111 protein-coding genes, 2 rRNA genes and 1 CRISPR repeat array (2 of these 114 only partly in view) are annotated in these 165663 nt (G+C 43.5%); of the genes, 42 read left to right on the forward strand and 71 right to left on the reverse strand.

The window, feature by feature from the left end:
• From FDP09_RS18705 to FDP09_RS18750, 10 genes are all read right to left on the reverse strand, one after another.
• A protein-coding gene (locus FDP09_RS18705; RefSeq protein ID WP_137404113.1) for an AAA domain-containing protein crosses the window boundary here: on the reverse strand, nucleotides 1-3047 show its start. 3799 nt of this gene lie to the left of the window's left edge; 3047 of the gene's 6846 nt are visible here — the first part of the coding sequence; the start codon lies at nucleotides 3045-3047; its stop codon lies beyond the left edge, outside the window.
• Nucleotides 3048-3049: 2 nt separating this feature from the next.
• Entirely contained in the window at nucleotides 3050-6706 is a 3657-nt protein-coding gene (locus FDP09_RS18710) for an AAA family ATPase (protein WP_137404114.1), read from the reverse strand.
• A 351-nt stretch (nucleotides 6707-7057) separates the two neighbouring features.
• Complete coding sequence (locus FDP09_RS18715) at nucleotides 7058-7276, reverse strand: hypothetical protein (protein ID WP_137404115.1); 219 nt, start codon at nucleotides 7274-7276, stop codon at nucleotides 7058-7060.
• 201 nt (nucleotides 7277-7477) lie between these two features.
• Nucleotides 7478-8560, reverse strand: a complete 1083-nt coding sequence (locus FDP09_RS18720; protein ID WP_137404116.1) for a GmrSD restriction endonuclease domain-containing protein — start codon at nucleotides 8558-8560, stop codon at nucleotides 7478-7480.
• A gap of 2 nt (nucleotides 8561-8562) precedes the next feature.
• Nucleotides 8563-9546: an adenine-specific methyltransferase EcoRI family protein gene (locus tag FDP09_RS18725; protein ID WP_137404117.1), complete on the reverse strand. Its 984-nt coding sequence runs from the start codon at nucleotides 9544-9546 to the stop codon at nucleotides 8563-8565.
• 213 nt (nucleotides 9547-9759) lie between these two features.
• Nucleotides 9760-11886, reverse strand: coding sequence for a DEAD/DEAH box helicase (locus FDP09_RS18730; RefSeq protein WP_137404118.1), 2127 nt, complete (start codon nucleotides 11884-11886; stop codon nucleotides 9760-9762).
• 3 nt (nucleotides 11887-11889) lie between these two features.
• Complete coding sequence (locus tag FDP09_RS18735) at nucleotides 11890-12807, reverse strand: HamA C-terminal domain-containing protein (protein ID WP_137404119.1); 918 nt, start codon at nucleotides 12805-12807, stop codon at nucleotides 11890-11892.
• A gap of 153 nt (nucleotides 12808-12960) precedes the next feature.
• Nucleotides 12961-13179, reverse strand: a complete 219-nt coding sequence (locus tag FDP09_RS18740) for a hypothetical protein (protein WP_137404120.1) — start codon at nucleotides 13177-13179, stop codon at nucleotides 12961-12963.
• 129 nt (nucleotides 13180-13308) lie between these two features.
• Nucleotides 13309-14391 carry a tyrosine-type recombinase/integrase gene (locus FDP09_RS18745; RefSeq protein ID WP_137404121.1) on the reverse strand — a complete coding sequence of 361 codons (1083 nt, stop codon included), beginning with the start codon at nucleotides 14389-14391 and terminating at the stop codon, nucleotides 13309-13311.
• A 172-nt stretch (nucleotides 14392-14563) separates the two neighbouring features.
• Nucleotides 14564-14935, reverse strand: coding sequence for a hypothetical protein (locus FDP09_RS18750; protein WP_137404122.1), 372 nt, complete (start codon nucleotides 14933-14935; stop codon nucleotides 14564-14566).
• Between the two features lie 201 nt (nucleotides 14936-15136).
• On the opposite strand from FDP09_RS18750, the gene FDP09_RS18755 reads away from it, so the two are divergent.
• On the forward strand, nucleotides 15137-15490 hold the full coding sequence (locus tag FDP09_RS18755; protein WP_137404123.1) for a single-stranded DNA-binding protein: 354 nt from the start codon (nucleotides 15137-15139) through the stop codon (nucleotides 15488-15490).
• Nucleotides 15491-16192: 702 nt separating this feature from the next.
• Here FDP09_RS18755 and FDP09_RS18760 read toward each other — a convergent pair.
• The 5 genes from FDP09_RS18760 to FDP09_RS18780 all read right to left on the reverse strand — a co-directional run bounded on the left by FDP09_RS18760 (nucleotide 16193) and on the right by FDP09_RS18780 (nucleotide 21326).
• Nucleotides 16193-16825 (reverse strand): carbonic anhydrase family protein, encoded by a 633-nt coding sequence (locus FDP09_RS18760; RefSeq protein WP_137404124.1) that lies wholly within the window; start codon nucleotides 16823-16825, stop codon nucleotides 16193-16195.
• Nucleotides 16826-16964: 139 nt separating this feature from the next.
• Nucleotides 16965-18614 (reverse strand): SulP family inorganic anion transporter, encoded by a 1650-nt coding sequence (locus FDP09_RS18765; protein WP_137404125.1) that lies wholly within the window; start codon nucleotides 18612-18614, stop codon nucleotides 16965-16967.
• 132 nt (nucleotides 18615-18746) lie between these two features.
• Nucleotides 18747-19076 carry a hypothetical protein gene (locus FDP09_RS18770; protein WP_229683467.1) on the reverse strand — a complete coding sequence of 110 codons (330 nt, stop codon included), beginning with the start codon at nucleotides 19074-19076 and terminating at the stop codon, nucleotides 18747-18749.
• A gap of 351 nt (nucleotides 19077-19427) precedes the next feature.
• Nucleotides 19428-20324, reverse strand: a complete 897-nt coding sequence (locus FDP09_RS18775; protein ID WP_137404126.1) for an aldo/keto reductase — start codon at nucleotides 20322-20324, stop codon at nucleotides 19428-19430.
• A 15-nt stretch (nucleotides 20325-20339) separates the two neighbouring features.
• A complete protein-coding gene (locus tag FDP09_RS18780; RefSeq protein WP_137404127.1) occupies nucleotides 20340-21326 on the reverse strand; it encodes an aldo/keto reductase in 987 nt (328 codons plus the stop codon).
• A gap of 176 nt (nucleotides 21327-21502) precedes the next feature.
• Between FDP09_RS18780 and FDP09_RS18785 the strand changes: the two genes are divergently transcribed.
• Nucleotides 21503-21895, forward strand: coding sequence for a Dabb family protein (locus tag FDP09_RS18785; protein ID WP_137404128.1), 393 nt, complete (start codon nucleotides 21503-21505; stop codon nucleotides 21893-21895).
• Nucleotides 21896-21948: 53 nt separating this feature from the next.
• Nucleotides 21949-24672: a tetratricopeptide repeat-containing hybrid sensor histidine kinase/response regulator gene (locus FDP09_RS18790; RefSeq protein WP_137404129.1), complete on the forward strand. Its 2724-nt coding sequence runs from the start codon at nucleotides 21949-21951 to the stop codon at nucleotides 24670-24672.
• Between the two features lie 373 nt (nucleotides 24673-25045).
• Here FDP09_RS18790 and hslV read toward each other — a convergent pair whose 3' ends face one another.
• Together hslV and FDP09_RS18800 are read right to left on the reverse strand one after the other, a co-directional pair.
• The gene (gene hslV, locus FDP09_RS18795) at nucleotides 25046-25588 is read right to left on the reverse strand and encodes an ATP-dependent protease subunit HslV (protein WP_137404130.1); all 543 of its coding nucleotides are present in this window, start codon (nucleotides 25586-25588) and stop codon (nucleotides 25046-25048) included.
• A gap of 297 nt (nucleotides 25589-25885) precedes the next feature.
• The gene (locus tag FDP09_RS18800; RefSeq protein ID WP_137404131.1) at nucleotides 25886-27565 is read right to left on the reverse strand and encodes a pyruvate dehydrogenase complex dihydrolipoamide acetyltransferase; all 1680 of its coding nucleotides are present in this window, start codon (nucleotides 27563-27565) and stop codon (nucleotides 25886-25888) included.
• A 123-nt stretch (nucleotides 27566-27688) separates the two neighbouring features.
• On the opposite strand from FDP09_RS18800, the gene FDP09_RS18805 reads away from it, so the two are divergent.
• The 10 genes from FDP09_RS18805 (at nucleotide 27689) to FDP09_RS18850 (ending at nucleotide 43363) form a co-directional block, all read left to right on the forward strand.
• Nucleotides 27689-28648 carry a YheT family hydrolase gene (locus tag FDP09_RS18805; protein WP_137405093.1) on the forward strand — a complete coding sequence of 320 codons (960 nt, stop codon included), beginning with the start codon at nucleotides 27689-27691 and terminating at the stop codon, nucleotides 28646-28648.
• A gap of 26 nt (nucleotides 28649-28674) precedes the next feature.
• Nucleotides 28675-29373: an SOS response-associated peptidase gene (locus tag FDP09_RS18810; RefSeq protein WP_137404132.1), complete on the forward strand. Its 699-nt coding sequence runs from the start codon at nucleotides 28675-28677 to the stop codon at nucleotides 29371-29373.
• Between the two features lie 201 nt (nucleotides 29374-29574).
• On the forward strand, nucleotides 29575-30573 hold the full coding sequence (locus tag FDP09_RS18815; RefSeq protein ID WP_137404133.1) for a 3-oxoacyl-ACP synthase III family protein: 999 nt from the start codon (nucleotides 29575-29577) through the stop codon (nucleotides 30571-30573).
• 10 nt (nucleotides 30574-30583) lie between these two features.
• Nucleotides 30584-31153, forward strand: coding sequence for a hypothetical protein (locus FDP09_RS18820; RefSeq protein ID WP_137404134.1), 570 nt, complete (start codon nucleotides 30584-30586; stop codon nucleotides 31151-31153).
• A 100-nt stretch (nucleotides 31154-31253) separates the two neighbouring features.
• The gene (locus FDP09_RS18825) at nucleotides 31254-32840 is read left to right on the forward strand and encodes a toxin-antitoxin system YwqK family antitoxin (RefSeq protein ID WP_187328711.1); all 1587 of its coding nucleotides are present in this window, start codon (nucleotides 31254-31256) and stop codon (nucleotides 32838-32840) included.
• A 502-nt stretch (nucleotides 32841-33342) separates the two neighbouring features.
• The gene (locus FDP09_RS18830; protein WP_137404135.1) at nucleotides 33343-34581 is read left to right on the forward strand and encodes an ROK family transcriptional regulator; all 1239 of its coding nucleotides are present in this window, start codon (nucleotides 33343-33345) and stop codon (nucleotides 34579-34581) included.
• 72 nt (nucleotides 34582-34653) lie between these two features.
• Nucleotides 34654-36981 (forward strand): PIG-L family deacetylase, encoded by a 2328-nt coding sequence (locus tag FDP09_RS18835; protein WP_137404136.1) that lies wholly within the window; start codon nucleotides 34654-34656, stop codon nucleotides 36979-36981.
• Between the two features lie 90 nt (nucleotides 36982-37071).
• A complete protein-coding gene (locus tag FDP09_RS18840; protein ID WP_137404137.1) occupies nucleotides 37072-37947 on the forward strand; it encodes an ROK family protein in 876 nt (291 codons plus the stop codon).
• Between the two features lie 760 nt (nucleotides 37948-38707).
• Nucleotides 38708-42013 (forward strand): VCBS repeat-containing protein, encoded by a 3306-nt coding sequence (locus tag FDP09_RS18845; RefSeq protein WP_137404138.1) that lies wholly within the window; start codon nucleotides 38708-38710, stop codon nucleotides 42011-42013.
• A gap of 6 nt (nucleotides 42014-42019) precedes the next feature.
• Nucleotides 42020-43363 (forward strand): vanadium-dependent haloperoxidase, encoded by a 1344-nt coding sequence (locus tag FDP09_RS18850; protein WP_137404139.1) that lies wholly within the window; start codon nucleotides 42020-42022, stop codon nucleotides 43361-43363.
• Nucleotides 43364-43591: 228 nt separating this feature from the next.
• On the opposite strand, the gene FDP09_RS18855 is transcribed toward FDP09_RS18850, so the two are convergent.
• From FDP09_RS18855 to FDP09_RS18910, 12 genes are all read right to left on the reverse strand, one after another.
• Nucleotides 43592-44455, reverse strand: coding sequence for a TlpA family protein disulfide reductase (locus tag FDP09_RS18855; RefSeq protein ID WP_187328712.1), 864 nt, complete (start codon nucleotides 44453-44455; stop codon nucleotides 43592-43594).
• A gap of 252 nt (nucleotides 44456-44707) precedes the next feature.
• Complete coding sequence (locus FDP09_RS18860; RefSeq protein ID WP_137404141.1) at nucleotides 44708-45340, reverse strand: DUF2185 domain-containing protein; 633 nt, start codon at nucleotides 45338-45340, stop codon at nucleotides 44708-44710.
• Between the two features lie 433 nt (nucleotides 45341-45773).
• Complete coding sequence (locus FDP09_RS18865; RefSeq protein ID WP_137404142.1) at nucleotides 45774-46286, reverse strand: cupin domain-containing protein; 513 nt, start codon at nucleotides 46284-46286, stop codon at nucleotides 45774-45776.
• A gap of 51 nt (nucleotides 46287-46337) precedes the next feature.
• Nucleotides 46338-48644, reverse strand: a complete 2307-nt coding sequence (locus tag FDP09_RS18870; protein ID WP_137404143.1) for a GH92 family glycosyl hydrolase — start codon at nucleotides 48642-48644, stop codon at nucleotides 46338-46340.
• Between the two features lie 228 nt (nucleotides 48645-48872).
• A complete protein-coding gene (locus FDP09_RS18875; protein WP_137404144.1) occupies nucleotides 48873-50282 on the reverse strand; it encodes a sugar MFS transporter in 1410 nt (469 codons plus the stop codon).
• 168 nt (nucleotides 50283-50450) lie between these two features.
• Entirely contained in the window at nucleotides 50451-51332 is an 882-nt protein-coding gene (locus FDP09_RS18880; RefSeq protein ID WP_137404145.1) for an ROK family protein, read from the reverse strand.
• A gap of 31 nt (nucleotides 51333-51363) precedes the next feature.
• A complete protein-coding gene (locus FDP09_RS18885; RefSeq protein ID WP_137404146.1) occupies nucleotides 51364-53658 on the reverse strand; it encodes a GH92 family glycosyl hydrolase in 2295 nt (764 codons plus the stop codon).
• Between the two features lie 667 nt (nucleotides 53659-54325).
• Nucleotides 54326-55954, reverse strand: coding sequence for a RagB/SusD family nutrient uptake outer membrane protein (locus FDP09_RS18890; RefSeq protein WP_137404147.1), 1629 nt, complete (start codon nucleotides 55952-55954; stop codon nucleotides 54326-54328).
• Between the two features lie 12 nt (nucleotides 55955-55966).
• Nucleotides 55967-59038 (reverse strand): SusC/RagA family TonB-linked outer membrane protein, encoded by a 3072-nt coding sequence (locus FDP09_RS18895; RefSeq protein ID WP_137404148.1) that lies wholly within the window; start codon nucleotides 59036-59038, stop codon nucleotides 55967-55969.
• Nucleotides 59039-59711: 673 nt separating this feature from the next.
• Nucleotides 59712-60746 (reverse strand): LacI family DNA-binding transcriptional regulator, encoded by a 1035-nt coding sequence (locus FDP09_RS18900; protein WP_137404149.1) that lies wholly within the window; start codon nucleotides 60744-60746, stop codon nucleotides 59712-59714.
• 275 nt (nucleotides 60747-61021) lie between these two features.
• Nucleotides 61022-62626 (reverse strand): SusD/RagB family nutrient-binding outer membrane lipoprotein, encoded by a 1605-nt coding sequence (locus tag FDP09_RS18905; RefSeq protein ID WP_137404150.1) that lies wholly within the window; start codon nucleotides 62624-62626, stop codon nucleotides 61022-61024.
• Between the two features lie 2 nt (nucleotides 62627-62628).
• Nucleotides 62629-65727, reverse strand: a complete 3099-nt coding sequence (locus tag FDP09_RS18910) for a SusC/RagA family TonB-linked outer membrane protein (RefSeq protein WP_137404151.1) — start codon at nucleotides 65725-65727, stop codon at nucleotides 62629-62631.
• Between the two features lie 556 nt (nucleotides 65728-66283).
• Between FDP09_RS18910 and FDP09_RS18915 the strand changes: the two genes are divergently transcribed.
• Nucleotides 66284-67624 (forward strand): DUF6600 domain-containing protein, encoded by a 1341-nt coding sequence (locus FDP09_RS18915; protein WP_137404152.1) that lies wholly within the window; start codon nucleotides 66284-66286, stop codon nucleotides 67622-67624.
• A gap of 436 nt (nucleotides 67625-68060) precedes the next feature.
• A complete protein-coding gene (locus FDP09_RS18920) occupies nucleotides 68061-68240 on the forward strand; it encodes a histone H1 (protein ID WP_137404153.1) in 180 nt (59 codons plus the stop codon).
• Nucleotides 68241-68318: 78 nt separating this feature from the next.
• Here the strand turns inward: FDP09_RS18920 and FDP09_RS18925 are convergent, their stop codons facing one another.
• The 5 genes from FDP09_RS18925 to FDP09_RS18940 form a co-directional block, all read right to left on the reverse strand.
• A complete protein-coding gene (locus FDP09_RS18925) occupies nucleotides 68319-68984 on the reverse strand; it encodes a 3-keto-disaccharide hydrolase (protein WP_137404154.1) in 666 nt (221 codons plus the stop codon).
• A 79-nt stretch (nucleotides 68985-69063) separates the two neighbouring features.
• Complete coding sequence (locus FDP09_RS18930) at nucleotides 69064-70824, reverse strand: RagB/SusD family nutrient uptake outer membrane protein (RefSeq protein ID WP_137404155.1); 1761 nt, start codon at nucleotides 70822-70824, stop codon at nucleotides 69064-69066.
• Nucleotides 70825-70835: 11 nt separating this feature from the next.
• Nucleotides 70836-73328 carry a SusC/RagA family TonB-linked outer membrane protein gene (locus FDP09_RS18935; RefSeq protein ID WP_229683466.1) on the reverse strand — a complete coding sequence of 831 codons (2493 nt, stop codon included), beginning with the start codon at nucleotides 73326-73328 and terminating at the stop codon, nucleotides 70836-70838.
• The gene (locus tag FDP09_RS24050; RefSeq protein ID WP_229683465.1) at nucleotides 73244-74353 is read right to left on the reverse strand and encodes a carboxypeptidase-like regulatory domain-containing protein; all 1110 of its coding nucleotides are present in this window, start codon (nucleotides 74351-74353) and stop codon (nucleotides 73244-73246) included. The genes FDP09_RS18935 and FDP09_RS24050 overlap by 85 nt, the downstream gene beginning before the upstream one ends.
• Nucleotides 74354-74494: 141 nt before the next feature.
• Complete coding sequence (locus FDP09_RS18940; protein WP_137404156.1) at nucleotides 74495-75520, reverse strand: FecR family protein; 1026 nt, start codon at nucleotides 75518-75520, stop codon at nucleotides 74495-74497.
• A gap of 195 nt (nucleotides 75521-75715) precedes the next feature.
• Here FDP09_RS18940 and FDP09_RS18945 point away from each other — a divergent pair, with 195 nt between their 5' ends.
• The 3 genes from FDP09_RS18945 (at nucleotide 75716) to msrB (ending at nucleotide 77764) form a co-directional block, all read left to right on the forward strand.
• Nucleotides 75716-76297: an RNA polymerase sigma-70 factor gene (locus FDP09_RS18945; RefSeq protein WP_137404157.1), complete on the forward strand. Its 582-nt coding sequence runs from the start codon at nucleotides 75716-75718 to the stop codon at nucleotides 76295-76297.
• Nucleotides 76298-76641: 344 nt separating this feature from the next.
• Entirely contained in the window at nucleotides 76642-77226 is a 585-nt protein-coding gene (msrA, locus tag FDP09_RS18950; RefSeq protein WP_137405095.1) for a peptide-methionine (S)-S-oxide reductase MsrA, read from the forward strand.
• A gap of 1 nt (nucleotide 77227) precedes the next feature.
• Nucleotides 77228-77764 (forward strand): peptide-methionine (R)-S-oxide reductase MsrB, encoded by a 537-nt coding sequence (gene msrB, locus FDP09_RS18955; protein ID WP_137404158.1) that lies wholly within the window; start codon nucleotides 77228-77230, stop codon nucleotides 77762-77764.
• Between the two features lie 83 nt (nucleotides 77765-77847).
• On the opposite strand, the gene FDP09_RS18960 is transcribed toward msrB, so the two are convergent.
• The 9 genes from FDP09_RS18960 to FDP09_RS19000 all read right to left on the reverse strand — a co-directional run bounded on the left by FDP09_RS18960 (nucleotide 77848) and on the right by FDP09_RS19000 (nucleotide 94033).
• Nucleotides 77848-79299 (reverse strand): sulfatase, encoded by a 1452-nt coding sequence (locus tag FDP09_RS18960; RefSeq protein ID WP_137404159.1) that lies wholly within the window; start codon nucleotides 79297-79299, stop codon nucleotides 77848-77850.
• 49 nt (nucleotides 79300-79348) lie between these two features.
• Entirely contained in the window at nucleotides 79349-80836 is a 1488-nt protein-coding gene (locus FDP09_RS18965) for a RagB/SusD family nutrient uptake outer membrane protein (protein ID WP_137404160.1), read from the reverse strand.
• A 13-nt stretch (nucleotides 80837-80849) separates the two neighbouring features.
• The gene (locus tag FDP09_RS18970) at nucleotides 80850-84266 is read right to left on the reverse strand and encodes a SusC/RagA family TonB-linked outer membrane protein (RefSeq protein ID WP_229683464.1); all 3417 of its coding nucleotides are present in this window, start codon (nucleotides 84264-84266) and stop codon (nucleotides 80850-80852) included.
• A 115-nt stretch (nucleotides 84267-84381) separates the two neighbouring features.
• Nucleotides 84382-85377: a FecR family protein gene (locus FDP09_RS18975; RefSeq protein ID WP_137404161.1), complete on the reverse strand. Its 996-nt coding sequence runs from the start codon at nucleotides 85375-85377 to the stop codon at nucleotides 84382-84384.
• A gap of 217 nt (nucleotides 85378-85594) precedes the next feature.
• Nucleotides 85595-86143, reverse strand: a complete 549-nt coding sequence (locus tag FDP09_RS18980) for an RNA polymerase sigma-70 factor (RefSeq protein WP_137404162.1) — start codon at nucleotides 86141-86143, stop codon at nucleotides 85595-85597.
• 287 nt (nucleotides 86144-86430) lie between these two features.
• Nucleotides 86431-88563, reverse strand: a complete 2133-nt coding sequence (locus FDP09_RS18985; RefSeq protein ID WP_137404163.1) for a chitobiase/beta-hexosaminidase C-terminal domain-containing protein — start codon at nucleotides 88561-88563, stop codon at nucleotides 86431-86433.
• 232 nt (nucleotides 88564-88795) lie between these two features.
• A complete protein-coding gene (locus FDP09_RS18990) occupies nucleotides 88796-90250 on the reverse strand; it encodes a DUF1501 domain-containing protein (RefSeq protein ID WP_137404164.1) in 1455 nt (484 codons plus the stop codon).
• Nucleotide 90251: 1 nt separating this feature from the next.
• Complete coding sequence (locus tag FDP09_RS18995; protein WP_394343998.1) at nucleotides 90252-92564, reverse strand: PSD1 and planctomycete cytochrome C domain-containing protein; 2313 nt, start codon at nucleotides 92562-92564, stop codon at nucleotides 90252-90254.
• A gap of 824 nt (nucleotides 92565-93388) precedes the next feature.
• Nucleotides 93389-94033, reverse strand: coding sequence for an SDR family oxidoreductase (locus FDP09_RS19000; protein ID WP_137404165.1), 645 nt, complete (start codon nucleotides 94031-94033; stop codon nucleotides 93389-93391).
• Between the two features lie 470 nt (nucleotides 94034-94503).
• Here FDP09_RS19000 and FDP09_RS19005 point away from each other — a divergent pair, with 470 nt between their 5' ends.
• Both FDP09_RS19005 and FDP09_RS19010 read left to right on the forward strand, forming a co-directional pair.
• Nucleotides 94504-95262 carry an SDR family NAD(P)-dependent oxidoreductase gene (locus tag FDP09_RS19005; protein ID WP_137404166.1) on the forward strand — a complete coding sequence of 253 codons (759 nt, stop codon included), beginning with the start codon at nucleotides 94504-94506 and terminating at the stop codon, nucleotides 95260-95262.
• 96 nt (nucleotides 95263-95358) lie between these two features.
• Nucleotides 95359-95940 carry a TetR/AcrR family transcriptional regulator gene (locus FDP09_RS19010; RefSeq protein WP_137404167.1) on the forward strand — a complete coding sequence of 194 codons (582 nt, stop codon included), beginning with the start codon at nucleotides 95359-95361 and terminating at the stop codon, nucleotides 95938-95940.
• 283 nt (nucleotides 95941-96223) lie between these two features.
• Here FDP09_RS19010 and FDP09_RS19015 read toward each other — a convergent pair whose 3' ends face one another.
• From FDP09_RS19015 to FDP09_RS19065, 11 genes are all read right to left on the reverse strand, one after another.
• Complete coding sequence (locus FDP09_RS19015; RefSeq protein ID WP_137404168.1) at nucleotides 96224-96511, reverse strand: type II toxin-antitoxin system RelE/ParE family toxin; 288 nt, start codon at nucleotides 96509-96511, stop codon at nucleotides 96224-96226.
• Nucleotides 96504-96743 (reverse strand): ribbon-helix-helix domain-containing protein, encoded by a 240-nt coding sequence (locus FDP09_RS19020; RefSeq protein ID WP_137404169.1) that lies wholly within the window; start codon nucleotides 96741-96743, stop codon nucleotides 96504-96506. Before FDP09_RS19020 ends, FDP09_RS19015 begins: the two co-directional genes overlap by 8 nt.
• 153 nt (nucleotides 96744-96896) lie before the next feature.
• Nucleotides 96897-97088 (reverse strand): hypothetical protein, encoded by a 192-nt coding sequence (locus FDP09_RS19025; RefSeq protein ID WP_137404170.1) that lies wholly within the window; start codon nucleotides 97086-97088, stop codon nucleotides 96897-96899.
• Entirely contained in the window at nucleotides 97078-97653 is a 576-nt protein-coding gene (locus FDP09_RS19030) for a zeta toxin family protein (RefSeq protein ID WP_137404171.1), read from the reverse strand. The genes FDP09_RS19025 and FDP09_RS19030 overlap by 11 nt, the downstream gene beginning before the upstream one ends.
• Nucleotides 97654-97846: 193 nt before the next feature.
• Entirely contained in the window at nucleotides 97847-98371 is a 525-nt protein-coding gene (locus FDP09_RS19035) for a hypothetical protein (RefSeq protein ID WP_137404172.1), read from the reverse strand.
• 564 nt (nucleotides 98372-98935) lie between these two features.
• Nucleotides 98936-100618 carry an ATP-dependent nuclease gene (locus FDP09_RS19040; protein WP_137404173.1) on the reverse strand — a complete coding sequence of 561 codons (1683 nt, stop codon included), beginning with the start codon at nucleotides 100616-100618 and terminating at the stop codon, nucleotides 98936-98938.
• 169 nt (nucleotides 100619-100787) lie between these two features.
• On the reverse strand, nucleotides 100788-102236 hold the full coding sequence (locus FDP09_RS19045; protein WP_137404174.1) for a hypothetical protein: 1449 nt from the start codon (nucleotides 102234-102236) through the stop codon (nucleotides 100788-100790).
• 82 nt (nucleotides 102237-102318) lie between these two features.
• Complete coding sequence (locus FDP09_RS19050) at nucleotides 102319-103164, reverse strand: S1 family peptidase (RefSeq protein WP_137404175.1); 846 nt, start codon at nucleotides 103162-103164, stop codon at nucleotides 102319-102321.
• An 832-nt stretch (nucleotides 103165-103996) separates the two neighbouring features.
• Nucleotides 103997-105460 (reverse strand): alpha-L-fucosidase, encoded by a 1464-nt coding sequence (locus tag FDP09_RS19055; RefSeq protein WP_229683463.1) that lies wholly within the window; start codon nucleotides 105458-105460, stop codon nucleotides 103997-103999.
• Nucleotides 105461-105901: 441 nt separating this feature from the next.
• Nucleotides 105902-107020 carry a family 20 glycosylhydrolase gene (locus tag FDP09_RS19060; RefSeq protein WP_137404177.1) on the reverse strand — a complete coding sequence of 373 codons (1119 nt, stop codon included), beginning with the start codon at nucleotides 107018-107020 and terminating at the stop codon, nucleotides 105902-105904.
• A gap of 756 nt (nucleotides 107021-107776) precedes the next feature.
• Nucleotides 107777-108058, reverse strand: coding sequence for a hypothetical protein (locus tag FDP09_RS19065; protein WP_137404178.1), 282 nt, complete (start codon nucleotides 108056-108058; stop codon nucleotides 107777-107779).
• 1332 nt (nucleotides 108059-109390) lie between these two features.
• Between FDP09_RS19065 and FDP09_RS19070 the strand changes: the two genes are divergently transcribed.
• The gene (locus FDP09_RS19070) at nucleotides 109391-110704 is read left to right on the forward strand and encodes a hypothetical protein (protein ID WP_137404179.1); all 1314 of its coding nucleotides are present in this window, start codon (nucleotides 109391-109393) and stop codon (nucleotides 110702-110704) included.
• 292 nt (nucleotides 110705-110996) lie between these two features.
• Here FDP09_RS19070 and FDP09_RS19075 read toward each other — a convergent pair whose 3' ends face one another.
• From FDP09_RS19075 to FDP09_RS19090, 4 genes are all read right to left on the reverse strand, one after another.
• Nucleotides 110997-112586, reverse strand: coding sequence for a sulfatase (locus FDP09_RS19075; protein WP_137404180.1), 1590 nt, complete (start codon nucleotides 112584-112586; stop codon nucleotides 110997-110999).
• Nucleotides 112587-112780: 194 nt separating this feature from the next.
• On the reverse strand, nucleotides 112781-113026 hold the full coding sequence (locus FDP09_RS19080; RefSeq protein WP_137404181.1) for a YtxH domain-containing protein: 246 nt from the start codon (nucleotides 113024-113026) through the stop codon (nucleotides 112781-112783).
• Between the two features lie 129 nt (nucleotides 113027-113155).
• Nucleotides 113156-113620: a hypothetical protein gene (locus FDP09_RS19085; RefSeq protein WP_137404182.1), complete on the reverse strand. Its 465-nt coding sequence runs from the start codon at nucleotides 113618-113620 to the stop codon at nucleotides 113156-113158.
• A gap of 265 nt (nucleotides 113621-113885) precedes the next feature.
• Nucleotides 113886-114878, reverse strand: a complete 993-nt coding sequence (locus FDP09_RS19090; RefSeq protein WP_137404183.1) for a 2-hydroxyacid dehydrogenase — start codon at nucleotides 114876-114878, stop codon at nucleotides 113886-113888.
• A 745-nt stretch (nucleotides 114879-115623) separates the two neighbouring features.
• Between FDP09_RS19090 and FDP09_RS19095 the strand changes: the two genes are divergently transcribed.
• Nucleotides 115624-116013 carry a hypothetical protein gene (locus FDP09_RS19095; RefSeq protein ID WP_137404184.1) on the forward strand — a complete coding sequence of 130 codons (390 nt, stop codon included), beginning with the start codon at nucleotides 115624-115626 and terminating at the stop codon, nucleotides 116011-116013.
• 129 nt (nucleotides 116014-116142) lie between these two features.
• On the opposite strand, the gene FDP09_RS19100 is transcribed toward FDP09_RS19095, so the two are convergent.
• Entirely contained in the window at nucleotides 116143-118626 is a 2484-nt protein-coding gene (locus tag FDP09_RS19100; protein WP_229683461.1) for a T9SS C-terminal target domain-containing protein, read from the reverse strand.
• Nucleotides 118627-118859: 233 nt separating this feature from the next.
• Entirely contained in the window at nucleotides 118860-119141 is a 282-nt protein-coding gene (locus FDP09_RS19105) for a hypothetical protein (protein ID WP_137404185.1), read from the reverse strand.
• A gap of 1036 nt (nucleotides 119142-120177) precedes the next feature.
• On the opposite strand from FDP09_RS19105, the gene FDP09_RS19110 reads away from it, so the two are divergent.
• The 8 genes from FDP09_RS19110 to FDP09_RS19145 all read left to right on the forward strand — a co-directional run bounded on the left by FDP09_RS19110 (nucleotide 120178) and on the right by FDP09_RS19145 (nucleotide 132474).
• Nucleotides 120178-121440, forward strand: coding sequence for a hypothetical protein (locus tag FDP09_RS19110; protein WP_137404186.1), 1263 nt, complete (start codon nucleotides 120178-120180; stop codon nucleotides 121438-121440).
• A gap of 117 nt (nucleotides 121441-121557) precedes the next feature.
• The gene (locus FDP09_RS19115) at nucleotides 121558-122553 is read left to right on the forward strand and encodes a sensor histidine kinase (protein ID WP_229683460.1); all 996 of its coding nucleotides are present in this window, start codon (nucleotides 121558-121560) and stop codon (nucleotides 122551-122553) included.
• A gap of 216 nt (nucleotides 122554-122769) precedes the next feature.
• The gene (locus FDP09_RS19120) at nucleotides 122770-123537 is read left to right on the forward strand and encodes a LytR/AlgR family response regulator transcription factor (RefSeq protein WP_137404188.1); all 768 of its coding nucleotides are present in this window, start codon (nucleotides 122770-122772) and stop codon (nucleotides 123535-123537) included.
• Between the two features lie 499 nt (nucleotides 123538-124036).
• The gene (locus FDP09_RS19125; RefSeq protein WP_137404189.1) at nucleotides 124037-125752 is read left to right on the forward strand and encodes a pectate lyase family protein; all 1716 of its coding nucleotides are present in this window, start codon (nucleotides 124037-124039) and stop codon (nucleotides 125750-125752) included.
• Between the two features lie 388 nt (nucleotides 125753-126140).
• Nucleotides 126141-126875 (forward strand): hypothetical protein, encoded by a 735-nt coding sequence (locus tag FDP09_RS19130; RefSeq protein WP_137404190.1) that lies wholly within the window; start codon nucleotides 126141-126143, stop codon nucleotides 126873-126875.
• A gap of 3 nt (nucleotides 126876-126878) precedes the next feature.
• Nucleotides 126879-129644, forward strand: a complete 2766-nt coding sequence (locus tag FDP09_RS19135; RefSeq protein WP_137404191.1) for a TonB-dependent receptor — start codon at nucleotides 126879-126881, stop codon at nucleotides 129642-129644.
• Between the two features lie 6 nt (nucleotides 129645-129650).
• Nucleotides 129651-130823: a DUF4249 domain-containing protein gene (locus FDP09_RS19140; RefSeq protein ID WP_137404192.1), complete on the forward strand. Its 1173-nt coding sequence runs from the start codon at nucleotides 129651-129653 to the stop codon at nucleotides 130821-130823.
• A gap of 4 nt (nucleotides 130824-130827) precedes the next feature.
• Complete coding sequence (locus tag FDP09_RS19145) at nucleotides 130828-132474, forward strand: hypothetical protein (protein WP_137404193.1); 1647 nt, start codon at nucleotides 130828-130830, stop codon at nucleotides 132472-132474.
• A 118-nt stretch (nucleotides 132475-132592) separates the two neighbouring features.
• Here the strand turns inward: FDP09_RS19145 and ggt are convergent, their stop codons facing one another.
• Nucleotides 132593-134341 (reverse strand): gamma-glutamyltransferase, encoded by a 1749-nt coding sequence (gene ggt / locus FDP09_RS19150; protein ID WP_137404194.1) that lies wholly within the window; start codon nucleotides 134339-134341, stop codon nucleotides 132593-132595.
• Between the two features lie 555 nt (nucleotides 134342-134896).
• On the opposite strand from ggt, the gene cas9 reads away from it, so the two are divergent.
• The 3 genes from cas9 to cas2 are packed head-to-tail and all read left to right on the forward strand — an operon-like array spanning nucleotide 134897 to nucleotide 140611.
• Nucleotides 134897-139381 (forward strand): type II CRISPR RNA-guided endonuclease Cas9, encoded by a 4485-nt coding sequence (cas9, locus tag FDP09_RS19155; protein ID WP_137404195.1) that lies wholly within the window; start codon nucleotides 134897-134899, stop codon nucleotides 139379-139381.
• A complete protein-coding gene (cas1, locus tag FDP09_RS19160) occupies nucleotides 139378-140271 on the forward strand; it encodes a type II CRISPR-associated endonuclease Cas1 (protein ID WP_137404196.1) in 894 nt (297 codons plus the stop codon). Before cas9 ends, cas1 begins: the two co-directional genes overlap by 4 nt.
• Nucleotides 140264-140611, forward strand: coding sequence for a CRISPR-associated endonuclease Cas2 (gene cas2, locus FDP09_RS19165; protein ID WP_137404197.1), 348 nt, complete (start codon nucleotides 140264-140266; stop codon nucleotides 140609-140611). The genes cas1 and cas2 overlap by 8 nt, the downstream gene beginning before the upstream one ends.
• A gap of 167 nt (nucleotides 140612-140778) precedes the next feature.
• Nucleotides 140779-143863: direct repeats of the CRISPR family, unit length 46 nt; unit sequence GCTGTGATTACCATTGCAAGGTATAATTCTGAAAGCAATTCACAAC.
• A 747-nt stretch (nucleotides 143864-144610) separates the two neighbouring features.
• Here the strand turns inward: cas2 and FDP09_RS19170 are convergent.
• Nucleotides 144611-144877 (reverse strand): hypothetical protein, encoded by a 267-nt coding sequence (locus FDP09_RS19170; protein ID WP_137404198.1) that lies wholly within the window; start codon nucleotides 144875-144877, stop codon nucleotides 144611-144613.
• 535 nt (nucleotides 144878-145412) lie between these two features.
• Here FDP09_RS19170 and FDP09_RS19180 point away from each other — a divergent pair.
• A complete protein-coding gene (locus tag FDP09_RS19180) occupies nucleotides 145413-145859 on the forward strand; it encodes a hypothetical protein (protein ID WP_137404200.1) in 447 nt (148 codons plus the stop codon).
• Between the two features lie 35 nt (nucleotides 145860-145894).
• Here the strand turns inward: FDP09_RS19180 and FDP09_RS19185 are convergent, their stop codons facing one another.
• The 4 genes from FDP09_RS19185 to FDP09_RS19200 all read right to left on the reverse strand — a co-directional run bounded on the left by FDP09_RS19185 (nucleotide 145895) and on the right by FDP09_RS19200 (nucleotide 150987).
• Nucleotides 145895-147151 carry an NAD(P)/FAD-dependent oxidoreductase gene (locus FDP09_RS19185; protein ID WP_137404201.1) on the reverse strand — a complete coding sequence of 419 codons (1257 nt, stop codon included), beginning with the start codon at nucleotides 147149-147151 and terminating at the stop codon, nucleotides 145895-145897.
• Between the two features lie 154 nt (nucleotides 147152-147305).
• Nucleotides 147306-148304: a 4-hydroxyproline epimerase gene (locus FDP09_RS19190; protein ID WP_137404202.1), complete on the reverse strand. Its 999-nt coding sequence runs from the start codon at nucleotides 148302-148304 to the stop codon at nucleotides 147306-147308.
• A gap of 329 nt (nucleotides 148305-148633) precedes the next feature.
• Entirely contained in the window at nucleotides 148634-150076 is a 1443-nt protein-coding gene (locus FDP09_RS19195; RefSeq protein ID WP_137404203.1) for an aldehyde dehydrogenase (NADP(+)), read from the reverse strand.
• Nucleotides 150076-150987, reverse strand: a complete 912-nt coding sequence (locus FDP09_RS19200; RefSeq protein WP_137404204.1) for a dihydrodipicolinate synthase family protein — start codon at nucleotides 150985-150987, stop codon at nucleotides 150076-150078. Before FDP09_RS19200 ends, FDP09_RS19195 begins: the two co-directional genes overlap by 1 nt.
• A 506-nt stretch (nucleotides 150988-151493) precedes the next feature.
• Here FDP09_RS19200 and xseA point away from each other — a divergent pair.
• Nucleotides 151494-152807, forward strand: coding sequence for an exodeoxyribonuclease VII large subunit (xseA, locus tag FDP09_RS19205; RefSeq protein WP_137404205.1), 1314 nt, complete (start codon nucleotides 151494-151496; stop codon nucleotides 152805-152807).
• The gene (gene xseB, locus FDP09_RS19210; RefSeq protein WP_137404206.1) at nucleotides 152800-153003 is read left to right on the forward strand and encodes an exodeoxyribonuclease VII small subunit; all 204 of its coding nucleotides are present in this window, start codon (nucleotides 152800-152802) and stop codon (nucleotides 153001-153003) included. The genes xseA and xseB overlap by 8 nt, the downstream gene beginning before the upstream one ends.
• Nucleotides 153004-153058: 55 nt before the next feature.
• On the opposite strand, the gene FDP09_RS19215 is transcribed toward xseB, so the two are convergent.
• A complete protein-coding gene (locus tag FDP09_RS19215; RefSeq protein ID WP_137404207.1) occupies nucleotides 153059-153703 on the reverse strand; it encodes a TetR/AcrR family transcriptional regulator in 645 nt (214 codons plus the stop codon).
• Between the two features lie 313 nt (nucleotides 153704-154016).
• Here FDP09_RS19215 and ligA point away from each other — a divergent pair, with 313 nt between their 5' ends.
• Genes ligA through dapA form a run of 3 tightly spaced genes read left to right on the forward strand, consistent with a single transcriptional unit; the run spans nucleotide 154017 to nucleotide 157855 of the window.
• Nucleotides 154017-156479: an NAD-dependent DNA ligase LigA gene (gene ligA / locus FDP09_RS19220; protein WP_137404208.1), complete on the forward strand. Its 2463-nt coding sequence runs from the start codon at nucleotides 154017-154019 to the stop codon at nucleotides 156477-156479.
• Nucleotides 156480-156500: 21 nt separating this feature from the next.
• Entirely contained in the window at nucleotides 156501-156992 is a 492-nt protein-coding gene (locus tag FDP09_RS19225) for a DUF6913 domain-containing protein (protein ID WP_137404209.1), read from the forward strand.
• Between the two features lie 2 nt (nucleotides 156993-156994).
• Nucleotides 156995-157855, forward strand: coding sequence for a 4-hydroxy-tetrahydrodipicolinate synthase (gene dapA / locus FDP09_RS19230; RefSeq protein ID WP_137404210.1), 861 nt, complete (start codon nucleotides 156995-156997; stop codon nucleotides 157853-157855).
• Between the two features lie 643 nt (nucleotides 157856-158498).
• On the opposite strand, the gene FDP09_RS19235 is transcribed toward dapA, so the two are convergent.
• Nucleotides 158499-158675, reverse strand: coding sequence for a histone H1 (locus tag FDP09_RS19235; protein WP_137404211.1), 177 nt, complete (start codon nucleotides 158673-158675; stop codon nucleotides 158499-158501).
• A gap of 97 nt (nucleotides 158676-158772) precedes the next feature.
• Nucleotides 158773-160023 (reverse strand): aminotransferase class I/II-fold pyridoxal phosphate-dependent enzyme, encoded by a 1251-nt coding sequence (locus tag FDP09_RS19240; RefSeq protein ID WP_137404212.1) that lies wholly within the window; start codon nucleotides 160021-160023, stop codon nucleotides 158773-158775.
• A 175-nt stretch (nucleotides 160024-160198) separates the two neighbouring features.
• Between FDP09_RS19240 and accC the strand changes: the two genes are divergently transcribed.
• From accC to FDP09_RS19255, 3 genes are read left to right on the forward strand one after another with little or no spacing between them, the layout of a single operon-like run.
• Entirely contained in the window at nucleotides 160199-161698 is a 1500-nt protein-coding gene (accC, locus tag FDP09_RS19245) for an acetyl-CoA carboxylase biotin carboxylase subunit (RefSeq protein ID WP_137404213.1), read from the forward strand.
• A complete protein-coding gene (locus FDP09_RS19250; RefSeq protein ID WP_137404214.1) occupies nucleotides 161691-162977 on the forward strand; it encodes a DUF1015 domain-containing protein in 1287 nt (428 codons plus the stop codon). The genes accC and FDP09_RS19250 overlap by 8 nt, the downstream gene beginning before the upstream one ends.
• Nucleotides 162978-162990: 13 nt before the next feature.
• The gene (locus FDP09_RS19255; RefSeq protein WP_137404215.1) at nucleotides 162991-163569 is read left to right on the forward strand and encodes a Maf family nucleotide pyrophosphatase; all 579 of its coding nucleotides are present in this window, start codon (nucleotides 162991-162993) and stop codon (nucleotides 163567-163569) included.
• A gap of 651 nt (nucleotides 163570-164220) precedes the next feature.
• On the opposite strand, the gene rrf is transcribed toward FDP09_RS19255, so the two are convergent.
• Nucleotides 164221-164332 (reverse strand): 5S ribosomal RNA (rrf, locus tag FDP09_RS19260).
• A gap of 94 nt (nucleotides 164333-164426) precedes the next feature.
• Nucleotides 164427-165663 (reverse strand): 23S ribosomal RNA (locus tag FDP09_RS19265) (it continues 1646 nt past the right edge of the window).

The following is a 165663-nucleotide window of genomic DNA, read 5'->3' on the forward strand; positions in this document are numbered from 1 at the left end:
CTTACAACTTCGATAAGCTCTTCCGAGTTGTCTGGAGTTGAAAGTTGAACTAATTCGCTGTAAAGCTTTTCATTTCGATTTGGAACTAAGTTGCCAAATTCAGTTAATGAATTTGGAAGCTTAACAAAAAGTGTTTTGTGGTGCCTTTCTATATAGGTATTAAGATAAGTGTTTCCCTTGGTGAAATAGTTTTTTTCGGCACCTTTGATTAAATTAAGTGTGCCTTCCTCTTCTATTATGTAGTAATTAGTAAAAACATCGATACCAACGTTTCCTGCAAATTGAAGAAAGTAGCTTATTTCTTTGCTATTTAATGTATAGTTGTCGCTAGTTAAAATATCAGCATTATCATCAATTTTTAGACAATTAAGCTCATACCCAAATAAAAATTCTTTATCAGGTACTTGAACATCAAAGGTTTCATCCAAAAGTGTTTGAATTTCATCATAACTTTCAAAATCTAAACTGGACAATTGGGGATGGTAAAATGGAGCCAATACCTCTTTAATTTCGCCATTGAAAAAGATAGATTGGGTTGCCGAACTCAGATTATCACCATCTTCATCATTTCCTTGTTGGAAGAAAAATTCAACATCAGAAAGGACAGACTGTCTTTCAGAACTAGACAATGAAATAATCTTATTAGCTATATCATACCAAAATGGTTGAACTACACTATTAAATATTTTTGAATCATCTGACTCTAGATAAGTCTCTATTTCTTTTGATCGTTCAGTAGAATTAATGATATACGGAGCTAACCATGTCTTGTTTGTTGATTTTAGGAGATGCTTTAATCTTACACAGTCACCTTTGGCATTCTGAAATAATCTTAATTCTTGTAAACGTTCTTTACGCCTGCCTTCCTCTATCATGTCTTTTAACGCAACAAAAACGGATTGCTTTTCAGATGGACTGAGCAACTCTACTTTTCCATTACTGATTATCTCAAATATTTTAGGCTGACTCCTTAACTGACCATTTGTGTTCAAATAAGGACTGTAGTTCCTGAAAAAATCATAATCATCTAGGTTGGTTAAATTTATTTTTAAACCTATTCTTTTGAGAGTTTCAGTTATTGATGCCAGGTTATTATGAATAATCAGGTAACAATCATCTTGAACTTGGGCTATCTCATTATCTGATAAAAGCTGCCCATCATCAAAATGGAATAGTTTTAAAGCTTTTAAATTGTTTTTGAAACTATCTGATTGGACTCGCTCTTTATTGAAATATTGTAACTCTTCAAAAACTACATTTATTCTTGTAGGGCCTTGTTCTAACCATTTATTCACATGTGTAGCAACTTCTTGTTTTTGAAGCAGTGTGAAAATATCAAAGGGTAGTGGGTTTAGTTTCTGGAAAGCTTTTTCCCTTATGAGATCAGGTGATTCAGGTCCCCAATAAAACCAATTAAAGCTTGAAACGCCATAAATTTCCGGAGATACTTCAATGTTTGTCTTTTTGATCTTTGGTTGAAGATGCGTCAACGTAAAGCTATTGTCGGACATGAATTGACGAACAGGAATAAGCTTCTTTAATACCTTGGTGATTTCATCAATGAATGGTTCTTTAACCCATTGTCTTTCGTAAACATGACTTTCACTGGAAGTTAGGAGGGCGGCATATAGGTCTAAAAACTTTTTGTTTTGGCCGTTTTCATAAATTGAAAGCAACTCTGTTTCCAGTCGTCTGGCAATTACTCTCAGCAGACGTTCATTGATACCGTCTTCTCCTTGAGTACCTTTATGAAGGAAGGTTCTTGAGCTGGCTTTGTAAAAAGCGTTGGAGTGTAATACAAAGTTGAAATTGTGAACTTCTTCACTCAATGGGAAATACAAGTAGAAGTTTGGAGCTCCTTTAAAGTAATCGCCTATTTCGTTATACCCCCGAAAGCCAAATAGAACTTCAATATCATCTTCTTTTTCAAATTTTGTCTTTTGGTCGTTGGTTAGCTCTTCTTTATTTGTGACACCAAACCTTATAAACAAGTAATCTTCAGTGTGGTCTGCTTTGGTTATTTTGAAATAATGATAGTGAAGATCCGGTTTGTGTATAGGTTCGTCTTTATTTAACTGAACCGTATTAAGAAGTTGGTGCGCTTTCTTATCGGCTTCAGCTGTTTCTTGCAGAATTGCCAAAGAAAACCTTACCCCTTCTCCAAGATTTTTATCTGCCAGATCATTTTCTTTACCTGATCCAAGTTTTATGAAAAAGAGAGAGCCTTCTTTGTACGTTTCTTCATTGAGAATATCCTTATAGTTTGATACCCACCTTTGGAGTGCTCCGATTTCATTTGATGTAAATACAGGTAAATTAGCGGGTTCTCCATTTGTGAGAATCACATTTTCATCAACAATTTCATTCTCAGGTAAACCAGGAAAGCAGGTAATAAGAATTTTGAAAAGCCAGGGATGTTTATCAGCAATTTCAATTTTATCTTCGTGGGTTTTAAAATCAATGTCAACAGGTTCGATTTTTGTTTCTGCTGATGCAAGGTTTGTAATCTCGTTATTTTGCCAACTAAATAAAATTGGTCCTGAAGGTTCGGAACTAAGTAGTTCATCCAAACCATTTTCTTTACCTACCAAACGGTGCGCAAGCTTAAAGCCTATACCAAACTTTCCGATACTTTGGCTATCCGCTGTTTTGGTAGAAGAACCTACATTTAAAATAGAACGAATACTATCAAAATTGAACATTTTGCCATTATTGGCAATCAAAACGTAATGGTTCCCATCAATCTCGTCCCTTCCCCATGCCATAGTAAAATGGCTCGCTCCAGCATCAACTGCATTCTGGAGAAACTCATAAACGGCTTGACCGTCTTTTGCCATGTCTAGGAAGCTCTGCAAGAAATTTCCAATACCTTGTTCTGCCTTGCCATAGCCTTCTTTGTCTCCGTGATAGACTTCAAACCAACCAAACTCTCTTTTCCCATTCTCACTGATTCGAAATGTGCCCATGTTATGCTCATTTCTATTAGGAAGATCACGTACGATTTCCTTGTAGAAAGTTCTGTATTGACGGATGTTCTTGATCTTCATCCTTAAATCATCTTTTCAATTTTTGTAATCACTTCTTCAATGGCCAAAGAATTAATCCCGCCTTTTTCACTCTCTGTGGTGGTAAATAGATTCTCATCCATTTTATATCCGTTGTCTTTGTAGAATTGAAGTTTCTTTTCCCAGTCTGCTTTGTAGCTGGGTAATGACATCATCCCTAAATGTTCCAGGATTACGATATCTCCGGCAGCATCTATGAAGGTAAAGTCCGGAATACGCTTCTGTCCGTTTTTGCCCAAGAATTCCCGTTCATATTCAAACTCGATACCCTTCTCTACCAGCATATTGGCGATAATCACTTCTGACTTGCTTCGCACCAGCAAACCTTCTTTTTTGGTCTTATGAATTAGCCCTTCCGCAAAGGGAATACTGTGCTTTTCTTCTCTTACCGAGTAAGCAAACAGATGGGTATTTCGCTTAGCCGTTTCAGAATATTGTGGTTTGGATAGGTTGATAATCCATTGTGGCGTATCACCTTCAATGAGAAGAATCAACTGCTTTTTAGCTCTGGTTAAAGCCGTGTAAATCAGCTCCCGAGAGATAATCCGACCCGTTTTAGGTATCACCAAAAACACATAGTCAAAATCACTTCCCTGACTTTTATGCACAGTAATGGCATATGCCAGTTCTAGGTTACTTGAATCATTTTCGGCTTGACCTTGACCTCTGTATCCAAATGTGATTTTGTCGTCAACTCCTGCAAATACCACATTGGCAAAGCCTTTATTGGTTGCTTTTACCAACCCCAGCTGCCCATTGGATAATTGATGCTTTTCACCGCCCGGAAATCCTTCTTTCCATTCGTTTACCGTTTGGATCACCTTATCGTAAAAGCCAATCTGATATTCGCCTATAGAAACTGTTCCCTTTAATCCTGTTCTAAACTGTTGCTGAAAAATCCGGTTCAAATTGAAGGAACCCCAATACGGTGCCTTAACCGGACTGAGCAATTGAAAGGCTTCAATTTTGCCTGTATCAATTTTGCTTCCGTTCACACCTAAAAAGGCATTGAGTTTGGCATAGTCCCTTTCGTCTTTTAGCCCAAGTTTATCAATCAGTAAGGCGTTTAATGCTTTTACCAATGACTGCTCATCTTCCCAGGTTGCTACATGCAAATCGTTAAGTAATGAATTGTCTCCTAACTTTTGGAAAATGGCATCCGCATCTTTACTTGGCTTTAATCCTGAATACCAGGATGCAAGGGTTAAGGTATCTGAATTGGCTCCATCAACGTTTCTTACCACTTCTTTCAACCTTGCCAGTGCATTGGTAGCGTCATAGTCTTCATGCTCGGTCTCCAAGTTATCAAGGCAAGTGCAGAAATCTGCAAAGGGCCTTCCTGCTCCGATTGGCGGTAATTGGTAAGGGTCTCCAACGAGAATAAGTCGTTTGATGTGTCCCAAATCCAATGCTTGCATTAAGGCATACAAATCATCTTCAGTAAGCATGGAGCACTCATCCACAATTACGTTTTGTTTGCCTTTGTATTTTTCGGGTCCCGAAAACCGTGGTTTCATTCGGTTCCAATCAAATCGCTTTTGCTTATTTAAAAATTGAGCAATGGTGAACGCTTCACCACCCGCCATTTTGCCCAGTTTCACTCTGGCTTTGCCTGTTGGTGCTAAAAGGAGGATGCCTTCGCTGGTAAGTGATTGGCAGCCGAATAAAGCACCCAATACGGTAGTTTTTCCGGTACCTGCTGGGCCAAGCAGAACGGAAATTTTCCTTCCTGTTATGCGCTTTAGGGCTGAAACCTGATCCGATAGTGCTGCCGCATGTTTGGGATTACTTGGTTCGAAGATTATCCCATTGTTGTAAATTGATTGCTTGATTAATTGTTCCCAGTTTTCATCAACAGGGTCTAATTCTTTTTTAGCGCGGGCAATTAATACCTTTCTGAACCAGGATTCAATGTCATTGTACTTAGCCAGTTGAAGCGAATGTATTTCTTCTGCATCTATAAAACTGATTTGCTCTTTGATGAACTCAATATTGGTGACCACGTAGTTGGCAGGAAGCACCGTATTCCGTTGCAGATTGAGTGTGTTGATGGTCTCGGTAATCTCGTTTACCGAAACAAGTGTGTCTCCGTTTTCCGCTGCACCTTTCAATACTTGAGTGATTATGGCCCTGATGCGTCTTTGGTCTAGTGGAGAATCCACCAATTGCGGCTTCTCAGGCACATGCTCTCCCTGAATCGCTTTATCTTCAAATAGGCCATTGTCTAAGGTTTCAACGGCTATAGGATAGTCTTCAAGGTCTCCTTCATCCAGTTCTGCTATACGATAAGGATTGAGTATTAGCTCAGCATCTGTTGACTTATAACCGAGTTTGGTTCGGGTACCGGCATCAAACCAGTTTTTGATTTGTTTTTCTGTGAGTTCAAATCTGGAAAGCAGCATCAACAAGTTCTTGCGTTCTGTGCTTTCATTGAGCCAGATATCCCTGAAATGCGGCAAATCAGCAGCATAGGGTTTTCGACCCAGATTGATGTGCTCATAAATAGCATCTTCCCAGGCATCCCATGGATTGTCTTTGGTGTCTAAGTGATTTTCTGCTCGTAAGTCTTCTTCCAGTAAATGGCCGTATTGAAAACCCAACGCCAACAAGGCATTGCCAAAGGATGGGAATGGCCCCATACTTTCCTTTACCTTGCCAATTTGCTTGTCTATCCAAATAATGTGTTGATCCCAAACGTCTTTGACAATCCCATGTTCTTTGATGCGCTCAATGATGCTGCGCAATTTGCCCAGAACCACCAAAACAGAACTGTCATTTACATGCTCACTGCCATAAGCAAATTCATCTATGATTTCCTGCCTACTGGCCGTTTCCTGCAGGGTGAGCTTGATTTCATTTAGCAGATCCTGCTTGTTCTTTTTCCCTTCTTTGGTTTTTAGCTGAAAGTCATCCGGTAGTTCGAGGTACTCGTGATAGGGAAGTAGAATGCCTTCGCTTGCCGCATCATTTGGGCGAATGCCATGTGAGATCAGTCTGTCCCACAAGGGGTAAGTGTAATCGGCTGTGGTTTCGTATTTGAGAATCTTAGATTTGGTTTTTATAGAACCAATGCCCACAATTAACCTGCGGCTGTCTTCGTCTATCGGGTTTGCACCTTTGGCATAAAAAATCACTAAGGAATGCTCTTCTTTGATGGGCTCGAAGAAGCGTTTTAATAGGGCTTCCTGCGTTTTGCTGGTATACACCCAAGACGAAGGGAAAGGTGGATTTTCATCATGTGGAATGTCCGGATACCATTCCCTTATGGTGGCTTGATTGCCCCTTAGCATCCACCAAAAAGGAACCGCAAAGCAGCTATACGGGGGCACTTCAATAGTGGTGGGCTTAAGCTTGGTGTGTGGAATATCTTTCCAGCCCGGTTTATTGTAAGGGTGATTGAACTGACGCTTGTATTTTCGGAAACTCATAAAACTACCACCTTCTGCTTTGCAGGGCGGCAACTGACTGTCTTGCAATTCAGCCCAGTGTTTACCTGCTAAGGCTTCTTCCGATTGATCATTTTTTTCTTGATAAATTCGGGGCAGGTTGAGGCAAAAAGCATTTTGCGAAGGGTGTTTACAAACCGCTCCGTTCCATTTGCTATCGTGCCAGGCTACTCTGATGGATAAATGCTGGTTCATATGTTTGCTGTTTCTTTAACGAGGTGGTTTACCCTAACCATACCGCTCAATAAGTATTGGATTAATCCTGTTTTGAGGGATTGGAGTTTGGAGTATTTTGTTTTGTCTTGTTTCATCAAATTCTTTATCCCTTTTAGAGCGTTGACAAAAAACAGCTCTTTTGGTTTTTCAAGCGTTGGCTTTTGTGTCGGCAAAAACCAAATGTGCTGTTTGTGCGTTGGCTCTTTTCGCATGGCATACAACGCCCTGTGTAGAAGCAGTAGCAGCCTTTATTTCATCAATATCCCGAAAGCAACTACCGTTGACCAGCGACTTACGGTTCCTGCTTGAACCAAAAAAAAGCTATTGCTTCTACACCTTGTTATAGTGCGTTTGTTTTGTTTCCGTTATCAGTCTTCCCTTTTGAACCCTTGATCCAGCCAAGGTTTTTGCACAGACCTCAACTGTCAGGGTGACCTTCTTTTTTCCAATCTCCCCCTCCTTTCGGCTTCCTTCAATCGCTCCCCTCAAATCGACAAACCGGGAGGCGAAGCCCCTCTTCTTCCTTTCCCCTTCATCCTCCTTTTTCAAAACCCTTCAATGAGCCGCCAAAAACATCGCTAAATGAAGCTAAAAAGCTCACCCAATGCGCTATAACGGTCCGGCTATGCGTAGTGCGGGATTTCAAGGCACTTTACTGTCCGCCTACCGTAAAGTTTGATTAATGTAAATGCTTTCATGTCAGCACTTTCACCCGCATTACGTATAGCCATTGTTGGCGTGTCGTGCTTTTTATTTTCCACTTTTTCGTCTGTTGTCTTCTTTACAAAGCATTTGACAGTTTTCAGCACTTGTCTTTCCGCCTTCATGCCAAGGTGTTATGTGGTCAGCTTCCATTTCTTCAATTTCAAAACTTTCTTTACAGACGACACAAACTCCCTTTTGTCTTTCATATGCTTCTCTTTTTTGACTTGGGCTAAAAGCTCGAATATTTAAGTACTTTTCTTTGCCTGTTAGTACATAGTGATAAATGCCTTTTTTCTTTGTAACATCTTCATCAAGCATCAAAGAGGAAATCTGTTTTTCTAATTCTTTAGAATCAATTTTTACGTCTTTGAATTCGTTGTACAAAAAGCCCCAATCAATCCCTTTCATTTCCCTACGATATTTTGGAAAAACAGCTCTGACCCAATTTATTACACTTTGAAAATAGAGCCACAATTCATTGGCATTAGGTTCGTGTTGATTTTTTGCCATGTATGATTCGATTGCATCATCACTTATCCATTTAATTGTCGTTTCGAGATAATCTTGTCGAATTGCTGAACCATTCATTAAATCACCACCTAAACTGTATGCTGCACAACCATTTTTACTGAAATATCTCTTTGCATCAGAAACCCAAGAACCTGAATAAACTGCATTTCTTAATTCCTGGTCAGTCAGTTTTTCACCTGCAATGTTGATAGTTCTGAACCATTCGAGCTTTTCACTATCTGAACCGCTACACAGGTATACCATCAATTTGTAATTTAGAATTTGCTCCTTTTCATCGGACTGTAGATTATGGAAGTACCTATCGTTAAATGCAAAATCACCTTCAACAAATTGAGCAATTGATATTGTCCGTTGTTGGCCGTCAATAACTTCATAATTCCCATCTTCTCTTACTGCCCAATACATCACATTAAGTGGAAACTCCTTTGTTATTGTATTAATAACAGCATCTCTCTGTTTATCCTTATAGATAAATTCTCTTTGATAGGGTGGACGTATATCCAATTTGCCTCCATAGCCAACAACTCCACCTTCTTCATTGTCTTCGTAATTATTGGTCAAATCTCTAACCGTGATTTCTTTTAATTCTATGTTCATTTTTAGGCGATTACTTTTTTGTTTTTAATGAGAATGCGAGCATAAATCTTCTTTCCATTAATGTAAGGATAGCCATGATTAAACTCATCAATTTTTGTTGTTACCATTTGACCAATTAATTCAAATTGGTCAGGATTATACTTGCTCATAAATGTTATTGGTACTCCCATAATGCCTTCAAAATCCATTGGGATTTCTCTGGCTTTATCCACATTTATTGCATCGTAGTTGTCATATTTAGGATACTCTTCTTCATTTCCGTAATATTTTTTAAAGAGTATCATGTCTTCGTGCCTTTTTTTAATCTCCAAATTGGTGTACCAAACTACACCCGATACTCGAATCATTCCTTCTTTGTGGTCCGTATCTGAAGCGTAATCTTCATAATGAGGATTAATGAAATGAGCCATGTTTCGATTAAATCCGTAGCCTAACCAAATCTTATTATCCTTTAAATATTTGAATATCTCCTTATATGTTATGGCGTTTTGGTGTCCAATGATTATGAATTTTTTATCGTGTTCAATTAATTGGGTAACATACTCTCGAAAAAGTGAGAAAGGTGGGTTTGTTACAACAATATCTGCTTGTTCTAATAGCTCAATGCTTTCTTTACTTCTAAAATCTCCATCGCCTTTTAAATGTACTATTCCTATTTCTTCAGGGTCAGGCACGTTATTTCCATTTTTATCTCCTGTATATTCTAAATAAATGGCTTGTTCTGAATCATTCAGGCTGAATAAGTCACGTTCTTGATTTTTGTAGCAAGTTGTAATTAGTCTTTTTAGACCAAGTCTTTCAAAATTGTATGAGAAGTAATGAAAGAAATTACTAATTCTTGGGTCATCACAATTACAATAAACAGTCTTGTCTTTGAAATGCTTCTTATAGTGTCTCAATTCTTTCTCAATGTCGGAAAGCTGGGTGTAGAATTCATCCTTTTTAGACTTACTTGCTTTATGTAAATGTTTGTTTTCGTTCGGCATAGTTTAATTTATGTCGTCAAATTTATGTTCGTATTATCGTTTACTTTGTCGTTTTCCGCATGCACGCCAACGGTTAGTATATGAAAAGTAGGCGGTTTCGAAGCTCAAAACTTTCAGTTAAGTATTGAGTTTGATACGAGCCAAAACCCTTGGTTTTACTACTATTTCGCCTATTTTTTATATACATTGTTATGCCTTCGCCTTTTATTTTATTTATTCTGAATTTGTCGTGATTCCGTCATAAAAATAGTCAACTATGTATTTGTCGAACGTATCTATATAATCGTATGACTTAATCATCTCTTTCCCGATTTTATGAAATATTTCGATTGCATTGTGAATGTTCAAATTTTCATCCAAGAAGTTGATTATACCATTTTGATGCAATTTCCGTGAAATCATTCTTGGCATACCATATTCCTCTAGTTGATAAACAACCGATGGAAGGAATGCGTGAGAAACCCTAGAAACAAAAGGAGCTACATCTGTTCCGTTGTTAATTATTTCTTTTTGAAGAATGTTTATATCACTTATTAAGGAAGATAGATTAAAAGCAGCTGTCCTTTCCAACTTGAAAAATTGCTCAATATCAATATCAAATTCGTCTAATTCATCTAAAAGTTCAGGAATTGTACTTCCCCAATTCTCAACTAGAACTTTAACAAACTCTACAAATTTCCTATGTTGGATACCATACGGACCATCACCCCATTCGCCTGGTTGTAAACTAATTATTTTCCATAATAGTCTATCCCAAGATTCCGGTTCGTTAGAATTTAGATATGAAAGCCCATTCCATTCCTCTGGATTAGATTTCATTTGTCTTGCCGTTTCTTTGATAAATTCCGAATTATTAGATTGGAAAATATTTTCTTTTAATAGCCTATCATAAGATTCTTTTCCAAGAATATCGTACATCTCATTTTTAAATGTTACAATTTTGGCGATTTGCTCATTGTCTAAACTTGAACTGTAAATATTTTCGTCCAAGTCACCTAAAATAGTGTCTGGAAATGGAATGTCTAGCTGAGTTGTTCCTTCTTGAGGTGGTGGTTCAAGTAAGTATATTTTACCAATAAAATACTTAAACATTCTACCTCCTCTGCCAATAATATTTTTATAGGTAAAACTGTCTAAAATACTGTTGCCACCACTTTTTCGATTTCGCCAAATAATAACGTTTTCTGCGGATGTATTTACACCTTCTATTATTGATGAAGTAGAGATAATATTATTTAATCCTTCTTGTTCTTCAAATAACTTGACTTGAATCTGACTTATAGAACGATGCAATTGACCATTATGAATGCCAACACCTCTTTTCACCAGATTAGTTAGTTTCCAATTAGCTCCATAATTTATTGTTAGCCAATTAGCAAATTCTACCATTAAAGGTTTGTCGGAAATTGGAAGGTTTTCATTTAATAGATTTGAAACTTTGTCTATTTGCGGATATGATGCAGCATAAATAAGTGACTTTGTTTTGGTTTCTTCAAGAATTTTCAGAAGCACTTCGCCTTTTTGAAGTTCTTTTTCAATTCTGTCTCCTTCAATTTCTTTGTATGGTTCAAAGCGTTCAAGATAAACTGTGCTGAATCCTAATTTATCCTCAAAAGCCATATCTTGAGTAAATACATTATCACCAATAGAAGTTATGTTGGGAGCTAAGAAATATTTTTGTTTCGATTTAAGACCTAGTTTAATAATTGCCTTTAGCAGAGATGGAGACCTAGATTTATCATATACAGAACTTGCTTTATAGAACTCATCAATTATTAAAATATCAATACTGTCGATTTTATTTACATAATTCATTGCCCTTTCTTGTGGGAAAATAAAAATGTTTCTTTCAGCAAGCTCAACTTCAGTAGTTGTTATAATTTTATAACTATTCGCGAACTTCTTGTATAAACGTCTCCTTGTCTCGTCAGTTAGAGCAATTGTCGGGACGATTATCACTACATTATCAGGCTTTTTAATTGAAATAAAAGCATCTATCACAAAGCTTTTCCCAAAGCTTGTTGGAGCACTTACTGCAATGTTTTCTCCATTAACTAATCGTTTTAATAATGACGATTGTTCTCTATGCAAGGTGGCTTGTTTACCTCCTATATCGACCTTGAATATTTCAAATACAAATCTGTCTTCCCAATTAGCAGTATCAGCTTTGAGGTATGGATATAGACCTGTTTCACGAATTAAATGATTTACTAATGGTGAATATTCAATTTCGTTTCTTTCGTGATAATCCAATAGTTTAATTAGCTCATTTCTAGCTTGAACCTCTTTACGTTCAATTAAGAATTGATTGACTATATGACAAGTTTCAAATATTTCCATTGGTTAAGAATTTTTATAGAAGTCAGCCATTGAAACAAACTTGTCCACAATAGTTTTCTTGAGTGGAACAGGAAATAAAATCAAATGAAATTTGATTTGAGAATACTGTGGTATTCCACCGATTTTATTTAATTGTTTATTGAAAAATGATTCCGCTCTTTTTTTATGATATGCAATCATTTCGGTTTTATATTCATCAGAAATTATGTTGTGATTTTGGGTTATTTCACATTCGTGCAATAGTAAAATTGGTATATGTAGTTTAGGTTTTATTAAGTCAATAGATTCTCTTGGCGATAGAGCTGCTTTTATAGAATCTCTTAACGTTTCATCTCCAATTAGAGAATCTATATCAGAAACATTTGTAATTATGCTATTTTCTTTTTTTAATTTCTCAGTTAATAAAGAGTTTTCTATTGAGTTAATGATACTTGGAATTCTTGCATCTTCGATGCTATCATAAAATTTAGCTTCACCAAACCATATGGAAAAGTCAGTGTCATTTTCTATTATTATATGAACACTATCGGCACCTTTAGCATTGTCTTGTGGATTTTGTTTATAAAAAATTTTTGGTACTATCGGTAGTGCATTGAAGTGATGCTTCATAATAGCATATAAAACTATTTCAGCAATTTCACTTCCTTTGCTAATATCCCCCGATTTGTCAGAAAGTCTGAGGTTCTTTGCTGCATAAGTTAAAAGTGAGTGATGATTATTCACAAGACTTTCTCTTTCTTTATGAGATAGTGCGGTTTCTGCGATATTATCCCAAATGAAATTTTGAAAATGATTGTACCGCCATTCTGTTGCTTCAAAATTATTTATCATACTTATCACACTCTTATTGTCAACTGGATTTAAAGTAGCGTCAGTATTAATATCGGTGAAAGTGTTATTTATAAGTATTTCAAAATCCATTCTCTTTATTTATTTGGCTACTCGGTTTTTTAGGTGAGGCATAACGCCCTGTGTAGAAGCAGTAGCAGCCTTTCTTCCATCAATATCCCGAAAGCAACTACCGTTGACCAGCGACTTACGGTTCCTGCTTGAACCAAAAAAAAGCTATTGCTTCTACACCTTGTTATAGTGCGTTTGTTTTGTTTCCGTTATCAGTCTTCCCTTTTGAAATCTTGATCCAGCCAAGGTTTTTGCACAGACCTCAACTGTCAGGGTGACCTTCTTTTTTCCAATCTCCACCTCCTTTCGGCTTCCTTCAATCGCTCCCCTCAAATCGACAAAACGGGAGGCGAAGCCCCTTTTCCTCCCTCCTCCTTCAATCTCCTTTTTCAAAACCCTTCAATGTGCCGCCAAAAACATCGCTAAATGAAGCTAAAAAGCTCACCCAATGCACTATAACACTTATATAAAAGCAACTCCATTGCCTCTATATCCATTATGTCTGCACTAAGATAATCGTTTTTATAAATTATCAAGCGGACTTTTGATCGTTTTGGACGAAATCCCTATTACGTGAGTGTATATTTGGGTGGTCTTGGCACTTTCGTGTCCCAGCATTACCTGAACCTGCCGCATATTGATCCCTTGCTCCAAACAGTGGGTGGCAAAACTATGGCGAAGCGTATGTAAAGTGGCCCACGGATCCACCTGTGCTCCTTCTGCTGCCCGTCGAAAGACCATCTGAAGACTCTTCACAGCGTACTGCCCCCCTTCTTGACCTTCAAATAGCCAATAGGATGGTTTGTACTCCTTATAGTAAGATCGGAGTAGTATAAGTAACTTTTGTGACAGAATGGTCCGCCGATCTTTCTTTCCTTTGGCACCTTTGATAAAGATATACCCCTCATCTGACCGAATGTCCCTCACTCTAAGCTTAATCAACTCCCCTGCCCTTAATCCCCCACCGTACACGGTGTGAAGCATGGCTTTGTGTTTTAGGTTTTTTGGAAAACTGATGAGTCTTTTCACTTCTTCTTGACTCAATACATTTGGGAGCCGCTTTGCTTTTTTTGGCCGCTGAAGATCGTAATATTCCCTTGGAAGCCCCAATACATGCTCATAATAGCATTTTATGGCATTGATGGTTTGGTTCTGCTTGGTGCCGGATATGCCGTAGTGCTGGATCAGACCTGCCATATAGGACGCTATCGATGCTTTATCAAGGGTTTTCAGGTCCTTTCCCTCATGAAACATCAGAAACTGCCTGAATTCACTTACATACGTGCGTATAGTATGGCCACTATATGCCTTTAGCAGTAGTTTCTCTTCATATATGGCCAAGGTATCAAGCAAAGATGAGGACAGCTCACGATGGGGTAAAGCCGGTTTGGTGTTCTTTTCGCATACCTTCACGTCATTGCCCAAAAGCCCCTTGAGCCAATGGAGGTTCTCGGCAGTGTTCCGGATACTCCATAATTTCTGCACGGGATGATAAAAACTATCCTGCTTGTCCTTGACAGCCTCCCTTACGGCCTTCATGGGAAAGGGAATAAAAAACTTAATCCTTCCTGCTTTTGGGTGTGGATGATAGATAATAGGATCCATGTAAAAATAAAGTCAAAAAAAATCATCCAAACGGACCTTAACCGTTTACTTCCGAATGTAAACGGATAACAACGGATAAACCACCCCGTCAGTCACAACCACAATCCCGGTCACTTTTGGACTTTTGGAAACATTCCCCAAGGCCTTGCCCTGGTAAATGTGGTCAAAACCTTCAGACATGCTCCCGGACCTTCACCACCAAAAACCAGTCACTGTCCAGCTGCAGATACCCATAGTCATAGCAATAGATATAGACATCCCCCCTTTTGTTGATGTATCGATGGGTGTGGTATTTAAACTGAAAGCCTTTCATAATCAGCTGTTCCCGTGAAATCCGCATGGTTTCCTTTACATCAGTAAGTGCCATTTCGAGGATTTTGCGGTTCTTCTTCAGGGCATTGTTGATCTTTCGGACGGTTTGGTACCTTCCGGACTTGAGGTGGTTGTTATAATGGCTGCGGCAAAAATCATCACAGAACTTTTTGTCCGACCTCCCTTGGATGGGCTTTTGGCAATTCAGGCATTTCTTCTCTTCTAAAAACATCGTGTACTCAAATTATAAAATCAAAAATTATAGGAATATACACAATTTCAAGCGCTTTATCAACCGTACATACCCGGCTGTATCCGTTTACAAACGACTACAAACGGTTAATACCCGACTATTTTCCTCTTTCCCTTCCACCTTTGCTTTAGATTAATATCGTTGTCGATCATCAACGATTTCACTAAAACAACATATATCATGAATACACTTAGAAACAAAGTACAGTTGATCGGAAGGTTAGGTGCCAAGGCGGACTATAAAGTCCTGGAAAACAACAATGCCATGGCACGCCTAAGCTTGGCCACCAATGAGATCTATAAAAATGCCAAAGGGGAACGAGTGGAAGACACCACTTGGCACCAGGTCGTTGCTTGGGGCAAAATGGCTGAAATCATTCACAAATACACAGACAAAGGCACCGAAATCGCCATTGAAGGCAAACTAATCAACAGGACTTATACCGATTCCAAAGGAGAGAAAAAGTACATCACTGAAGTACAGGTCAAGGACGTAGTCCTCTTGGGTGAAAAAAATGCTGCTTCAAATTCCTGACCAAGCACTGTCAAGGCTGTTTTCACACCAGCTATTGAAGTTTTTCTTCTCAACGTTTTTACCTGAGCTCGACTTAATTTTAGTATTTAAAGCGTCATACGAACCCTTTTAAGGAGGGTGTGGGTTGGAAATGGGTGTGGCAACTCGCCGCGGCGAGCTGCCACGGCTTCCACCCCTCAAATCTCCCCCTGTTTCCGTTATACGACAGCTGTGCTGCGGAACCACTAGCATTGAGTTTTCTAACTCAATACCACCTGTTGGAGTTTTTCTTTGTAATGTGACTTGACCTTAGGTACATAGGGCACAATTGGCCAAGGGAGATTTCAAATCCCGAACAGCACAGTTCATTTATTTGTAGCAGCAGGTGTGCATAAACTGGGGTGAAACACAAACGGCCGGTTACTTGTGTCGTTGAGGCCTTGTGGCAAAACACATCATCAATAAAGCCTCGTCACAAGGAGGCTAGCAATCGCATTTCTGCATGCCTCCATAAAAAGAGAGGCCGTTTCCTAAGAAACGGCCTCTCTTAAATTATAAGTGTACGTCATCGTGTCAGTAATAGAAACAACTTATATCAAACGCTAAGTTTCCACGACTGTGGACTGATCATCGTCATCTAAGAACGATCATTTGCCTAAAGTGATCAGTCAAGTGGCCGTTTTGGCATAAAAGCGTATAATCAAAATATAAATCAACCTGTTCCTACTTGAACATTTCCTTGGTAATGCTGACTTCTCCTGTCTCCACATCATAGTATGCTCCGACCAAACCGATCTTACCCTCTTCAAACAACTCCTTCAAGACATCGCTATTTTTCAAAACCCCATCCATGGTATCAACCACATTTTGCTTCGAAACTTCCTCCACAAAAGCAGGATCTGTATGCTTCTTGTCGAGCCTTTCACTTACCTTTTTGATGGAAGGATTGACCTTTTCCAAAAGTCCAGTCAGATTGCCCATTTTCACTTCTGAGCATGCTCCGGTCACTGCACCGCATTTGCTATGGCCTAGGACAACGACCAACTTGGATCCGGCCACTTTACAGGCATACTCCATGCTGCCCAGAATGTCTTCGTTGGCCACATTTCCAGCGATTCTCACACTGAAAATATCACCCAGGCCCTGATCAAAAATCAATTCCGCAGAGGTCCTGCTGTCTATACAGCTCAGCACGATAGCAAATGGCCACTGTCCATCGCGGGTATCATTGACTTGGTTAAGTAGGTGCCTGTTCAGCTTGAGGTTGTTTACAAATCGCTGGTTGCCTTCCTTCAAAAATTCCAAGGCTTTCTTGGGGGTTACTGACGCTTGGGTTTCCGCAGTATGTGCTTTCATATTTTGGTTAGTTTAGTAAATTATGATATTCCCGAAATATACGTTTATTGAATCTTTATAGAAAACTCCATTAAAAAGGAAGCCCATAGCTTCCTCTTTAATTTTTTACCTACAAGTAAGTAATTTCAACAGCACTAATTTAATTATTATTTCCGTTGATTAAATCAGAAATCACCTCACGATGCGAGGTTTTTCCCCTTCTTCTGTAGTTGATGATATTTTTATGCTCTGTGGACACATGATTGGATTCGTCCAGATCATTCTCAAGATTATAAGCATCCTTAAACCCGACCAACTTCACGGAGATTCCACGCTCTGGTGCCTGGATTTTCTTAAATTCCCGAATGAGTTCCAAGACATCATGCGCTACATAAACGGTATCAGAGGCATCGATTACCACCTTTGCCCCATCCGGGATGTGGTTCAGTGTCTGCTTGATCGCTGCCTTGTTTAAAAATGATACCTCTTGCGCCAAGTCCACGTGAATCACATCGCCATCTTGGTATCCTTCTTTATTGAAGTAATATACACGTCTGGCGTTTCCTCTTAGGATAAAGAACACACTGATTACAAGGCCCAAAGCCACTCCTTTCAGTAAGTCCAGGAACACCACACCGGTGAGCGTGGCAATAAACGGAATAAATTGATATTTCCCTTGGTTCCAGAAATATTTAAAAGTTGCCGGATTGGCCAATTTATATCCAATCATCAACAAGATTGCCGCCAACGTGGCCAATGGAATACGGTTTAACAAAAAAGGAATGGTCAATACACTGATCAATAGCAGAAAGCCATGGATTACAGCCGACATTTTGGATTTCGCTCCTGAATTGATATTAGCTGTGGACCTTACCACCACTGAGGTCATGGGCAATCCCCCTATCAGACCACTGATAATGTTCCCTACCCCTTGGGCCTTCAATTCCACGTTTGTATTCGTCACCCGCTTCAGGGGATCCATGCGATCAGTGGCTTCAATACAAAGGAGTGTCTCGATGGATGCCACCACCGCTATGGTCGCTGCCACAATCCAAACTTCAGGATTGCCGATTTCAGAAAATTGGGGCATGGTGATCAGCCCTTTAAATTCTTCTGGAGTCGTCGGTACCGGAAGGTTTACCATGTATTTGTCTCCGATGGCCAAGGCACTTCCACTCATGATGAAGAGTTCATTTACCAACACACCTGCCAATACCGCCACAAGGGCTGGAGGTACCAGTTTAAGTTTCTTCAGGGCAGGGACATTTCCCCAAGCAATCAAAATAAATAGCGAAATGGCTGTCACCATGACTACGCCCATTTTTACATCCATAAAAGAAGCCGCTAAACCCGTGAAAATCTCCAGTCCAGAACCGACTTCTGCATCGGATCCCAGTGCCACTGGAACTTGCTTAAGAAAAATGATCACACCAATACCGGCCAGCATGCCTGTAATGACATTACTTGGGATGTAATTGGATATACTGCCAGCCTTGAGAAAACCGAGGGTGAGCTGTATCAAGCCCGATAAAACCACCGCAACCAAGAAAATCTGGAAACCTCCCAAATCCTGAATCGCCACGATCACTATCGCCGTCAATCCTGCAGCAGGTCCTGACACACTCACATGGGACTGGCTGAGCAGTCCTACCACAATCCCGCCTACAATTCCTGTTATAATCCCCGAAAACAGCGGAGCGCCTGAAGCCAAGGCTATCCCCAAACATAGCGGAAGGGCCACTAGGAATACCACCAAGCCTGATGGAATATCTGATCTAAGGTTCGCAAAGAGATTTTTCACCTTTGTCATAAAGTTTATTCGTTTTGATTTTTTTAGTAATCGATTGATGTGCGCCTATATAGAGCTCAGCACACTGCTGCCACGCATGATTGCAAACAGCTTGAGGCACGGAAATTCAGTACCTAAAGGAACGAGTAAAACTTAAGACAATTCGGGAGGTGGGCAAAATTGGTCGCCCATGACAAAGGCATAATCACTTTCCAAATGAAACCTTGGACTGATTTCTTCATCAGCCAAGATCATTGATAATGCCATCATTTCATTTCGCTTAAAAAATGTTGATTTTTCAGATTTGTGGTTTTCAGCATTTTCTTCCTCTTCCACCACAGAATAAAACATGGACACATCAGCCTTGGCATCTATAATCGTGACGACTATAGGTGTAAAGATAAACCCAGTGAACAATACCAAAAGCAGTATTGACAGGCTTTTCCTGATATGTTTTTTGTAGATATTCAAATTAGTTTGCAAAAACTACCATTAGTGTTTACGTCAAAAGTAGTTAAAAGTTTGGGGAATTAATAGTCTCAGGGAAGTTAAGCTTTGGTATTTTATAGCTATAATGGAATTTTTGGTAATAGCGGTCGCAATTCCCGCTTCGTTGGTTTTGATTTTCAATCGTTTACCAAAATAATCACTGATTAATCGCCATCTAATCAAAAAGCATATTAGTTTTCATCACAAACAACCTGAAACATGCTTTCCCAGGTTGTCTGTGATGACTCATGCTTTCCAAAACAATTCATCTGCCTAGATGCCGTTTATTTAAAAGCATCAAAAGGGCACAGCCAAATTCATGCTGCTCATTCCGCTAAAAATGACTCAGCGGTGCATTTCGTAGAAATTTGGCACCAAATCACTTTTAAGCTGTTCTATAATAGCATCCACATCCTCGCCAGCTTCCAGGGCTTCCAAGGTACTGAACAGTTGTTCGGACGTTCGCACCCCTGACACGATGGAGGCTACTGCTTTATGGGCCAGTGGATATTTGAGGGCCACTTGCTGCTGGGTTTTCATGTCTGGACAAAGGGCACTTATCTTGTTCTTTATTACATCGACTTCTTTTGCTGACCAATTAAGGTATTCTTTTGCTGGCTTGTCCAGCAGAAGCCCTTTTGCGTATCCACCCCTTACCAGCACACTGATCTGATGATTTTCCAACAAATCCAAAACTGATTCCTCTGGCCTTCTATCCAATAAACTGTACTGCATCATCACTCCCGCAATATTGGACTTTTCTACATACTGGCGAATGACGTTTGGCCGGATGGAAGAGATCCCATACTCCCTTATTTTCCCTTGCTCCTTGAGCAATTCGAATGCCTCGATGGTTTCATCTATCGGATCCTCTATTGTTCCTCCATGGAGCTGATAAAAGTCAATAAAATCAGTTTGCAGTCGCTTTAAGCTCTCTTCGACTGCCTTCAAGATATAGGATTTTCTTGGGTTCCAATCCCATCCACTGCCATCAGCCCGGAGCTCATTTCCCACTTTAGTGGCCAATACTATATCATGGCGCATGCCTTTCAACGCTTCCCCCACTACTTTCTCATTTTCGCCTGCATCGTACAAGTCGGCCGTATCAAAATAATTGATACCGTGTTCGATCGCTTGATGGATCAATTGTGTATTTTCTTTTTTGCTGCCCTTGAGCGACATACAGCCAAAAGAAACTTCACTGACCTTGATAGTTGATTTCCCTAGTTGGTTATAGTGCATAAATTTTTGTTTTAATTACCACAAATGATGTACATCTGCTTTGATGTACTTTTCATAGACCGACTTTACAGCTTCTAATTGTTCATTGGTCACGGCTGGGAGTGCCGAAGAGAGTAGGTTTGCCTTGATCTGGGAAGGTCGGGAGGCTCCTGGAATTACGGTACTCACTTCCTCAAACATCAGAATCCACCGAAGGGCCCATGCCGCCAATGATGCTTTCTCCCCAAAAATCCCCTTGAGTTCTTCCACTGCATCCAATCCTTTTTCAAAATCGACGCCCGAGAAGGTTTCGCCTTTGTCAAAGGCCTGGCCGTCCCTATTGAAATGACGATGGTCATTTGGGTCAAATTCCCTATCTCGACTCATTTTTCCACTCAGCAGACCACTTGCCAAGGGAACCCTTACAATGATGCCGACATCTTTTGCGCTGGCTTTCCCAAAAAAAGTTTCGGCTGGTTTTTGGCGAAACATATTGAAAATGATCTGCACTGTTTGCACATTTGGGTAGTTTAGCGCCAGCTGCGCTTCCTCCACTTTTTCTACACTAACTCCCAAATGCTTGATCTTTCCTTCTTCTTTCAGTCGATCAAAAAGCTCAAAAATATCATCACGCTCGTACACCGCTGTCGGCGGGCAATGCAACTGTATCAAATCCAACGACTCGATGCCGATATTTTTCAGACTGGCTTCCACATATTTTCTAAGCACCTCAGGAGTATATCCTTCACTTACATGAGGATTGATCTGCCGCCCACATTTACTGGCCACATAGATCTGCTCTGATCGTTCTTTGAGCAGCCTGCCTACAGCGGCTTCACTCATCCCGTCATCATAGACATCCGCTGTATCTATAAAATTAACCCCGCCATCTATGGCTTCGTGCAGGATGTCAGCAGCGGCCTTTTCATCAAAGTTTCCTCCCCATCCTCCACCTACTTGCCAGGTACCTAGAGAGATCTCCGAAATCCTAATATCGGTACTTCCGAGTTTTCTGTAATTCATTTTACTGATATTTTATCCTTTTTTTATACATTAGCAAAGTAAAAGCGAATAAAATTCATTTATATAACTTGTAATCGCAATTAAATTTATTTATTGGACAATGCCCCAAAGATGTTTAAGTAATTCCTAAATAACCACCCATTTTTTCAATAATAATTTAAATAAGATAGAAAACTATGAAAACCAGAAGATCATTTCTAAATCGATTGGGATTAGTAGGAACCAGCTTGTTTCTACCACTGAGCACTCATGCCGCTCCTGCCAAAGACCTCTTGATCCACCAAGTTTACTTTTGGCTCAAAAACCCGGAAAAAGACATGAAGAGCTTCATCAAAGGCTGTGAAGACCTCATCAAAATAGATAGTATAAAAAAAGCCTATATCGGAAAACCTGCCGTTACTTCCAGAAGGGATGTCGTGGATCACTCTTTCCATGTTTCGCTCACGGTGCACTTCAAGACCATGGAAGATCATAATATCTACCAAATCCATGAAACCCACAAAAAATTTATCGCCAAGCACGAGGAGAAATGGGAAAAGGTCCAAGTCTATGACATGAAAGTCGAATAGCATTTCTCCCCCCTTCCACTTAATCTACTCGACAAACCCCGACAATAAAACTGATGAAACTATTTCGTTTCATATTGCTATTCCACCTCATCTTAATGATGCCTATCCTTAAGGCGATGCCTTATCAGGTAAGTTCGCCGCATTTGGCACTGTCCATGGAAGGTAAAATTGACAGCCTGAACAACTGGGCTGAAAAGAACATTGAAAAAGATACCAAAAGAGCCTTGGACAACTCCATAATCGCATTGGATCAGGCGAAAAAGATCAACTATAGCCTTGGGGAAGCTGAAAGTATGATCAATCTAGGATGGATTTATTTTAGGATGAACCAGTATGCAAAAGCTATAGAATATGCTTTTAAGGGTCACCAAAGCATTGTCCCACTGAACAATCAAAGGCTATTGGTAAAGTCACTGCTGAACATAGGGGCCATCTATAGCGGCGGTACTGAGCAACTGGATGAAGCATTGCGTTATTTTGAACAAGCTTATGAAAAGAGTAAGCCGCTCAACGACATTATGCTTACCGGTCGTGCCCTCAATAATATCGCTTGGATATTGACCCAAATGGGTGATTATAGTGAAGCTAGGGACCTGATCACGCCATACATTAAGAAAAACGAAAATCAATTCCTCACGTCATTTGCCCAAAGGACCTTGGGAGACATTAATGTAGCCGAAGGAGACACCACTGCGGCCATTGGCAACTATACAGCTTGCTACAATACCCTGAAGAACGAAAACGCTTACTACTTCACCACTGTCAGCGTCATTATCAGGTTATCGCGTCTCTATCTGGCAGGTGACCAGTATTACATGGCAAAACGCTACCTCGACAAAGGCAAAACGATCAGCATCAAAAATCAATACCGCGAGCACATGGTGGAGATCAACCAAATGTATGCGCAGTATTATGAAGCTATTGGCAACTGGCGCCAAGCCGTTAACTTCCACAAGCAAAACATCGTCCTGAAGGACAGCCTACATGATGAAATCAATGCCAAAAGCATGGGGAAGCTCGAAGCTCAGTTTGACTTTGACCAGCGTCTGGATGCCATCAATACCGAAATGGCGCTAAACGAAAAACTCATTAATGAAAAGCTGCAGCAACAGATCTTTAAGCGGAATATCTTTCTTATTGGGTTTATTCTCATGATTATCCTGGCCACATTTATCCTTTTCAGTACTTACAGGATCAGAAAGGCCAAACAACAGGCAGAATCCGCCAACCGGGCAAAATCGGACTTTATCAGCAGCATGAGCCATGAAATCCGAACTCCCCTAAACGGCGTTATCGGCTTCTCCGAACTGCTCAGCTCCACCACTTTGGACGCTAGCCAAAGGCAATATATCAACCTCATCAATCAATCGGCTAAGTCCTTGATGGAAATCGTCAATGATATACTGGATTTCTCCAAAATAGAAGCCGGCAAACTCGAAATTGAGAAGTCACCCACAGAGGTGTACGCTTTGGGTATGGAAGCCATTAACCTTATTGCTTTCCATGCCCATAAGAAACAACTCGAACTGATCCTGGATATCGATGAGGACATTCCCTTCTCGGTGATGGCCGACCAGCTCAGGCTAAAACAAATCCTCATAAACCTCCTGAGCAATGCCGTGAAGTTTACTTCCAAAGGAGAAATCACCCTTAAAATAGCCCATGTCCGATCGCTCCCTAACGGGGAGGCCACGATTCGTTTTAAGGTAATAGACACCGGAACGGGCATCAACAAAAAAAACCAAGCTAAGATCTTCCAGGCTTTTACCCAAGAAGATTCTTCTACTAGCCGAAAGTTTGGTGGAACAGGACTCGGACTGGCCATTTCAAAAAAACTGCTGGAGATGATGGATAGCGATATCAACTTGGAAAGCGAAATGGAAAAGGGCAGTTCTTTTTGGTTTGACCTGGACCTTGTCGTCCTAAAGAAAAAATCTGACGCAAAAGCTCCGCAAATCCTAAAGGGCCGAAAAACACTTATCATCGACGATAATAACAGCCACCGTCAGGTTATCAGCACAATCATACAAAAACTAAACGGTTCCGTTGAACTGGCCAAAAATGAGCAAGAAGCCTATGAGTTATTGGAAAAGCAAGGCCCGTTTGACCTTATTCTCATCAATCAAAACCTCTTTAGCATTGACGGCATTTCCTTGATCAAAAAGTTAAAAGAACAAACCGATATCCCTGCCACTTCCAAGGTAATATTGATGCACAACGCATTTGTACGGGACATCACCCTTCCAGAAAGCATTGATGCATTTCTTATTAAGCCATTCAAAAAGCCGGATTTTCTCCAAATTGTCCAGAAATTGTTTAACACGGAAGAAGCCCATACAACTGGCCTTCCATTCCTGAACCAGCCACATGAAATGGAAGAACTGAAAACAATTTCTCCAACGTTTCTGATTGCCGAGGACAACATGGTAAACATGATCCTGACCAAAAAACTACTCCGATCCTTAGTGCCAAATTCTGCTATTTTAGAAGCCAAAAACGGAAAGCAAGCTGTAGAAGTATTCCAAAAAAACCATGTGGATATGATATTTATGGACATTCAAATGCCCATACTAAATGGGTATGAGGCCACTCAAATTATCCGTAGATTGGAAGGATCTGATAGACACACCCCTATCATTGCCCTGACGGCAGGAATTCTAAACAACGAAAAGCAAAAAAGCCAAACGGCAGGCTTGGATGATTTTACCGCCAAACCAATGGACAAGGAGGCCATCACCAAAATACTCCTCCACCACCTCACCCAAAAGGTAAGTTGATCCTAAATCTCTTTATTAATTGGGGCAATCATACCGCTCCTATGGCACATTGTGCCCGAGAGCTAGCCTTGGAGGGGAGGCACATCCATGCTAGAACTCAGGTAAATGTTATGAAAGGGGGACGAAGGAACCTCTTACCTGCCTCCCCTTTAATCGCATTTCCGATGATGGATTCAATTTAACCCGGATTATGCGTTGGGAATCGGAGTGAGAGCTGAAAGTGCAAGAAAATCAGTTAGTTTGGAGGCATTAGCGTAGCGGTGCTACGCTAATGCCGAAAACAAAAGTGAAACGACTGATTTTGTCCGCCGCGGCGGATCAGGTCGCAACACCTGTGCGCCGTGGCGTAGATAGGCTAATGCATATTCCGGGTTTAACCAGTTACTTTTTCGATCACCAGGTTGTGGTTGGTATAGATGCAGATATCCGCAGCGATGTTAAGACTTTCCCTTACCATCTCTTCTGCAGAAAGCTGCGTCCCGAATTTCTTCAGCGCCCTGGCCGCTGATTGTGCATACATGCTTCCTGATCCTATCGTAGCGATCCCCATATCCGGCTCGATTACATCACCTGTACCGGAAATGATGAGGACATCTTCCGCATCCGCCACGATCATCATCGCTTCCAATTTGCTCAGCATCCTGTCTGTTCTCCATTCCTTGGCCAGTTCCACCGCGGCCCTTTTCATATTGTTTCCATAAGCTCCTAACTTCTCTTCGAATTTCTCCAATAGCGTAAAAGCATCCGCCGTAGAGCCTGCAAAACCGGTAACAATCTTACCTCCTTGCAGTTTTCGCACTTTATTGACACTGCTCTTGGCCACGGTATTTCCCAGAGTCGCTTGACCGTCTGCGCCGATGACTACTTCTCCGTTATGCTTAATGGCCACTACTGTGGTAGATCTTAGTTTTTCCATGATTTTTAATGTTGTATAGTTGAAAGGCTGTAATGTTTCGGGAGCCAAATGACAGCGTGGCAAAAGCCAAGTGAAATTCCAACATCACTCCCACTAATAACCTACCTACTGGTTTGTTTTACATTTCACCTTCAAGTAAATAATGTTTTTTTATCGTTCGTCTGGACAGGTTAACCTTGACACTCATGTTCATCCCAATTTGGCAAAAACCATACTAAAAGAAAAAGCCCTGTCAGGAATACACCGAACAGGACTTTTTGACATATTTTACCAGCATCAATGTGCTGTTAGGTTAGCTTAAATCAGGATTCTTACAGGATCTTCCAACAATCCTTTAAGCGTCTTGAGGAAACCAGATCCTACAGCTCCATCCACTACTCTATGGTCACATGACAAGGTTACTTTCATCACATTACCTACTTGCATCTGTCCGTCTTTCACGACTACTGTCTCCTTGATACCTCCCACGGCAAGGATACAAGCATCTGGCGGATTCACAATGGCTGTAAATTCTTCAATGCCAAACATTCCAAGGTTTGAAATGGTAAAGGTGTTTCCTTCCCAGTCTTTAGGCTGAAGCTCTTTGTTTTTGGCTTTTCCACCCAAGCTTTTGGCTTCTTGGGAGATCTGGCTTAGGGTCTTACTGTCAGCAAAACGAATCACTGGCACCAAAAGCCCTTCCTCTACAGCCACGGCCATACCGATGTGCACGTGGTCATTGTATCGGATCTTATCTCCTAGCCAGCTGGAATTTACTTTTGGATGTTGTTTCAGCGAAGCGGCTACCGCTTTGATCACCATATCGTTGAATGAGATCTTCACTGGGGCAATTTCATTCATGCTCTTCCGTGCTTCGATCGCCTTATCCATGTTGATCTCCATGGTCAGGTAGAAGTGCGGCGCACTGAACTTGCTCTCTGCCAATCGCTTGGCAATGGTTTTCCTCATTTGGGAAACCTTCTCCTCTGTGTAGGATTCCTGACCTACTGCTGCTGGAGCGGCCGCACCGGATTGGGCAGCAGCTTGTGCAGTGGCAGGGTCAAAACTCTCAACATCACGTTTGATGATTCGTCCGCCTTCGCCGGATCCTTTGACCAATGCAATATCCACTCCTTTGTCCTCTGCCAATTTCTTGGCCAAAGGAGAAGCTTTGATCCTTCCGGTATCAGTGGTACTGCTGGAAGAAGTGGTCTTTTGTGAAGCTTCTTCTTTCTTAGGTGCTGGCTTAGACGCTGCCTTAGGTTCTTCCTTCTTTTCTTCCTTGGCTGCAGGTTTCTCTTCGCCGCTGCCGCTACCACTGGACTTCTGCTCGTGTGCCTTCAGAAGTTTTTCATAATCGGCACCTTTTTCACCAATCACTGCAATGACGCCATCGATCGGCACACTATCTCCTTCCTCGACACCGATGTGCAGCAGCACACCGTCATCATATGACTCCAGCTCCATGGTCGCCTTATCGGTTTCCACTTCTGCCAGGATGTCACCTGACTTCACTTCGTCACCTACTTTTTTCAGCCAAGATGCAATCGTTCCCTCCTGCATGGTATCACTCATTTTGGGCATGGTGATCAAGTTGGCATTGACATCAGATGTATCGATTTCTTCGGCAGCACTACTCTCGCTGCTGCTTTCAGAAGTTGTCTCTTCTTTTTTCTCTTCCTTGGATTCTTCTTTATCAGCGCCTGAATCTCCAGAACCTCCACCTTCTACTTCTTTGAGCAGCTCATCGATGTCTTCACCTTTTTCACCGATAATGGCGATTACACCATTCACAGGGACAGCGTCTTTTTCCTCCACTCCAATGTGCAGCAACACTCCTTCATCATAAGACTCCAGCTCCATGGTGGCTTTGTCGGTTTCTACTTCTGCCAGGATATCCCCAGCTTTTACATCGTCTCCTACTTTCTTTAACCAAGCTGCGATCACCCCTTCTTCCATGGTGTCGCTCATTTTGGGCATTCTTATTACTTCGGCCATAAGTTTTCTATATCCTGTTCAATTTTACGCAAGTCAAAAATAGTTCTTAAAATATCTTTATTCAAATTTAATAATGGTAATTTCATGACTGCAAATCATGAAAACGTTTCGATTCTTTCTAAAATGCCTTTGATTACCAACACCACGTATTCCGGACCGTCTGTCCTGTTCAATGGTCATTTGCAAACCATCTTTCCCGCACTATTCCGAAAGCACCTTTCATTACCCTTTGATAGAGAAAGAATTACCACTCCTGATGGGGACTTTCTCGATCTGGATTGGTTATGCCAAGATAGTAAAAAACTTGTCATTATCTGTCATGGTCTGGAGGGGGACAGCAGAAGACCTTACATGCGGGGAATGGCCAAACATTTTTTTCAAAATAAATATGATGTCCTCACCTGGAACTTCCGAGGATGCAGTGGCGAACTCAATATCAGGCCTTTTTTCTATCATTCTGGCGCCACATATGACCTGCAGACGGTCATTGACCATGCTGAGGGAAAATATGCCCAAATCTATCTGATCGGCTTTAGCCTAGGAGGAAACCTCACTTTAAAATACCTCGGTGAGCCCCTTCCCAAAAGCTCGAAAATAAAAAAAGCCGTCGCCATATCCGCTCCACTTCACCTCAAAAGCAGTTGTACCAAAATCAGCAATAAGGAAAACCTGATCTATTCCAACCGCTTCTTAAAAACCCTCAAAGTAAAAGTTCGGCAGAAAGCACTTATGTTTCCTGATGAGCTATCCATAGAAGGGCTGTATAAAATAAAGACCCTCAAGGAATTTGACGATAAATTTACCGGCCCCATGCATGGCTTCAGGGATGCCGATCATTATTATGACCAATGCTCTTCACTTTACTTTTTGGATGGAATCACCATCCCTACGCTCATTCTAAATGCCAAAAATGATCCCTTCTTAAGCGAAAAATGCTTTCCCGTGGAGAAAGCCCATTCCTTGGAAAAAGTCTTTATGGAATTTCCTGAGATCGGCGGACATGTCGGCTTCACACCCCGAAAAAGAAAAGAAATCTACTGGTCTGAAAACCGGGCATTTGAATTTATCGATTCCGATGACTAATTTACCAAAAACTCCCACTGACCACCATGTGTGAACGATACTCTTTAGCCACGACCAAACAAGATTTGGAAAACAGATTTGAAGCAGAGATGTTGGATAATTTCCAACCCCGGTATAACATTGCCCCTACGCAGCTTCTGCCCTTGATCACTTCGGATAGTCCACGGGGATTTTCACATTTTTATTGGGGAGTGACTCCGGAATTTTCCAAAAACAAACCTGTTTCCCTCAAATACATTAACACAAAAGCAGAAACGGTCCACCTGAAAGCTTCCAGCAAATCAGCCTTCCAAAGAAGGAGGTGTATCATACCCGCCGACGGCTATTACATGTGGAAAAAAGTGGGCAAGAAAACCAAAATCCCCTACCGCATCACTTTCCATGACCGCCGGCTGTTTAGCTTTGCAGGAATATGGGAGGAATTTGAAAACGAATCCGGCAAGGTAAACCACACTTTTTCCTTACTTACCACAGAAGCGGATGCCATGCATCAGGATTTTGGTGACCGGATGCCGGTAATATTAGGACGGGAGCAAGAAAAAATCTGGCTGGACAAATTCAAAGGGATGGACCAGCTGCTGGCTACATTGCACGGTCCGGAAGCCGATAGTATGACCGCTTACACCGTCTCCCAAATGGTCAATCAAATCAGTGTGGACGCTGAATTCCTCCTCAAAAAAACAGGGCCAATGGACCAGTTTGGCAATTATACGCTGTTTGGTTAACCGGCCAAATCATTTGGATCCGGTTAGCTTTTCCTTGTGTTTGTTTCTATCCTGCTTAGGTGCTCTCCCTAAACCTGGCGGCACCCGATAATTTAAATTCTTCATGAAATTTTGCTAAAGATGGTGCATATTTGTACTCACTGCTGCGATAAAAGATGGTATATAAAAAAGACTTATGGTAGCTATTAACCAGAATTGATCATGAAAAAATCCAAAATAATCGGTGTAGGTCATTATGTTCCCGAAAATATCGTCACCAATGACGATCTCACCAAGATGATGGACACCAACGACCAATGGATCACCGAAAGGACAGGAATCAAGGAAAGGCGATGGTTTACACCTGGGGTGGACACAGTGGCCAACATGTCCACCAAAGCCACCATAATGGCTGCCAAACGTGCAGGCATCGACCTTAAAGACATTGACTTCATCATTTTTGCGACCAGCACACCCGATTATTTTGCTCCCGGCAATGGTGTATTGCTGCAGCGGGAACTGGGCCTTCAGGGCATCGGTGCCTTGGATATCAGAAATGCTTGTTCTGGCTTTATATACGGGCTTTCGGTCGCGGATCAGTTTATCAAAACGGGCATGTACAAGACCATCTTACTGGTCGGTGCCGAAATCCAATCCTCCGCACTGGACAAAAGTACCGCTGGAAGATCCAATGCAGTCATCTTTGCCGATGGTGCTGGCGCGGCGATCATACAAGCCGCCGAGGGCGATCATCAAGGAATCCTCTCCAGCCACCTGCATGCCGACGGTGACTATGCAGAGGAACTGTACCTAAAAGATCCCGGCAGTAGCCGTGAGGTGAGACTTTCACCAGAAATGGTAGATCATGACAGTTTTAGAATGCAGATGAATGGCAATGTGGTCTTCAAACATGCCGTGGTACGCTTTCATGAAGTCATTCAGGAAGCCCTTGCCGCCAATCATAAAACGGTCGATGAGCTGGATCTCCTCATCCCTCATCAGGCAAACTTGAGAATTAGCCAATTTATACAACAAAAATTTGGCTTGCCGGACGAAAAAGTATTCAATAACATCCAACATTATGGCAATACAACTGCCGCCACCATTCCACTTGCCATGAGCGATGCTTGGGAGCAAGGTAAGATCAAAGAAGGTGATCTATTATGTCTGGCGGCATTTGGAAGTGGTTTTGCCTGGGGATCGGTATTGCTCTACTGGTAAACGAACGATCATGGAAGAGAAAGCGATCAACACTAATATACTTCAAGACGAAAAACTGTTTTTTGCCATCCACCGGCTCAAAGCGCAATTCGTCTCGCTGTTTTCTGCAATTGCCAACTACATCCCCGACCAAGAACTGGCGATCTTCCATCCCCACCCCAAAGGCAAAAAAATCACCAAAGGCAACGAATTGCAACATTGTCCTTACCAAGTGCTGGACCTGGTGAGGAATTTTGACAAAAAAGAAGGGCTTAACATACGCTTTCTCAACTGGTGGGGACATGGACTCTTTATCCTGGTGTTCTTTGGTAGCGACCAGCTGCCAAAATCACATGTTTTTAAAAACTATACCGACCATGGATTTGAGGCCTGCCTTACGGGTTCTCCCTGGGATTATACCGGTATCGTGAAGCATCACCGACACACCTCGTCCCTCCTTTACGACGATCTTCCCCATCATGTCAAACGATTCCGCCACCTGCAATTGGTAAAGCATATCCCTTTTCATACCGACATCGAAAAGCTTCATGAACACATTATCGCTGAATGGCATGCCATGAAGAAGTTTCACCATGTCTAATCGTTATTTTTGAAGAATTAATTCTAATTTAGAAACAAGAAAAGAACAGAAAACGTAAACCCCTCATACAAAAACCGATCAGAAACGCCTTATAACGCTAATGAAATATCTTTTTATAATATGTTGTCTTTTGGCGAGTACCACCCTGACCTATTCGCAAAAAAAAGCTGTACAAATATACAATGCCGACTCATCAGTGGTAGCATCTGGTGTAGTCGTGGATGGCAAGATGGAAGGGTTATGGCAACTAAGCTCTCCCAAAACGGATAAACTGCTGGAGGAAGGCTATCTAAAAGCAGGAAAAAAAGATGGCACTTGGACCACTTACCATCCCAACGGCACCAAGCATATCGTGGCGGAGTACCGCAGCGGAAAACTCACAGGTCCCTTCAAGGAATTTGATAAAGAAGGCTACCTACTGGTAGATGCCACCTATAAGGACAGTGTATCTGTAGGAGAGTATAAGGAATATTATGGTGCAAGTGTAGCCCTTTATGGTTTTAACCCCTCCAAAAGGAGAAAACGAGAAGGCCAGTTCAAAAACGGAATGATCGATGGTGAATGGCTTTCTTATTACGAAAGTGGTCAGCTGGCCATTAAAAGCACCTACAAAGAAGGAGATCTCCACGGCCCTTACCTTGAGTATAGCCGTGAAGGCCAACTCGTCATTGAGGTCAATTATGTGGAAGGAGAACCCGACGGGACATTTACCCGCTACTCGATCGACAATGTGGTGGAGCAAACCGGTGAGTACAAAAACGGGAAGAAGACAGGCCGGTGGACGACCTATTTTCCCGGAACCAAAACAGTCTCTTCGGAGGAAGAATACGATAAAAACGGCCATAAAACTGGCACCTGGAAATATTATTATGAAAACCGAAGGCTAGCCAGGGTGGAACGCTACGAAAATGATATTCCAGTAGGCACTTGGGAAGAGTATTTCCCCAATAAAAACCTCGCCAAACGCAAAACCTATGAACTTGGAATGCCTGTTGGGGAATACCAAGAGAATCATGAAGATGGTGAAGCTTCCGTACGGGGGCAGTATTCCGGAGGAGTAAAAACAGGACTTTGGAAAAGCTATTACACCGACGGACAGCTTTATTCTATTGGTGAATACAAAAATGGAGTAAAAACAGGGCTTTGGAAATATTTCAATAAAATAGGCATCCTTATCGCAGAAGGTGAATATGAACTGGGCTCCGAACATGGCCAATGGTTCTATTATTATGACGGTGGCCAGCTCAAATCCGTCGGCAGCTACTTTTATGGATTTGAAGAAGGTACATGGGGGCTTTTCTATGACAATAAAAAACTCACCCAAGAAGAGTATTGGAGCAATGGCAGGCTGATGAACGTAAGCGAGTACCATTCCTATGATGGCAAAAACACCTTGGACAAAGGAACCCTTAAAGACGGTGAAGGCACCCGCTACACCTATTATGTCAATGGCACCAAGGAATCCGAAGGCACCTATGCGTTTGGCAAACAGACGGGAAAATGGACCTATTACCATGACAATGGAAAAATAGCTTCTTCCGGCAGCATGGAAGATGGCAATAAAGAAGGTCGATGGAACTACTACACCAGATCCGGCAAATTAGCGGAGATCATCACCTACAAGGATGATGAAATCGTTCCGGATAAACTCCCCGATCCAGACCTTCCCTTTCAAAATTTTGAATAGCAACGCACCACCGCGATTTATCATAGCTAAAAGACAACAACCCTGTTATTCAACTTTTCGGAGCAGGGTTTTGTACTTTTGGGTCGGGAATACGGATGACATAATCGGCACCCCGCAGCTGTATCCGATGGATGCAAACGGGGACTGTACGTCCATATACCACATACCTGAACCTGATACTTTACAAGTGTTCCGGGATGGATCATTGAGCAAAAGCCCCACTTTTCACTTGCCCCCATAAAACTAAAGTGGGCCTTCCCTTTTCCATTTGTTTTAATTTTCAAAATTTTCATTTTTCATTCCACACTTCGTTTACCAAGGACTTTTCTTCTTCGTTTTCCACTATTATTTGAGTACATTTCTTAACAATCTCTCCGATAAGAACGCGCACCAATCAATATTTTAACATAAACACATAAATCTTTTTTAATTTTTTTATAAAAGTATTTTTTATATTGAGGCATATTTTGTTTATTTGAATACCCTAATAAATAAAACACACATGAATTTAATCGATCCAAAAAAGAGCCTAGACGAAAAAGAAGGGGTAGTGGAAATCAAAAACTACCTCAACAAAATCAAGATCATTAAAAATCTCTATACCAATGGCAGCAACACTGCAAGCGAGATTTGTAATGAAGTGGGCATCAGTCTGCCTACGGTAAACTCATTACTGACTGATCTGATCAAGGCTGGAAAACTTGTCAAACAAGGCCGCGCAGAGTCGCAAGGTGGCCGAAAGCCAGACCTCTACAGGTTAGCGCAAGATTCCTTTTATGTCTTAGCACTTGATATTAGCAAGTTTGCGGTCCGTGCAGCCATCTATGACAGTGGCAACAAAGCGGTCACAGAAATCGGCACGTTCAAAATCACCTTAAACAATGAAAAGTCCACGTTTGACAAAATAGGTGATTTCATGGAAACCTATATGCAAGAGTCTGGGATTCCAAATGAAAAGATTATTGCGATTGGCATGTCCATGCCAGGCCTGGTGGACTCAGTAAATGGTGTAAACCACACCTACTTGAAATTTGGCAAGAAAAGCCTGGTCGAAAACTTCGAAGCACGTTTTGACAGAAAAGTATTCATAGAGAATGATGCCCGAGCCATGACATTGGCCGAATTCAAGTTTAGCCAGGATCAAAAATACAATAACGTACTCGGCATCTTCGTGGGCTGGGGAATTGGTCTTGGGATCATCATTGACGGAAAGCTCTACAGGGGTGGAGCAGGATTTGCAGGTGAATTCAGCCACTCCCCTATCTTCGAGTCCCGTGAGATCTCCTGTACCTGCGGCAAAAAAGGTTGCCTGGAAGCCGTGGCTTCCGGGACGGCCATGGTAAGGATGGCAGAGGAAGCCATCGAAAAAGATAGTGATTCCATCCTAAGCCGAATGGCCAGGGAGCGAGGAGAGGGCATTGATCCGTCCCTCATCGTCGATGCGGCGCTTGCAGGTGACCAAAGGGCCATCACCATCCTGTCTGACGTGGGGCTGGACTTGGGACGAGGGATTTCGATCCTCATCCAATTGCTCAATCCGGATTTGATCATCGTGGGTGGCAGCGTGGCAGAGGCACAGCAATACCTGATCACGCCGATCCAGCAGGCGCTGAACATCTTCAGCATGGCCAAGTCCCGTGAAAAGTCAGAGCTGACCCTGTACAAGCTGGGCAAGGAAGTAGGCCTATTGGGAGGCGTGGCCGTAGTAATAGAAAATATATTTGAAGATATCATAAACTGATCCCGGCAGCAGGAAACCTGTATGCCCAAGGATCATTTTGACCATAGCATTAACATAAAAAACAATTTTAATATGCTAAGCAACTATCCTTTATCGGAAGTAGAAGAATGTTTCTTAAAAGAGTCAGGCGTGAAGGAGATCACCACCAAGATCCCTTACCTGACTGTGGACAATTTCCCAAAGCTTGGGTTATTGACGGCATGTAGGTTCCTGGAGTGGGCTGCCCACAACCCTGACGGGGTGATCAGCTTACCAACTGGCAAAACTCCTGAGTTTTTCATCAAATGGACCCAATTTCTGCTTGAGAATTGGGATAGCAAAAAAGGCAAGCAAATCCGTGAACAGTATGGGATGAGCGATCTCAAAAAGCCGGTTCTTAAAGACTTGCATTTTGTACAGATCGATGAGTTTTATCCAATTTCCTCTTCCCAGCACAATAGCTTCTACCATTATGTAAACAAGTTTTACATTGATGGGTTTGGCCTGGATCCAGAAAAAGCATTGCTGATCAATTCCGATGATATTCCATTGGCCGAAGGCAAACACTTTTCTGAAATATTCCCAGACCTTAAGGTGGACCTTTCCCTTCGATTTAGAGAAGCCTCGAACAAACAAGAAAAACTGCAGCAGGAGTCTATCTTCCTGATCGACAAATGGTGCGGCGAATATGAGCAAAAAATCAGGGAAAAGGGCGGAATAGGCTTCTTCTTGGGCGGCATTGGCCCCGATGGACATATTGCTTTTAACACCAGGGGTTCTGACATTTTCTCCACTACAAGGCTGACAGAGACCAATTTCGAAACACAAGCCGTAGCGGCGGGTGACCTGGGAGGCATAGAGGTATCTGCCAACCGACTCGTCATCACCATCGGGCTAGACTCCATCGTGTACAATCCCGAAGCGGTGGGCATCATCATTGCCGCTGGCGAAGCCAAGGCACAGATCGTAAAAGATTCGTTGGAAACAGACCTGACCAATATCCACCCGGCCACGGTACTCCAAAAATTGAAAAATGGCCGTTTTTACCTGACCAAAGGTGGCGCTTCCAAACTGACTGACAGCATCAACAGCTATTACAAAACAGGCGAATGGACACAGGCCAAGACCGAAAAATCCATCCTTGAGCTATGTAAGAAGTTGGGCAAGTATGCCAGTAGGCTTAAATTGGAAGACCTCAAAAACGATCCATATACTTCACTTATTCCCAATCTTTCTGAAAAAACGGTAGCTTCTGTCATCCAAAGCACCATCGATAAGCTAAACAGGGGAATTGAGAAAGAAGAAAATGAAGTGCTTCTTCATACCGGACCTCACCACGATGATATTTCCTTGGGGATTTTGCCCCATATCACGAACCAACTGAGTGAGAAGACCAACGAAGCCCATTTCTCCGTATTGACTTCTGGCTTTACAGCAGTGACCAACACCTTTGTGATCGACACCTTGCTCTACACCAAGAAGCTGTTGGATGCAGACCAAATCCAAATGGTCAATTATGAGGACTTCTTTCAGACAGGCTATAAGCTAAAAATGGACAAGGATGTGTACCACTACCTTACCAATGTAGCATCAGAAGATCCTGAACAACAAAAAAGAGGACTTTGCCACCGTGTGGTAAGGGCTGTGGTAGAAGTATTTGAAGTCAAAAACAACCAAAAGCTTCGTGAGACCATTAATGATGTGATCAGCATCCTTAAGAATTCTTACGACGGCGAGAAAAACCCACCAAAAATCCAGAAACTGAAGGGCATGATCCGGGAGTTTGAGGAAGAATTGGTTTGGGCGCACTTTGGCGTGAAAGTAAGAAATGTACATCACCTGAGACTGGGCTTCTACACCGGAGATATATTCACCGAGCAGCCGGACAAGAAACGTGATGTGGAGCCGATCGTGGAGATGTTCCGCGAAATCAATCCAACCAAAATCAGCTTGACGCTGGACCCGGAAGGAAGCGGTCCCGACACCCACTACAAAGTACTTCAGGCAACTGCCGAAGCGGTAAGACAGTGGAGCAAAGAAAAAGACCTGAGTGATCTCCGCATCATCGGTTACAGAAACGTATGGTTTAAGTTTGAAGCGGCAGAATCCAATGTCATCGTACCGGTTTCATTGGGAGACCTCTCCGTTATGGAAGATTCATTTGCCAATTGCTACCTCAGCCAGGTGAATGCATCATTCCCAAGCTATGCCCACAATGGTAAATTCAGTACCATCGCCAAGCGTACATGGGTAAATCAACTGAACGACGTGCAGTTGCTGCTTGGAAAAGATTATTTCTATCAGCACGACATGGCTAAGGTAAGGGCAAGCCACGGCCTGATTTTCTTCAAGGACATGAATGTGGAAGAATTTATCGCCCATGCCAGAGAATTGGAAAAATCCATTGAAGGGATGATCTAAACTCAGGTATTAAACCTTGCGCCTGATAATTATTAAGGTATCCGTGGGCGTACCTGCCTGCGGATATCTTTGGTTTTTAAACGTAGATACATGAAAAAAAATCGGCTGATTCTGGGACTTGATATTGGAGGGACTTCTATCAATGCCGGTATTATGAAGGATGGGGAACTGATCGAAAAGCGAGAGATCTCCACACCTTCGCAAGAGCCCCAAGAAGTAATACTATCGACCATCGCTGACTTTATCGCTTCCTATTTTTCCCATGAGATAGATGGAATAGGCATAGGCATTCCCGGTTTGGTGGATGCTGATAAAGGCATCGTTTATAACCTAGAGAATATTCCTGCTTTCACCAAGGTAGCCCTTAAAGGTTACTTGGAAAAAGCACTTGACAAACCCGTCTATATCAATAACGATGCAAACTGTTTTGCCCTCGGTGAATATAAGTTTGGGGGAGCCAATAAGCACAGGCACATCGTGGGGATTACGTTAGGGACAGGGATCGGCACCGGTGTCATCACCAATGGTGAACTCTATCCGGGATTTCTGTGCGGAGCCGGTGAATGGGGAGGTGTGCCTTACCTGGACAGTAATTTTGAGAACTACTGCAGTAGTAAGTTCTTCAGGAAACTCCACCATACCACTGCAAAAAAGCTGGCCGCCAAAGCTGCCAGCGGAGATCAGGAAGCATTAGACCTGTTTTATGAATACGGTACACATATCGGAAATCTGATCAAGTATATACTGTTTACCTTTGCTCCTGAAGCAATTGTAATTGGTGGATCCATTAGAAAGGCATTTCCTTATTTCTCCAAGGGGATAGAGGAAACGGTAAAGACTTTTCCTTATGCTTCCATCAGTGAAAACCTGACCATTTACACCTCTTCGTTTGATGACTCGGCCATCATGGGAGCTGCTGCGCTGATGACAGAAGCAGAAGCCCACGTAGCCAATATCGTCAAATAAAAAAGCTGTCTCATCATTCCCCGAAATAACCTGAAAAAAACAGGCTGTTTCATAAGTGGATATATGAATGGGACAGCTTTTTCTCATTTTTATGACTGCTTTCCTATCTTTAAAAGATCCGCAAGGTTTTTTGGCCACGAAGACGCTAAGGCTCTAAGGTTTTTGGGAGCTGGTCCGTCGCTTACTTCCACCCACCTAATCCGAATTTGTATTGCGGATGACAGAGTATGGTATTTGTAATGACCTACATCACAATGTTTTTATCGCCACGAAGACACTAAGGCACTAAGATTTTTGGGACTGGTCCGTCGCTAACTCCCACCCACCTAATCCGAATTTGTATTGCGGATGACAGAGTATGGTATTTGTAATGACCTACATCACAATGTTTTTATCGCCACAAAGACGCTAAGGCACTAAGATTTTTTTTGGGGGGTGCCCTTGGATAGACAATACTTTTTTACCTGGATTTTAGCTGTTCGGGATTTGTGATCCCGAATCGGAATAATGGAAATTTAAAATGCCTCTAAGCCATTTGTGAGGAGCTCAACCATCAATAAGGATATAGATTTTCAACAACTTACATGTGCTAGCCTAACGGCTATGGCCGGTACGGAAGCCTTGATATGCCTCAGGTCCACCACGTTTAGTGTTTTGCAAGGACCGAACTGTTCTTTGCCCAAACCATTGAAATAACAAATTATCCTTTTATATTATACATGCTTAATTCACATAAATATTCAACCACTTACAATATAAAATGTTTGGAAAACGATATACGGCTATATTCCTTTTTATAACCCTTTTTTTAATTGGAAAAAACGTCCATGCACAGGACGTTCCCTATCCTGTTTTCTTTCAAGAAAAGAAGCCCAAAAAGAGTGGGATTGCATTCAAAAATGAAATCACAGAGGATGCACACCACAACATCCTGACCTACGAATACTTCTACAATGGTGGCGGTGTGGCAGTGGGTGATCTCGATAATGACGGGCTGGACGATATTTTCTTTACGGGAAACATGGTGGACAATGTCCTTTACCATAACGAAGGAAACTTCAATTTCAAGGATATCAGCAAGAAAGCCGGTATAAGGGGAAAGGACAGTTGGACCACTGGCGTCACCATGGCCGATATCAATGCTGATGGATTTTTGGACATCTACGTTTGCTATTCTGGAGATGGAGATGCCAAAAGCCGACAAAATGAGCTTTACATTAACAATGGTGATCTCAGTTTTTCAGAAAAGGCATCCCAATACGGCTTGGACGATGCCTCAAACAGTACCCAGGCACTTTTCTTTGATTTTGACAAGGATGGTGACCTGGACATGTTTTTACTCAATCATAACATTGAAGTCATTCATGAACTGGAGTTTGCAGCAGCCAAAACCGACCGTCATCCCACTGCAGGGGATCGTCTCTACAGAAATGACAGCGGCACTTTTACAGACATCAGTGAAGCTGCTGGCATCATCGGGAATTCACTGGGCTTCGGCCTGGGCATTATTGCTTCGGACATCAATGACGACGGCTGGCCTGACCTTTACATTTCAAATGATTATGTGGAGCATGATTACCTCTATATCAATAACCAAGACGGCACTTTTTCTGAAAAACTCGCCGAGAAACTACAACACATCAGTCATTTCAGCATGGGCCTGGACATTGCTGACATCAACAATGACGGCATGAAGGACATCTTCACCTTGGACATGTTACCAGAAGACAACAAACGCCAAAAGCTCCTCTATGGCCCGGAGAATTACGAACATTACGGATTGATGGTCTCAGAAGGCTTCCACCACCAAAATATGCGAAACATGCTGCAGGTAAATAACGGCAATAGCACCTTCAGTGAAATTGGCCAATTGGCGGGTATTTCCAATACAGATTGGAGTTGGTCTTCCCTTTTCTTTGATGCCAACAACGATGGATACAAAGACCTCTACATCACCAATGGCTACTACAGGGATTATACCAACCGTGATTTCCTCAAATACAAAGGGGATTATTATTTCCAAAAGGCCATCAATCGTGAAAAAGCAGACACGCTAGAACTGGTCACTTCCATGACTTCCACTCCCCTCCCCAATTACGCCTTCCAAAACAAGGGTGACTTGACCTTCAGGGACGTCTCTGAAGAATGGGGCCTGGCCAAGCACGGCTTCTCCAACGGGGCTGCTTATGCAGATCTCAACAACGATGGACGGCTAGATTTGGTGGTAAATAATCTAAACGACTTTGCCTCCATTTACCAAAACACCTCCAATCCTGGCACCAAAGGAAATTTCCTGAAGGTAACACTTAAAGGCGAAGGCAAGAACACCTACGGCATTGGCAGCCAAGTAACCGTTTTCACCGAACACCGTGCGCTGATACTCGAACAAATGCCTACAAGAGGCTTTCAGTCATCGATCAGCTATACCTTGCACTTTGGATTGGGGGGCAGTGAAAAAGTGGATTCTCTGCGGGTCTTGTGGCCTTCCGGCAAAACCCAAACCTTACAAGCGATCTCTGCTAACCAGACCATCCTGCTCTCTGAATCCCAGGCTACCCCAATGGAAAGCAGAAAAATGCCTCGCACAGTCGCGGCTTACTACGAATCAGCCCCATCTCCGGTACAATACCATCACAAGGAAAAAGGATACAATGACTTCAAGCGACAACCGCTTTTAACGGAAATGCCCAGTTACCTAGGCCCTAAGCTGGCCGCCACGAATGCGGTGGACGGTAGCACGCTATTATATATCGGAGGCACTAAAGGTAATCCTGGAAAACTTTTTAAAGCCGATACCACTGGCCACCTCACCCCCACATCCGCCATCGTAACAGGCGAAGAATATACAGACGCCGATGCCCTCTTTCTGGATGCCAATCAGGACGGCCATCCTGATCTGTACTTGGCCAGCGGCGGGTACCATAACTATACCCCCAAGGACGAGGCACTACAGGACCGACTTTACCTTAATGATGGCACAGGAAAGCTGCTCCAAAATCCGGAAGCATTGCCAAAAATGCTGACAAGCACAGCCGTGGTCAAGAGTGCCGATATCAACCAAGATGGATTTCCAGACCTGTTCGTAGGCGGGCGGATCGTCCCAGGAAAATACCCGGAGATTCCCAATAGCTACCTGCTTATAAATGACGGAACCGGAACATTTACCGACGCCACTTCTATCCTCGCCCCGGACATCAGCAATCTGGGAATGGTAACCGACGCGGCTTGGACAGACCTCAATGGCGATCGGTTCAGCGATCTTATCATTGTAGGTGAATGTATGTCCGTTCAGGTTTTTATCAACCAACATGGCAAACAACTGATCAACCAAACATCCCAATGGCTCGCGAGTTCACCTCATGGCCTCTGGAACAGCCTGGCCAAAGGCGATTTTGATGGGGACGGAGATGACGACCTGATCCTGGGAAATTACGGATTAAACTCACAACTGAAAGCCTCCAAAGAACATCCCATCACTTTGTACTATGGCGATTTTGACGAAAACGGTTCCATTGACCCGCTGATGGTGAGGTACGTGCAAGGCGAGGCCTATCCATTTGCTAGCCGCGATGAGCTGCTGGACCAGCTGTACGGCATGCGCAGCAAGTTTACCGATTATGAATCCTATTCCAAGGCGAAGATTGAGGACATTTTGACCAAGTCACAATTGGAATCGGCCGATAGACTTACCGTCAATGAACTCAAGACACTGTATCTTGAAAACACGGGCAACACCTTCACGATCCATTCCCTGCCGATTGAAGCGCAATTTGCGCCTGTTTACAGCATTGAGGTGATGGATTTTGATGAAAATGGAACATTGGATTTTATCCTTGGCGGAAACCAAACGTTTACCCGGCTTCGAATCGGTGCAATGGACGCGAATTATGGACAGGTGTTTTTGGGTGATGGCAACGGTCATTTCAGTTACTTGCCCCAAAACCAGTCTGGGCTCACCATCAAAGGGGATATCAAGTCCATCCTTCCCATTCGCTTGCCTGAAGGAGATTTTCTGCTTTTTGGCCTGAACAACCAAGGCATCGTGGCCTACAAAAAAGTAAAGTAAACTACCATGAGAAACCACACTACTCTTTCTTGCTATACCCTACTCGTGGCGCTGCTGCTATTTCAGCTTCCATTTATGGCTAAAGGCCAAAGCCGACAACAAAAAGTCAATTTATACGTGGAAAATTTATTCGAAACCACTAAAATCATGGTTTCTGACGTCACTTCTCCCACCGGAGCCGCACGGTTTTATGCCTATATTACATTAGGTGCCTATACTGCCCTGAACCAGTCGGTCAGGATAGAAACACCCCTGCAGCAGGTTTTTATCGTTCCCCTCACCATTCGCTATCCGGCCGCTGCGGATATCGACAGTACTTTTGCGGCCATTTACAGTATGCTCAGTGTGGGCAAAGGGATAATGCCCTCCGGAATCAGCTTAGTTTCCGCACAACAAAACCTCATCAGCCGATACAAAACCAACAAGTGGATCACGGCCAAAAAGCTTCAAAATAGTATTGCCTACGCAGACAGCATTGCCCATCAAGTATTGGCCTACGGCAAAAGTGACGGCTATGGTAAACTCAGTGCCCTACCACGCTATTCCCCCTCCAATGAGCCCGGCACTTGGTACCCCACTCCCCCCGCATACCTTGGTGCCATCGATCCGGAATGGAAGACCATCCGCCCCTTTTACCTTTCCGAGCTAGCGCAATTTAAACCAGCTCCACCTGTCCCCTACTCCATGGACAGCACCAGTGTTTTTTACAAGCTGACCAAGGAGGTGTACGATACCACACAGGTGCTGAACAACGAAAAGCGGCTGATTGCCAATTTTTGGGACTGCAATCCCTTTATGGTTTCCTACAGCGGGCATATGGCCATTGGACTCAAAAAAATAAGCCCGGGAGGCCACTGGGTAAACATCACCGGCATCGCCTGCAAAAAAGCTGACATCACCTTTGCTGAAGCAGTGGAAGTACATGCGCTCCTTTCCACAGGCCTCCACGATGCCTTTATCAGCTGCTGGGAAGAAAAGTATGACAGCGACCGGATCCGGCCAGAGACGGTCATCAACCGTCATATCGACCCAAAATGGCGACCGATACTCCAAACGCCGCCTTTTCCCGAATACACCAGTGGACACAGCGTGATTTCCCGTACGAGTGCCACGCTCCTCACCTACTATTTTGGGGATAACTTCACCTATACGGATACATCTGAAGAATATTTTGGCCTTCCCGCAAGGAAGTTCAACTCCTTCCTACAAGCATCTGATGAAGCGGCCATTTCCCGGCTCTACGGCGGCATCCACTACCGCGACGCCATCGAGGTAGGCGTCAAACAAGGCCACAAAATCGGGAAATATATTATTGGACTGCTCGAAAAGGAGAAGGTGGCGAGGAGGTAATTGGGAAGGATTAGACTACCTATTTGATTTTGAGTTGGTCAAAATAAAGAAGCTTACTGGCCTGCCTTTGGATCCAGACAAGCTCCCAGTGACGGTATCCTTGGCAAATTTATCTTTCGCCACGAAGACACTAAGGTACAAAGGGTTTTGGTGACCCCTGTCTAATTTTGTGGTGCTTAATAATGGGAAGCTTACAGGCCCTAAATGCTTGGATATTAGGCAGCTTTCTTATTCAATAATATTCATTTCCGTTAAGTGTTGGTCTATTTCTTGCCAAACAATTTCATTTCCTCCTTCTTTGTAAAAAGTTATCTTTTTATTACTGTCAATTATAATGTTTTTTGGGTAGGAATTACCAAATAAAACCCTGTCCTTTTCTGAAATGAAAGTTATATCATACTCAAATTTATTTTTTTCTAAAAAACCAGATACTTTATCTTTTGAGTCATCGGTTATTGATACAAACTTTACATCTTTATCCGAATATTTGCTGACTAGTTTATTCAATCCTGGAATTTCTTTTCTACAAGGTGCACACCAAACAGCCCACCAATTAACAACAATAGTTTGCCCGTTGAGGTTATCTAAATTGAATTCCTCTCCGTTAATATCTGTTAGTTCAATAGAAGGAAATATGTTCCCCTTAAGTAAAGGTTTGTCGATTGTCAGAACAGTCAACGAGTCGGTTAAATCGGCTTGATCAAGCCAAGAATAAATAATTTTATTCGCTGTTGTATCTAATTCTTTTATTCTTAAAGACACTCTACGTGTGGAATTATCAAACGCTATGTCAATATCATTCTCTTGTGAATTTTCTGAACCTTGTTTAAAATTAACGGTGGTAAATTGTTTTAATTGGTTGTTTGAAGCTAGTGCAATCCAATTTCCTGATTGTTTTCCCTGCTTAAGATATCCAACATAAATGTCGATTGAATCATTAGTAGATTCTAAAATGGAATGGCTTAAAATTTTAAGGGGTAAATCCTTTTCAATAGGTTTTAAAATTTCAGGAAAACCTTCTTGAAACTCCGCAGTTTTATATGAACTTTTTTGTTCTTTCTGACAACTACATAAAAATGTTAATATTAACATCGAAAAGAAAAGGTTATTCAGCATTATGAGGGGGTTAAATGGTTGTTAGCGTCCCGGCTAAAAAGCGTTGCTGTCCCGCAGGGCAGCTATGATTTTTTAGCCATTGTTAGGCTTTCGTTTTTATTTAGTTTTTATTTTCTTCCAAGTTTCAACAGCCCAATTTTTATCCTTTTCATCATCAAAATAAAAGACCATTTGAAGAATTTGTTCGTCTACAATGGAAAAGGCATAAATCACATTATAATTTTTATTTCAATCCTGTTCCTTAATTTCATACCCAATTCTTTTGATTTTATGATCAGAAAAATCGTAGGTATCCAATGTTTTTGAAGCAGACTGGTCTCGATTTTCAATTTGTAATTGGTGTTCATCACAAATCTGTTCACGCTTTTTCCCTTCTTCATTCCATATCGCTATTCTTAAAGATTTATCTCCAGTTGTGTAAAGTAAATCCCCACTTTCCTCCTTAACTCGTTCAAACAGATTATTTATTTCAAGAGTCCAATTTTCAGTCAATCTGTGCTTGGTCAAATAATCATCTTCCAATTTATAATCATCCACTTCATACCAATTTGATTTTTCGGATTCTCTTTCGAAAACGGAACCGACACCTTTTAATAAGAGCTCTTTTATACTAGAGTCAATTTTCAAAATTGTTGATGGGTTATTAATTCCAGTATTGTTTGGATTAGCAGTATATTCTTGAGATTCATATCCTGAAAAAATTCTCCAACCACTATCTTCTGGTCTAGTTCTTTTTTCTCTATACATAAATAGTGGCTTCTTTTTCTCTTCGGATACCATTTTAGAAACCATTAAACCTCCAATGGCAGGAAAGTCATCAAAATTTTCTTCCTTTTTCTTTTTTCTGCTAAATATTCCCATTGTCTTGTTTTAATGAAGCCTAACGCCTTTATATCCACTATAAACCGTTTACAAACGGCTATAAACGTTTACATTCGACTAAAAATCGGATATTCTCGAAAATTACCGAATATTTATTTGCTGTAAAATACCCTAAATGGGGTATTTATTCGTTGATTGGGAATTTTACAGAAAATGAGAAGTAAGCCTGTTTACTGCCGCTATTGACCACCTACACACCTACAGCCAAAACACTGTCGAGACTGCCCCAGCGCTTGTCCATAAATCACATCCGACGCCCTGTTTGGCTTTAGACAAGCCTGTAGTGACGGTGTCTAAACTGGTCTCTCTAAGAAACGAAGGGAAAAGAAAAACCCCTTCAGCTTAACCTGAAGGGGTTATTGAGAATATTCGATCTACTGTCTTTTATCTCACATCTATTTTCTCACAGCGTTTATTTCCGCTGGAAGTCATCCTGTACGCGGACGATGTCTTCTTCATTGGATGGGTTGGACGGGTCGGTGTGCATCCAGATTTCGGCCACTACGCCCCAATTGTCCATGCCTACCAAGCGGTGACGCTCGCCTTTGGCCAGTTCTACTACTTCTCCAAGTACCAATGGTTGCAGCTCGCCTTCATCGTCTGTTGGGCTGGTCACGATGCCACCTTCTCCGCCTACCAATTTCCATATCTCGGCTCTTCTGTGGTGATATTGCCAAGAGAGGCGCTTTTCTGGTCCTACGATCAAGATTTTAGGACTTAGTTTTTGCTTCAACTGCTCCTCTGAAAACTCAACGCTGGCAAAAAACTGTGACCTGAATTTGGCAATCTGGCTTTCCTCAATCACGAAGAAACCGCCCCAAGGCCTTTCTCTATCCTCTGCGGCTACTTCATATCCGTTAAAATCCAACCAGTCTTTGATCTGCTTAAAAATGGCTTCCTTCGAAGCGTTCTTTTCTATCTTCATATTGTTCTACGGTTTAATAGATTTGCACTTAAAATTAGGAATTGCTATAGATTAATCCTTGGAAAAAATCTTTTTATTCGGCCTTCTTTTCATAATAAATGTCAATTTACCCCCTTTTATAATATCGGCATGCTGAATAAACGGCTCGCTCAGCACTTCCCCATTGAGGAGCACTTTGCTCACATACACATTTTCCTCCGATTGATTTTGGGCTTCCACGGTAAAAGTATTCCCATTTTCCAGGTTAATTGTCGCCTCTTTCACGAGAGGACTTCCCAAGGCATAGTCCACCGACCCGGGCGCAACGGGATAAAATCCCAATGCACTGAACAAGTACCAAGCACTCATCTGGCCGAAGTCATCGTTTCCTCCAAGCCCATCGGCACCGGTTTGGTACATGGCCCTCAGGATCATCCGAATTTTGTCCTGGGACTTCCAAGCCTGATCCGTCCAATTGTAAAGGTACACTACATGGTGTGACGGCTCGTTACCGTGCACGTAATTTCCGATAATGCCCTCCCGGGAAATGTCCTCGGTATTGGCAAAATACCTGTCAGGCAAATCCATACTGAAAAGGGAATCCAAATGCTCCACAAACCGCGTATCCCCTCCCATCATACCGATCATTTCCTTTGGTGCATGCGGTACATACAAGCTGTAGTTCCAGGCATTTCCTTCGATAAAACCCTGACCGTGAGTATCCAGTGGATCGAAACCTTGCTTCCAGGCTCCGTTCTTCAGCTTGGGACGCATAAAGCCTGATTGGTGATCAAATACATTTTTATAGTTCCCTGCACGATCCGCAAATTCTTGGGCAATTTCTTCCCTTCCTATTTTCGTAGCCATCTGGGCGATCGCCCAATCGTCATAGGCATATTCCAGTGTTTTGGACACAGATGCTCCACTCACGTCCTCGGGTACATAGCCCTTCTCCATATAAGCTCCGATCCCATCAAAATAAGCGGTCTTAGCCGTGGTGACGGAAGCATTAAGGGCATGGTCCAAGTCGGACGTTACCGTTCCTTTGACCACCGCATCGGCAATGACTGAGGCACTGTGATAGCCGATCATGCACCAGTTTTCATTGGCATAATGTGACCATATGGGCAACATCGGATGGACACTCTGGTCAAAATGCGCCAGCATCGATTTTACCATATCACGGTTCCTAGCTGGCTGCAGCACGTTAAACAGCGGATGCAATGCCCGGTAGGTATCCCATAGAGAAAAACTGGTGTAATTGGTAAAACCTTCGGCCTCGTGTATATTCATGTCCAAGCCGCGGTATTTTCCGTCCACATCACCATAGACTGTTGGCCCCAAAAAGGCATGGTACATGGCCGTGTAGAAATTTACCTTATCCGTGTCTCGGATGGTGCTTACCTGCACCTTGTTCAATTCTTTGTTCCAACTATCTACCCCTGCTTGATGAATGGCATCGAAGTCCCACCCTGGAGTCTCTTCCTGCATGTTTTTGATAGCTCCCTCCGTGCTTACAGGTGATATAGCCAACTTGGCGATTAGCTCATCACCGTCCTCTAGGTCAAAATCAAAATATGCCCTGATCTTCCTTCCTGCGATTTCGGGAAAATTCTCTGATTCGTTAAATCGCCCCCAAAAACCTCGATAGGCCTGCTTATCATCATATTTTTGATTGCCATATTTGGCGATCGGCTTGTCAAAGGAGAGCGCAAAAAACACTTTCCTGGTCCTCGCCCAACCTGTAGTCTCACGAAATCCAGTAACCAGCGTATCATTTTCGACACGCATAAACGTCCAGACATTCTTGTCATCATAATTGTAAATTCCGGACATAAGGTCCAAGATCACATGAGCATCTTCGCCTTCAGAAAAGGTATAACGGTGCACCCCTACCCTTGTAGTGGCGGTAAGTTCTGCGTTGATTCCATAATCGTCCAGCTCCACTTGGTAATAGGCCGGGGAAGCATTCTCACGATCATGGGAAAATCTCGAACGATAACCCGAGTCAGGATCAGTTTCTGTACCAGGATTAAGCTGTAGAGGGCCACTGGTGGGCATCATTAAAAAATCGCCCAAGTCGGAGTGCCCCGTGCCACTAAAATGTGTATGGCTAAAGCCAACAATCGTCACATCATCATACTGGTAGCCGGCACAATAACGGTACACTTCCGGATTATACCGGCCATTTACCTCGTAGGGAATCGTATCCGTATCAGGACTGAGCTGGACACTACCAAACGGAACCGTCGCCCCTGGGTAGGTGTGTCCCATTTTGGCCGTTCCGATCATCGGATCCACGTATTGGCTAAGGTCTTCTTGCGCTTGGACGCCCCAAGCCATGAAGCCCATAAGACTTGTTAATAGTATTTTTTTCATTGGGTTGCTATTCTTTAGGTAATAAAAAACGCTGCAGTACTTAACATTAAGTAAGAAAAAGGCTATATATACTCTTTCTTCATAACCGTAGGTACCTCTCGCCCCCTAAAAGGGGGAATTTTCAAATGCTGGTCGACGACAAGTGTCTTTCTTAATCCGGGGGCTGAGCGGAGCCGAAGCCCTATCGAAAGTCTCAAGACTCAAATCTCAAGACTCCCTACTCAAAACTCAACTCTCCTCTACCCGATACCCTTTCACACCATAAAATACGATATAAAGATAACAGGCCAAAGGCACTATAAAGGATAGCTGGACACTTCCTGTCAAGTCAGCCATCAATCCTTGCAATAGCGGAACAATTGCGCCACCTACAATGGCCATCACGAGCAATGAGGAGGCCTGTGCCGTATATTTCCCAAGGCCTTTGATCGCCAATGAGAAGATCGTGGGGAACATGATGGAATTGAACAATCCCAAGGCTACGATAGACCAGAGTGCCAATTGTCCGTCGGTCAGTAGGCCAATGATCAGCAACGCGATTCCCGTGATACCGAAGAGCCACAGGGTCCGGTTGGGAATAAATTGGCCAATGATGATCACCAAAATATTGAGTCCGATAAAGGCCAAGGCGTAAAGCGCCATTTCACTTCCATAAACATAATGAATGGTCACGTATGATATTGCCGAAATCCCGCCAATGATCAGGAAACGATTGAGGTTCTTTTTGAAATCGGCCAATGCTACCGCCCCAAAAAACCTTCCTACCATGGCTCCTCCCCAAAAGAGTGCCAGGTAATGGCTGGCTTCAGCTTCATCCAATCCGGCTATTTCCGGTAACCGGGCGAAATTGATCAAATTACTTCCCACCGTTACTTCACCACCTACATAGGCAAAAATGGCCCCTATGCCCAGAAAAAGATGGCGATGCTTTAATGCTCCACTATCTGAGATGATGACTCCCTGGGAACCAATTTCTGGCAATTTAAACATTTTGAAAATCATGGCGATCAACAATAAGGTCACAGCCAGGCCCACATAAGGCATTTTTACAGCGTCAGCACTGATATCTACCTCTCCAATGGTACCAAAAATAAGGTAACCACCGATCAAAGGCGCAATCGTGGTCCCCAGTGAGTTAAAGGCTTGGGTCATGTTCAGGCGACTGGAAGCCCCAGAAGGCTTGCCCAAAATGGTCACGTAGGGATTGGCCGCAATCTGCAAAATGGTAATTCCCGAAGCCAACACAAACAAGGCAAATAGAAAAAAACCAAAACTCACCAAGCTGGCAGCTGGATAGAAAAACAGACAGCCCACTGCGGAAATCACCAAGCCCAGGATAATCCCGTTTTTATAGCCTATTCTGCCAATCGGATCCCCTTTGGTAATGGAGATCAAATAATACCCTAGGGAAATAAAGAAGTAAGCCCCAAAAAAAGCCGTCTGGATCAGCATGGCCTGCCAGTTTTGCAAGGTGAATACTTGCTGTAAATGGGGAATCAAAATATCGTTCATGCAGGTGATAAATCCCCACATAAAAAACAGCATGGTGACCAAAAACAATGGCCCCAAATATTGCTGACCGGAATCAAATTCTACATTATTATCTTCGGTTTCTTTTGAAATGCTAACTGACGCCATGGGCTTTTGAGTTATTGGGTTGAATGGTAAATTAAGTTTTTGGGACACAGTTTGATGTTTAGTCAATAGTCCACAGACTCGCTGGTAAGGATTTGCAATCCTAACTATCCATTAGCAGGGTCATATAATCCACTAGATGTTCGAGATTTGCAATCCCATTTTTAGTATTTACTTATAATCTTCCTTTTGGACTTTCCAGCTACATGCTGCGCCGATCAGGGCCGCCTGCTCTCCCAATTCAGTAATTCTGATGGGCGTATCGAGGCCTGCACGGTCAAGTTCCTCCTTCACAATGGGCAGGAAAAGTTCTTCGGCTTTAGAAATATTCCCCCCAAGTACTATGACCTGGGGGGATTCTTTTTTAATAAAACCGATGAGAAAACGCGCCAGATTTTCACCAAATTCCTTGAAAATATCTGCTGCATAGGCCCTGTTTTCTGGCTCTACAGTGAGCTCTCGGACTTCAGTTATAGCCCTACCGGTGTTTTTCTGGTAAGCTTCCACAAACCATCTCGTAGAGACATAGTCCTCCACTATACTTCCTTTAAATGGACTGCACCAGAGCGCGGCATCTTCGGCAAATTCCCCATGATACCGGGAACTCCCCAGCCCCGTCCCAAGCGTCAGACCGATGGCATGATCATATGATCTAGCGGCACCACTGGCCACTTCACCCTGCAAAAAGCACGCAGCGTCATTTTCGAAGTGGATGCTTTCGGTATCACAGCCTAAAGCTTCTGCAAGCATTTTTTTCACTTCCAAGCCATACAAAGAGGTGTATTTGCCTTGCTGCTCGATCAGTGAGACACCATTTGGGTAATCAAACGGCCCCGGCATCGCAATGCCGATCTTAAGGTGCTGCAGGGAATATCCCGGAATGGCCTCTATGGCCCTTTTCCATTCATCGATAATAGAGCCTGCACTACCGGAAGAATCCACCTCCCTTCTTACCAAAGAGGCCTCATCCAACACGTTCGTATCCAGGTCCACCAGTCCTGCGGTAATGTGAGACCCACCGATATCTATTCCTACTACATTTCTTTTGTTCATCTGTGGTCGTTGCTCTTGTGTTGAACTGCCTTTATTCGTTGGAGAGTGAAAAAGGGAAGTCTGCTTTTTTAGTACCTCGCTTTTTGTTGGGAGTGGCTGACATATCAAAGTCCAGCAGGGCACCCTTCATCAGCTCCTTGTGGCTTAGCCAGTTCTTCGAGTAGCTTTTGCCATTTACCTTCAGCCCCTCAATGTATCGGTTTTCAGCACTGTTTTCAGGAGCACTGATCACTATTTCTTCTCCATTTTGAAGCGAAAGGGTTACTTTCTTAAACAGTGGCGCACCGATCACATACTCGTCCGTTCCTGGACATACGGGATAGAAGCCCAAGGCAGAAAACACATACCAAGCAGAAGTCTGTCCATTGTCCTCATCACCGCAGTAGCCGTCTGGCGTAGGCATGTACATGCGGTTCATGGTCTCTCTCACCCAGTGCTGTGCTTTCCAAGGTTCTCCTGCATAATTGTACAAATAAATCATGTGCTGGATCGGCTGGTTTCCGTGGGCATACTGGCCCATATTGGCGATCTGCATCTCTCTAATTTCGTGGATCACGCCACCGTAATAGCTGTCATCAAACACTGGAGGCAAGGAAAAAACCTTGTCCAGCTGAGCCACAAACTCCTTCTGACCGCCCATAAGGTCGATCAAGCCCTGTACGTCGTGGAAGACAGACCAGGTGTAATGCCAGCTGTTCCCTTCGGTAAAAGCATCTCCCCACTTGAATGGGTTAAAAGGAGCCATAAATTCACCATCCTTGTTCTTGCCCCGCATCAGCTTGGTTTCGGGATCATACAGCTTTTTGTAGTTAAAACTTCTTTGCTTGTACAGCTCAATTTCCTCTTTAGGCTTGTCCAAAGCTTTTGCCAATTGGTAGATGGTAAAATCATCGTAGGCATACTCCAGCGTTCTCGCAGCATTTTCATTGATGCCTACATCATAAGGCACATAGCCCAATTCTTTGTAGTATTCTGCACCTGCACGTCCCACTGCGGTCAACGGACCGGCATTATTGGCGCCGTGGATCACGGCTTCATAAAGTGTCTCAATATCATAATCGTAGTCTCCTTCATATTTCAAGAAAGCATCAGCCACTACTGAAGCAGAATTATTGCCCACCATCACATTCCGCAGACCGGGGCTGGCCCATTCTGGCAACCAACCACTCTCCTTGTAGGCATTGGCAAGACCTTCCTGCATCTGGGCATTCAGTTCGGGATACATCAAGTTCAGGAAAGGAAACAATGAACGGAATGTGTCCCAAAAACCCGTATCGGTAAACATATAACCCGGCAGTACTTCACCATTATAGGGACTGTAGTGCACCACATTGCCATCGGCATCGTATTCGAAGAATTTTCTTGGAAACAACAGTGACCGGTATAGGCAAGAATAAAAAGTCTCCATTTGATCTTGAGTACCACCAGAAACGTCGATACGGCCGAGCTGCTCATCCCAGGTTTTTCTTCCTAGCGCTTTTAAGGCATCGAAGTCATGGTTTCCAATTTCCTGAAGGTTGATGGCAGCTTGTTCATAACTGATAAATGAGGAGGCCACTTTGGCATTCACCACTTCACCTTTGGCAGTCTTAAAGCCAATAACAGCTCCTGCGTGATTGGCATCTGCTTCAAGCGCATCCTGAAGGTTGCCGTCTTGGAAGGTCTTGTTAAAGGTAAATTCCTTATCAAATTCCACTACAAAATAATTGCGGAAATTATCCGGAACACCACCGCTATTTCGTGTGGTATAGCCGATAATTTTATTTTCTTCCGGAAGAACCTTCACATATGACCCCTTGTCAAAAGCATCCAATACCACAAAAGCATCATCCGTTTCGGGAAAGGTAAATCGGAATCGGGCCGCTCTTTCTGTCGGTGTTATCTCAGTGGTCACATCATGGTCAGCGAGATAAACGCTGTAATAATACGGCGTCACCGTCTCCGCTTTGTGGGAAAACCAACTTTGACGTTCTTCTTCTTTAAACTTCGGTTCACCGGTCACCGGCATGATCGAGAATTGCCCATAATCATTCATCCACGGGGATGGTTGGTGGGTTTGCTTGAAGCCTTTGATTTTGGTGGCATCGTACATGTACGCCCATCCGTCGCCCATCTTTCCGGTTTGGGGAGTCCAAAAATTCATCCCCCAAGGCATCGCAATAGCGGGATATACATTGCCATTGGATAAACTGTAATCGGAATCCGTACCCATCAGGGGTTTGGCGTAGTCCACTGGATGATCCACTTTCTCGACAAGGTCAGACTGGCCATAAGCCGTCACGGCCAAGGTCATCATTGCCAAGGTTTTGGTCAAAAATGTCTTCATTATTTTGGTTATTTAGTTATTTGGTTATTTGCTATTCATGTATAGGGTGATCAGTATTTATCCATCCCTCCTGTCACATAATTGGCATTGTTACAAATATATTATCTAAACGTTAAAAAGCTAAACCCTTTTAGTTTTTATTTTTGATTAATTTTCAGGGCATCATATGGTCATCATCCGAACGCGATCAAAATCTCGTCACTGAAAAGTATAGGGTGGAACGCGGAGAGGATTGGAAGGATTACTGCAAAGGTCTCCGCTACGGCTATCAAATCCGGGATAACGACGGATCAAGGGTAAAAGTTGGGGATTGGGAGTTTAGTAATTGGCAAAACCACGGAAAAACAAAAAAATGCCACCAAGTTCCTAAGGCACTAAGTGCATGTTTATCCTGCATGGAAAGGAATACATAATTGCTTTGTGCCTGGGAGCCTTGGTGGCATATGATTGTTCCGGTAACTAAATTGACCTACTCACAGAAGTATTGCTTGATCCAAAATGACGCCAAACCGTGCATTCAAGGGCAATTTCGGTAGGTTCTTTAGTGACAAAAAAGCCACAGACACACAGATCGTAGATGAGCAGCGGTGCTTTTGGGGCTACTTCCATCATTTATCTGTGAATCCGTGGCTTTACTATAATTTGTTGTGTTCCTTATCCTGACCGTTTATTGGTTATAGCCAGGGTTTTGCTCTAGGTTAGGATTAAGGGCCGTTTGAACGTGAGGAATCGGAAACAACTCCTTATTGGGGTCGTTAGTAGCCTCATGATCCCACCAGCTTCCTTGGGTAAAATCACCAAAGCGGATCAGGTCTGTCCTTCGCTTGCCCTCGAAGATAAACTCTCTGCCACGCTCTGCGAGCAGTTCCTCTAGCGTCAGCGTAGAAGTAGTGTACATCGCATCCGCCCAGTCAGCATCGGTAAATGCGCGCTGCCTGCTGGCATTGATCAGGTCCACCGCTTCCTGTGTGGCCATACCTCCATTTTGGCGCAAAATTGCCTCCGCTTTGTTGAAGTACAGCTCAGTCAATCGGTAAATGATGTAGTCATTTTCCCAGTAATTTTCATCATCCTTGGTGCCAGACCGGTATTTATTGAAGCGTGCTCCACTGTTTTCCTCTCCTTCGGTCATGCTGCCTTCTCCAGTAGCCCCTTCACTGTTTCTCCGGATGGTATTCACATACTCCAAAGGCTGGCCATCATATTCTTCTGTACCAAGTATAGGCTCTTCGGTTCCGTACTTATATTGTGTCCCAAAGAGGAACCATTCCTGCTTTCTGAGGTCATTTTCCTGATAAGCATCAAAAGCTGAAGGAATCACCACAAAAGCATTCCAGCCACTGAAAGTAACATCCCATACTTCAGAAATATTGCTATAGCCCACATAGAATCCTCCCCAATTAAACTCAAAGCCACCTTTTCGGCTAAAAGCAAACTGGAAGATATTTTCAGGAGACATATGGTTGGTATTGTTAAATGGCCCCAAAATATCAGGGTCCAGCTCCATGGTGCCCGTAAGACTTCCTCCCTCACCATCTATGACCTTATCACTGTATTCGATACACTTATCATACATCGCTGTCCCAGCCCATTTTTCGGCATTCAGGTAAAGCTCCGAAAGCATGGCATAACCTGCTGCCTTGGACACTCGACCTACCATCTCTTGCGACAGCGGCTGCAGCAGCTCCACATTGTCCAACAACTCCTGCTCTACAAAAGCAAAGACTTCTTGTCTGGTGGCCGTTGGTGGATTGATGGGCTCTCCCACTGTGGTCACGATAGGTACATTGCCCCACATGTCCATAATTTTCAGATAGTGGTATGCATGCATAACCCTTAGCTCTGCTAAAATGGAGGCCTTATCGTCCGAGGTCATTCCTATGCTTTCAAAATTAAGCTCTTCCATATCTGCAATTACTGCATTTACATAGCCTAATCCTTCCCACATCAATGCCCATGAACCTCTCAACCTTGGCTCTTGGGAAGTCCAAGTATGGTAATGCAACCTGATATGGTCTCCTCCATCATATCCATGACGACCTTTCTGAGGCCAAGCTACTTGATCTGCGGCCATTTCACCGTGATAATAGTAGCCGCTCTGCCCGGTAGGCGCTAACCAGGCCTGCATATGGGTAAACGGCCGAAGCACTCCTTCCATCACCTCTGTTTCATTGCTATAGAAGCTGTCTTTTGTTAGTTCATTATAGACAGTTTCATCCAAATCCATACAGGATACCGTTCCCAATATCGCTGCAGGAGCAAGTATTCCTACTATTTTATTGATATATTTTTTCATGATTTCCTCGCTTTAAAATCCAACTTTTAGGCCCAACGCAAATGATTTTGTTCGAGGGTAAAATCCCCTACCATCTATACCGGTGTTCAGCCCAACATCTTGTAACTCAGGATCTATACCAGAATAGCCTGAAATAGTCAACAAGTTTCGCCCTGTGGCGTACACCCTCAGATTCCTGAAATACTGACTGTTCAGTTCAAAATTATAACCCAATGTTATATTATCCAGCTTCACAAAACTTCCGTTTTCTAAATAGTAATCCGAGTACTGCGGATCGTCATCGAGTTCGGCGTGGGTAGTGATCGCACTTTCTAACAGGTTATTTGGTAGCCATTTCATGTTACCGAAATACATCTCCTTGGTATTTAGAATATCAAAGCCAAATTTCCCTCTGAAGAATATGGAAAGGTCAAAATTCTTATAAGTAAACGTATTGTTCAATGAAGCCATATACTTCGGAACACCGTTACCGATGACCGTAAGGTCTTCTGTGGTCATGTCCTCGGCTTCCCCAATCGAACCATCTGCTTTGTAAAATTGCCACTTGCCATCTTCGGAAAATCCTGCAAACCGTTTTCCATAAAAGTTCCCGATAGGACCGCCATCTTCTATCCTAATGGCATTTCCAAGATTTCCGGGACTTGGCAAACCTCCCTCTTCAATCCATGAAATCGTAAAGACATCATTGGAAAGTGACGTTACTTTATTTCGTTGGGTATTGGCAGTAAGATCAGCTCTCCAGCTAAAGTCCGTATTCTTTATTATGGTAGAAGTCAGGTAAAGCTCAATCCCTCTATTGTTGATACTACCAACGTTCGTCAATAGATTATTCTTGGCATATGCTGGCTGTTGGGAGGTATATTCATAAAGTAAATCTACCGTTTCCCTATTGTACAAATCAAGGGAACCACCTAGCATGTTATTGAACAATAAAAAGTCAAACCCTAAATTCCATTCTTTCTTCTTTTCCCATCTCAAATCGGGGTTCGGGTTTCTTGACAGACCATAAGTTTGATAATAAACCCCTTCCTGAGGATATACCCCGCCTTCAGAAAGCGTGATCAACGACTGGTAATTATCTATTCCTTGGTTTCCGGTAACCCCATAGCCCAACCTCACTTTTAAGTTGTTTACCGCTGAACTATTAGCGAGGAAACGCTCTTTGGTCAATTCCCAACCTACGGATACCGCTGGGAAATTTCCCCACTTATGGTTGGCACCAAACCGAGAAGAACCTTCTCTTCTTAGGGTCGCTTGCACAAAATACTTTTCTTGGAATGCATAACTCGCTCTTGCAAAAAAGGCTATCAAGGTATTGTCTTCTTTAAAACTATCCATCCCTGGACGAGGAAGTTGTGTATTATTAATAGCACTACCTGCGCTCAGGTTCCAATCGAGAAAGCCATCCGTCGTAAAGCCATTATTGTTGACATTGAACTCTTCTGTTGTAAAGTACTGGTAACTGTAACCGACGATGGCATCAAACGAATGATCGGTATTGAATATCTTCTTATAGTTTAGGGTACCTTCGAAGGTGTTGGACCAATCCAGGTGATTGAACTTAGAAGCATAGCCCATCCCTTGGTATTCAGATGTGGGACGGTTGGCGAAGTCATTCATCGACTGGTAATACCGGTCATTGTAATTGTTCCTGATATAGGCACCAAAAGCGGAAGCTTTCAGCCCATCGATGATTTCATAGGTCAACCGCACATCCCCCGAAAAGGTGGACTTGTTCCGTTCATCGATCCGATTGGCATAGCGGGAAAGGGGATTGTAATTGTTATAGGCTTGCGTCTCTACATATGAACCATCGGGGTTAAAAATAGGAGCTGTGGGGTTTCGCTGAATGGCCTGCTCAAAGTCCCCACCTTGTCCACCTAGCCTGTTGGCATCACTGAAGTTGACCGCAAGGTTGGATGCCAAGGTAAGTTTGTCCTGAAATCCCGTCTGACTAAAGCTAACCCGGCCACCAAATTGTTTATTACTGTTTTCCTGCGCAATTCCCTCGGCACCATTATAATAAAACGAAGCCCTGTAAGTGGAATTTTCGCCACCACCGGAAGCAGCAAAATTATGGTACTGGCTAAGGTTCTGCTTGTTCAGCAATCGATCATACAAGTCTGTGGAGCTACCCAGGTCATTACCTTCCTCGATCAAGCCTTGGTCGATCAGGCCACGATATTGGTCTGCTGTAAGAAAATCAGGTTTCCTGTCCACATATTCCCGTTGGAAATAGGTCGAATAATCAAATCGGGATTCTCCCGCTTTTCCTTTTTTGGTAGTGATGAGAATTACCCCGGCATTGCCTCGGGTACCATAGATGGCCGCAGCAGAACCGTCTTTCAGTACATCAAAGGAAGCAATATCATCCTGCTGAAGCAGGTCCAAACTCCCTCCGGGAATACCATCGATAACAATCAATGGACTGGTCGTGCCCACTAAAGAGGTCAAGCCCCTCAACTGGATATCCGTAGATCCATTGGGATTGTTTCCTTGAGGTCGATTGATGTTAAGGCCGGCCACTTTACCTTGGATCAGCTCCATCGGTGAACGCATACCGCCCTGTACAAAGTCATCTTCCTCGACATTGGCCACCGCAGAAGTAATCTCCCGCTTCTTTTGAGATCCATAGCCGATCACCACAAATTCCTCCAGAGATTCCGTATCGGAAGTCATCTCCACATCCAAGGTCGATTGGCCGCCCACAGGAACTTCCTGGCTCGCCATTCCGATAAAGCTAAAGACCAACACCGCCTCATCGGAGGCTACGTTGATCTTATACTTGCCGTCCAGGTCTGTCACGGTACCATTGGTTGTACCTTTTTCTAAAATGGAAACGCCCGGAAGAGGCTCTCCCGATTCATCGGTCACGACACCGGTCACTTCCTTAGCTGTGGTTTGAAAAAACGAAACACCATCTGCGGCGCCCGCTTCACCTGCTACAAAAACTGCTTCTTCCGCCTGTGTGGCGGAGCTGATTGCTCCTGAGAATAGCATCATTAAAACGCCTCCTCTCAATGTGCGAAAGCCAATACTGCTGCTGCCGCCAAAGCGACTGACAGCTGGTAACTTTTCTTTCATTTAACTTTGGGTTTTAGGTTATCAATTAACTCTCAGGCCCTTGTACAAAATCGACCATTTTTTTAAACGACCGATTTTTCCAAAAATCCTGTTATAAAGCTAAACCCTTTTAGTATAAAAGCAAAGTCGATTTAGTCCTACGTAGTCTTACTAAATTTTTGGTTCATAAAAATAACGTCCAAATACGGACAGAAAAAAACCTTTGAAATACCTTAAAATTCAATTCGTATAGTTAGTCCAGATGTACAATTTCATCTATTTAAAATAATAAAACATAAACCATCAACTTTATACATCAGATTATCGCATTGGTTAAAAAAATATTTAAAAATCACTTGTTTCATTAAAAATGAGTAAAATCAGACCATCTAATAGGATTTTTTTGCTTAAAAAAAGTTAAAAAACTCAACCATACTAAGTAATTAAAAGACTAAAGAAATATTAGTTTCACTAAAAAATAATATTCTATAGATTTTAAATTTAAAAAAATCAAAAAAAGTCGACCATATTTACATCACCCAGTTTATTAACCATTACATCATAAACACAAAATATACATAGGGGAAAGGTTGGGAAAATAATCATGGAGAGGTATCATAATAGGCTTAGGGAAACAACGACTAAAACAATCCCAAAGCCCCCTTCAATGAAATCAAAATAGCCACTATAGTGGTTACTTCTTGGATCTATTGGTGGACTCCCTTTCTTTTAGTGACGCTTGCAAGACGATTTTATTGGCTTCCCTTTCTCCTTGAGGGGTATTGATGGATTGGAGCATGGATTGGATAAGACTTCTGGCGATCTCCTCCTTTGGCTGAACGATACTGGATACCGAAGGCGTATTGAATTTGAAGAACTCATTGTCATCAAAAGCAATCACAGCGAGATCGTCGGGAATCTTCTTCCCCATTTGCTTAATGACTTGCATTCCCTTCATGGCCAAATAATTGGTGGCAAAGAACACTGCTTCCAAATCCCCATTTGATTCAAAATATGCCGTCATGGCATCCTCTGTCTCTTTTGACGAGTAAGTATCATAAGGAATTTCCAAAATTTGCTCATCAATTCCCTCTTTGTTACACATCTGGATATAGGCTTCCCTCCTGTCATGCATCTGTGACTGATCGGAATCAATGGTCACAAAACCTATTTTTCTCAAACCATTTTCCAAGAACAAATCCAGCCCTTGCTTGGCTCCTTGGAAATTATCGATCACCACATAACTGCAATCCACCTCCGGCAGGTACCGGTCAAAAAGGATCAGTGGATTCCGGTCCCTGGAAAGCTCTGACAAAAAACCTGCGTCCATCCCCACTGGCGGGGTAAGGATATACCCGTCCACTTGCAAATCCCTAAACATACTGATCAGCCCCATGGTCTTAGCGGGATCATTGTTGGTACTGGAATAAATAATCTTGTACCCATCCTTGAAGGCCCGATCTTCGATCATTTTTGCTATTGTTGCAAAAAAGGGATTGGAAATATCCTCCACCATAAAAACGATGATATTGGACTTCCCAGTCCTGAGACTCTTGGCCAATTGACTGGGTTGATAGCCGATTTTCTTCACATAGGCCTGCACCTTATCGATCAGCTTCTGACTGATCCTGTTTTCTTCGGCTTTGCCATTCAACACAAATGAAACGGTGGTAACTGAAATATTCAGCTCCTTCGCAATGGCTTTAATGGAATGTTTCTTTTTCTGCATTCTTAATGGTTATACGAAAACTACCTCCCTGCTTCTAGGGAAAATAAAATCCAAGAAACGCCAAATATAATTGATTCTGGCGTTTTTATTGCGATCACTTATCTGAGAGTTGATCGAAAATGGTTAATTGGGAGATTTTGGATAAAAGAGAATGGAATATAAGGTTTTCATTAGTTTGATGAAAATTTTCAGGAAGATTTCACCCAACTAAAAAAAGGTTGCCCTATTTCTAGGACAACCTTTTGAATATATTAAATATATGAAAACTGATACATTTAGTTCCCTGGATCCCACCAGGTAGTGGTCGTCCAAGTATTTCCCCCCATATTTGAAATCGCATCGTTCAGGTTTTGAGGATTGGTGGTCCCTTCTGATGAAGGGTAAATCTGTCTTCGTGGAATTTCACCATTGGAGAAGTTTCCGGTATAATTTACCGGGGTAAGCACCGGGTACCCGGAACGCTTCCAGTTGTTCCATGACTCCACAAAATTGGCCAGCAGTCCAGTAGTGGCCCATATTTGCTCGTTGATCATCATCATGGCACTTTCTGTGGAGCTCATATCCAATGGATTGGCCGCTACATAGGCACTTGCATCACTACTGGAAACAGCCCCACCACCGAACTTGCCAATGGTGGTCATGGCTCCCAGCACTCCGTTTTCATAATGCTCGGCCGCCGTTCCCGGCACACTGTATCCTCTCAGGGCCGCTTCGGCAAGCAAAAGCTGCACCTCTGCATACGTCAAGAAGAAAATAGGGGCATCCCTGTCACGGTAGATTCCAGTTGGTCTGGAATATTGCCCGATAGGGGCCACATCACCACCTGTACCTGTGCTACCGGGATAGTTTGGCTCGGTGGTAATGTCGGTGGACCCGCCTCTAAGGTCGTATCCATTGGGCATTCCGATCTGATCAGCGGGATCATTGTTTCCTACTACATTTCCGTTCCTGTTGGCTGTCAATCCTGCTGGTGGCACTTCTGCGATTACAGGCAATCGAGGATCGTCCGAAGCTTGGAGAAAATCGATCATGGTCTTTGACCAGCGTACTTCGTAGATATCATCCTGCACGTTCAAGGCATTTGCACTGGAATTTGAATAACCATTGTCCTGATCAGAAAACATCAAGGATTCATCCGCAGGAGAATCAAACACCCCTCCGGCCACTGCCTTTTCCACATAACTTTGTGCAGATGCAGGATCCACCTCTACCATTCGCATGGCCATTTTTAACATCAGCGAATAACCGAACTTTTTCCACATCGCTATATCTCCACCATAAATCACATCATTGGTGATCTCATCACTGCCCGTGCCCAAAGAATTGATCGCATTTTCGAGATCCGCCAACATGCTCATGTACACATCAGACTGTCCATCGTAACTAGGCTGGGTAAGGCCTTCTCCTCCCTGCAAGGCCTCGCTATAAGGAATGTCTCCATAAATATCCGTAACAAAGGACAAGGTCATCACCTTCATGATATCTCCCGCCGCAACAAGATTGGTCAAGCCTTTTTCCATCGCCAACTGTTGCATCTGATTGATCCTGGAAGAAGCTTCATAACCTAAGTTCCAGACCCCTTGGATATAATTATTGGTACTACCGGAAATGACGTATTTATCGGCATTGGAGTAATAATTGGCGCCGCCGGTGGAGGTAGAAGCAAGCACTTGTACCCACATACTTTGAAACAAGATTGACCCCGTATAGCCGGTCACCATATTCCCGTAGTTGTAAGATACTGTAGGCAAAATCAAGTTGGGATCAAATAGACCACCATCAGCCCTGTTGGGGTCAGTATTGATTTCTTCAAAATCTCCATCACAGCCGGTAAAAGCCACAAACAAGCCTACCAGCATTAAACTTATATATCTTTTCATGATCAGTTCAATTTAAAGTTAAGGTTAAACCCATAAGACCTGGTGCTCGGCAAGCTCGTTCCCTCGATACCGGTAAAGTTGATATTGGAACCAAAGGAAGCCTCCGGATCTATGTTCTCAGCATGCCGCATCAAAATCGCCAAGTTTCTTGCAACTAACGACACATTCAAGCCTTTAATTACCGGTGTATTGGCAAACCATTTTTCAGGCATCGAATAGCCAAGGGTCAATTGCCGTAATTTGATAAAATCACCATCCACCACACTGGTGCTGGTCACATTTTGGGCCAAGGCTTTATAGTAATCCTCTGCAGTAGCGGTGCTTCCATCAGTGGTCACACCACCTTCTCTTCCCTCCAGGGTCCTTTGGTGAAGCCCTCTCCAAGTGGAATAATATTCCGTGGCGGAAAGCACTTTATTTCCAAAACTATAATCAATCAGGAAGGAGAATGAAATGCCGTTATAGGTCAACGTATTGTTCCACCCTCCATAGAATGTAGGCAATACAGATCCCCAATTTTTCAATTCTCCTTGTACAGGTAAGCCCGAATCATCCACCATTACGCTGCCATCTTCGTTATAGGCATAGTCAAATGCCCTGATCTGTGGGCCGGATTCTCCTACCACAAAAGCAGTTACAGCATTTCCCAAGGTCGCCCTGTTTTGGCCCAAAGTGATAGGATTATTGTCCGGGCCGGTACTGAGCACTTCATTTTTTACACTGGTCATGTTTACTGAAGTATTCCAAGAAAACTTCGATGTCTGTACCGGTATCCCTGAGACCAGTACTTCAAGTCCTTTGTTTGACACCGAACCGGTGGCCACCACACCACTATTAAAACCAGAAGTAATGCTATAGGTAGCATTCATAATCTCATCATGGGTGGTCTTGGTAAAGTAGGCGACATCAAAGCTCAATCGGTTTTTAAAGAAACTCAGGTCAACGCCAAGTTCCACTTCATCCGTTGTAAACGGCTTCAAATCCTGGTTTGGTATGGATAGCGGCGCAGACCCTGCCGGAATGCCGTTAAAGGGGTTTTCAGAACTATAATAGAATTGTGTTTGGTAAGCCTGCGTAGGCTCACCACTGGTCACGGCGTAGGATGCCCGAAACTTACCAAAATCCATCGCATCGATGTTCAACAAGCGATCAAAAACAAACGCCAAGGTCACCGATGGTGAAAAGATGCTGTTGTTTTCAGGATTCAGCGTACTGTACACATCATACCGGCCCGTCGTGGTCAAGGTCAAGAAGTCCTTATACCCAAAGCCCAATGAATAATAGGCAGAGTGCACTTCACGTTCTTCATACTGGAGGGTGTTATTGTTCCTGTTGAATATCTCAGTATTGAACGGTGAGTACAAATAAGGCAAAACAAACCTGCTACCGCTCAATCCAATGGATTCGAATTTGTTTTTTCTCATATTCACCCCAGCCAAGGCATCCAATTCAATGTCTTCGGTCAGGTCCACTACAGCACCCAGAATACCGTCAATATTGAGTTCAGAACGTGTGGACTGGCCGCGGTTATTAAGTGCTCCTTGTAGGTCTGCCGTATAGGCCAAACCGTAGGGCTCCACGGTATTCACTTTATCATTGGATACATCATTGCCTAATCGGACCATCGCATAGATCTCAGGGGTAAAGCTATACTTGGCCGACAAGGCGGAAATAGTCCGGTTTCTTTCCAGATCATTAATGCCTTTTTCGGTAATAAAATATGGATTGGTCACGTAAATATCGTCACTGAAAACCGTTTCTGCCCCAGTATCAGGATTAAAACCAGGAGCAAAGATGTTGTGGTCGATATTGGGTGCCAAGAACAGGAAGTTGTTCGGGTTTCTTGGTCCATCACTTAGGAAAGGAATATTGGTCGATAACTGGTTAACATAGTTTACCATAGCGGTCACGTTCAGCTTATCGGTAATATTCTGATCCACATTTAGGTTGATCGTCTTTCGGTCCATTCCACTATTCGGCACGATCGAATTGGCGTCAAGATTGGAAAATGAAAGCCTGAATGAGCCGTCATCGCCCAGTCCCTTGGACACGGATACAGTATTGGTGAAGTTGGTACCGGTTCTATAAAAATCGATGTAGTTTTCACTGGCGGGTGAATACGGGTAATTATTGCCATCAAAGCCAATCACTTGGCTCCCGTCCATCATGGCTCCCCAAGCAAGACGTCCGGTAGTCTGTGCATCTGACGCCGTGGTTGGCTTTTGGCCACCGGTTCCCTGTCCGTAAACATCTTGGAAATCGGTAAAGTCCACTGCTTGTTCGGCCATAAAGTTCATCGTATAGTTCAGCGTCCAATCCCCTCCTTTTTTACCCGCTTTAGTGGTAATTAGGATCACACCGTTAGAGGCCCTGGAGCCGTACAGCGCCGAGGCGGCCTGTCCTTTCAATACCGTCATCGACTCAATGTCATCGGGGCTTAGGTTACCGATGCCGTCACCATTATCGCTACCGCCCCATTGACCGGCAGATCCCCGCTGTGTATTGTCCATCGGGATACCATTGATCACATAAAGTGGCGATCCGGTACCACTGATACTGGGTAGTCCCCTGAGGGTGATTTTGGAGGTTCCTCCCGGACCACTGCTGGTGCCCTTCACGACCAGACCGGCCACCCGGCCGGCCAAGGAGTTGGCCACGTTTGTTTCCCGTGCTTGGTCCAAGGCTTCACTGCCCACTTCCGTAACCGAGTAGCCCAGCTTTTCTTTTTCTTTACTGATCCCGAGAGCGGTCACTACCACCTCTCCAAGTTCTTCGGCATCTTGAGAAAGCGCTATATCAATAGTGCTTTTGCCTTTGACAGCCATTTCCTGGCTGGTATAACCTATAAATGAATACACCAAAGAAGCATTCTCCGGTATATTGGTTAAGGTATATTTTCCGTCCAAATCTGTCGAGGTACCCGTGGTGGTACCTTTGATAAAGACATTTACGCCCGGAATGGGCTCACCACTATCTGCATCGGTCACCGTACCAGAAACGGTCTTGGCCTGGGATGCATTTGTAATTGATTGGTTTTGGGCCATTATCGACTGCCCTCCAACCAACACCATGAAAAACATGGCAAGTAGAATTTTTCTCATACGAAAACAGGGTTTTAGGTAAGGATTAAGCACTTTAATTAACTTAGAAATCTCATATTATGGCAAAACAAAAAAACGCATTACCACAAAACTCGATCACCTCGACATCAATACTTCAACACCACCAATAAAGTTATTACAAACGGATAAATACCAGTTTATACCCGATTATAACCTTTATAAACGGTCATTGAATTGCCTTTACTAAAGATAGGAAATTGAAAACAAATTCAAAATAGACATTTGTTTTTTTTGATTTCAATAACATAAAAAACCATTTTTTAATATATTTAAAACATATTTCTTGCATTTTTTACATTAATAATAAAATATAAAACTATTTTTTTGTTCAACTAGCTTCAAAAAATAGATTACAATCCGTGCTGATCACACCCTATTATTAAAAATTCCCCTAAAAAAAACTATAAAACCATTTAGCAATATTCTTTTTTGCCATCAAATCAAATTGGAACGGTTTTAGCTTCTGCTTCTCTAGCATACGATTAACCCCGTATCACACAACCAACCTATTATTAATTTATTAACTACAGAAGACATGGATAATAGAAGAAACTTAAAATGGATAGGTGTATCGCTGTTGTTATGGTTGGTGTTAGCGGTAAATACGAAGACAGCACAAGCAGAAACTTCTTACGGTGTATCTTTCCAGGTGTTTTATGATGAACTCGCTCCTTACGGTGATTGGGTAAATGATCCCAGACACGGATATATCTGGTTGCCCTATGTTGACCGTGATTTTCACCCATATGGATCAAATGGCCACTGGGCCATGACAGAATATGGCAATACTTGGGTATCATATTACGATTGGGGCTGGGCTCCTTTTCACTACGGAAGATGGCTATATGATGAGTATTATGGCTGGGCATGGGTTCCTGGCTATGAATGGGGACCAGCATGGGTCAACTGGAGAACTGGTGGCGGCTATTATGGCTGGGCTCCTTTGGGACCTGGTGTATCCATCAATGTTTCGGTGGGCATACCAAGTTATCATTGGGTATTTGTACCTAGGACCCGTTTTATGAACAGGCACGTCTATCGATATTATGCGCCCAGGCGAAACATTGTAAACATATATCACAGAACCACGATCATAAATAACACGGTTGTTTACAACAATAACCGATATGTATGTGGCCCTCACAGACGAGATATTGAACGATATAGCAGACGCTCTGTAGATGTATATAGAATTAACAACACCAGAAACGCAGGACGTGCTGCTTTATCCAGATCCAGAAACACGCTAAGCGTGTACCGACCTGATTTAAGAACGGCCAGAAACGACAGGGGCGTCAGCGCTAAACCCAGAAAGGTTACTTCCCGAGAACAAGCCAGGTCAAGCCGATCAAACGTGAACCGCGGCCATTCAAGTTCTCGTTCAAACAGTGCTTCTCCTTCAAGGAGACAAGGCGAAAGATCCAATGAGAGGGCTGTAGTACCATCTAGCAGGTCGTCAAGTTCATCTTATAATATCAACAAAGGTAACGCTAGAGAGCGCACCACTACGAGAACGCCCTCTAGAACAAGGAACTCACAGCGCGAAACGATAAATACTAACAGGAGTAGAAGTAATGCATATGAGCGGAAATCTGTAGGTACCAAAAGCCATGAGCAGCGCTCCCCCGAAAGATCAAAGGCACAGAGCAGGACCTCAAAACCTAGCCCAAGCAGGGAATCTGTAAGTAGGTCTTCAAACGCTCGAAGTCAATCCTCAAGGCCTACTGCTGCCCCATCGAGAAGTCAGCGTAATGCTGCTGCCAGCAGAGGAAGCTCCTCAAATGTGAGCAGGTCTTCAGGATCCACTTCCAAAAGCAGAAGCAGTTCAAGCAGCTCTTCAAGAGGTAGAAGTAGTCGTTCGAGAGGAAATAATTAACAAACAGCAATAGATTTTAATGTTAGGTGATAGATTACAGAAAAGCACAACTGGATGTCTGGTTGTGCTTTTTCATCCCTACCAAAAACAATTGCTTTGTACCTTGGAGCCCTTGGGGCGCAATATTGCTTTCATCATAAACAAAGAAATTCCTCCCTCTCAGAAAATTTGGATTGATCATTTAAGAGCAGCCCATAAAGAAATAACTACCAGTATATTAACGAATTAACAACCAAAACACCAGGATTGCAAAAGAGCAATTTTAAACTGTCTTTACCATAAATGTTAAATTTTGGTAAAAAACACCCTAAAAAGGGCAAATAAGCCGAATAAATCGATTAAATTAAATGCTGAATCTCGTGAAAGGGCTATTGAAAAATAAATAAACTCCCTATATTCACGTTTTTAATGACATAAACTTAAATAATTTAACACTATGAGCAGATTCACAGAAGTAAAGGAATTAGTTGATTCTCTAGAGGACGATTTCGAAAAGTTCTACGAAAAAGGCAACAAAGCCGCAGGTACCCGAGTAAGAAACGGCATGCAAGCCATCAAAACCCTTGCTCAGGACATCAGAAAAGAAGTCACTGAAATCAAGAACTCCGGTAAATAATCATTTGCCAAATAGCATTAAAAAGCAAAAAGCCGCTGAATTGATCGTTCAGCGGCTTTTTTTATGGGCATAGGTCTATCAAAGGTCTTTGATACTAATATTACGGAACTTCACCACGGAGCCATGTCCTAAAAAGCCAATATGTCCTTTTTTACGAGACAATCCCGGGTGGTCCTTACCGTCTAAGGTACCGTTTTTACTGGCCTTGGCAATATTCCCTTTAAGGATGGTATGACCATTTAGGATCACCTTTACCTTGTCTCCTTTGACGATCACTTCTTCACTGTTCCATTCTCCCACCGGATTTTGAAATCCCTTTTTGGCGGGAATAACACCATATACGGATCCATGGTATTGATATGCATGCAAATCAGCGTATTTCTCAGCGGAGTTATCCAAAATCTGAAGTTCCATGCCGACATAAGCTGCATCGCCTTCGAGTGGTGCCCTTATTCCCAAGCCATTATTGGCACCTGGTGTAAGCAGAAAATCAAACTTTAAATGAAAATCCTGGTATTCCTCTTCGGTATAAAGGTTCCCATGTCCTCCCCTTTCAGGCCTAATGACCAATACACCGTCTTCCACGACATAATCCTGCTTATTCCCCACCCAACCACTCAAATCTTTGCCGTTAAACAGGCTTACAAACTCACTTTTCGGAACAAATCCAGCCATCAAGACCAGTGCACTGCAAACCAGTCCTATGATCAGGTACTTATTGCTGTATTTCGATTTTCTGTTCATTATTTATTATTTAAAGATAAAACATCTCTTTGGGGTTAATTTGCACCATGTATCATCATCATCAAGGCAGTGAGATCCATTATTCCAGCGTAGGGTCAAATGTACCTCCCCAGCCCTCATTTTGCTCCAAGCTAGGATTTCGATCCAATACCGCTTTCTGTACAGGAAAGAAATAGTAATTGTCCGGCAACACACTTACCTTAACTCCTGATCGTGGCACCTGTAAGATGGAGTAGTTGAAATCATCCTCTTCAAGACTAAAGTCATTTGCCAAATCCCGGGCTTCCGAAAGAGGCATTTCCGTACCATCTTCCTCAATGGCTATGGATTCAACGCCGTGCTTTGTCGCCCCATCCAACCGATCCAACATCCTCAGTCTTCTCAAATCCCAAAATCGATGACCTTCAAAACAAAGCTCAATATTGCGTTCTGCCAAAATCGCTTCACGCATCTCATCCCTATTGGTAGCCTGAATTCCGAAATTACCATCTTCTCCGGCGTCAATGCCGGCTCTTTCTCGGATCTGACGGAGTATTTCCATTGCTGTAGTCATATCCCCCGTCTCATTGGCGGTCTCTGCATAATTCAGCATTACTTCAGCAAAACGCATCAGCACATAATCAAGATCGTACTGCTGCACTTCGGCTTGGGTAAGGTTCAGCAGGCTGTTTTTAAGGATAAAGAAGCCCGTATATCGATCCAGGTTGGTAGAGTTTGTCTGGGCGGCAGGATTGACCCCAAAATCATCCAACTCATGGGCAATCCCCAAGGCCGTATATTGACGCTTACCTGCTTTACCTGACACTTCGTATGGCTTTCCTGCCCATACGATGGATTTTTCAAATCTCGGGTCACGGTTTTTCCAGTAATTCTGCAAAAATGCTTCATCTGACATGTAGTACGCACCACTGGGATCATGGTATAATTTGCCGTCTTTCATTGGAAACTCCTTGACAAATTCCCACGTAGGGCACGCCGATGCCGGCCCCCTACTTTCAGACCCCGGACGGACGCCATGGTCCCAGGCCGCGGTTTTGTTGGGGTAGCTATTGATCACCGAAAATACCACCTCACTGTTCCTTTCCTCCAGTGCCACATTACTATAATCATCCACCAGCATATACCCTTGCTCCAACAGCGTTTCGTAGGCCAATTTATTGGCTTCATGAGCTTCCTGCCAATAGTTATTGTCAAAGGGATTGGAAGGGTTAAATTGCGGCGACGCTTTGTAAAGCAGCACTTTTGCCTTAAATGCCAAGGCAAAGTTCCTGTCAATTTTACCATAATCCGAACTGGAAGATTCTATGTGTGCGGGCAGCAGGTCAATCGCTTGGTCCAAGTCCTCTACCAAAAAATCAAAGCACTCTGCCGAACTGTTTCGGGCCACATACAGGTCATCTTCATAGCGATCCTGTGGCACTTTGATATAGGGAACACCACCATGGTACATGACCATTTCAAAATAGGCATAAGCCCGCATAAAAAGCGCCTGTCCGGTCACCTCATCTTTGACTTCCTGTGGCAAAGTCCCCGTTTGTACATCTTGGATAGCTTGGTTGATCAATCGAATCTGTTCGTAATTCCAGCTCTTGAAGTTTCCATTGGAAATGGTGATCTGATCTTCATACCAAACGATACCGGCTATTTGCTGACTGGTACGGTCAGCACCGGTATTCCAGTTTCCAAACATGCCGTACAAATTGGCCAAATACGCATTGGCCAATCGCTCGTCATTCCACACTTGCTCGGGATCATAATTATCGATATTCTCGATGTCAAGTACATCTGAACATCCCGTCATCCATACCAGTATTGTCAGTATATATATGATTTTCTTCATGGTATTGCTGATTAAAATTTAACATTAAGGCCAACTGTCAGTGATTTCATGAGCGGAAATGAATCGTAATTTTTCTGCTCTGGGTCATGAAATTCCTTCATATCGGAAATGGAAAACAGGTTGGTCCCATTAAAAAACACTTGGGCGCTGGCCACATTTACGCTGGATACCCAAGACTGTGGAAGATTATAGGCCACATTAAGGTTCTTGAGCCTCAGGTAAGCGCCATTCCTGATCCAAAAAGAGGTGGACCCTGTTCCTGACTCATACCAATTATAGCCAATTGGCCGGGGATATTGTGCATCGGGATTATCGGGAGTCCACACATCATCTGCCCAGATGGGATAATAAGGGCGTATGGTACCACCATGTTGCCGCATTCCGGCGCCTTCCTGATTGCTGATGATCCTATCATAGACTCCTACTCCCTGAAAATGCGCATTGACGGAGAAATTGCTCCAGTTGACATTAAACCCAAAACCATAGTTCAACCTTGGCGCAGCATTATTGGAAAGCAACTGAAAATCATTGCCGTCAATTTTGCCGTCAGGCCCTTCAGAAAATCCGTCTCCTCTGACATCCTCAAAGTACAGTCCTCCCAGATAAGGGTCACGTCCATATTGCTTAAAGCCCGCTTCCATAAGCTCATCCAGCTGCTCTTGGGTACGGATAATCCCCAGTGCCCTCAGCCCAAAGATCCGGTTTGCGGGCTGTCCAATCTGGGATTCCGATGCCCGGTTACCACCTTCTTGGAAAATAGGGTTTTGGTCCAGAACATCCCACTGATCCCTGGCATAGCCTAAGTTACCGTAAACAGAATAATCCAGCTTCCCCTCTGCGGCCACATCCCGCCACATGAGGGAAAGTTCGCCTCCTTTCCACGACCGGGCAGCATAATTTTCAGGGGCCAGGGATTGGCCATAATTGTCTGGCAGTGTCACCAGTCGGGAACCAAGGATATTTTCTTCCTTCTTGTAAAACACATCCAATGAACCCGAAAGCCTGGTATCGATCAATTCAAAATCAACGCCGACATTGTAAGTAGTCGAAGTAGCCCAAGTCAGGTTTGGGTTCGGTGTATCTCCCGGTGCAATGCCCCGGTAAAGGTCATTTCCAAAAATATAGCTGCCGCTATTTCCGTACGTTTGGAGATAAGAAAACGGGGTGATTTTATTGCCATTGACATCCAGATCATTTCCTGTAGTCCCCACAGAAGCACGCAATTTCAAATCAGTCAACCAGTCGCTAGTATTCATAAACGGTTCGTCGATGATCCGCCAAGCGGCTGATACAGATGGGAAGAAGCCCCAACGCTTGTCTTTTGGGAATAATGTATTGCCATCATATCGAAAAGAAAACTCTGCAATGTACTTTTCGGCAAAGTTATAATTCACCCTACCGATCAAGGACCTCCTTGCACCGATTTCCTCATAGCCATTGCCAAACCGCATCTGGGCATCCGTAGAATACACAAAATCCTGGTCATAATCCGTCACAGGATCCTCGGCTTTGGAATAAGCCCCGTACAGTCCATTTTCTGCTTGCTCATATACGGCCATCGCATCGATGCCATGCTTTCCAAAAACCTTGGAATAATTCAAAAACCAATCGAATTGATAACTCCATGCAGTATTGATGTCATAGCTTAAAAACTCTTGATTTTGGCTAAAAGTAAATACATTGGTCTTATTGGGATCAGGAGGTGCCGGTAGGAACCTGTTCCCATCAGGATCTGCTTGATTAAACACATAATTGGTCTGGAAGGTGAGGAACTTCTTACGCATGAAATCCTCAGCCAAATAATTTCCCACCACCTTAGTGGTAAGTCCAGGCACCAAATCGCCCAAATCAATGTCCAAGGTTAGAATATTGTTTAGCTGTCGTTTTCGTGTCTTGATATACCTATTGCCTACGATTTGGTCGATTACACTCCATGCGAGCCAACTACCCATAGGGGTCTGCACGGGATAGTCGGTCACATAATTGGCAGGTGTACCATCCTCTTCCAAATAATATGGATATACCTTCGGCCAGTTAAAGGTCACCCGGTACAAATCCGACACATCATAATCATCATCTCCGGAAAATGGCCAATAAAAACGATCGTGGTTTTGCTGATTAGCTGAAATATTGACGCCCAATTTTATCCGATCCGAGATCTGTGCCGTGACATTCGTTCTTAAATTAAATTTACCATGCTCAAGGCTTTTGTAAGACCCTTCCTCGCCCCGATAGCTCAAAAGAGAATAATAGGTCAGCTTATCACTTCCCCCAGCCACACTCAAGGAATAGTTTTGACTCCAGGGATTTTGCCAGATAAAGTCGTTTACGTTATAGCTCCGATCACTGAAGTAAGCAAATTCTTCCTCTCCATTGGGCGGGGCAGTTCCCCGATACTCAGCTACCCTGTTTTGATAAATCAGCTCATCTGTGGCCGTGGTCTTATCCGAAAGCAGCTCCATGGTAGGGGAAAAAAATGCATATGACGTCTGGAAATTAAACATGGGTTTTGTTTTGTTCCAGTTTTGGTCGTGACCATTACCACACCATTGCCTGCACGGGAACCGTAAATGGAAGCCGTAGCGGCATCCTTCAAAAAGCTGATTTGATCCACCTCTTGTGCCTCCAGGGCATCAAAAGCCGTTTTGTCGCGTACAATCCCGTCGATCACATATAAGGGATCACCAAAACTCCCTCTGATCCTGATCGAAGAAGTAGATCCCGAAAGACCTGAAGTACCGGTCACATTCACCCCCGGCGCCCTACCGGCCAAGGTATTGGACAGGTTGTTGGTAGGTATCTGGGTGAGGTTATCGGTTTCCACGGCGGTGATGGCACCGGTAATATTCACCTTCTTCTGACGGCCATAGCCCACGACCACAAATTCTTCCAGCGCCTTAGTGTCCTCCAGCAGTGTGATATCAATTACACTTTTACCTCCAATGGCCACAGTCTGGGTAGCGTAGCCTATAAATGAAAAGATCAGCGAACCCTCCTCTGGTGCCATGATGGTATAGTTTCCGTCTATGTCCGTCACAGTACCTCTGGTAGTACCCTGAACCGTGACGGTCACACCGGGAATGGGCATCCCGTCTTCGTCCAAAATGGTACCGGTGACTTTTACATCCGCCCTGTTCACCTCTTCCAGCATCGCCGTACTGTCCACCGTCTTCTTTCCCACATGGATGACATTATTGATTCTCTTGAATTTTAGGTCAACATCCATCGAAATTTGCCTTAGCACATTTCCAAGGGATATTTCTTCCTCCTGGACCGAGTGGCTAAGGGCTCGTTTCCGGACGTCTCCTCTCCTATAGCTAAAACGAAAAGCTGTTTTTTCCTCTATAAGTTTAAAAATCTCTTCTACAGAGACTTCGCCCCCATCAAAGGATACATACACCTCTTCCAAACTCGTCTGTCCATTGGTCTCGCCAGCCAACAAACTACTCAGGAAAAGGCACTGAATGAGCATACCGAAAAAGGCGTACTTTCCCACGGTTACAATTTTTTTTAGTAACTTTGATTTCATACTTAAGTTGTTTTATGGATAAATAATTGTCTTTGAAACAATCGGATCATTGGGCTAGCTGGACGACCAAATACAGCTATGCCTGATGGTCTTTTTGTTTGTGGTTAAAGTGTTTTTTATGTCATAGGCAGTTCTTATTGTTTAATAGATGGTCACTTTATTGTTTTCTATTTGAAACCTGAACCCAAAAGTAAAACTCAATCCATCTAGGATCTGCTCTAGCGATTGCGGCTCAAACTTTCCCGTAAAATCCTTCTTGCTTGTAAAGCCCTTGCGGATCTCAAACTCCACCCCAAACCACTTGGTCAGCACATCCACCACTTCCTTAAAGCTCGCCCTCTTAAAACTGATGACATTATCCTTCCATGCAAACATATCATCATAGTGTACCCTACGCTTTTTCATGCTTCCATCTACAGAAGAATAACTGACAGCCTCCATAGGCAACAAAAAGTAACTTAACTCCTCTCCACTATTTTGGGCTGATACTTTTACTTTTCCTGTCAACACACCTACCTTGGTTTCATCCGAATTGGTAAGCTCCTTGACGACAAAGGATGTTCCTAGCACTTTGGTCAAGGTATGGGGAGTTTTGACGATAAAGGGCTTTTTCTCATCCCGGTGTACATCAAAAAAGGCTTCACCTTCCAGGTAAACCTCCCGCATGGCACCTTCAAAGCGCTTCGGAAAAACCAATTTACTCCCTGCGTTCAAGTGCACATGACTGCCATCAGCAAGGGTGAGCTTTAGCTTTTGACCGTATTCGGTGGTCTTGGTGACCATTGCGACAGGAACCTCCGTTTTCGTCTCTTCCTTCATGCTGCTTTGTTTCAGGATCAAAAAAGAAACTATCGCTAGCATACCGATCATCGCTGCTGCCATGTACCAACGCTTTATCCTTTTATCCTCTCCCCTACGGACTGTGCTTACCCGGTCAATTTTAATATTTCTAAGAGCTTGCTCCTCTTTGCTAATCTGTTCTTCAATTTTTTCAAATAGTTTTTTGCTGTCCACCATCCCCTTAGCTCCTGCCTTCGGCTCAAAATCATCTAGCTCCGCCTCCAATTGCTGTTTACCGGTTTTGGAATTTATCCAAACCAAGATCATATGCACCTCTTCTGGTGAACACTTTCCTGCAAAAAACTTTCTTAACAATGATGAATCCATTGACTATTCTTTCTTAGTAATACGCCATTCGTCTGCCTTCCCCCTAATGGATATCAAAATTTTCTCAGAATAGGTTTATAAATAAAATACTTTATTTTTACTTAGTTTATACAAAAAAATAACTTTCATTATCTATATTACAGTATAATTTAAAACTATAACCGCTTTCATTTACTATAAAATCAGGTAGACTTAATGAACACCCTTACTGACGATATAGCATTTAAAATAAAGAACAATGACAAAAATGCTTTTTATGAGCTTTATCAGTTATTTCATGAAAGAATCTACCTTTTTTGTGTCCATTATGGACTAAAGACAGTGGATGCAGAAGAAATCACACAGGATGTTTTCGTGAAGCTATGGACCGCCAGGCAGAAAATTGATCCTTCAAAATGCCTAAAAGCCTATTTATTTACCATTGCAAAAAACACCATGCTGGACATGTTCAAAAAGCAAATTAGGCAAAAGGCTACCAAAACATACCAAATGCAACTCATCCTCCCGGTAAACAATACGCAAAACACCGTGGAGTACAATGAACTGATGGGGCTGGTAGAAAAAACGCTGACCCGTCTGCCCGAAAGGCGGAGGATGGTCTTCGAAATGTCCCGGCTCCAAGGGCTTTCCCATAAGGAGATCGCCGCCCAATTGGACATATCCACTAAAACGGTCGAAAACCATCTGACCCTTGCACTACAAAATTTCCGAGAAGTTTTTCAGGATGCCCAAATCTTATCACTTGCTCTATTGGCACTTTACTTTTCTTATCAATAAAATCGGTTCCGTACAGTGGTCGGAACGTGCACTGCGAGGCTTAGAGGGAGATTTGAGGGGGTAGAAGCCGTTGCAGCTCGCCGCGGCGAGTTGCCACACCCTTTTCCAACCCACACCCTTCTTAAAAGGGTTCGCTTTTAATACTAAAATTAAGTCGAGCTCAGGTCAATAAGGACATCGGTCTACAACCTTTTGGCCAATCAAAACTGAATATTGACGGGTAGTTCTAAACCATTTGTAGTCTATTTCTCGTATTAAACTTTAGGCAGGAAGAATATCCCTGCTGATCAAATCTTTCACCCAAAAGTACAATGAAACACATCTTATTCTTCATAATTGCATTGATGACAACATTTGGTTCTTTACGGGCGGCGCCTGACATGACTGCTTCATCCGATACAGCTACCTTTGCTGCCGGATGTTTCTGGTGTGTAGAAGCGCAGTTTTTACAGCTTGAAGGCGTATCCAAGGTAGTGTCGGGATACACGGGTGGCCATGTGGCCAACCCCACTTATAAAGCGGTATGTACGGGTAAAACAGGACACGCCGAAGCCATTTCGATTGTTTATGACCCAGCGGTGATCACCTATGATGAGCTGTTGGAAGCGTTCTTCGTAGCGCATGATCCTACGCAGCTTAACCGACAGGGAAATGATGTGGGAACACAGTATAGAAGTGCGATATTCTACCATTCTGCCGCGCAAAAAGAAAAAGCCAAATACTACATCAATAAACTCGACGAAGAAAACATCTATCCCAAAAAGATTGTTACGGAAGTGGCACCGATGGAAAAGTTCTATGTAGCGGAGGATTACCACCAGAATTATTACAACCTCAATAAAGAGCAAGGCTATTGCCGCTATGTCATTACTCCTAAGTTGGAAAAATTCCAAAAGGTGTTTAAAGATAAACTGAAGGAAGGTAAATAATATGAAACGAATACTGATGATCGGTGTCCTACTGACAACCATTATTGGCTGTAGCAAAGGGCAAAGCAATCAAACCCAAGGCACCCATAAAGAGAAAGCTGACAACCCCTACTACTCCCGGACAGACACCACTTCTCTGGATGTTTCGGACGAGGAATGGAAAAAAATCCTGCCGCCATTCCTTTACGCAGTGGCAAGGGAAGCGGCTACAGAAAGGGCTTTTACGGGCCAATATTGGGACAGTGATACCAAAGGCACGTACTACTGCGCTGTCTGCGGCAACAAACTGTTTCTCTCTGAAGCCAAATTTGAAAGTGACTGCGGTTGGCCAAGCTTCTTCGAAGCTGTACGAAAAAACAGCGTGATCTATAAAGAAGACAACTCCCATGGCATGAACCGGATAGAAGTGCTTTGCGGCCGATGTGATTCCCATTTGGGACACATCTTTAACGATGGTCCTCCTCCTACCCACAAGCGGTTTTGCATGAATTCCGTTTCCCTGGACTTTGAGCCACTGGGGACGGTGGGGCTGAACTAACGGCTATTTTAAAAACAGGCCATCTCCTCTAGCGCTTTATAGAAGAGGGGATGGCCTATACAAATATATATGACGACTTTTTATTATTTTTTAACAGGCATTTTAGCCTGAGTATTTTCCAGCCAGTTTTGGAGCATATTGGTCATTTTTTCCACCCGCTTCTTTTGCTGGGCAATAAGATTATGCTTTTCAGATAGATCTTCAGAAAGATTATATAATTCATCCGATTTACCATCATAATAATGAATAAGTTTAAAATCTCCTGATCGGACAATTGAATAAGGTACCACGTCCTTTCCGCGATAATGGGGAAAGTGCCAATAAAGGTCTCTGCTGTACGTTTTCTCTGGATTGTTTATCATTTCAACCAAATTTACACCATCCCAGTTATCTTCAGCCACTTCACCATCCACATAATTTAGAATCGTAGGAATAATATCCATGGTAATCATAGGGGATGCCGTTTCTTTTCCTTGGGGTATTTTACCTGGCCACCTCATGATGGTGGGCACCCTTATCCCTCCTTCGTAGGGGTATCCTTTTTGGGACCTCAGCGGTGTATTATTGGTGATAAGGTGGGATGGATTACCCATAAGCCCTCCATTGTCAGAAGTGAAAATCACTAGTGTGTTTCCACTGATCCCTAAACTATCCAAGGTCGCCACTACTTTTCCCACATTTTCGTCGAGGCTTTTGACCATGGCTGCATAAACAGGGTTTTGCTGATCTCCTGGCTCTTTGGATTCATAATCACTGACCAAATCTGCTTTTCCCATCAATGGCGTGTGCACAGTATAACTGGCCCACTGCACAAAAAATGGCTTGTCTTTATTCTCTTGGATAAAACCTACTACCTCGTCTCCTTCCCTGTCTGTAAGGTACTCCCCTTCTTTTCTCGGAGCCAAATTTGGAATGTTATATTCCTCATTTCCATTAAATGGCTTATAGGGATCAAAGTAACTCGGCGGTTGTCCTAAATCACAGCCTCCTATGTTCACATCGAACCCTTGATGTTCAGGAAAGTATTCATCAGGTCCCAAATGCCACTTACCAATATGGGCTGTCCTATATCCTCTCTCTTTTAAAAGCTCCGCAACGGTCACTTCTGACAATGGCATGTAAAGGTAGTTTTTGGGTGTTTTCAAGGGTTTATCGCCATTTTCATCATAGCCTTGGGGATTTTGGCCATTCGGTGGTATGATTCCTCCTTGAAACCTAGCCCTGATCCAGTCCGTAATACCTGTCCTCGAAGGGTATTTACCAGTCATCATCGCCGCCCTAGTAGGCGAACAAATGGCTGCAGCAGCATACGAATTGGTAAATCTCAGACCCTCACGTGCCAGTGCATCGATATGTGGGGTATCGTAAAAATCACTCCCAAACGCTCCCACATCCGTCCAGCCTAGGTCATCGACATGAATCAAAACGATATTGGGAAGGGAATCGCTAGCTCCTGTTTCCTCAGTTGTAGCTGATTGTTTGGAACATGACGATCCGACCATCAGCAATACGATAACAATAATTAAGTTCTTCATAGTATTTTATAGTCAAAGGTGGGGCATATGCCCACCTTTGACTGATTATTTAGTAGCCAGGGTTTTGTTCTAAGTTTGGATTGGTATCTATTTGCTGTAGTGGAATGGGATAGAGAACTTGGTGTGGTTTGGCATCATAACCTCTACCTTGGGCACTTAAAATAAACTTGTCATGACGGATCAAATCCTCTCTTCTCAGCCCTTCGCTGTAAAATTCCCTACCTCTTTCTTCAAGAATAAAATCCCTCAAAGCCTCTTTGGAAGGAAAATCTGACAGTGAAATTTCCCCGGCATTTACACGGTTACGAATTTCATTGATCAGGTTGATGCTTTCTTGGTTTGGCCCATTAACCTCATTTAACGCTTCTGCCCTTGACAAAAGCACATCTGCATACCGGATATACACAATATCGTTTCCATGGGATTCTCCTATGGCATCCGGATCCGGCCAATACTTAAAACTCCTTACATTGTCCAAAGCTGTCCCGTCCTCTCGCTCAACAAGCTCTACGGGATCACCGGAAATGTTGGTATATTCCGTCACGAAAAGATCCCTCCTTAGGTCTTCTTCACCAAAGGTTTTGTAGAAAGCGGTGTAGGTCCTGAACTGCGCACCATAATTGGCCCAAGAGTCCAAAACAGGATATCCAGGAGGAAATGCATGCGCCATGTAATTGTTTTGGTAACCCGACTGTGGTAGGCATGGAGCCCTGAAAATATATTCTTTGTTTTGTTCTCCATCTACAGAGAATAATTCTTCATAATCATCATACAACGCATAATAACCCAAGTCAATCACTTCCTGAGCGATAGCGGCTGCCATCTCCCAGTTTTTATCGTTTAGGTACAACTTCATCAGGTATCCTAGTGCGGCTCCTTTGGTGGCCCTACCTATCAAGGTTTCTTCGGTAGGCAAGTTAGCTGCTGCAAATTCCAAATCAGCCACTACATACTCAAAAAACTCTTCTTTAGTAGCCCTCGGAGTGCTTTGGCCGATTTCCTCAATCTCTTCTGGGCTGGCACCTTCGGGAATTTCGATAATCGGTGTAGGACCAAATAGGTTGTAGAGATAATAATATGCCGATGCACGAATAAACCTGGCTTCTCCGATAATGGCATTCAATTCCTCCTCAGGTAAGTCCGTCAGGTCATTGGCCACGATCAGTACCGTATTGGCACTGGCTATGGCTGCGTACATTTTGTTCCATTGGCCATTTAGGATGCCATTGTTTACCGGCCAAGAAAACTGTATAAACGGAGCCGCCACTGCTTCTAGTCCTCCGCCAGTTTCGAATGAGACATCCGTACAAAACTCATTGAGCAAATAGGTATAATTTCGATGATCATAGGAGATAATCCTCGACCTAGCATAAGCACCGGTAAGCAGTGCATCCACCCCTGATGGATCCTGAAGGAAGCTATCAGGATCATATTGGGTATAGACTTCTTCTTCCAAAAATCCCATGCACCCTGTAAAGCCCGCAAGCAATATAAGTGCTATGATTCGATTGATATATATTCTATTTAGCGTTTTCATTAGTTGCGTTTTTTTAAAAGGTTACATTCACTCCAAACCGTACTGTTCTGCTGAGCGGGTAGCTATTATAACTCACCTTGGAAACATTACTTGCTCCCGAGGCACTGGCATCTGGGTCAAACCCTTCAAAATCGGTAATGGTCAATAAATTGTCCCCAGCCACATAAGCATTAACATTGCTAAACACCTTGTTTCCTTTGAGCGGAAAATTATACCCCAATGTTACCGTCTTCAGTCGGAAAAACGATGCATCTTTTACCGTCATCGAATTGATCACAAAGTCCCCTCCGTACGCTGTAGGATTTACCCCGCTTGGGTATTCATTAGTGGGGTTTTCTGGTGTCCATCTGTTTAGCAGGTATTCGGAGATCCGGTTTCGATATTCGTTTGTTGGATATAGCGATTCGGTCACATTGGCATCCAAGGTTTGTATCCCGTTTACCCATTGCATAAAAACATCCAATGACCAGTTTTTATAGTTCAAGGTATTGCTAAACCCTAAAGTAAAGTCAGGAAAAGGATCCCCCAATATTACCCTATCCTCTAAATCTATCGCCCCATCATTGTTTTGGTCCTTGAACTTTATGTGTCCAGGAGCTGCATTTGGCTGAGCAGAATTTTCTATATCATCATCTAACTGAAAAATTCCTTCCGTCTCAAAACCGTAAAATGAGCGCATTGCCACTCCTTCACGAACCAGTAAAAAGTTATTGATGAAGGTTCCTATATTACCCGAAATAATTTCAGGAATAAAATCAGGCAACTCCGTCACCTCATTCTTCAACAGTGAAAAATTAAGTGTTGAACTCCATTTGAAATCATTGTTTTGGATATTGACTGAATTCAGCATAAAATCTATCCCTGAATTTTTGGCAGAACCGAAGTTGACCAAAATATTGGAAAAGCCTACTACTGACGGAATGGGCTTACTGAAAATCTGATCTTTGGTCGTTCGGATATAGTAATCAATGGATCCGTATATCCGGTCATTGGCAAAGCCAAAGTCAAGTCCAAAATTGATCTCTTCGGTCGTTTCCCATTTCAGGTTTGGATTGGGCAATCGAGCTGGCACTACTCCTTGATAAATAGCGTCTCCAAACACGGCACTTCCACCAGCTACCAACGTTTGGATGGTACTGAAATTGGGTACTCCCTGGTTTCCCAGTTGTCCATAGCCAAGTCGCAACTTTGCCGTACTCATGGTATTGGCTATTGGCTTAAAGAAGGGTTCGTCAGTAATCCTCCAAGCAAAAGCTCCTGAAGGGAATATTCCGTACTTATTAGTGTCAGAAAACCTGGATGTACCATCTGCCCTGATGGAAGCTGTAAACAAATATTTACCTTTCAAATCATAATTTACACGTCCCAAAAAGCCATTGAGACGGTTTCTGTTTCTGGACGAACTTACATCATCACCATTATCCCCATCTCCACTTTGGAGTAAATCAGCATAGGTCACATCGGATAAGAAATCCCTGGAACTGGCATTGACTCCAACCGTTAGAAACTCCTCAAAAGTAGCTCCTACCATTACGTTCAAATGATGGTCTTCATTGAATTGCTTATCATATTTCACCAGAAACTCGGCCAGCCATTGCACATAATCGGATGAATTTCTAGATCCAATCCCTCCATTGCTCCGGCCATTTAATGTGGACCGATCCCGGTAATTGGAAGTCATTCCAGTGGCATTTGTCCCTCCTAATCGTACCGATCCTACCAAGCCTTTTATGGGCTCAAATTCTGTAGTAAATGTTCCATAAAACCGGCTATCAAGGTTTTCCTGTGTTACACCATTGATCAGTGCCTGTGGATTGTCCAATGCGATAAAATCATTCAGGTAATACCGGCCACTTCCATCCAGTCCTGCTGGTAAAGTAGGATCAAACTGGATGGAAGAATTGATTGGCCCTGCTGCTTCATTTGCAGCATTTGAAAATAGAATGGCATTTTGAGTCGATCTAGTATAGTTGATATTGAACTTGAACCTCAAAAACTCCTTTGGCCTAAAGTCCAAGTTGGTTCGTAAGTTCAACTTTTTAAAGTTGGAGTTTTTCACTAACCCCTCTTGGTTAAAGTAGTTTAATCCAGCATAATAGGTGCTTTTCTCAGAACCTCCTGACATGCTGATTTGGTGGTTTTGCACTGGTGCGCGATCATTGAAAATCACATCCTGCCAGTTGGTTCCCGCTCCCATTTGAGCGATTTCATCTTGTGTATAGATCGGGTCTCCCCCACCTTCTTCACGAATGGCATTTAATGTCTCCATGTATTGTCGACCGTTCAGGACATCTATTCTTTTGGCTACCGACTGCGTACCATAATAGGCGTTATATTTTAAAACAGGCTCGCCTTTTTTGCCACTCTTGGTAGTGATGAGCACCACTCCATTTGCAGCCCTAGTACCATAGATGGCAGCAGAGGATGCATCCTTGAGCACTTCAATAGAAGCGATATCATCTGGTGACAGGTCTGACGGATTGATTCCTGGGAGACCATCCATTACGATCAGCGCATCGTTATCTCCGTTGATTGATCCAGCACCTCTTATCTGGATTTTTGTTTGGGCGCCGGGAGCCGAATTTGGTTGGCTGATATTGACACCTGCTGCTCTACCATTGAGCAATTGCAGGGCATTGGAATTGGCTCCTTGGGTAAAATTATCCTCGCTCAAAGACACTACCGCCCCAGTGAGGTCACTCTTTTTTTGCACACCATATCCCACCACTACTACCTCGTTCAGTCCACTTAGGATTTCTTGCATGACGACATTGATCTCTGTTCTGTTTCCCACGGTTTCACGCGCTGTTTCATAGCCTATAAACGAAAACTCCAGCACAGCATCTTCATCTTCTACTTCTATCTGATAGCCTCCGTCAATGTCCGTGACGGTACCTTTTTGGGTGCCGATTATGCGTACATTGACCCCTGGAACTCCTGCAGGTTCTGCTGGTGAAGTTACTTTCCCCCTCACCATTATCGCTGCATCATCCGGTGACGTGGGCCTCTGTTCCTTTGATGTAGTCGTTTTTATTTTGGGGGTAATCACAATACTGTTATCTATCTTCTGATACTGCAAATCGGTGTTTTCCAATAGAAGATCCAAGGTCTTCTTGAGTGTTCTCCTTTCTGTAGAAATACTGACCTTATTGTATTCTTTTACATATTCCAATTTGTAAGAAAATCGATAAGGGGTATTGTCTTCTATTTTTTTAAAAGCCGCTATCAGTGGTTCATCCTCCAGTTCTATGGTTATAAACACATCATTCAGTCCTGGAATTTGATTACTCGCTTTTACAGTATCGGTGATGAATACCGAAAGCGTCAGCAACATCCAAAATGTCCAAATCTGCCTGCTTGAAACTGGCCAAACACTGTCGCGTTGGTCCATTTCGGGTACATAATTCGTCCCATGTAAAGTTAATTTCATAATTTTAGGTAGGTTTTGTTAATAATAAAATTGACAAATTCAACTCCATTTGGAGTCAGCTGTCCCGGCGGCATCCGGGGCAGCTTTTTTATTTAATTTTCGGTTATTTTTAAACTTAAAGACACTTTTTCCCATCAAAATACACGGTACCGTCCTCTACTCTATAAGTAACTCCATTCAGCTTTGAGAGGACTTCAAGTATATGATCCAGGGATTCTTGTCCAGAGAACTTGGATGTAAACCGACAGGTTTTCAGTCGTTCATTTTCAAATTTGAATAGCTTACCAAAGTGCTTTTCTAAAATGACTACAGCATCCTGAAAGGTGGAATTTTCGAATATCAAATCTCCATTTCGCCAAGAACATAATGATGAGGCATCCACTTCACTAAATGCAAATGCATCATTTTCCAAACTATATGAAATCTGCTGATTTGGTGTGATTGTCGCCATTCCTTCCTGTCTTTTCCCCACGCCTACTTTTCCAGTCTTCACTGTTACCTGTATATTATGGTCCTCTTGATAGGCTCTAACGTTGAATGAGGTACCCAAAACACGTGTCGTAACGCTTCCAGTCTTGACAGTAAATGGACGGCCCTTATCTTCTTCTACCTCAAAATAGGCCTCACCTATTACCTCCACATTTCTTATGGAAAAAGTTTCCAAATACCTTATCTCGGAAGCAGCATTAAGCCATACCTTACTTCCATCTGGCAAAACCACCGGCACTACCTCTCCTATTTCAGCACGCCTGTATTGCCATTTCTCCTGTTCTTCTTGGTTGATGTCATTCCAGAACCAACCGCCTCCCAATAATGACAACACCAAAATAGCGGCAATACTGCTCCACAACTTCCATTGCTTATTCCTTTTTCTCTTCGTTACCCTCAGATGACTTGTTTTGGTTTGATTGATTTTCTCTAAAAGTACTGCGGTATCATAAGGCGGCTTGGATACCCCCTCCTGGTTCCAAGTCTCTGACATATCCTTCCCTATCAATTCCGAAATTTCAGGATCTTCCAATGATTCAAACAATTCGTCTAACTCATCTGGAGAGCACTCACCAATTACATATCTATTCCATAAGGATAAAAACCGTTCTTTCTTATTCAACTTTTTACTGGTTACTTTTTAGGTAGGACGACTCTCAACCGACAAGAGGACTAGTGACCTGTCCATTTATTTTAAAAAAAATTAAGTCCGCTCTTTCCTGCCAAAATAATAATGGCAAAATCCAAAAATCCAAAAGCCACTTTTCAGGCTAAGCAAAAAACAGGTGAATGGATTGGTTATGCAAAAACCATGGATCCACAATGTTACACTGACCAAATCAGAACAAATACAAATTCCTTTTCAAGGCTTTTTTCAACACTTTAAGTGCTTCCACCATGTGATTTCGAACAGTGTTTTTGGATATATTTAACTTGAAAGCTATATCCTCGTAAGTGAGTCCCTGATTTCTACTCAGATCAAATACCAACCGCTGCTGGGCAGATAGGTTTTCCTTTATTTTGGACAGATATCCTGTATTATCATCTTCCATATGGGGATTGAAAGTAGGTGTCAAATTCATTTTAATAGTCTCAGCCAATTTTTTATCCCTTGCTACCTTTCGAAGTACGTCAATGGATTTTCTCTTGACCATTGTAAAAAGATAACTATCAAAATTATCTACCTCTTTTAGTTTCCCCTTTTCTTGCCAGATTTTAATGAAAATTTCTTGTACCAGATCTTCCGAAAGTGCCTTGTCTTTTAAATAAGTCTTCGCAAAGTGATAGACTCTATTATGGTACAATTCAAATAAGACGCGGAAGGCTTCTTCATCACCATCGGCAACTGCTAAAAAGAAATCCCTCCTTTCATTCGAAAGACAAAGCATACTATTTCATTTACAAACAAATTAAATACGAAACAAAATAATACATTTTTATTTCAAATCCATATTTTTTTATAAGTAATAATTTAACCTCATCATTAACCTAGTGTCAAGTCAAACCTGCCTTTGCCGGCAGGCAGGCCTAAACCTACGTGTAATCCGGTGTGTCTTTTGGCCGATCCCTACGTTGCAAAAAGACTTCCTTAGCTGCGGCTAGGGGCGTTTTTTGCGCCTTGATCTCGTCCAAAATCCGCTACCGTCTTACCCGTCATTTAAGCGTTGACTTGACACTAGTCCAGCACCACCTCATCCACAAATACCCAAGCCTTGTCTCCTGCTCCACGGTGCCATGGAGGTAGTTTGTTCAAGGGGATAAGCTGCAGCCTGATTTTTTGGTAGTTTCCTGCAGGCATAGGAAATATTTTTTGGTCCATTCTGCTTTTATCAAGTTTCGAAGGAATGGATGGAGTTTCTGTATATACGGTCTCCCAACTATTTTTTCCTTCACGAACAGCCGATACTATCACTTTAGCAGGCGGGAAAATATAAGCTCCCTCTTGATACAATAAACTGACTGCCAACTGATTTACCTTATCCCCATCAAACTCCATGGTCAGATCGAATGGTTCGTCCTTGAAACCCAACCAGCCTCCGGAGGTGTAGGTTTCTCCACCTTTTTTCAGGTCAAATAGTGTTTCCTTACCATTTCCAGCATACTGTTTTGCAGGAAGGTTTTTCAAGTGCGCCTCATTGGGAAGTACCCCTACACTATAAAAAGTCCCTAAAGCGGGCTCACTGCTCTTCCAACCTTCTGCCAGGGCAATAGCCTTGAGCTGTCCCGTTTGGCTCATGGTGATGGGGCCTTCATAAAGGGGACTCGAAGCACTGTCCGGCTCCGAACCATCCAAGGTATACCGTAACTCCACCGAACCAATAGGATGCTTCAGAATGATTTGTTGTGGTCCTTTGGCAATCGGCTTGTCGAGAACTACTTCCGGTGGGTTCAACTGATATACGACCCCATCTCCTACAAATCCCCATTCGAAGGTCACTCCTGCCAACTTCTCCTGATAAGCCGCTGCATCCTTGTCACCCAATCCTGTATTCCAAAGATTCACCAACTCCAAAGAAGCAATACCTTTAAACACTTCAAAAACAGTCGGTTCCAGGGAATTCCCGGCAATGGATAACCGTTTTAAACTGGGCAAAACCTTTAGTACTTCCAGCTGCTCAGCATTGACACCTGAGAAATTAAGTTTGAGATCTTCCAACTGCTCAAAATCTGCTAGCCACGACAGCGGAACATCTTCCAGTGGCATTTGATTTAAATTGATGCTCACGACTTGCTGGCTGATGGCCGCTAGCTCACTCAGCGATTCAGGATCAAAGGCTTTTGCACCAAAATAAGATACCTCTAAGGCTGCAGCGCCTGGAAATAAGGGTGCTACCAATCTATAATGGTTGTTCAATTCGGCTATTTCTTTGGGATCCGCCTCGGGAAAATCATAGGGATTTTCCTTTTTCAGCTGCAAGCTGGCCAGTTCATAAAGTGGATTTTCCTCTCCCCCTTCCATTACTTTTTGACTAAAACTCGCTCCACCTTTTACCCATAACCGTAATATTTCCAATTCCTCCGGAGTGAGCTGTGCCTTGCCTTTCGGAGGCATGTGTTTCTTTTCTTCCTTGGGCAACATGAGGCGGTGGACCAGTAAGGACTTTTCCCAATTGGTGCTATCAAATAAGGTCCCTGATTCCCCACCTTTACGGATGAATGCCACTTCATCCAGCCTCAGCTCCCCTTTACTTTTGCTGGCCTGGTGACAATTGACACATTTCTGCTCTAAAATGGGTTTTACCAAATGCTGGAACACTTCGGCATCTTCCAAGCTCACCTGGGCGGCTTCTTCCGTCCGAAGAGGAGCCATCAGGAAGTCGCTTCCATGGGTCAGGTCAGCTCCCAAATGTCCTGCTCCAATCAACAGAAAGAGCATTATCAAGCCAATTGGCTTGACAGTTTTTGGCCACTGGTCCATCGTAAAGTACATCAGTATCCCCAAAAAATAAACCGCTACCCCCAGCCATTTGTGCAAGGTCAAATTGTCCCCTTCATAGCCTTCTTCCTGGCTAAGCACCCAGCCACTGAGCACCGCTATTCCTGCAAAAAACACCGCAAACAACAGCGCCCATTTCGTAATCTTTCTCTGATAGGCTTCCGGCATGATCCCCGGCACAAGCATAAACGCCAAAGCCACTAGCATCAGCACGATTGGAAAATGCAGTACCAAAGGGTGGCTCCTCCCTAGCACCTGCAGCAAGGCCGGTACCATCAACCGATCACCAGCCAAAAAGAAAATGAGAATAAAGCCAGTGAAAACGATCAACGCATTTTCGATCCAGCCCCGGAGCTTACTTTTTATGTTCATGAATGTTTATTTCGTCTTATTTGCAGCATCTGATTACCCCCCGAACAGCCTTTTGCACTTCCCTGATTAGTGTTGACAGGATTAATATTAGTTTTCATTATCAATTATTGTAATCGCTCGTCATTTACTAAAATCCTATTGTGTTTCTCTCTGCTCCAAAATAACCCCACCTGACCTCCCCGCCGTGGCGGGGAGGATTTGTCTTATATCTCAAGTCTCATATCTCAATGGCTCATACCAAAATATCCTTCACCACCTTGCCATGCACATCGGTCAGACGGTACCTTCTGCCAAGGTGCTTATAGGTGAGGCGCTCGTGATCTATCCCCATCAAATGCATGACGGTCGCCTGGAAATCGTGAACATGTACAGGGTCTTTGGTGATGTTGTAGCCAAAATCATCCGTTTCACCATACACCATCCCCGACTTCACACCACCACCGGCCATCCAAATGGAAAATGCACGTGGATGATGATCCCTGCCATAGTTATCGGCAGACATCTTTCCTTGACAGTAATTGGTCCGACCGAACTCTCCTCCCCAAATCACCAAGGTTTCGTCCAACAATCCCCGCTGTTTCAAATCGGTGATCAAAGCAGCTGAGGCCTGATCGACGTCTTTGGCCTGACCGGCCATTTCATTGGGCAAATTGCCATGTTGGTCCCAGCCCTGATGGTAAAGCTGTACGAAGCGCACACCATTTTCGGAAAGTTTTCTGGCCAGCAGGCAGTTGGCAGCATACGTACCGGGAACCAAGCATTCTGGGCCATATAGCTTGATGATGCTGTCGGGTTCTTTGGACACATCAGTTACTTCCGGCACGGCCGTTTGCATCCTGAAGGCCATTTCATATTGCTGGATCTTCGCTTGGATCTCAGGATCACCAAACTGCTCAAAATTCATATGATTCAGAGCAGCGATCTGGTCAAGCATGCGCCTTCTGTCGGTTCTTTTCATGCCATCAGGATCGCCAAGGTACAGTACCGGATCTTCCGAATTGGAAAACTGCACACCTTGGTGGACGGCATCAAGGAAGCCATTGGACCAAAGCTTGGAATAGACACCTTGGCCGTTGCCTTTTCCTCTGCTGAGCAGCACGCAAAATGCCGGGAGGTTGTTGTTTTCACTTCCCAGTCCATAACTCATCCAGGATCCCATACTGGGTCGATTGCCCACTTGCGCTCCTGTCTGGAAAAATGTCAGGGCAGGATCATGGTTGATGGCTTCTGTATGCATGGATTTTACAATGCAGATGTCATCCACCACTTTTGCAGTGTGGGGAAAAAGATCGCTCACCCAGGCCCGCGCTTCTCCATACTGCTGAAAACCATAATACGAACCCACTAATGGAAAACTACTTTGGCCAGCGGTCATCCCTGTGAGGCGTTGGCCTTGGCGGATGCTTTCCGGCAGGTCCTCCCCCATTCGCTCTTTTAGCATGGGTTTGTAATCAAATGACTCCAACTGGCTAGGAGCACCGTTTTGAAAGAGGTAAATGACCCGCTTTGCTTTTGGAGCAAAATGGGGCAAGGCCGCCATGATTTCATCTTCAGCAGAAGATTTGCCCGAAAACAGGTCGGGAATCAACAGTGACCCCAATGCCATGCTTCCCACGCCCAAACTCAGTTGGGACAGGAATTTCCTCCGATTTTGATTTAGTCCGTGCTCTAGCAGTTCCTTTTCCATATCATATTTTTGTAATCGTTTCTTCCAAATTATATAAGGTCACGATGACTTGCATCATGGCGGCTGCGTTGGCGGTCATGGCCGTTTCTTTCAGCGGTTTTTCTCCCACTTCCAGCGTAAGATCTATCTGCTCAGGCTGCGCCTCAAACCGGGCTTTTTCCTCCTCAAAATAGGCCATTAACAAAGCTGATTCATTCGGTTTGGCATCTCGGCAAACCACCTTCCTGAAGGCCCAGTTGATTGCTTCTTGGACTTCCATCCCTTGGTGTTCTATCTCTGTGGCCAAAACGCGGGACGCTTCCAGCACAAAGGGATCATTCAACATCACCAACGCCTGCAAAGGTGTATTAGTCCGTCCACGGGTGACTTCGCAGCGGTCCCGGTTGCTGGCATCAAAAATGATGGACTTCGGCGGCGGCACGGTCAACTTGATAAAATGGTACAAACCCCTGCGATAAAGGTCATTTCCTTTATCCTGTTCATATTTGGCCAGTGATCCCCTCCCGGAGGTCGCCGCTTCCCACAGCCCATCTGGTTGATAAGGTTTGATGCTTGGGCCTCCAATCTCCTTATTGAGCAATCCGCTGCTCGCAAGCACCAAATCCTGGATACTCTCGGCAGTCAATCGCAGTCGGGGTGCCCGTGCCAAATAGAGGTTTTCTGGATCTTTGGAATACGCTTTTTCTTTTATTTCAGCACTTTGCCTATAAGTCGCCGACATATAAATTTGCTTTAGCAATCGCTTGATGTCCCAACCGTTTCCCATAAAATCCACCGCCAGCCAATCCAACAATTCCGGATGGGTAGGAAGGTCTCCCTGCATGCCAAAATCCCCAGCGGACTTCACAATTCCCTGCCCAAATATCTCCTGCCATAGCAAATTGACAAACACCCGGGCGGTCAAGGGATTTTCAGGATTTGTTGTCCATTCTGCTAAGCCTAGCCTGTCTTTCGAATAATCTTCTCCAAAGGCCATGACCGACGGAGGCGTATTTGGCTGTACCTGTTTGGTGGGGGCATCATACACCCCCCGATCCAATATGTAGGTCTTTCGTAAAGTATCCAGCTCATCCATCACTGAAACCATCACTTTGCTGGTGTCTTGGTGATTGAGATAGCTCAGCACCCCACCTGCACTTATATCGTCTTGGTCAATCCACAGAATGGGTGTTTTGGCAGGGACACTCCGTGCCACATCTCCTTCAAAACCCTTTTCGGGTGTATTGTTAAAAAAGGCATATAACTGAAAGTAATTTTCTTGCGAAAAGGGATCGTACTTATGGTCGTGACACTGGGCACATTCCATGGTGATGCCCAAGATACCTTTGGAAAACGTATTGGTCTTGTCGAGGACATACTCCACCCGGTATTCTTCATTGATCACTCCGCCTTCTTCGGTGTATTTATGATTTCGGTTAAAAGCCGTGGCCAAAATCTGCTCTTTGGTGGCATTGGGCAGCATATCACCTGCAAGCTGCCAAGTGATGAACTGGTCATAGGGCATATTAGCGTTCAATGCATGGATCACCCAGTCCCGATAAGGCCATTGAGAGCGGTATTCATCGTCTTGATAGCCGTAGCTATCGGAATAGCGAGACACATCCATCCAAAGCACGGCCAACTTCTCTCCATAAGACTCTTTTGCCAATAGCTCGTCGATCAGGCGCTCATAGCCCTGCTCGTCCATATCTGCATACCGCTCCATCAAGTCGATAGCTGGAGGCAAACCGGTAATGTCCAAGCTCAGCCGCTTGATCAGTGTCTGGGCATCGGCTGCTGCATTGGGCGAAAGGCCCTTCTCCGCCATTTTGGCCAAGGTAAACTGATCGATAGCATTGCTCGTCCAATCAGTCGCAGGGGGTAGATCGGCTTTTTGGGGTGGCACAAAGGCCCAATGCGGTTCGTATTTTGCTCCTTGCTCAATCCACTGCTTGATAATCGCGACCTCAGAAGGCTCCAATTTGAGATTGGAAGATGGAGGCGGCATTTGCTCGGCAGGGTCTTCTGAGGTGATTTTCAAAAAAGCCAAGGATTCATATGGCTTGCCAGGTACAATCACATGCTGTGAAGGCTGGTCTTTCAGTGCGGCATAAGCTCCTTCTTCGGTATCCAGCCTAAGTCCCGATTCCCGCTTATTGGCATCCGGACCATGACAGGCAAAGCACTTGTCCGAAAGTATGGGACGCACATGAAAGTTATAGCTGATCTGGTCAGATGCCTTGAGTTGCTTTCCTCCATTATCAGGTGATTGACAGGACATCATTGCCCCTATCAATGCTGAAAATAGCATGATAGACTGGAGGTGTAAGCGCATCAATAAATATTTTGGTCTCATGACCTAATTTAATAAGAAAAATAGCACAACACCAATTAATTTATTAATAAAAACAAAAAAGTAAAAATAATGACTTACATAACCTTATCTTTTTAGATTATCATTAGGTATTTTCGATTCACGCAATACCTCGACAAACTGGAAATATGCGGAGGGTAGGTTTTACTTTTCCCCGTTCATTTCGGCTACGCCCAGGGAACGGGAAAAAAGATCGGTTACAATTAATCCGTCATCGCGAACGCAGTGACAGCGGAGTGAAGGATCTCGTATTCCAAACATGGGATCAATTCGTTATCCTTCTTTACCTTGCGGCAGACAGACCTGCTTGGGTTCAAGCAAGCTTACTTGGCTTCAGACAAGCTGCCGTATGATGGGGCTTTGCTAATTCTTAGTCATAGTGAGCCGCAGGCTCAACTTTAACCGTCCCTCAGTATAACTGAAGGGACAACCGGCGATATACCATAACGTCATCGCGAACGCAGCAACAGCGGAGTGACGCGATCTCGTATTCCAAACATGGGATCAATTCGTTATCCTTCTTTACCTTGCGGCAGACAGACCTGCTTGGGTTCAAGCAAGCTTACTTGGCTTCAGACAAGCTGCCGTATGATGGGGCTTTGCTAATTCTTAGTCATAGTGAGCCGCAGGCTCAACTTTAACCGTCCCTCAGTATAACTGAAGGGACAACCGGCGATATACCATAACGTCATTCCGAACGCAGCGACAGCGGAGTGAAGCGATCCCATATTACCAACTACGGGATCGCTTCGTACTCTCTTTTACCAAACAAAAATTTGCTTTCCTTACACCTTTCTAAGCGCATCCGCAATGGAATCATCACCGCTGACAAGGTCAAAGGACTTTTGGATGGTTCGGTTGGTTTTCAAGACTTCCAGTACCGTTTGGGCTACATCTGCGCGGGGTATGGTGCTGCGATCAAGCTGTCCACCTGCATTGACTTTGCCTGTTCCGGGTTCATTCAATAGGCCTCCGGGACGGATGATGGTATAATCCAGCGAACTCATCTCCAACATCCGATCGGCATAGTGCTTGGCCACGTAATAGGGTCGTAGGGAATCATTCCAGTTCTCGCGATTATTTGCCTGAAGGGCACTGATCATCACAAAACGCTTGACGCCGGTCTTTTCGGCCGCTTCGATGCACTTCACGGCTCCGTCCAAGTCGATCAACAACGTCTTATCATCCCCAGTCTTACCACCCGACCCAGCCGTAAATACCACCGCATCAATTCCTTCCATGGCTTTAGCCAAATCCTCTACAGGGCCTTCCAGGTCTGACAGTACGGTATCGACACTTCTCTCTTTTAAAGCCGCCACCTGCTCTTCCTTTCGGACCATGGCTACCGGTATAAAATCATCGGCCTTTTGAAGGCTTTCTACAATCAAGTGCCCTATTTGTCCATTTGCTCCTATCACAAGTACTTTCATTGCATGTGTATTTTTGGTTGAACATTAAGTTAATTTTGATTATCCGCTTTTTTGCCAATAGCAACGTTTCTCACGGATTTCTCAGACTATTATAGATATTGCACTCAAAATCCATGCTTAGCTGGGCAAGCTGTGGGACATTCTTTTTTTAAGTAATACTATAATGACATCATACCAGATGTACATTATGGCAAGGAGATCATGAAGGCTCCAAAATAAATAGCGACATGAATACTTAAAGGCTGAAAGGATTGTGGATACAATGGTTTGGAGTGGCAGGTTGATGATACATGGATATTCTTGTCCCAATATTCCCAAAGCCCACTGAGCGTAGCGGAAGAGGAAGCGAGGGTGACGCGGTAACTTTTTTTACATGGGCAGAACTATTTTGGAACTATCGTTCCAGTATCATGGTTTCAAAATGGAACGATCGTTCTAAATAAATTTTTAACACAATAAACACAAGATTTATGAGTCATTTAAACGGAAAAGTGGCTGTGGTCACCGGAGGCAACAGCGGCATTGGTTATGCTACGGCCAAAAAATTAAAAGAAGAAGGTGCAAATGTCATCATCACGGGCCGATCTGAAGAGAAAGTCAGGACTGCAGCAGCCGAATTGGGCGTAACAGGGATCACGGCCGATGTCCTGAACCTAACGGCGATCGATGCAGCGGTCACACAGGTAAAGTCGGCATTTAGCCTGATCGATATCCTTTTTGTGAATGCAGGTGTATTTTTCCCAGCACCGATCGGCCACACGTCTGAAGACCTCTTTGACCAACAAATGGATATCAACCTCAAAGGAGCGGTATTTACCATCGAAAAGTTCTTGCCCATCTTAAATGATGGCGGGAGTATCATCAACCTCTCCTCCATTAATGCCTACACAGGAATGCCCAATACAGGAATCTATGGTGCATCCAAAGCGGCACTGAATTCCTATACCCGAACAGCGGCCACCGAACTGGCACCGAGGAAGATCAGGGTAAATGCTGTAAATCCCGGCCCCATCTATACGCCGATTTTCAGTAAAACGGGCATGCCTGAGGACCAACTCAACGGCATGGCAGCCGCCATGCAAAATCGTATCCCGCTCAAACGCTATGGCCTACCCGAGGATATCGCCGAATTGGTGGCCTTCCTGGCCTCTGATAGGGCGTCCTTTATTACAGGAGCTGAATATAATATCGATGGCGGTACCAATGTCAATCCCCTATTGGTAAGCTGATATTTTGCGGCTTTCATTTGGAATGAAAATTCCAATATCGGAACTTTACGGGCATCCCTGTCGGGATATACCTGTAAAGTTCCAATCTAATTTACCATGCCAAGAGATAAATCATTTGATGAGCATAAGGTGCTGGAGAAAGCCATGAACTTGTTTTGGAAAAAGGGCTATTATGCCACTTCCATCCAAGACCTGGTAGCATTTCTGGGCATCAATAGGGCCAGCCTGTACGCAACGTATGGCGGTAAAAAAGAACTGTTCGAAAAAGCGTTCTGCCACTACACGAACACCAATTCCTCCCACCAAAGGGAATTTCTGGATGCCCACCCAGACGTAAGGACGGGATTGAAGAGGTTATTTGAACGAGCCATTCAGGAATCCATCTCGGATACGGACAAAAAAGGCTGTTTTGCCGTCAACTGCACGGTAGAGTTCATTTCACATGAAGCGGAATTCGCCACGCTGATCAACCAAAACAAACAGCGCTGTGAGACCATGCTCTATCACTATCTGGCAGCTGGTGTGGAGCGCAACCAAATCTCCAAGGACAAAGACCTCCGGGCCATCGCCACCCTCTTTTTCACCTTTTACAACGGCCTAAAGGTCATCACGAAAGTGGATTTTGACCCTTCCGAATTTTCCCGGTCTGTGGACGCCTTGCTGAAGGTATTGGATTAGAAGGGGAATTCTTCCCGGAGATCGTGGATTTTGAACCGTCCGGTTTTCAGGGAGAGCGTTTGGATGAGCATTGGATTTATTATTCTGTGACCAACTAAAAATATCCATAAAAGCTCAAAAGCACCGTGCTTTGTAAGCCCAAAACTCCAAAAACACAAAAGGGGAAGAAGCTTTCCCCATTATTATCCCTTTCCCATCACCACTCGTTCAACACTGCATTCAGACTAGGCTGTTCCAGCCGTCAGAATGCTTAGTTATTGCCAACAGTTTTTGATTCATTCAGTTATAATTTTTGGCTCAAGTCTTGTCTTCCGACGATTGCCATTATTTCTACAATATTTTCATTGATTCTGTAGTAAATACTATCCACTCCGCATACACAACGTCTATACCCTTTTTTGATGTAATCCACAGATTCAAAGGAAAAGGGTCGTTCGGCAATAATGTCAAAATATTCAAAAAACGATTCGAAATATTTGTCAGCTTGGGTCATTCCAAATTTTTCGACTCCGTAATGGTGAATCCGAATCAAATCAACTTTGGCTTCGTTAGTCAATTTGTATTTAGCCACCTAACAAAGACTTTGATTGAGCTAAAATACTTTCTTTACTATCTATCGTAAATCCACTACTTTCAGCTTTTTCCAATTTAGCTCGAATCCAATCAATTTGAACTTGTTGTTTTCGGGCTTGTCTGATCAAGTCGTTGACCAATTCACTTTTGCTTGAATATTCCTTACTGTCCACTTGGGCCTTTAGCCACTCGTCATTCGGTTTTGTAAATGATATACTTTGTCTTGACATAATTTTATTTTTTGATGTAAAAATACACCAAAAACGAATCGTTTCCAAATTGTTGTCAACGGTAAAGTATAAGCGGAGTGCGGGATTTCAGAGCAATTCGCTTTCCGCCTTCCGTAAAGTTAATTAATAGAAAAAATGCTCAATTTTTGTTACTTACCCCGCATTACGCTTATACAATGTTGTGGGTAGTAATTCATTTGGATCTACCGCTTCAATTTTGCCATTTCTGGTTACAATCATTGGGCTTTTCTTTTGTTTCTTGAATTCCACAAGCCTTTTGTAGGTCTCTTCAAGCCCTTTAACTATTCTGTCTCTTTCCTCTTTTAATTGCTCTTTATTGTCCATAATATTTTCCTTTTAGTTCATTCCATCTTTCTGAATTATTGATGGTTTCTTCCCCTAAAGCACCTTCTGCAATAATTTCATAATTATCACCCGAATTATTTACAAACAGCCAGTTGTCTACCTTAGGGAGAAAAAGGTTGAAAAAATTGTTCAACCCACTAGTATATCTTCTTCTGATAACTTCCTCAGGAATAAAATGGCCACCTTCTTTCACCCTTGTCTCAACTCTGGAAATTGCCAATTCCTCAGAATTAAGCCAAAAAAACAAGCAAGTGACTTGATATCCCACCCCCTTAGCTTTTTCAATAAATTTAACGTAGCTCCTGGTTGAAAGTGTAGTTTCAAATGCAAAACTTTCGCCTGCCTCTAACAAATTCTTTATCCTTTTTAACATTAATCTGCCAGCTTCAATTCCTGCTTTTTCCGGTTGGAATGGGGACAGCCCTCTTGCAATTTCATCCGCATTCACAAACTCTTTGCAATCCAGTATTTCCGGTAAAATGGTATATGATGCTGTTGTTTTTCCAGCCCCATTACATCCTGCTATAACGTATAATTTTTTCATCCAAAACAAATATACAATTAACTATGGATTTGGTAGCGTGTCCTGCCTATTACCCACAACGGTTTGCAGGTTTAAGAATTTGCGGAATTACTTGCAGAAACTTTGTGAGCCTGCACTAAACTTAATAATAACAAGTGATGGAAGTGAAAGCACTTCGCCCGAAATTTTTTAGACCTGTTGTTATAGGCAGTTTTTATTTATCTGGGCTAGCTTTTTTATTGTAAATCTTATTTAACTGAGCATATAAACTTGTCAATTTGGGTTGAAGGCATGTATTAAGATAAATGTCAATATTTTTATCACTTCCGTGTTTTATAAGCAACTGTTTTAATCCAATATTTAATTTCTGTAAATCTTTGTCTTTTCTAATTTTTTTAATTTTCAAGTTGTCTTGTATATGTTCATAACGGTTTTGAAAGATATGACACGTATTATGTCGTCTATACTCTATATACGAATATTCATCTTCTCCCAATTCTGATTTAATATTTGTCAATCCATTAATGAGTTCATCATACCATTCTAACTTGTTTTCATTCTTTCCGCCTCTTAAATGTTCAAAGACTTTAAGAGCATAAGATAAACCTTCCGCGGTAGCTTCATAGAATTTTATATAAAACATTTCTTGATAGATAAAATCCCATTTTTCAGTCAGCTCGTGATTTAAATAAAACAGAGAAATCTCAACGCTACTACAAGTCAATCTGTCTCTACACACACTATCGGTTTTCTACCTCTAAGTTGTCCTTATTGTGTATTTCCCTTGGCATTTGTGTGTAGTTTCCCAAGTTCCGTAAATAAGCCTGAATAAAGTTCTTGCCATCTGAATGACGCCAGCCTTACAGAAAATAAATAGGCTCGCTCTGTAATTAATGCTATTGCTAACATTACTTTTCACTCCGTATCATACTTCGTAGCTTTTGACTGGAGGTTCCTACTTCTCGACACCTCTTCAATGGTTCACTTTCGTTCAACTCCTTTATTTGTACCTGCTAGCCTCTTTGGACTAGATTCTCCTAAACGCTCAGCACCAAGACTATTAATCAAAGCACCTTTAGGTGGTTTAGAGCCATCGCCTATACAACGCCCCTGATGGACCTACCATCATCTTATTTACAGCATTCAACCTTTTATTGCCGTGGTTGATTCTTGGCACACTATGAAAAGTAGGCGATTTCGAAGCACAAAATTTTCGGTTAAGCACCAAGTTTGATACGAGCCACCAGCCTCGAACTTACTGCTGTTTCGCCTATTTTTTATATACATTGTTACCTGCTGGCTTTTATTTTGGTATTCCCTTTTTATTTGAGTTTTCAATCCAATTCTTAACCTCTCCAATAAAATCCCAAACATCTCCACCTGCCGGCTTTATGTAGTTTGGCTCTTCTGGATTATCACCCATTTTTGAAAATATATCAATAAGCCAGTTTGAACCGTGGCCATTAGCGTTTAGATGTTTTAACCAACTTTCTAATTCTCCTTTTTGTATTACAAAAACACCATATTCGACCAACTGATTTAGAAAATTTGAACAAGCTTCTTTATCTTCACCATTTAATAAATCTATACCTCCTTTGATTTTCCAATTTACACCCGTGTTATTAAATGTATCGTATAAACTCTTTCTTTGACTATGAAAAGGTTGATGATTCAATTGAGGAATAAATGAGCCATCTAATAATTTTGTAAATACCTGACCGCCTTCTTTTAAAACGTCAATGTCAACAACTCCAACTGCTGGAATTCCAAGTTCTCTTAATGGTTTTACAATTTCCCAAACCGTTTGTTTATTTTGAGCATTTATAAACAGACAATTACTTATGGCTCTCTCATCACCCGCTGATAATAATCTTTCATTAATTTCTTGATAAAATGCTCTGTCAGAGTCAGCTTCAGTTACAATAACAGATTCGTAAAACAGACCATTTAAGACTCCCGTTGAGCGTAAAAGGGGATGTCTCATTAAATGTAAAATTTTCTCTTTTGGTAGAATTCGGGATGTTGGAATGCCATTTTTATAAGTCAACCTTACAATGTTTAGGGGAGAACCCGATTGAATGCATCCCATTAAAAAAGAAGCACTATGAGTTGCAACAAGAAGTCTTTTATTAGAATTTCTTAATGATTTCCCTATCTCTTTTCCTAGTTTGTTAGATAATGCAGGATGAAGAAATGCTTCTGGTTCATCAATTAATGTAATCTTAGGGTCGCCAGCAAGTAATGTTGTTAGTATTCCCGAAAAGGCTTTTACTCCGTCACTTGCTTCGTTTATAAGTGTTGCTTTTTTATGAAATTCAATAGCTTCATTTTCCCATCCTTTTTCTTGTCTTTCACTATTGGGTGCAGTATCTGAAAGACGAACTCTCAATTGACCTATATTAGTTGGGTCAATAACATAATATTTGCCAAATGCCTCATAAATAATTCGTCTTAATTCTTTTCTTAAATCATTATCTAAAAAAAGGTGAGATAGATGATTTGTTGGCGTTGATTGAAGGTCACCAGCAGTTTGCTCATTTAATAAATTTAACCTATTAGTTCCATCTAACCGTAAAGTGTACAAGTCGATAAATTTGGAGTACCAATGATTATTAGATGGGGTTTGTGCTACTCTTATAACTTCATCTTTTAATACTTTAACTCTTTCTGCTTGATTCTTTTGAGAACTTAATTTCCCAATAATTATTTGACCTTCACTAATAGATTCATTTTGTGTAGGAGTTTGCGTGATTTTGTTTAACTCTGATTCAATTTCATTTTTTGAAAGAGGTGTAAATGTCAAACTGTCCAAAATTAAATCATTTGGTTGTCCTGATGTTTTCCTTGAGAACTTTTCAATTTCAATAAGAATTCTACTTTTTCCAGAGTTGTTTGGTCCAACAAAGACAGTTATTGGTGTTAAGTCAACTTCAAGATTTGGTTGTCCTTGAGATGACCCGGACTTTAGTTTTATTTTATTTATCATACTTTACGTAGATGTGTTTTAGCTTGCAGGTAACGTTTTGCAGCTAAGAAACGTGGGGCTTTTCGAAGCGCTTTCCTGTCCGCCTGTGACAAAGGTAGCCACGAAGATCGAACCTTTCGGAAACCAATGTCCGCCCCATGTTTTCTTAGGTGCTGTTAGTGGCTGGCTTTTATATAAATTTCATTTCATTCTTATATCTAGAGTCATTAGCAAGTCTCTGAAGAGATCCTTTTGGAAAATTAATTATCAGATCTAATACCTTTGTAATATGAACATCCTTTGTTTTTGATTTAAAGAAAGTTGCAAGTTTTCTCAGTCTAATGTCAGGTTTGGTATAATTGAAATCTGTTACAAACTCAGGGTCTTTAAATAATCTTAGAAACTCCTTAATTTCTGTTACTGTAAATGACTCAATGAATTTGTTATAGAATTCTGCTGCATTTTCATCAATTCCTTGACGGTAGCCCTTGCCGTTTCCTACATAACAAATTGAAATTACCTTGACGAATAATTTTCTAACAGCGTCTGGTATTCCATTTGCTGGTATTGAAGCATCAATTGACTTTGCATGAGAATATTCATTATAAAAGTTGTTCCATTCAAAGTGTACAGTTTTTAAGTTTTGAAGTTTTTCAAGCAATTCTGCTGCTAAACTGTCCTCATCTTTGTAATGTTCCCCATTTACCGTTTCAAGAAATTTTTGAACTGCATCTTTTCTATCAACGTCTCCATTTTTTCTATAGACGCCAAACTTTGCACCTATTCTAAATTTGGTGTCTTCTGTTGTGGATTGCCATATATGGGGAGTAAGCCGGTCAATGTTCTTGCGAACAGGTGCTTGAGTTCGTGGGTCAGAATAGATTCCGAAGATAGAAAGAAGGAAATCATCTACTCGTTCTTGTGGTTGTTTTAATAAATCTTGTCCAATTATAGGAAAGTCATCCTTTGGTATTTCTTTTGTCCTTATGTTTTCGAAAAGTTGCTTTATCTGAATTAAAGAATGGTCTGGCTTTGCGGTAATCGCGTACTTCAAGCAGCTCTCTAGTAGGTTCAGCATTTCTAACCCCGTGATTGAATTTTCATTAGGGTGTGCTGCACTTGCGTGATTTCTTAAATAATTTACATGTTCTAATCGTCTATAATTAATATCATTTACAAAGCCGATCCTTCTGCAAATTTCCAATAGATCATGGTCTCCGATAGCCTCTAAATCATCTGCTGAATTTAGATTCTTATATTTAGAATTTATGGTTCTTGAAACTTGAAGAAAATATTCTAGGTCAAAATTTGAAACTAATCGTCTTAATGCTTTAATCGTTTCATCCCACAAAAAATTCAGAGCACCGTCAAAAAGTCCAACGGATACGGCAACTGTAAACTTGGATAAATAGGTCGCTTTAAGCCTATCTTCCATTGGCAAAATCTCAATTGAACTTTCAAGTGCATAAATCACTTTTCGTCTTTCTTCTATAGGAGATAGTATATTTTCAGTTGGTAATCCTACATGAGTTAAAAGGTTCGCCAATGGCTGATTAAAGGCAGCAATTGAAGTTTCTATTTTTTCAGGTGTGTTTCCTGTTGGTATTAGAATGATCTGATTTTTGTTTTCTTTTTCCATGGTCTATTTTTAGCTTGCCACTAACGGTTTGTGTATGGTGCGTATCCCGCAGGGTATGCACTATACACCTTGTTGGCGGTAGTTATTTTAATTGTTTCAAAATATTATCGGTATAATCCTCAATATCGAATTTGTTTAGAACATCAAATATCAACGAAGCTTTCCATACATGTCCTAATTGAAGAGATTCTTGGTCTTTTATTCCAACTGGTGTTTGATTTACGAGTTGTTCAAGAAACTTATTTTTTGTAAGCATTTGCATACTTGCGTACACACCAATAAATTTATTTATAACACCACCTTGCATTCCACCATCAATGGTTTCATACATTCCTTGAGCTCTAGCAAAAACTGGAGCTCCAGACATTCCAGGAAAAGCAGAGATGTCAAGTACAATAAGTTTTTTTCCATCAAAATCTACGTCAGGTTCACTTGCAATGCTTCCAGTTTTCCAAATGGGCAAAGAGTTCTTTTTATCGTAATACCCATAAGGGTATCCAACCACAGATGTTCTTGTCGTTGTTCTTACTTTTAATTTGTTTTTCGCCCACTTTTCATTTATGCAGTTCACTATTTCCGCTTCTTGGTAAACTTGAGTAGGCATTGGGATTATGGCAAGGTCTGCTTCTTTGTTATCTTCATTTACCAACCATACTGGCTTATTTTCAGATGTATATAATGGAAAACGGAATTCTTTAACTTTTTCAGGATTGTCTTTGGATATATGAATGTTGAATGAAATATTGTCTCCAATTGGAGCCTTTTTTTCAAGAGGTGCTGAACCAGTTAATACATGATAGTTTGTAACTAAAAAAATGATTTGTTTTGAGTCGCACTCATGATAAACATAAAATCCTGTTCCTTGTGAAACTAATTCATTCCCTTTTAATAGTTTAATAGGAGTTGTTATTAATGATGCATCTTCCATTTGTTAAGTTTTTTTTAATTACCGCCAACACTTATATAAAAGCAACTCCATTGCCTCTATATCCATTATATTTTCCGTTTGTAAACGGCTATAAACGTTTATTTCCGGTTACAAACGAGTAGTGGCGAATTTAGCCCTTCCCAAAGAGACATAAAATACCTTAAATAGGGTATTTTTAATTGATGCCTCGGATAGAAGATGGAATTTGGTGCGAAAAGGACGGTTTTTTCCGTCAGGTAAGTGCTGATGTTGCGCCGGGTTTACCGGGCGGTGCCTGTGTGCTTGCATATAGAGAGTAGTATATTTTGTTAAAAAATGGCTAATACCAAATCAAATATAGAATTTTTTGACTGTTATAGAAATATCAAATGGCTTTTAGTCATTTCTACTATATCAATCGGTGGTCAGTTTTAGATAATAACCTAAGCTCGACTTAATTTTAGTATAAAAAGCGTCATAGCGACCCCTTTAAGGAGGATGTGGGTTGGAAAAGGGTGTGGCAACTCGCCGCGGCGAGCTGCCACGGCTTCCACCCCTCAAATCTCCCTCTTAGCCTCGCAGTGACGATTTTATAATCGAACTGAGGTTAATAAGTGGTCGGTGAATCGGTAATCCTTTGTGCCCTTCTGCAGTAGGCAGTAAAACTGAAGGGACAACCGATTTTAGCTGTTCGGGGTTTGTAATTCCGAACCGAGAAAATGGGGATTTAAAATCCCCCCTAGACCATTTGTGAGGAGCACCGACATCAATAGAGCTCTAGACTTTAAGCAACAACATGGGTTAGCCTGACGGCTATGAGCGGCAGACAAGCTTGCATGGCGGATTTACCACCTTACTCCACATTGGTAATCCGGAAACTCCAGGCGTACGCGCAGGGCAATTGGTTGGAGGCGAGGCGGGGTACTTTTACCAAGAGGTCATTTCCCCTTTGCTCAAAATCAAGCGGGGCATCTTGTCCAAGCAAGGTTACTTCGGTCTCTTCGGAAGCTTGGATATCTTTGATCAGCAGGTCCTCGGCGGGGTAAATGGGACTGATGGCATATACATCTCCCTCCTTTTGGGTAAAAAACAGCTCTTTGACGGCCTTACCCGGTGCGGGATCGACGGTCTGTTTGAGGATATAGTCTCCACCAAGGTAGCCTTTTTCGTGGTCGATCTTGCGGTCGCCATCTGACCACTGGGCAGCTTGTGTCCACTTTCTGGTGCCGTAGATGGCTTCTCCGTTTACCTGCAGCCACTGCCCGATCGCCAGCAACCTTTCCTGCATGATGGGCGGGATGCTTCCCCGTGCGTCAGGACCGATGTCCAGCAGCAGGTTACCGCCGTTGCTGACGATGTCCACCAGCATCAGGATCAGTGCTTGGGCACTGTTATAGTCCTGTGCATCCTCATTTTGGTTATAGCCAAAGGAAAAGCCCATGCCGCGGCATTCTTCCCAAGGCTTGTCAAAGGTCTTTCCTGCCTCATATTCGGTGGTATAATAGCCACCATGCTGTTGGCGTAGGCCTTTGCCCCATCGGTCGTTGACGAGGATATCGTCCTTGGCAGCGGATTCGTTGTAGAGCCAGGCCAGAAATTCCTCGCTTTTCCATTGCTCACCCTCCATTTCCCACTCGCCATCTGTCCAGAGGATGTCGGGCTGATAGCGTTGGACCAAGTCTTTGATCTGGGGCAAATAATGTTCCTCCACAAAACGTGTTTTATCGTTTTGCCACCAAGGGTGATACCACTCGTATAGGGAATAGTACACGCCCATTTTTACGGGGGTTTTGCGCACGGCCTCGGTCAGCTCCCCGACCAGGTCACGCTTGGCTCCTACTTCCATGCTGTTCCAGGCAAATCCCCGGTCATTGGCCTGTTCATTTGGCCAGAGGGTAAATCCATCGTGGTGTTTTGAGGTCAAGACGATATACTTGGCACCTGCCTTTTCGAAAAGCTCCGCCCATTCTTCTGGATCAAAAAGGTCCGCGGTAAACATTTCCCCAAAATTGTAATATGGGAAATCGGCTCCATAGGTCTTCACATGGTATCGGTACACCTCATCCCCTTCAAAATCCCCATTGCCAAATAGCTTTTTACTCTGCAGCCAATACTGGTACCATTCGGTATAAGTACCTTTTGGTGACCAAGCGGGAACTGAATATGGTCCCCAATGGATAAAGATTCCGAATTTGGCATCTTCAAACCAAGCGGGCACTGGTCGCTGGTCCAGCGATTCCCAATTGGCTTCATATTCCTGCGCCCGAAGGCTATATACCGCCACCATCAGGCAAATGAGGGTCCATATTCTTTTCATTTTCATACGTTTAGGGTATTGCTATTTCGGTTCTATATGATTTACCTTGGGTTATTATTAGTAGTAGTCGTATCATCTCAGCATTGTCTCCTACTCTTCCTTTGTTACTTTTCGCCCATCTGCCGTAGGACAACTAGCTACATCTCGTGCGTCCTCGCGAACGCAGTGGCAGCGAAGTGAAGCGATCTCGTGTTCCAAACATGGGGTCAATTCGTTATTCTTCCTACTAATGGCCCGTTTTCATTAGTTCTTTTTCATAGTGAGCCACAGGCTCAACTTTAATCGTCCCTCAGTAAAACTGAAGGGACAACCAGCTACATCTCGTGTCCCAAAACAGGTGAACGTTTTATGAGCTCGCCCGCTCCTATTGGCTACGCTCAGGGAACGGGTGAAGGGACAACCGGGTAGTGGACTGTCATCTTTCGCCCTCCCTTTAAGGGATTAGTATTGCCTTTCCATTTCATTCACCTTGTCAAACATCACTCGGAAAGTATGCCAAGCGGTTTCGTTGTCGCCTTCACGATCTGGTTTATCACCATAGTATCCTTCCATAAATCCTCCGGCACTGGACCAAACCGTCTGCATCATGCCGTAAAAATTTGGCTTCATTTCCTTGGTAGCTGAGGCCCGAAAGCGGTACATGTCTTCCACTTGCTGCGCAGAAACCTCCGGCTTCCGCCAGTTGCAGGTAAGTACTCGGAGCCCCTTCATGGCAAAGTAAACGGCCGTCTGGTCTGCTCTTTCATAGTGCCAGTCCCCAATTACCACATCCTTGGGAATCATGTCGATGGCGCGGTGGGTATTGTTCATGCTGGCTTCCCACATCCCCATCCCGGTGGTCTTGCCGTCCAGCAGGCGGTCTCCCCAGATCCATAGTTCACGATCGCTCTTAGCCAAATGATTGCGGATTTTCCAAACCTCATCGGCAAAGAGCTTCGCCTTGTCCCTTCCTCCACAGCGTGGACACTGATCATCTCCAATGTAAAATACTTCGTCCATCCCTGCATGAAAGGCATCCGCCTCAAAGACGTCGCAGATTTCATCCACCAGGTCAAAGACCACATCATGCACCTTGGGATGTAAAGGACAATAACTTTTGCAATAAAGACCATCTTCATTGGGCCATTCATATTTCTCGGGTAGCTTCACGTGAGGGGTTTCGTCAAATTCCGGATATACCTCAAGCAATTTTCCCAGTTCACTATGCCAAGATTGGTGCCCCAGTAAATTGACCTGTGGAATGATGCGGATGTCATTTTCTTTGCACACAGCGACCAACTGCTTTACTTGGGCTTGTGTAAGTGGATTAGCTGAGCGTAGCTCCGGATGGCTGAGGTATTCATAATTATATTCCACTCTAAGGATTAGCACATTGATCCGCCTAGGCCCCAACTCCTCATCGATAAATTCAACGAACTGTTCCACTTTTTCGGGAGCAGGAGCAGCTATCGCAAAAGCCCTTACAGGCAAAACATCGGGAGCAGTTTCCTGTGCCTGCAAGGGCAATATGCTGGTCAATACAAATACGAAAATGCTACACCATTCTATCAAATGCTTCATTGTTATAGTTTTTTGAATATGTTTTCCACCATATCGGGAATAGGCTAGCGATGAACGGTGGTACTTTATGAATTTAACACATTATTTTATCAAAAACTAAGCAATAAATAGTAAAATTTATAGAATAACCAATACATACTTATTTGTTTTTTTAAGAAAACAAAAACAAGTTGGTCATTGAAGGAAAACCTACTTCGGTGAATCTAATGTGCTAAAATTATGTCCTTCCCTCTTTTCAATAATCACCAGGGCAAACGTATTTAGTGTTTTGAAGGGAAACAATTTTCGTGTAGGCATAGCTATCATCCGTGCCGCTGACACTCCTTCGGGAGGTTGAGGAGACCTTAAGCTCCTGGGGATGAATCCGCAGGTTACTAAATTTATCGTGCCGCTGGCACTTTGCCCCGATTTGTACATTGGAAACCGCTGTAGCCTAGGGTCAAGTCAACGCTTAAATGACGGGTAAGGCGGTAGTGGATTTTGGACGAGATCAAGGCGCAAAAAATGCCCTAGCCGTAGCTAAGGAAGTCTTTTTGCAACGTAGAGATAGGCCAAAAGACACACCGGATTACACGTAGGTTTAGGTTTGGCTTGACACTTGATTGCCGAATGGAGGGATAGGCTGAAAGAATGATGAGTTGATTTGGATCGAACAAGCCATCGCACCTATCTGCTCATGTATAGTAGTTGGCTTGGTTGAGGTTAAACCCTGAATCAATGCCGTTTAGTTAAGGGTACTCCTTCCTTTTCATGTACCTAAGAGGTCTTTTTTTGATTGACTTTGACTGGGGAAACCTGATCATCCTGGTGGATTTTATCCTTTTCCTTTTTTCCATTGATGAAAAAAGAAAGAAAAAAATCTAGGCCGGTGGTCTGCCTTTTAAAATGGGACATGGATTTACCCTGCGACGTGCATCCGTCACCCATTTTAATTTCCACCCGATGGCTTCGACCTAAAATTGAGTGGGTCTCGCTGTTCCACGACGCGAGCCAACTCACTTTCTTAACGGCCTCCACCATCGGCTGGAAAACAGGCATACCAAGTGCCGTAATAACCTGAGCTCGACTTAATTTTAGTATAAAAAGCGTCATTGCGAACCCTTTTAAGGAGGATGTGGGTCGGAAAAGGGTGTGGCAATCCCGAAATACCGAGACTGCCACGGCTTCCACCCCTCAAATCTTCCTCTAAGCCTCGCAGTGACGATTTTATAATCGAACTGAGGTTAATAAGGAAACGATACCTTTTTTGGCTCAGGGGGGCTTATCGTTCCGGCTCAACTTGGTTACTTAAGAAAATATACCACTACATGGAATAATGATGATAATTTATCCATAAGAAACTTATTAATCGGATCCGCCTTGCAGGTATTGGGCGTTAAGAAATTAAAAAGCGGGCGGGCAAAAAGGCAGGCTTGTTTGACGAAATGCTGCCCAAAAAGAATGTTGGCAGCTCAAGAAGGTTTACCTGGCTTTAGATAGGCCTGCTTGGCTTTAGACAGGAGGAGTTTGCCTGCATGAGGGGAGGTTTTAATTTTAGGCCAATAGATGCACACCTGTGCGCCGTGGCGTAGCGGCGGTTTTTTTTGGTTACTTTTTTGACCTGAAGCAAAAAAGTAACAAAGGTAAAGGGATGAAAACCACCTAGGGATTTAGCTAGAAAAATAACTGCCCAAGGGAAAAATTATAGAACACATATTTCCAGATACACACTAAACTAAACGGCATTAAACCCAGAATATGCGTTAGCAACTGAGCATCCTGCCTCATCCGCCTTTGGCGGAGGGTCATATAGAAGGTGCAGGTGACAACAAAAAATGATTACACACAAAAGGGTAAGTTCCGTAGGAACGGCAGATATAAATGCAAATAGAAATATTTTTTTTAACTGCGTTTACCATGCAAAAATCACTTGAAATTTCCAATAACCACCATTAATACTTAAATTATCACTTGTCTTTTGGGGAAAGCCAAAAATAATTTTTGGCCCTATATGGATTGTAGTGGGTGAAGATAAAATGCCGGTTATTTTACCGTTGATGCATCATCTTTTCCAATGGGGAATTTCCTGTTCTGCCTTGAGGTATTTGACGTTAAGAAATCAAAGAAGTGGGCTGGAAAAGGCGCAGGCTTGTCTGACGTGAATCAGCACAAAAAGTTGGTTTGCTGCTCAAATGGATGAGTTTGACTGCGCGAGTGCTGGCTTTGATTTTAGCCGAAATCGCTCACCGCAGCGGTTTTTTTTGAATAGTAAGTAGGTCCTCGCAGAAACCACTGAAATCTCAGAAAAGCCTTATTTCATTCTGGGTATTCTGTTCGGTCTGTGAGCAATAAAATCTACGGGCACGAAAGCGTATAATCAAATTATAGTAAATGGAACTAGAACATAAGAAATCAGCTTTCAAAAAATGGCTTGACAACCTCCAACAGGAAAGTTGGCAGTTAGAATTGATCATTTCAGGATTTTTGATCTATGCCCTGTTCAGTGCTTTCGGCACTTTATTGGAAAATTCCACCTTGGCTGCGGCGCAGGAAAACCTCTATAGCAGCATCATTGCCATTTTTTTGGTGTTTTCTGTCTTTATCTTAATGCTTAACCTATGTATCCACTTGATATTAAGGGGGATTTGGATTGCAGCCATTGGACTGAGGTCGGTTTCTGGGGACATCAATTATGAAAAACTAAAATTGAAGGGGAAATTCAAGCCCTTTCTCACAGAAAAGGTAGGACCTTTTGACAAGTACATCGGATTTTTGGAAAAATACAGCAGTGTTGTCTTTGCCAATACTTTCCTGATGATCTTTTTTCTGTTCTCAGTTTTTGTGGTTTTGGGACTTATCCTCCTGATTGACACGGGATTTATGCTTTTGCCACAAAATACTTTTACCATCACGATAAAATATGCTTTTAACTTTATATTTATATTAGGTGCACTGTTGACATTTTTGGATTTCATAACCCTCAGCGGGCTAAAACGTACGGTCTTTTTTAGCAGGTTCTATTATCCAATTTACCGATTTTTCAGTGTGATTACCTTGGCCATGTTTTACCGTCCCATGATCTATAACCTGATCGACAACACGTTTGGCCGTAGGATGATTCGGTTCCTTCTCCCTACTTACCTGTTGATTCTGTTTGTGGCAAGCCTAGACTATCATTACTCCGCCTACCTTCCCTTCGAAGCGGTGTTGTCTCCCAAAAAAAATGAAATAGGTGCCTCTTTGGCCAGTCCAGACCATTACCTCGATGAGCTTAATGCGGATATCTATGTCATCAATGCAGCTGTGCAGTCCAAAACCATCTCAGCAAACCACCTGAAGATTTTCATCTCTTTTCATCGTGAAATCGAGGACATCATCCTGGCCAACTGCCCTCCATTGCAGAAGAGTAAAATCCATAGGGGACTTTACTCGAGAATTCTTCCGCACAAAACCCAAGATGACAACACCATTAAACAAAACCTAAACGCCTACCTTGGCTGTTTCCAACAGCAATTCAATGTTTCCATTGATGGAAAGGCCATTGCAGCAGACTTTGTGATCAGCAGTATTCAAAACGGACAAGTGGGTTTTGAAAGCAATGTGTCCATCAGTCAATTGCCCCCTGGAAAACATGTACTTCTCATTGACCATCCCAGCGACGCTTCAAGAATGTTTGCCTGTATCACGTTTTGGTATTTTCCCTAAAATTTGGTTGTGGGTATTTCCCAAAGGAGAGTTGACCTTACTATTTCTTCGTATTTATTTCTACAAACCTGAGCTCGACTTTATTTTAGTAAAAAAAGCGTCATAGCGAACCCTTTTAAGAAGGATGTGGATTGGAAAAGGGTGTGGCAATCCCGAAATACCGAGACTGCCACGGCTTCCACCCCTCAAATCTCCCTCTAAGCCTCGCAGTGACGATTTTATAATCGAACTGAGATTACTAGTCACAGCATCATACTTCACCCAGGGGACATCAAAACGCATAGGGTACTCATCAATCCTCCGTCACTTTGCTTCCCCACCAATCGGCATTGGGCTGCCAGCCCGGGGAAAGCATGGCTTTTCTATCTTCCTCCAGCCGTTTCCATCTCACTGTCCTTGCACGCATCAGTACTTCCGCTTCCTTACTGGCATCATATGCCGGATCTGGATAGGGATAACTGGCCTGATGGCGCTCCAGATACCCGAAGAGCTTCTGGGTAAGTTTTTTCACCATTTTACCGTGCGATCGGGCCACATCCTCCTGCTCATAGGGATCGGTGACTAAATTATACAGCTCAGCTTGCTTATTTTCCCAATAATAGATCAATTTCCAATCGCCACTTCGGATAATCGCACTGGGATCGCCTCCTTGGTTTCCATAATGGGGATAGTGCCAAAAGAAATCCCGCGATTTCATCTTCTTCCCTTCCATTGCAGGCACCAAGCTCACTCCTTCCACCCCTTTTAGATCTGCAGGATCACCGCCTGTCAACTCCACCAATGTCGGCAAAAAGTCAATATTGCTGGCCGGGCTTTCGATCGTTCCTCCTATTGCTTTGGGCACTTTGATAAAGAAAGGCACGCGAAGCCCTCCTTCCCACTGGTAGCCCTTTCCACCCCTAAGGGGCAAATTGGAAGTGGAAAAATTATCCCCAGAGGAGACACCTCCATGATCAGACGTAAAGATCACGATGGTATTTTCGTCAAGTCCTTTTTTCTCCAATGCTTTCATCACGATGCCCACCGCTTCGTCCATCGCTTCCACCAAGCCACCATAGACCGGATTATCCTGCACCTGCCTGATCGGCAGCCTACGCTCCATGGAATAGCCGTGATCTGCGATTCCGGCCGATTCAGCTTTGTTGCGGTACTTTGACCACTTTTCGGAGGTAGTCTGTATCGGGCCATGGACAGCATAGAAAGAGAGCATCGCAAAAAACGGCCGATCATGTGCTTGTTCAATAAACGTAGCTGTTTCTTCTGCTAGGCGAATGCTGAGGTTTTCTCCATCAGGCCCTTGGCTGAGCTTGGGATTATCGTAGGGTGCAAAATAGCCACCTTTAGGGCTTCCGGCTTCATAGCCACCAATATTGGTATCAAACCCATGGTCTTCCGGGTATGAGCCTTGGCCACCCAAATGCCATTTCCCGGCAAAAAAGGTCTCGTACCCATTGGCCTTCATGGCCTCTGGAAGGGTCACCAGCTCCGATGGCAGTGTGTGGGCATATTCAGGAGGCAGCAGCTGCGTATGCCTGCCATATTTCCTCCAGCCTTCCCCTTCCGGAGCCCCTATCCAATCGGTAATCCCATGGACCGCCGGTGTGACACCTGTCATCAGTCCAGCCCGGGAGGGGCTACAGACACGAGAAGAAGCATATCCTTGCTCAAAACGGAAGGATTGCTCCCCAAGCTTATCAATATGCGGTGTCTCATAAAATTCGCTACCGGTAATTCCCAGATCATGGTATCCCAGATCATCCACTAGTATCAACAGTACATTAGGCTTACCGCTTTCCTGTCCATACGCGGGAGCATTTGCCACACTCCAGGATAAAAATACGATACACAACCACATTTTCCATTTATAAACCAAATTGCCCATGATGCCTGAATTATTTACTCGTTTTTACAAACCAACAACTTACAAACTATATACTTTCGAAACACACAAAAACATAAGATTTTAAAGATAATGCAAAAAATTACACAAGATTAGGCAAAAAAAATCCCCGATTCGTAAATCGGGGATCTCGACCTGAATGTTAACCTTCAGGATTTTAATATGTCGCTAATTAATTAAGACTCTTTGGGAAGAACGGCATCCTTTTGCGCCTTTACCTTCTTGCTTAAATCAGAAATAGAACCTTTAAGTTCATCAAATTTCTTGTCTAATTTTCCATTAAGGTTATTAGCCAAATCCTCGCCTTGCTTTTGAACCTTTTTTCTGGTTTTACCTCCTTCATCAGGAGCAAACATAATTCCCAAAGCGACTCCGGCTGCTAGTCCGGCTACTAAACCTAATAATACTTTTCCTTCACCCATAATTTTACAATTTTTAGTGATTTAAACTAGTTTTAATTTATTTTTACAAAATTACGCCCCATGGTTAAAAACTTATGTACCAAATGGATACGTACACTCATCATCAATCAACAACCATGCTAAAGTTGATCACATTCCCTGATAATCTTGATCATTTTCTTTTTGAAGCCGGCTCAGCCCATCTTCTGTTAGGGTGAAAATCTGCTTTTTCAATGTTCTAAAATCTTTCGCAAAAAAGGCAACCAATTCTTCCAGTTCCTCTTGCCTTCTGAAGATTTTGCTAGTCATGGGATGCCCTTCATAACACCGCTGACTAATGTCGTGAAGTTGGCGGCTGACCTTATCATCCAGCGCTTCCCTTCTTCGATCCAGGATCGACAAACGATTTTCCATTCTTCTGGAAACGTTAAAATCGAGTTCTTCCAAAAAATGATGAAAATAACCCGCCATTAATTTTTTCAGAAAACGAATTTCATCTTGGTAAAAAGCCAAATCAGAACGCCAATGTTCACCAAGTGCATAAAACTCAGTGCTCATATCACCATTTTGGTGCATTATCATCCCTTGATCCTTGGCTCCCAAATCAGCTTCCATAACATTAGCGATAGAAGTAAACTAAAATCTTACTGTAAAATCCTCATTCCCTCAGGCAGCCTTCCTTTAAAATTGCCTTCGATGAATGGTAAAAGGCGTCTCCACAGACGTCACCTTTATGCCCACGATGGGCATAAGGGCACCTCATCGTTTCTGACATCTGACATGTATAATTTAACCAAATGAATGCCTATTGGCAACAAAAACTGCAAAAATAAATACGATTTCCGTCAAAAACGATACGATCAAATACATCCAAGGAACCTTATCCGCCCTTTAGTTCATGGGGACTGGACTCTTTATTGGCCCAGCAGTTTAGGTTAAAAGCAGTGACATTGGCTATTTTTGCCAATGCTTCCTTGGTCAAAAAAGCTTGGTGGCTCGTGATCAGGACATTCTGAAAGGTGAGCAAGCGGGCGATCACATCATCCTGAAGGATATCTTCCGAATGGTCCTCGAAGAAAAGGTCTTCCTCCTCTTCATACACATCCATTCCGAAGCTGCCTATTTGGCCAGTTTTCAAGGCATCAATGACTTCTTTGGTATTCACCAAGGCACCCCTACTGGTATTGATGAGCATCACTCCCTTCTTCATGTGATCGATGCTGGAACTATTGACCATGTACTTAGAGTCGGACGTAAGGGGAAGGTGTAGGGTAATAATATCGGATTGGCTACAGAGGGTTTTAAAATCCACATACTTAATGGCCACTTCTTCCCTTAACCCCTCATTGATAAAGGGATCATATGCCAGTAGCGTACATCCAAAACCACTCAGTGTCTTGGCTACTTTGCTGCCTATTTTACCCGTACCGGCGATGCCAATCGTCTTTCCCTCCATGTCAAAGCCCACTAAGCCATCCAGGGAAAAATTAAGATCCCTCACCCTGTTATGGGCCTTGACCAGTTTGCGGTTTAGGGACAGCATCAGCGCCACGGTATGTTCTGCAATGGCCGCAGGTGAATATTCCGGCACACGGGCCACCTTAATGCCCAGTGCTTCCGCTGCTGAAAGATCCACATGGTTAAATCCTGCAGAGCGCAAGGCCAAATACCTTACCCCCATCTGCTGTAACTTTTCCAATACTGGCCGAGCACAATTATCGGTCACAAAAACGGCCACCGCCTCACTACCTGCGGCCAAATCCACGGTATCCATGGTCAGCCGCATCTCCAACAATTTAATTTCATGTCCTAAAAGGGCTTCTTGTAAATAAGCATGCTCAAATTTATGGGCACTGAATGCGGTAATTTTCATTGTCATCGAATTAAAAGGTGGGTATTTTTTAGTACTAAATTGTCAAATCAGGTTGCCCTATAAAACCCTCCGACCTTATGACAACTGGTGTTTTGCCGTCTCGCTGCGGTGAAGGACTTCCCTATATTTGACCTGAACCTGACAAAATAGGTTGGGTAATTTCAGGATGATTGCAACACACTATGCGCCTCCCGAATGCTTTAAAAATCACTTACTAAAAATAGCCGATTTTAAACTTACTTCAAAAATATCAAGGTCCAAAATTTAGGTAAATGCAGCCAAATCGTTATTGCCCCGAATGCCTGACAAACAATATATGAGGCAACTAGATGCCGTGATTGCCCTGCACTATACGTCCAGTTTACCTAGACCATTTCCCCCTTGACTTCTACTATTCCTTTTCTTCAGCAACCAGACATCCCGTCGCATCATGCAACATAATCGACCTGATATTGGGTTTGAACAATGCATTAAATCAAACGAAATACCTAACACTTTCTTAAGAATATGATTTAAATCATGGCCATTTACTTTAAAAAAATCATTTTTATTTGTTCATTTACAAGTGAAAACTAGGTAAAAATACCTAAAAGTACATAATCCCTAATTATTATCTACACGGAAGAGGGGAACGGACATCAACATGTGCCTAAAACGGAAACACCAACTCCCAATAGGCTTCTTACCGAAAAATAAAGCGGCATTGAAATTGTTAATGTAGCTGAGAACCTCTCCAACTTATTTTATGGTTGAAATTGTAATTATTGAAAAGGACCTTGATCTGGCCGACAATATTTGTGAAATCCTTAAATATGGTAATTTCACTCCTGTCGCCCTTAAAACAATCCCTGAAAGCCTGGACATTGACAAGCTTAATCCCTCGCTGTTTATCGTTGGAGAAGAGGATAAAAATGACCAACAACTTATGGGAAGAATAAGCAAATTGTGTAACCATTTCCACTGTCCAGTAGTAGTGCTTTCTTCCGGCCTGTATTCAGCTTATGAAAATCCACACGCTGCCTGCACCCTAAAAACTGCAACTGTAAACAAACCCTTTACTTTCCGGTCATTGCACTCCGCTGTCAATAGGCTACTTAAGGAGCAAGGTGCTAAAACGACCATGTGCATTAGCTGAGGAATAAGGCCTTGATTTTTTTTCAAAACCGAAAGAAGGCTGAAGCGTAGCCACTCCAGCCTTCTTTTCAGGCAATCCTTGTCCACAGGAAAAGGGCTGCCATCAATTAACAAAAACCCAAATAACGAATTAATTATCTTTAACGAAGACGTTTACCCATCTGGTCATGGTGTGGCCTTCCTTATCTTCTACATTGACTTTTACGGCAGCCAGTCCTGCTTCTACAGGTGTAAAGATCAAGTGATCATCCTGGATGGTAAAAGGCTGGTCTTTTTGCTCTTCCAGTGAATAGTGAAGTCCATCTTCAAATCCCTTGAACAGTGGTTTGAGGGCCAGGTTCAGGGCATCACCTTTCTCCATAAAGTAATGCGGCCTGGACATCCAATCCAAATATTCGTCTAGCTGGGTAAAACCATCGCGGTCTTTATCCTGGTTGGCATCCGAAAAGTCACCATGATCACTGTTAGGATTCAGTCCTTTGGCTTCCTCCCACCAATCAGGCAAGCCGTCTTGATCGCTATCCCAGTTTTCGGGACGCTTCACCTCAGGATAATCTTCCCATCCCCCTACATCCTTCTCCGTATCCGGCATTCCGGGAATGCCGCTTAAGCTGCCTTTGTAAGTATAGGTACTGTCCAAGGTTTCTTGGATGATCCTTTGGTCATGATCATCTAACACTGGCTGGTTGGCACCGACATCTGACAATACGATTTTATATGCTTCCCTAGCGGGCTGCGTGGTAATGTGTGATGGAAAAAAGGGTTCGTCCACAAAGCCTTCATATTTCTTGTAATCTCCATTATGATAGCGCTCTCTTCTTCCTTCTTCCTGATTATCTTCGTCAAAATAACCCGGCATCACGTTACCGGAAAAATACCCCCGCTGTGTCCCCAGCCCTACACCTTCATGATCGATGGTCAAGGCGATAAAATGCTTGGTACCCGGGCCTGGTTTATAGTAATTGTTGACAAAATTCACCTCATGGGACCCGCCATCTGTCGTCCTGCTTCCCCAGTTGTAAACCACATTGTTCCGAATATCCAATTTACCTTTGTAGTAAGCATTGCCATCCAGTCCACTGCCCATACTCCAGTTTCTGCCATAGTTATGAGCCAACAAATTATGGTGGAAACTCCCAATATCACCACCGATCGTGGCCGCATATCCGTGCATTTTCCCCTGTTCGTATTTACTATGGTCGGCTACATTGAGGGCTTCGGCGATCAAAGTTTTCTGTAGGGTAATATGATGCGCTCCCCGCGAACTAAAGGATTCATCGATCGTCCACCGGATGGAACAATGATCAATAATGCTATAGTTGGCACCTGTAAGTCCCATACCGTCAAAGGTACGTCCCGAACCGATGCCTACTCGAAGAAAACGGGCCACCCCATCATCACCGGTGATGCCCAATGGCGCCCTTTTGATCATAATTCCTTTTCCAGGAGCCGTTTGTCCTGCAATCGTCACATAGGGCTGGTTGGAAACCAATCTGGACTTAAGCTCAATCGTCCCTCCCACCGCAAAAACAATGGTTCTTGGGCCTATATCATTGGTCACCGCTTCCCGCAAGCTTCCCGGACCGCTGTCGTTAAGGTTGGTCACGATGACCACTTTGCCACCTCTACCACCACGCGCGTAGCGACCATATCCTTCCGCTCCTCGAAATGCCAACTGGGCTGGCCTGAAATACCACACATTTCCTTTGGTGATCTCCCCGGACGGACCTACTTCGTCCACCCTCCAATAATAGGTATCCATGCTGTAGAGATCATTCACCTGATATTCGTTTGCTGTAAGTTCTCCTTGGTAAGCATCATCTTGGGGAGTAGCCTTCGATACGGATGTTTTTGACGTACCGAAATACAGCTGGTGCTTCACGCCTCTTTCGGCAGGTTCCCATTTCAGCGTTACACCACTGTCCGCTTCCACGTGTTCGTCACCATCTTCAGGCACCGGATTTTTTGCTTGCTTTTTTATATCGGGCCTGTTCAGCTCAAACCCATTCCAAACCAAGGCCGCAGCATTGGTTTGGTCTTTGGGATCGTTCACCATCCTGATGGTCACTGCTTCACCTGCTGCTACTTCAAATGTCAAGTACGCTGTAGCCGTGACAGCCCTGCTATCTGCCCTATTACTGGGCATCAGGTCATCCATCTGCAATTCATCATTGACATAAATATCAATAGGAGAAAACGTATGGTTTTCCGGATTGTCAAACGTATTGTAAAAATTCATCAGGGTATGCTTCCCGGCCGGAAGTCCATCGATGGTCAAGATTATCTCTTCATTGGCCACCACTCCGTCATTGCTTAGGCGAGCGTAAAAGGGGGCTTGGACACCTGCCTTATACCAACTGGAATGTAGTCCGTCACCGCTTACGGTAAAGGTTATATCGGAAAAATCAGCTTCTGCTTTATTTCCTTCTTCCACTACCCAGGAAGTGTATCCAGGCTCGTTCACCTCTCCTAACTTCCTTCCTCCAAAATCAAAATCAACTTTTAACGCTGGCGACTGTGCATAGCCGTGGGTAGCCATAAGTCCTAAAATGGCCAAGCATACCCATTGATAAAAATACGCTCGTAAAGGTGCAATCGTTCGCTTCATCATCATGCTATTGGTTATTTTTGGTGTTGGACGCTTCCTGATTAAGGCAATAATCGGCATCCACTAGCTTTAAGAACTGCTTGAAAGTACTATCTATTTTTCCCTTAAATGAGTGTATTTCTGCCAAAATGGATATTTGTCCACTGAATCGGGAAATAAAGTGGCCGAATGATCAATGAAGAATTCTACCCGCATTATCAATGCCGTTTAGTTAAGGGGATTTCCTTCTTTTCATATACCTAAAAGTCCTTTTTTTGATTGACTTTGACTGGGGAAACCTGATCATCCTGGTGGATTTTATCCTTTCCCTTTTTTCCATTGATGAAAAAAGAAAGAAAAAAATCTAGGCCGGTGGTCTGCCCTTTAAAATGGGACATGGATTTACCCTGCGACGTGGATCCGTCACCCATTTTAATTTCCACCCGATGGCTACGGCCTAAAAGCGAGTGGGTCTCGCTGTTCCACGACGCGAGCCAACTCACTTTCTTAACGGCCTCCACCATCGGCTGGAAAACAGGCATACCAAGGGCCGTCAAAAGGAAGCGATACCTTTTTGGGACTTATTAACCTCAGTTCGATTTTAAAATCGTCACTGCGAGGCTTAGAGGGAGATATGAGGGGTGGAAGCCGTGGCAGTCTCCGTATTTCAGGATTGCCACCCCCTTTTCCAACCCACATCTTCCTTAAAAGGGTTCGCAACGATTTTAATACAAAAATTAAGTCGAGCTCAGGTTATTAACTGAATCCGCCTTGCAGCTATTGGGCGTTAAGAAATTAAAAAGCGGGTGGGCAAAAAGGCAGGCTTGTTTGACGAAATACTAGCCAAAAATAATGTTGGCTGCTAGAAAAGGAGGAGTTTGCCTGCATGAGGGAAGGTTTTAATTTTAGCCCAATAGCTGCACACCTGTGCGCCGTGGCGTAGCGGCGGGGTTTTTGGGTTACTTTTTTGACCTGAAGCAAAAAAGTGACAAAGGTATAGAGGTGAAGACCATCTTTGAATTTAGCAGAAAAATAATAGAACCAATATTTCCAAATTCACACTAACTAAAGGACATTGCCCGCATTATGCACTAGCCTATCTATTGCGACCTGACACTACTTCAAAATCAGTCGCTTCGCTGCTGTTTTCGATTCTACCAAGCGGCAGACAGATTCACCATCAGCCGCGACGGATGATTCAATCTCCAAACAGCCTGATTTGTAAGCGTCCTGCATAAAGCGGGTTGAAGAGAAACAATTTTCGTGTAGGCCTAGCTATCATCCGTGCCGATGGCACTCCTTCGGGAGGATGAGGAGCGCTTAAGCTCCTGCGGATGAATCCGCAGGTTACTAAATTAATCGTGCCGCTGGCACTTTGCCCCGATTTGTACATTGGAAACCGCAAGAAAAGCTGAAAGCACAAACAAACTGTTTCAGATCACAAAGGAGGGGCTAATGCCTGCTTCTGGTATTTCAGCTTCCTGACATCCCGATTCAGCAAGGCCCTGTCCCTGTTAGAAGATTTTCCTTTGCCGATAGCTATTCTTTTACTTTACTTCATACATTCGTAAATCCAAAATGTATATCCGATTGATCCATATCCGGTCTTTTTTATTATGCGTGGCATCCTTTTTCCTCCCTGCCCAACTACAGGCACAACAGGAAGCTTTTATCTATGGGGAAGTAGAGCTTCGGAATGAAACCAAGCTAAAAGGGAAAATTACTTGGAGTGCTGGTCAAAGCCTCTGGGTGGACCTATTGGTAGCCGAAAAAAAGGACAACACCATCCTCGAACACCTTAGCCAGGATGATATCCCTCACCTCAGTGCAGGAGAAAAAAAAGCAGAATGGGGATTTATGGCCCTTTGGAAAAACCAATACCCTTCTCGCAAACTGACCTTCCGAAGCCAATTTGGGAACATCCTGGAAATTATGGTCACCGGAGATGATGATGCGACGATCGTACTGAAAAACCATGAAAACATCCGGATATTTTTAAATGATGACCAGGAATATGCCCACCAACTGGGCGAAACCATCACCGTTCAGGTCGAAAGCGGAGAAAAGAAGCCGCTCTCATGGAAAACAATCGAACGCATCAGGTTTCGAAAAACACCTGCAAACCTACCGAATTTTGAAAGCAAGCCGCTTTACGGCCTTGTAACCACCAGAACAGGTTATGCCTACCAAGGCTTGGTCAAGTGGGACATGAACGAACACCTCGATGACCAGTACCTGGACGGCACCACCATCGATGACCGCAGTGCACGCTACCACTTTTATGAGGTGAAATCCATTCGTCCAAAAAACAAAGGCTCCCTTATCCAATTACAATCCAACAAAGAAATTTACCTCCACGAACTGACCAATGTAACCAATAAAAATGCAGGCATCCAAATACGCAATCCCCATTGGGGTCAGATAGCGCTGAAATGGGGTGATTTTAAAACCGCCCATTTCACTCCCTATCCGACCGAAACAGGATTTGGTTATGATGATTTTGAGACCCCCAGTGCACTCTACGGCACTGTCAAATTAAAAAGTGGACAGGAAATCACCGGATCCATATACTATGACCTCGATGAACACTGGAACATCGAAACCCTGGATGGTTGGGCGCAAGGTGGTGGTCTAAGGCAAGTCCCTTTCTCATTGATCAAGGAAATTTACCCGGTAAGTGATACCCATACAGCAGCGATCTTGGTCGATGATGAGAAAATTATTCTTGGAGAACGAAGCGATGTGGACCAAAACAATTGGGGCATCATGATCAGGTCAACGGACGGCCAGTTCAGCTATGTGCCGTGGCAAAATTTGCGCAAGCTAACATTTGATCACTAAAGGGCTTTTAGTACTTTTTCGATGCAAAGATTTAAATTGCACCACAATTCAGTTAAATTTTCTTCGATCTGGATGGAAATGAAAAAGGTGTTTAAAAACAAAAAATGGGTTATCGCTATGGCTGCAACCGCAATACTGCCCGTAATGGGCATGTTTGCACTTGGCGAAAACAGCTATGCAGCTGCCTTGCTGTGGATCATTGCTGTCCTGGCCCTACTGATCTGGGGAAACATCAAAATCCATCAGCTTCTGGACAAGATACACCCGTGGGGAAAACTGCCTCTCCGTCGGTTTTTGACCCAGTTTTTGGTCAGTGGGATCTATTCTCTGATTTGCATCAACGTTTGCTATTATTTTCTCAAAACACTCTTTATCGGATTGCCTCCTGATGGTGAGCAAATGCTTCTTTTGAACATTTATGGTCTGCTCTTTTACATCCCGGTAATGTCCATAAATTTTGGAGTTTTCTTTATGCAAAGGTGGAAAAAAGCCACGCTCAGGACCGAGCAACTCCAAGCTGAAAATCTCAAAAGCCGCTTGGAATCCCTGAAAATGCACATAGATCCCCACTTTTTGTTCAACAACCTGAATGTACTTTCCTCATTGATCGATATAGATACGGAGAATGCTCACAGGTTTCTGGACAAATTCGCGGAAGTTTACCGTTATGTCCTCCAACATCGTGATGAGGAGCTAGTAGAACTGGATACGGAAATCGCCTTCATCCACTCCTATATTTACCTCTTCCAGCAGCGTCTAAATCGACAATTGAACATCTCCATTGACTATCGTCCCTCCAAGGTTACCCATTACATTCCTACCTTGGCGGTGCAAATGCTACTGGAAAATGCCATCAAACACAATGTCGCTACCGCATCCCAGCCATTGGCCATTGAGATTTATAGGGATGGCGACCGATATATCATCGTAGAAAACACCTACCAGCCCAAACAACAGGAAGGAGGCTCCTTGCCAAAATCGGGCCTGGACAACATTATTAAAAGATTGGCCTATTTCTCCGATGAAGAAATGGTCATCTCCCAAAGTGATACTAAATTTACCGTTAAACTGCCCCTTCTGCAAGTGTCAAGTCAACGCTTAAATGACGGGTAAGGCAGAAGTGTATTTTGGACAAGATCAGGGCCCGAAAAACACCTATCCGTTGTAAGGGAAGTCTTTTTGTAACACAGAGATAGGCTAAAAGACGCACCCGATTACACGGAGGTTTAGGCCTGCTTGCCGACAAAGGCAGGATTGACTTGACACTTGGGGATAGCCGTATAGGGCAACATTACTAATTAACCAAAACCAATATCAAACCCATCCATTATGAAGGTACTGATCGTAGAAGATGAGGATTTAGCAGCAGCCAAATTGACGAAAATGCTGGAAAAATATGACAGCTCGATACGGATTTTGGGAAACCTTACCTCTGTAAAGGACACCGTCCAATGGCTCCGACAAAATGCGGCACCTGACCTGATCATGATGGACATTCGTATCGATGATGGTGTGTGCTTTGAGATATTCCAAGAAGTGGAGGTTACCAGCCCCGTGATCTTTACCACCGCTTACGATCAATATGCCATCAAGGCCTTTCAAGTCCACAGCATTGATTACCTGCTGAAGCCGTTTTCTTATGAAAAATTGGAAAAGAGCTTGGAAAAACTAAAAAAAATCAACCAAAATCCGCCCACAGCCTCCCCTACGGTCAAGGTAGAGGAACTGCTTCAGGCATTACAACGTAATGAACCTTCTTATAAATCCCGTTTTTTGGTCAAAGCAGGTACAAAAATCCGTTCCGTAAAAACAGAAGACATCGCTTACATCTATACCGACAGGAAGCTGAATATCCTGGTCACCAACACTGGTGACCGCTATCCTCTCGACCAATCATTAGATGAACTCTCCCAAGTGCTGGATCCTGACATCTTTTTTAGGGCAAATCGGCAACTGGTCCTTCATATTGATGCGGTATCCACCATCCACCCCTATTTCAAAGGGCGCGTAAAGCTAGACCTTGATCCACCGCTTGACGCTGAAATCATCATCAGCAGCGAAAAGACACCTGACTTCAAAGCTTGGCTGGACAAGTAGTCATTTTGTGAGAAGTGTGTGAGTCTTGCGTATTGAGATATCAGTCCTGAGACTTGAGACAAATGGCGATTGTATTTGGTATTGGGCAATTTGGATGTGCTGGGTCTCTGTCCCTCCACTTAAAAAAAGGAGCTGCCATGGGTGACCACCGGCTAAGCTCATGCACCCTTAACTTTTCCTGATCAGGTTTCGGTTACCTTCCGGAATCCTTGTCGATAAAAATCAAGAAGATAATACACCTAAATTCCTAGGGTCAAAAAGTCTGGATAGAAAATAACAGGTGAACAATGAAAAAGTGTCAAGGGATCCCAGGACCTGACAGCCCAACATCATCAATAATTCCAACGCAGAAATATCCCAATTCGAGGCAAGATTTTCCCTTTTGAAGGACGATTGGTTATTGGCTTCTTTTTTTTAAAGTAAGTTAGGATTACTAAAACAGGCAAAAAGATCAACTTTCGATTGTCGAACTCTAAAGAAAACAATAAACCAAATTACAATGCTAAAAACTCGAATCAGTTTTTTATGCTTGGCCATCACCATCATCTCCTTCTCGAAGGTGCTGGCCCAGTACCCGGACGTATCTTCCAAAGAGCGGGCAAAAGCAGACTCCATCAAATCAGTGGCCTTAAAGCATTCCGATGAGGCTTGGGAAAAAGCCCGAATAGCCGTTTATCGTGAAGAAATGCAAGGCAAACCTTATATTCCTTGGGCAGCACGACCGACCGATCTTCCCCAAGCAGAAATCCCCGCATTCCCTGGTGCCGAAGGTGGCGGAATGTACAGCTTTGGTGGCCGGGGAGGAAAAGTCATCACCGTCACCAGCTTGGAAGATCATGGCCCCGGCACCCTCCGAGAAGCCTGTGAAACCGGTGGCGCCCGCATCATTGTCTTTAACGTAGCCGGTATCATCCAACTGGAAACACCCCTGATCATCAGGGCACCCTATGTGACCATAGCTGGCCAAACTGCTCCCGGAGATGGGGTCTGTGTGGCTGGAGAAACCGTGTGGGTGGACACTCATGATGTGGTGATCAGACACATGAGGTTCCGTAGAGGAGAAACCTTCGTGGGACGCAGAGATGATGCCATCGGTGGCAACCCCGTTGGGAATATCATGATCGACCACGTTTCTGCCAGTTGGGGACTGGACGAAAATATGTCCATCTACCGCCATATGTACGACCCAGGCGGAGGATATAAAAGAGAAAAACTGCCGACGGTAAACATCACCATCCAAAACAGCATCTTCTCAGAAGACCTGGACACTTATAATCACTCCTTGGGCAGCACCTTGGGAGGCGAGAATTGCTCTTTTATGCGAAACCTATGGGCCAGCAATGCCGGCAGGAATCCCTCCATTGGCTGGAATGGTATCTTTAACTTCGTCAACAACATCGTATTCAACTGGTCCCATCGAACCACAGACGGAGGGGACTACAAGGCCAAATACAATATCATCAACAACTATTATAAACCAGGACCTGTAACCGATCTCAGCAGATCGGTAAGCTATAGAATCCTCAAGCCAGAAGCTGGCAGAAGTGACTTAGACTCTATGGTTTTTGGACGGGCTTTCGTGAAAGGCAACATAGTAGAGGGCAATAATGAAGTCACCGAAGACAACTGGAACGGGGGTGTGCAAATGGAAGGAAAAGACGGTCAGCTAATGACCTTTTCGGAAGCCAAGCATTATTTTCCCCGAATGAAATCCGAAAAGCCTTTCCCCATGCCACACCTGACCATCATGCCTACTGAGGAAGCTGTCCCATTTGTGATGGAAAATGTAGGGGCCACATTTCCTAAAAGAGACCCTGTGGACCAGCGAATCATCAGAACCGTCAAAACCGGAAAGCCCGAATACGTGGAAGGATTGGATCCAGCATCCTTTTACCAATTCGAGCACAGAAGGCTTCCAAGGGACTCTTATAAAAATGGCATTATCACCGATATCAGCCAAGTGGGCGGATATCCAGCATACAAAGGTACTCCGTACCAGGATACCGATAAGGATGGAATGCCTGATGAATGGGAACTTAAATACGGCCTCGATCCTCAGGACGCTACTGATGCCAACGGCGATATCAATGGGGATGGCTATACCAATATCGAAAAATACATCAACGGAATTGACCCTAAACTAAACGTTGATTGGACCAACCTGTCTAATAATGAAGACACGTTGGCCAAAAATGGACTTTCAGTGGATAAATAAAGGTTAATGATTTCATCAAGTCCAAAGGAGCCCGGCAAAACCGGGCTCTTCTTATTTCCCCCCTTACCTTCAACCCGGATTATGCGTTAGGAATCGTAGTGAGAGCTGAAATTGCAAGAAAATCAGTTAGTTTGGAGGCATTAGCGTAGCACCGCTACGGTTATGCCGAAAACTAAAGTGAAACGGCTTATTTTGTCCGCCGCGGCGGATCAGGTCGCAACAGATAGGCTAATGCATATTCCGGGTTCAAAATGGTAGAAACAACCATTTATAAATCCTCGACCACCATTCATTGATCTAAACATCCCCACTACAACCATTTATCACCGAATAAAAACAATTACCAAATTATGTTTTATTTTCATAAGCGAATTATCTAATTTGCCTTATGATCAAATATTTTTGCTCGGGAACTACGACATTGTTTTTTCTCCTATTTTGCTTTTCGGGCCATGCACAAAATTTGGCCAGTGGCCATGCATTGCTTCTTGAAGCTTATAAAGAAAAAATCCCCCATCCGCAGGAAACTGCCACCGGTGGGCAATATGAGGTGGGGAGTTTGTTTTATGTGGATGGGACACCCTTTCTTGAATCCTCCGAATTTACCAAAGGACAGGTTACCATTAACGGGGAGGAATTTGACCAAGTCCTGCTAAACTTTGATGTGGTCAGGGATCAGCTGATCACCTATCACCCCAGAAATTACCAACAAATCATTTTGGATTATCGAAAGGTGCAGGCCTTTCAGCTCCAAAATGGAAGGAAATTTATCCAAGTCGAAGAAAACCCTGGATACTCATGGCACTTTAACGGGTATTATGAAGTCCTCTGGGATGATAAAATCACCATTTTATCCAAACACTATAAGGAAGAAGAAATCAAAAAAGACCACGGTTCCTCGGACAAATCCTTCGAATTCGAAATCCATGAAGATTTCTTCGTCATGACCTCACAGGGATTTCACCGGATCAACCGTAAGAAGGATATTGAAACGTACATGGGCATACCCAAAAAACAGGTCAAACAACTCTTGAAAAAAGAAGGATTAAGGTTTAAAAAACAACTGAGGGAAGTACTGGTGGTCCTTGGTGCATTTTATTCCTCCGAAAAAACCAACTACTAGCCTATGAAAAACCATCTACTACGGTTACTTTTTTGCGGTGTTCTTGTCATCTTGGCACAACACACCTTGGCTCAAGACCAACAAAAAGAAACCATTTCGGGATTGTTTCCCGGGGTTCGCTTCTCACAGTTTGTCAATGTGGTAGAAAACAAGACAAGTTACCGCTTCTTTTACAGGGATATTGATGTGGACACCCTTTCGGTAAACATCAGTGCCAAGGAAAACGAGCTGGAAGATGTCTTGGACCTGATCTTCGAAAAGACAGCACTGCATTACTCCATTGATGCCCAGCAACGGGTTTTCATTCATAAAACGGAGCATTTCCACACTGCATTATCCAAAAACTTCTTCGACCCGGAGGAGTCTCCCGACAGCCTTGTCAACACACAGGACGAACGCTACTTGGACAGGGCCTACACGGGCAATAAACTATGGACCATCGGAGAGGAAGATGATCAGGGACATCGCGACTTGGCCACACTCACGGGAAGGATCTTTAGCTTAAAGAACGGTGAACCGATCATCGGAGCCGTGGTGTTTGAAAAAGAAAATTACACCAGGGCGGTAACGGATGAAAATGGTCGTTTCAGTATCACCTTGCCCAAAGGAAGGCATACCCTCCATGTGCAGCACTTGGGCCAGTATCAAGAACAGCGTCAAGTGGAACTATTGGGCGATGGAAGCTTGATAATGCAAATCGACGAAAGTATCGTTTCGCTGGATGAAGTCATCGTTAGCTCTGATCGATTATCCAATATCAACCGTACAGAAATGGGGGTGGAAACGATGTCCATTGCCTCCATGAAGAGGCTTCCTTCTGTCATGGGTGAAGTGGATGTCATCAAGAGTATCCTTACCCTACCGGGTGTAAAAACCGTCGGTGAATCCAGCGTAGGCTTCAATGTCCGAGGCGGTGCTGCTGACCAAAACTTGATCCTCCTGAACAACTCCACGGTCTATAACCCCTCCCACCTGTTTGGGTTTTTCTCCTCTTTTAATGGTGACATGGTAGAAGAAGTAGAGCTTCATAAAGCCGGCATGCCTGCCCAATATGGTGGCAGGTTGTCTTCTGTGCTGGATGTAAAAGGCAATTACGGTAACCGGGAAAAATTCCACGGAAAAGGAGGCATCGGTTTGCTTACCAGCAGGCTGACTTTTGATGGCCCCATAGGTGAGAAAACCACCTTCTTGGTCAGCGGAAGAGCTACCTACAGTGACTGGCTACTCAATCTCGTCAATGAAAAGTCTGACCTGAATGCAGCAGGAGCATCGTTTTATGACCTTAACCTAAATCTCAAGCATTATTTTAACGACAAAAACGAACTGAGCTTCTCTTCCTATTGGAGCCATGATGACTTTAACTTCGTCGCGGACACTGTCTTCAATTACAGCAATCGAAACGCCAACCTTAACTGGAAGCATTATTATAATGACCGTCTCGAAAGTGAAATCATCCTCGGGATTGACCAATACCAATTTGGCATCGAAGGATTTGAAAATCCCTTGAACGCCTATGATTTTGATTTTGACATTACCCAATATAATCTCAAAGCACATTTCACGTACGAGCATGATGACCGCCACACCTTTCATTTCGGAATGGACAATATCTATTACGACATGAACCCTGGCAATATGGTTCCTTCAAATGAAGCGTCTATCATCATCCCAGAAACCGTAAACAGGGAAAAAGCCTTGGAAACTGCTTTTTATCTTGGGGATCGCTATGAGATAAATGATAAGCTTACGGCTGATTATGGTGTTCGGTATGTCATTTACAATTTCCTGGGACCTAACCAACTGTACACTTATGCCGATGGGCTGCCCAAAAGTGAAGCGACGGTCACAGGAGAAGAATTCTATGCAAACAATGAAGTGATCAGCACCTATTCGGCTCCCGAAATTAGGGTGTCCGGACGGTACATCATTGACAATTTCACTTCTATCAAAGCTGGGTTCCATACGACCCGGCAATACATCCACTTGCTTTCAAACACCTCATCCGTAACGCCTACTGATACTTGGAAGCTAAGCGATCCCTATATCAGTCCCCAACAGGGCAATCAAATTTCCCTAGGCTTCTATAAGGACCTTTTACTGAAAGAAGACAAACTGGAAGCATCCGTAGAAGTGTATTATCGGGGGCTCAAAAACCTCATTGATTACCGAAGTGGTGCACAATTGCTCCTGAATAATGATATAGAACAAGACGTGCTCAACACTGACGGACGAGCCTATGGGCTGGAGTTTCAAGTGAAAAAATCCACCGGCAAGCTAAGCGGATGGCTGAGCTATACCTACTCCAGATCAGAGCTGCAAACTTCAGATAAGGAGCCGGCTGAAAAAGTCAATGGCGGCAGTTGGTATCCTAGCAATTTTGACCAGCCCCATTCCGTGATTTTAGCAATGAATTATGAACTCTCCAAACGTGCCAATGTTTCGCTAAACACCAACTACAGCACAGGCCGCCCGATCACGCTTCCTGTTTCAAAATTCTATTATAATGGGGCTGAACAAGTTTACTTCTCCGACAGAAATGCCTACAGGATTCCTGATTATTTCAGAATTGACCTGTCCATGAACTTGGAAGGCAACCACAAAGTGGACAAGCCGGCCCATGCTTCTTGGTCGCTGGGCGTGTATAACCTACTTGGAAGAAGTAACCCCTACTCGGTTTATTACACACCTGTAAATGGTAACCTCAGAGGCTATCAGCTGTCGATATATGCGCAGCCCATTCCCTATATTACCTACAATTTCAAATTCTAATTGGACATGAAGATAAACCAACTCCTATACCCGTTCATCATTTCCATGCTGCTACTGGTCAGTTGTCGGGAGCCCTATGACCCAGAGATCAACCAAGAAGATTTGGGAATTTTGGTAGTGGAAGGCCATATCGAGACAGGTGGAAAGGCCACCATGATCCAACTCAGCACCACCGGGTCGCTGAACGATCAACGCTCGCCATTCATGGCCATATCCAATGCGGTGGTAACTATCGAAAGCCAGTCGGGAGCGACGTACCCCCTTCCGGCTATAGCAGACGGCCAGTATTCCGCAACATACACTCTTCCGAACGACGATCTATACAGGCTGAACATCGAAATTTCTGACCAAGGACTTTACCAAAGTGAATGGCTGACACCGCTGATCACGCCAACCATCGAAGATATCGGGGTAAAGCGTAAGGACGAGAACGAACGTGCTGACGTGGAATTATATGTTTCCACCCATGGTGAGGAGGACACTAGATTCTTTACTTGGCAATACGAAGAAACGTGGATTTTCAATCCTGCGTTGCTGACTTTTTTGAAATTCGACCCTGAGCTGGATTCCGTGGTATATCGGGACCTAAGGACCGAACGGATTGACAGATGCTGGCGAACAGAGGTTTCCAACACCATCAATATCGCTTCATCTGCCCAGTATCAGGACGATTACATTTATGAAAAAGTCATCCAAACAATGCCCTTCGGATCAGAGAAATTCACTCAGCGATATTCTATCCTCGTTCACCAAACAGCCATTCCCAAAGAGGCATTCACCTTTTATGAGACCCTTGAAAAAAACACCAATGACATGGGCGATATCTTCAGCCCATTACCTTCCAACCTCAACACCAACATCCACTTTCAAGGCAATGGTGACTACAAGGCCATTGGTATGGTCACCGCTGGTGCATCCGCTTCCAAAAGGGTGTTCTTTGACCGATTGGATATAGGACACTGGATCGTATCCAATCCTTTCTATGCTGGCTGTGCATTGAACTACGATACCGTAAGCGTGGCGGAGGCCCCTCAAATTTTCTCCAGTGGCCGGGAAATCCCTGTCGTAATCATCGAAGGGGCAGTAGGCGGTGTGGCTGGTTACCGTGGCGGAAGCAGAAGATGCACCGACTGCACGCTGAGAGGCTCCAATACTCAACCTGACTTCTGGGAAAACTAAATCGATGATGAGATTAACTTTACTGCTTTTATTCGCAATATTAAGCACCAATTTATGGGCTCGACAAACCCAGCAAAATCACGTCCCACGGGAAGTTGTCCATGTCCATAGTGCCCAATCCATCGCCGTGGCTGGCGAACGGATTCCCTTATCCATCAGGATTACCATGGATCAAGCGCCTTCCTCCTCTAATTTTGCGTATGCGGACTTGATCAGTCGAAACGGAAAACGCTTTGGAGGAGCAGTAATCCCCTTGGATAAAGGAAAAGCAAATGCCTACCTTACGATCCCGGAAAACACACCTTCTGATCACTATCTTCTGAGGGTTTATTCGCGCTATGCCGCTTCCATAAATGATGCTTCCCAGTATCATCAAGAACTGATCTCGGTCATCAATCCAGCAATCCCTCCCGCACCTAAAAATACAGAAAAATCGTTTGGGGGGAAATGGGACGGTAGTACCGCAACCAACAGCATTGCCATCCAACCTGAAAGTACACGACTTACACTGGGCGAACGGTCAAGTCTCACCGTATCAGCCAGTCCAAACAGTCATGTTTCCATTTCCATTAGCAGAAAAAACCCTTTTCTCGATGACCAGCGGTTTGCCCCGGCGTTAGCTGGGACGGATACAGGAGCCAATACCGCCGACCTTTTACCGGAATTGCGAGGCCATATCATCAAAGGCACTCTGACAGAAAAAAAAGCAGACACCACCCAGCTGTATTTCCTTTCTGCCCATGGTGACCAATCGGCACTATACCTGGGCACGGCCAATAAGAAAGGGGAAATTTACTTTGACCTGGGGGCGCTGAAACATTACGAATTTCTTCTCCTCCAGTCGGACCAGGACTCGGTTCCTTTCGGCCTGAACTTGCAATTACCTTTTGCTGAAGCACCTTCTTCAGAAACCTTGAATTTCCCCCCCTTGGAGATCAATGAGAAAGACAAGGCAATTTTGGATAATTTAGTATTAAGTGCCAGCACGACCACATACTTCCTCAAACCAACTCAAAAAAAACAAGTGCCAATAGTCACTGGATACGCCCCTGACCGCGGCTACAACCTGGACGATTATAACCGATTTGAGGATTTGGCCACCACTCTCAAAGAATATATCCCCACGGTCTTGGTTCGCAAAAACAAAAAGAAATTCTTCTTTAAACTGACTAATATCCCCGAGCGGTCCGTGTTTGATGGTAATCCGCTGATCCTTGTGGACGGCATGCCCGTCTTCAACAGTCACAAGCTTGCACAGTTTAGCCCTGAAAATATCAAAAGGGCAGAAATCATCAATCGCCAGTTCTATATTCTCAGCTATGGCTTTGATGGTATTCTCAGTTTCACCTCCTACGAAAATGATTTTGGGGGCTATCCCATTCCAGAACACGCCCTATACCTGGAATACCCCCAGATCCAACAACCCGTGGATTGGCAGTTTACACCTGAGAAAAAGGACGAACATTTTCCCGACTTTAGATCCATACTGCTCTGGAAAGACAATGTCCAACTGGACAAGGAAGGAAAAATCGCCCTCCCATTTTCAGCTTCCCAAATTCCCGGAACCTATGAAATCAAGGTCAGCCTAATCACTCCCGATGGACGACAGGTATGGACAACGAGGGAGTTGGAAGTGGAAGATGGTATTTAGTATTTGGTATCAAATTAAACGAATGAAGTGGGGCTTTACGACGCCCTCAGTGACTGCTTCCAGCGATCTACATCTTCTACCTTCAAACCTTCAACTCCCCCCTTTCCCTTTCCAACGGTCAAAAACCTGCTGCCCAATCATCACCACGGGGATCTCCGGCTCCTTCCAATTGGCCATCTGCCCCGACCAAAATCGCATCCACGCGGCCTATACTGCCCCGATCTTTGATTTGGTGCCCCATTTTCTCAAGGGCTTTCTTGGTCGTAGGATCCAAGGCATCTCTTTCAGGGAAAATAAAATTGGGTTTCCACTGGTGGTGTACCCTACCGGCAGACACCGCATCGGTCATGTTCATCTCATGATCCAGCACATTTAAGACCACTTGATATACGGAGGTAATGATCGTGCTTCCACCGGGAGTTCCTACGACCATTTTGAGTTTTCCATCTTTTTCCACTATGGTGGGGGTCATGGCGCTAAGCATGCGTTTTTCAGGTTGGATAGCATTGGCTTTGCCACCGAGAAGCCCATAGACATTTGGCACACCCGGCTTACTGCTGAAATCATCCATTTCGTTATTCATTAAAAAACCGGCACCGGAAACGAAGACCTTCGAGCCATAACCCGAATTGATGGTGGTCGTCACGGAAACGGCATGGCCATTGGCATCCACAATCGAATAGTGGGTGGTTTCTTCACTTTCTTGGTAGTCCAGCTTCATGGCGAGTACCTCTTCACTATCCGTGGCTTTGGTAGGATTGATCTGCTTTACACGACTGGTAATATAGCGATCATCCAGCAGTTCCTCTTTTGGCACATCCCAAAAATCGGCATCTCCAAGGTGCTTGGCCCGATCGGCATAAACCCTCCGCTCCATCTCTGTCATCAGGTGAATGGTCTCAGGGCTGTGAAAGCCCAGATCGCCCATGGAGAAATGCTCCGACATTTTCAACAGCTGCATCAACGCTATCCCTCCACTGCTGGGAGGTCCCATGCTGTAAATGGTCGCGCCGCGATACTTACCGGTGACCGGTTCGCGCCATTTCGCTTGGTATTTGGCCATATCCTCCAGTTCGATGATGCCATTTCCAGCCTTCATCTCAGCCACCAACAATTCGGCCGTTTTTCCCTTATAAAACCCATCGCGTCCTGACTTCTGGATGCGTTTGATGGTGGCCGCCAGGTCTTTTTGGACCAGCAGCTCCCCTTCTTCCCATTCTCCGTCAAGCTTTACCAAGGGAATGACTGTGCTGTCACGGTTGTGCTCAATGAAGGTTTTTCGGTAGCGATTATAGTTATTGGCTTGCTTGGCGGTGATGGGGAAGCCACCGCGCGCCAACTTGTAAGCAGGCTGTAGCAATGTTTTCAGCGGTAAAGAACCGTATTTTGCATGGGCAGTGAGCATACCGTCCACTGATCCGGGCACACCCGAGGCCATGGGGCCTGCCAAGCTTAGCCCGTCGATGATATCACCGTTTTCGTCTTGGTACATTTCCTCGTAAGCGGCCATGGGCGCTTTCTCGCGAAAATCAAGTGACACGACTTCCCCGCTTGGCTGACGGTACATCATAAATCCGCCACCTCCAAGGTTCCCAGCAGCAGGATAGACCACGGCAAGGGCAAAATGTACCGCCACCATCGCGTCAACGGCATTTCCGCCTTTCTCCAACACTTCTATGCCCACTCTGGTGGCCTCCGGATGGGCAGATACCACCATGGCCTTGTTGCCATAAACGGTCTTGCCTTCTTGGTATTCCTTTTTGCCTATTCTGGCACAACCGGAAATGTAGGCCATGGCCACAAATAGGGCGATAAATCGAATGTATCTAAGCTTTCCAGATACGGGGTGTATCAATGTGAATTTCATAATGGGATATGCAATAATATTTTTAAGTGGATCCAATTTACTAATAAAGTCAATCAACGACTGTCCTACCTCCGCAAAAAGCACAAGATATCTGAATATTTAGATTTATTTATGACCACTGGTCAAAGATTCGCTAAAAACAGGGCTCACCACCAACTTTTGGTCAAAAAATACTCCATTTTGGGTATTTTTTCGGAAAATGAAAAGCTTTAATTTGAGGGTGAATAAAAAGAAAAGAATAATCAATAAAAAAGGCGAGTTGCCCCGCCTTAAATGTTTTCACAACGGAATAATCCTTATTGTGAATTGCTTTCAGAACAAGCAATTTACGAATTGAACCAGAATAACCAAACTACTCCTTATGAAAATTAAAAAAAAAGAATTTTTAAAGATGATTGGGATCAGCAGCTCCCAGCTAATGCTTCCGCCTTTTGGCCAAACAAGGTCCACACCTCTCCCCCGCCCACCGGCACCACCGATAATCCTAAAGGACGACTACATTCGCGGATGACATTTAGAGAGAAAAATTAATTTATATTATTAAAGTAAGATAGAATGAAAAGAATATTAGGACTCGACTTAGGAACAAATAGTATTGGATGGGCGCTGATCCAGCACGATTTCGAAAATAAAGATGGTGTCATCCAAGACATAGGCAGTCGGATTATCCCCATGGGACAGGATCTTCTTGGGAAATTTGATGCTGGCCAGTCTATTTCACAAACAGCAGAAAGGACAGGTTATAGAGGCATCAGAAGACTGTATCAGCGAGATCATTTACGTAGAGATCGACTACACCGCGTGCTGAATATTTTGGGTTTCCTTCCACAGCATTACGCAGATGCCATTGACTTCGAAAGGAAACTAGGACAATTCAAACCGGGGAATGAAGAAAAACTAAACTATAGAAAAAACACTAATGGAGTATATGAATTTATTTTTAAAGATTCATTTGGGGAAATGCTTCAAGAGTTCAAAACCAAACAACCTCAACTATTTCAGCCAAACAAAAAAGGGAAATCACCCCAAATCCCTTACGACTGGACAATTTACTATTTAAGACAAAAGGCACTCGCAAAGGCCATTTCAAAAGAGGAACTGGCTTGGGTTATCCTAAACTTTAACCAAAAAAGAGGCTACTATCAATTACGAGGTGAGGAATTGGATGGAGGCAAGGACAAACAATTCGTCCAATTAAGGGTAAAAGAGGTAGTTGACTCAGGAGAAATGGTGAAGGGCAAGCCCCTCTATGATGTTTACTTCGAAAATGGCTGGAAGTATGATCGCCAAATCACCAAAACCGAAGACTGGATAGGGAGAACCAAAGAGTTCATAGTGACCATTTCGACTTTGAATAGTGGTGAAACCAAATATTCCTATAAGGCCGTGGACTCCGAGAAAGATTGGGCTGCTATAAAGGCAAAAACGGAAAAGGACATTGAAAATTCACAAAAAACAGTCGGTGAGTTCATTTATGAAACCTTATTGGATCATCCTAGCCAAAAAATTAGAGGTGAGCTGATAAAGACCATCGAACGTAAATTCTACAAAGAGGAGTTCAAGAAAATCATTTCAACACAAGTCTCCTTACAACCCGACTTGTTTTCTCCTGAACTTTACCAAGCCTGCATTGAGGAACTATATCCCAGAAACGAAGCCCATCAATCGCAATTAAAAGGTCAGGGCTTTGAACACTTATTTACAGAAGATATTATCTTCTACCAACGACCGCTAAAAAGCAAAAAATCGGATATCTCTGAATGTCCTTATGAGTTCAGGGTGTTTAAGAGAGTGAACAGTGAAACAGGGAAAACCGAAATCACACGTCAAGGGATCAAAGCCATCCCCAAATCTCATCCCCTATTCCAAGAGTTCAGACTATGGCAATGGCTCCATAACTTACGAGTCTATCAAAAAAAGAGAACTTCTGGAGACAAAATCGAAATCGATGTGGATATCACTTCCGAACTCTTAAAGACTGAGGAAGATTGGACAGACCTATTTGATTATATGACCACCAAAAAGGAGGTAGAACAAAAGCATATTGTTAAATATTTTATTGACAAAGGCTTACTAGACAGTAAATCAAAAGATAACTATCGCTGGAATTATGTAGAAGATAAAAAATATCCAGCCTGCGACACCCAAACCCAATTTGTTTCACGCTTAAAAAAAATAAAGGGCCTTGAACCATATAGTTTACTCGCAGAAAAAACGCATTTAGGAAAAAGTGAGAGTGGTCACACCCTCAGCAGGGAAGTACAACTCTGGCATATTATCTACTCGGTGACGGACAAAAAGGAATATAAAAGTGCGTTGGAAAAATTTGCTCAAAAACACCGTATTGATGTAGATGTTTTCGTAGAATCCTTCATTAAGTTTCCTCCTTTTGAGAGTGATTACGGTAGTTACTCCAAAAAAGCTATAAAAAAACTCCTTCCACTTATGCGACGGGGAAAATACTGGGATGAGAGCGCCATTCTTGATTCTGCAAAAGAACGTATTGATGAGATCATGGAACGAGTCAACTCAATGAAGCTGGCAGATGGGTACTCAAAAAAGGAACTGACGGAGGAACTGGAAAAAGTAAGTGCTGACGATATCCCCAAACAAGTGGTAAAAAGCTTCATTCCTTACCTCAACCTGCCTTACACTGGCCTAAACACCTATCAAGCATGTTATGCAGTGTATGGCCGACATTCCGAAGTCGGGGACATTCAGCAATGGAAAACGCCCGAGGACATTGATCAATACCTTAAAAGATTTAAGCAACATTCTTTAAGGAATCCTGTAGTAGAGCAGGTAGTCTGTGAAACCCTGAGAGTGGTACGTGATATCTGGAAAAAATACAGGATAAATGATCCGCATTATCAATTTGACGAAATCCATGTGGAATTGGGCAGGGAAATGAAAAATTCAGCCGATAAGCGAAAACAACTTTCAAGCACAATCAATGAAAATGAGAACACTAACTTTCGGATCAAAGAAGTCTTAAAGGAACTAATGGAGGACCCATTGGTAGAAGGAAACGTGCGGTCTTACTCTCCAGGACAGCAAGAAATCCTAAAGCTTTATGAAGAAGGGGTTTATAAAAACCCTGACGCAAGATATGATACAGTCAGCGAAAATGAAATTCAAAAAATCAGAAGAAATAGCAATCCTTCTAAATCAGACATTCTACGATATAAGTTATGGCTTGAACAAGGCTATATTTCACCTTACACCGGAAAACCAATCCAACTTTCCAAACTCTTTACAACAGCATATCAAATAGAGCATATCATCCCCCAGTCCCGGTATTTTGACAATTCATTCGGAAATAAAATCATCTGTGAAAGTACCATCAACGAAGACAAGGACAATAAAACCGCTTACGAATATTTGAAAGCCAAAGGAGGCAGTATTATTAACGGCCATTTATTACTGAAACTGGATGAATATGAAGCTCATGTAAGCCGGTATTTTAAAAACAACAAAACCAAACTTAAAAACCTACTGAGTGAGGACATCCCTGAAGGGTTTATCAACCGACAGCTGAATGATAGTCGATATATCAGTAAATTGGTTAAAGGGTTGCTGAGCAATATCGTCAGGGAAAACAACGAAAAGGAAGCTACATCCAAAAACCTCATCCCCGTAAATGGTGCGATCACATCCAAACTTAAAAAAGATTGGGGATTAAACGACAAGTGGAATGAGCTGATCGCGCCACGATTTCAGCGCCTGAATGAATTGACAAAATCTGAAAACTATGGATTTTGGGACAATACCATCAATGCTTACCGAATACAAGTCCCAGATGACATCAGTAAAGGATTCGATAAAAAGCGAATAGACCATAGACATCACGCCCTGGATGCACTGGTAACAGCTTGCACAACTAGAAATCACACACACTATTTAAGTGCACTAAATGCAGAAAAAGAGAACCATAGCCTAAGAAGTAAGCTATTGATTAAAAACGAACATGGCCATTACACCAAAACATTTCAAATGCCATGGCAATCTTTTCCGATAGAGGCCAAAAATAAACTGGAAACAATCATCATTAGTTTCAAGCAAAACTTACGGGTAATCAATAAAGCCAACAATAAATTCTGGTCTTATAAAGATGAGATCGGAAATCTTAATATTGGCAAAAATGGTAAACCGCAGAAAAAACTCAGAAAACAAACCAAAGGTGACCATTGGGCAATAAGGAAATCGCTACATAAAGAAACAGTATCTGGCGTCGTGAATGGAATCGAAACTCCTAAAGATAAAATGGCAACATCTGTCCGTACTTCCCTAACAGAAATCAAAACCCAAAAACACATTGATAAAATTGTCGATCCACAGATAAGAAATGTCATTATTCCAAATCACTTAAAAAACTACACCGATGATAAAGGAAAAATAAACTTTGCTGATGCATTTAATCATGAAGGGATAGAGGATTTAAATAAAAACATCAATACGCTAAACGGGGGGACATTTCACCATCCTATTACTAAAGTGAAGCTTTATGAAATAGGAAGTAAATTCCAAATAGGAGAAACAGGTAACAATTCAAAAAAATATGTGGAAGCAGCAAAAGGAACTAACCTCTTTTTTGCGATATACTGGGATGAGAAGAAACAAAAAAGGACGTTTGAAACGGTTCCGCTAAATGAAGTCATCGAACACCAAAAACAGGTAGCTCATTTACCAAAACCTGAACGCTCCCCCATACAGCCAAACCCTAAAAAAGGAAAACTGCTATTTACCCTGTCCCCAAATGATCTGGTCTATGTGCCTACTGAAGAAGAGATTGAAAACCCAAGTTTGATTGATTTTTCGAATTTAAATAAAGATCAAGCTAGGAGTATCTATAAAATGGTAAGTAGTTCCGGAAACCAGTGCTTTTTCATACAAGGAACAGTTTCTAGCAGCATAAAAAACAAATTTGAATTTTCTGCTTTGAATAAAATGGAAAGAGATTTAAATGGAGCAATGATTAAGGAGAATTGTATCAAGTTAAAAGTGGACAGGTTAGGCAATATTCAGAAATCTATCTTATGATCAAACGTACGCTATTCTTCGGCAATCCCGCCTACCTCAGCACCAAAAATGAACAGTTGGTCGTCAGCTTTCCCGATGACCAGCCTGAGAAAACGGTACCTGTAGAGGACATTGGCATGATGGTGCTGGAACATCCCCAGCTCACCCTCACCAATGGCCTGATGGGAAAATTGGTCAATAATAAAGTGGCGATCGTCTCCTGCAACGGCCAGCACCTTCCCGATGGTATCCTTCTCCCCATGCACGGACACACTGAGCAAACCGAACGGATCCGTCATCAGCTCAACGCCAGCCAGCCGCTCAAAAAGAACCTTTGGCAGCAGACCGTCACGGCCAAGATCAAAAACCAAGCAGCACTGCTGGCCGATCGGGAGACACCAGTCCAGCGGTTAAATCACCTGGCCAAGTCTGTCCAGTCCGGTGATACAGGAAACAATGAAGCCCAAGCGGCTGCCTATTATTGGCAGCACATCTTTGACCTCCCGGGTTTTAACCGGGAGCAAAAGGGCATGCCGCCAAACAATCTCCTGAACTATGGCTATGCCATCCTTCGGGCGATCATTGCAAGGGCCTTGGTCAGCAGTGGGCTGTTGCCCCAAGTGGGCATCTGGCACCGCAACAAATATAACGCCTATTGCTTGGCCGATGATATCATGGAGCCGTACCGGCCCTTTGTGGACATGGTAGTGAGACATATTGTGGAAACAGAGGATACGTATGAGGAACTGAACATCCACTTGAAGAAGGAATTGCTTTCCATTCCTGCACTGGACGTTCGGATAGATGGGCAGAAGAGCCCATTAATGGTAGCCGCCAGCAGGACAACCAATTCGCTCTTTGAGTGTTTTGCCGGCATCAGTAGAAAGATCATTTATCCCGAATATGGATGAACGCTTTTATTCCAGACTTAACCAATACCGGAGTTTGTGGGTGCTAGTATTCTTTGACCTGCCGACCGACACCAAAAAGGATCGGAAAATCGCCAGTGGCTTCCGAAAGAAGCTATTGGACGACGGATTCTCCATGTTCCAGTTTTCGATCTACATGCGCTTCTGTGCCAGTCGCGAAAATGCAGACGTCCATATCAAAAGGGTAAAGGTAAACCTTCCACCCAAAGGGAAGGTGGGCATCATGTGCATTACCGACAAGCAATTTGGCATGATGGAGCTTTTCTATGGCACAAAGTTGGCCGAAAAAGAAACCCCTCATCAGCAATTGGAGCTTTTTTAGGCAAAGCTTGCTCCATTAGATTTACTATTGACACATAAAACAAGACCAAGGTAGTTACAATAGGACTTTTTGGAGAAACCACAAAAACCGAAGCAAAAAACAGGCTCATTTTTCAATCCTAAAAATGAACATAAACAACAGCATACCAACCACTTGACGTGGGGTATGCTGTGATTACCATTGCAAGGTATAATTCTGAAAGCAATTCACAACAGCTAAAAGTTAATCCAAAACTGTGTTAAAGCTGTGATTACCATTGCAAGGTATAATTCTGAAAGCAATTCACAACCAGTAACTTTTACATCCACAGCAGCATGATGCTGTGATTACCATTGCAAGGTATAATTCTGAAAGCAATTCACAACTGGTTGTATTGGTGTTGAGGAATTTACTTTGCTGTGATTACCATTGCAAGGTATAATTCTGAAAGCAATTCACAACGAGGTAAAAGAGCAACGGTTTACGGTCACAGCTGTGATTACCATTGCAAGGTATAATTCTGAAAGCAATTCACAACCAGTATATTCCTCTATATCAGTAAACTCATGCTGTGATTACCATTGCAAGGTATAATTCTGAAAGCAATTCACAACCTATGGAGGAGAAAAGGTTAGTGAGGTCGGCTGTGATTACCATTGCAAGGTATAATTCTGAAAGCAATTCACAACAACACAGACTATAAAATAAACTTTGGTCATGCTGTGATTACCATTGCAAGGTATAATTCTGAAAGCAATTCACAACGTGATAACGCCCCATACAAGCAATTTAAATGCTGTGATTACCATTGCAAGGTATAATTCTGAAAGCAATTCACAACAACCTGCTCAATGTGACTACCCCAATAATCGCTGTGATTACCATTGCAAGGTATAATTCTGAAAGCAATTCACAACTAAGCTTAGAAGAGCTTTCTGATATTGCAGGCTGTGATTACCATTGCAAGGTATAATTCTGAAAGCAATTCACAACTATTGTTTAAACGATGAAACAAAAGCACTAGCTGTGATTACCATTGCAAGGTATAATTCTGAAAGCAATTCACAACTAATTAGTGTTTTTACTATCATCAATCACTGCTGTGATTACCATTGCAAGGTATAATTCTGAAAGCAATTCACAACCTGTAATTTGCTTGAACCCAGCTTTCGGTGGCTGTGATTACCATTGCAAGGTATAATTCTGAAAGCAATTCACAACTCTTTAACTCTTTGAATCTCTAAACTTAAAGCTGTGATTACCATTGCAAGGTATAATTCTGAAAGCAATTCACAACAGCACCGAAACAGGGTATTCCAGTTCTAATGCTGTGATTACCATTGCAAGGTATAATTCTGAAAGCAATTCACAACTCAATCCAATGAGGTCCACCCCATTCAAAAGCTGTGATTACCATTGCAAGGTATAATTCTGAAAGCAATTCACAACGGAAGATGTTTGGAAAAACAGGACGTGAAAGCTGTGATTACCATTGCAAGGTATAATTCTGAAAGCAATTCACAACAGGATGCAATACAGATAGTAAAAGACTACTGCTGTGATTACCATTGCAAGGTATAATTCTGAAAGCAATTCACAACTAAAACTACCATATGGATGATTAGCTATCCGCTGTGATTACCATTGCAAGGTATAATTCTGAAAGCAATTCACAACAGTAACCGTTTGGTTTTTCACCCACAATATGCTGTGATTACCATTGCAAGGTATAATTCTGAAAGCAATTCACAACCGGGTGATACGCCAGAGCAAAGGGCTGCAAAGCTGTGATTACCATTGCAAGGTATAATTCTGAAAGCAATTCACAACTGACATTGACATATTGTAACTTCCTGGTGCGCTGTGATTACCATTGCAAGGTATAATTCTGAAAGCAATTCACAACCTGGATCGTATCTTCTTACTGGTAACGCTTGCTGTGATTACCATTGCAAGGTATAATTCTGAAAGCAATTCACAACCGCTTTCCTGGTCTATGACCTTTAGGTTAGCTGTGATTACCATTGCAAGGTATAATTCTGAAAGCAATTCACAACATGATGCTGATTTATTGCTTTAAAAAAAGGGCTGTGATTACCATTGCAAGGTATAATTCTGAAAGCAATTCACAACAAAGAAAAACACGACCGATGATAGTACACTGCTGTGATTACCATTGCAAGGTATAATTCTGAAAGCAATTCACAACTCATGGAACTTACCTTTCCGTTGGATGATGGCTGTGATTACCATTGCAAGGTATAATTCTGAAAGCAATTCACAACGACCTGAAAGAGCATTCACACCTTGTAGATGCTGTGATTACCATTGCAAGGTATAATTCTGAAAGCAATTCACAACACCTATAAGGTCCTGGGCTCCATTTATATGCTGTGATTACCATTGCAAGGTATAATTCTGAAAGCAATTCACAACACGACCCAGCAGGGAAACAATAAATTATTTGCTGTGATTACCATTGCAAGGTATAATTCTGAAAGCAATTCACAACATACTTGTGTAGGTCGTGTCGTTGTTTGTGCTGTGATTACCATTGCAAGGTATAATTCTGAAAGCAATTCACAACAGTCGATGCAATGTCTACTGGTAATTATGAGCTGTGATTACCATTGCAAGGTATAATTCTGAAAGCAATTCACAACCCAATGTTTTTTTCTGAATCATAAAAGCCGCTGTGATTACCATTGCAAGGTATAATTCTGAAAGCAATTCACAACAGGTCTGTCAAATGGAAAAGGGTTTTATCAGCTGTGATTACCATTGCAAGGTATAATTCTGAAAGCAATTCACAACCGAAAAATGGCTTATACAAAAGTATCTATAGCTGTGATTACCATTGCAAGGTATAATTCTGAAAGCAATTCACAACTGACCGTTAGCAACCAATATTGAGCCATCTGCTGTGATTACCATTGCAAGGTATAATTCTGAAAGCAATTCACAACATCCCAAATAAATAAGTGTCGCACCGTTTAGCTGTGATTACCATTGCAAGGTATAATTCTGAAAGCAATTCACAACTGAAGATGGTATAAAAGTTCCTTTGCCACGGCTGTGATTACCATTGCAAGGTATAATTCTGAAAGCAATTCACAACAAGGAAGGTAAGGTCGGGATAGAAGACTTGGCTGTGATTACCATTGCAAGGTATAATTCTGAAAGCAATTCACAACACTAAGATTAACAGCACAAGAAGAAGAAGAAGAGCTGTGATTACCATTGCAAGGTATAATTCTGAAAGCAATTCACAACAACATGGTGAGTATATTTTTTGAATACAAAGCTGTGATTACCATTGCAAGGTATAATTATTCGTGAACTTTGGTTTTTAATGGTTCTCATGAATGCTAACGCATTTATGAAAGCAATTCACAAAAAACCGTCCCCTGAGCGGAGCCTAAGGGAACGGTAGTTAGCAGAATAGGCTCCATGGCAGGTGCCATACTTTAAAAAGCGGTAGGATAAGGGAAAGTGATGTACCTACGGCACATAAGGTAAGGTTTTCCTTACTTTCAACTACTGTTACCAAGCTTGCCCACCTATGGAGGGCCTCAGGACAAACGCGTTTAGTGTTTTGAAGGGAAACAGTTTTCGTGTAGGACAGCTATCATCCGTGCCGCTGGCACTCCTTCTGGCGGTGGTGGAGGCCTTAACATCCAGCGGATGAATCCGCAGGTTACTAAACCCATCGTGCCGCTGGCACTTTCTCCAAGTTTGTACAATAGAATAGCAGCAGCCTATCGCAGAAAATACTGAAAGAGCAAGGACATCAGTTGGTCTAAAGTACTAATAAAGCATCGCACCTGTCTGCCCAAGTGGGGAGAATGATTTAGATGAGTTTAACCCGAAAAATCAATGTCGTTTAGTTAAGAAGTTTTTCCAATACGGATCGTCCATTGAGAGGATTATGGTTTTAATCCATGGCTTTTTTACACCCGTTTTATCAATGTCGTTTAGTTAAGGCCATTTCCCTGTTTTCACCTGCTAGGAGTTTCTTTTCTATTTGACTTTAACTGTATGGCTTTGGCCATTTTGGTGGATTTTATCCTTTTCCTTTTTTCCATTGATGAAAAAAGAAAGAAAAAAATCTAGGCCGGTGGTCTGCCCTTTAAAATGGAACATGGATTTACCCTGCGACCGAGATCCGTCACCCATTTTAATTTCCAGCCGATGGCTACGACCTAAAAGCGAGTGGGTCTCGCTGTTCCACGACGCGAGCCAACTCACTTTCTTAACGGCCTCCACCATCGGCTGGAAAACAGGCATACCAAGGGCCGTAAGAAGGAAGCGATACCTTTACGGGACTTATCAACTGAATTCGCCTTGCAGGTATTTGGCGTTAAGAAATTAAAAAGCGGGCGGGCAAAAAGGCAGGCTTGTTTGACGAAATGCTGACCAAAAAGAATGCTGGCTGCTAGAAAAGGAGGAGTTTGCATGAGGGAGGGTTTTAATTTTAGCCCAATAGATGCGCAGCGGCGGGGTTTTTGGGTTACTTTTTTGACCTGAAGCAAAAAAGTAACAAAGGTAAAGAGGTAAAGACCATCTTGGAATTTAGCATGAAAAATAATTAAACCCATATTTCCAGAATTTGAATTTACTGATCAGTGTTGTATATTTTTAAACTCGGTTTATATATTTGGTTTTGTCAACGCCTGTCCTGGCAGCTATTAGTTAGTTTGGAGGTGGGAACGTCCCCAGTGGCCTAAATAGGCCAATGTACCGAATTGAATAATCGATAAAGTGTTCCTATTTTTAACGAGATATAACATTCATTTGAAGCCCTCTGATCAAATCTTTAATTATGCATCCTTACTTTTCTCATTTGCTCCAGGATATTCAAGATGCCCATAAGGAGGAATCTTTTCCTAATCCCATCGACAAATCCGATATCGAGGAACATTTCCAAGAAATAGATCAGTGGCTTTCCGGTGATGCGGCACATACGCTTGGTTATTACTGTGGATTAAGCCCTGAGGATTTTCCGCCTTCCAACGATTTCTCTGACGAGGAAATCAAACACATCTGTGAAGCTTTCGAAAAAATGCTTGCATCCTGGGGTGGCATCCATGATACCCCCAATAACTTCCCAATTAGGGAGAAATACAGCCTTATCATAGGATTGCTTGAAGAAGATTTCACTCCGATAAACGGTGGCGTCTATGTCTTTGATTGGTGCACAGGATATGCTCCTGATTGCCGACTGGGGGTATATTGTAGGTGTTTGGAGTTTTGGAAAGAAGACCAGTAACTGTCTGGAGTTCACCTATGATAAAACGTTAACCTTTATAATTTCCCCGCATACCTCCCCACCGCAAAAGCGTCTGTTTTCAGCGTTCCGATTTTTCCGGTTTTGAGATCGGCGAGGAGCTTGCCGGTGGCAGGTGCCAAGCTCACGCCCATCATGCTGTGCCCTGCCCCGAAGGCCACGTTTTCCCAGCCCGGTGCCTTGCCGATATAGGGCAACCCATCTGGTGAGCAAGGACGCATGCCTTTCCATATTTTATCCTGGGAAGGAAAATCAGCCTGAAATTCAGGATAATAAGCTTTGATCGATTCAAAAATCCCCTGTACACGCCTCATATTTATCATGTCAATACGATTGGAGATTTCCATGGTGCCGCCAAAACGGACCTTGTCGCCGTAGGGACTTTGGGAAACCCTGGCTTCTGTCAGAATACTTGCTTGTTTCAGTTCCGGCGTATTGGTCAGTTCAAAGCTGTATCCTTTTCCGCCCATCATGGGAAGCCTGAACCCTAGCATCTTGGCGATTTCTCCTGACCATGAACCTGCACAGACCATCACATGGCTGCAATCAATTTTGCCTTGGGAAGTAATGACCGCCGTTATTTTGCTCCCTGCTTTCTCGACTCCCGTGATGCCCACATTGCTCTTTAACTGCACCCCATGCTCCTTCAAGTGATTTTTAAGGATGCGATAGAGGTCTTTTGGAGAGAGATGGGCATCATCCGGAAAATACACCCCGCCACGCACGTCCACCTCTTGGTTTGGCTCCAATTTTCGGATATCATCTTTGCTGAGGATCTCTGCATTCAGCCCACTTTCCCGCGCCAAATGCGCCAGTTCTGCCTCTTCTTTTTCGCCTTCCCTGGTCTTGTACAGCATCAACAGCCCACGGTCTTGTAATTTGATGGCTTCATTTCCATGGGTGGCTACAAAATCCATGTAAAGCTGCTTGCTGTACAGGCTGATTCCCTTTAGATAAGGAATGGATTGCGCCACATGCTTGGCATTAGAATGTCGGTAAAACTGAAGGCACCAATCGATCAATCGCTTATCCAGACGGGGCTGGATATAAAAGGGGCTTTTGGAAGAAAACATCCAGGAAATCCCCTTAGCAATCATACCTGGTGATGCCAAGGGCACGATGTGGCTGGGCACGATCATCCCCGCATTGCCCGTGGAGCAGTTTTCCTTCATGTCTCCTTTGTCCACGACAATCACCTCTTCACCCTGTTGCTGGAGAAAATAGGCTGTAAAAAGCCCAACAATCCCCCCTCCTATTACCACCGTTGGTTTCATATTGTTTTGTTGTAGAATTGTTTTAGTGTTGCGCTTTTATACTGTGGATAGCTATAAGGCTATTCCTTTGCTTTACACTTGGTTCTGAATCCTAGATACGTTTTACTTGATATTTTGTATTTGTCCCAATCCTTGGACAGCCTTTTTCCATTCGCTATATCACCTGAAATCCATGCACATAGGGATCATCATCATCTAAAAAGATTGTGTTATAACCGGTGATTTTGGCCCAGCCTTCTATACTAGGTATTATGGCATCAAAATCCCCCACTTTGGTTTCTCCGATAATTTCACCGGTAAACCTCGAACCAATATAGCTTTCATTGACAAATGGTTCGTTGACGTGCAATTTCCCTTGCGAATAGAGCTGTGCCATCCTGGCGGAAGTTCCGGTACCACATGGAGAGCGGTCGATGGCCTTGTCCCCATAAAACACTGCATTGCGGCCGTGGGAGCTATTGTCCAAGGTCCTGCCAATCCACTGGATATGGCTCAGGCCATTGATGCGTGGATTTTCAGGATGGACAAATTCATAGGCTTCATTAATGGCTTTACGAAGCTTTCGGCTCATCGTGATCAACTGCTCTGCGGTAAAATCCTGTAAGCCACCGAAATTTTCCTGCGGCTCCACAATCGCATAGAAATTCCCGCCATAAGATACGTCAAACGTCAGTTCTCCGAGCACATCACAATTTACTTTCAGCCCTTTGGAAATCACGAAACTGGGTACATTGGTCAATTTTACCGAAGTCACCTGTTCTCCCTCCTGCGTATAACTTACCAGCACCAATCCTGCCGGGGTTTCCAACCTTAATTTGCCAGGGGTTTTAGGTGTGATCAAGCCTTCTTCGATGGCTACCGTCACCGTGCCGATCGTACCATGCCCGCACATGGGCAGGCATCCGCTGGTTTCTATGTACAGGACCGCTACATCATTTTGCGGATCATGGGGCGGATAGAGCATCGCCCCGGACATCATATCATGTCCACGAGGTTCAAACATCAAGCCTCTCCTGATCCAATCGTAATGTTTGACAAAAAACTGCCGTTTCTCAAACATGTTTTCCCCCTCCAAAAAAGGAAGACCGCCCGTGACCACCCTCACGGGATTGCCACATGTATGGGCATCAATACAACTAAAGGTTTTTTTCATTTATTATTTCACCACTACTATTTAGGGTAATTTATACGATTGACTAATTTAAAGCTCTAAGGATTTTAAATCCTGACCAACGTATGCGTTCCAATGCTTTGTTTTCCAAATTGAAAATCTTTCTTCCTGTATTGGAGTCCGAGACTCCTCGGCTATCAGTGCAGGGGCAGAGCCCCTGCACTGATAGCCTTCGTCAACGTATTCTAAAGGACTGATCAGAAAGTGTCCTTTAGGGGATTTAGGGGCATTTTTTTTAGCGAATTCCCTTCAAAACCAACATTTCTGCTCAACCGCCAATAATGCTACCCCCACCTACTTCGTACCTTAAACTACCCCCCTGTACTCAACACTCCATCAACGGTCCTGATTATCCCCAAAGGGTTGGCTTCTTTCAGCACCTCAGGCAGCAAGCGATCCGGACAGTTCTGGAAGGCAAATGGCCGGGCAAAACGTTTGATCGCATATACCCCTACAGAGGTGCTTCGGCTGTCTGTGGTGGCGGGAAACGGGCCACCGTGCTGCATCGCGTAACCTACTTCCACACCAGTAGGCACGCCCCCGAAGAGCAAGCGTCCACATTTTTCTTGGAGGATACTGATGAGCGCTGCTTGGTCGGCCACCTCATCCTCATGGGCCCATAGCGTGATCGTTAGCTGGCCTTGCAAGGAGCTTGCTGCTTGGAGCAATGCGTCTTTGCTATCATAGGCCACCACAATCCCAAACGGTCCAAAAACCTCTTCTTGCAACACTTCCTCCTTGATCCAAGTATCCAGATCAGTAAGGGCAAGGGCGGGATGACCTGTTTCTTTTCCTGCGGCCTTTTGGATCCACTTCAGCCCGCCAGCATTCGCCAGCTTATCCAGACTTTCATTATAGGCCGTTTGGATCCCATCGTGCAACATGGCTTGGCCAGCTGTATCTGCCAAGGCTTTGCCGACTTGCTGGGCAAAGGCCTCCGCGACATCTACCGGTACAAAAATCACTCCCGGGTTGGTACAGAATTGTCCTGCTCCCAGTGTCAGAGACTGCGCATATTGACCCGCTGCTTGCTGGGGATCGGCCAATGTCTTTTCAAAGGCAATAATCGGATTGATACTGCCCATTTCGGCAAAAACAGGAATTGGTTCGGATCGACTGTTTGCCAAGTCAAAAAGCGCTTTTCCTCCTTTGAATGACCCCGTAAAGCCTACCGCTTTGATCGCAGGATGCTGTACCAGTGCTTGGCCCTCGGAAACCCCACCTTCGATGTGCTGAAAAACCCCCTCAGGAAGTCCCGCAGCCGCAATGGCCTTTTGGATCGCTTCAAATACCATCAAAGATGTCTTTGGATGGCCTGGGTGCCCTTTGTACACCACAGTACAGCCAGCCGCAAGAGCAGACACACTGTCTCCACCGGCCGTAGAAAATGCCAATGGAAAGTTACTCGCTCCAAATACTGCCACGGGGCCCAACGGCACAAGCATCCTTCTCAGGTCAGGTTTTGGCACGGGGGTTCTTTCCGGATCCCCGTGGTCTATGGTCGCTTCCAGCCAAGATCCATCTTCTACGTAAGTGGCAAAAAGACGAATCTGCCCAGTGGTCCGTCCCAATTCTCCTTCGATCCTGCCTTCCGGTAAATGGGACTCCTCACAAGCAGTAGGAACCAACGCCCCCTTAATGGCTTCTAATTGCTCGGCAATCATCCGAAGGAACCTTGCCCTATCTGCCAGAGAAGTGTTTTTGTAGTGTTTAAAAGCTGCTTCAGATTGGTAAATCACCTTATCTAGTTGCATTATATACTGGTTTTGATTTCAGTTAATTCCGGTCTGTTTTCCAAGCCGGTTTGAATGAGTTTTTCGACACGTGCCCTTTCTTCCCCGACCAAGGTCAGTCTTGGCGCACGAACGTGCTCCGTACCAATGCCGGCCATCTGCTCGGCCAGTTTGATATACTGCACTAATTTAGGATGAATATCCAGTTCTAGCAATGGTAAAAACCACCGATATATCGGCAATGCTTCCTCAATCCTTCGCTCCTTGCACAGGTCAAAAAGGACCACCGTTTCTTTTGGGAATGCACAGACCAAACCAGCGACCAATCCATCGGCTCCCATCAGCACACTTTCCATGGTAAGGGTATCGACACCACAGAGAATTTTATAGCGACCTCCAAACCTCGTTTTCATGCGGGTAACATTGGACACATCACGGGTAGATTCCTTGACAGCTTGGATATTTTCACATTCCATCAGTTCATCAAACATCTCCAAGGTGACATAGGTTTTATAATCCACCGGATTGTTATAGATCATAATAGGAAGATCCGTGGAATTTGCCACTGTCTTGAAATAGGTGACCGTTTCCCTGTGATCGGATGGATACCGCATGGGAGGAAGCAGCATCAAGGCATCCAGCCCCATTTCTTCCGCCTTTTTGGCCCAGTAGATCGCTTTGACCGTGGATCCCTCGGCAATGTTGAGCACAATGGGAACCCTTCCTGCTATCCTCTCCTTGGTCTTCTTGGTAAGTTCGACTTTCTCTTCATCTTCCAATACACTGGACTCCCCCAATGTACCTCCCAAAATCACACCGCTGACACCCGCCTCTATTTGGGCTTCCAAATTAAGGAAGAAAGTATCATAATCAATGTTGCCGTCACCATCGAATTTGGTGGTAACCGCAGGAAAAACTCCGTTCCAATTCATACGTTCAAAATTTTATCGTTCGAAACAAAGGTAGTACTTGACTACCAGTGATTATTGCACCAAATTATTGATTGTTGATACAATATTGTCTGACCGGAATTTCGAAACGGGGCAAATACATTTCGTGTTTTGAGGAAAATCATTTGCGCATAAGCTAGGCATCATTGGTGCTGCCCAGGGAAATTACAAATCCCCATTATTCCGGTTCGGGATTATAAATGCCGAACAGCTAAGTTGATGTATTTATAGCAGCTGGTGTGCCTATAGCAACTTCAACTAACGGCTAGGCTGCTAGACAGATTTGACGAAATGCTACCCAAAAATAACGCTTGCAGCTAAAGAAGGTTTACCTGGCTTTGGTCAGTAGGGGTTTGCCTGCATAAGGGCAAATCAAAAAAACGATAAAATGACATAAAAACTGATGACCTCGGCTTTACGCTTCCATATATCGCGACAGTTCATGTCACTTTCTTCGCTCTACCCTTATTTTTTATTTACTTTGTCCTATGCAACATCCACTTTCCCTTTTAGAGCTGAACCAACTTATCCAACAAGCCTTGGACACGCAGCTGAACCCTAGCTACTGGGTCATTGCGGAAATTGGGGAGCTGCGTGATTCTCCCCGTGGGCATGCCTATCTGGAGCTGGTAGAAAAAACCGATCGACAAGTGCTTGCCAAAATCCGCGCAAACATCTGGTCATACACCTACAGGGGCATTTCCTCTAGGTTTTCTTCGATTACAGGCCAATCGCTCAAAGCAGGAATGAAAGTCCTGGCGCAGGTGAGCGTGCAATTTCACGAAGTCTATGGCCTGAGTCTGAACATCAAGGACATCGATCCAAACTTCACCTTGGGAGAGAAAGCTAGAAAACGGCAGGAAACCATCGACAGGCTCACCAAGGAAGGGCTTATCCATCTCAATAAACAGTTCATCTTACCACAAGTTCCCCAGCGGATAGCTGTCATCAGCTCGGCCAATGCCGCCGGATTTGGGGATTTCATCAATCAGGTGGACCATAACCGTGAAGGTTTTAGCATCCATTGGAAGCTGTACCAAGCCACCCTGCAGGGAGACCAAGCGGCCACCAGCATGATCCTGGCCATAGAGCAAGTAGAAATGGCCCATCAGGTCGAGCCATTTGACCTCTTGGTCATCATCCGTGGCGGTGGTGCGCAGCTAGACCTGGATTGTTTTGATGATTATGGACTGGCCAAGGCCATCGCCAATACTACCTTGCCAGTGGTCACGGGCATCGGCCACGAAAGGGATGAATCCATCGCTGACATGGTGGCCCATACCAAAATGAAAACCCCAACTGCTGTAGCAGAATTTATCTTAGGCGGCTTTAGGGAATTTGAGGACCTACTGGAAAAGCATTTTTCGCAACTGGAAAGAAATGCTGCCTATCACCTGCAAAAGGAAGATCGAAAAATGACGCAGTATGACCATTTGCTAAAAAGCCTCTTTCTAAACCAGAAAAACCGGGAGCAGGAAAAAACCAACCTCCTCCAATACCGTATCCATTCCCTAACTGGCCAGACGATAAAGCTACGTAGCCATCAGCTGGAGAATTTGGAGGGAATGTTCAAAAAAGGAGTCCAAGGACTTCTACAACAGCAAAAAAGCAAAATGGAAAATCTGGAAAAAGACCTTCTCAGGCTTGATCCAGCCACTTTCTTCAACAAAGGATATACCCGATCAGAAATCAATGGAGTCCCCATCAGTAATGCCTATCCGAAAAAAGGCGACACCATGATGACCTATGGGACAAAAAAAACTATCCAAAGTACCATCAATTCAATAAACAACCATGAGTGAAAAGAAAAATTTCAGTTACGATAAAGCAGTGGCCAGAATAGAGGAAATTGTCCGTCTTTTGGAACAGGACGATAAAAGCATCGATGAACTTTCCGCATTGGTAAAGGAAGCCAGTAAGCTGGTAAAAGACTGCAAGTCCAAACTCCGAATGACCGAAGAGGATATTCTCAAAGCCTTCGGTGAGGAAGAAAATTAATATACTATTGGGCACCTTAAATTATATCCCTTAAAACATTCCATCCTTACCACCTTTACCCTTTCTTCTCCAAGTATTCTTCCCTGGCTTCAGGGGTAAGAATTCCTTCAAAAATAATGGAAATTGCCTGATCGTAGATTTTGGCTGGATTGGTCTTGAGTCCATCCACCATCTCCTTTGGAAATTGGCCCAGAAATTTCGGATCTATCAAATTCTGAATGGCGGACGCATAAAGGAGTACTACCATGCTTTTGTCCACATGGGAAGCCACCAGCCCTTGGTCGATACCCGTTTGGACCAGGCGCTGAAAACGCAAATAAGCCGACGTCCGAATGTAATCCTCCAGTGAAGCCCATACTTCTGGAACTTGTTCTCTCATATCTGCCAGCAATTCCGGATTAATGGGAGCCAAATCCTTTGCAATGGCCGAAAGCATTGACTTCAACTTTAACAAAAAGCTAAGTTCATCATTCTCCAAAATGGTCTCCACCTTAAGGCTCAACCTCGTTTTCAACATGTTAAATGACGCCTCCAACAGTTCCTGCTTTCCCGGAAAATACTGATAAACCGTCTTTTTGCTCATCCCTAATTTTTTGGAGATATCATCCATGGTGGTATGCTTGAAACCATTTCTAAAAAACAGCTGATTGGCTGCTTCCAGAATTTTCAGTTCCACTTCCTCGTTTCTTTGCGCTTTCATTATTCTAGTTACTCCGTCCCCAAAGATAGCTATTGTATGCAAAATTGCCAGCCCAAATAAATTATGGAGGGGCTTTTCCCCTTAAATTCACCGAAAAAATGTAGATTTGAACATTAAACTCGGAATATGCATTAGCATATCTTTTACGAACTGAAATTACTTCAAAATCAGTCGCTTTGCTTTAGTTTTTGGCGCAACCGTAGCGATGCTACGCATACACCTACAAACTAACTGATTTTCTTGCACTTTCAGCACTCACCACGATCCCTGATGTATAAAGCGAGTTAAAGCAATTAGAATTTTAAGCAGCTAGATGAGCACCATTTCAAAACCTGAAGCCCAAAAAAGAATTGCTGAATTAACAGCTACTATCAACCACCACAACCAGCTGTACTACCAAGAGGACCGCAGTGATATCAGTGACTTCGAATTTGACAAGTTACTGGAAGAACTAACGGTACTGGAAGAGCAATTCCCAGACCTTCAAGACAAGAACAGTCCTACCCAACATGTCGGCGGTACGATCACCAAGGAGTTTGAAACCGTGGAACATGAGACACGCATGCTCTCACTGGGAAACACCTACAGCAAAGAAGAACTCCTCGCATTTGACGAAAGGGTGGCCAAAGGCTTGGGGCACCGCGATTACAGCTATTTCTGCGAATTGAAGTTTGACGGGGTAGCCATCAGCTTGGTTTATGAAAACGGTGAATTGGTCAGGGCCGTCACACGCGGAGATGGCTTCAGGGGCGATAACGTAACCGCCAATGTGAAAACCATCAAAAACATCCCGCTTTTCCTTCAGGGCGATGATATCCCCGGTAAATTTGAGGTTCGTGGAGAAATTTTTCTTCCGGTCAAAGCATTTGAAAAAATCAATGCCGAACGAGAGGCCAATGGCGAGGCCTTGCTGGCCAACCCACGAAACACTGCCTCTGGCACCTTAAAAATGCAAGACAGTAGTATCGTCGCCAAGCGGCGCCTAAATTGTTATTTCTACCAATTGCTGGGAGATGATATCGGTGTTGACCAGCATGATGAAGCCATGCACCTCCTTGAAAAATGGGGCTTCAATATCTCCCCAACCTACAAAAACTGCAAGAATGTCAATGCGGTATTTGAATACATTGAAACTTGGCGCGAAAAACGACACACATTGCCTTTGGACACTGACGGTGTGGTGCTTAAAGTAAATGATTATGCACAGCGGGAAGAACTAGGGTTTACGGCTAAAATCCCACGCTGGGCCATCGCATATAAGTATAAGGCAGAAAGTGCAGAAAGTGAGCTCATGTCGGTCACCTATCAGGTAGGCCGGACCGGAGCCATTACACCAGTGGCCAACCTCTCTCCTGTTTTGCTGGCCGGCACTACCGTAAAACGCGCTTCCTTGCACAATGCCAATGAGATCAAGCGACTGGACCTGCACAATGGTGATGTGGTCTATGTGGAAAAAGGAGGTGAAATCATCCCAAAAATAACCGCAGTGGCAGTGGATAAAAGAAAACCCCACGCCAAACCGGTCACCTATATTACCCACTGTCCGGAATGTGGCACAGCACTGGAGAGAAAAGAAGGAGAAGCTAAGCATTTCTGTCCTAATACCGTGTCGTGTCCGCCACAGGTATTGGGAAGAATAGAACATTTTGTCCATAAACGTGCCATGAACATCGACAGTATGGGCACGGAGCGCATCAGGGCACTGATCGACCAGGGATATGTGGAGCATCCGGCGGATCTTTATGAACTGGAGTATAAAAAAGACCAATTGTTGGGGTTGGAAATCAATGCCGAACAATACGAAAAAAGCAGTGATGGGTACTTGTTTGTTGCCTTGAGGAAAGCGCTCTTTGCAGTCACAGACGGCATTTCACTTTCGGCCATTGATCAATATCTGGTCTCTACCGAAACATTGGAACAGCACCAGAAGCTAAAACAATTCACGGATTTTGTCCAAAAGCAAAACAAAAAGGTAGCCCTTAACTTGGCAGCCATCGATAAATTGACAGCGCTCCTTGGAAGCATTTCCCATGACCAAATTGAAGATTTCTTGCCTGTATCAGCAGTATTGGCCATGTTTGTAGGTAATCAAATTGCCCTGAGTGACCTACACCAGTTGAGCCAACAAAACAACACCGTTCACGACATGGTTCTGGCCTTTGACTTTGAGCTGCACCAAGAGCAAGAGGGCAAAATAAAAAAACTAAAAGGCAACACCTTCCAAGAAGGAGTAATTTCAAATATGCTTTCAGGAATCGCTGCCTCAAAGGAGCAGCCGTTCGAAAAGGTGCTTTTTGCCCTGGGTATTAGGAATATTGGGGAAAATACTGCCCAGCTCTTGGCCAGGCATTTTAAGACCATCGATAACCTCAGTCAGGCAAATACAGAACAGCTACTGGACATCAATGGCGTGGGAGAAACGCTGGTGAACAGCATCCACGAGTTTTTTGCCAAGGAAGAAAACCAAGCCAATATCGTCCGGCTAAAAGATCATGGTCTTCACTTTGAGATAAGTGCAGAAGACCTTCCCGAAGTGAAGGGCAATGCGCTAGAAGGACTCAAAGTGCTGGCATCCGGAAAATTTGAACACTTTAAGCGTGACGAGATCATTGAAGCCATTTCGGCCCAGGGTGGCACCTATTTGAAATCCGTTTCCAAAAACCTCGACCTGATTATCGAAGGAGCTGATATGGGACCAAGTAAAAAAGAAAAAGCTGTAAAACTCGGTATTAAAATGATATCTGAAAACGAATTCTTAAGCATGATAGCAGACTAGTCTGTCCCCAAGCCATCAGGTATGAAATGGATCAAAAAGTTCTTTATCGGACTCAAAATCAAAAAAAACAACGACCAAAAATACGAGAAAAGCAAAAAATCGATTGAGGATATAAAATCAATTCATATTTTAGCAAACTCTTATGAAAATTTGGTAATAGCCGAAGCTTGTGTGGCCAAAAACTGGCCTCCTGGGGTAGATGTGGTAGGCGTTCACTATAGTGATAAAACAGGGAATACAGATGGCTTCTCCGTTCAAAATTTCAGTTTATTGGGGAAACCAGACGAGTCCCTTCAGGAGTTCCTCCTGCAAAACACTGATATCTTAATAGTTACCGCCTCAGCTTTAGATCCCTTTATGCAACTGATCGTCCAGGAAAAATCCGCTGATTATAAAATAGGGTTCCTTAGCGAACAAGGTGGAAAAATACTGGATATTATGCTAGCGAAAGATGGTAACGATCTATCGCCAAATATTGAAAATTTACTAAAATACCTAAAGAAGATAATTTAAAAATGGAACAATTTATTGGGACAGGGGTAGCGTTAGTTACGCCGTTTGATGAAGAAGGGAATATTGATTTTAATGGGTTGGACAAGGTGATTGAGCATGTTATCCAGGGAGGCGCAGACTACTTAGTGGTAATGGGCACTACTGGAGAAGCATCTACGATGTCCCGTAAGGAAAAGCATGAGATCCTTGCTGCGTCTGTCAAGACCAATAACGGAAGATTACCTATCGTCTATGGTATTGGAGCAAACAACACACAAGCCGCAATAGATGAGATCAACGAAACTGACCTTTCCGGTGTATCTGCCCTGCTTTCTGTCAGTCCATATTATAACAAACCTACCCAAGAGGGCATTTATCAACACTATATCAAAGTGGCTGATGTAAGCCCAGTTCCAATCATCCTTTACAATGTACCGGGAAGGACCATGTCCAATATAACTGCAGCAACCACCCTGCGGCTTTCAAAACATCCAAAAATCATAGGTGTAAAAGAGGCCAGCGGTGACATGGTACAATGCATGGAAATCGTTCGCAAAAAACCGTCCGACTTTTTATTGATATCGGGTGATGACATGCTGACCACAGCCTTAAAAGCGATCGGTGGACAAGGAGCCATTTCTGTTTTGGCAAATGCCTACCCTGATATCTTCAAGACCATCTGCCATGGCAGTGCGGAAGAATCGCTGGCGGCCACTTTCAGGCTTCTGGATATCAATTCCTGGATGTATGCAGAAAGTAACCCGGTAGGCGTCAAAAATCTTCTTAAGCACATGGGAGTATGTGGTGACCAAGTGAGATTGCCATTGCTTATGGCTACGGAAGAATTGGACAAAAAGATCAAGGAACTTGCCGCAAAGGTTTAATCCTAAATTTACTTTGCAAAAAAAGGCTGATCGGGGATCAAGCAATATTTCTGGGTGAACGAATGTTGACATGGTCTAATAAAAGAAAAATTCATACCGTAAAAACGATGGGCTTCCTCCATCCGCACGAATGGAGCTTAGCGGGAATTCATGGGGAAAAGGGAGAGAAATGCGGCTAAAACCGAAAACGTTGGGTGGGCAAATTTACCATGGGCTTTCACCCATGGCTAAAATTATATCGCCCCCTCTGGGGCTAGCTTTCGAGCGTAATCTATCAATGTAGGCCTAACATGCACTTGGTACCCTTTGGGACCTTTATGGCATTATTTTTATCGGTGGTTTTTCCATTTAGAAAACTGGCAGCCGCCAACTTTAACCCGGAATATGCATTAGCCTATCTGTTGCGACCTTAAACTGTTTCAAAATCAGCCGTTTCACTTTAGTTTTCGGCATAACCGTAGCGATGCTACGCTAATGCCTCCAAACTAACTGATTTTCTTGCAATTTCAGCTCTCACTACGATTCCTAATGCATAAACCGGGTTTAACGTTTGATCCCTGATCGGTATCGAACGAGACCTCAAAAGAACAAAAAAAAGGAGACCAACTTAGCTGGTCTCCTTTTTTTAATACAAGAAAATATATTATTCTTTATTCTTGATATCCTGAACCTCTTTACGAATATCTTGTGCGATATTCTTAAGATCTTGCATTCCCTTTCTTACCCTGGTACCGGCAGCTTGGTTGCCTTTGTCATAGAACTTCTCAAAGTCTGACTCCAAAGAGGTAACGAGATCTTTAATTTCACTAAATCTGCTCATAGTAAAAATAAGTTTTTTGGTTGATGATAAGTTTATTTTACCTTCTCAATATAGTCAAAATGTTTATAAAACAACAGAAGAGGCATGTTTTTTGGATTTATTCTCCAAACGAGGTAGCCAATTCGGAAGTTTTATAGTAGCCACTGGTCAATTTGTCCTTAATGGCTTCAAATGCGGTAATGGTTTCACTTACATCAGCCAGTGTGTGGGCGGCTGTAGGGATCAATCGCAGGATAATCATGCCTTTTGGCACTACGGGATAAATTACAACAGAGCAGAAAATATTATAATTTTCCCTAAGGTCCTTGCTAAGTGTAGCAGCCTCTCCTACCGTTCCGTTCAGTACCACAGGAGTGACCGGAGTAGTGGTGGTACCGATGCTAAAGCCTTTTTCCTTAAGGCCGTTTTGAAGAGCATTTACCACTTCCCATAATTTATCCTTATGACCTGGATTTTCACGTATCATCTCCAATCTTTTCAGCGCACCTTCTACGAAGATCATCGGTAGTGCTTTGGCAAAAATCTGAGAACGCATGTTGTACTTCAGGTAATGCACCACTTTGGCATCACCCGCTACAAATGCACCAATTCCGGCCATGGATTTTGCGAAAGTGGAGAAATAAAGATCCACTTGATCTTGAACTCCTTGCGCTTCTCCTGCACCAGCGCCTGTTGGGCCCATCGTTCCAAAACCATGTGCATCATCTACTACCAATCTAAATTGGTACTTCTCTTTGTATTTTACGATCCCTTTAAGGTCTCCCATATTACCGGTCATCCCGAAAACACCTTCGGTGACCACGAGGATACCTCCTCCAGTTTCATTGGTAAGCTTCTCTGCTCTGACAAGCTGCTTTTCAAAGCTCTCCATGTCGTTATGAGGATACACAAAGCGTTTCCCCATGTGCATGCGCAGGCCATCGATGATGGAAGCATGACATTCGCTATCGTAAACAATTACATCCTTGCGATCCACTAATGAGTCGATCACAGACATAATGCCTTGATAGCCATAATTGAGCAAATAAGCCTTTTCTTTTCCTACAAATGCCGCTAATTCATTCTCCAACTGCTCGTGTACATCGGTATTTCCCGACATCATTCTAGCCCCCATGGGATAGGCAGCTCCCCATTTCTGGGCGGCTTCGGCATCAGCTTTTCTGATTTCCGGGTGGTTGGCAAGGCCAAGGTAGTTATTCAGACTCCATGTCAGCACTTCCTCTCCTTTAAATTTCATTCTAGGGGCTATTTCTCCTTCCAATTTAGGAAACATGAAATATCCCTCTGACAAATCAGAATGTTTGCCCAAAGGCCCTAGATTCGTGTTTAATTTTTCAAATATATCCAAAACTTATAACGTTTAGAGTACTTAATCTTTACTTCTTATAGCGGTCCGTTAAAACCCCCAAAAATAGCACTTTTTCCAGTATTGTGCAAAAAAAGCCCCGTTTTTCAGTTATTTACCCATTAATTGTTATCTTACATTTACACAATTTTTGGTTTTGCACGAAGCCCGATCGAATATGCAGAAAATAAAAAAAATCCTCGTGGCCAACCGTGGGGAAATCGCATTACGGATCATGAGGACCATCAAGGAAATGGGACTTTATTGCGTAGCGGTATATAGTGAAGCAGATAAAAACGCCCCTCACATACTTTATGCAGACGAAGCCTATTGCCTCGGACCTGCCCCTTCCCATAAATCCTATCTCCTCGGAGAACGCATCATTGAAGCTTCTCAAGCCCTCGGTGCTGATGCCATCCATCCGGGCTATGGTTTCCTATCGGAAAATGCATCCTTTGCCAAAAAAGTAGCTGATGCTGGGCTTATTTTTATCGGACCACCCCCGATATCCATCGAAGTCATGGGCGATAAACTTGCTGCCAAAAAAGCTGTTTCCCAATATGATATCCCCATGGTTCCAGGTACTGACCACGCCATAATGGATATCCAAGAAGCAAAAGTTACCGCCACAAAAATTGGCTATCCCATCCTTATTAAAGCCAGTGCAGGAGGAGGAGGAAAAGGTATGAGAGTCGTAAAAGACGAGGAGGAATTTGAAGAACAAATGAAAAGAGCCGTCAGCGAAGCGCAATCGGCTTTTGGAAACGGGGCCGTTTTTATCGAAAAATACATCACTTCTCCCAGGCACATAGAAATCCAAGTGCTTGCAGACCAGTATGGAAATTATGTTCACCTCTTTGAGCGGGAATGCTCTGTTCAGCGCAGGCACCAAAAGGTAATTGAAGAAGCACCCTCTGCTGTCGTCAGCGAGGACATGAGAAAAGCAATGGGCACTGCGGCCATTGATGTTGCCAGGGCCTGCAACTACTATGGTGCCGGTACAGTGGAATTTATCGTTGACGAATCACTTAATTTCTACTTTTTGGAAATGAACACCCGACTTCAGGTCGAGCATCCAGTTACCGAAATGATCACCGGCAAGGATTTGGTAAGGGAGCAAATCCTCATCGCTGAAGGTCACCCGCTATCCTTTGCCCAAGAAGACCTCAAAATCATAGGGCATGCCATAGAAACGAGGGTTTATGCCGAAGATCCTGCCAATAATTTCTTACCTGGCATTGGTAGATTAGTGACCTACAAATTGCCACAAGGCCCAGGTATCCGGGTAGATGATGGGTTTCGGGAAGGAATGGAAATCCCCATCTACTACGACCCCATGATTGCCAAGCTGGTCACGTATGATGAAGACCGACAAAAGGCCATCCAAAAAATGGTACGGGCTATTGACGGTTACCAGATCACCGGCATTACGACCACCCTGGCATTTGCCCGTTATGTCATGCTGCATCCTGCCTTTCAGACAGGAGAGTTTGACACAAAGTTTGTCGAAAAGCATTTTTCTCCAGATTTGCTCTCAGAGAACTTGATGGATGAAGAGCAAGAAATTCTTGCCGCTATCGCCACGTATCTAATGCCCAATGCTAAGCCGACTCCCATGGCCAGTGATGAAAAAAAGCAAAAAGAGTCTAAATGGAAAACCAGAAGAATGAATGGCTGAAATCATCCCGTTCAGTGCATGGCTGTATGCTGATAAACTACGTCCACAGATAGCTCAATTGACAGTACCGACATTTGATGAGATTCCTGCAAAACAGCTCAATAAGCGCTATCAAAACCCTATAAACAGCATTCACCTCAGCCTCCCCAAATCCATCAAAAACTTGGAAAAAGCGGGAACTTTATTACAAAAATGGAAAACCGATGGCATTCTTATGCAAGCGCCATCACTAGCCGTATATGTATATTACCAGCACTTTAGCCTTCCTGGCTCACAGGAACAATTTTGTAGAAAAGGATTTATAGCCTATATCAAAGCCTATCCATGGGAAGATGAGGTGATCCTAGGCCACGAAAACACCATTTCCCATGCTTTAAAAGAGCGGATCCGGCTATTGGAAGAAACCCAAATCCAAACCAGCCCTACACATGGGCTGTACGAAGACCCAGAAAACACCTTATTACCGATTATGGACCATTCCATGAAAAAACCCATTTTGGATTTTAGGAATGAAATGGGTATCCGAGAGCAATTGGCAGCTGTCAAAGATCCTAAGGATATCATGCAGTTTATAAACCACCTAAAGGATCAAAAGGTGATTTTAGCTGACGGACACCATAGACTTGAGGCATCCATCCAACATAGGGAATATTCAAAAGCCAAAAATGGCCAGCATACGGGCAACGAAGCTTATAATTACCATATGATGTATTTTACAAACGCCCATTCAGATCATTTAAAAATTCTTCCCACTCACCGCTTACTTTCTAATGTATCGCTTCCAAAGAATCAACTATTGGAAAAAACTGCTGAATTCTTTGCGATAGAATGCATCTCCATTGACCTGAAATTAGATAGTTTGAGGATCACACAACCTTGGACATTTATTTTAATGCTCAAACAAACAGCCTATAAAATATCTTTGCGCCAGGAGAAATATAAATTGTTCATTTCTGCAATACCAGAAGTAGTAAAGCGCTTGGATATATCAGTATTGCATTATTTCTTTGTTGACCAAGTCATTGGGATTCCTTTTCGAGACCAACAGCATTCAAAGAGAATCATCTATGAAACTGACCGAAAAAACTGCCAAGACCTATTAAACAGTGGAAAAGCCGACGTAGCCTTACTGACCAGGGAAATATCCATCGAAGAAGTGATGGAAGTCTGTCATTCAGGATATACACTCCCCCAGAAATCAACCTATTTCTACCCAAAAACGTCCTTTGGATTGTTATTTGGATCCATCAAAGAAGAAGAATTCATTACCTATCCCTAAATCATACCACACATTGAGAACTATTTTACCCAATAAAAAAATAATTTTAGCCAGTAAGTCTCCCAGAAGACAAGAACTTTTGAAAGGCCTCGACATTGAATTTGAAATCAGAACAAAGGATGTCAATGAAGACTTCCCTGCCGAACTCCCCGACAATCAGGTTGCTGCCTTTCTTGCGGAAAAGAAGGCGGCTGCTTTTGAGGCTGACCTTGGAGAAAACGAAATTTTGATCACTTCAGACACCACTGTCTTGATCAACGACAAAGTCCTGAATAAACCGAATAATCAAGAAGAAGCCGTCCAAATGTTACAAATGCTATCCGGCAATGTCCATCATGTCATATCAGGTGTATGCATCCTGGACAAGGTCAAAAAGGTTGTTTTTGACGATATCACGGAGGTACATTTCAAGCATCTTTCCGATCATGAAATAACGCACTACATAGAAAAATATCATCCCTTTGATAAAGCGGGATCATATGGCGTTCAAGAGTGGATTGGCTATGCTGCAGTTTACAAATTGGTTGGTTCATTCTATACCGTCATGGGACTACCTGTGCACAAGGTATATGAAGCTCTCAAAAACTGGTAGGCCACTAAGCCACTAAAACACAAAGCAATTATAAATTCTTTTCACCGCAGGTCCAACCTGCACTTGGTGCCTTTGGGACATTGTGGATCAAGCAATATTTCTGTAAGCAATAAGTTTATGTGTTTATCGAACCAGTGATACGCCACCAAGGCTCCAAGTCACTAAGCAATCATAAATTCTTTCAATTCCAGTTTACAACATCTACTTGGCAGCCAAAAAGAAGGAGTTTGCCTGCATGGGGGTAGGCTTTAATTTTAGGCCAATAGCTGCACACCTGTGCGCCGTGGCGTAGCGGCGGGGTTTTCGGGTTACTTTTTTGACCTGAAGCAAAAAGGCAACAACGGTAGAGAGATGAAAAACCAACCGGGAATTTGGCAAGAAAGATAATTGCCCAAGGAAAAAAGACAGAACACATTTTTCCAAATACACACTAAACTAAACCGCATTAAATGCGGGTTAACCGCAGGTCCAGCATGCACTTGGAGCCTTTGGGACATTGTGGCATTTCTTTAACGGTGGTTTTTCCGGTAAGAAAACCGGCAGCCCCCAACTTTTCCGCTTGATCAAAATCCCCCATGCCGGATCCCCCGGTCCTGCCAGGGGCATATAAAAATGAAAAGGCCCACCGCTTGTGCGGTGGGCCTGTATAAAAGCGGGCGGCGACCTACTCTCCCGGGTGTAACCCCAGTACCATCGGCGCGACAGGGCTTAACTTCTCTGTTCGGGATGGGAAGAGGTGGATCCCCCGTGCCATACCACCCTAAGCTCTTCGTCCCATCGACATTTCTCAGGCGACGGAACAATATCTTTATTTCCTTTTTGGCCTTTCGACATTACCAAAGATAATACAACTCCGAACAGGCAAGCTTTCGGGCTATTAGTACTGCTCGGCTATGCCGTCTCCGGCTTTACACCTGCAGCCTATCAACGTCATCGTCTATGACAACCCTGTACGGAAACCTCATCTCGAGGTGGGTTTCGCACTTAGATGCTTTCAGCGCTTATCCCTTCCGGACGTAGCTACCCGGCAGTGCAGTTGGCACCACAACCGGTACACCAGCGGTCCGTCCAACCCGGTCCTCTCGTACTAAGGTCAGATCCTCTCAAGTTTCCCACGCCCGCAACAGATAGGGACCGAACTGTCTCACGACGTTCTGAACCCAGCTCGCGTGCCACTTTAATGGGCGAACAGCCCAACCCTTGGGACCTTCTCCAGCCCCAGGATGTGACGAGCCGACATCGAGGTGCCAAACCTCCCCGTCGATATGAGCTCTTGGGGGAGATCAGCCTGTTATCCCCAGAGTACCTTTTATCCTTTGAGCGACGGCCCTTCCATTCGGTACCGCCGGATCACTATACCCGTGTTTCCACCCTGCTCGGCTTGTCGGCCTCGCAGTCAAGCTCCCTTATGCTATTGCACTCCGCGCACGGTTACCAAGCGTGCTGAGGGAACCTTTGGAAGCCTCCGTTATCCTTTTGGAGGCGACCACCCCAGTCAAACTACCCACCAAGCAATGTCCCCGACATTCGCGGGTTAGACACCCGACAAACAAAGGGCCGTATTTCAACAGTGGCTCCACAACGCCTGGCGACGCCGCTTCACTGCCTCCGGCCTATCCTACACATTGTTTGCCCAATGCCAATGCTAAGCTGCAGTAAAGGTTCATGGGGTCTTTCCGTCCCGTTGCGGGTACGCGGCATCTTCACCGCGACTACAATTTCACCGAGCTCATGGCCGAGACAGTGCCCAGATCGTTACACCATTCGTGCAGGTCGGAACTTACCCGACAAGGAATTTCGCTACCTTAGGACCGTTATAGTTACGGCCGCCGTTTACCGGGGCTTCAGTTCAGCGCTTCCCTTACGGTAACGCCCCCCCTTAACCTTCCGGCACCGGGCAGGTGTCAGGCCTTATACTTTGTGTCTCCACTTCGCAAAGCCATGTGTTTTTGATAAACAGTCGCCTGGGCCTTTTCACTGCGGCCTCTCTCATTTCTGCGAGTAGGCGCCCCTTCTCCCGAAGTTACAGGGCCATTTTGCCGAGTTCCTTGGCCATGATTCACTCGAGCACCTCAGGATTCTCTCCTTGACCAC

Origin of the sequence: Echinicola rosea, from assembly GCF_005281475.1 — a bacterium.
GTDB classification, from domain to species: domain Bacteria; phylum Bacteroidota; class Bacteroidia; order Cytophagales; family Cyclobacteriaceae; genus Echinicola; species Echinicola rosea.

What these genes read in the sequence shown, in the direction of transcription:
- FDP09_RS19190 (WP_137404202.1), bottom strand. Translation starts at nt 148,304, where the DNA reads ATGAAAAAAACCTTTAGTTGTATTGATGCCCATACATGTGGCAATCCC.
- ggt (WP_137404194.1), bottom strand. Translation starts at nt 134,341, where the DNA reads ATGAAATTCACATTGATACACCCCGTATCTGGAAAGCTTAGATACATT.
- FDP09_RS18790 (WP_137404129.1), top strand. Translation starts at nt 21,949, where the DNA reads ATGAAACTATTTCGTTTCATATTGCTATTCCACCTCATCTTAATGATG.
- FDP09_RS19215 (WP_137404207.1), bottom strand. Translation starts at nt 153,703, where the DNA reads ATGAAAGCGCAAAGAAACGAGGAAGTGGAACTGAAAATTCTGGAAGCA.
- FDP09_RS19075 (WP_137404180.1), bottom strand. Translation starts at nt 112,586, where the DNA reads ATGGGCAATTTGGTTTATAAATGGAAAATGTGGTTGTGTATCGTATTT.
- FDP09_RS19085 (WP_137404182.1), bottom strand. Translation starts at nt 113,620, where the DNA reads ATGGAAGCTGATTTGGGAGCCAAGGATCAAGGGATGATAATGCACCAA.
- FDP09_RS19080 (WP_137404181.1), bottom strand. Translation starts at nt 113,026, where the DNA reads ATGGGTGAAGGAAAAGTATTATTAGGTTTAGTAGCCGGACTAGCAGCC.
- FDP09_RS19065 (WP_137404178.1), bottom strand. Translation starts at nt 108,058, where the DNA reads ATGCCTGTTTTCCAGCCGATGGTGGAGGCCGTTAAGAAAGTGAGTTGG.
- FDP09_RS19225 (WP_137404209.1), top strand. Translation starts at nt 156,501, where the DNA reads ATGAAATGGATCAAAAAGTTCTTTATCGGACTCAAAATCAAAAAAAAC.
- FDP09_RS18890 (WP_137404147.1), bottom strand. Translation starts at nt 55,954, where the DNA reads ATGAAAAAATATATCAATAAAATAGTAGGAATACTTGCTCCTGCAGCG.
- FDP09_RS19000 (WP_137404165.1), bottom strand. Translation starts at nt 94,033, where the DNA reads ATGAAAGTACTTGTGATAGGAGCAAATGGACAAATAGGGCACTTGATT.
- FDP09_RS19005 (WP_137404166.1), top strand. Translation starts at nt 94,504, where the DNA reads ATGAGTCATTTAAACGGAAAAGTGGCTGTGGTCACCGGAGGCAACAGC.
- FDP09_RS18840 (WP_137404137.1), top strand. Translation starts at nt 37,072, where the DNA reads ATGAAAAAAAATCGGCTGATTCTGGGACTTGATATTGGAGGGACTTCT.
- FDP09_RS18860 (WP_137404141.1), bottom strand. Translation starts at nt 45,340, where the DNA reads ATGGGAATATTTAGCAGAAAAAAGAAAAAGGAAGAAAATTTTGATGAC.
- FDP09_RS18775 (WP_137404126.1), bottom strand. Translation starts at nt 20,324, where the DNA reads ATGCACTATAACCAACTAGGGAAATCAACTATCAAGGTCAGTGAAGTT.
- ligA (WP_137404208.1), top strand. Translation starts at nt 154,017, where the DNA reads ATGAGCACCATTTCAAAACCTGAAGCCCAAAAAAGAATTGCTGAATTA.
- FDP09_RS18920 (WP_137404153.1), top strand. Translation starts at nt 68,061, where the DNA reads ATGAGCAGATTCACAGAAGTAAAGGAATTAGTTGATTCTCTAGAGGAC.
- FDP09_RS19055 (WP_229683463.1), bottom strand. Translation starts at nt 105,460, where the DNA reads ATGAAAAGAATATGGACCCTCATTTGCCTGATGGTGGCGGTATATAGC.
- FDP09_RS18880 (WP_137404145.1), bottom strand. Translation starts at nt 51,332, where the DNA reads ATGAACAAAAGAAATGTAGTAGGAATAGATATCGGTGGGTCTCACATT.
- FDP09_RS18895 (WP_137404148.1), bottom strand. Translation starts at nt 59,038, where the DNA reads ATGAAAGAAAAGTTACCAGCTGTCAGTCGCTTTGGCGGCAGCAGCAGT.
- FDP09_RS18925 (WP_137404154.1), bottom strand. Translation starts at nt 68,984, where the DNA reads ATGAACAGAAAATCGAAATACAGCAATAAGTACCTGATCATAGGACTG.
- FDP09_RS18905 (WP_137404150.1), bottom strand. Translation starts at nt 62,626, where the DNA reads ATGAAAAGATATATAAGTTTAATGCTGGTAGGCTTGTTTGTGGCTTTT.
- FDP09_RS18750 (WP_137404122.1), bottom strand. Translation starts at nt 14,935, where the DNA reads ATGTTTTTAGAAGAGAAGAAATGCCTGAATTGCCAAAAGCCCATCCAA.
- FDP09_RS18985 (WP_137404163.1), bottom strand. Translation starts at nt 88,563, where the DNA reads ATGAACATAAAAAGTAAGCTCCGGGGCTGGATCGAAAATGCGTTGATC.
- FDP09_RS18710 (WP_137404114.1), bottom strand. Translation starts at nt 6,706, where the DNA reads ATGAACCAGCATTTATCCATCAGAGTAGCCTGGCACGATAGCAAATGG.
- FDP09_RS18965 (WP_137404160.1), bottom strand. Translation starts at nt 80,836, where the DNA reads ATGAAAACGCTAAATAGAATATATATCAATCGAATCATAGCACTTATA.
- FDP09_RS18915 (WP_137404152.1), top strand. Translation starts at nt 66,284, where the DNA reads ATGGATAATAGAAGAAACTTAAAATGGATAGGTGTATCGCTGTTGTTA.
- FDP09_RS19235 (WP_137404211.1), bottom strand. Translation starts at nt 158,675, where the DNA reads ATGAGCAGATTTAGTGAAATTAAAGATCTCGTTACCTCTTTGGAGTCA.
- FDP09_RS19130 (WP_137404190.1), top strand. Translation starts at nt 126,141, where the DNA reads ATGATCAAATATTTTTGCTCGGGAACTACGACATTGTTTTTTCTCCTA.
- FDP09_RS18870 (WP_137404143.1), bottom strand. Translation starts at nt 48,644, where the DNA reads ATGAAAAAAATACTATTAACAAGTCTTATGGGCTTCATGGCTTGGGGC.
- FDP09_RS18935 (WP_229683466.1), bottom strand. Translation starts at nt 73,328, where the DNA reads ATGTTTAATTTCCAGACGTCATATGCATTTTTTTCCCCTACCATGGAG.
- FDP09_RS19025 (WP_137404170.1), bottom strand. Translation starts at nt 97,088, where the DNA reads ATGGACAATAAAGAGCAATTAAAAGAGGAAAGAGACAGAATAGTTAAA.
- FDP09_RS18865 (WP_137404142.1), bottom strand. Translation starts at nt 46,286, where the DNA reads ATGAAGATAGAAAAGAACGCTTCGAAGGAAGCCATTTTTAAGCAGATC.
- FDP09_RS19050 (WP_137404175.1), bottom strand. Translation starts at nt 103,164, where the DNA reads ATGGAAGATGCATCATTAATAACAACTCCTATTAAACTATTAAAAGGG.
- FDP09_RS19105 (WP_137404185.1), bottom strand. Translation starts at nt 119,141, where the DNA reads ATGCCTGTTTTCCAGCCGATGGTGGAGGCCGTTAAGAAAGTGAGTTGG.
- cas2 (WP_137404197.1), top strand. Translation starts at nt 140,264, where the DNA reads ATGGATGAACGCTTTTATTCCAGACTTAACCAATACCGGAGTTTGTGG.
- FDP09_RS19135 (WP_137404191.1), top strand. Translation starts at nt 126,879, where the DNA reads ATGAAAAACCATCTACTACGGTTACTTTTTTGCGGTGTTCTTGTCATC.
- hslV (WP_137404130.1), bottom strand. Translation starts at nt 25,588, where the DNA reads ATGGAAAAACTAAGATCTACCACAGTAGTGGCCATTAAGCATAACGGA.
- FDP09_RS19145 (WP_137404193.1), top strand. Translation starts at nt 130,828, where the DNA reads ATGATGAGATTAACTTTACTGCTTTTATTCGCAATATTAAGCACCAAT.
- cas1 (WP_137404196.1), top strand. Translation starts at nt 139,378, where the DNA reads ATGATCAAACGTACGCTATTCTTCGGCAATCCCGCCTACCTCAGCACC.
- FDP09_RS19090 (WP_137404183.1), bottom strand. Translation starts at nt 114,878, where the DNA reads ATGAAAATTACCGCATTCAGTGCCCATAAATTTGAGCATGCTTATTTA.
- FDP09_RS18810 (WP_137404132.1), top strand. Translation starts at nt 28,675, where the DNA reads ATGTGTGAACGATACTCTTTAGCCACGACCAAACAAGATTTGGAAAAC.
- FDP09_RS18830 (WP_137404135.1), top strand. Translation starts at nt 33,343, where the DNA reads ATGAATTTAATCGATCCAAAAAAGAGCCTAGACGAAAAAGAAGGGGTA.
- FDP09_RS18805 (WP_137405093.1), top strand. Translation starts at nt 27,689, where the DNA reads ATGCCTTTGATTACCAACACCACGTATTCCGGACCGTCTGTCCTGTTC.
- FDP09_RS19185 (WP_137404201.1), bottom strand. Translation starts at nt 147,151, where the DNA reads ATGAAACCAACGGTGGTAATAGGAGGGGGGATTGTTGGGCTTTTTACA.
- dapA (WP_137404210.1), top strand. Translation starts at nt 156,995, where the DNA reads ATGGAACAATTTATTGGGACAGGGGTAGCGTTAGTTACGCCGTTTGAT.
- FDP09_RS19125 (WP_137404189.1), top strand. Translation starts at nt 124,037, where the DNA reads ATGCTAAAAACTCGAATCAGTTTTTTATGCTTGGCCATCACCATCATC.
- FDP09_RS18910 (WP_137404151.1), bottom strand. Translation starts at nt 65,727, where the DNA reads ATGAGAAAAATTCTACTTGCCATGTTTTTCATGGTGTTGGTTGGAGGG.
- FDP09_RS19045 (WP_137404174.1), bottom strand. Translation starts at nt 102,236, where the DNA reads ATGGAAAAAGAAAACAAAAATCAGATCATTCTAATACCAACAGGAAAC.
- FDP09_RS19120 (WP_137404188.1), top strand. Translation starts at nt 122,770, where the DNA reads ATGAAGGTACTGATCGTAGAAGATGAGGATTTAGCAGCAGCCAAATTG.
- FDP09_RS19060 (WP_137404177.1), bottom strand. Translation starts at nt 107,020, where the DNA reads ATGAAGCATTTGATAGAATGGTGTAGCATTTTCGTATTTGTATTGACC.
- FDP09_RS18815 (WP_137404133.1), top strand. Translation starts at nt 29,575, where the DNA reads ATGAAAAAATCCAAAATAATCGGTGTAGGTCATTATGTTCCCGAAAAT.
- FDP09_RS19200 (WP_137404204.1), bottom strand. Translation starts at nt 150,987, where the DNA reads ATGAATTGGAACGGAGTTTTTCCTGCGGTTACCACCAAATTCGATGGT.
- FDP09_RS18855 (WP_187328712.1), bottom strand. Translation starts at nt 44,455, where the DNA reads ATGTTAATATTAACATTTTTATGTAGTTGTCAGAAAGAACAAAAAAGT.
- FDP09_RS18800 (WP_137404131.1), bottom strand. Translation starts at nt 27,565, where the DNA reads ATGGCCGAAGTAATAAGAATGCCCAAAATGAGCGACACCATGGAAGAA.
- FDP09_RS18785 (WP_137404128.1), top strand. Translation starts at nt 21,503, where the DNA reads ATGAAAACCAGAAGATCATTTCTAAATCGATTGGGATTAGTAGGAACC.
- FDP09_RS19250 (WP_137404214.1), top strand. Translation starts at nt 161,691, where the DNA reads ATGGCTGAAATCATCCCGTTCAGTGCATGGCTGTATGCTGATAAACTA.
- FDP09_RS19020 (WP_137404169.1), bottom strand. Translation starts at nt 96,743, where the DNA reads ATGTCAAGACAAAGTATATCATTTACAAAACCGAATGACGAGTGGCTA.
- FDP09_RS18900 (WP_137404149.1), bottom strand. Translation starts at nt 60,746, where the DNA reads ATGCAGAAAAAGAAACATTCCATTAAAGCCATTGCGAAGGAGCTGAAT.
- FDP09_RS18845 (WP_137404138.1), top strand. Translation starts at nt 38,708, where the DNA reads ATGTTTGGAAAACGATATACGGCTATATTCCTTTTTATAACCCTTTTT.
- FDP09_RS18960 (WP_137404159.1), bottom strand. Translation starts at nt 79,299, where the DNA reads ATGAAGAACTTAATTATTGTTATCGTATTGCTGATGGTCGGATCGTCA.
- FDP09_RS19170 (WP_137404198.1), bottom strand. Translation starts at nt 144,877, where the DNA reads ATGCCTGTTTTCCAGCCGATGGTGGAGGCCGTTAAGAAAGTGAGTTGG.
- FDP09_RS18765 (WP_137404125.1), bottom strand. Translation starts at nt 18,614, where the DNA reads ATGACAAAGGTGAAAAATCTCTTTGCGAACCTTAGATCAGATATTCCA.
- FDP09_RS18745 (WP_137404121.1), bottom strand. Translation starts at nt 14,391, where the DNA reads ATGGATCCTATTATCTATCATCCACACCCAAAAGCAGGAAGGATTAAG.
- FDP09_RS19195 (WP_137404203.1), bottom strand. Translation starts at nt 150,076, where the DNA reads ATGCAACTAGATAAGGTGATTTACCAATCTGAAGCAGCTTTTAAACAC.
- FDP09_RS19010 (WP_137404167.1), top strand. Translation starts at nt 95,359, where the DNA reads ATGCCAAGAGATAAATCATTTGATGAGCATAAGGTGCTGGAGAAAGCC.
- FDP09_RS18875 (WP_137404144.1), bottom strand. Translation starts at nt 50,282, where the DNA reads ATGGCGTCAGTTAGCATTTCAAAAGAAACCGAAGATAATAATGTAGAA.
- FDP09_RS18725 (WP_137404117.1), bottom strand. Translation starts at nt 9,546, where the DNA reads ATGCCGAACGAAAACAAACATTTACATAAAGCAAGTAAGTCTAAAAAG.
- FDP09_RS18970 (WP_229683464.1), bottom strand. Translation starts at nt 84,266, where the DNA reads ATGAAATTAACTTTACATGGGACGAATTATGTACCCGAAATGGACCAA.
- FDP09_RS19100 (WP_229683461.1), bottom strand. Translation starts at nt 118,626, where the DNA reads ATGATGATGAAGCGAACGATTGCACCTTTACGAGCGTATTTTTATCAA.
- FDP09_RS18755 (WP_137404123.1), top strand. Translation starts at nt 15,137, where the DNA reads ATGAATACACTTAGAAACAAAGTACAGTTGATCGGAAGGTTAGGTGCC.
- FDP09_RS19115 (WP_229683460.1), top strand. Translation starts at nt 121,558, where the DNA reads ATGGCTGCAACCGCAATACTGCCCGTAATGGGCATGTTTGCACTTGGC.
- accC (WP_137404213.1), top strand. Translation starts at nt 160,199, where the DNA reads ATGCAGAAAATAAAAAAAATCCTCGTGGCCAACCGTGGGGAAATCGCA.
- FDP09_RS18825 (WP_187328711.1), top strand. Translation starts at nt 31,254, where the DNA reads ATGAAATATCTTTTTATAATATGTTGTCTTTTGGCGAGTACCACCCTG.
- FDP09_RS18990 (WP_137404164.1), bottom strand. Translation starts at nt 90,250, where the DNA reads ATGGAAAAGGAACTGCTAGAGCACGGACTAAATCAAAATCGGAGGAAA.
- FDP09_RS18760 (WP_137404124.1), bottom strand. Translation starts at nt 16,825, where the DNA reads ATGAAAGCACATACTGCGGAAACCCAAGCGTCAGTAACCCCCAAGAAA.
- FDP09_RS19095 (WP_137404184.1), top strand. Translation starts at nt 115,624, where the DNA reads ATGGTTGAAATTGTAATTATTGAAAAGGACCTTGATCTGGCCGACAAT.
- msrB (WP_137404158.1), top strand. Translation starts at nt 77,228, where the DNA reads ATGAAACGAATACTGATGATCGGTGTCCTACTGACAACCATTATTGGC.
- FDP09_RS18940 (WP_137404156.1), bottom strand. Translation starts at nt 75,520, where the DNA reads ATGGATTCATCATTGTTAAGAAAGTTTTTTGCAGGAAAGTGTTCACCA.
- FDP09_RS24050 (WP_229683465.1), bottom strand. Translation starts at nt 74,353, where the DNA reads ATGAAATCAAAGTTACTAAAAAAAATTGTAACCGTGGGAAAGTACGCC.
- xseB (WP_137404206.1), top strand. Translation starts at nt 152,800, where the DNA reads ATGAGTGAAAAGAAAAATTTCAGTTACGATAAAGCAGTGGCCAGAATA.
- FDP09_RS18850 (WP_137404139.1), top strand. Translation starts at nt 42,020, where the DNA reads ATGAGAAACCACACTACTCTTTCTTGCTATACCCTACTCGTGGCGCTG.
- FDP09_RS18820 (WP_137404134.1), top strand. Translation starts at nt 30,584, where the DNA reads ATGGAAGAGAAAGCGATCAACACTAATATACTTCAAGACGAAAAACTG.
- msrA (WP_137405095.1), top strand. Translation starts at nt 76,642, where the DNA reads ATGACAACATTTGGTTCTTTACGGGCGGCGCCTGACATGACTGCTTCA.
- FDP09_RS18730 (WP_137404118.1), bottom strand. Translation starts at nt 11,886, where the DNA reads ATGGAAATATTTGAAACTTGTCATATAGTCAATCAATTCTTAATTGAA.
- FDP09_RS19110 (WP_137404186.1), top strand. Translation starts at nt 120,178, where the DNA reads ATGTATATCCGATTGATCCATATCCGGTCTTTTTTATTATGCGTGGCA.
- FDP09_RS19140 (WP_137404192.1), top strand. Translation starts at nt 129,651, where the DNA reads ATGAAGATAAACCAACTCCTATACCCGTTCATCATTTCCATGCTGCTA.
- FDP09_RS19070 (WP_137404179.1), top strand. Translation starts at nt 109,391, where the DNA reads ATGGAACTAGAACATAAGAAATCAGCTTTCAAAAAATGGCTTGACAAC.
- cas9 (WP_137404195.1), top strand. Translation starts at nt 134,897, where the DNA reads ATGAAAAGAATATTAGGACTCGACTTAGGAACAAATAGTATTGGATGG.
- FDP09_RS18780 (WP_137404127.1), bottom strand. Translation starts at nt 21,326, where the DNA reads ATGAATTACAGAAAACTCGGAAGTACCGATATTAGGATTTCGGAGATC.
- FDP09_RS18735 (WP_137404119.1), bottom strand. Translation starts at nt 12,807, where the DNA reads ATGGATTTTGAAATACTTATAAATAACACTTTCACCGATATTAATACT.
- FDP09_RS18945 (WP_137404157.1), top strand. Translation starts at nt 75,716, where the DNA reads ATGAACACCCTTACTGACGATATAGCATTTAAAATAAAGAACAATGAC.
- FDP09_RS18885 (WP_137404146.1), bottom strand. Translation starts at nt 53,658, where the DNA reads ATGAAGACATTTTTGACCAAAACCTTGGCAATGATGACCTTGGCCGTG.
- FDP09_RS19180 (WP_137404200.1), top strand. Translation starts at nt 145,413, where the DNA reads ATGCATCCTTACTTTTCTCATTTGCTCCAGGATATTCAAGATGCCCAT.
- FDP09_RS19030 (WP_137404171.1), bottom strand. Translation starts at nt 97,653, where the DNA reads ATGAAAAAATTATACGTTATAGCAGGATGTAATGGGGCTGGAAAAACA.
- xseA (WP_137404205.1), top strand. Translation starts at nt 151,494, where the DNA reads ATGCAACATCCACTTTCCCTTTTAGAGCTGAACCAACTTATCCAACAA.
- FDP09_RS18980 (WP_137404162.1), bottom strand. Translation starts at nt 86,143, where the DNA reads ATGCTTTGTCTTTCGAATGAAAGGAGGGATTTCTTTTTAGCAGTTGCC.
- FDP09_RS19040 (WP_137404173.1), bottom strand. Translation starts at nt 100,618, where the DNA reads ATGATAAATAAAATAAAACTAAAGTCCGGGTCATCTCAAGGACAACCA.
- FDP09_RS18930 (WP_137404155.1), bottom strand. Translation starts at nt 70,824, where the DNA reads ATGAAGAAAATCATATATATACTGACAATACTGGTATGGATGACGGGA.
- FDP09_RS18720 (WP_137404116.1), bottom strand. Translation starts at nt 8,560, where the DNA reads ATGAACATAGAATTAAAAGAAATCACGGTTAGAGATTTGACCAATAAT.
- FDP09_RS18835 (WP_137404136.1), top strand. Translation starts at nt 34,654, where the DNA reads ATGCTAAGCAACTATCCTTTATCGGAAGTAGAAGAATGTTTCTTAAAA.
- FDP09_RS18995 (WP_394343998.1), bottom strand. Translation starts at nt 92,564, where the DNA reads ATGCGCTTACACCTCCAGTCTATCATGCTATTTTCAGCATTGATAGGG.